The 230,686-nt window shown below is 74.9% G+C and carries 77 protein-coding genes and 4 pseudogenes (2 of these 81 only partly in view); 58 read left to right on the top strand and 23 right to left on the bottom strand.

Annotated elements, in window-relative coordinates; genetic code table 11:
* The 19 genes from AC6JBM_RS18490 to AC6JBM_RS18400 form a co-directional block, all read left to right on the top strand.
* On the top strand, nucleotides 1-844 hold the 3' portion of the coding sequence (locus AC6JBM_RS18490; protein WP_497984818.1) for a beta-ketoacyl-[acyl-carrier-protein] synthase family protein. 362 nt of this gene lie to the left of the window's left edge; only the last 844 of its 1,206 coding nucleotides appear in the window; its start codon lies off the left edge, out of view; its stop codon occupies nucleotides 842-844.
* Entirely contained in the window at nucleotides 841-1,932 is a 1,092-nt protein-coding gene (locus tag AC6JBM_RS18485; protein WP_497984817.1) for a beta-ketoacyl synthase N-terminal-like domain-containing protein, read from the top strand. The genes AC6JBM_RS18490 and AC6JBM_RS18485 overlap by 4 nt, the downstream gene beginning before the upstream one ends.
* Nucleotides 1,929-3,038: a beta-ketoacyl synthase N-terminal-like domain-containing protein gene (locus AC6JBM_RS18480; RefSeq protein ID WP_497984816.1), complete on the top strand. Its 1,110-nt coding sequence runs from the start codon at nucleotides 1,929-1,931 to the stop codon at nucleotides 3,036-3,038. Before AC6JBM_RS18485 ends, AC6JBM_RS18480 begins: the two co-directional genes overlap by 4 nt.
* The gene (locus tag AC6JBM_RS18475) at nucleotides 3,035-3,793 is read left to right on the top strand and encodes a beta-ketoacyl synthase N-terminal-like domain-containing protein (protein WP_497984815.1); all 759 of its coding nucleotides are present in this window, start codon (nucleotides 3,035-3,037) and stop codon (nucleotides 3,791-3,793) included. The genes AC6JBM_RS18480 and AC6JBM_RS18475 overlap by 4 nt, the downstream gene beginning before the upstream one ends.
* On the top strand, nucleotides 3,790-4,581 hold the full coding sequence (locus AC6JBM_RS18470) for an alpha/beta fold hydrolase (RefSeq protein WP_497984814.1): 792 nt from the start codon (nucleotides 3,790-3,792) through the stop codon (nucleotides 4,579-4,581). Before AC6JBM_RS18475 ends, AC6JBM_RS18470 begins: the two co-directional genes overlap by 4 nt.
* A complete protein-coding gene (locus AC6JBM_RS18465) occupies nucleotides 4,578-5,516 on the top strand; it encodes an acyl-CoA thioesterase family protein (protein WP_497984813.1) in 939 nt (312 codons plus the stop codon). Before AC6JBM_RS18470 ends, AC6JBM_RS18465 begins: the two co-directional genes overlap by 4 nt.
* Nucleotides 5,513-6,211 (top strand): 2-hydroxychromene-2-carboxylate isomerase, encoded by a 699-nt coding sequence (locus tag AC6JBM_RS18460; RefSeq protein WP_497984812.1) that lies wholly within the window; start codon nucleotides 5,513-5,515, stop codon nucleotides 6,209-6,211. The genes AC6JBM_RS18465 and AC6JBM_RS18460 overlap by 4 nt, the downstream gene beginning before the upstream one ends.
* A gap of 27 nt (nucleotides 6,212-6,238) precedes the next feature.
* A complete protein-coding gene (locus tag AC6JBM_RS18455) occupies nucleotides 6,239-6,973 on the top strand; it encodes a class II aldolase/adducin family protein (protein WP_497984811.1) in 735 nt (244 codons plus the stop codon).
* An 11-nt stretch (nucleotides 6,974-6,984) separates the two neighbouring features.
* The gene (locus AC6JBM_RS18450; RefSeq protein ID WP_497984810.1) at nucleotides 6,985-9,783 is read left to right on the top strand and encodes a cytochrome P450; all 2,799 of its coding nucleotides are present in this window, start codon (nucleotides 6,985-6,987) and stop codon (nucleotides 9,781-9,783) included.
* Nucleotides 9,780-12,005 (top strand): acyl-CoA dehydrogenase family protein, encoded by a 2,226-nt coding sequence (locus AC6JBM_RS18445; protein ID WP_497984809.1) that lies wholly within the window; start codon nucleotides 9,780-9,782, stop codon nucleotides 12,003-12,005. Before AC6JBM_RS18450 ends, AC6JBM_RS18445 begins: the two co-directional genes overlap by 4 nt.
* Nucleotides 12,002-12,598, top strand: coding sequence for an NADPH-dependent FMN reductase (locus tag AC6JBM_RS18440; protein WP_497984808.1), 597 nt, complete (start codon nucleotides 12,002-12,004; stop codon nucleotides 12,596-12,598). The genes AC6JBM_RS18445 and AC6JBM_RS18440 overlap by 4 nt, the downstream gene beginning before the upstream one ends.
* Nucleotides 12,595-13,866, top strand: coding sequence for an MFS transporter (locus tag AC6JBM_RS18435; RefSeq protein WP_497984807.1), 1,272 nt, complete (start codon nucleotides 12,595-12,597; stop codon nucleotides 13,864-13,866). Before AC6JBM_RS18440 ends, AC6JBM_RS18435 begins: the two co-directional genes overlap by 4 nt.
* Nucleotides 13,867-13,933: 67 nt before the next feature.
* Nucleotides 13,934-15,286, top strand: coding sequence for an LLM class flavin-dependent oxidoreductase (locus AC6JBM_RS18430; RefSeq protein WP_497984806.1), 1,353 nt, complete (start codon nucleotides 13,934-13,936; stop codon nucleotides 15,284-15,286).
* Nucleotides 15,283-16,458 carry an acyl-CoA dehydrogenase family protein gene (locus AC6JBM_RS18425; RefSeq protein ID WP_497984805.1) on the top strand — a complete coding sequence of 392 codons (1,176 nt, stop codon included), beginning with the start codon at nucleotides 15,283-15,285 and terminating at the stop codon, nucleotides 16,456-16,458. Before AC6JBM_RS18430 ends, AC6JBM_RS18425 begins: the two co-directional genes overlap by 4 nt.
* 116 nt (nucleotides 16,459-16,574) lie before the next feature.
* A complete protein-coding gene (locus AC6JBM_RS18420) occupies nucleotides 16,575-16,877 on the top strand; it encodes an acyl carrier protein (RefSeq protein ID WP_350611546.1) in 303 nt (100 codons plus the stop codon).
* Between the two features lie 43 nt (nucleotides 16,878-16,920).
* Complete coding sequence (locus AC6JBM_RS18415; protein WP_497984804.1) at nucleotides 16,921-18,480, top strand: carboxylesterase/lipase family protein; 1,560 nt, start codon at nucleotides 16,921-16,923, stop codon at nucleotides 18,478-18,480.
* 11 nt (nucleotides 18,481-18,491) lie between these two features.
* Nucleotides 18,492-19,367, top strand: coding sequence for a glycosyltransferase family 8 protein (locus tag AC6JBM_RS18410; RefSeq protein WP_497984803.1), 876 nt, complete (start codon nucleotides 18,492-18,494; stop codon nucleotides 19,365-19,367).
* Between the two features lie 19 nt (nucleotides 19,368-19,386).
* Nucleotides 19,387-21,033, top strand: a complete 1,647-nt coding sequence (locus tag AC6JBM_RS18405; protein WP_497984802.1) for an AMP-binding protein — start codon at nucleotides 19,387-19,389, stop codon at nucleotides 21,031-21,033.
* Nucleotides 21,030-22,496, top strand: a complete 1,467-nt coding sequence (locus AC6JBM_RS18400) for an aldehyde dehydrogenase family protein (protein ID WP_497984801.1) — start codon at nucleotides 21,030-21,032, stop codon at nucleotides 22,494-22,496. Before AC6JBM_RS18405 ends, AC6JBM_RS18400 begins: the two co-directional genes overlap by 4 nt.
* Here AC6JBM_RS18400 and AC6JBM_RS18395 read toward each other — a convergent pair.
* On the bottom strand, nucleotides 22,462-23,256 hold the full coding sequence (locus AC6JBM_RS18395) for an alpha/beta fold hydrolase (RefSeq protein WP_497984800.1): 795 nt from the start codon (nucleotides 23,254-23,256) through the stop codon (nucleotides 22,462-22,464). The genes AC6JBM_RS18400 and AC6JBM_RS18395 overlap by 35 nt on opposite strands.
* A 363-nt stretch (nucleotides 23,257-23,619) precedes the next feature.
* On the opposite strand from AC6JBM_RS18395, the gene AC6JBM_RS18390 reads away from it, so the two are divergent.
* From AC6JBM_RS18390 to AC6JBM_RS18360, 7 genes are all read left to right on the top strand, one after another.
* Nucleotides 23,620-24,960, top strand: coding sequence for a LysR family transcriptional regulator (locus tag AC6JBM_RS18390; protein ID WP_497984799.1), 1,341 nt, complete (start codon nucleotides 23,620-23,622; stop codon nucleotides 24,958-24,960).
* Between the two features lie 110 nt (nucleotides 24,961-25,070).
* The gene (locus AC6JBM_RS18385; RefSeq protein WP_497986489.1) at nucleotides 25,071-26,183 is read left to right on the top strand and encodes an LLM class flavin-dependent oxidoreductase; all 1,113 of its coding nucleotides are present in this window, start codon (nucleotides 25,071-25,073) and stop codon (nucleotides 26,181-26,183) included.
* Nucleotides 26,177-27,751, top strand: a complete 1,575-nt coding sequence (locus AC6JBM_RS18380) for a (2,3-dihydroxybenzoyl)adenylate synthase (protein ID WP_497984798.1) — start codon at nucleotides 26,177-26,179, stop codon at nucleotides 27,749-27,751. Before AC6JBM_RS18385 ends, AC6JBM_RS18380 begins: the two co-directional genes overlap by 7 nt.
* A 3-nt stretch (nucleotides 27,752-27,754) precedes the next feature.
* Nucleotides 27,755-28,726, top strand: coding sequence for a ferritin-like domain-containing protein (locus tag AC6JBM_RS18375; protein WP_497984797.1), 972 nt, complete (start codon nucleotides 27,755-27,757; stop codon nucleotides 28,724-28,726).
* Between the two features lie 15 nt (nucleotides 28,727-28,741).
* Nucleotides 28,742-29,290 carry a TetR/AcrR family transcriptional regulator gene (locus tag AC6JBM_RS18370; protein WP_350611556.1) on the top strand — a complete coding sequence of 183 codons (549 nt, stop codon included), beginning with the start codon at nucleotides 28,742-28,744 and terminating at the stop codon, nucleotides 29,288-29,290.
* 87 nt (nucleotides 29,291-29,377) lie between these two features.
* On the top strand, nucleotides 29,378-31,195 hold the full coding sequence (locus tag AC6JBM_RS18365; RefSeq protein ID WP_497984796.1) for an ABC transporter ATP-binding protein: 1,818 nt from the start codon (nucleotides 29,378-29,380) through the stop codon (nucleotides 31,193-31,195).
* Nucleotides 31,179-33,008, top strand: coding sequence for an ABC transporter ATP-binding protein (locus AC6JBM_RS18360; protein ID WP_497984795.1), 1,830 nt, complete (start codon nucleotides 31,179-31,181; stop codon nucleotides 33,006-33,008). The genes AC6JBM_RS18365 and AC6JBM_RS18360 overlap by 17 nt, the downstream gene beginning before the upstream one ends.
* A 42-nt stretch (nucleotides 33,009-33,050) precedes the next feature.
* Here the strand turns inward: AC6JBM_RS18360 and AC6JBM_RS18355 are convergent, their stop codons facing one another.
* The 9 genes from AC6JBM_RS18355 to AC6JBM_RS18315 all read right to left on the bottom strand — a co-directional run bounded on the left by AC6JBM_RS18355 (nucleotide 33,051) and on the right by AC6JBM_RS18315 (nucleotide 43,023).
* On the bottom strand, nucleotides 33,051-33,398 hold the full coding sequence (locus tag AC6JBM_RS18355) for a VOC family protein (RefSeq protein ID WP_497984794.1): 348 nt from the start codon (nucleotides 33,396-33,398) through the stop codon (nucleotides 33,051-33,053).
* A 148-nt stretch (nucleotides 33,399-33,546) separates the two neighbouring features.
* Complete coding sequence (locus tag AC6JBM_RS18350; RefSeq protein ID WP_497984793.1) at nucleotides 33,547-34,416, bottom strand: hypothetical protein; 870 nt, start codon at nucleotides 34,414-34,416, stop codon at nucleotides 33,547-33,549.
* Nucleotides 34,417-34,614: 198 nt separating this feature from the next.
* On the bottom strand, nucleotides 34,615-34,797 hold the full coding sequence (locus AC6JBM_RS18345) for a hypothetical protein (RefSeq protein ID WP_497984792.1): 183 nt from the start codon (nucleotides 34,795-34,797) through the stop codon (nucleotides 34,615-34,617).
* A gap of 122 nt (nucleotides 34,798-34,919) precedes the next feature.
* Nucleotides 34,920-35,123: a hypothetical protein gene (locus AC6JBM_RS18340; RefSeq protein WP_497984791.1), complete on the bottom strand. Its 204-nt coding sequence runs from the start codon at nucleotides 35,121-35,123 to the stop codon at nucleotides 34,920-34,922.
* A gap of 48 nt (nucleotides 35,124-35,171) precedes the next feature.
* Nucleotides 35,172-38,777: a caspase, EACC1-associated type gene (locus tag AC6JBM_RS18335; protein ID WP_497984790.1), complete on the bottom strand. Its 3,606-nt coding sequence runs from the start codon at nucleotides 38,775-38,777 to the stop codon at nucleotides 35,172-35,174.
* A gap of 5 nt (nucleotides 38,778-38,782) precedes the next feature.
* A complete protein-coding gene (locus AC6JBM_RS18330) occupies nucleotides 38,783-39,763 on the bottom strand; it encodes an AAA family ATPase (protein ID WP_497984789.1) in 981 nt (326 codons plus the stop codon).
* Nucleotides 39,760-41,625, bottom strand: coding sequence for a VMAP-C domain-containing protein (locus AC6JBM_RS18325; protein ID WP_497984788.1), 1,866 nt, complete (start codon nucleotides 41,623-41,625; stop codon nucleotides 39,760-39,762). Before AC6JBM_RS18325 ends, AC6JBM_RS18330 begins: the two co-directional genes overlap by 4 nt.
* On the bottom strand, nucleotides 41,622-41,972 hold the full coding sequence (locus tag AC6JBM_RS18320; protein WP_497984787.1) for a CU044_2847 family protein: 351 nt from the start codon (nucleotides 41,970-41,972) through the stop codon (nucleotides 41,622-41,624). The genes AC6JBM_RS18325 and AC6JBM_RS18320 overlap by 4 nt, the downstream gene beginning before the upstream one ends.
* A gap of 265 nt (nucleotides 41,973-42,237) precedes the next feature.
* On the bottom strand, nucleotides 42,238-43,023 hold the full coding sequence (locus tag AC6JBM_RS18315; protein WP_497984786.1) for a poly-gamma-glutamate hydrolase family protein: 786 nt from the start codon (nucleotides 43,021-43,023) through the stop codon (nucleotides 42,238-42,240).
* A gap of 78 nt (nucleotides 43,024-43,101) precedes the next feature.
* Here AC6JBM_RS18315 and AC6JBM_RS18310 point away from each other — a divergent pair, with 78 nt between their 5' ends.
* Nucleotides 43,102-44,088, top strand: a complete 987-nt coding sequence (locus tag AC6JBM_RS18310; protein ID WP_497984785.1) for a phosphotransferase family protein — start codon at nucleotides 43,102-43,104, stop codon at nucleotides 44,086-44,088.
* On the opposite strand, the gene nhaA is transcribed toward AC6JBM_RS18310, so the two are convergent.
* The 4 genes from nhaA to AC6JBM_RS18290 all read right to left on the bottom strand — a co-directional run bounded on the left by nhaA (nucleotide 44,018) and on the right by AC6JBM_RS18290 (nucleotide 47,399).
* On the bottom strand, nucleotides 44,018-45,232 hold the full coding sequence (gene nhaA / locus AC6JBM_RS18305; RefSeq protein ID WP_497984784.1) for a Na+/H+ antiporter NhaA: 1,215 nt from the start codon (nucleotides 45,230-45,232) through the stop codon (nucleotides 44,018-44,020). The genes AC6JBM_RS18310 and nhaA overlap by 71 nt on opposite strands.
* 69 nt (nucleotides 45,233-45,301) lie before the next feature.
* On the bottom strand, nucleotides 45,302-45,457 hold the full coding sequence (locus tag AC6JBM_RS18300) for a hypothetical protein (RefSeq protein ID WP_497984783.1): 156 nt from the start codon (nucleotides 45,455-45,457) through the stop codon (nucleotides 45,302-45,304).
* Between the two features lie 29 nt (nucleotides 45,458-45,486).
* Complete coding sequence (locus AC6JBM_RS18295; RefSeq protein WP_497984782.1) at nucleotides 45,487-46,440, bottom strand: MBL fold metallo-hydrolase; 954 nt, start codon at nucleotides 46,438-46,440, stop codon at nucleotides 45,487-45,489.
* 74 nt (nucleotides 46,441-46,514) lie between these two features.
* A complete protein-coding gene (locus tag AC6JBM_RS18290; RefSeq protein WP_497984781.1) occupies nucleotides 46,515-47,399 on the bottom strand; it encodes a serine hydrolase in 885 nt (294 codons plus the stop codon).
* An 11-nt stretch (nucleotides 47,400-47,410) separates the two neighbouring features.
* Between AC6JBM_RS18290 and AC6JBM_RS18285 the strand changes: the two genes are divergently transcribed.
* The 3 genes from AC6JBM_RS18285 (at nucleotide 47,411) to AC6JBM_RS18275 (ending at nucleotide 49,933) form a co-directional block, all read left to right on the top strand.
* Nucleotides 47,411-48,379 carry a LysR family transcriptional regulator gene (locus AC6JBM_RS18285; protein ID WP_497984780.1) on the top strand — a complete coding sequence of 323 codons (969 nt, stop codon included), beginning with the start codon at nucleotides 47,411-47,413 and terminating at the stop codon, nucleotides 48,377-48,379.
* Between the two features lie 73 nt (nucleotides 48,380-48,452).
* Nucleotides 48,453-49,220, top strand: a complete 768-nt coding sequence (locus tag AC6JBM_RS18280) for a glycosyltransferase family 2 protein (protein WP_497984779.1) — start codon at nucleotides 48,453-48,455, stop codon at nucleotides 49,218-49,220.
* Nucleotides 49,217-49,933 carry a polysaccharide deacetylase family protein gene (locus tag AC6JBM_RS18275; protein ID WP_497984778.1) on the top strand — a complete coding sequence of 239 codons (717 nt, stop codon included), beginning with the start codon at nucleotides 49,217-49,219 and terminating at the stop codon, nucleotides 49,931-49,933. Before AC6JBM_RS18280 ends, AC6JBM_RS18275 begins: the two co-directional genes overlap by 4 nt.
* 77 nt (nucleotides 49,934-50,010) lie before the next feature.
* On the opposite strand, the gene AC6JBM_RS18270 is transcribed toward AC6JBM_RS18275, so the two are convergent.
* Genes AC6JBM_RS18270 through AC6JBM_RS18260 form a run of 3 tightly spaced genes read right to left on the bottom strand, consistent with a single transcriptional unit; the run spans nucleotide 50,011 to nucleotide 52,369 of the window.
* Nucleotides 50,011-50,853 (bottom strand): metallophosphoesterase family protein, encoded by an 843-nt coding sequence (locus tag AC6JBM_RS18270; RefSeq protein ID WP_497984777.1) that lies wholly within the window; start codon nucleotides 50,851-50,853, stop codon nucleotides 50,011-50,013.
* Nucleotides 50,854-50,894: 41 nt separating this feature from the next.
* Nucleotides 50,895-51,737: an ROK family protein gene (locus AC6JBM_RS18265; protein WP_497984776.1), complete on the bottom strand. Its 843-nt coding sequence runs from the start codon at nucleotides 51,735-51,737 to the stop codon at nucleotides 50,895-50,897.
* Complete coding sequence (locus AC6JBM_RS18260) at nucleotides 51,734-52,369, bottom strand: 4'-phosphopantetheinyl transferase family protein (RefSeq protein ID WP_497984775.1); 636 nt, start codon at nucleotides 52,367-52,369, stop codon at nucleotides 51,734-51,736. Before AC6JBM_RS18260 ends, AC6JBM_RS18265 begins: the two co-directional genes overlap by 4 nt.
* Before the next feature lie 37 nt (nucleotides 52,370-52,406).
* On the opposite strand from AC6JBM_RS18260, the gene AC6JBM_RS18255 reads away from it, so the two are divergent.
* Nucleotides 52,407-53,225, top strand: coding sequence for a glycosyltransferase family 8 protein (locus AC6JBM_RS18255; RefSeq protein WP_497984774.1), 819 nt, complete (start codon nucleotides 52,407-52,409; stop codon nucleotides 53,223-53,225).
* On the opposite strand, the gene AC6JBM_RS18250 is transcribed toward AC6JBM_RS18255, so the two are convergent.
* On the bottom strand, nucleotides 53,116-54,516 hold the full coding sequence (locus AC6JBM_RS18250; protein WP_497984773.1) for a glycosyltransferase family 2 protein: 1,401 nt from the start codon (nucleotides 54,514-54,516) through the stop codon (nucleotides 53,116-53,118). The genes AC6JBM_RS18255 and AC6JBM_RS18250 overlap by 110 nt on opposite strands.
* Nucleotides 54,517-54,694: 178 nt before the next feature.
* On the opposite strand from AC6JBM_RS18250, the gene AC6JBM_RS18245 reads away from it, so the two are divergent.
* From AC6JBM_RS18245 to AC6JBM_RS18220, 6 genes are all read left to right on the top strand, one after another.
* On the top strand, nucleotides 54,695-54,937 hold the full coding sequence (locus tag AC6JBM_RS18245; protein WP_497984772.1) for a DUF5988 family protein: 243 nt from the start codon (nucleotides 54,695-54,697) through the stop codon (nucleotides 54,935-54,937).
* An 18-nt stretch (nucleotides 54,938-54,955) separates the two neighbouring features.
* The gene (locus AC6JBM_RS18240; RefSeq protein WP_497984771.1) at nucleotides 54,956-55,330 is read left to right on the top strand and encodes a VOC family protein; all 375 of its coding nucleotides are present in this window, start codon (nucleotides 54,956-54,958) and stop codon (nucleotides 55,328-55,330) included.
* Nucleotides 55,327-56,133, top strand: a complete 807-nt coding sequence (locus tag AC6JBM_RS18235) for a shikimate dehydrogenase family protein (protein ID WP_497984770.1) — start codon at nucleotides 55,327-55,329, stop codon at nucleotides 56,131-56,133. The genes AC6JBM_RS18240 and AC6JBM_RS18235 overlap by 4 nt, the downstream gene beginning before the upstream one ends.
* Nucleotides 56,134-56,306: 173 nt before the next feature.
* Nucleotides 56,307-57,473, top strand: coding sequence for a DegT/DnrJ/EryC1/StrS family aminotransferase (locus tag AC6JBM_RS18230; protein WP_497984769.1), 1,167 nt, complete (start codon nucleotides 56,307-56,309; stop codon nucleotides 57,471-57,473).
* A gap of 35 nt (nucleotides 57,474-57,508) precedes the next feature.
* Nucleotides 57,509-58,603: a Gfo/Idh/MocA family protein gene (locus AC6JBM_RS18225; RefSeq protein ID WP_497984768.1), complete on the top strand. Its 1,095-nt coding sequence runs from the start codon at nucleotides 57,509-57,511 to the stop codon at nucleotides 58,601-58,603.
* A 13-nt stretch (nucleotides 58,604-58,616) separates the two neighbouring features.
* Nucleotides 58,617-59,261 (top strand): HAD-IA family hydrolase, encoded by a 645-nt coding sequence (locus AC6JBM_RS18220; protein ID WP_350611588.1) that lies wholly within the window; start codon nucleotides 58,617-58,619, stop codon nucleotides 59,259-59,261.
* Here the strand turns inward: AC6JBM_RS18220 and AC6JBM_RS18215 are convergent.
* Nucleotides 59,246-60,283, bottom strand: coding sequence for a 3-dehydroquinate synthase family protein (locus AC6JBM_RS18215; RefSeq protein WP_497986488.1), 1,038 nt, complete (start codon nucleotides 60,281-60,283; stop codon nucleotides 59,246-59,248). The two genes, AC6JBM_RS18220 and AC6JBM_RS18215, sit on opposite strands and share 16 nt — an antisense overlap.
* A gap of 2 nt (nucleotides 60,284-60,285) precedes the next feature.
* Nucleotides 60,286-60,900, bottom strand: a complete 615-nt coding sequence (locus tag AC6JBM_RS18210; RefSeq protein WP_497984767.1) for a hypothetical protein — start codon at nucleotides 60,898-60,900, stop codon at nucleotides 60,286-60,288.
* 205 nt (nucleotides 60,901-61,105) lie between these two features.
* On the opposite strand from AC6JBM_RS18210, the gene AC6JBM_RS18205 reads away from it, so the two are divergent.
* The 3 genes from AC6JBM_RS18205 to AC6JBM_RS18195 are packed head-to-tail and all read left to right on the top strand — an operon-like array spanning nucleotide 61,106 to nucleotide 76,643.
* The gene (locus tag AC6JBM_RS18205) at nucleotides 61,106-74,128 is read left to right on the top strand and encodes an SDR family NAD(P)-dependent oxidoreductase (RefSeq protein ID WP_497986487.1); all 13,023 of its coding nucleotides are present in this window, start codon (nucleotides 61,106-61,108) and stop codon (nucleotides 74,126-74,128) included.
* Nucleotides 74,129-74,145: 17 nt separating this feature from the next.
* Complete coding sequence (mhpA, locus tag AC6JBM_RS18200) at nucleotides 74,146-75,723, top strand: bifunctional 3-(3-hydroxy-phenyl)propionate/3-hydroxycinnamic acid hydroxylase MhpA (protein WP_497984766.1); 1,578 nt, start codon at nucleotides 74,146-74,148, stop codon at nucleotides 75,721-75,723.
* A 29-nt stretch (nucleotides 75,724-75,752) separates the two neighbouring features.
* Complete coding sequence (locus AC6JBM_RS18195; RefSeq protein ID WP_350611592.1) at nucleotides 75,753-76,643, top strand: SAM-dependent methyltransferase; 891 nt, start codon at nucleotides 75,753-75,755, stop codon at nucleotides 76,641-76,643.
* Between the two features lie 46 nt (nucleotides 76,644-76,689).
* Here AC6JBM_RS18195 and AC6JBM_RS18190 read toward each other — a convergent pair whose 3' ends face one another.
* Complete coding sequence (locus tag AC6JBM_RS18190; protein ID WP_497984765.1) at nucleotides 76,690-77,451, bottom strand: thioesterase II family protein; 762 nt, start codon at nucleotides 77,449-77,451, stop codon at nucleotides 76,690-76,692.
* 101 nt (nucleotides 77,452-77,552) lie between these two features.
* Between AC6JBM_RS18190 and AC6JBM_RS18185 the strand changes: the two genes are divergently transcribed.
* Both AC6JBM_RS18185 and AC6JBM_RS18180 read left to right on the top strand, forming a co-directional pair.
* A complete protein-coding gene (locus tag AC6JBM_RS18185) occupies nucleotides 77,553-77,987 on the top strand; it encodes a hypothetical protein (RefSeq protein ID WP_497984764.1) in 435 nt (144 codons plus the stop codon).
* Entirely contained in the window at nucleotides 77,984-78,673 is a 690-nt protein-coding gene (locus AC6JBM_RS18180; protein ID WP_497984763.1) for a hypothetical protein, read from the top strand. The genes AC6JBM_RS18185 and AC6JBM_RS18180 overlap by 4 nt, the downstream gene beginning before the upstream one ends.
* A 55-nt stretch (nucleotides 78,674-78,728) precedes the next feature.
* Here the strand turns inward: AC6JBM_RS18180 and AC6JBM_RS18175 are convergent, their stop codons facing one another.
* Complete coding sequence (locus tag AC6JBM_RS18175) at nucleotides 78,729-79,430, bottom strand: alpha/beta fold hydrolase (protein ID WP_497984762.1); 702 nt, start codon at nucleotides 79,428-79,430, stop codon at nucleotides 78,729-78,731.
* A 158-nt stretch (nucleotides 79,431-79,588) separates the two neighbouring features.
* On the opposite strand from AC6JBM_RS18175, the pseudogene AC6JBM_RS18170 reads away from it, so the two are divergent.
* From AC6JBM_RS18170 to AC6JBM_RS18095, 16 genes and pseudogenes are all read left to right on the top strand, one after another.
* Nucleotides 79,589-91,606, top strand: a pseudogene (locus AC6JBM_RS18170) (type I polyketide synthase); the annotation flags it as partial.
* Nucleotides 91,607-92,072: 466 nt separating this feature from the next.
* A pseudogene (locus tag AC6JBM_RS18165) lies at nucleotides 92,073-113,279 on the top strand (SDR family NAD(P)-dependent oxidoreductase); the annotation flags it as partial.
* Between the two features lie 253 nt (nucleotides 113,280-113,532).
* Nucleotides 113,533-140,538 carry a type I polyketide synthase gene (locus AC6JBM_RS18160; RefSeq protein WP_497986486.1) on the top strand — a complete coding sequence of 9,002 codons (27,006 nt, stop codon included), beginning with the start codon at nucleotides 113,533-113,535 and terminating at the stop codon, nucleotides 140,536-140,538.
* A 93-nt stretch (nucleotides 140,539-140,631) separates the two neighbouring features.
* A complete protein-coding gene (locus tag AC6JBM_RS18155) occupies nucleotides 140,632-150,438 on the top strand; it encodes a type I polyketide synthase (protein WP_497984761.1) in 9,807 nt (3,268 codons plus the stop codon).
* Nucleotides 150,438-161,582 (top strand): annotated as a pseudogene (locus AC6JBM_RS18150) (type I polyketide synthase); the annotation flags it as partial. The gene AC6JBM_RS18155 and the pseudogene AC6JBM_RS18150, both read left to right, overlap by 1 nt.
* A 25-nt stretch (nucleotides 161,583-161,607) precedes the next feature.
* Nucleotides 161,608-163,800: a beta-ketoacyl reductase gene (locus AC6JBM_RS18145; protein ID WP_497986485.1), complete on the top strand. Its 2,193-nt coding sequence runs from the start codon at nucleotides 161,608-161,610 to the stop codon at nucleotides 163,798-163,800.
* 38 nt (nucleotides 163,801-163,838) lie between these two features.
* Entirely contained in the window at nucleotides 163,839-174,524 is a 10,686-nt protein-coding gene (locus AC6JBM_RS18140; protein ID WP_497984760.1) for a type I polyketide synthase, read from the top strand.
* Entirely contained in the window at nucleotides 174,521-188,014 is a 13,494-nt protein-coding gene (locus AC6JBM_RS18135) for a type I polyketide synthase (protein ID WP_497984759.1), read from the top strand. Before AC6JBM_RS18140 ends, AC6JBM_RS18135 begins: the two co-directional genes overlap by 4 nt.
* Nucleotides 188,015-188,056: 42 nt before the next feature.
* Complete coding sequence (locus tag AC6JBM_RS18130) at nucleotides 188,057-198,646, top strand: type I polyketide synthase (protein ID WP_497984758.1); 10,590 nt, start codon at nucleotides 188,057-188,059, stop codon at nucleotides 198,644-198,646.
* A gap of 32 nt (nucleotides 198,647-198,678) precedes the next feature.
* Nucleotides 198,679-199,311 (top strand): acyl carrier protein, encoded by a 633-nt coding sequence (locus AC6JBM_RS18125; RefSeq protein ID WP_497984757.1) that lies wholly within the window; start codon nucleotides 198,679-198,681, stop codon nucleotides 199,309-199,311.
* 54 nt (nucleotides 199,312-199,365) lie between these two features.
* Nucleotides 199,366-204,264, top strand: a complete 4,899-nt coding sequence (locus tag AC6JBM_RS18120) for a type I polyketide synthase (RefSeq protein ID WP_497986484.1) — start codon at nucleotides 199,366-199,368, stop codon at nucleotides 204,262-204,264.
* A 49-nt stretch (nucleotides 204,265-204,313) separates the two neighbouring features.
* Entirely contained in the window at nucleotides 204,314-213,646 is a 9,333-nt protein-coding gene (locus AC6JBM_RS18115) for a type I polyketide synthase (RefSeq protein ID WP_497984756.1), read from the top strand.
* A gap of 43 nt (nucleotides 213,647-213,689) precedes the next feature.
* A pseudogene (locus AC6JBM_RS18110) lies at nucleotides 213,690-218,513 on the top strand (beta-ketoacyl synthase N-terminal-like domain-containing protein); the annotation flags it as partial.
* A 31-nt stretch (nucleotides 218,514-218,544) separates the two neighbouring features.
* Nucleotides 218,545-219,453: an ABC transporter ATP-binding protein gene (locus AC6JBM_RS18105; protein WP_497984755.1), complete on the top strand. Its 909-nt coding sequence runs from the start codon at nucleotides 218,545-218,547 to the stop codon at nucleotides 219,451-219,453.
* Nucleotides 219,454-219,498: 45 nt separating this feature from the next.
* Nucleotides 219,499-220,215, top strand: coding sequence for an ABC transporter permease (locus tag AC6JBM_RS18100; RefSeq protein ID WP_350626155.1), 717 nt, complete (start codon nucleotides 219,499-219,501; stop codon nucleotides 220,213-220,215).
* A 98-nt stretch (nucleotides 220,216-220,313) separates the two neighbouring features.
* Nucleotides 220,314-230,420 carry an SDR family NAD(P)-dependent oxidoreductase gene (locus AC6JBM_RS18095; RefSeq protein WP_497984754.1) on the top strand — a complete coding sequence of 3,369 codons (10,107 nt, stop codon included), beginning with the start codon at nucleotides 220,314-220,316 and terminating at the stop codon, nucleotides 230,418-230,420.
* 131 nt (nucleotides 230,421-230,551) lie between these two features.
* Here the strand turns inward: AC6JBM_RS18095 and AC6JBM_RS18090 are convergent, their stop codons facing one another.
* Nucleotides 230,552-230,686, bottom strand: the final stretch of a protein-coding gene (locus tag AC6JBM_RS18090; protein ID WP_497984753.1) for a non-ribosomal peptide synthetase. Its footprint extends 2,877 nt past the window's final position; the window shows 135 of its 3,012 coding nt (coding positions 2,878-3,012); its start codon lies beyond the right edge, outside the window — the gene reads right to left on this strand; its stop codon occupies nucleotides 230,552-230,554.

Raw genomic sequence — 230,686 nt, 5'->3', positions numbered from 1 at the left:
CGCCGGCGGGTTCCCCGCCGCGGACGCCGCGCTCTTCGGGCAGGCACCGGCCGGGCGGCTCGCCCACGCGGTCAGCGCGGAGCTCGGCCTGTGCGGGGAGTCGATGACGCTGGCGACCGCCTGCTCGGCGAGCAACTACGCCCTGGGGTACGCGCACGACCTGATCGCGACGGGGCAGGCCGACGTGGCGCTGGCGGGTGGCGCCGACTCGGTGTGCCGCTGGGCGCACGCCGGCTTCTACCGGCTCGGCGCGCTCACCGCCGACGCGTGCGCGCCGTTCGACCGCGACCGCTCCGGGATCCTGACCGGCGAGGGCGGCGCGGTGCTGCTGCTGGAGAGCGCCGGACACGCCGCGGCGCGCGGCGCCCACGTCTACGCCGAACTGCTCGGCTACGGCGTCAACTGCGACGCGCGGCACATGGTGGCTCCGGACGCGCCCACGATCGCCGCCTGCATGCGGATGGCGCACCGGCACGCGGGCATCAAACCGGACGACGTGGACTACATCTGCGCCCACGGCACCGGCACCCCCGCCAACGACTCCGTGGAGGCGGCGGCCGTGCGGGACGTGTTCGGCGCGGCACCGCCCCCGATGAGCTCGATCAAGTCCATGCTCGGGCACACCATGGGCGCGGCCAGCGGCTTCGGCGCGATCGCCTCGGCGCTCGCCATCGCCGACGGGTTCCTGCCGCCCACCATCAACTGGCGCACGGCCGACGAGTCGCTCGAGGGCATCGACCCGGTGCCGAACCAGGCCCGGCCGGCCACCGTCCGGGTGGTGCAGAACAACGGGTTCGCCTTCGGCGGCAACAACGCCATCACCATCCTCGGAGCCGTCGCATGACCGGGACCGTGATCACCGGCTGGGGTGTCCTCAGCGCCGCCGCGGTCGGGGCCGGGCCGCTCGTCGCCGCCGTGGCGCCGATCGGGCACGGCGCCGCCGCCGCGCCCCGCACGACCGCCGTCGACTGGTACGCCGAGCCGCTGCCCGCACCGGCCGCGGCCGTGGTCGAAGGCCTCGACTTCACCGCCCTGCTCGGCCGCAAGGGCACCAGCACCTTCGACCGGGCCACCGGGCTGGCCGTCGTCGCCTGCGGGCAGGCGCTGTCCGACAGCGGGCTCGCCGTGTCCGACGAGACCCGGCAGCGGATCGGCATCACGCTCGGCACCACCCTCGGCAGCCTGCGATCCACCAGCGACTTCAGCCGCGAGACCCTGGTGCAGGACAAGCCGTACCTGGTCAATCCGATGCTGTTCCCGAACACCGTGATGAACTGCGCGGCCGGGCAGGCGGCGATCCGCTTCGGGCTCAAGGGCGTCAACGCCACGGTCGCGGGCGGGGCACTGGGGTTCCTGGGTGCCTTGCGGTACTCCACCAACGCGCTGCGCGCCGGCTATGCCGATGCCGTGCTGACCGGCAGCGTCGAGGAGTACACCCCGCACTCCGCCTGGGCGGCTCACCACGCACCCGGGGCGGCGCCCGGGGTGCCGACGGGTGAGGGCGCCGCCGTGTGCGTCGTCGAACGCGCCGAGGCCGCCCGCGCGGCCGGCCGCCACGTCGACGCCGAGGTGCTCGCCGCCACGGCCGGGTTCGCCGCGGCCGCGGACGCCTGGCCGGACGCGCTGGCCGGGTGTGTGCGCCGGGCGCTCGCGGCGGCGGGTGCCGCCCCGGCCCAGGTGACCCTGGTCGTCACGGCCGACCCCGCCGAGAGCGCCGCCGTCGCCGCCGCGCTGGACGGTTCCCGCTGCCGGACGCTGGCGGTGCGGGAGGTCTTCGGCGAGTGCCAGGCCGCCTCGGGCGCGTTGCAGGTCGCGACGGTCCTCGCCGTGCACCGCGGCGACCCGGCCCGCGACGGGCAGCTGGCGCTGGTCACCGGCCACACCCCGGACGGCGCCGTGGGAGCGGCGCTGCTGCGGGGGTGGAGCCGGTGAGCGTGCTGATCCTGGCCAGCGAGGTGCGCACCTGCCTCGGCGACGGCGACGCGACCTACGCCGCGCTGCTGGCCGGGCGGACCGGAGTCGCACCGCTGCGCGGCGTCGACGGCGCGCGGATCAACGTGCTCCACGGCTACGAGATGCCCGGCGCCGACCACGGCCGGCCGCTGCGGGCCGGCGCATGGCTCGCCCAGTGCGTGATCGCCGCGCTGCGCCGCGCCGGCGTCGATCTCGCGGCCGAACCCGCACGGCGGGTCACGGCCGTCGTCGGCACCGGGCTGCGTGAACTGTCCGCGGTCGAGGCCGGCGACACCCGGGCGGAGGACCTGCACTTCGCCGGCGTGGTCCGGGCCGCGGCGCCGGTGCTGGGCGAGGTGCTCACCATCGCCAACGCGTGCAGCGCGGCCGGGCACGCCCTCGCCCTCGGCCAGGACCTGCTGGAGCTCGGCGACGCCGACGTCGTGGTGGTCGGCGGCGCGGACGCCATGACCGAGTCGATGCTGGCGATGATCGGCCGGATGGCGGACGCGCCGACCGACCGGATCCGGCCGTTCGACGCGGACCGTCGCGGGGTCCTCCTCGGCGAGGGCGCCGCCGCCGTCGTGCTCGCCCGGGACCCCTCACCGGGCCGGCGGCCGGTCGGCCGGGTGCTGGCGACCGGGCTGTCCTGCGACGCCGAGCACGAGACCGCACCGTCCGCGGACGGCATCGCGCGGGCGATGCGGGACGCCTACCAGCGCGCCGGCCGGGCACCGTCCGACGTCGACCTCGTGGTCGCCCACGGCACCGGGACGGCACTCAACGACCCGGTCGAGGCCGTGGTCCTGCGCGCCGAGGTCGGCGGCCGGCCGCTGGTCACCGCCGTCAAGGGCGCCATCGGGCACACCTCCGGCGGATCGGCCCTGATGAGCCTCGACGTGGCGCTGCGCTGCCTCGCCGGCGGGCCGGTGCCGCCCGTCGTCGGGCTGCGCGAGCCCGCACCGGAGGCGCACGGACTGCGGCTGGTGACCGGCGCACCCGCGCCCGGCCGGATCCGCCTGGCCCAGGTCGACGCGTTCGGCTTCGGCGGCGTCAACGCGGTCACGCTGGTGGCGGCGCCATGAACCTGACCGTGCTGGCCAGCGCCGTGTACCTGCCCGGGGACGACCCGGGCGCCCCGCCGCCGGAGCGGGCCCACGAGGTGCTCGGCCGCAAGGGACTGCTCGGCAAGGACGCCGCCACCCGGCTCGCGATCTGTGCCGCGCACCGGACCCTCGAGCGGCCCGACCGGGCACCCCGGCCGGCCGGGCCCGCCGACCCCCGGACCGCGGTCGTCGTCAGCTCCAACCTCGGCAACGTCGCCGCCGTCCGGGGCGTGGTGCGCACGGTGCGCGAGAGCGGTGGCCGTGGCGTGAGCCCGCTGCTCGCCCCGGTGTTGTCCAGCAACGTGATCGCGGGGGCGCTGGCCATCTGGTTCCGCTGGAGCGGGCCGAACCTGATGATCTGCTCGGGCGCGACCGGCGGGCTCGACGCGGTCGCGAGCGCCGCGCTGCTGCTGCGGTCCGGGCGGGCCGAGCGGGTGGTGGTGGTCGGCTGCGAGCCCGCCGACCCCGACGCGGCCGCCGTCTACGGACGCCCGCTGCGGGCCGCCGCCGCCTGCCTGATCCTGGCCCGCTCCGGGCCGGCCGGGAGTCCCCACATCGGTGCGGTCCGTCCGGTCCCGGACGGCGGCGCCGCCGGGGACAGCTACGGCGCCGACGGCGTGCTGCGGGTCGCCGATGCGGCCGCCGCCGTGCGCGCCGGGAGCTCGACCGGCCGGTTCGTGGTGTGCGGCGACGCCGCCGACGGGTGGCGCGGTGTGCGGGTGAGCGCGTCGTGAACCGCAGTGCGCAACCGCGTCCGTTGCGGGCCGGCGGCGACGGGCCGCTCGTCGCCTTCGTGCACGGCATGGAGGACGGCTGGGAGAGCTGGATGCCGCTGGCCGAGCGCCTTCCGGCGGGCTGGCGCGCGGTCGCGCTGGACCTGCCGTGGCGTTCCGGCAACGACTACCGCTGGCGGCACACCACCGCCGCCGACTGGGTGGGCCGCGGCCTCGCCGCTCTCGATGAGCCGGTCGCGGTGCTGGTCGGCCACTCGCTGGGGGCCACCGCCGTGCTGGGCCTGCTGGCCGGCCCGCAGGCCCCGGCCACCGCGCCGGACGCACGGGCGGTCCTGCTGGCGCCGTTCTACCGGCCACCGGAGGTCCCGGTCAGCTGGGCGGTGTTCGAGCGATGCCGCCGCGAGTTCGACGCGATCGTGACGCAGGGCCTCGGCCCCCGGCTCGGGCCGCGGGCGGCCCTGCTCGACCCGGACCTGCGCGAGCTGATCGTGGCCAAGATGGTCGAGCGGATCGGCCCGATCGGCTTCCTGACGCTGTTCGAGCACTTCCTCGCCACCGCGGAGCTGCCGCTGGGCTCGGTCCGGACACCGGCCCTCGTGCTCGCCGGCAAGGCCGATCCGTGCCTCGCCGGCGGCCGGGCCGAGGCACTGGCCCGGCGGATGCCGGCCGCCACGGTGCGCATCCGGCCCCACTACGACCACTTCTGCCACGTGGCGCAGGCCGCCGACGTGGCCGGCGAGCTCCTCGGGTTCGTCGCCGACCCGGCCTGGGAGGAGACCAGCGCATGACCACCGACACCACGACCGGCCCGGCCGTCGAGACGGTCCGGCTCGGCCACCCGCGCTTCACCGGGGCCAACATCCGCACCTGGATCGGGTTCAAGCACTTCATGTACCTCGTCGAGGAGGCGATCCTGGAGTGGTTCCGGCGACAGGGCCAGGCGCCCGGCCGGCTGTACCTCGAGCACGGGCTGGGCCTGGAGATCGTGGACTCCTCGGTGCTCCTGCCGGCCGTGCTCGAGCTCGACGACGAGGTCACCGCGCTCGTGGCCCCGGCCGCCGGGGGCGAACCGGGCCGCTTCTCCGTGCGGCTCCTGGTCACCCGGGACGGACGCGAGGTCAGCGTGCTGCGCGGGCGCGTGAGCGTCGTGCTGGTCGCCGAGAAGGACCCGCCGGGCAGCGCGCCCGCCGGTGCGCTGCGGCCGCTCGTGGTGGCGGAGGCCGGCGGCGGCGGTCCCGGCACCGCGATAACCGGTGATGTCGCCGCGACCCTCACCCCGCACGGCTCGACGGCCCTGCTCTGGTCGTGGCGCACGGCCTACCAGCACTGCCACTACTCCGACCGGGTCCAGCATTCGGCCTACGTGGCCGCGCTGGAGGACGTCGTCGAGCGGTTCCTGGCCGACCGCGGCATCTCGGTGCGCCGGATGCTCGCCGAACGGGCCTGGATACCGGTCGTGTCGCGGGCGCGGGTCACCCTGCTCGCCGACGTGCACATGGAGGAGACGGTGCACACGACGTTCGTGGTCACCGACGTGCTGCGCGGCACCACCTTCGACGGCCGCATGGACTGCTACGTGCGGCGCGGAGACCGGCTCGTGCACACCGCGACCGCCACCATCCTGCACGGCTACGCGGTCAGCCGCGGACCCGGCGCCGGCCGGCTCGCCGAGCTCGACGCGCCGACCGTGGCCGCGCTCACCGGCGGGCCGGCCCGCCGATGACCAGGCGCGCACCCCGGGTGTACTTCTCGTTCCGCAGCCCGTTCAGCTGGATGGCGGTCCGGCGGCTGTGCGAGGCCGTGCCGGATGCGATGACGCGGCTGGAGTTCCGGCCGTACTGGGACCCCGACCCGCAGACCGAGGCGGCGCTCACCGAGCGCGGGGCGGAGTTCCACTACGTGCAGATGAGCCGGGCCAAGCACCGCTACATCCTGCTCGACACCAAGCGGCTGGCCGCCCGGGCCGGCCTGCGCATGGTCTGGCCGATCGACGTCGACCCCTGGTGGGAGCTGCCGCACCTGGCCTGGCTCAAGGCGCGGCGGCTGGGCCGGGCCGAGCAGTTCTACGCCGCGGCCACCGCCGCCCGCTGGGAGCACGGCCGCGACATCTGCGAGCCGGTGACGCTGCGCGAGGTGGCCCGCGCCGCCGGGCTGGACGGCGACGAGCTCGCGGGCGCGGTCCACGACCCGGCGATCCGGGCCGAGGCCGTCGACTGCCTGGTCGCCGCGTACCACGACGACGTCTTCGGCATTCCCTACTGCATCGCCGGCCGGGACCGGTTCTGGGGCCTGGACCGGCTGGACGACTTCGTCGCCGCCTTGCACGCGCACCCCAGTCCCGAACCAGAGCGCGATGCCGGCCGGCCCGCACCCGCCGGTGCCGCCTACGACACCGACACGGCCGGCGGTTGCGGCTGATCGCAGCGGCGGAAGGAACGACACGGTATGAGCACGAGAACGCCTGACCAGGAGCGGCTGTACCGCCGCCGGCAGCTCGCGGCGGCCTTCCGGGTGTTCGCCGAGCACGGCTTCGACGAGGGCGTGGCCGGCCACATCACGGCCCGCGACCCGATCCTGACCGACCACTTCTGGGTCAACCCGTTCGGCACCCACTTCGGCGACATCCGCGCCGGCGACCTGCTGCTGGTCGACCACGCCGGCCGGGTGGTGCGCGGGACGGGCCGGATCAACCCCGCGGCGTTCGCCATCCACGCCGCCGTGCACGCCGCCCGGCCGGACGTCGTGGCGGCGGCACACGCCCACTCGACGTACGGCCGCGCCTGGTCCGCGCTCGGCCGCCCGCTCGACCCGATCACGCAGGACGCCTGCGCGTTCTTCGAGGACCACACGGTCTACCGCGACTTCACCGGCGTCGTGCTGGACCTGGACGAGGGCAAGCGGATCGCGGCGGCGCTCGGCGGCGCGAAGGCGACGATCCTGCGCAACCACGGCCTGCTCACCGTCGGGCACAGCGTGGGCGAGGCCGCGTGGTGGTTCGTGGCGATGGAGAGCTGCTGCCGGGTGCAGCTGGCCGCCGAGGCGGCCGGGACGCCCGTCCGCATCGACGCCGCCGAGGCCCGGGCGACCCGGGAGACCGTCGGCGGCCACGACATCGGCCGGTTCAGCTTCGGCCCGCTCTACCGCCACGCGGTGCGCCGGGACCCGGGGCTGCTCGACTGAGGAGGAACGAGATGGCAGAACTGGTACGCAGGGCCGCCGCGGTCTCCGGCGAGCAGTGGGCCGTCGTCGACGACCATTCGCCCCGGCAGTCCTGGACCGCGCTCGACGAACGGGTGAACCGCTGGGTTCACCTGCTGCGCGCGCGGGGACTGGGGACGGGGGACCGGGTGGCCGTCTTCGCCGGCAACCGGCGCGAGGTCGTCGAGGCGGTGCTCGGCTGCCTGCACGCCGGGGTCACGTTCGTGCCCGTGAACTGGCACCTGACCGCGGGCGAGGTCGCCTACCTGCTCACCGACTCACAGTGCCGGGGACTGGTCGTGGACCGGGCCCGCGCGGCGACCGCGGCGGCCGCGTTGTCCAGCGCCGCGATCCGCCCCGACCTGTGCGTGGTGACCGGCGGACCGGATGGCGTCGAGGGCTTCGAGGCGCTCGAGGCGCTGCTGGACGCCCAGCCCGGCGACGAGCCCGCGCAGCAGTGCTCGGGCGCGACCATGCTGTACACCTCCGGCACCACCGGCAACCCGAAGGGCGTGGTCAACGGGCTGCTCGTCGCCGGCGCCCCGCTCGGCCGGGTCGATGTGCTCGTCCAGCGGTTGCAGGCCGGCCTCGGCGTCGACCGTGGCGGCCGCGCGCTGCTCGCCGGCCCCTGGTACCACTCGGCGCAGCTGTTCTTCTCGCTGTTCCCGCTCCTGGGCGGGTGCCGGTTGGTCATGCACGACGGATTCGACCCGGCCCGGGTGCTGACCGCGATCGACGAGCAGGGCATCACCAGCAGCCACCTCGTGCCGACCCAGTTCATCCGGCTGCTGCGCCTGCCGGCCGAGGCCCGGGCGGCGTTCCGCGGCGCGACGCTGCGCCGGGTCTGGCACGGCGGCGGGCCGTGCGCGATCGACGTGAAGCGGCAGATGATCGAGTGGTGGGGCCCGGTGCTCACCGAGTACTACGCGGCCACCGAGGGCGGCATCGCCACCGTGATCGACTCGGCGGGCTGGCTGAGCCGGCCGGGCAGCGTCGGGCGGGCCGCGCCGCCGAACGAGCTGGTCGTGGCGGGCGCCGACGGCACGCCGCTGCCCGCGTTCGCCGAGGGCACCGTCTACCTGCGCCGGCCGGCGGACAACGACTTCCACTACCACGGGGCGCCGGAGAAGACCCGCGACGCACACCTGGCGCCGGGCACGTTCACCTACGGCGACACCGGATACCTCGACGACGACGGCTACCTGTTCCTCACGGGGCGGCGGGCGGACACGATCGTCTCCGGCGGGGTCAACGTCTACCCCGCCGAGGTGGAGGCCGTCCTGCAGACGCACCCGGCGGTGCGCGACGCGGCCGTCTTCGGCATCGCCGACGACGAGTTCGGCGAACGGGTGACGGCCGCCGTCGCGGTGGCGCCGGACGCCCCCGCCGGCACGGCGTTGTTCGAGCAGCTGGACCGGCACTGCCGTGCCCGGCTCGCCGGGTTCAAGGTGCCGCGGCAGTACCGGGTGGTCGGCTCCGTGCCCCGCGAGCCGACCGGCAAGCTCCGCCGCCAGGTGCTGCGGGACCGGCTGGCCGCCCCGGACCCGCTGCTCGCCGATCCGGCGACGTACGCGACCGGTGTCCCGCACGACGAGTTCCGCCGCCGGCGGGCCGAGTCGCCGGTGGCGTGGGCCGGCGAACCGCCCCTGCGCCGGCACCGCGGCGGCACCGGCACGCACACCCGCACCGGCGCCGGGTTCTGGGCGGTGACCGGGCACGCCGCCGTCGTGGCGGCCTCCCGGGACACCGCGACGTTCTCGTCGGCGGCCGGCGGCGCCTTCCTCGCCGACCCGCAGACCCCCGAGCAGCTGGAGCGGGCCCGGCAGCTGCTGGCCAACATGGACGCCCCCGAGCACACCCGGCTGCGGAGCCTGGTGAGCACCGCCTTCGGCCCGCGTTCGGTGCGCGCCCTGCGCCGGTCGATCCGGCAGAACGCGGCCGAGGTCGCCGACGCCGTGCTCGCGGCCGGGGAGTTCGACGCCGTCGCCGACCTTGCCGCGGAGCTGCCGCTCATCGTGCTGGCCGACCTGTTCGGCATGCCGAGGGCCGACCGCGGGCTGCTGCTGCGCTGGAGCAACCACCTGGTCGGCTTCGACGACCCGCGATTCGGCGGAGGCGACGTCGCCGTGTACCGCGACACGTTCGCGGAGGCTTCCGACTACGTACGCCGGCTCGCCGCGCACCGCCGCGCCCACCCCGCCGACGACGTGGTGAGCCTCCTGGCCAACGCCGAGGTCGACGGGCGGCGCCTCACCGATCAGGAGCTGTGCCAGTTCTGGATGCTGCTGGTGGTGGCCGGCAACGAGACCACCCGGCATGCGATCTCGGGCGGCCTGCTCGCGCTCACCGAGCACCACCGGCAGCGGGACCGCCTGGTGGCCGACCCGGCCCTGCTGCCCACCGCCACCGAGGAGATCCTGCGGTGGGTCACCCCGATCATGCAGTTCCGGCGTACCGCCACCGCCGACACCGAACTGGCGGGGCAGCCGATCGCCGCCGGGGACAAGGTCGTCCTCTACTACATCTCGGCCAACCGCGACGAGGCCGTGTTCGAGCGGCCGGACGACTTCGACGTGGCCCGCCAGCCGAATCCGCACCTGGCGTTCGGCGTCGGCGCGCACTTCTGCCTCGGCGCCGCGCTGGCCCGGGAGGAGCTCTCGACGATGCTCGAGTTCCTCCGCCCGCACCTGTCGCGCCTGGAGCTGACCGCGGCGCCGACCCGGCTGCAGTCCAACTTCATGAACGGGCTGACGGCGATGCCGGTCCGCTTCACGCCGGAGCGTGCGCGATGACCGCCGCCGGGTTCCGCGCGGCCGCCCGGGACTGGCTGGCCCGGCACGCGGACACGCCCTGGGGCGAGGGGCTGGACGGCGCTCGCCGGTTCCAGGGCGCGCTGCACGCGGCCGGGTTCGCGGGCATCGACTGGCCGGTCGAGTACGGCGGCCGGGGTCTCGGCGCCGACGACGAGCTGGCGTTCGCCGCGGAGTCCGCCGGCTACGACCTGCCCGGCGAGCCGTTCACCATCGGGCTGCGGATGGTCGGGCCGACGCTGCTGGCCTTCGGCACCGAGTCGCAGCGCCGCCGGTACCTGCCGCCGCTGCTGCGCGGCGAGGAGATCTGGTGCCAGCTGATGTCCGAACCGGGCGCCGGCTCCGACCTCGCGGCGCTGGCGACCCGGGCCGAGCCCGACGGCGACGACTTCGTGGTCACCGGCCAGAAGGTGTGGACGTCCCGCGGGCAGTGGGCGGACCTCGGTGTCCTGCTCGCGCGCACCGACCCGCGAGCGCCCAAGCACCACGGCATCACGATGTTCGTGGTCGACATGCACGCGCCGGGCGTGACGGTGCGGCCACTGCGCGACCTCGCCGGGCGGGACGTCTTCAACGAGGTCTTCCTCGACCGGGTCCGGGTGCCGGCGGGCCGGATCATCGGCGAGCGCGACGGCGGCTGGGCCGTGGCCATGGCCATGCTCACCCACGAGCGGCAGTCCAGCGCGGCGATGCTGCGCGCCTCCGGCACCACGATCACCGCGGCCCAGCTCGCGCGGGCGGCCACCGGCGACCGGGCGATCGCCCTCGATCGGGTCGGCCGGGTGCGCGTACACGAGAACGCGCTCGCGTCGCTGCGGGCCGAGCTGGCCGCCGCCGCGCGCTCCGGCGGGGAGCTGGGCGCCCGCGGCTCGGTGGCCAAGCTGGCCTGGGCGGCACTCGACCGGCTGGCCGCCGAGACCGCGTCGGAGGTGGCCGGCCCCGGTGTGGTCGCCCGTTGCGGGCGGCCGGGGGAGCCGGACCTCGCGACCGCCGTCGGCGTCGCGCTGTCGACCGGCATCGCCGGCGGTACCGATGAAATCCAGCGCAATATCGTCGGGGAACGGCTCCTCGGCCTGCCCCGCGACGGCGACACCGCCACCCGGCCCGCCGCGGCGCCGACGTCGGCCGGCAGCGCCGAGCTCGACGCGCTGCGCGACGCGGTGCGCCGGTTGCTCACCCGGCACGCGGCCATGCCGCAGGTGCGCGCGGTGGCCGACGGCTGGCACGGCTGGGACCGCCTGCTGTACAAGCGCCTCGCGAGCGAACTGGACCTCGTCGGGCTGGCGGTGCCGCGCCGGTTCGGTGGCAGCGGGGCCGGCTGGCGGGAGGCCGGCGTGGTCTGCGCCGAGCTGGGCCGGGCGCTGGCGCCGGTGCCGTACCTGACCGTGGTCCTCGCCGCGCAGGCCCTGGTCGCCGGCGGCGACGAGCGGTCCGCGGCCGAGCTGCTGCCGCCCGTCCTCGCCGGGGCGACCGTGGCGGTCTGGGTCCGCCCGCCGGACGGCGCGGTGACCGCGCGCGGAGACCGGCTGACCGGCGTGGTGCCGCTGGCCGCGGACGCGCTCGCCGCGGACGTCCTGGTCCTGCCGGCCGGCGGCGACGACGGTCCCGGCCTGTACGTGCTCTCGGCGCGCGGTCCCGGAACGCGTCGCGACCGGCTCGAGGCGCTCGACCCGACCCGGCGGCTGGCCCGGCTCGAGTTCACCGGTGCCCGGGCCCGCAAGCTGTCCTGCACCGATCCGGCGGGGGTGATCGGCCACCTCGACGACCTCGCCGCGCTGCTGCTCGCCGCGGAACAGTACGGCGGGGTCGCCGAATGCGTGCGGATGGCGGTCGCGTACGTCAAGGAGCGTACGCAGTTCGGCCGCCCGATCGGCGCCTTCCAGGCGGTCAAGCACCGCTGCGCGGATCTGCACGTCGTCGCGGAGCAGGCCGGGGCGCTCTGCCGGCACGCGGCGACCGTCGCCGACACCGCACCGCACGAGCTGCCGGAGGCGGCGGCGAGCGCCAAGGCCTACCTCGCCGAGCACTACCAGCGGGTGGCGGCCCAGACCGTGCACCTGCACGGCGGTCTCGGCTTCACCTGGGAACACGACGCCCACCTGTACCACAAACGGGCGCTGACGTCCGCCGTGCTGCACGGCGACGCGACCGGACACCGGCTGCGCATCGCCGCCCGGCTCGGCCTGACCGGGGAGGCCGGATGACAGTGCGGGAGATCGCCGGCACGCCGCGGGTGGTCCTGCTGGCGGGCTCGCTCAGCGCGCACTCCAGCGCGGACCGGCTGGCCCGCTGGTGCGCCCGCCGGTGCGCGGCGGCGGGCCTGCCCTCCGCCGTGTTCAGCGGGACCGACCTGGAGTTCCCGTTCTACCGGCCGGGCCGCACGGAGCCGCGGTCCCGCGCCTTCCTGGACGCGCTGGCCGGAGCGGACGGCGTGGTGCTGCTCTCGCCCGCCTACCACGGTGCGCCGAGCGGGCTGCTGAAGAACGCCCTCGACTACGTCAACGAGCTCGCCGGCGACCCGCGGCCCTACCTGCACGGCCGGGCGATCGGCTGCGTCGGTGTGGCCGGCGGCGACCAAGGCGCGCACTCGACGGTCGCGTCGCTGCGGACCATCGGCCACGCGCTGCGCGGCTGGCCGACCCCGCTGGGGGTGACGCTCGCCCGGGAGCGCGCGGCGTTCACCGACGACGGATCGCCCGCCCACCCGAGCGCGGTCGCCGATCTGACGGTGATGGTCGAACAGGTCCTGACCATGGTTCGCTGGGCGGCCCGCGAGCAGGCGGACGCGGTGCTGTGACCGGCATCGCGACCGATCCTGCCGATCCTGCCGACCCAGCCGCTGCTGCCGATCCCGCCGCTCCGGTCGTCCTGCGCCGCAACCGGGATTTCACGCTGCTGTGGCTCGGGCAGGCGGCCTCGCAGCTCGGCTCCGGCATGTCCGCGGTCGCCTATCCGCTGCTGGTCCTGGCCCTCACCGGCTCGGCGGCGCTGGCCGGCACCCTCGCGGCCGCGGTCACCGCGGCCACGGTGCTGGCGCGGTACCCGGCCGGCCTGGTCGTCGACCGGTGCAGCCGCCGCGCTGTGCTGGTGTCCTGCGACGCCCTGCGGGCCGTGACCCTGGCCGCGCTCGGCATCGCCGTGCTGACCGGCCACGCGGGGTTTCCCGCCGTCCTGGCCGCCGCGCTCGTCGAGGGGGTCTGCGCGGCGTTCTTCGCCCCGGCCGAGCTGGCCGCGGTGCGCCACGTCGTCCCGGCCCCGGCGGTGGCGGCGGCCGCGGCCGGCAACCAGGCCCGTGGTCACCTCGCGGGCCTGCTGGGCAATCCGGCCGGCGGTGCCGCGTTCGGGATCTCCGCCGCCCTGCCGTTCCACCTCGACGCGGCCTCATACCTGGTGTCCCTGCTCTGCGTCGCGGGCATCCGCACGCCACTGCGCGCGCCGCGGCGGCCGGACCCGGCCCCGGATCGGGTGTCCGGTAGCGAGATACTGGCCGGCGTGCGCTGGCTGTGGCGGCACCGGTTCCTGCGGGCGACGCTGCTCTGGAGCGCCGCCGTCGCCGTCGTCTACAGCTCGATGGGGCTGCTCGTCGTGGTGCTCGCGCACCAGCGCGGCGCCGGGCCGGGCGGGATCGGCGTGATGCTCGGGATGGGCGGCGTGGGCGGCCTGCTGGGGGCCGTGGCCGCGCCGTGGCTGCTGCGGCGCCTGTCCGCGCGCGCCGTCGTGCTCGGCTTCGGCTGGTGCGGCGCGGCGAGCGTGGGGCTGCTGCTCGTGGCCGGCTCGCCGTGGACGATGGGGGCGCTGGCCGCCGTCGCGTACTTCCCGGCGCCCGCGCTCGTGGCCGGGATCCAGGCGCGCATCGCCACCGAGGCGCCCGATGCGTTGCTGGGACGGGTCAGCAGCGCGGCGAGCCAGCTGGCCGCGGTCGCGACGCCGGCCGGGCCGCTGCTCGCCGGACTGCTGCTCGGCCTGGCCGGTGCGGTGGCCACCGTGTGGTGCTACGCGTCCGTCATGGTCCTGCTCGCCGTGGTCGCGATGATGAGCCCGGGGCTGCGATCGGGCAATGGGTAGAAGCGGCCCCGCAAATGCATAGACGAGAGTCGGTACCGTCGGCGGACGTGCCGATAGCGTCGGGGACATGCACCTCAACCTGTTCACGGAGTGCACGCCGTCGCCCTCGTTCGAGGGGCTCTGGCGGCATCCGCAGGAACCGGACCCGGCGGTGTACCGCAGCCTCGGGCACTGGATCGCGCTGGCCGCCCGGCTCGAGGAGGCGTGCTTCGACGCGCTGTTCTTCGCCGACGTGCACGGCGTCTACGACGTGTACGAGGGCTCGTGGCATCCCGCGGTGCGTGAGGCGGTGCAGATCCCGTCCATCGACCCGGTCCTGGTCATCCCCGCGCTCGCCGCGGCGACACGGCACCTCGGGTTCGCGGTCACGTACTCGACCACGTACCACCCGCCGTACCTCTGCGCCCGCACGTTCTCAACGCTGGACCACCTCACCGGCGGCCGGATCGGGTGGAACGTCGTCACCTCGTACCTGCGCTCGGCCGAGGCGAACGGCATCGGCGAGTTCCTGGCCCACGACGTGCGGTACGACCGCGCCGACGAGTACCTGGCGGCGGTCCGGGCGCTGTGGGAGGACAGCTGGTCCGACGGCGCGGTCGTGGCCGACGTCGCCGGCGGCCGGTACGCCGATCCGGCGCTGGTCCGCGAGACCGGCCACGACGGCAAGTGGTTCCGGGTGCGCGGCCCGCACCAGTGTGAGCCGTCGCCGCAGCGGACACCGGTGCTCTACCAGGCCGGTGCCTCGGGGCGCGGGATGGCGTTCGCCGCCCGTCACGCCGAGGTGGTCTTCCTGACCGCCGGGGACCGCAAGCGGTGCGCGGAGCAGGTCGCCGAGCTGCGCCGGCTGGTGCGGGAGGCGGGCCGCGACCCGGCGTCGGTCAAGGTGCTGCTCGGCATCCCGGTCATCGTGGCGCCCACCGCCGAGGAGGCGGCCGCCAAGGTGGAGCTGTTCACATCGCTGCACAGCGCGGAGGGGCGGCTCGCGAAGTGGTGCGGCTGGACCGGCGTCGACCTCGGCGGGTATCCGGACGACACCCCGATCGAGAGCATCCGGGTCGAGGGCACCCGCACGCCGCTGGACCTGATCCGGCGCACGAGCCCGGACCGCGACTGGACCGTCGGCGACGTGCGCCGGACGCTGACCCTGCCGCACCGCCCGATGCGCGGCGGCCGCTTCATGCTCGCCGGAACCCCCGAGGAGGTGGCCGCGCACATGACGGCGTGGATCGAGCAGACCGGCATCGACGGCTTCAACCTCATCCCCTGCCCGGCGTCCGCCGGCGCGGTGGACATCTGTGACCTGCTGGTGCCGCAGCTGCAGCGGCAGGACCTCTTCCGGCGCCGGTACGACCCCGACGAGCCGACGCTGCGCGAGCGGTACTTCGGCGCCGGGCATCGCGACCACGGGGGCCGGCCGTGACGGAGAACGCGCTCACCCACCTGCCCGACCTGGCCGCCCTGGCGACCAAGCTGCGCGGCGACGCCGACCGTGCCCGGGCGCTGCCGGCGGAGCTGGTCGCGGAGCTGACCGCGGCCGGCTGCTTCCGGATGGTCACGCCGGTCAGTCACGGCGGCGACGAACTGCCACTGCCGGACGTGATCCGCGTGGTGGCGACGCTGTCGCGGGCCGACGCGGCGGTGGGCTGGACGGTCGGGCAGGCGTCGCTGGCCCAGGTCGTGTTCGCCTACCTGCCGCCGCCGACGTTCGACACCCTCTACGCCGACGGGCCCGACGTCGTCGGCGCGGGCGCGACGGCGCCGAAGGGCCGCGCGATGCGCGATCCGGAGGGCGGCTGGCGGATCTCGGGGCAGTGGCCGTTCGTGACCGGCTGCGGCCACGCCCGCTGGTTCTTCGGCCAGTGCGCCGTGGTGGGCGACGATCCGGCGGCGACCGGCGGGACTGACGGGGCCGGGCCGCCGCCGATGCGGCTGGCGGTGCTGCCGATGGACTCGGTCACGGTGGTCGACAGCTGGCACGTGCTGGGGCTTCGCGGCACCGGCAGCAACGACGTCAAGGTGCGCCGGCGGTCGTGCCCGGACGAGTGGACGTGCTCGGTCGTCGGCTCCCGCCCGGCGCTGGACCGGCCGGGGTTCCGGACACCGCTGCTGGAGTACGGCGCGTTCCTGGTCGCCGCGGCCATGGTCGGCATCGCGTGGGGGGCGGTCGACGACGTCGTCGCGCTCGCCGGCGCGGGCAAGCGACCGGCCTTCAGCCCGGCCGCGCTGGCCGACCAGCCACTGTTCCAGGACCGGGCCGGGGAGGCGTATCTGGCCGCGACATCGGCCGAGGCGCTGCTGACGGCCCAGACCGAGGCCGCCTGGGCCCGGGCCGCGCGACCCGGCTCGCCGGCGTCGCTCGTCCAGCGGGCCGCGCTGCGGGGGACCGCCGCGGAGGTGGCCACGCTGGCGCGCCGGGCGGTGGACACGGCCTACCAGCTCGGCGGCGGCTCGTCGATCTACGACTCGTGCGGGTTGCAGCAGCGGATGCGCGACCTGCACACCGCCACCCAGCACGCGGTCGCGTCCCGCCAGCCGTACCAGGTGCTGGGCGGCGCGCTGGTCGATCGGCCCAACCGGTCACTGGCGTACTGAGCCACCCAGGGTTGCATCACCGGGCACCCTGCTGTCATATCCGCCCACCGCCGGCGCTCGCTAGCCTGACCGAGTGGGACGACATCGACGATCCACAGTGGACAATGGAGGTCACCATGGCTGACGCGCCGGCCACGCCGGACACGGCGGCACACACCGAGGACGGGATCCGCCGGACCGTGCGGGACATGGTTCTGCAACTGGCGCCCGAGCCCGATCCGGCGGCCGATGGCCGCGCCCGGCTCGCCGACGACCTCGGATTTCACTCGCTGGCCCTGGTGGAGCTCGCCTTCGCCCTGGAGGACGACTTCGACCTGCCGCTGATCGACGAGCCGGCCGCGCGCAGCATCACCACGATCGACGAGGTCGCCGAGCACGTCATCCGCGTGCTGCGCGAGCGCGGCGACCTGGCGGATTGACCACAATGGACGGCCGGTTCCCCACCTGCGAAGGAGAAGCCTGATGCGATGGTCATGGAAGCGGAGCGCCGCCGCGGTGCTGGCCGCCGGGCTCGTCGGCACGCTCGGCGCGGCCCAGGCCTCGGCCAGCCCCGGCCACGACCCGATAGCGCGCACCTGGGGCGGCTGGGTGCGCGGCGCGGTGGTCGACGGCACGGAGCAGTACCTCGGCATCCCCTACGCGGCGCCGCCGACCGGAGCGCTGCGCTGGCAGGCGCCCCGCCCGGCCACGCCCTGGACCGGTGTCCGCGACGCCACCGCGCTCGGGCCGATCTGCCCGCAGACGCCGGCCGTGCTCAACAGCGGGCTCGGCAGCACCACCGAGGACTGCCTGCGGGTCAACGTGTACCGGCCCGCGAAGCCCCAGCGCCGCCCACTGCCCGTCATCGTCTGGCTGCACGGGCCCTCGGACTCCGGCAGCGGCAACAGCTACCGGCCCGGCCCGCTGGCCGCCGCCGGCGACGCGGTCGTCGTGACCGTCAACTACCGGCTCGGGATCTTCGGCTTCCTGGCCCATCCCGGCCTCTCCGCCGAGGCCGGCGCGGCCGGCTCGGGCAACTACGGGCTGCTGGACCAGCAGGCGGCGCTGCGCTGGACCCAGCGCAACATCGCGGCCTTCGGCGGTGACCCGCGCCGGGTGGCGGTCGCCGGGCAGTCCGACGGCGGCACCGACGTGTGCGCGCACGTCGCGTCGCCGGCCGCGGCGGGACTCTTCCAGCGGGCGGTCGTGCAGAGCGGGCTGTGCGGCCTGCCGCTGCCGACGCTGGCGCAGAGCGAGCAGCGCGGTGTCGCCCTCGCCCAGTCGGCCGGCTGCACCACGGTCGCGTGCCTGCGCGGCCTGCCCGTCGCCGACGTGCTGCGGCTCGGCACGACCGGGGCCTGGGGCCCGTCGGTCGGCGGCAGCGTGCTGCCGCGGCAGATCCCGCAGGCGTTCGCCACGGGCGCGATACACCGGGTCCCGGTGATCCAGGGCACCACGCACGACGAGGGACGGTTCCTCATCGCCACCGAGCTCGCCGGCCGGCCCCCGCTGACGGCCGAGGACTATCAGCACGAGATCACCGCGCGCTTCGGCGACCGCTCGGCGCAGGTCCTCGCCGAATACCCGGCCCAGGCCTACGACGTGCCGGAGCTGGCGCTGTCGGCGGTGGTCACCGACTCCACGTTCGCCTGCCCGACGCGGGCGCTCAACACGGCACTGAACCGCCATGTGCCGGTGTACGAGTACGAGTTCGACGATCCGGACGCGCCGCTGTTCCTGCCGGTGCCGCACACCTTCCCGCTCGGCGCCTACCACGCGGTCGAGGTGCAGTACCAGTTCGCCTTCCCGATTCCGATGCCGCCGCTGTCGGACGCGCAGCGCGCGCTGGCCGAACGGATGGGCCGCTACTGGCTCGCGTTCGCGGCCACCGGCGACCCGAACACCGCCGGTGCCCCGTCGTGGTCGCGGTTCCGGGGCGCGGACGCCCAGATCCAGTCGCTCGCGCCGGCCGGCCCGGCCCGTGCGGACGACTTCGGCACCGACCACCGGTGCGGGTTCTGGTCCGGACTGCAGGCGGGGTAGGGGAGATCACCATGTCAGGAAGCAGCCCGGAGGCGATCGGCATCGCCTTCGCCATCGACGGCAACTACGTCATCCCGCTCGCCGCGGCGGTCCGCTCCATCGTGGACAACTGCGCGACACCGGAGCGGATCGAGGTGGTGGTGCTGGCCCGCGACGTCGCGCAGCGCGACCGTGACCTGGTCGTGGCGTCGATCGCCGGCACCGGCGCGACGATCGACTTCGTGGACGTCAGCGACGTGGACTACAGCGGCCTGCCACAGATCGGCTACATCACGACGACCATGTTCGCCCGGCTGCTGATCCCGCAGTTCACGCCGCCGCAGTGGCAGCGGGCGATCTACCTCGACGCCGACGTGCTGGCCTTCACCGACATCGCGGAACTGTGGGAGCAGGACCTCGCCGGCAACCTGGTCGGCGCGGTCGAGGACGACCTGGTGACCGTCGCCGTGCACACCCGGTGGGCCGCGCAGTACGCGGCCGCCGGCAAGCCCGGGCTGGACAAGGCGTTCTTCAACTCCGGGGTGATGCTCATCGACCTTGCCGGGTGGCGACGGGAGCGGATCGGGGAGCGGGCGCTGGACTTCGCCCGTCACGACCCGGCCTCGGTGACGAGCTCCGACCAGGAGGCGCTCAACGTGACGATGGCCGGGCGCTGGCAGGAGCTCGATCCGGCCTGGAACGTGTCGACCCACTACTATCTGCGGCCGCGCAGCCGGCGGCGATTCGCCGAGACGCTGCGCAACGTGAAGCTGCGGCACTTCACCACCCAGTTCAAGCCGTGGCTGCCGGTGCCGCGGGTGCCCGGCGCCGAGGAGTTCTTCACCTACCTGGACCGCACGGCGTGGACCGGCTGGCGCCCGGCGCCCGAGCCGGTCGCGGCCGGCTGAGCAGGGGAAGAGGCGGGCGATGGATCGCACATTGCTGGCGTGGCTGGACGACCCGGAGCCGCGGCGTGGCATCCGGTTCGCCCGGCGCGGCGAGGAGTGGGAGTTCTGGGGGTACGACCGGCTCGCGCGGCTTGCGTACCGCACCGCGGCGGCCCTCGTCGAGGGCGGCGTCCGCGGCGGCGACGTGATCGTGGTGGTGCGGCGCTCGGGGCCGGGGTTCGTCGGCACGTTCTTCGGGACGCTGCTGGCCGGCGCGACCCCGTGCCCGGCCGCGCCGCCGGTCGCGTTCGGCGATCCGGCCGGCTACCACGCGCACCTGTCCGGCCTGCTCGGCGCCGTCCGCCCGGCGCTCGTGCTCACCGAACCCGACCTCGTGGCGGAGATCGCCGCGATCGCCGCGGCCGCCGGCGGCTGCCCGGTGCGCTCGGCCGACGACCTGCTGTCCGGGGTGGCGGAAGACGGCCGCCCCCCGGGCCGGCGACCGGCCGAGCTGGCGCTCATCCAGTTCACCTCGGGCTCCAGCGGCCGGGCGCGCGGGGTGCGCGTGCCCCGCGCCGCGCTGGAGGCCAACCTGACGGCGATCAGTACGTGGCTGCGGCACACCCCGGACGATCCGACCGCGACCTGGCTGCCGATCCATCACGACATGGGCCTCATCGGGACGTTCCTGACGCCGGTGGTGAACACCGCCGACGTGTGGCAGCTGACGGCGGAGGAGTTCGTGCACCGGCCGCTGCGGTACCTGCGGTGCTTCGGCGAGGGCGGCGCCCGGCTCTCCGCGATGCCGGCGTTCGGGCTGCACCACATCCTGCGCCGGGTGCGCCCCGATGACCTGGCCGGCCTCGACTTCGGCGGGTGGCGCGCGGTGATCGTCGGCGCCGAGCGTATCGACGCCGACGCGCTCGACCGGTTCGCCGCGCTGCTCGGCCCGCACGGCCTCCCGGGGCGGGCGCTGCGCCCGGCGTACGGTCTCGCCGAGGCCACGCTGCTCGTCACCGGCGTCGGGCTGGACGAGCCGTGGCGCGCCGCCGAGGTCGACCCCACCGGGCTGTCCGTCGGCGCACGCGTCGAGCCCGGCGACACGCGCGTGGTCGGCTGCGGCCCGGCGATCGGCGGCGTCGAGGTGTCCGTGGTCGACGACGAGGGCACCGCCCTGCCCGACGGGCACGTCGGGGAGGTGGTCGTGCGCGGGGCGTCCGTCTCGCCGGGCTACCTCGGCGGCGCCGCGGACACCGGTGCCGCGGCGCTCACGGAGCTGACCGGCGGGGCGCTGCACTCCGGCGACGCCGGGTTCCTGGACCGCGGCCAGTTGTTCGTCCTCGGCCGGCTCGGCGACGCCATCAAGATCCGCGGAAAGGCGTTGTTCGCCGAGGACGTGGAGGCGGTGCTCGCCGGCCACGGGGTGCCCACCCACCGGTTCGCGGTGGCGCTGGGGTTCCACGACGGCGCACCGACCGCGGTGGTGGTCGCGGAGGAGGCGCCGGGCGGCCCGCTCACCGCCGCCGTCGGCGCGGTGCGCGGCCGGCTGGGAGACGCCCGGCTGGTCGTCATCCGGGTGCCTCGGGGCACCATTCCGCGCACGTCGAGCGGCAAGCCGCGGCGGCGCCGGCTCTGGTCGGCGTTCGCGGACGGTTCACTCGCGCCGATGTCAGGAGCAACGACATGACCATGACTTCGGTACCGCTGCAGGTGCTGCCGGAACCGGCGCTGCTCATCGGCGCGCAGCGGCGCACCGACTCCAGCGGCGGCGAACACGATCACGTCTACGCGGCTACCGGGCGCCGGACGGTGACCGTACCCGTCGGCGGCCCGAGCGAGATCGACGAGGCCGTCCGCGCGGCGGCCGCCGCGGCCCCCGGCTGGCGTGCCACCGCGCCGGATCGCCGCCGCGACCTGTTGCTCGAGCTCGCCCGCCGCATCGTCGATCATGCGGAACGGCTCGGTATGCTGCAGACTGTGGAGACCGCCGTGCCACGGCGGTTCGCCACGCGGTTGCCGCAGGTCGCCGCGGACTTCCTCACGTACTGCGCGGGCTGGGCGGACAAGGACGCCGGCGAGGTCGTGCGCACGTGGCCGGCGCCGGCGCTGGACTACACGCTCGACGAGCCGTACGGCGTCGTGGCCGTCATCGTGCCGTGGAACGCCCCGCTGCCCTCGATCGCTCAGGTGCTCGCGCCGGCGCTGGCCGCCGGCAACACCGTCGTGCTCAAACCGCCGCCGCTGGCTCCGTTCACCGCGCTCGCCGTCGCCGAGCTGGCCCTCGACGCGGGGATCCCGCCCGGCGTCGTCAACGCGGTCGCCACCGGGCCGGAGGGCGGCGCCGCGCTGGTCGGGCACGCCGGCGTCGACAAGATCCACTTCACCGGGAGCGCCGCGACCGGGCAGCGGGTGCTCGGCGCCGCGGCGGCCAACTTGACGCCGGTCTGTCTCGAGCTGGGCGGCAAGTCGGCCCATGTGATCTTCGCCGACGCGGACCTGCGGATGGCCGCGCGCCAGGTGCTCGCGGGACTGGTCGTCAACAGCGGGCAGATGTGCGTGAGCGGCACCCGGGTGCTGGTCCAGGCCGCGGCGTACGACGAGGTGCTGGCGACGCTCACGAAGCGGCTGCGCCACGTGTCCATCGGCGATCCGTTGCTGGACGCGACGCTGATGGGTCCGGTCATCAGCGAGGATGCGTGCCGGCGGATCCTCGGCGTGGTCGAGCGGACGGTCACCGCCGGCGAGGGCCGGCTGGTCACCGGGGGTGAGCGGCTCGGCGGCGAGCTGGGGGAGGGGTACTTCCTGCCGCCGACGGTGCTCGCGGACATCGACCACGGCAGCGAGCTGGTGCAGCAGGAGGTGTTCGGGCCGGTGCTGTCGCTGCACCGCTTCGACACGGAGCAGGACGGGGTGCGGCTGGCCAACGCGACCCGCTACGGGCTGGCGGCCTACGTGCACACCACCGACCTGCGCCGCGCGCACCGCGTCGCGGCCGGGCTGGTGGCCGGGACGGTGTGGGTCAACGGCTTCCCGGGCGTCGGCCCAGCGGTGCCGTTCGGCGGAACGCGGCACAGCGGCTTCGGGCGGGTCGGCGGGCGTGCGGGGATGCGCGAGTTCAGCCGGCCGAAGAATGTCTGGGTGAGCCTGTGAGGCACCGCGCCGACAGGTAGTCCCGGATGTGCCGGGCCACGGTCTCGGCCTGCGTGGCGTGTGCGTCGTGCCGCAGCGACGTGTCGAGCACGAGCGTCGCGTGCGGCATCGCGGAGGCCAGACCCTCGGCCCGGCCGAACGACAGGCCCGGGTCGTCCGCGCCGGACAGGACGAGCGTCGGCACGGTGACCGCGCCGAGCGGCAGGTCACCGGTCGCGACGAACTCCTCGAACAGGGTGATGAAGCGGGCCGGGCCGAGCCGGTCGATGATGCGGTCCAGCAGCTCGTCGACGGCGGCGGGGTCGGTCTCCCGGCGCCGGTCGAGCGCGCGCCCGCGTTCGCGGATCACCGCCTCGAAGTGCTGGCGGCACAGCGTGAACAGGTCCCAGGTGACGCCCCAGTCCGGCGGCCGGTACAGCGGAGCGATGAGCACCGCCGCGGCGGCGTCGGCACCGCCGGCCAAGACGTCCAGCACGGCATTGGCGCCCAGCGAGTGCCCGATCAGCACGTCGTAGGGGGTGCCGAGCGCGCGCAGCCGCCGGCGCAGCCACGCCCCGGCCGTCCCGTCGCGCCGCCAGCGGACGTCGGCGCCCGCTCGCCACGGCAGCTCGAGCGTGATCGCCTCGCCCTCGAGGGCGGCCGTCAACGGCGCCCAGCTGTCCGGGGTGTCGTCGAGACCATGGACCAACACGAACACCGTCACCGTGCCATACAAACCAGCGCGCGCCATCGGGGCCAGACCGCGCGCGGAGATCGGCATAGCGGACCGTGTCCCGGAATACCCGCGCCCGCGCTGGTTATGCATTCCACCGGCTCTGCACCGTTCACCCGGCCTTGAGCTATGCATCCTTGGTCTCCGGCCGCCACCGGAACGGCGGACTCATGCCATGCCCGAAAGTCCATCGATCGGTATAGTTCAGGCCGGGCTCGTCGTCGACCTGGCGCAGGGCTCGACCGGTTGGGCATCCGGGCGCTGAACTCGGCAAACGTCGCTCTCGGTGACGTCGGACGCGGACCCTCGTGCACGATTGTTCCTACACATTACGTCTACCGCCGTGTATACATCCGACGGCTTCGTACCCATCACGTTCGTCATCCTGAACCGTGCGACGGGGAGGTCACCTTGGTCGAGGAGCTACCGAGCCGGCAGGATTTCCTCCTGCTGCAGGGCGTCGTGGAGACAGGGAGTATCCAGGGAGCGGCGCGGCTCGTCGGGATGACGCAGGCGGCCGCGCTGCGGCGGCTGGAGCGGCTGGAACGACGCGTCGGGGTGCACCTCGCCGAGGTCGAACACGGGCGGGCCGGGCTCACTCGCGCTGGCTGGGCGGTGCTCGCCGCCGGGGCGCGGCTGCTGCACTCGCTGGAGTCGGTGTTGCAGCGCGTCACCGAGGAGGTCGGCACCAGCCGGGCGGCGCTGCTGCCGACGCTGCGGCTGGCCGCATTCGGCAGCGATCTGAGTGAACTGGCCGACCGGCTGGCGTTACAGGTCCCCGGCATGCTGCTCAACGCCGTGGCGGCGGAGCCCGGCGAGGCGATGGAGCAGTTCGAGCGGCGCCAGGTCGACGCCGTGTACCTGTGGCTCGGCGACGACGCCATCCCGAACTGCGACCGCCCGCTGGCCCGCCACGACTTGCTGGACGAGCCGCTGTGGGTCGCGCTGCCCGCCGGGCACCGGTGTGCCAATCAGTCCACTGTGGACATCGGGGACCTCGCCGGCGACCAGTGGATCGTCGGCGACACCGACGAGTCGACGGCGCTGCTGCGCCGGGCGACCGCGGACCGGTTCGCTCCGAAGATCACCTTTGTCGCGCACACGCCCGCCGAGCGCCGCAGCCTGCTCGGGCTCGGCCACGGTGTGACGCTGTCCTCACCGCTCATCGTGCTGCCGACGGTCAACCCGGGCTTCGTACTGCGCCCGTTACGCAACCCCCCGCGCCGCCGGCACGTGCTGGTCATCGACGGGGCGGTCATCGCCGAACAGCTCGTCGAGGCGCTGCGTGCCTGCCTGATGCGGCTGTACAAGGAACGGGCCGAGCAGCGCAACCCGGAGTATCGCTACTGTGCGCAGTTCCCGCCCCAGGCGGCACACCCCGCCGCGGCCCTCCCGCCGCCCGAGGACGTCATCGCCCGGCTGCTCGTCGCCGGGCCGGCGCTGCCCCCGCCGAACGCCGAAGGGGCGCTGGAGCCCGAGGATCTCCATCTGCTGCACGTCGTCAGCGAGTGCGGCAGCCTCAACCGGGCCGCGCCGCAGTTGCTCATCACCCAGCCGGCCCTGACCCGGCGGATCGGCCGCCTGGAGTGCCGGCTCGGCATGAACCTGCTCGAGCGCACCCACCGCGGCACGGCGCTCACGGCCAAGGCGCACAGGCTGCTCGACGGCGTCCGCGAGGCGGAGACCGCCTACCGCTCGGTGGCGCACCGTCTGCGGCACGGCGGGTCCGGACGCCTGGGCGTCGCGAGCTGAGGCATAACCGGCCGGGTCATACCGATGCCGGTGGTGACCCTAGGCCGGACCGGACACTCTTGGTGACAATCGTCGATGTGGAACGCGACGCATCGAATCGGCAACCGGCCATGCCGCTGCGGCTGCACTGGTTTCTCCCCACGCACAGCGACGGGCGTGAGATCGCCCGCGACGCGGCCCGGCGCCAACCCCGCCGGGAACCCGACATCGGGTACCTGGCCCAGGTCGCCATGGCCGCGGACCGGCTCGGCTTCACCGGCGTGCTCACCCCGGCCGGCCTGTTCTGCGAGGACCCGTGGCTGGTGTCGGCCGCGCTCGCGGCACAGACGCGGCACCTGAAGTTCATGGTGGCACTGCGGCCCGGCCTGGTCGCCCCCACGCTGGTGGCCCAGATGGCGGCGACCTACCAGCGGCTGTCCGGCAACCGGCTGCAGCTCAACATCGTCACCGGCGGTGACGCCGACGAGCAGCACCGCTACGGCGACTGGCTGGGCCACGACGAGCGCTACGCCCGGGCCGACGAGTTCCTCGCGATCGTGCGGGGCGCCCTGCGCGGCGAGCCGTACGACTTCCACGGCGAGTACTACCGCGTGACGGGCGCGACCGTCACGCGCCCGCCCGCCGAGCCGCCCGAGGTGTTCCTGGGCGGCTCGTCGGCGCCGGCGAAGTCCGTCGCGGCCCGGCAGGCCGACGTCTACCTGTGCTGGGGCGAGCCCCCGCCGGCGATGGCGGAGCACGCGGCCGAGGCCCGCGCGCTGGCCGCCGCGCACGGCCGGCACATCAGCATCGGTACCCGCTTCCAGGTCATCACGCGCGACACCGCCGCCGAAGCGTGGCAGGTGGCCGAGCGGCTCCTGGACGGGATGGATCCGCAGCGTATCGAGCAGGCCCGGCGGCGCTTCTCCCGCAGCGAGTCCGAGGGGCAGCGACGGATGGCGGCGCTGCACGGCTGGCGGTCGGACGGGCTGGAGGTCTACCCGAACCTGTGGGCCGGCTACGGGCTGCTGCGGCCGGGCGCCGGCATCGCGCTCGTGGGCAGTCACGACGAGGTGGCCGACCGGCTCGCCGAGTACCACGCCCTCGGCGTCGATCACATCATCCTGTCCGGCCAGCCGCACATCGAGGAGGCGTACTGGTTCGGCGAGGGCGTGCTGCCGCGCCTGCGCGAACGCGGGCTGCTGGACGGACCGACCCGTGCGCACGAGGAGGCACTGGCATGCTGAGCGGCTGCACGCCCTGGCCGGACGACACGGCGGGACGGTACCGGCGGCTGGGCTACTGGAGCGGCGAGGTGCTCGGCGACCTGACCCGCGACGTCGCCCGCCTCGACGGCGAGCGGATCGCGGTGGTCGACGGCGCCGGGCGGCACACGTACGCGGACGTGGACCGGCGCGCCGACCGGCTGGCCGCCGGCCTGCACGGGCTCGGCCTGCGACCCGGGGACCGCGCCGTGGTACAGCTGCCCAACCAGGTCGAGTTCGTGACCACCTGCCTGGCGCTGTTCCGGCTCGGTGTGATCCCCGTGCTGGCGCTGCCCGCGCACCGGGGCCGCGAGATCGGGTACCTGTGCCGGCACACCGGCGCGGCCCTGTACATCACCCGGGAGCGCTACCAGGGCTTCGACCACCGGGAACTGGCCCGCCAGGTGGCGGACGAGGTCGCGCACGTCCTCGTCGCCGGCGATCCCGGGCCGTTCCGGTCCCTGGCCGGCGTCGATGCCGACCCGCTGCCGCTGGACCGGCCCACCAGCTCCGAGGTGGCGTTCTTCCTGCTCTCCGGCGGCACGAGCGGGGTACCGAAGCTCATCCCGCGCACCCACGACGACTATGCGTGCCAGTTGCGCCGCACCGCGGAGGCGGTCGGGTTCGGGCCCGGCGACGTCTACCTGGCGGCACTGCCCGCGGCGCACAACGCCGCGCTCGGCTGCCCCGGCGTCCTCGGCACGCTGCGCGCCGGCGGAACCGTGGTGATGGCCGGCACGCCGGCTCCCGACGAGGTGTTCGCGCTCATCGCCCGCGAGCGGGCCACGCTGACCACGGTCATGCCGCCGATCGTCGGGTTGTGGCTGGACCTCGCCGGCCCGCTCGGCGCCGACCTGTCCAGGATGACCTTGCAGGTCGGCGGCGCCCGGCTCAGCCCGGACACGGCCCGCCGGGTGCGTGGCGAGCTCGGCAGCCCCCTGACCCACTGGTTCGGCATGGCGGAGGGCCCGCTGTTCCACACCCGCCTGGACGACCCGGACGAGGTCGCCGCCACCACGCAGGGCTGGCCGCTGCACCCCGACGACGAGGTGCGGGTCGTCGACGTCGACGGCCGCGACGTGGCGCGCGGCGACGAGGGCGAGCTGCTCGTGCGGGGGCCGTGCACCATCCGCGGGTACTACCGCGGCAGCGGCGACTCGTTCACCCCGGACGGCTTCCTGCGCACCGGCGACCTGGTCCGGCTCACCGCGGAGGACCGGCTGGTGGTCACCGGCCGGCGCACCGAGGTGGTCAACCGCGGCGGGGAGAAGGTGCCGGCCGGCGAACTGGAGGACCAGCTGCTCGGCCACCCCGACGTGCGGGAGGCCGCGGTGGCGGCGCTGCCCGACCCGGTGCTCGGCGAGAAGACCTGCGCGTTCGTGGTCGCCGGCGGCCCGGTCAGCCCGGAGGCGCTGATCGGGTACCTGCGCGGCTGCGGACTCGCCGAGTTCAAGCTGCCCGACCGGGTGGTCTTCCGCCCGGTGCTGCCGCGCACACCGATCGGCAAGATCGACAAGCGGGCGCTGGTCGCCTCGTTGGGAGCTGACTGACCGATGACGCACTTCGCCGTCACCACACCGGTCGATGCGGTCCTCACCTGGGACTACGACTCGACGAGCCCGCGCCTGCGGTCGCTGTACGAACGGGCCAAGCACGGCCAGTGGAACGCCACCACCGACCTGGACTGGTCGACACCGGTCGAGTTCGGCGGGCGCCTGCCGGAGGACTCCGGCTTCGCCATGGAGTCGTTCCGCTCCTCACCGCTGGCCCGCCGCGGCCCCGGTGCCTGGGACGCGTTCCGCTGGGAGCTGCAGTCGTGGATGGTCAGCCAGTTCCTGCACGGCGAACAGGGTGCGCTGGTGGTGGCCGGCCGGCTGGTGCAGGTGCTGCCGGACCTCGACAGCAAGTTCTACGCGGCCAGCCAGGTGGTCGACGAGGCGCGGCACGTCGAGGCGTTCTCCCGGTATCTGCGGGAGAAGGTGCCGCACCCGTACGCGATCGCCGGCTCCCTGCGCCAGCTGCTGTCCGATGTGCTGTCCGACAACCGGTGGGACGTGACGGCGCTCGGGATGCAGATCATGGTCGAGGCCCTCGCAATGGCGGCGTTCCGGCTGGCCAACTCGACCTTCCACGACGACCTGATCCGGGAGATCACCCGGCTCGTGGCGCGGGACGAGGCGCGGCACGTGTCCTTCGGAGTGCTCTCGCTGGAGGGCCTCTACTCCGAGCTGACCACCGCGGAGCGAGGGGACCGCGAGGAGCTCGTCCTGGAGTCGGCGGCCCTGATCCGGCGGCGGTTCCTGCTGGAGGACATCTGGGAACGCCTCGACGTCGACCGTGCCGAAGGGATGGCCTATGCGGCGGCCGACCCGCTCATGGTGGCGTACCGGCAGGCCATCTTCACCAAGGTGGTCAGCGCGCTGGGCAAGATCGGCCTGCTCACCACCCGGGTCCGTGACGGCCTCGCGGCGCTGGACCTGATCGGGTTCGCCAGCGACCGCAGCCTGCACGGTGCCTTCCGGTAGGAATCGCTCGCGACCATGCCCGACCGCAACCGGACGCGGGTGTCCCGGCGGCTCATCATCGCCACGGCGCAGGCCATCGCGGAGAAGCAGGGCGTCGACGCGGTGACCATGCGCCGGGTCGCGGAGTGGCTGCGCATCACGCCGATGGCGCTGTACCGGCACATCGCGGACAAGGAAGACCTGCTGCGCGCCCTGCTCGACCGCTCGCACGCCGACATGCCGCCGCCCGGCCCGCACGTCGACCCGCGCGTCCGGCTGCTGGCGCTGGTCCGCTGGCACCACGCCAGCCTGGCCCGCCACCCGTGGGCGATCCCGCTGGCCGCGACCGGCGAGCTCTTCCCGCAGGTGGGCGTCTGCTCGCTGTACAACTTCGACCGCGCCTTCCGCGAGAGCGGCCTGGACCACCGGGAGGCGGCGCAGAGCCTGCGTGTGCTGTGGCGGTTCCTCATCGGAGACCTCACCCAGCGCGCACGCCGGCCGCGCGCCGTCGACCGCGCGCAGGAGTCCTTCGAGGAGGATCTCGGCCGGATCATCGACGCGCTGCTGCGCCGGCCGGGTCGGTGAAATTGTCGTACCCCCGTGGTTTGCTGAACCCACCGGAACGGAGGCTCGGCGACGGAGGCAGGGCACGACAGGCGACAGGAGGCAGCGGTGATCCGCCGATTGCGTGAACGCCAGGAGTGGAAGTTCTTCGGCGTGCTGCATCACGCGGACCGCCCGCTCGCGGCCGCCTGGTGGGCGGTGCTGGTGCTGCGCGGCCTGCTGCCCGCCGCGTTCGCGGTCGCCATGGGCCTGCTCGTCGGCGCGGTGCAGCAGGGCCGCCCGCTCGCCGGGCCGCTGGCCTTCGCCGGCGTCGTGTTCGTCGCGCTGCAGGTCCTGGCGCCGGTGCACAAGGCGATCGGCGCGAACCTCGGCGACCGGACGGCGGCGTGGCTGTACGACCGGCTCACCGAGGCCGCGGCCGGCCCGCCCGGGATGGGCCACCTCGAGGACGGCGAGCTGAGCAAGGACATGACCGTCGCGCGGGAGTTCGACGCCGGCATGACCGGCCCGCCGCTGTCCGCGTCCGTGGACTTCATCGCCGGTGGGCTCGTGACCCTGCTCAGCGGCCTGGCGTCGGCGGTGGTGCTGGCCGGCTACGCATGGTGGGCGCCGCTGCTGCTCGGCGGCGCCTGGCTGGCCACGCACTGGCTGCTCCGCGAGAGCGGCGTGTGGAAGGATCGCAACACCGACGAGGTCCGCTCGGCCCAGCAGGAGGCCGACTACGCCTACCAGCTCGCCGTCAACGCCCCGGCGGCCAAGGAGATCCGGCTGTTCGGCCTGGTCGACTGGGTCATCGAGCGGTTCGTGGAGCGGCGGGTGCGGCTGCACCGGTTGCAGTACGAGGCGACCCGGATGCGCGAGCGGTCCCTCGCGGTGAGCGTCGTGGTGACCGTCGCGGCCAACGTGCTGGTGTTCTGGTCGCTGATCGACGCGGTGCTCGGCGGCCGGCTGAGCCTCGGCGGCCTGGTGACGTTCGCCCAGGCGGCGCTCGGCGCCTCGATGATCGCGTTCGGCGGGCTCAACTGGGCCCTCGACGGCGCCGCCGCGCCGGTGGCCGCGGTGCTGCGGCTCGGCCCCCGGACCGGACCCGCCGGCGCCCTGCCCGCCGGTGACGTTGCCGCCGGCGGGAAGCCGGCGAAGGAGATCCGCTTCCGCTCGGTGCACTTCGCGTATCCGGGCACCGCCGCGCAGGACGTGCTGCGGGACTTCGATCTCACCATTCCGGCCGGGACATCCCTGGCGATCGTCGGGCGCAACGGGGCCGGCAAGACGACGCTGGCCAAGCTGCTGTGCCGGCTCTACGACCCCACCTCGGGCGCGATCGAGATCGACGGCGTCGACCTGCGCGACCTCGACCTCACCGCGTGGCGCACCCGGGTCACGGCCGTGTTCCAGGACTTCATCCGCTTCGAGCTGCCACTGCGCGACAACGTCGCCCCGACCGGCGCGCCGGACGAGGTGATCCGCGCGGCGCTGGAGGCCGCCGGGGCCGGTGACCTCGCCGCCTTGGACACCGTGCTCTCCAAGGGATACCCCGGCGGCACCGACGTCTCCGGCGGCCAGTGGCAACGCATCGCACTCGCGCGGGCGCTGTGCGCGGTCCGGCTCGGTGCGGGCGTCGTGCTGCTCGACGAGCCCACGGCGCAGCTGGACGTGCGGGGCGAGGCGGAGATCTTCGAACGGGTCCTGGAGCAGACCAGGCATTGCACGACCATCCTGGTGTCGCACCGCTTCTCGACCGTGCGCAAGGCCGACCGCATCTGCGTGCTGGAGGACGGCCGGGTCGTCGAGCTGGGCACGCACGACGAGCTCATCGCCCTGGCGGGCCGGTATCGCACCATGTTCGACCGGCAGGCGCAGCGCTTCGCCGCCGACCGGCCGCAGGACGACGAGGACGAGGTGGCCACCGATGACGTCCTCGCGTGAGGCCTCGCCGTCCGCCGCGGCCGACGAGGCCGAGCCGCTGCCGCCCGCGCTGGTGTCGATGTGGCGGCTGTGCAAGCTCGGCTACCGCTACGAGCCCGGGCTCATGGGCGTCGCCCTGGCGCTGGCGCTGCTGGCGGCGGTGCCGGAGGCGCTGCTCGCGCTGTGGCTGAAACTGCTCGCGGACGGGCTGGCCGAGCACGACAACGCCCTCGTCTACGGGGCCGGCGCGGGACTGGCCGTCTCCGGCGCCGGCACGTGGCTGCTGAGCGCGGTGGCGGCACGGCAGCACCGGCGGTTCCGCGACAAGGTGACGATCGCGCTGGAGTCGCACGTGTCCCGCCTCCAGGCGTCCATCGTGACCGTCGCCCACCACGAACGCCCCGAATATCTCGACCGGCTGTCGGTCCTGCGCGATCAGGTCTTCGTGCTCGACCACATGTACATGTCGGTCTTCTCCACACTCGGCTGGATCCTGCGCCTCGCCGTCACCATCGCGCTGCTGGCCTCGATCAGCCCGGCGCTCGTGCTGCTGGCCCTCTTCGCGGTGCCGACGGTGCTGACCTCGGCGTGGCGCCCGGCGGTCGAGCGGGCGGTGCAGGAGCGCGGGGCCGCGTCGCTGCGCCTGGCCCGGCACCTCTTCGGCCTGGCCACCACCGCGCCGCCCGGCAAGGAGGTGCGGGTCACCGGCATCGCGGATCGGCTCGTGGCCCGGCGCCGGGAGGCATGGGAGCGGTGGTACGCGCCGATGGCGTCGGCGCGCCGGGGATCGGCCGTATGGCACGCCGCGGCCTGGGCGGTGTTCGGGGCCGGCTACGTCGCCGCGGTCGTCTACGTCTCGTCGGTGCTGTCCGCGTCCCCCGGAGACGTGCTGCTGGTGCTGGCCGCGGGCGCGCAGCTGTCGGCGTATGTCGGCGCGACGGTCGGTGAGATCGGATTCCTGCGCGGCATCTGGATGGACGGCTCGCGACGGCTGGCGTGGCTGGAGGACTACGCGGCCGCGTCCGCGGTGCGGGCCGACGCGCCGGTGCCCGGCGCGCTGACCGGCGGCATCACGCTCGAGGGGGTGTCGTTCGCCTACCCCGGCAGCGGCTCGAAGCTGGTGCTGCGGGACGTCGACCTGACGCTGCCGGCCGGTGCGGTCGTCGCGATCGTCGGCGAGAACGGCGCCGGCAAGAGCACGCTCGTCAAACTGCTGGCGAAGCTGTACGAGCCGACCGCGGGCCGCGTGCTGGTCGACGGCACCGACCTGGCCGCGATGCCCGCTGACGAGTGGCGGCGCCGGCTGGCGGGCGCGTTCCAGGACTTCTACCGCTTCGAGCTGCGCGCCCAGCGCACGGTCGGCCTCGGCGACCTGCCGCGCCTCGACGAGGAGCCCGCCGTCGGGTCGGCGGTCGGCCGCGCGGGAGCCGACGACGTGGTCGCGCAGCTGTCCTCCGGCCTGCGCACGCAGCTCGGACCGGCGTGGCCCGGCGGCGTGGAGGTCTCCTTCGGCCAGTGGCAGAAGCTCGCCCTCGCCCGCGGCTTCATGCGCGACGAACCCCTGCTGCTGGTGCTCGACGAGCCGACCGCCGCGCTGGACGCGGAGACCGAGCACGCCCTGTTCGAGCGGTATGCGGCCGGCGCGCGCCGCGACACCGCCAACGGCCGGATCGTGATCCTCGTGTCGCATCGGTTCAGCACGGTGCGGATGGCCGATCTGATCATCGTGCTCGACGGTGCCCGCGTGGCCGAGGTCGGCGCCCACGAGGAGCTGATGGCCCGCGGCGGGCAGTATGCGGAGCTGTACCGCATCCAGGCGGCCGCCTACCGGTAGGGCGGGCCGGGCGTCACACCCCCGAGCGCGCCGACCCCCGGATCACGCGTGCTGCGTGACGTTGATGACCGTGCCGTTCGGGTCGCGGACGAAGAAGCGCCGCAGGCCCCACTCCTCGTCGGTCAGGGGGTAGACGATCTCGGCACCGGCGGCGACGGCCCGATCGTGCACCGCGTCGACGTCGTCGACCTCGATGGAGACGTCGGGGTGGACGCCGGCCTTGATGTCGAGGTTCATGACGCCGAGCTGCACCTCACGCCGGTCCGTGCCGAAGAACAGGATCCAGTCGAGGCCGCCCTGCTCCCGCAGCCCGACGACGTCGCGGTAGAACGCCCGGCTGCCCTCGAGATCGTCGGAGCGGATATTGGGCTTGATCCATTGCACACCCATCGCTGGAGTCTACGGCCGGCGCGGCGCCCCCGCAGGTCATCGGCGTCACGCCCCCCAGGTGTGCGCGTCGGCGTTCGGGGGCGTCGCGGGCGGGGTTGCCGCCCGCGACGCATCGCCGGCCGTTGTCGGGATCGGGCCGATCCGGCGCTCAGAGCTGGCCCGATGTTCCCGTCGACCAGACCGCCTGGTTTCCGGCGGTGTAGATGACGAGGTTGCCGTCGTCCTGCAGGGACAGGTGCGCGCCGTAGCTGGTCCAGGTGCCGGACGCCCACACCCCGGTGCCGTCCGGCTTGTAGAGGACGAGGTTGCCGTCGCCCTGCATCACCAGGTGGTTGCCGCCGGCGCCGAAGGAGTGCGTGGACCACAGCAGGTGATAGCCGGGCCCGTAGAGCACGAGGTTGCCGTCGTCCTGCAGCAGCAGGTGGTAGCGGCCGTCCGGTGACCGCAGGAAGTACGTCAACGTGATCTGCTGGTTGGTGGTCATCCCGGTCATGCCGGAGAAGCTGGTGTTGTTCAGATGGCTGCCGGACAGGGTGGCGGCGACCGAGCCGTCCGAGCGTTGCAGCACCAGGGCGCCGGTGTTGCGGACGGTGAAGTACACCGCCCCGCTCTGCGCCGTGTTCGAGGCCCACGCGACGCTGTTGTCGGCGCGGTACACCACGAGGTTGCCGTCGGACTGCATGGCGACCCGGTTGCCCGGCTGGCCGGCGGTGTTCGTGCTCCACCACGGGTACGGGCCGGGGCAGTTGTCGGGCTGCAGGAAGCCGCACGGGCTGGGGCCGTACTCGACGAGGTTGCCGTCGGGCTGCATCAGCACCCCGTATCGGCCGTCGGCGGAGAGCATGTACCGGCCGCCCGACATGGTTGCCGGCGCGGTCAGCGCGACCGGGCCGATGTAGGTGGCCCCGGCGAACGCGCCGGGATTGACAGTGGCCGCCGCGGCGGGCGAGGCGGTGCCCGCGACAAGGGCCAACGCGGCGGCCGCCGCGATGAGGAGATGCCGACGGAGTCTCTTCACGGTCGGTGGTCCTTCCTGTCGGCCAGGCCGGCGGCGCACCGCAGGAAGACGATTCGCAGTCGCATGGACGGCCGTCCTGGGGATTCCGGTCCGCCGCGTTCGGGCGGGCATGCGCCCAAGGTAGGAATCGGACCGGAACCCCGGCATCGGTGTCAGCACGTATTTCCCTGATACATCAGATGCCCGACGGTCTGTCGCTCACACGACGCTGTAGCCGGTTCCGGCGTAGAGCTTCGTGATGCCGGCGGCGTCGAGGCCCGCGATGTCGGTCTTGCCGTCGTTGTTGAAGTCGCCGGCGACCATGCGGGTGACGTACCCGCCGGCGTAGTTGTAGTGGCAGTTGTCGGACCCCTGCCCGTCGACGCCGTTGGTCGACAGCACCGTGACGCCGAGCGTGTCGCCGTACCGCCGAGCCGCATGGCGTACTGCCCGATGACGCCGGGCGCCCGGTACCCGTCGCCGGCGGTGAACGGCGACGGCGAACCCGGGTCGGCGGCCGTGCGCTACTGGTAGTCGGGGCTTCCGCCGGCGGCGCTGGACCCGAACGTGCGCGCCCGCCGCGACGCGTCGACCCGGCTGGAGTCCTGGAAGCGCTTCTGGGCCGCCGCGTTCGACTGCCCGTTGAGCAGGACCACGTCCCCTGCGACCAGGTCGGCCCAGCTGGCCTGCAGCACCGGTGCACCGCTGCCCAGCGTGTAGAGCGACATGGCGAATCTCTGCAGGCCCGCCCGGAGTGCAACGCCTGACGCGTGTCGCTATCGAACGAGTAGGCTGCCCACCGGCCGCAGCTCCGCATCGAGCGAATACGCGAGCACCTTCAGGTGAAATGGCCGAGCCAGTCCCAAGGGCAGCTGCAGGCTTGCGACAAATGGAGCTCCCGGGACGAGTGACAGCCCGACGTACCGCGCGATGTTTTCGACCATCGAAGGATTTGACGGGTCGATCGCCTGCACCTCCAGCTCGACGTTTCGGGCGGGCCTGTCGACCGTGACGGCAAGTTCGTAGGTGCGACGGTTGAAGACCCCGACCCGCCTGAACGAGCACGAAAGCCGGACTGCGTCGTGATGGAACTCCGAAACGTCGGCTCGAGACGGGGGTGTGAGCGACAACGCGACGGGAGGCGAGAACACCTCGCCCCTTGTGCCGGGTGCGACGCTTCGAAGACTGGCCTGGGCGGTTTCTGGGCCTGAGGGGATTCGGCAGCCGACGGCCAGATATTGCGGTCGGGTGACTCTTTGCACGTAAGAGGCACCTCCTCGCCGGAATTGCGTCACCTCGACGGCCGCGGCATCGGACGGCCATGTCCAGGTCACAGCGATGCCGGGGCCGAGTCCGTCGATTGCCAGCCGGGCGTTGGTGACTGGATCAACGCCAAAGGCAGCCGGTCGGCGCGGGTTTGGTGCGGCGGGCGCGGAGGCTGCCCGGTTCCGGATGAGGCCGACCTGGTGCGTGTCCATCGCGGTATAACGACTGAGCTGCAGACGACCTTCCGCGGTCAGCGAGCGGCGGAGCTGCTGATAGATCAGATCGAGGGACATGACCTCGCGCTCGCCGGGGACACCATTGTTCATCAGGTCGAGCAGCGCCGCGGTGAAGGACGTCGGTTCGCCGGGGGACGCGAAGTCCGCCGGAGCCGGGTTGGCCGAACGCATGACGTGTGTGCCTCGTGCCTCCCAGCCCTCCGCCGGTTCGAAGTCATCCGCCCGACCGTCGGGTCGCCGCGAGCCGGTGTCGCAGGTATCGAGGATCATGACACGAGCGTTCGCGGCGCTTTCAGCCATCAGCCGAGACAGGTGGTGGTAGGGGAGCGCCGTCCACGGTTGGTCCACCGTGGTATTGGACAGGGCGAGGTAGGCCTCCGAATTGATGGTGAGCGAATGCCCGGCGAAGTAGACGAAGAGGGCGGCCCGGCATTTCGAAGCTGCCGCGTGCAGCGGTTCGAGCACTCCGCGGGGATCGGTGGGGTTCAGGATGACGTAACAGTTCTCCGGCGGCAGGCCCCAGACATCTGGATCGGTCAAAGCCGAGGCGAGCGCTTGAGCGCTGGCGGCGATCGAGGGCAGGGCCGGCAGAGCCCGGTATTCGGCGACCCCGACGATGACGGCGTGGGACGTCGCCGGATCGGCCAGCGGTTGGATACTCGCCGGCGGCGGGGTCGTCGATCTGGACAGTCGATATTGCATCGTTGTGGCTTGGCCGTCGGACGCAAGGTATTCGATGGTGCCCCCATCTGCCATCGGCACTACTTCGTCCCACGCGAGCCGACGGCCGTCGACGACCACGGCAAAGTCACTTCGAGCCGACCGGCGCCGAAGCAGGCAGCGCCCATCGGATTCCGCACGTATCTCCACGAGTGCACCGCGCGGGATCGTGACCAGGTGATCCGGCAGCGCGAGTTGGCCGTCGGGCAGGTCGGGTCCGCGGCCGAACTGCAGCCATGCCCGATGGCTCAGACGGAACCTGAACACGAGCGATTCGATAGTGGTCTCGAACGCGATCGCCGGGTCCGGTGACGCGGAGATGGGCAAGACGATCGTCCACGGTTCAGGCGTGATGGTGATGGTGTAGCCGGGCGGGGGCAGCATCGGGTCGACGGCCAAGTTGACCGTCACGGCCGTGCCTGGCCGGTGCCGGTGTACGGCGGCGCGCGCGAGGGCCACGATGCGGGGCCGGGACACGGGTACCGCAGTCCGGACGGTGATTGTCAGCGGTCCCGCGTCGGTCGGGTGCGTGTCAGGGGCGAGCAGATCGACGTAGCGCGAGTACATCGCGACCAGCTCGGGGGCCAGCCGGTCGTCGATCGCCGCGGCAGCCGGGCCGGAGCCGGTGTCCGCGCGGATGTCGGCCGCCGCTCGTGCTGGACGGTCCCAGCGCGCGGCGACGTCGGGCGGCAGCCAGCCGAGCGACTCCGGCAGGGTGCGCACCGGCCCGCCGTCGTCGCGGGCGGCGACAACCGGAAATGTCGGGCCGAGCATGCTGTCTCGGTCGGTCAGGTACCGGGTGACCGAAGAAAGCACCAGCGCCGCCTCCGACCGGCGCAGTCTCCCGAGCAGTGTCTGGCGCACTCCGGGAAGAAAGTCGTAAGTGTCCTCGGCGACGTGGGTGAGTAGGCCCCCGATGATGACCTCGGCCAGCGTCTCCGGGCCGCTCCCGGGCTCGATGAGATGCTGGACCAGGCTCATGACCGGCACGGTCAGCGGGACCACTGACAGGCAGACCGCCAGGCGGTAGGCGGCCGGCGAGGCGACCGTCCGGAAGATCTGGACGTGTTGTTCGGCTGACTGCGGAGTTGTCGCAGCCGTCCCGGGCCGGTCCAAGTGCATCGATGATACATCAATGACGCTGGCCGACAGTTCGATCGGCCTGGCATCCGAACCGACGACAAGGCGAGCCCAGGCTTCGAACCAGGGCGGCTTGATTCGCAGGACCGGAACGGCCTGCGTAGCATCGGCCAGCGGCCGGTACGTGCCGCGCCGGCGAACCGCGAACCGGGGACGATCGTAGCGGGCGCCAGTCGGCCGTGGCCGAAATTGTCCGGGTTGGGTGCGCAGACCGGTCCGGCTCCACATGCGTTCCGGCAACGGCTGCAATACCACGACCGGTCCCGTGACGGACCAGGTGCCGAGGACGGCCGGCCAGCGGCCGTCGTGCCATTGAGGGTCGGCACCGTCGGTGAGCACCACGTACATGCGTCTGCCGTTGGGTGCGATCAGCCACTCGGGTCGATGGGCGATGCCACCCGGCGAGACCAGCGTCCCGTCGTCGGCGAGCCGCCACAGGCGGACGTCACGGAACGCGCCCAGCTGGGTGAACATCGCGACGAGCTCGGCGGCCAGCGGTCGCCACACGGACATCGAGGTCGCGCCGTCGACGATCACGGCGACGTCGAGCCACCGTTCGACCGTGGGTCGCATGACCGGAATCCACATTCGGGTTTCGGCGATGAAGGTCGCGGTCGCGTGTTCGTCCAACCGCGACCGACCCCGGCCCGGGCGTTGGTGCTTGAGGGGGCGCAGTGCGCGGAGGATGTCGCTTCGATCCGGCAGGGCCGGCGCCTGTGGCATCCAGCCGCCGCGTCCCTGCGTCGTTTGTCCGGCGTCCGGTGGAGCGATCGCCTTCAGCGTGTCCATCGGCGGATCGGGGACCGGTTCCGCTGGAACCGGCGGCATCGTCTCGACGGTTTCGTCGTCGGGCCGCGGCCGGGCCGCGACGTCGGAGACGCCGTTCGCCGGGTCGTGGGCGGTGATGTGTTGTGCCAGCCACACCGCCTCAGCGACCTCCAGCGCCGTCGGACTCAGCCCAGCGTCGGCCAGCACCGTGACCAGATCGGCGAGAAGAGCGCGCAGGCCGGCGGCACTCATCGTCGCTACCGGGTGGACAGGTGACGCAGCACCAGATCGGCCAGCGCGGCGCGGTCGCCGCCGAGGTCGGCGGTGCTGGCGGTGAGGAAGATGGCGTTGAGAAGCTGGTCGGTGGCGAGCTCGCCGTGACTACGAGCGGCCAGGAACCGTTCGATCAGATCGGCTCCGGCCGCGCCGTCCGCGCCGAGATGAGCTTCAACGATGCTAGCCAGGCGGGCCCCGTCGGGTTCTGCGAGATCGAGCCGGACACATCGCCGTAAAAAGGCGGGCGGGAAGTCCCGTTCGCCGTTGCTGGTCATCAGCACCAGCGGGAACGCACGGCAACGAACCTGTCCGCGGTGGATGCGGGCCGGTGCGGCGAGATAAGGAACCCGAACATCCACATCCGCTTCGACGTCTGCGATCCGAGCCAACTCGGGTATCGAGAACTCACCCTCCTCGAAGACGTTGAGCAGGTCGTTGGGCAGGTCGATGTCACTCTTGTCGATCTCGTCGATGAGCAGGACCCGGGGATTCGCGTACGGCAGCAGGGCCGTGCCCAGCGGGCCTAGCTGGATGTACCGTCCGATGCCGGAAGTCGGGCCCCGGTGGTGGGCGGCCAGGTTGGCGTCATGGAGCCGCCCGATCGCGTCATAGGCGTAGAGCCCGTCCTGCAACGTCGTGCGGCTGGTGATCGGCCATCGCAGGACCGGGCCGAGCCCGAGCTCATGGGCGACCGCATAGGCCAGGGTCGACTTGCCGGTGCCTGGCTTGCCGCTGACCAGTATCGGTCGGCGCAGGTAAACAGCAGCGTTGACGAGGTCGACCTCCGCCGGATCGGCGCGGTAGGCGACGGCCCGCTCGAGGTCACCCGGGCGATCGTCGGCCACGCTGTCCGGATCCAGTTCGACGAGCGGGCCGCCGGCAAACCGCCGCCAAGGGGGCGTGGGTGGTTCGGTCCACGTCTTCGGCGAGCCGTCGCCGGTGAAGAGGTGCCATTCCGTCATGTCGACTCCTGTTCCGGCGGCTGCGGATGCCTCGGGGCTGGCGCCACGAATGGGGTGGTGAGTGCGGGCAACCGGCTCGGGTCGTCCCACAGCAGCACCACATCCCGGCATCCGTGGCCTGGCTCATGGACCACTCGGTTCCGCAGCCGGCGGATCAGGTCAGGAAGCGGCATCGTTTGGCTGACTGTCCGCTCGGCGGTGAAGGCGGACTGGAAGCGGGCGCCGGTGCAGGGCTGGTCAGGGATTCCGGCGTCATGCTCAGGGCAGCTCCCACGGCGCCAGACGGCAACCGGGACGCCGGCATCCAGCGCAACCTTGAGGGCCTCGTAGCTCGGTGGGAAGTCGGGTGGTCGGCGCAGCGCGATCATTGCGACGTCGGCCTCGAGTTCGAGTTCTGCGGCGAAATGCGTCGGCTCGGGTATGCCGACGCAGGGTAGCCAGTGCGGCTCCGTGCCGGAGGCGTCGTGCAACCGCTTCCAGCGGCGGCGCCAGTCGGTGTGGGAGGTCCGGTCCTCGATCCGTTCGAGGTCGCGAAGGACGACCCGGTATTTGCGGCCGAGGCTGGTCGTCGGCGCCGCGGGAACGAGCTCGTCGAACGCCTCGCCGAACAACTCGATCGGGACTGCGAACTCAATGCCGGCGTTGCCTTCGAGGGCGCGCATGATGACCCGCAACTGCGTGCAAACGAGAGCTTTCGCGTCGTCCAGGGTGTGTATGGCGTCGCTGTCGCAGTAGGCGTGTTCGACAAGCCCGTCCGACCGGTGGATCCAGACGTCGAGTTGATACTGATCCGGAGTACGCATTCCCGGCCGGATCACGACCACCACCGTGTGCGGCTGCCCCGCCTCCGCCGCGGGTCTGGGTCTGTGACGTCGCTGCGTCAGCGCGCCATAGACCCCGATCCGGGCCGCCACCGCGGTGGTCCAGTCGTACAGCCGCCGGCCGAGATCCGATCCGGCGGCCTCCGCCGCGAGGTCATCCGTCAACCGCAGCAATGGCTGCAGATCCTTCGTATCGCTGATGCCCTCGTCCAGCAGCCCATAGACGCGATCGCGCAGCCCGGCGCCGTCGGCGCTGGTTCGATTCGTATGCTCCGGCCAGTCGGCGAGGGCGCCGATGAGCTCGGCCTCCTCCTCCGCCTTGATCCAGTTGGGCACGAGTACCGCGGCTGCAGTGGGCGGCAACACCGCGCGAGCGCGGGTCCACCGGTCGTCCCGCGCGTGGAACCGATCGTGCCGGCGCAGCGCGGCGCCTCGTTGTGTGCCGTGCAGGCCGCGCAGGCCCGAGGTGGGAACAAAGAAACCACCACGGTTGCTGTTCTCCGCCCGGGTCGTCGTAACAAGTCCGCACACGGCGCCGGTGCCCAGGTCCAGCACCGGCCCGCCAGACATGCCGGGACCAATTTCGTTCTCGGTGAACTGCCACAACTCGCCCGCGCCGAACGTCGCAAAGCCGCCGACGGTTCCACCGAGGTAGAACGGCTCGAGGCGGACGTCGAGGATGGCGGAGTGCCCGAAGGCCATGACCGGCGCGCCGACGGTCTTGGGCAACTCCGCGAGCCACGCACACGGATGATCCGCGTCGTCGTCGACCTCGATCAGGGCAAGGTCCGGATACGGCCAAAGTCGGCCCGTGCCGGCGTTCGGAGCGCGGTCGAGAACTGTTCCCGACCGGTACCGGCCCGAGCGGCCGACACGGACGGGCTGACCCGTCGCCGGCACCACATGGGCACAGGTGAGCACAAGTCCCGGCGCGATCCTGACGCCGGATCCCCCGCGCGCGGTGCCCTCCTCGCCGGCCACGCCGACCCAGACCAGGGCACCGTCGAGCAGTTGCTGAAGGACCAGCCGTGGATCAGTCACTGCGACTGGGCCGGCGCCGCCTCGAGTGCGACTTGATCCAGGTCGGCGGATTTCCAACCGACGGTGACCTTGATGGAGGCGTTTGCGCCGCCCTCGACGAGGACACTGGTCAGCTTGCCGGTCTTCACCGCGAGCCCGATGCCGAACTCGACGCTCACCTCGTGTGGGCGCAGACCCGCCAGGGCCGCCCTGGTAGTGCGCGCCACGCCTTGTATCACCGCTCGGAGATCGGCCAGGTCGAGCCGGTGCAACACGTCGGCAGCGCTGACGTTCGAAGGTCCGCCTTCTTCCGGCACCGTGACCCAGACGGTCTCACCGGACGGAAGCTGCACCTGGACATCCGGCACTGGCCAACTCCTTGCGCTACGTGCTGATAGCCGACGGTGGCGACACCACGCTACAAAACCGGCAGTCGTATGGAAAGCACCGGAAGACGAGTAGCGACCTGCCCGATCAGCCAGCGCGCCGCGGCCGTCCGGCTGCCATACGGACCGGACGGCCGTGGACCGCGATCGCGACGAATCCGCAGGCCGGCCCCGCCCGTGTCGACGAGCGGGACCATCGAGCGCCCATCAACCCGGGCGAGTCACGGACCATACGTCCGGCCGGCGATCAGAGGGCGGCGCGGACTGCCCCGGCGAAGGCCCAGAAGGTGGTCGTCGTCGTGTTGCGCCGGCCCGCGCGGGTGTTGGTGCCGAACATCGCCGTGCGCAGCGGCGTCGTCAGCTCGAGCTGCGCTCCCGCGCCGGACAGCGTGCGGTTGATGATGTTCGCCGGGTCGTTGCCGTCGAGCTCGCCGACCCCGCCCGCGTCGACCGCGGTGATGCCGGCCGCGACGAGCTGGTTGCGCAGTGCCGTGCGGAGGGCCGCGTCGCCGCCGCCGACGAGGACGGCCTGGGTGCCGTCCGGGAAGCCGGCCTGGCTCGGCGTGCAGCCGTGCAGGGACACGGCGCGCGTGGCGCCGCCGCAGATCGAGCGGGCGTAGGGGTCGTCGCAGTGCGTCGAGGTGACGTGCAGGACCCCGTTGTTCGACGCGCGCAGGCCTTCGAACATCCAGAAGTCGTACAGCGCCCCGCCCGTCGCCGCCATCGTCGCGGGATGGTAGCCGGCGATCGCGAGGCAGAGCTCCGACGTGCCGGGCTCGATCCCGCCGCCGTGCGGCGCCACGATCGCCGTCCCGGGCAGCGCGGGAGACGCGGCGGTCTCGCTGTCGTCGACGGCCGCGTGCCGCCGGAACCGCCGCCCCCAGTCGGTGCCCTCCACGAGCGCCGGATCGGCGTAGAGCGCGGTGTTGGACGGATACACATCCGCCGCCGCGGCCGACTGAACCGAGAGCGCGGGCGCCACCAGGGCCGCCCCACCGATCGCTGCGAGCACAGCCCGCCGTTGCATCCCCATGACGCAGAGGCTACTGAAACCGTTCGATTCCCGCTGTCCCGTGTCGTATCGGCAGCGGCCGGCCCTAGATTGCGTGGGGTGGACCTCTCACGTCTCGGCGCGCCGCTCGGTCCGATGGTCCGTGTCCACGGCGGGTTCGCCAACCGGATGTACCGGCTCGACACCGACCAGGGGTCATTCGCGGTGAAGGAGTTGAACGTCCTCGATCGGCGCTGGGATTACCGCGCCGAGGACGTGTTCAGGTTCGAGCGGGCCGCCTTCGCCGCCGGCATCCCGATGCCGGAGCCGATCTCGGCGAGCCGCGACACGCTCGTGCACCGGTGGGTCGGGGGCGAGAAGGTGCCCGAGGCGCCGGTGCCGGAGGCGTACGCGTTCGAGATCGGCGAGATTCTCGCGCGCATCCACGCGCTCGACGTCGCGTGGCCCGACGTCTCGATCGAGGACCCGGCGTCGCGGGACTGGCCGGAGCTCGCCGAGCGGGCGGCGGCGACCGGGCAACCCTGGGCCGGCGAACTCGCCTCCCAGGTCGAGACGTTCCTCGCGATCGCCCGCTTCGTCGACACGTGCGAGCGGCCGGGCCCGGTCGTGCTGACCCACCGGGACATCCAGCCGTGGAACCTGCTCGCTCGGGAGGGCCGGCCGGTGGTGCTCGACTGGGAGCTCTCGGGGATGCTCGACCTGTCCGGCGAGCTGGGCTCGACCGCGCTGAGCCTCGCGAAGGGGCCCGGCTTCGACGACATTCGGCCCGCCGTCTTCCGTTCGGTCCTCGACGGCTACGTCGCCGGGGGCGGAGCGCTGCCGCCGTGGGGCCCGAGCTGGTTCGTGTTCATGATCGGCGGCTGGCTGGGGCACACGAGGTGGAACGTGCTGCGCTGCCTCGCCGGCGTCGAGGCCGGCGCCGGCCCCGGCCTCGCGCTGTCGCACGAGTCCGTGCGTGACGGCGTGCGCGGCCTCCCCGTCCTGTTCGGCCGGCTGCCGCACCTGCAGGAGCTGCTCACGACAACGGCGGCTGAGCCTCGCCCCGGGAACGGGCGCGGGACCGGGCCGCGCGGATCGACAGCGTGACCGTGCCGAGGACGACCGCGACCGCCGAGCCAACGAGTACGCCGCCCTTGGCGTCGTCGACCAGGCGCTCGCTGTCCGGGTAGGACAGCTCGGCCATGAGCAGCGAGACGGTGAAGCCGATCCCGGCCAGCTGGGCCAGGCCGAGGATGTCCCACCAGCTCAGGTCGGGGTTGAGCTCGGCCGGGGTCAGCGCGACGGTCAGCCAGGCCCCGCCGGCGATGCCGAGCACCTTGCCGGCGACGAGGCCGAGGATGACGCCGATCGCGACGGTACTGGCGAACAGATCGCCGGTGCGGAAGGAGACCCCGGCCGCCATCAGCGCGAAGACGGGCAGGACGACCGCGGCGGTGACCGGCCGCAGCAGCCGCTCGGCCCGGTGGCTGGGGTCCTCGGACTCGCCCGGCGCCGCCCGGGCCCGCATCAGCAGGCCCATCGCCGCGCCGGCGATCGTCGCGTGGACCCCGCTGGCGTGCACGAGCGCCCAGATGGCGACGGCCAGCGGCACCCCGACGGCCCACCCCGGCACCCGGGCCGGCAGCATCCGGGCCGCGCGCGGGGACTGCAGCAGCCCGAACGCGGCCAGCAGCCCGATCGCGGCGACGAGCGGCGCCCAGCTCAGCGCCCCGGCGTAGAACACCGCGATGACGACGATGGCCACGAGGTCGTCCACCACGGCGAGGGTCAGCAGGAACGTGCGCAGCGCCGGCGGCAGCCCGCGGCCGACCATCGCCAGCACGGCGACGGCGAACGCGACATCGGTGGCCATCGGGATGCCCCAGCCGGCCGAGAGCTCGCCGCGGCCGGCGTTGACCGCGGCGAACACCAGCGCCGGGGTGACGGCGCCGGCCACGGCCGCGACGACCGGCAGGGCCGCCCGCCGCGGTTGACGCAGCTCCCCGTGGACGAACTCCTGCTTGAGCTCGTTGCCGACGAGGAAGAAGAACACCGCGAGCAGCCCGTCGGCGGCCCACTCGTTCAGGGTCAGGTGCAGATGCCAGCCGGCCGGGCCGAACGCGGTCGTGCGCATGGTCTCGTACGCATGCGACCACGGCGAGTTCGCCCACACCAGCGCGACGACCGCGGCCACCGTGAGCAGCACGCCTCCGACCACGTCACGGCGCAGCGCGGCCCCGACACGGCTCATGTCCACCACAGATCACCCGTCCGGCGTCACCGAAGACCCCGGCGCCGGGCGGCACCGGGGAACCATAGGTCAGCTGCGGTGAAGTCCGGGCGGGCAGCCGTCGATCTCGCCGTGCGCGTTCGTGCCCCACGACGACAGCCACCCGTTCGTCCCCGGGTGGCGCATGACCCCGGCCGGGCACGTCGGCACCCACGGCTGTGAGGTCGGCGCGGTGGCGGTCGTCATCGCCACCATCATACGGTCCCGCCGTTGGGTCAGAAGGTGTACGGCGTGTCGTACTCCGGCCGCAGCACGGTCGCGCGTGGCGAGGCCTTGCGGATCGCGGCGATGAACGCGTCCAGCTTCGCGGCGTCGGACGAGGCCACCGCCGGAGGATTGCGCAGCGGCCGCTCGAAGTCGTCCCAGTGCACCGGCACGACCACCCGCGGGTGGTCCAGCGCCCGCAGCAGCCGCCCGGTGTAGTCGTGCACGACCCCGCCCGCCGGCAGCGCGACCATCGCCACGTCCGGGGCCAGCCCGGTGAGGTTGCGCTCGACGAAGTCGCTGCCGCCCATGAAGAAGACCTTCGGGCCGCCGGCGATCGTCACCTGGTAGGCGAGGGTGTCACCCTCGGGCAGGTCGGCGATCGTCGCCGGGGCCGGCGGCGGGGTGAGCCGCACGCCCGGGAACGCCAGCGAGTAGGCGGGGTTGCGGCTGTGCAGGGCCGCGATCACCTCGACGGTGTAGTCGCCGAAGTCGAGCTGCTCGCCGCCCTTGACCGGGATCGCCTGGGCGCTCGGCACGCCCGAGGCGAGCGCGAGGTGGTAGGCGGTGAGGGTGCCGAGCACGCGGACGCCCGCCACGGTCTTCGCGATGTGCGGCACGTCGTTGAAGTGGTCCCAGTGCGTGTGGGTGACGAGCACCGTCTCCGGCCGGCCGATGCGCGGCCCGATCGCGTCGGGGTCGGCCCGCAGCGGCGTCGCCGGGTCGAACGCGCCGGTGAACAGGCCGGTGGGGTAGCGGGAGAGGTACGGGTCGACGAGCACCGTGCGCCCGTTGACGTCGATGCGCCAGCCGGAGGTGCCGAACCAGCGGAACGTCCCGGCGCGGGAGCGTGCGGGCGAGGCCGCGGCGGGACCGGTCGCGGCGGCGAGCCCGGAGGCGACCGCGGTGCCGGCGACGGCGGTGCGCAGCAGGGCGCGGCGATTGAGGTCGCGAGTGTCGGACATGGCGACCACCCAAGCATCGCCGGGCTCGGGCTGTCCAAGACCGGGATGTCGTACGGCCCATATCCGATCGCATATCAGCGCTGGTCACGCAGTAGACCGACGGCCTCGGCCGCGGCCCGGCCGAGCGCCAGGTCGGCCTCGATGCGGGGGACGCGCCCGCCGCCGCTGACGAAGACGGCGATCGCGTAGCGGCCGCCGTCCGGGTACTTCGCGACCCCGATCTCCATCGCCAGCCCGGGCAGCGTGCCGGTCTTGCCCGCGACTCGCACCTCGGCCGGGAACCCCGACCGCAGCCGGGTCCAGAACAGCTGCCGGGCCATGAGGTCGCGGACCGCCGCGCACGCCGCGGGCGGCCCGGCCTCGTCGCGCCAGATCAGCCCGAGGAGCCGGGTCAGCTCCTCGGGCGTGCTCGACGTCGTGCGCTCGGGGTCGAACACGCGCAGCGCCGCCACCCGCTGCGGCGGCAGCGTCGGGAACAGCCGCGCGAACTCGGCGTCGTCGCGCGCGCCGAGGTCGGCGAACATCGACTCGAGCAGCTGCCGGGGGCCGCCGGCGACCCGCGTGCGGTGCAGGCCGAGCTCGGCGGCGAGCAGCCCGAGCAGGTCCGGGCCGCCGAGGCGGTGCAGCAGCACGTCGGCGGCGGTGTTGTCGCTGACGGACATGGCGAAGTACGCGAGATCGCGCAGCGAGACCTCGACGTCGTCGGCGCACCCGGCGGTGCCCCAGCCGCCGAAGCGGTCGCCGGCGCCGATGACCACGCGCTCGGCCGGGTCCACGGTGCCCGCCGCGACCTGGCGGGCGAACTCGAGCACCAGCAGCACCTTGACGATCGACGAGAGCACGACGGGCTCGTCGGCGCCGACGCCCACGGCCCGCCCCGAGTCGAGGTCGCACGCGTGCAGCCGGCCCTGGACCCCGGCGGCGGTGAAGATCTCCTCGATCGACATATGTTCCGACATATGGTCACTGTATGGTCGACCTGTCGCGGCATCTGCGGTACTTCCTCGTCGTCGCCGAGGAGCTGCACTTCAGCCGGGCCGCGGAGCTGCTCGGCATCGCCCAGCCGCCGCTGAGCCAGGCGATGCGCCGCCTCGAGCGGGAGCTGGGGGTCACCCTCTTCGACCGGCTGCCCCGCGGCACCGAGCTGACCGCCGCCGGCCGCGCCCTGCGCGACGAGGCACCGCAGTTCCTGGCGGCCGAGCGCCGGCTGCGCACGCTCATGCACAGCATCCGCGACGGCGACCTCGGCACCCTGCGGGCCGGGGTGCCGCCCGAGACCCCGGCGGCCGCGCTGGGGGAGCTGCTGCGCCGGCTCGGCGAGCAGGCGCCCGGCCTCGACGTCGACCTGCAGGAGCTCACCACCGCCGAGCAGCTCGAGCTGCTGGCCGCGGCGCGGCTGGACGTCGGCCTCGTGCACCACCCCGTCGACGCGGCCGACCTGGAGTGCGGCCCGGTGACCCGGGTGCGCCTCGGCGTCGTGCTGCCGCGGGTCTCGCCGCTGGCCCGGCTCACCGAGCTCACCGCCGACCAGCTCGCCGGGCAGGGGCTCGTGGTGTTTCCGCGGGCGACGGCGCCGCAGTGGTACGACACCCTGATCGGCGCCTGCCGGGAACTCGGTTTCGTGCCGTCGCGGGTGCGGCACGCCCGGAATCCCGAGTTCCTGTGCGGGCTCGTCCTCGCCGGGCTCGGCGTCGGGCTGGAGCGCGAGGATGCCGTGCGGCGCGAGCCGCGGGTCGCGTGGCGCCCCCTCGCCGGCGACCCCCTGTGGCAGGAGACGTCGGCGGTGTGGCCGCGGCGCGCCCCGCACCCCGCCGCGCAGCGGTTCGGCGCGCTGGCCGGCGCCGTGCTGGCGCCCCCGGCCGCCGCCCCCGGCCGCATCCTCGGCGCGCCGGGCCCGTGGTCGGTCGTCTTCGATCGGGCCCGCACTACGGTGGATTAGGGGGAAAGCCCCCGGTCGAATTCGGGGGAGTTCCGGATCGTGCCGAACGCCGCGAAGTTCAAGACTCGATCGCATGACAGAGAGGCCCAGAATCAGCGTTGTCATCCCGTGCTACAACGAGGCCGGATACCTCACCGACGCGCTGCTGTCCCTGCGCAAGCAGGACTTCGACGGAGTGTTCGAGGTCATCGTGGTCGACAACAACTGCACGGACGACACGGCGGGCATCGCCCGCGACTTCGGCGCGCGGGTCGTGGCCGAGCCGGTGCCGGGCGTGTGCAACGCCCGCCAGCGCGGCACGGAGGAGTCGCGCGGCGAGATCGTCATCTCGACCGACGCCGACACGGTGCACGGCCGCGACTGGCTGAGCCGCATCGACGCGCGGTTCCGCTCCGACGAGCGCATCGCCGCCGTGGTCGGCCCGTGCGTGTACGCCGACGGCCCGCGCTGGGGCCGGATGTACGCCCGGATGCTGTTCGGCGCCGTGAACGCGGTCTACAAGGTGACCGGCCGCGCCACGTACGCGAGCGCGACGAACATCGCCTTCCGGCGGGACGCGTGGTCCGGCTACGACACCGGCCTGACCCAGGGCGGCGACGAGCTCGACCAGCTGCGGCGGCTGCGGCGGCGGGGCCGCGTCGTCTACGAGCACGCCAACCCGACCTTCACGTCGGGCCGGCGCCTGAGCCGCGGGCTCGCGTACAACCTGTTCGTGACGCTGCCCGTGCACTACCTGCTGACCTACGCGGTGAACCGGATCGCGGGCCGGCGCGTGCTCGGCTCGGCGCCGGCGTTCCGCGACGAGGACGGGTCGTTCGAGGCCACCCTGGCGGGCCGATGACCGCCGTGGCCGTGCTGGTGCTCCTCGCCGCGCTGGGCGGGGCGTACTGGCTGCTGATGTCGCCGTTCGCGCCGTCGAAGCGCGACTATCCGTACCACGGTGCCGCCGACGACCGCGTGGTGGCGCTGACGTTCGACGACGGGCCGAACGAGCCTTACACCTCGCAGATCCTCGACATCCTGGCCGCGCACCGCATCCGGGCCACGTTCTTCCACGTCGGGCACTGCGTGGAGCGGCACCCGGAGACGGCCCGGCGCGTGATCGACGAGGGGCACGTGGTCGGCAACCACTCGCTGAGCCACCGCTTCGGCACCTATCTGCGCCCGAACGCGTTCGCGCGGGAGGTCGAGCAGACCCAGCAGATCCTGGTGCGCGTGACCGGCCGCACGCCGGCGCTGGCCCGCACGCCGTGGCTGTGGCGCCAGCCGGCCCTGCTGCGCATGCTGCGCCGGGGCGGCCTCCACCCCGTCGCGGGCGAGTTCGGGCACGCCTTCGAGGTGTTCCAGCCGTCGGGGGTCCGGATGGCGCGCCGCGCGATCGCCAAGACGCGCCCGGGCTCGATCCTCATCTTCCACGACGGCTTCGACGGGCGCGGCGGCAACCGCGCCGAGACGGTGACCGCCGTGCGCGAGACCATCGAGGGCCTGCTGGAGCGCGGCTACCGCTTCGTGACGGTCGACGAGCTGCTGGGCGTCCCCGCGTACCAGTCGTAGCGCCCCGTCCGGCCGGCGGCCAGGATCGTGTCCCTGAGCGCTCCGGGCACTCAGAGCACTCAGGGCACTCAGGGCACTCAGGGCGCCGGGACGCGGGTGCCCAGGATCGCGCGCGGGCGCGGGGGAGTGCCGCGGCGGCGCCATTCGCGGGGGTACCCCACCGAGACCTCCTCGAACGGCACCCCGTCGTGCACGGTCGAGCGCGGGATGTGCAGGTGCCCGTAGACGACCGCGGCGGCGTCGAAGCGGCGGTGCCAGTCGCGCGTGCGCGTCGTGCCGCACCACTGGGCGAACAGCGGGTACCGCAGGATGTTCGTCGGCTCCCGCACGAGCGGGTAGTGGTTGACGAGCACCGTCGGCAGGCCCGGCTCGCGGGCCTCCAGGCGGCGCTCGGTCGCCGCGATGCGGGCCGCGCACCACGCCTCGCGCGACGGGTAGGGGTCCGGGTGCAGCAGCATCTCGTCGGTGCACACCACGCCGGCGTCGTAGGCCAGCTCCAGCGAGTGCGCCTTCGAGCGCGCCTGCGGGACCCGGAACGAGTAGTCGTACAGGGTGAACAGGGGCGCGACGGTCACCGGGCCGCCGGTGCCGTCCCAGATGAGGTACGGGTCCTCCGGCGTGGCGATCCCGAGCTCCCGGCACAGGCTCACCAGCGCCTCGTACCGCGCCACGCCCCGCAGCTGCACCGGGTCCTCCCGCGGCGTCCACAGCTCGTGGTTGCCCGGTGCCCAGATCACCTGCGCGTAGCGGCGGCTGAGCAGGCGCAGCGCCCACTCGATGTCGGCGAACAGCTCGGCCACGTCGCCGGCGACGATGAGCCAGTCGCCGGGGTTGTCCGGGCGAAGCTGCTCGACGTACGCGCGGTTCTCGGCGTAGACGATGTGCAGGTCGCTGACGGCCAGCAGACGCGCCGGTTCCATGATCCGACCGTAGCCGGGGGCCCGCGACCCCGACACCCCTATCAATCCCCGGCCCGGGCCAGCAGGAGCGCGCCGTGCAGGGAGGACAGCCCGCCGAGCGTCGCCGCTCGCACCGGCGCCGGAGGGTGGCCGGGGCGGCCCAGCGCCGCGGTGCGCTCGGCCACGGCCTCGACGAATCCGGGCAGCCCGGCCGCGAACCCGCCCCCGATGATGGTCAGCGCCGGGCGGAACAGCTCCCCGAGGCCGACCGCGGCCGCGGCCAGCGCGGCGCAGCTCTCCTCCACCGCGGACACCGCCCGGGCGTCGCGGGCGAGCCAGCCGTCGCGCAGCTCGTCGAAGGTCACACCCGCCCGCCGCAGGGTCGCGGCACCCGAGGCGACCGCCTGCAGGCACCCGGCCCGGCCGCAGTCGCAGCGGGGCCCGGCGCGGTCGACGATCATGTGCCCGACCTCGCACGACCCGCGCGAAGGCCCCGGGCACGGGCGGCCGCCGACCACGGCGCCGCCGCCGATCCCGGTGCCGACCCCGAGGTAGACGACGTCGGCGCAGCCGGCCGCGTCCGCCTCGGCGATCGCCGCGAGGTCACCGTCGTCGGCCACCTGCACGGTCGCCGGAGCGAGCATCCGAAGCAGCTCGGCGCGCAGGTCGAGGCCGATCCAGGAGGGGCGGGTGGGCCAGGCGGTCACGCGCCCGTCGCCGTCCATGGTGGCCGGCATGGCGACCCCGACCGCGTCGAACTCGAGACCCCGGACGTGCGAGCCCAGCAGCGCCAGGTCCTGCTGTGCGGTGGAGGAGCCGGGCCACGCGAACGTGGCGTCGAAGCCGGAAGAAAGGCGCAGGGCGACCTTGGTGCCGCCGACGTCGATGCCGAGGGCCGTGCTCATCGGTGCGCGATCGCGGTGAGCAGGAGCCCGGAGCGAGCCAGCCAGCGGCCCTCCAGCCGGGTCATCGGGCCGGGCACCAGGATCCGGGCCGTGAACGTGCCCGACTCGGCGGAGACGGTGATGTCGGCCTCCATGAAGTCGAGCCAGCGGTGGGTGAGGGGAAACCACGTCTTGTAGACGGCCTCCTTGGCGCAGAACAGCAGCCGGTCCCAGCGCACCTCCGGCCGCACCCGCAGCAGCGCGCCGACCCGCGCCGCCTCGCCCGGCAGCGCGATCGACTCGAGCACCCCGTCGGGCAGGGGCTCGTTCGGCTCGGCGTCGACGCCGACGGACGCCAGGTCGCGCTCGCGCGCGACGACCGCGGCCCGGTATCCGGCGCAGTGGGTGATGCTGCCCACGATGCCGGCCGGCCACAGCGGCTCCCGCTTCGGCCCGGACAGCAGCGCCACCGCCGGCTCCCCGAGGCGCTGCAGCGCCTGCCGGGCGCAGTGCCGGGCGGTGGTGAACTCCAGCCGCCGCTTCTCGACCGCGCCGGCGACTAGGGGTTCCTCCTCGGGCCACAGTTTTGCGTCGGAGGGGTCGGTGGTCACCTCGACGGCAATCGATTCCTCGGGCAGAATCTCCTCAATCATCGAACCTCCGCTCGTTCACGCGTTGAGGGGAACCGACATGGACATCGCGCTCGCCTTCGACGAGGGGTACGCGACCTACGCCCACGTCACGATCGAGTCCATCCTGCAGTCCCACACCCACCGTGACGACCTCACGCTCTGGCTGCTCACGCCGGCCGGTCTGGAGCCGCGGGTGGTCGACGCCTTCCGCCGCCAGATCGAGGAGCGGGCGCACGCGCGGTTCCTCACCGCCGACGACGGTTTCCGCTCGATGCCCATCGCACAGCAGGAGAAGTACCGCTACATCAGCGCCGGGATGTACCTGCGCCTGTTCCTGCCCGACCTGGTGCCGCCCGGCATGACGCGCCTGCTCTACCTCGACTGCGACACGATCGTCGGCGGCGACCTGAGCGGGCTGTTCGCCCGGCCGATGGGCAACGCCCCGCTCGGCGCGGTCCGCGACGGCTTCACGCTCTCGATGGGCCACGAGGGCGGCATCCCGGGCGCCGGGGCGCACGTCAGCCGCCGGGCGCCCTACTTCAACTCCGGCGTGCTGCTCATGAACCTGCCGGTGTGGCGCGAGACCGGCGTGACCGAGGGCTGCTTCGAGTACCTGCGCGCCAACCACGACCGGCTTCGCTTCCCCGATCAGGACGCGCTGAACCTGGTCACGTACGGGCGGTGGCACCAGCTGGAGTCGAAGTGGAACGACACCATCCTGTGGTGGATGTGGCCGGGCGACCCGCGGGCGGCCCGGTACGTGGCCATCACGCATTTCCTGGGCCCCAGGAAGCCGTGGCAGAGCGACTTTCCGTACGCCGGATACCGCGACCGTTATCTCGAGCTTGCCGGGCGCGTGGCTGAGCTGACGGCATGAGCTGGCGGCCGGCGACGAACCGGTCGAGGTAGCCGCAGGTCTGGCTGAGGCTGAGCCCGGCCGCGCGGCCCTCCCGCTCCACCGTCTCCAGCGTCAGGTCCGAGCGTCGTTCGAGCCGCTGCCACAGCGCCGTCGTGCGCTCGGCCGACGCGAGCAGCTCCGCGACCCAGGCCCCCTCGGACCGGTTCAGGTACTGCAGGACATGCCGCGGCGGCACACCGGTGCGCGGGGCGTGACGCTGGAACGCGGCCGCGATCGCGGCCAGGGGCACGAGATGGGCGATGTCCGGCCGCGGCCCCGGCGTGAGCCGCGCGGCCAGGGCGCTCCACGCCGGCCCGTCCGGGATCGCCGCCGCGATGAGCCCGTCGAGCTCGGCCAGCAGCGGCTCGGCGTCCACCTCCAGCAGCGGATGCCCGAGCAGCTGCCCGGTCTCCTGCAGGTAGCCCGCGTGCAGGCAGGTCGAGTAGATGAACGCCATCGTGGCGAACGCGCCGCGGACCGGCACCGAGTCCAGCTCGGCGAACTGGCGGTACCAGTCGGGCCGCCCGGCCAGCGCCGCGGAGTAGACCCGCCACGGCGACGGCAGGAACTGCGCCCGGGCCTCCAGCCCGTAGCGGAAGTGCAGCCGCGCGCAGCTGCGGCCGTCGCGCAGCGCCCGGCCGGCGAGCGCCGACACGTCCTCGTCCACGTAGTGCAGGGGCGTGGCCCAGCTGTCGAGCCAGCCGATCCGGCCGCCCGCCGCGCGCAGCCGCAGGGCGAGGTCGGTGTCCTCGCCCGCGTTCGGGTGCTGCTCGACGTCGAACGGCGCGCCGGGCGGGGCGAGGTCGCGGCGGTAGCCGGCGTTCGCGGTGACCAGCAGCCCGCCGCTGTGCCCGTCGAGGGGGGAGGCGTCGTAGAACCGCTGGTGGTCCATGAACGCGGTGATCGGGCCGAGCACCGCCAGCCGCACCGGCCCGCTGACCGCCACGGGCCCGGCCTTGAGCGCCTGGTACATGTCGGCGCACCAGGACTCGGGCACGATCAGGTCGTCGTCGACGAAGAGGACGGTGTCGTGCCGGGCCGCCGCGACGCCGGTGTTGCGGGCGCGGGAGACGCCCGGCGGATCGGAGTGCAGCACGCGCAGGGCGGGGCTCGCCGGGCCCTCGTACGTGACGCCGGGCGGCACGTGGTTGGCCACCAGCAGCACCTCGGCGTCGGGGCCGAGCCGAGAGGCGGAGTCGAGGGCGGCGGCGACGCACTCGCCCACCACCTTGCGTTCAAGGGTGCTCGGGATCACGACGCTGACCGACACGGCCAAGATTGTTTCCTGTTCCGGGGCCCGGCCGACGCCCCTAATCCGTCAGCGCGGGTGGCAATAGGGGTGCGCCTCAGGGGTGGGCTATGTCACAGCCGGGTCCTAGAGTCGTTGCCAGGCAAGGCGACAGCACCTCGAATCCCGGCAGCACCTCGATCCCGGCGGAGGTTGACCTATGAGCCAGGACACCCAACCCACCACCCATCTCGACGCCCACGAACTCATCGAGGCGATGCTCGAAGGCGGCCCCGTCGGCATGCCCGTCGAGCTGCGCGCCCAGCGCGTGCAGTCGCACGAGGAGAAGATCAAGGTGTCGTACTACGGCGGCCACGAGCATTTCGAGCGCGTACCCGACACCGGGGTCGCCGGCGCGCCCGTCGTGTTCCGCTGGACCGGCCGCACGCGGATGGCCGAGTAGGACGAATCAGGTGTAGTGATGGCGCACGACATGAGCGAGCACCCGGGCCCCGCCGACCGGGAGATCGTGGTTCCGAACGGCGACGAGGCCGTTGCGTTCTACCGTCAGGCATTCGACGCGGCGGAGCTGTGGCGCGAATGCCTGCTCGACGGGTCGGTACTCGCGGCCGAGATGGTCCTCGGCCCGTACCACCTGCTGCTCAAGCAGGACCCCGGCCGAGCCGCACCCGCGTCGGAGCCGACGGTTCTGGAATACGCCGAGCCCGACGCCGCCTACGCCCGCGCCCTCGCCGCCGGCGGCCTGGCCGAGCCCACCGGCCACGCCACGGGCCCGGGCGGCCTGCTGCGCGACGCCTACGGCCAGCGCTGGGACGTCGTGGGCCGCGACCGATGATGCTCGACGGCTCGACCCGCGTGTTCGGCGTGCTCGGCGACCCCATCGCGCAGGTGCAGGCGCCGCGGCTGCTCAACACCCTCTTCGCCGAGCTCGGCCGCAACGCGGTGCTGGTCCCGATGCACGTGCGGCCCGACCGGCTCGCCGAGACGGTCGCGGGGCTGCGGCGCATCGTGAACCTCGACGGGCTGCTCGTGACCGTGCCGCACAAGGTCGCCGTCTGCGGGCTCGCCGATCGCGTCAGCCCGACGGTGGCCGCGGCCGGCAGCGCCAACGCGCTGCGCCGCGAGCCGGACGGATCGTGGCTGGCTGAGAACTTCGACGGCACCGGCTTCGTCGCCGGGCTGCGTCACGCCGGGCACGAGCCCGCCGGGCGCAGCGTGACCCTGGTCGGGGCCGGTGGGGCCGGCGCGGCCATCGCGGTCGCGCTGCTGGACGCCGGTGTCGGGCGCCTCGCCGTCCACGACGTCGATGCCGCCCGCCGCGAAGACCTCGTGGACCGCCTCGAGCGCCACCGGCCGGGCATCGCCGTCGCCACCGCCGAGCCCGCGCTCGGCGACGCCGACATCGCCGTCAACGCGACCCCGCTGGGCCTGCGCGAGGACGACCCGCTGCCGTTCGCGCCCGAGTCGCTGCGGCCGGGCGGGCTGGTGGCCGACATCATCATGAAGCCGGCCGACACGGCACTGCTGCGCGCCGCGGCCGCCCGCGGCTACCCGATCCACTACGGGCGCCACATGCTGGAGGGCCAGCTGGACGGGTACCGCGCATTCTTCCGCCTGGACGCGGTGACCGTCCACTGAGGACGGACCCCCGTTGAGGGGTGCCTAGGGGCCGCTCTAAGGGCAGCCCGCGGGCCGTCTGAGCAGGTAGCGTCCCATTCGCGCGGTCGCGGACATACCCATCCGCCCCCGCGGCCCGGGCTCCTCGTGGGTATCGACTCGGTTCCGGACACACACGAATTCGGAGTAGGACGATGACGGATCTCTCCCCACAGGCGCCCGATTTCCCGCCGTGGCCCCAGTACGACGACGCCGAGCGCACCGGCCTCATCCGCGCCCTGGAACAGGGCCAGTGGTGGCGCATGATGGGCCAGGAGGTCGACTCCTTCGAGCGCGAGTTCGGGGAGTACCACGGCAGCCCGTACGCCCTCGCGGTGACGAACGGCACCCACGCCCTCGAGCTGGCCGTCGAGGTGCTCGGCATCGGCCCGGGCGACGAGGTCATCGTCCCGGCGTTCACGTTCATCTCCTCGTCCCAGGCGGTGCAGCGCCTCGGCGCCGTGGCCGTCCCGGTCGACGTCGACCCGCGGACCTACTGCATCGACGTGGCGGCCGCGGAGGCCGCGATCACCCCGCGCACCCGCGCCATCATGCCCGTGCACATGGCCGGGCACATGTCCGACATGGACGCGCTGGCCAAGCTCTGCGCCGACGCCGGCATCACGATGCTGCAGGACGCCGCCCACGCGCAGGGCGCGCGCTGGAACGGCAAGCGCGTCGGCGAGTTCGGCTCGATCGCCACGTTCAGCTTCCAGAACGGCAAGCTCATGACCGCCGGCGAGGGCGGGCTGGTGCTCTTCCCCGACGCCGAGCTGCACGAGCGCGGCTTCCTGCGGCACAGCTGCGGCCGCCCGCGCACCGACCGCCGGTACTTCCACCAGACCTCCGGCTCGAACTACCGCATGAACGAGTTCAGCGCGAGCGTGCTGCGCGCCCAGCTCTCCCGGCTCGAGGCGCAGACGGACATCCGCGAGGCGCGGGGCCGCCTGCTGACCTCGCTGCTCGCCGAGATCCCGGGCGTGCTGCCGCAGGGCCGCGACGAGCGCTGCGACCGCAACTCCCACTACATGGCCATGTTCCAGCTCCCGGGCGTCGGCGAGGACAAGCGCAACGCGATCGTCGACCGGCTCATCGAGCGCGGCCTGCCCGCGTTCGTCGGCTTCCGCGCCATCTACCGCACCGACGGCTTCTGGGAGACCGGGGCGCCCGACGAGTCCGTGGACGCGATCGCGAAGCGGTGCCCGGTCAGCGAGGCCCTCACGGCCGAGAGCATCTGGCTGCACCACCGCACCCTGCTCGGCACCGAGCAGCAGATGCGGGACATCGCCACCATCGTGGCGCAGACCCTGGCCGGAGCGTGACGCCCGGCTCCGCCGTGGGTGCGGGTCACCGACCGGTGCGCACGGCGGTAATCGGTCTCGGGTGGGCCGGACGGTCCATCTGGCTACCGCGGCTGGCCGCCGATCCGGCCTACGCGGTGACGGCGGTGGTCGACCCCGACCCGGGGGCCCGTGCCGCCGCCGTCGAGGCCCACCCGGCGGCCTCGGCGTTCGCGACCGTCGAGGAGCTCGACACGGCGCTCGTGGATCTGGCGGTGGTGGCGGTACCGAACCATCTGCACTGCGACGTGGCGTGCGCGGTCCTCTACAAAGGGATCCCGGTCTTCCTGGAGAAGCCCGTCTGCCTCACCAGCGCGGAGGCGCAGCGGCTCGCCACGGCCGAACAAGCCGGCGGGGCGGTCCTGCTCGCGGGCAGCGCCGCGCGGTACCGCGCCGACATCCAGGCGCTGCACGGCCTCGCGGGCTCGCTCGGCCGCATCCGGCACGTGGACATCGCCTGGGTCCGGGCCCGGGGCATCCCCGGCGCCGGCGGCTGGTTCACCGATCGCGGCCTGGCCGGCGGCGGCGCCCTCGTCGACCTCGGCTGGCACCTGTTCGACGTCGTCGGCCCGCTCATCGGCGGCACCGACTTCGTGCAGGTCATCGGCACCGTCTCCGACGACTTCATCGCCTCGGGCACCTGGAACGCCGGCTGGCGCGGCGACGCCCCCGGCGCGGCGGCACCCCCCGGCGACGTCGAGGACACCGCGCGCGGCTTCCTGGTCAACGGCGACGGCGTGTCGGTGTCGCTGCGGGTGAGCTGGGGCTCGCACGAGGCGCTGGACGGCACGGTCGTCAAGGTCGAGGGCAGCGCCGGCACCGCGACCCTGCGCTGCACCTTCGGGTTCAGCCCGAACCGGGCCGGCGACTCCGAGCTCACCTGCCTGCGCGCGGGCGAGGCGGCGCCGGTGGCCCTGCCCGCCGAGCCGATCGGCACCGAATACGACCGGCAGCTGGCCGCGCTGCCCGCGCTCCTGGCCGATCCGGGCAACCGTGGTCGTGCGATCGACGAGACGACGAGGACCATCGCGGCGATCGAGCGCATCTACGCCTCGGCCGGGGTGGTCCGCACGCTGATGCAGACGCCGGCGCCGGTCGCCGCCGGCCGATGATGGTGGTGGCCTGATGCTGAACAGTCCCGAGATCCGTGCCGTCGTCTTCGACCTCGACGGGGTGCTGGTCGACAGCACCGAGGTCATGCGCGAGGCGTTCACCGTCGCTTACGCCGAGGTCGTCGGCCCCGGCCCGGCCCCGTTCGCCGAGTACAACAAGCACCTGGGCCGCTACTTTCCCGACATCATGCGCATCATGGGCCTGCCACTGGCCATGCAGGAGCCGTTCGTGCGCGAGAGCTACCGGCTCGCGCACCGCGTGCCGCTCTTCGACGGCGTCGAGGAGGTGGTGCAGGAGCTGCGCGAGCGCGGCCTCGGCACCGCGATCGCGACCGGCAAGAGCGGCGAGCGCGCCCGCTCCCTGCTGGAGCAGCTCGGCGTGCTGCACCTGTTCGACCACGTGATCGGCTCCGACGAGGTGGCCAACCCGAAACCGGCCCCCGACATCGTGCTGCACGCCCTGGCCCTGCTCGACGTCCCGGCCGCGCACGCGGTCATGGTCGGCGACGCGGTCACCGACATCAGCAGCGCCCGGGGCGCGAACGTCGCCGCGATCGCCGCGCTGTGGGGCGAGAGCGACGAGGCGGAGCTGCTGGCCGCCGCGCCCGACGCGGTGCTGTACAAGCCCAAGGACCTGCTGACCTACTGCGGCTGGTAGGCCGCCCGGGGCATCGCGGCCAGCGCCGCTCGCACGGCCGGCTCCGGCACGTCGCGCACCAGCTCGACGCCGCCGGGGCCGTCCAGCACGAAGGTCAGCCCACTCTTCGAATCGGACGTGGCCTTCTTGTCGGCCCGCATGACCGCGACGAGCGCGTCCGCGTCGGCGCCGTCCGGCAGGCCGGTCTGCAGCCCGTAGCTCGCGACGACCGCCTCGTGCTCCGCGACCCGGTCCGGGCCGATGCGGCCCAGGTGCCCGGCGAGGCGCCCGGCGAAGACGGTGCCGACGCCGACCGCCTCGCCGTGGCGCAGGGCGAAGCCGGTCGTGAGCTCCAGGGCGTGTCCGAGCGTGTGCCCGTAGTTGAGGATGTGCCGCAGCCCGCCGTCGCGCTCGTCGGCCGCGACGACCGACGCCTTCAGCCCGACGCTGGCGGCGATCTGCTCGACGACCTCGAGCCCGCGCAGGTCGCCGGCGCCGATGAAGTGGCAGCGCGCGATCTCGCCGTAGCCGTTGACCCATTCGCGGGCCGGGAGCGTCGCCAGGAAGTCGGTGTCGCACAGCACCGCGCTCGGCTGCCAGTAGGCCCCCACGAGGTTCTTGCCCTCGGGCAGGTTCACCGCCGTCTTGCCGCCGACGCTCGCGTCGACCTGCGCCAGCAGCGTGGTCGGCAGGTGCACGACGGCGACGCCGCGGTGGTAGAGCGCCGCGGCGAGTCCGACCGTGTCGGTGGTCGTGCCGCCGCCGACCGACACCACGGCGTCGGAGCGGGTCAGGCCGAAGCCGGCGAACTCCCGGCAGAGCCGCTCGACCTGCGCGAGGGTCTTGTCCGGCTCGCCGTCGCGGGCGGCCACGACATGCGTCGGCAGCCCCGTCTCGGGCACCAGCTCGGGCGGGCGGGCGGAGACGACGGCCACCCGGCGGGCGCCGATCGCGGCGAGCACGCCCGCGAGGCGGTGCCGGGCGCCCGGTCCGATGTGGACGTCGTAGCTCCGCGCACCGAGTTCGACGGTGACGGTCCGGATCGTCACGGGAGCCTCCGCACCACGAGGGCCGCCAGCGCCTGGTCGGCGCGCGGGACGCCCAGCCGGTTGAGGGTGCCGTCGGCGAGGCGGAAGAGGGTGTACTTCATGGGCCCGGTCACCTCGCCGAGCCCGGCGAGCGCCCGGTGGTACTCGGCCCAGGAGTCGTCCGCGCAGGGCTCCGGCACCGGCTGCTCGGCGAGCGCCATGAGCTTGAGCCGCACCCCGGAGCCGAGGCTCGCCGACCAGTACCGCCAGCATTCGAAGAGGAACGGGCGCCGCTCGCCGGGCGCGATCAGCCCCGCGGCCGCCCGCAGGTGGCGCACGGCCATCGGCAGCGCCGTGTCGGCGGAGAGTTCGCCGCGGCGGGCCAGCGCGAGCGCGAGGTCGCTGGCGATGGTGGACAGCTCCGGATGCGCCGGCTCATGGCCCGCGGCAACGGGCGCGACGCTCAGGCCGAGGCGCCGGGCGGCCCGCGCGCCGCAGTGGAAGCGCAGCTCGAAGCCGTATGCCTCGCGCCGGTAGGACCAGTGGGCGCCGGGATCGGCCTCCCGCAGCCTGGCCACGGTGTGCGGGATCAGCTCCAGCAACGCCTCGTCGTCGCCGCCCGCCGGACGCAACAGTCGGGCGTACCACCAGCTTCGCGCCATCCGCGGCCGCCCTCGGGTCGTCCCAGCGTGATGCCCGACCCTAACCCGCCGCCCGTGGCCAGGAGATCCCCAAAAGTCTCGGGCGCGGCTAGGGGTCGGCAGGGGTACCGGCCCCCCGCCCGCGAACCAAGACTGTGAACGGCCCGGCCCGGCCCGACCAACGGATGTGGTGAACTTGCTGCGAACCGAGTTGATCCGGCCGATCACCGAACTGCTGCGCGAGCACGGCCGCCGGTTCGGCGCCAAGGCCGCGTTCCGCGACGCCCGCCGCGCCGTCACCTACGGCGAGCTGGAGCGGCGGACCTTCTCGCTCGCCGGGAACCTCGCCGCCCTCGGCCTGGGACGCGGCGACCGGGCCGTCATCTACCTCGGCAACCGGGTCGAGACGGTGGAGAGCTACCTCGCGCTCGTGCGGGCCGCGGCGATCGGGGTGCCGCTGAACCCGCGCTCGACCGACTCGGAGCTCCAGTACCTCCTCGAAGACTCCGGCGCGGTGCTCGTCATCACCGACGACGCGCGCGTGGACCAGGTGCGCCGGGTCGCGGGCGACCGCCGGATCGTGCTCGTCGGGGAGGACTTCGAGGCGCTGGCCACGACCGGGCCCGCGGCGCCCCCGCCGGACGACCTCGCGCTCGACGAGCCGGCCTGGATGCTCTACACCTCCGGCACCACCGGGCGCCCCAAGGGCGTGCTCTCCACGCAGGCGAGCTGCCTGTACTCGGTCGCGGCCTGCTACGTGCCGATCCCGGGCCTGTCGGCCGACGACCGCGTGGTGTGGCCGCTGCCGCTGTTCCACAGCCTCTCGCACATCGCCTGCGTGCTCAGCGTCACCGCGGTCGGGGCCACCGCCCGGATCGTCGACGGGCTCTCGGCCGACGACGTCCTCGCCGCGGTCCGCGAGGACGCCGCGACCTTCCTCGCCGGCGTGCCCACGCTCTACCACTACCTCGTCGAAGCGGCCCGGGAGTCCGGGTTCGTCGCGCCCGACCTGCGCATGTGCCTCGTCGGCGGGGCCATCACCACGGCCGCGCTGCGCCGCGCCTTCGACGAGACGTTCGGGGTGCCGCTGCTGGACGCGTACGGCAGCACCGAGACGTGCGGCTCGATCGCCGTCAACCGGCCCACCGGCCCGCGGGTCGAGGGCTCCTGCGGCCTGCCCGTGCCCGGCGTCGAGGTGCGGCTGGTCGACCCCGAGACCGGCGAGGACGTGCCCGCCGGGGTCGAGGGCGAGGTCTGGGTCCGCGGCCCCAGCGTCATGCTCGGCTACCACAACCAGCCCGAGGCGACCGCGGCGGCGCTGCGCGACGGGTGGTACCACACCGGCGACCTCGCCCACCGCGACGAGGCCGGCCACCTCACCGTCGCCGGCCGGCTGCGCGAGCTGATCATCCGCGGCGGGGAGAACATCCACCCGGCCGAGATCGAGGAGGCCCTGCGGGGCGTGCCCGGCGTCGCCGACGTCGCCGCGACCGGCCGGCCGCACGAGGCCCTCGGCGAGGTGCCGGTCGCGTTCGTGGTGCCCGGCCCCGAGGGCGTCGACCCCGCCGCGCTGCTCGCCGCCGCCCGCGAGCGCCTGTCGTACTTCAAGGTCCCCGAGGAGCTCTACGCCATCGCGGCCGTCCCGCGCACGGCCTCGGGCAAGGTGACCCGGCTGGCCCTGCTCGACCGGCCCGCGCGCCTGCTCGCCGTCGCCGGCGGCCAGCACGACCGGCTCCTGCTCGACTCCTGGACCGAGCTCGGCCCGGCCCGGCCCGAAGCGAGTCCACAGTGGACCGCGGTGCTCGCCGACGGCGCGGGCGCCCCGCCCACCCCCGAGCACGTCCGCGCGGCCAACGCCGCCCTGCGCGCCCACGTCGAGCACCGGCTCGCGGCCGAACGCCTCGTCATCGTCACCCGCGGGGCGGTGTCCGCGCTGCCCGGCGAGCCGATCCACGACCCCGTGTACGCGCCCGCCTGGAGCTGGCTGCGCCTCCTGCAGGCCGAGCACCCCGACCGGCTGCGGCTGCTCGACCTCGAGCCCGGCACCGACCCGGCCCCGCTGATCGTGGACGACGAGCCGCAGGTCGCGGTGCGCGGGGGCGTCCGCCGCGCCCCTCGCCTGGTCCCGGCCCGCTCGACCGGGGCGGCCTCGGCACCGCTGGGCCCGCTGCGGGTCATCGGCGCCGGCACGGCGTTGTCCGGCCACCTCGAGCAGGCCTACGCACTGGACGGGACCGTCCCGACCGTCGTCGTGGCCGTCGGCGGCGACGCCGACGAGGCCTGGCGCATCGCCGCGACCGCGCGCGACGTCCCCGCCGAGAGCCGGCTCATCGTGCTCACCTCGCTCGCCGGCCTCCGGGGATCGGCCGCGGACGCGGATCTGGTCGCGGCCGAGGCCTACGCGCGCGGGATCGCCGCGCGGCACCCGAACGGGCTCGCCCTCGCCGGCGACCCGTCCACCCGGGAGGGCCGGGCACTGTTCGACGCCGCGCTGCTCACCGGCGCGACGGCCGCCACCGCGTGGCCGACCGGCGCGACCCCGACCGGCCCGGCGGCGGCCCTGCTCCGGCGCGGCCCGGCCGGCGTTCCCCGGCCCCGCAGCGGCGACGAGGGGGCGCTACGGGAGCGGCTGCGCGGGCAGCCCGCCGTCCAGCGCCGGCACACCCTGCGGCAGCTCGTGCACGCGTGCGCGGACGCGGTGCTGCCGGCCGCACACGGTACTGATGCCGACCGCCCTTTCAAGGCGCTCGGCTTCACCTCCCTGCAGGTCGTCCAGCTGCGCGACCGGATCCGCGCCGAGACCGGCCTCGCGCTGCCGTCGACCCTGGCCTTCGACTACCCGACGCCGGCGCTGCTCGCCGAGCACCTGGCCGGGCTGCTCCTGGGCTCGTCGCCCGCGCCCGCCGCCGACGACCCTGCCCCCGCTGCCGCCGGCGAGCCGGTGGCCATCGTGGCCATGGGCTGCCGGCTGCCCGGCGGGGTGAGCAGCCCGGACGAGCTGTGGGACCTGGTCGCGCGCGGCGGGGACGCGATCGGGGAGTTTCCGGCGGACCGCGGCTGGGACCTGGCGCGCCTGCGCGACGGGGCGAGCGCGACCCAGCTCGGCGGATTCCTCTACGACGCCGCCGACTTCGACGCCGAGTTCTTCGGCATCTCGCCGCGCGAGGCCCTCGCCATGGACCCGCAGCAGCGGCTGCTGCTGGAGACGTCGTGGGAGACGGTCGAGCGGGCCGGGATCGACCCGGGGGCGCTGCGGGGCAGCCCGACCGGCGTCTTCTTCGGCGTCATGCACCACGACTACGCCGCGGGGGTCGAGGCGGGGGACCTGGAGGGGTACCTCGGCACCGGTACCGCGGGCAGCGTCGCCTCCGGGCGGGTCGCCTACGCCCTCGGCCTGGAGGGCCCGGCGATCAGCGTCGACACCGCGTGCTCGTCGTCGCTGGTGTCCCTGCACCTGGCCGCGCAGGCGCTGCGGGCCGGCGAGTGCTCGCTGGCGCTGGCCGGCGGGGTCGCGGTGATGGCGAGCCCGCAGGTCTTCGTCGAGTTCTCCCGGCAGCGCGGCCTGTCTCCGGACGGGCGCTGCAAGGCGTTCGCCCAGGGCGCCGACGGTACGGCCTGGTCGGAGGGCGTCGCCGTGCTGCTCCTGGAGCGCCTGTCCGACGCCCAGCGGCTCGGCCATCCCGTGCTCGCGGTGCTGCGCGGCTCGGCGATCAACCAGGACGGCGCCTCCAACGGCCTCACCGCCCCCAGCGGCCCCGCGCAGCAGCGGGTGATCCGCCGCGCCCTGGCCGGCGCCGGGCTCACCGCGGCCGACGTCGACGCCGTCGAGGCGCACGGCACCGGCACCCGCCTCGGCGACCCGATCGAGGCCCAGGCGCTCATCGCCACCTACGGCCAGGGCCGGGACACTCCCTTGTGGCTCGGCTCGCTGAAGTCCAACATCGGCCACGTCCAGGCCGCGGCCGGGGCCGCCGGCGTCATCAAGATGGTCCTCGCCATGCGCCACGGCGTGCTGCCGCGCACGATCCACGTGGACGAGCCGACCCGCGAGGTCGACTGGTCGGCCGGGGCGGTACGGCTGCTGACCGAGGCCCGCGAGTGGCCCGACGCCGGCCGCCCGCGCCGCGCCGCCGTCTCCTCGTTCGGCGTCAGCGGCACCAACGCGCACGTGATCCTCGAGTCGCCCCCGGACCCGGTCCCCGCGCCGCCCGCCGAACCCCCTGCCGAACCCCAGGTCGACGTCCTGCCCTGGCTGCTGTCCGCCGCCTCGCCCGAGGGGCTGCGCGCCCAGGCCGGCCGGCTGCTCGCCTGGGCGGACGGCCAGCCCGCCGCCGACATCGGCTTCTCCCTGGCCACCACCCGGGCCGCGCTCACCCACCGGGCCGTCGTGGCCGGTGGCGACCGGGACGGTCTCGCCGCGCTCGCCGCCGACCGGCCCGCGCCCGGGCTGCTCACCGGCGCCGCCGAGCCGGGCCGCCTCGCCGTGCTCTTCACCGGCCAGGGCAGCCAGCGCGCCGGGATGGGCCGCGAGCTGTACGAGCGCTTCCCGGTGTACGCCGCCGCCTTCGACGAGGCCTGCGCGCTGCTCGACCCGCGCCTCGCCGACGTCGTCCGCGACGGCTCGCTGCTCGACCAGACTGAGTTCACCCAGGCCGGGCTCTTCGCGCTCGAGGTCGCCCTGTTCCGGCTCCTGGCGTCGTGGGGCGTGACGCCGGACGTCGTCGGCGGGCACTCCGTCGGCGAGCTCGCCGCCGCCCACGCCGCCGGGATCCTCTCGCTGCCGGACGCGGCCCGCCTGGTCACCGCCCGCGGCCGGCTCATGCAGGCCCTGCCCGCCGGCGGCGCGATGGTCGCCGTCGAGGCGGCCGAGGACGAGGTCGCCCCGCTGCTCTCCGAGCGGGTGAGCATCGCCGCGCTCAACGGGCCGCGGGCGACGGTCATCTCCGGCGACGAGGACGCGGTGCTCGCCGTGGCCACCCGGCTGCGGGCCGAGGGCCGGCGGACCCGGCGGCTGCAGGTGTCGCACGCATTCCACTCGGCCCGCATGGACCCGATGCTCGACGCGCTCGCCGAGGTCGCGGCCGGGCTCACCGTGCGCCCCGCCGAGCTGGCGCTGGTGTCCAACGTGACCGGCGCCGTGGCCGACGCGGGGCTGCTCGCGGACCCGCGGTACTGGTCCCGGCACGCCCGCGAGGCGGTCCGCTTCCTCGACGGCGTCCGCGCGCTGCCCGGGCTCGGCGTCACCACCGTCCTCGAGGTCGGCCCCGGCGGCGTGCTCACCGCCCTCGGCCCCGACTGCGACGCCGGCGACCTCGGCTTCGTGGCCGCCCTGCGCGACGGCGGCACCGAGGTGGCCGACCTGCTCGCCGCGCTCGGCCGGCTCCACGTGCGCGGGGTTCCCGTCGACTGGGCCGCGCTCCACGAGGGTCGCGGCCGCCGGGTGCCCCTGCCGACCTACGCGTTCCAGCGCACCCGGTTCTGGCTGCCCGAGACCGGCCCGGCCGAGCGCCGGGGCGGGCTCTACGAGATCGGCTGGGCACCGGTGCCACCCGGCACCGAGCCGGCGACGCTCCTGCGGGCCGAGTCCGCTGCGGACGGCCCGCTGCCGCAGCGGGCGCGCGAAACCGGCCGCCGGGTGCTCGCCGCGATCCAGCGGTGGCTCACCGACCACGACCACGGGCGCCTGGTGATCGCCGTCGACCCGGCCGACCCCGCCCAGGCCACGGTCCCGGGCCTGGTGCACTGCGCCCAGGCCGAGCACCCGGGCCGGTTCGGGCTCCTCGAGGCCGGCACGGACCCGGAACTGCCCGCGGACGAACCCTGGCTGGCCGTCCGCGACGGGCGGCTGCTCGCCGCCCGCCTGCGCCCCCTGCGCGGCGGCGGCGGCCACGCCCCGAAGCTCGCGGGCGGCGCCGTGCTCGTCACCGGCGGCACCGGCGGCCTCGGCCGGCTCGTCGCCGCGCACCTCGCCGCCGAGTACGGCGTCGCCGAGCTGGTCCTGGTGTCCCGCCGCGGCACCACCGAGCCCTGGGTGCGGGAGCTGAGCGACACGGGCGTGCGGGTCCGCGTGGTCGCCGGCGACGTGGCCGACCGGGCGACCCTCGCGGCCGCGATCGAGCCGGTCCGCGACCGGCTCGTCGCCGTCGTGCATGCCGCCGGCGTGGTCGACGACGCCGTCGTGGCCAACCTCGGCGACGAGCGCTGGGACCCGGTCCTGCGCCCGAAGGTCGACGGCGCCTGGCACCTGCACGAGCTGACCGCCGGCCTCGACCTGGCCGCGTTCGTGCTGTTCTCCTCCGCCTCCTCCACCCTCGGCGGCCCCGGCCAGGGCAACTACGCCGCCGCCAACACGTTCCTCGACGCCCTCGCCGCGCACCGCCGCGCCCTCGGGCTCCCGGCCACCACCATCGCCTGGGGGCTGTGGGAGCAGGCGGCCGGGATGGGCGGCCGCCTCCGCGACGTCGACGTGGCCCGCGCCGCCCGCGCCGGCACCCGCGCCCTGAGCGACGCGGCCGGCCTGCACCTGCTCGACGCCGCCCTGCGCGCCGACCGGCCGCACGTCATCGCCATGGACCTCGACCACGCCGCCCTCGACCCCGGGGCGGCCCTGCTGCGCGAGCTCGCCCCGGCCGTGCGGCAGGACGATCCGCTGGTGGAGAAGCTCCGGGCCATGGACGCGGACGAGGGCACCGCACTGCTGCTCGACCTCGTCCGCACCAACGCCGCCGTCGTCCTGGGCCACGCCGGACCCGACCGGATCGTCCCCGCCCGCGCGTTCAAGGACGCCGGCTTCGACTCGCTCATGGCGGTCGAGCTCGGCCAGCGGCTCAGCGCCGGCACCGGCCTGCGGCTGCCCGGCACCACGATCTTCAACCACCCGACCCCGCTGCTGCTCGCCGGGCACTTGCGCCACCGGCTCCTCGGCGATGCCGCCGCGACGACGGCGCCCGACGCACCCCACGCGGCGACCGGCGAACCGATCGCGATCGTGGCCATGGCCTGCCGCTTCCCCGGCGGCGTCGGCTCGCCCGAGCAGCTGTGGGACCTGGTCGCCGCGGGCGGGGACGCCATCGGCCCCGTCCCCGCCGACCGCGGCTGGGACCTCGACGCCATCTTCGACCCCGAGCCGGGCGTGGCCGGGCGGACCTACGTGCGCTCCGGCGGGTTCCTGGACGGGGTCGCCGACTTCGACGCCGGGTTCTTCGGCATCAGCCCGCGCGAGGCGATCGCCATGGACCCGCAGCAGCGCCACCTGCTCGAGGTCGCCTGGGAGGCCCTGGAACGCGCCGGGCTCGACGCGACCGCACTGGCCGCGAGCCGCACCGGCGTCTTCGTCGGCACGCACGGGCAGGACTACGCGGCCCAGGCCGCGGGCGGCGACGAGGCCGACGACGGGCACCTGCTCACGGGCTCGTCCGGCAGCGTGCTGTCCGGCCGCGTCGCCTACGCGCTCGGGCTCGAGGGCCCCGCCGTCACCGTCGACACCGCCTGCTCCTCGTCGCTCGTCGCGCTGCACCTCGCCGCCCAGTCGCTGCGGCTGGGGGAGTGCGAGCTCGCCCTGGCCGGCGGGGTCTCGTTCATGTCGAGCCCGTCCGGGCTGGTGGGCTTCAGCCGCCAGCGGGGCCTGTCGCCGGACGGGCGGTGCCGGGCCTTCTCCGACGCCGCCGACGGGTTCGGGATGGCCGAGGGCGCCGGGCTCGTCGTGCTCGAACGGCTCTCCGAGGCGCGCCGGCTCGGGCACCCGGTGCTCGCCGTCGTGCGCGGCTCGGCCGTCAACTCCGACGGCGCCTCGAACGGGCTCACCGCCCCGAACGGCCCGTCCCAGGAGCGCGTCATCCGCCAGGCCCTCGCGAGCGCCGGGCTGACCCCGGCCGACGTGGACGCCGTCGAGGCGCACGGCACCGGCACGCCGCTGGGCGACCCGATCGAGGCGCAGGCGCTCATCGCCACCTACGGCCAGGAGCGCCCGGCCCCCGTGCTGCTCGGCTCGGTCAAGTCCAACATCGGCCACACCCAGGCCGCCGCCGGGATCGCCGGCGTCATGAAGATGGTCCTCGCCATGCGGGCGGGGATCGTCCCGGCGACCCTGCACGCGGACACGCCGACCTCGCACGTCGACTGGTCGGCCGGCGCGGTCGAGCTGGCGACCGAGGCCCGGCCGTGGCCCTCCACCGGCCCCCGCCGGGCCGGGGTCTCCTCGTTCGGCATCAGCGGCACCAACGCCCACGTCATCATCGAGCACGTCCCCGCCCCGGAGCCCCCGGAGCAGCCCGCCGCCGAGCCCGAGGCCGGGACGCCGGTCCCGTGGACGCTGTCGGCCCGCACGCCGGACGGCCTCGCCGCGCAGGCCCGGCGGCTGCACGCGCGGCTCGGCACCGAGCCGGGCCTGCACCCCCGCGACGTCGCGCACACCCTGCTGGGCCGGGCCGCGCTGGAGCACCGGGCCACCATCGTCGGCGGCGACCTGATGGCCGGCCTGGCCTCCCTGGCCGACGGCACCCCGTCCGCCGCCGTCGCGCTCGGCCGCGCCGAACCGCCCGCCCGGGGCGCCGTCTTCGTCTTCCCCGGGCAGGGCTCGCAGTGGACCGGCATGGCCGCCGAGCTGCTCGACACCTCGCCGGTCTTCGCCGAGCGGATGGCCCAGTGCGCCGCGGCGCTCGCCCCGCACGTCGAGTGGTCCCTCGACGACGTGGTCCGGGGCCGCGCCGAGCCCGGCCTCCTGGAGCGGGTCGACGTCGTCCAGCCCGCGCTGTTCGCGATGATGGTGTCCCTCGTCGAGGTGTGGCGGTCGCTCGGCGTCGAACCCGCGGCCGTGATCGGCCACTCCCAGGGCGAGATCGCCGCCGCGTGCGTCGCCGGCGCCCTCTCGCTCGAAGACGCCGCGATGGTCGTCGCCCGCCGCAGCCGGGCGCTGGCCGCGCTGGCCGGGGGCGGCGGCATGGTCTCGCTGCCGATGCCCGCCGACGAGGTCCGGGCCCACCTGGTCGCCTGGGACGGCCGGCTGTCCATCGCCGCCGTCAACGGCCCCGGCTCGGTGGTCGTGGCCGGCGAGGCCGAGGCCGTCGAGGAGCTGCTGGCCGGCTTCGACGGGCGCGCCCGCCGCATCCCCGTCGACTACGCCTCCCACTCGCCGGCCGTGCAACGCATCGAGGCCGATCTGCTCGACGCCCTGGCCGGGGTCCGTCCCCGCCGGTCCGAGCTGGCGTTCTACTCCACCGTCGAGGCGGCCTGGGCCGACACGTCCACATTGGACGCCGCCTACTGGTACCGCAACCTGCGCCGCCCCGTGGAGTTCCACCGCTCCGTCGAGGACCTGCTGGACCAGGGCTACCGCGTGTTCGTCGAGGCGAGCCCCCACCCGGTCCTGACCCGGCCCATCGCCGACACCGCCGAGGCCGCCCGGCGCGACGACGCCGTCGCCACCGGCACCCTCCGGCGCGACGACGGCGGCCTCGAACGGGTGCTGCGCTCCGCCGCCGACCTGCACGTGCGGGGGGTGCGGATCGACTGGCCCGTGACCGGCCGGCTCGTGGACCTGCCGACCTACGCGTTCGACCACCGCCGCTACTGGCCTACCACGTCAGCAGGGACCGGCGACGTGGCCGCCGCGGGCCTGACCGGCCTCGACCACCCGCTGCTGACCGCGTCGGTCACCGTCGCGGGCACCGACGGCCTGCTGCTCACCGGGCGCGTCTCCCGCCGCCTGCAGCCCTGGCTCGCCGACCACGTCGTGCTGGGCCGGACCCTGGTGCCGGGCACCGCGTTCGTGGAGCTGGCCGTGCGGGCCGGCGACGAGCTCGGCTTCGGCGCGCTGGACGAGCTCGTCGTCGAGGCGCCCCTCACGCTGGACGGCGACGCCGCCGTGCGCCTGCAGGTCGCCGTGGCCGCCCCCGACGACACCGGCCGGCGACCCGTGACCGTCCACTCCCGGCCCGCCGACGCAAGGCCCGACGACCCGTGGACCCGCCACGCCGCCGGCCTGCTCGCCCCGAGCGCGCCCGCGCCCGGCTTCGACCTCGCGACCTGGCCGCCGCTCGGCGCCCGCCCGGCCGACGTCGAGCAGTTCTACCCGCGCCAGGCCGAGGCCGGCTACGAGTACGGCCCGGCGTTCCAGGGCCTGCGGGCCGTGTGGATCCGCGGCGACGAGGTCTTCGCCGAGGCGGAGCTGCACGCGCCCGCCGCCGGGTTCGGGCTGCACCCGGCGCTGCTGGACGCCGCGCTGCACGCGGCCACCTTCGCCGGTGTCGGCCGCGCCGAGCCCGGCCGGGTCATGCTGCCCTTCGCGTGGAGCGGCGTCGCCCTGCACGCCACCGGCGCGACCACGGTGCGGGTCCGCGCGGTCCCGGCCGGCGAGCACGCGATGTCCGTCCAGCTCGCCGACGAGGCCGGTGCCCCGGTCGCCGCGGTGACATCCCTCGCGCTGCGCCCGGCCGCCGCCGACTCCCTCGGCACCACCGCGCCCGGCGTCGCCGACTCCCTCTTCGTCGTGGACTGGACGCCACTGCCCCGCACGGCGGTGCCGGCCGTGAGCGCCGCCGCGACGACCGTGCACATCGCGGCCGATACCGCGGCCGACACGCCCGCGCGGGCCCGGCTGGCGGCCGCCGCGGCCCTCGCCCGGGTGCAGGAGTGGCTGGACGACCCCGCCGCCGACGCGTCGACGCTGGTCGTGGCGACCGAGCACGCCGTGGCGACCCGGGCCGGCGAGCCGGTCGACGCGGCCCTCGCGACCGTGTGGGGGCTGCTGCGCTCGGCCCAGACCGAGCACCCGGACCGGTTCGTCCTGCTCGACCTGGACCGCCCCGACGCGCTCGACGGCGACCTGCTCGACACGGTGCTGGCGGCGCAGGAGCCCCAGCTCGCGGTCCGCGGCGGTCAGCTGTTCGCGCCGCGGCTCGCCCGCGCCGAGCCCGGTCCCGAGCTGGTCCCGCCGCCCGGCACCGCGCCCTGGCGGCTGGACTCGCTGGGCCGGGGAACGCTCGAGAACCTGGCCCTCGTACCGCACGATCCCGGCCTGGCCCCCCTCGGCCCGACCGAGGTCCGGGTGGCGCTGCGCGCCGCCGGCGTCAACTTCCGCGACGTGCTCAACGCCCTCGGCATGTACCCGGGCGACGCGGGCCTGCTCGGCGGCGAGGGGGCCGGCGTCGTCACCGAGGTCGGCGCCGGCGTGTCCGACCTGCGCCCCGGCGACCGGGTCCTGGGCGTCTTCGACGGCTCGTTCGCCACGCTCGCCGTCACCGAGCGAGGCCTGCTCGTGCCCGTCCCGCCCGGCTGGGACTGGGCCCGCGCCGCCGCGACCCCGGTGGTGTTCCTGACCGCCGCCTACGGCCTGTTCGACCTCGCCGCCCTGCGGCCCGGCGAGGCGGTGCTCGTGCACGCCGGGGCCGGGGGCGTGGGCATGGCCGCCATCGGCCTCGCCCGGGCCCGCGGCGCCGAGGTCTACGCCACCGCGAGCCCCGACAAGTGGCCGGTCCTGCGCGAGCTCGGCCTGGACGAGGACCACATCGCCTCCTCCCGGACGCTGGAGTTCGAGGACCGCTTCCTCGCGGCCACCGGCGGCCGCGGCGTCGACGTGGTGCTCAACTCCCTCGCCGGCGACTTCGTCGACGCCTCCCTGCGGCTGCTGCCCCGCGGCGGCCGGTTCGTCGAGATGGGCAAGACCGACCGGCGCGACCCGGGCGAGGTCGCGGCCCGGCACCCCGGCGTGGACTACCGCGCCTTCGAGACGGCCGACGCGGGCGTGCCGCGCCTGCAGGAGCTGCTGCTGGACGTGGTCGACCGGCTGGACCGGGGCGAGCTGCGCCCGCTGCCGGTCGCGAGCTGGGACGTCCGCCGGGCGCCGGACGCGTTCCGCCACCTCAGCCAGGCCCGCCACGTCGGCAAGGTCGTCCTCACCCTGCCCCGCCCGCTCGACCCGGACGGCACCGTGCTCATCACCGGCGGCACCGGCCTGCTCGGCGGGCTGGTCGCCGAGCGGCTCGTCACCGGGCACGGCATCCGGTCGCTGGTGCTCGGCAGCCGCCAGGGCCCCGGCGCGCCCGCCGCCGCCGAGCTGCGCGACCGCCTGAGCGCCCTCGGCGCCGAGGTCACCGTCGTCGCCGGCGACGTCGCCGACCCGGCCGCCGTGGCCGCCATGCTCGCCGCCGTGCCCGCCGGGCGCCCGCTGACCGCCGTCGTGCACGCCGCCGGCCGCCTCGACGACGCCCCGGTGACCGCGCTGAACCCGGGCCGCCTCGACGCGGTCTTCGGGCCGAAGCTCGACGGCGCCTGGCACCTGCACGAGCAGACCCGCGACCTGGACCTGGCCGAGTTCGTCGTCTTCTCCTCCGGCGCCGGCATCTTCGGCGTCGCCGGCCAGGCCAACTACGCGGCCGCCAACGCGTTCACCGACGCCCTCGCCGCCGACCGGCGGGCCGCGGGCCGTCCGGCCCGCGCGCTGGCCTGGGGCCTGTGGGAGCAGCCGAGCGCGATGACCGCCGGGCTCGGCGAGATCGACCGGGCCCGGGCCGCCCGCGCTGGCCTGCTCGCCCTGCCGACCGGGCTCGGCCTCGACCTGTTCGACGCGGCCCTGCGCACCTCGGCGCCGCTGCTGGTGCCCACCCGGCTCGACCTCGCGGCGCTGCGCCGCCTGGCGGCCGGGGTCCGGGTGCCGGCGCTGCTCGGCGGGCTCGTGGCCCGCCGCCCCGCCGCCCGCCCGACCGCCGGCGGTCCGGCCGGGGCCGCGGGCCTGGCCGACCGGCTCGCCGGGCTGCCGGCCTCGGTCCAGCTCGGCCACCTGCTCGAGCTCGTGCGGGCCGAGGCGGCCGCCGTGCTCGGCCACGGCACCGCGGAGGACATCGACCCGGTGAAGGCGTTCAGCCAGGTCGGGTTCGACTCGCTCACCGCGGTCGAGCTGCGCAACCGGCTGACCCGGGCGACCGCGGTCCGGCTGCCGGCCACGCTCATCTACGACCATCCCGACCCGACCGCGCTGGCCCGGCACCTGCAGGCCGAGCTCGTCCCGGTCGCCGCCGCGCCCGAGCCGTCCATCCTCGACGAGCTCGACCGGCTCGAGCGCGCGTCCGTGGACCCCGGGCTGCGCGAGGCGGTCGCGGCCCGCCTCGAGGCGCTCGCCGCGCGGTGGCAGGCGGCGGGCGCGGCCGAGGCCGACGTCGACCTGGACCAGGCGACCGATGACGAGCTGTTCGCGCTGATCGACGACGAGCTCGGGCTGTCGTGACCGAGAACGGGGGCACCATGAGGGACGACGACGCGCTGCTGGACGTGGTGGTGGTCGGCTTCGGCCCGGTCGGGCAGGTGCTCACGATCCTCCTCGCCCAGCGGGGCCTGCGGGTCACCGTCGTGGAGCGCTGGCCGACGCCGTACACGATGCCGCGGGCCGTCTCCTACGACGCCGAGGCGGCCCGCATCCTGGCCGCCGCCGGCATCGGCGACCGGGTGGGCGAGGTGACCGAGGCGTCGCGCGACTACACGTTCAAGAACGCCGCCGGCCGGACGCTGCTGCACGTCGACGTTGCGGAGCGGGAGGGGCTCGGCTGGGCCGACTCGACGTCGGTGTACCAGCCCGGGCTCGAGGCGCTGCTGGCCGAGCGGGCCGCGGGGCTGCCGACGGTGGAGGTCCGCCGCGGCCAGGAGGTCGTCGCGCTGACCGAGCACGCCGACCGCGTCGAGGCCGAGGTCCGCCGCGGGGACGGCACGAGCACGACGCTCACGGCCCGGTACGTCATCGGCTGCGACGGCGCCAACAGCTTCGTCCGCGGGGCCATCGACGCGCCGCAGCACGATCTCGGGTTCACCCACGACTGGCTCGTCTGCGACGTCGTGCTGCACGAGGCCCGCGCGTTCAAGCCCAACAACCTGCAGGTGTGCGACCCGGCCCGGCCCCGCACCGCGGTCTCGGCCGGCCCCGGGCACCGCCGGTGGGAGTTCATGCGCGTGCCCGCCGAGTCGTTCGAGGACTTCGCCACCGAGGCGTCGGCCTGGCGCCTGCTGAGCCTGTTCGACATCGGCCCGCACAACGCCACCCTGGACCGCTTCGGGGTCTACACCACCCAGGCCTGCTACGCCGAGCGCTGGCGGCGGGGCCGGGTGCTGCTGGCCGGCGACGCGGCCCACGTGATGCCGCCGTTCATGGGGCAGGGGATGAGCTCCGGGTTCCGCGACGCGATCAGCCTCACCTGGCGGCTCGACCTGATCCTGCGCGGGGCGTCCGGGGCCGGGCTGCTGGACTCGTACGAATCCGAACGACGCGCCCACGTCCAGCACGCCATCGCGATGTCGATGGAGTCGGGCAAGGTGATCTGCGAGACCAACCGGCGTGCGGCGGTCACCCGCGACGGCACCCTGCTGGCCGCCCGCCGCCGCGGCGCCGTGCAGGGGATGTCGCGCACGCTGGTCGAGCCGCTGACCGGTGGCGTGCTGCACGCCGGCGGTCCCGAGGGCACGGCCGGGCACCTCACGCCGATGGCGCGGGTGAGCCGCGCCGGCAAGGTCGGCCTCTTCGACGAGCTCAGCGGGCCCGGCTTCGTCGTGCTCGCCACCGGCGACCCCGCCGCCCTGCTGGGCCCGGAGCGGGTGTCGTTCCTCGACTCCATCGGCGCGACGCTGCTGCGGCTGGTCCCGTCCGGCCCCGCCGCGGCCGCGGACGAGGGCACCGTCGCCGACCTCGACGACGTGCTCGGGCCGTGGCTGGCCGCGATGCCGGCGGCGGGTGTGCTCGTGCGGCCGGACTTCCACATCTTCGGCGCCGCCGACGCCGACGGGCTGCCGGACGTCGTGGACGACCTGCGGCGACAGCTCTCATCGGCGCACTGATCCCTTTGTGAGAGAGGGGCACCCCAACGGTGTTCGAGAACCTCAAGATCCTGCGCCGGGCCGTGAAGGCCGTGGCGACCAAGGACCCGGAGTTACGCGTCCAGCGCTTCTACCTGATCCAGGAGCCCCAGGTCGAGTTCCTGGACCGCTCCACGCACTACATGAACGTCGGCTTCTGGGACGGCGACGCCACCACGCTCGACACGGCCGGCGAGGCCCTGGCCCGCAAGCTCGGCGAGGCCGCGGAGCTGCGGGCCGGCGACACCGTGCTCGACGCCGGGTTCGGCTACGGCGACCAGGATTTCCTGTGGCTGCGCGAGCGCGAGGTCGGCCGGATCACGGGGCTGAACATCACCCCGCACCACGTCGAGGCGGCCCGGGCGCGGGCCGAGGCCGAGGGCGTCACGGACCGGCTGGACTTCCAGCTCGGCTCGGCGCTGTCGACCTCGTTCGAGCCGGAGAGCTTCGACCGGGTGGTGGCGCTCGAGTCGGCGTTCCACTTCCACCCGCGCAGTGCCTTCTTCCGGGAGGCGTACCGCGTCCTGCGCCCGGGCGGCGTGCTCGCCGTCGCCGACATCATCCCGATCGACGGCGCCACCCCGCGGATGGCGTTCAAGGCGGGCCCGCTGAGCTTCCTGAAGTTCAGCCTGCCCGACGAGAACTGGCACGACGGCAGCACCTACGCCAAGGAGCTCACCGAGGCCGGATTCGCCGACGTCACCGTCGAGTCGATCCGCGAGAAGGTGTACGAGCCGTGGCGGCAGTACATGGCCGGGCGTGTCGACGACGACGAGTACCGCCGCAAGCTCGGCAAGGCGCTGCACAAGGGCGTGGTGCGGCACTGGTCCGGCCAGGACGTCATGCGTCAGGAGCTGGACCTGCTCGACTACGTGATCGCCGTGGCCCGCAAGCCCGAGTGATCGTGCCCTGGCCGGCTGGCGACCGATCGTCAGCCGGCTCGGCACGTCACCTGGCGGAGCCCGTCACCTGGCGCCGGATGGTGCCCAGGATCTCGCCCTGGTGCCGGGTCAGGAAGAAGTGCCCGCCGGGGAAGACCTTCAGCTCCGTCTCGCCGGTGGTGTGCTCGGCCCAGGCGCCGGCCTCTTCCGGGGTCGTCTTCGGGTCGTCGGCGCCGGTGAAGACCGTGATCGGGCACGTGAGCAGGGGACCCGGCTCGTACTTGTAGGTCTCGGCCGCCTTGTAGTCGTTGCGGATCGCGGGCAGCGCCATCCGCAGCAGCTCCTCGTCGCCGAGGATGGCGGCATCGGTACCGCTGAGGCGCTTGACGTCCGCGAGCAGTCCAGCGTCGTCGAGCAGGTGCACCGTCTCGTGCCGGAACCGCGACGGGGCCCGCCGTCCGGACGCGTAGAGCCGGGTCGGCACGACGCCCGCCTCCTGCTCCAGGAGCCGGGCCACCTCGAAGGCGAGGCTGGCGCCCATGCTGTGCCCGAACAGGGCCAGCGGGCGGTCGGTCATGGGCCGCAGGACCTGGAACACCAGCCGGGCCAGCTCGGGCAGGTCGGGCACGCAGGGCTCGAGGCGGCGGTCCTGGCGGCCCGGGTACTGGATCGCGACGACCTCGATCGCCGGGGCGAGGGTGCGCGAGACCGGGAAGTAGAAGCTCGCCGAACCACCGGCGTGCGGCAGGCACACCAGCCGGGGCGCTCCCGCGGCCGCCGGGTGGTAGGTCCGCGCCCACAGGCCGGTGTCGAGCTGCGGCGTCGTCATGCGCCCGATCGTAGGGCGGCCGCGCCACCCGCCCAACCCCTACTCTCGATCCTGTCATCCCGGGGTTGACAGCGGGCGCCGGTGCCCGTCACGCTGGTCGTGTGAAGCGTAACCCCGGGGTTGACATCCCCGCCGAGTGGCGCGGCGTGCTGGCGCACCGTGATCCGGCCGAGGCCGGGGCGGCGGCCGGCCGCTTCGTCGCGAGCGGGCTCACCCCGGAGCAGGTGCGCGGCACCCTCGCCGACGGCGGCGACGGCCTCTACGCCGCCGCCCGCACCGAGGAGCCGGGCTGGGCCGAGCCGTTCGGCGGGCGGCTCGGGGCCGCGCTGCTCGCCGCCGAGGTCAGCGCGTTCGCCGCGCACCTCAGCTCGCGCGCGGCCCGGGTGCGGGCCGTCGCCGTCAACCAGCTCCTCGACGACCTCAGCGCCGTGACCGTGGCCGACCGGCTCGGCGTGTCCCGCCAGAAGGTCTACGACCTCGCCCGCAACGACCAGGCCGCCCCGTACATCGACACCGTGCCGTGGAGGCAACCATGAACGTTCCCGAGCTCGTCGCACTGCCCGACGAGTCCGTGCGCCCGCTCGTGCACCCGCTCGACGTGCCGGAGGCTCGCCGGCCCTTCTTCCTGTCGTGGCTCATCTCGGTGCTCGCCGGGCCCGCGACCGTCGCGAGCCTCGTGGTGGTGTTCTGGTTCGTCGCCGAGGACCGGTACATCGGCCCGCCCGTCGGCATCTTCGTCGCCCTCGTCGGCTGGGCCGCCGCGACCTGGTTCGAGCGCGAGGCGTGGGCGTACATCCCCCGCAAGCGGCAGGACCGGGCCCGGCAGCTGCCGCTGTCGTGGGACCTCACCCGCTGGCTCGTCATCGCGGCCAGCGCCGGTGCCGCCCTCACCCTGCTCGGCCGCCGTCTCCTGGAGCCCTCCGTGCCGCAGTCGGTCAGCGCCTACGTGGTCGGCGCGTGCGCCGGCATCGTCGTGGTCATCGTCGCCGAGTTCCTGTGGCGCCTCGCGATGGCGATCGCCGGACGGGGGCGGCTGCGGGCCGCGCTGCTCCACCTGCCCGGGCTCGCCGTCGTCGCCGCCGTCACCGTGTACCTCTACCGCGAGCTCGTGAACCTGCCGGTGGACCGCGAGTGGCACACCTCCGACCTGGTCATCGGCGGCGCCGTGCTGGTCGTGATCCAGGTCATGCACTGGGTCCACAAAGCCCGCAACGCCCGATGAAGCGGCTGCGCGGCCGCCCTCACCTGATGGCGGCCGCCCTGCCCCGGTTATGTCCTCAGCCGACCGCCGCGGCCGCCCTCAGGATCACCTCGGCCACCTCGGCGGGCCGCGAGACGGTCAGCGCGTGCGACGCCCCGGCCACCTCCACGATCTCCTTGGCCTCGGCCCGCCGGGCCATCTCCCGGTGCATCTCGACCGGAATGTTCAGGTCGGCGTCCGGGAACACGAACCACGACGGCAGCGACGGCCACGACGGTGGCCCCGACGGCTCGGTGAGCGCCACGTCGCGCAGCGGGCGCTGGGTCGCGGCGAGGACCGCGGCCTCCGCCTCCGGCACGTCGGCGGCGAACTGGGCCCGGAAGCGCTCCTGCTCGATGAAGAAGTCGGTGCTGCCGTCGGCCAGCGGCACCGGGCGGAGCGTCTCGCCCAGCGTGCTGCCCGGCCGCCGGCCGCTCAGCTCGCCGATGCTCTCGCCCGCAAGCGGCGCGAACGCGGCGACGAAGACCAGGCCGCGCACGTCGCCGCCGCTGACGTTGCTGATGACGGCCCCGCCGTAGGAGTGCCCGACGAGCAGCACCGGACCCGGAACCGCCCGGACGACGGCGGACACGACGGCGGCGTCGCCGGACAGGCTGCGCAGTGGGTTCGGTGCCGCGATCACGTTGTGGCCGGCCGCGTGGAGGCGCGGCACCACGCCCGCCCAGCTCGCCGACTCGGCGAACGCGCCGTGCACCAGGACAACGGTGAGATCAGACATGCCCGGACCGTATGCGCCGCCGCACCCTGTCGCATGCGTCACGTGACCCAACTGCAGGACGCGGCTTAGGGGCCGGTCCCGTCCGGTAGGGGTTGTCCGGTTTCCCGAGCCGCCCGTACGTTCACGAGGGTTCGATGTCGGTTCGTGGGCGGTGGCTGATGGCGAACGAGGAAAAGCTTCGCGACTATCTCAAGCGGGCCACGGCCGACCTCTACGCGACGAGCGAGCGGCTGCGGCAACTGCAGGAGCAGCACAGCGAGCCCATCGCGATCGTCGGCATGAGCTGTCGGCTGCCGGGCGGCGTCCGCTCGCCCGAGGACCTGTGGCGCCTGCTCGCCGGCGGCGGCGACGCGATCTCCGGGTTCCCGGTCGACCGGGGCTGGGACCTCGACACGCTGTACGACCCCCACGGCCTGCGCCCGGGCACCTCCCGCACCCGCGAGGGCGGCTTCCTCTACGACGCCGGCGACTTCGACGCGGCGCTGTTCAAGATCTCGCCGCGCGAGGCGCTCGCGATGGACCCGCAGCAGCGGCTCCTGCTGGAGGGCAGCTGGGAGGCGCTCGAACGGGCCGGGATCGCCCCGCTCTCGCTCTCCGGCCGGCCCGTCGGCGTCTTCGCGGGGGTGATGTACCACAACCACGCCGCCAGCCTCACCGACGTCCCCGCCGAGGTCGAGGGCTTCCTCGGCACCGGCACCGCCAGCAGCGTCGTGTCCGGGCGCGTCGCCTACGCCCTCGGCCTCGAAGGCCCCGCCGTCACCGTCGACACCGCGTGCTCGTCCTCCCTCGTGGCCCTGCACCTGGCCGTCCAGGCCCTGCGCGGCGGCGAGTGCGAGGCGGCCCTGGTCGGCGGCGTGACGGTGATGCCGACCGCGACGACGTTCATCGAGTTCAGCACCCAGGGCGGCCTGGCCCCCGACGGCCGGTGCAAGTCGTTCGGCGCCACCGCGGACGGCACCGGCTGGTCCGAGGGCGTCGCGGTGCTGGTCGTCGAGCGCCTCTCCGACGCCCAGCGGCTCGGCCACCCCGTCCTCGCCGTCGTCCGCGGCTCCGCCGTCAACCAGGACGGCGCCTCGAACGGTCTGACGGCCCCGAACGGCCCCTCCCAGCAGCGCGTCATCCGCGCCGCGCTCGCGAGCGCGGGCCTGGCCCCGTCCGACGTGGACGCCGTCGAGGCCCACGGCACCGGCACCACGCTCGGCGACCCGATCGAGGCCCAGGCCCTCCTGGCCACCTACGGCCAGGACCGCGACCGGCCGCTCTGGCTCGGCTCGGTCAAGTCGAACATCGGCCACACCCAGGCGGCCGCCGGGGTCGCCGGGGTCATCAAGATGGTCCTCGCCATGCGGCACGGGCTGGTGCCGAAGACCCTCCACGCCGACGAGCCGTCGCCGCGGGTGGACTGGTCGGCGGGCGCGGTGGCGCTGGCGACCGAGGCCCAGCCGTGGCCGGACGGGGATCGGCCGCGCCGGTCGGCGGTGTCCTCGTTCGGGATCAGCGGCACGAACGCCCACGTGATCCTGGAGACCGTCGCCGAGGCGCCCGTCGAGCCCACCCCCGACAGTGCCGCGCCGGTGGCGTGGGTCGTGTCGAGCCGGTCCGAGGCGGGCGTGGAGGCGCAGGCGGCCCGGCTGGCGGGCTGGCCCGGCTCGCCGGTGGACATCGGCCACTCGCTGGCCGCGACGCGTTCGGGCCTCGAGCATCGGGGTGTGCTGCTGGACGGCGAGCTGGCGGTGCGCGGCTCGGTGGCCCAGGGCGGGACTGCGGTGCTGTTCCCGGGCCAGGGCTCCCAGCGCCCCGGGATGGGCGAGGAGCTGTCCGCGGTCTACCCGCGCTTCCGGGAGGTGTACGAGGAGGTCCGCGCCCTGCTCCCGGAGCCGTCCGGTTCCGTGGACGAGACGCGGAATGCGCAGGCGGGCCTCTTCGCCATCGAGGTCGCCTTGTTCGAGCAGTTGCGCGACTGGGGCCTGAAGCCCGACTTCCTGGCCGGGCACTCGGTCGGCGAGCTGTCGGCCGCGTATTGCGCCGGGGTGTTGAGTCTTGCGGATGCGGTCAAGGTTGTTGAGGCTCGCGGCCGGTTGATGGGTGAGCTGCCTGCGGGCGGCGGGATGCTCGCGGTCGGGGCGGCCGTCGACGATGTGCCCGACGGTGTGTCGGTGGCGGCGATCAACGGGCCGTCATCGGTGGTGTTGTCCGGGCCGGTCGAGGTGCTGGACGCGCTGGTGTTCCCGGGGGTGCGCACGACGCGGTTGCGGGTGTCGCATGCGTTCCATTCGCCGCTCATGGAGCCGATGACGGCCGCGTTCGCCGAGGTGCTGCGGTCGGTCGAGTGGCGGCCGGCGCGGATTCCGATCGTGTCGAACGTGACCGGCGCGCTCATGACTGAGTTCGACGCCGACTACTGGGTCCGGCATGTCCTCGCGACGGTGCAGTTCCATCCGACGCTGCAGTTCCTGCACGGCGCCGGGGTGCGGACGTTCCTCGAAGTCGGGCCCGGTGGTGCGCTCAGTGCGCTCGGGCCGGACTGTGTCGCGGACTCGGCGTTCATTCCGTTGCTGCGGTCCGGCCAGGCCGAGCCGTCGGCGCTGCTGAACGGGCTCGCGCAGGCGCACGTGCGGGGGACTGGGATCGACTTCGCGGCCTACCATCGCGGCAAGGTCGTGCCGCTGCCGACGTACGCGCTGCAGCACGAGCGGTTCTGGCTCAACGCCGGCCGGCCCGCCACCCCGGCGCGCCCGCGAGGCGCGGACGACGGATGGCGCTACGACGTCACCTGGAGCCCCGTCCGCCAGCCCTCAGCGCCCGTCGCGCCACGGCGCGTCCTCGTCGTCGCGCCCCCCGACCTCGCCGACACCGTCCTACCCGACGCCGACGTGCTGCGGCTGGACCCGGGGCTGGACCGTGCGGCAACGGCGGCGGCGCTCGCCGGGGTCGCCGAGCCGCCCGACGCGGTGCTGTCGCTGCTGGCGTTCGACGAGCGGCCCCTGGCCGGCTTCGACGCCGTCCCCGCCGGGTTCGCCGGGACCGTCGCGCTCGCCCAGGCGCTCGGCGACGCCGGGATCGACGCTCCACTGTGGATCGCCACCCGGTCCGCGGTCCCCCTCGACACGCTCGAGCATCCGGCCCAGGCCCTCGTGTGGGGTCTGGGCGGCGTCATCGCCGCCGAGCACCCCGACCGGTGGGGCGGCCTCGTGGACCTTCCCGCCGTGGTGGACCCGGCTCGGCTCCGGTGGGTGCTCGGCGGAGAGCACGGCGAGGACCAGCTCGCGATCCGCGCCTCCGGCACCTATGCGCGCCGCCTCACCCCGGCGACGCCCCGAGCCGGCGGCCCGGGCCGGTCGTCGCGGGGCACGGCGCTCATCACCGGCGGGACCGGGGCGCTCGGGGCCCGGGTCGCCCGCTGGCTGGCCGCCGGCGGCGCCGAGCACCTGCTGCTGGTGAGCCGGCGCGGCGCCGACGCGCCCGGGGCCGCGCAGCTCGTCGCCGAGCTCGAGGGCCTGGGCAGCCGGGTCACCGTCGCCGCCTGCGACGCCGGGGACCGGGCGGCCCTGGCGGCGCTGGTCGAGCAGTACCCACCCACCTCGGTCTTCCACACCGCCGCCGTCCTCGACGACGCGCTCGTCGGCTCGCTGCGCCCCGAACAGCTCCAGCACGCCCTGCACGCCAAGGCCGCCGCGGCCCGCAACCTGCACGAGCTCACCGCCGATCTCGACGCGTTCGTGCTGTTCTCCTCGCTGGCCGGCACGCTCGGCGGCCCCGGGCAGGGCAACTACGCCCCGGGCAACGCCTACCTCGACGCGCTCGCCCACCACCGCCGCGGCCTCGGCCTGCCCGCGCTGTCGGTGGCCTGGGGGCTCTGGGGCGGCGGCGGGCTGGCCGACGGCGCCACCCTCGCCGGCGGCGGGGCCGTCCCGATGGAGCCCGGCCGCGCCCTCGACGCGCTCGGCCACGCCCTCGACGAGGGCGTCACGGCCACGGTCGTCGCCGACATGCGCTGGGAGCACCTGGCGGGGCCGGGCGACCGCCCGCTGCCGCTGCTCGCCGAGCTCCCGGCCGTCCGCGCCGCACGGCCCGAGCCGCGGGCCTCCCGCGGCGGACCCGGCGATCCGCGAGCCGTCCACGATCTCGTCCGCGCCGAGGTGGCGGCGGCCCTCGGGCACGCCTCCGCCGCCGCGGTCGCGGCCGACCGTGCATTCCAGGACCTCGGCTTCACCTCGGTCAGCGCGATCGAGCTGCGCAACCGGCTCGCGGCCGCGACCGGGCTCACGCTGCCCACCACCCTCGCCTTCGACTATCCGACCCCCCGCGCACTCGCCGAACACCTGCTCGCCCGGCTGCTCCCGGACGAGGCGGACCGGCCCGCGGCGGTCGCCGGACCGGGCGGCGGACCCGGCGACGAGATCGCCATCGTCGCCATGAGCTGCCGGTTCCCCGGCGGCGTCCGGTCGCCGGAAGACCTGTGGACGCTGCTGGAGGCCGGCACCGACGCCCTGACCGGCTTCCCGACCAACCGTGGCTGGGACCTCGAACGCCTCCGGGACGGCCAGAGCGCCACGCAGCACGGCGGGTTCCTGCACGACGCCGACGGCTTCGACGCCGAGTTCTTCGGCATCAGCCCGCGCGAGGCCACGTCGATGGACCCGCAGCAGCGGCTCCTGCTGGAGGCCTCGTGGGAGGCGATCGAGCGGGCCGGCATCGACCCGGCCGCGCTGCGCGGCACCGCGGTCGGCGTGTTCGCCGGCACCAACGGCCAGGACTACGGCGTCGGCGAGCTCTTCGCTCGTGACGTCGCCGGCGGCTACGGCGCCACCGGCACGTCCGCCAGCGTGCTCTCCGGCCGTATCTCCTACGCGCTCGGCCTCGAGGGCCCGGCCGTCACCGTCGACACCGCCTGCTCCTCGTCGCTGGTCGCCCTGCACCTGGCCGCGCAGGCGCTGCGCAACCGCGAGTGCGACCTGGCGCTCGCCGGCGGCGTGACGGTCATGACGACGCCGGGCGCGTTCATCGAGTTCAGCCTGCAGCGGGGGCTCGCCGGCGACGGGCGGTGCAAGGCGTACGCCGACGCCGCCGACGGCACCGGCTGGGGCGAGGGCGTCGGCGTGCTGGTCGTCGAGCGCCTCGCGGACGCCCGGCGCCTCGGCCACCGGGTGCTGGCGGTGGTCGCGGGTTCGGCGGTGAATCAGGATGGTGCGTCGAATGGTCTGACGGCCCCGAACGGTCCGTCGCAGCAGCGGGTGATTCGTGCGGCCTTGGCGAGTGCCGGGCTGGGCCCGTCCGATGTGGACGTGGTGGAAGGCCACGGCACCGGCACCCGATTGGGGGATCCGATCGAGGTGCAGGCGTTGCTGGCGACCTATGGTCAGGATCGCCCGGCCCCGGTGCTTTTGGGTTCGATCAAGTCGAACCTTGGGCACACGCAGGCGGCCGCGGGTGTCGCGGGTGTGATCAAGATGGTGCTGGCGATGCGGCACGGTCTGGTTCCGCGCACTTTGCATGTGGATGAGCCGTCGTCGCAGGTGGACTGGTCGGCGGGCGCGGTGGCGCTGGTCTCCGAGTCCCGGCCGTGGCCTGCCGCCGGCCGTCCGCGCCGGGCGGGCGTGTCGTCGTTCGGGATCAGCGGCACGAATGCGCACGTGATTCTGGAGGGCGTGGAGGCCGCGGAGGTCTCGACTGAGTCCGACCTGCCGGCGGCGTGGGTGGTGTCGAGCCGTTCTGAGGCCGGTGTGGAGGCGCAGGCGGCCCGGTTGTCTGGTTGGCCGGGTTCGCCGGTGGATATCGGGTTTTCGCTGGCGTCGACCCGGACCGGGTTCGAGCATCGTGGTGTGCTGCTGGACGGTGAGCTGGCGGTGCGCGGCTCGGTCGTTCAGGGTGGGACGGCGGTGTTGTTCCCGGGTCAGGGTTCGCAGCGCCCGGGGATGGGTGAGGAGCTGGCTGCGGTCTATCCGCGCTTCCGCGAGGTCTTCGAGGAAGTCCGCTCGCTGCTGCCGGAGCCTTCGGGGTCGGTGGACGAGACGCGGAATGCGCAGGCGGGTCTGTTCGCGATCGAGGTGGCGCTGTTCGAGCAGCTCCGGGATTGGGGTTTACAGCCCGACTTCCTCGCAGGTCATTCGGTCGGTGAACTCTCGGCCGCGTATTGCGCCGGGGTGCTGAGTCTTGCGGATGCGGTCAAGGTTGTCGAGGCTCGCGGCCGGTTGATGGGTGAGCTGCCTGCGGGTGGCGGGATGCTTGCGGTCGGGGCTGCGGTCGACGATGTGCCCGAGGGTGTGTCGGTGGCGGCGGTGAATGGGCCGTCGTCGGTGGTGTTGTCCGGTCCGGTTGAGGTGTTGGACGGGCTGGTGTTCCCGGGTGTGCGCACAACGCGGTTGCGGGTGTCGCATGCGTTCCATTCGCCGTTGATGGAGCCGATGACGGCCGCGTTTGCTGAGGTGTTGCGGTCGGTGGAGTGGCGGCCGGCGCGGATTCCGATTGTGTCGAACGTGACCGGTGAACTCATGACTGAGTTCGACGCCGACTATTGGGTTCGGCATGTGCTGGCGACGGTGCAGTTCTATCCGACGTTGCAGTTCTTGCGTGGGCAGGGGGTGCGGACGTTCCTCGAGGTCGGTCCGGGTGGTGCGTTGAGCGCGCTGGGGCCGGATTGTGTCGAGGATGCCGCGTTCGTTCCGTTGCTGCGGTCTGGTCAGGCTGAGCCTCGGGCGTTACTGAACGGGCTTGCGCAGGCGCATGTTCGGGGGAGCGGGATCGACTTCGCGGCCTACCATCGTGGTGCTGTCGTGCCGGTGCCGACCTACGCGTTCCAGCACAAGCGGTACTGGTTGCCGACCGTCACGCCCGAGCGACGCCGGTACGAGGTCGCCTGGGAGCGTCTGGCGGACGTGCGCGCGGACCGTTCCGGGCGCGCCGTCGTGTTCGTGCCGCCGGGGCTGCGTGACATCGTGGACCTGCCCGGCGCCGAGGTGGTCGAGGGCGGTGTCGCCGAGCTCGTCGAGCTGGTGCGGACGCTGGACCCCTCGGCGCGGCTCTGGTGCGTGACCCGGGGCGCGGTGCGGGCCGAGGCCGGAGATGTGGTCGACCCGGTGCAGGCCCAGCTGTGGGGCCTCGGCCGGGTCGTGGCGCTCGAACATCCGCAGCTCTGGGGTGGCCTCGTCGACGTCGCCGACGGCGTGCCGCTGGTGCTGCCGTCCGGCGAGGACCAGGTCGCCGTCCGGGCCTCCGGGGTCTACGCGCGGCGCGTCGTGCGGGGCGAGAGCGGCGGCCGATGGGCGCCCGAGGGCACCGTGCTCATCACCGGCGGGACCGGCGTCCTGGGCCGGCGGGTGGCCCGGTGGGCCGCGGAGTCGGGGGCGTCCCGGATCGTGCTGATAGGCCGGCGGGGCGGGGCCGCCGAGGAGCTGGGGGTTCCGGTCGACGTGGTCGCGCTCGACGTGACCGACCGGGACGCGCTGGCGGCGCTGCGCGCCCGCTACGAAGACCTCGGGGAGCCGGTTCGCGTCGTCGTGCACGCGGCCGGAGCCGGCCAGGGAACACCGCTGGCCGAGATGACCGCCGGCGAGATCGACAGCGTCATGCGGGCCAAGGTTCTCGGCGCGGATCACCTCGACGCGGTGTTCGGGGACGTCTCCGCGTTCGTGCTGTTCTCGTCCATCGCCGGGATCTGGGGCAGCGGCGGGCAGGGCGCCTACGCCGCGGCCAACGCCCACCTCGACGCCCTCGCCGCCCGGCGGCGCGCCCGCGGGCTGCCCGCGTCGGCGATCGCCTGGGGGCCGTGGGGGCAGGGTGGCATGGCCGCCGGCGCGCTGGAGGAACAGCTGGGGCGGCTCGGGCTGGCCGCGCTGGACCCCGAGACCGCCATCGCCGCGCTCGCCGCCACCCCGCCGGACCGGGACGCGGTCATCGTCAACGTCGACTGGGAGCGGTTCCTGCCGGCGTTCACCGCGCGGCGGCCCAGTCCGCTGCTCGCCGCCTTCGCCCCCGAGACGCCTCCCGCCGCGGCGGGCGTCCCGCCGGCTCGCCCTGTCCCGCCGGCCGACCTCGTCGAGCTGGTCCGGACCCAGGCGGCCGCCGTCCTCGGGCACGACGGCGTGGACGGGATCGCGGCCGGACGGGCGTTCAAGGAGCTCGGCTTCGACTCGCTGACCGCCATCGAGCTCCGCGACGCCATCGCCCGGCACACCGGGCTGCGGCTGCCGTCCTCGCTGGTGTTCGACTACCCGAACCCGCAGGCCCTCGCCGACCACCTGGGCCGCGAGCTGACCGGCGCCCCGGCCGGCGAGATCGCGCCGCTCGCCACCGGCACGGCCGGCGACGACCCGATCGTCATCGTCGGCATGAGCTGCCGGCTGCCCGGCGGGGTCCGGTCGCCCGACGAGCTGTGGCAGCTGCTGGTCGACGGCCGCGACGGCATCACCGGCTTCCCGGACGACCGCGGCTGGGGCCGCGGCACCGGCGCCTCCTTCGCCCGGGCGGGCGGGTTCCTGCCCGACGCGGCCGGCTTCGACGCCGAGTTCTTCGGGATCAGCCCGCGCGAGGCGCTCGCCATGGACCCGCAGCAGCGGCAGCTGCTCGAGGCGGCCTGGGAGGCGGTCGAGCACGCCGGGATCGCGCCGGGATCGCTGCGCGGCAGCCGGGCCGGGGTCTTCGTCGGGGCCTCCGGGCAGGGGTACGCCTCCGGCTCCTTCGGCGCGGTCGACGGCGTCGGCGGCCATCTGCTCACCGGCAACGCCACGAGTGTGCTGTCGGGGCGGGTCGCGTACGCGCTCGGCCTCGAGGGCCCGGCCCTCACCATCGACACCGCCTGCTCGTCCTCGCTCGTCGCGCTGCACCTGGCCGCGCAGGCGCTGCGCTCCGGCGAGTGCGACGCGGCCCTCGTCGGCGGCGTGACGGTCATGGCCACGGCGAACACCTTCGTCGAGTTCAGCCAGCAGGGCGGTCTCGCCCCCGACGGCCGCTGCAAGTCCTTCGGCTCCGGCGCCGACGGCACCGGCTGGTCCGAGGGCGTCGGCGTGCTGCTCGTGGAGCGCCGCCCGGACGCCGAGCGACTCGGCCACCGGATCCTCGCCGTGCTCGCCGGCTCCGCGGTGAACCAGGACGGGGCGTCGAACGGGCTCACCGCCCCGAACGGCCCGGCCCAGCAGCGGGTCATCCGCGCGGCCCTGGCCAACGCCGGCCTGAACCCGCCGGACGTGGACGTGGTCGAGGGCCACGGCACCGGGACGCGGCTCGGCGACCCGATCGAGGCCCAGGCACTCCTCGCCACCTACGGCCGGGGCCGCCCCGGCGACCGTCCCCTGTGGCTCGGCTCGATCAAGTCGAACCTCGGCCACACCCAGGCCGCCGCGGGCGTGACCGGTGTGATCAAGATGGTGCTGGCGATGCGGCACGGCCTGATCCCGCGCACCCTGCACGTGGACGAGCCGACGCCGCAGGTGGACTGGTCGGCGGGCGCGGTGGCGCTGGCGACGGAGGCCCAGCCGTGGCCGGTGGCGGATCGTCCGCGCCGGTCGGCGGTGTCGTCGTTCGGGATCAGTGGCACGAACGCGCACGTGATCCTGGAGGGTGTCGAGGCGTCGGAGTCTTCGACTGAGGCTGATGTGCCGGCGGCGTGGGTGGTGTCGAGCCAATCCGAAGCCGGGGTGGAGGCGCAGGCGGCTCGCCTGGCAGGCTGGCCGGGTTCGCCGGTGGACATCGGGTTCTCGCTGGCGTCGACGCGGACGGGTTTCGAACATCGCGGTGTGCTGCTGGACGGCGAGCTTGCCGTCCGCGGGTCAGTGGTCCAAGGCGGGACGGCGGTGTTGTTCCCGGGTCAGGGTTCGCAGCGACTCGGGATGGGTGAGGAGCTGTCGGCGGTCTATCCGCGCTTCCGGGAGGTGTTCGAGGAGATTCGTTCGTTGCTGCCGGAGCCTTCGGGGTCGGTGGACGAGACGCGGAATGCGCAGGCGGGCCTGTTCGCCATCGAGGTCGCCTTGTTCGAGCAGTTGCGCGATTGGGGTCTGCAGCCGGACTTCCTTGCGGGTCATTCGGTTGGTGAGTTGTCGGCGGCGTATTGCGCTGGGGTGTTGAGTCTTGCGGATGCGGTGCGGGTTGTTGAGGCTCGCGGCCGGTTGATGGGTGAGCTGCCGCCGGGCGGCGGGATGCTGGCGGTCGGTGCGCCGGTGGACGTGGTGCCCGAGGGTGTGTCGGTGGCGGCGGTGAATGGGCCGTCGTCGGTGGTGTTGTCCGGGCCGGTTGAGGTGTTGGACGGGCTGGTGTTCCCGGGGGTGCGGACGACTCGGTTGCGGGTGTCGCATGCGTTCCATTCGCCGGTGATGGAGCCGATGACGGCCGCGTTCGCCAAGGTGTTGCGGTCGGTGGAGTGGCGGCCGGCGCGGATTCCGATCGTGTCGAACGTGACCGGTGAGTTGATGACCGAGTTCGACGCGGACTATTGGGTTCGGCATGTGCTGGCGACGGTGCAGTTCTATCCGACGTTGCAGTTCTTGCATGGGCAGGGGGTGCGGACGTTCCTCGAGGTCGGGCCCGGTGGTGCGTTGAGTGCGCTGGGGCCGGATTGTGTCGAGGATGCCGCGTTCGTTCCGTTGCTGCGGTCCGGTCAGGCGGAGCCTCGGGCACTCCTGAACGGGCTTGCGCAGGCCCATGTTCGCGGGACTGGGATCGACTTCGCGGCCTACCATCGTGGCGCTGTCGTACCGGTGCCGACCTACGCGTTCCAGCACCAGCACTACTGGCTCAAGGAGCCCGCGGGCGACGGGCCACGGTGGCGGTACCGGGTCGCGTGGGAGCCGCTGGCCGACGTGCGGCCCTCGTCGCCGGGGCGTGTGGTCGTGCTGGTGCCGCCCGGGCTCGGGGACCTCGTCTCGCTGCCCGACGCCGAGGTGGTCGAGGGCGGCGTCGCCGAGCTCGTGCAGCTGGTGCAGAAGCTCGACCCGTCGGCGCGGCTCTGGTGCGTGACCCGGGGCGCGGTGCAGGTGGAGGCCGATGACGTGGTCGACCCGGTGCAGGCCCAGGTGTGGGGCGCCGGTCGGGTCGTCGCGCTCGAACATCCGCAGCTCTGGGGCGGCCTCGTCGACGTGGCCGAGGGGTCCGCGGTGGTGCTGCCGTCCGGCGAGGACCAGATCGCGGTCCGCGCCTCCGGGGTCTACGGGCGGCGGGTCGTCCGCGCCGAGGACGACCGCGAATGGGCGCCCGAGGGCACCGTCCTCATCACCGGCGGGACCGGCTCGCTCGGGATGCGGGTGGCTCGGTGGGCCGCGCGGTCGGGGGCGTCCCGGATCGTGCTGGCCAGCCGGCGCGGCGGCTCCGTCGCCGAGGACCTGGGCGTGCCGGTCGAGGTCGTCGCGCTCGACGTGACCGACCGGGATGCGCTGCGGGAGCTGCGGTCCCGGTACGACGACCTCGGGGCGCCGGTCCGCGTCGTCGTGCACGCGGCCGGGGTCGGGCAGGGCACGCCGCTGGCCGAGATGACCGCCGACGAGGTCGAGCGGGTCATGCGGGCCAAGGTCGACGGGGCGACGAACCTCGACGCCGTCTTCGGGGACGTCTCCGCGTTCGTGATGTTCTCCTCCATCGCCGGGATCTGGGGCAGCGGCGGGCAGGCGGCCTACGCCGCGGCCAACGCCCACCTCGACGCGCTCGCCGCCCGGCGGCGGTCCCGCGGGCTCGCCGCCTCCGCGATCGCCTGGGGCCCGTGGGCCGACGGTGGCATGGCGGACGAGGACGCGCTGCGGCTGCGCGGACTGCCGGCCATGGACCCGGATCTCGCCATCGCCGCGCTGGCCGCCACCGCGCCCGATCGCGACGCCATCGTCGCCGACGTCGACTGGGGGCGGTTCCTGCCGACGTTCACCAGCCGGCGCGGCAGCTCGCTGTTCGCCGCGTTCGCCGAGGCGCCGGAGGAACGGCCGGCCGCGGCGGGCCCGGACCCGTCGGCCGAGCTGCGCGGGCGGCTGGCCGAGGCGAACGCCGGCGACCAGGAACGGATGCTGCTCGAGCTGGTGCGCGACGAGGCCGCGCGGGTGCTCGGCCACGCCACGGCCGAGGCCGTCAAGCCGCGGCGAGGCTTCACGGAGCTGGGGTTCGACTCGCTGCTGGCGGTACAGATGCGGGATCGAATGAAGGCGAGGACGGGCCTTCGGCTGCCGACGACCCTGGTCTTCGACTATCCGACGCCGGCCGACCTCGCCCGGCACCTCGGGACGCAGCTCGTGGCCGACACCGGGCCCAGAACCGTGGCCGAGGCGATCGCCCAGCTGGAGCGGATGCTGGCCCGGCAGCCGCTCGACGCGCGGGCCGACGCCGAGCTGGTGCAGCGGCTCAGCACGCTCGCCGCGGTGGCCGTGCCGGCCCCCGAAGCCGACGCCTCCGTGGCCCTGGAATCGGCCAGCGCCGATGAGATTCTCGACCTCATCCAGCGCGAGTTCGGCAAGTCCTGACGCCGCTTCCGGCGGGCTTCCGGCAGGGGGCTCCTGAGGGGTGCCTAGGGGTTGGGGCCGTTGATCGGCGCTCAGTAGGGTCACGTTGACCAGGCGTCCCATCGGTGGTCGCAAGCCATGACGCGCGGGCGCGGGACACACATGACGTCTGCATATTCTCGGAGTGGGTGCGTCCATGGCTGATGACGAGAAGCTTCTCGAGAATCTCAGGTGGGTCACCGGCGAGCTGCGGCAGGCGCGCACCCGCGTGCGCGAGCTCGAGGCCGAGGCCCACGAGCCGATCGCCATCGTCGGCATGGGATGCCGCTACCCGGGCGGGATCGAGACGCCCGAGCAGCTGTGGGACTTCGTCGCGGCCGGCGCCGACGCGGTGGGCCCGTTCCCGGAGGACCGCGGCTGGGACCTGGCGGCGCTGTACGACCCGGACCCCGACCACGCCGGCACCTCCTACGCGAACCAGGGCGCGTTCCTGCACGGCGCCGGGGACTTCGACGCCACCCTGTTCGGCATCTCCCGGCGCGAGGCCCTCGCCATGGACCCGCAGCAGCGGCTGCTGCTCGAGGTCTCGTGGGAGGCCTTCGAACGCGCCGGGATCGACGTGTCGACCCTGCACCGCAGCCGTACCGGCGTCTTCGTCGGCACCGCCGGCCAGGACTACGCCACCGTGCTGCGCAACCCGCCCGAGGGTGTCGAGGGGTACGTCCTCACCGGCACCGCCGCCAGCGTCATCTCGGGCCGGCTGGCGTACACGTTCGGCTTCGAGGGCCCCGCCGTCACCATCGACACCGCCTGCTCGTCGTCGCTGGTCGCCCTGCACCTCGCGAGCCAGGCGCTGCGCCGCAACGAGTGCTCGCTCGCGATCGCCGGCGGCGTCACCGTGCTCGCCACCCCCGGCGCGTTCGTCGAGTTCTCCCGCCAGCGCGGCCTCGCCGCCGACGGGCGCTGCAAGTCCTTCGCGGCCGCGGCCGACGGTACCGGCTGGGCCGAAGGCGCCGGCGTCCTCGTCCTCGAGCGCCTGCGCGACGCCCAGCGGCTCGGCCACCCGATCCTCGCCGTCGTGCGCGGCTCCGCCGTGAACCAGGACGGCGCCAGCAGCGGGCTCACCGCCCCGAACGGCCCGTCGCAGCAGCGCGTCATCCAGCAGGCCCTCGCCGATGCCCGGCTCACGACCGCGGACGTCGACGTCGTCGAGGCGCACGGCACCGGCACCCGCCTCGGCGACCCCATCGAGGCGCAGGCGCTGCTGGCCACCTACGGCCAGGACCGGGACCGTCCACTGTGGCTCGGCTCGGTCAAGTCGAACATCGGGCACACGCAGGCCGCGGCCGGGGTCGCGGGCGTCATCAAGGTGGTCCAGGCGCTGCACCACGGGATGCTGCCACGGACCCTGCACGCGGCCGAGCCGACGCCGCACGTGGACTGGGACGCGGGGGCGGTGTCGCTGCTCAACGCGGACGTGCCGTGGCCCGCGGCGGAGCGGCCGCGCCGGGCCGGGGTGTCGTCGTTCGGCATGAGCGGTACCAACGCGCACGCCATCATCGAGGAGCCGCCCTTGGGCGAGTCCGGCGAGGTGGCCCCGGCCGCATCCCTGCCGGTGACGCCGGTCGTGCTCTCCGGCGCGGACGAGCGGGCCCTCGCCGGGCAGGCCGCGCGCTGGGCCGGCTGGCTCCGGGACGCTCCGGCGGTGGCGCTCGCGGACATCGGATGGTCCTCGGTCGCGTCGCGGTCGGCGCTCGACCATCGCGCCGTGGTCCTGGCCTCCGACCGGGACGGGCTGCTGGCCGGATTGTCCGACCTCACCGGCGCGGTGGTCGGCGTCGCGACCCCGGAGCGCCGGATCGGTGTGCTGTTCTCGGGCCAGGGCGCCCAGCGGGCCGGGATGGGTTCGACGCTCGACTTCCCGGTGTTCAACCGGGTCTATGCCGAGGTGCGGTCCCATTTCGGTGAGTTGCCGGATGAGCGGATCGACGAGACGGAGGTCACGCAGCCGGCGTTGTTCGCGATCGAAGTCGCGTTGTACGAGCAGTTGAAGGCCTGGGGTCTTCAGCCGGCGGTGGTCGGTGGTCACTCGATCGGTGAGTTGGTCGCGGCGTATGTGGCTGGGGTGTGGTCGCTGGAGGATGCCTGCAAGGTGGTGGCGGCCCGGGCCCGGCTGATGCAGGCGCTGCCGGCTGGCGGGGGAATGCTCGCGGTTGGTGCGCCGGTTTCTCAGGTCCCTGATGGTGTGTCGGTGGCGGCGATCAATGGGCCGAACTCGTGGGTGTTGTCGGGTCCGGCGGACCTGCTTCCCGAGTTCCCCGGGGTCCGCACCAGCCGGCTGCGGGTTTCGCACGCGTTCCACAGCGCCTTGATGGACCCGATGCTCGAAGAGTTCCGCGCGGTTCTCGACACCGTCACCTTCAATGCGCCGCAGCTGCCGATCGTTTCCAATGTCACCGGCGGGCTGATCACCGAGTTCGACGCCGACTACTGGGTGCGGCACGTTCGTGGCACGGTGCTGTTCGCCGACAACGTGACTGCCATGCGCGCCGAAGGGGTCGACACCTTCGTCGAGGTCGGGCCGGACGCGATCCTGGTGCCGCACCTGCCGTCCGACGACGCGGTCGTGGTCGCCTCGCTGCGGCGCGACCGCGACGAGGCCGAGTCGCTCCTGCGGGCCGTCTCCGGGCTGTTCGTCGCCGGGGTCGACATCGACTGGCGCGCGGTCCTCGGCGGCGGGCGGAAGATCGACCTGCCGACCTACGCGTTCCAGCGTGAGCGCTACTGGCTGGAGAACACGGCCGTCCGGAACCTCTCCGGCGCCGGCCACCCGCTGCTCGACTCGGTCATCCGGGTCGCCGGCGACGACGTCGTGCTCGCGACCGGGCGCCTCTCGCTCGCCGCCCAGCCCTGGCTCGCCGATCACGTCGTCGGCGGGGCCGTGGTCGTGCCCGGCACGGCGCTGGTCGAGATGGTGGTCCGGGCCGGGGACGAGGTCGGCGCGGGCGCCCTCAGCGAGCTGACCCTCCTCAACCCCCTGGTCCTGCCGCAGACCGGGGGCGTGACCGTCCAGATCCAGGTGGGCGAGACCGTCACGGTGTACTCCCGCCAGGACGACGACCCCGGCTGGACCCGCCACGCCGAGGGCACGTTCGGCGGCGCGGACACCCCCGCCCCCGCGCTCGCCTGGCCCCCGGCGGCCGCGGCCGAGGTGCCCGTCGACGACTGGTACGCGCACACGACCGTCTCCTACGGCCCGGCGTTCCAAGGCCTGCGCCGCCTCTGGCGCGGCGACGGCGAGGTCTACGCCGAGGTCGCCCTGAGCGGTCCGGCCGCCGACACGGCGGGCGCTTTCGCGGTGCACCCGGCGCTGCTCGACGCCGCCCTGCACCCGGTCGGCCTGCTCGACCCCGCGGCCGGGTTGCCGTTCGTGTTCGGCGGGGTCCGCATTCACGCCACCGGTGCTGCGGCGCTGCGGGTGCGGGTCCGTGGTGATGCCGAGTCCGGGTTCGAGGTCGTCGCGGCCGACGAGTCCGGCCAGCCGGTCGTGTCCATCGACCGCGTCGTGCTGCGCGAGGTCGCCGCCGGCCCGGTCACCGACCGGGCCGCGTCCCGCTGGCTGTTCGAGCTGGACTGGCGGCCCCGCGAGGTCGGCCCGGCCGAGCTTCCCGCCGACGTGGACGTGTGGCGGGTGGCTCCCGGGACCTCGATGGGCCTGGTGCTGGAGCGGGTGCGGGAGACGCTGGCCGGCTCGGGGCGCCTGGTCGTGGTGACCGAGGGCGCGGTCGGCCGGATCACGGACCTCGACGCCGCGTCGGCGTGGGGCCTTGTCCGCTCGGCCTCCTCCGAGCATCCCGGCCGCTTCACGTTGGTCGACGGCGACGCGGCACCCGAACTGCTGGGCGGCCTGATCGCGGCCGGGATCGGCGAGGCGGCGGTCCGGGACGGCTCGGTGCTGGTGCCGAGCCTGACGCGAGCCGCGGGCCTGGAGACGCCGGACGGACTCTGGCGGCTCGAGAACCGGGGCGCCGGCACGGTCGAGGGCGTGGACCTCGTCGGCTACTCGCGCGCCGAGCTCGGCCCGGACGAGGTGCGGGTCGAGGTCCGCGCCGCCGGGCTCAACTTCCGTGACGCGCTCATCGCCCTCGGCATGTACCCCGACCCGGCCGCGACGATGGGCAGCGAGGCCGCCGGCGTGGTGGTCGAGGTCGGCTCGCACGTCACCGGCCTGGCCGTCGGCGACCGGGTCATGGGCGTGTTCGACGCGGCGATCGGGCCGGAGGCCGTCGCGGACCGCAACCGCGTGGCCCGCTTCCCGGCCGGCTGGACGTTCGCGCAGGCGGCCTCGGTACCGGTCGTCTTCCTCACGGCCTACTACGGTCTGCGGGACGTGGCAGGCCTGGCGCCCGGCGAGTCGGTGCTGATCCATGCCGGCGCCGGCGGCGTGGGCATGGCCGCGATCCAGCTGGCGCATCACTGGGGCGCGACGGTGTACGCCACCGCGAGTCCCGCGAAGTGGCCCACGGTCCTGGGTCTGGGTGTGGACGAGTCCCGGCTGGCGTCGTCGCGGACGACGGAGTTCGAGGCGAAGTTCGCGCCGGGCGTGGATGTCGTCCTGAACGCGTTGACGGGCGAGTTCATCGACGCGTCGCTGCGGCTGCTGCCGCCGGGTGGCCGGTTCGTGGAGCTGGGCAAGGCCGACCTGCGCGACCCGGCCGGTGTTACCTACACGGCCTTCGACCTCGGCGACGTCCCGGGTCCACGCATCCAGGAGATGCTGACCGAACTCGTCGCCCTCTTCGAGCACGGCGTGCTGGACCCGCTGCCGATCCAGGCCTTCGACGTCCACAAGGCCCCCGACGCCCTGCGGACGCTCTCCCAGGCCAGGCACATCGGCAAGGTCGTGCTGACCCTGCCCCGCCGCTGGGATCCGGACGGCACGGTCCTCATCACCGGCGGCGGGACCATCGCCGGCGTCATCGCCCGGCACCTGCTCGACAGCGGGACGGTCGCCCGGGTGGTGCAGGCCTCCCGGCACGGCGACGTCGTGTGCGACGTGCGCGACCGCGACGCCGTGTTCGCGCTCGTCGACTCGATCCCGGACCTGACCGCCGTCGTGCACACGGCCGGCGTGCTCGCCGACACCCTGATCGAGTCCATGACCGCCGACGACCTCGACACCGTCGCCGGACCCAAGGTCGACGGCGCCCGCCACCTCCACGAGGCCACCGCGGACCGCGACCTGGCCGGGTTCGTCCTCTTCTCCTCCCTCGCCGCCACCATCGGCAGCCCCGGCCAGGGCAACTACGCGGCCGCCAACGCCTACCTCGACGCCCTCGCCCAGCTGCGCCACCAGCAGGGCCTCCCCGCGACCAGCCTCGCCTGGGGCATGTGGGCGCAGACCGGCGGCATGAGCGCCGGCCTCGACGCCGGCGCGCAGGGACGTCTCTCGGCCGGCGGCATGGTCCCGCTGGAGGCCGACCAGGGCGCGGCCCTCTTCGCCGCCGCCGTGCGCTCCGGCCGGCCGTTGCTGATCCCCGCCCGGCTGGAGGCCCCGCGCCCCGGCGCGGCGGTGCCCCCGATGCTGCGCGACGTGTTCGGTACCGCCCGCCCCCGCGCCCAGGCCGCCCCGGCGACGACCACGACGCTGACCGACCGGCTCACCGGACTCGCCCCCGCCGACGCCCAGCGGCTCGTCGTCGACACCGTCTGCGCCCAGGCCGCCCTGGTCCTCGGCCACGGCGGCGGCGCCGCGATCGCGGCCACGCGGGCCTTCAAGGACCTCGGCTTCGACTCGCTCACCTCGGTCGAGCTGCGCAACCGCCTCGCGACGCTGACCGGCGTCCGGCTGCCGGCCACCCTCGTCTTCGACCACCCCACCCCGAGCCGGCTCGCCGCGCACCTCCTGCGGGAGCTCGACCTGACCACCGCCGACGCGCTCCCGGCCGCCCCGGCCCCGGCGTCGGCACCCGCGGACGACCCGATCGTCGTCATCGGCATGGCGTGCCGCTTCCCGGGCGGCGTCACCACGCCGGACGAGCTGTGGAACCTCGTGCGCGACGGCGTGGACGCGATCGACGGGTTCCCGGCCGACCGGGGCTGGGACCTCGACCGGCTCGGGGACGCCTCCCACACCCGGCGGGGCGGGTTCCTGCGCGACGCGGCCCTGTTCGACCACGCGTTCTTCGGCATCAGCCCGCGCGAGGCGCTGGCGATGGACCCGCAGCAGCGGCTCCTGCTGGAGACCACGTGGGAGGCCTTCGAGAACGCCGGCATCGACCCCGCCACCCAGGCGGGCCGCCCGACGGGCGCGTTCATCGGCGCGGCCTCGTCGAACTACGCCGCCGGGGCCGAGCAGACCGCCCTCGACGGGCACCTGCTCACCGGTACCGCCGGCAGCGTCGCCAGCGGCCGCCTCTCCTACGTCTTCGGGCTCGAAGGACCGGCCGTCACCGTCGACACCGCGTGCTCGTCCTCGCTCGTCGCCCTGCACCTCGCCGCCCAGTCGCTGCGGCAGGGGGAGTGCACCCTGGCCGTCGCGGCCGGAGCGGCGATCATGGCCACGCCCGGCATGTTCACCGAGTTCTCCCGCCAGGGCGGCCTGTCCACCGACGGCCGGTGCAAGTCGTTCGCCGGCGCCGCGGACGGGACGGGCTGGGCCGAGGGCGTCGGCGTGCTCCTCGTCGAGCGCCTCTCGGACGCGCGGCGGCTCGGGCACCCGATCCTCGCCGTCGTCGCCGGCTCCGCGGTCAACCAGGACGGCGCCTCCAACGGGCTCACCGCCCCGAACGGCCCGTCGCAGCAGCGCGTCATCCGCCAGGCCCTCGCCGGCGCCGGGCTCGAACCGTCCGATGTGGACGCCGTCGAGGCCCACGGCACCGGCACGGTCCTCGGCGACCCGATCGAGGCCCAGGCCGTCCTCGCCACCTACGGCCAGGACCGCCCCGGCGACCGCCCGCTGTGGCTCGGCTCGATCAAGTCGAACATCGGGCACGCCCAGGCCGCCGCCGGGGTCGCCGGCATCATCAAGATGATCCTGGCCATGCGCCACGGCGTGCTCCCGCGGACCCTGCACGTCGACGAGCCCACGCCCCACGTCGACTGGACCGCCGGCGCCGTCGCGCTGCTCACCGAGCCGCAGGCGTGGCCATCGTCGGACCGGCCCCGCCGGGCCGGGGTCTCGTCGTTCGGGATCAGCGGCACCAACGCCCACGTGATCCTCGAAGAGCCGCCCGCCGCCGACGTCGCCCCGGCGGCGGAGCCGTCCCCGGTCGGGCTGGTGCCGTCGGTCGTCCCGCTGCCCGTCTCCGGCCGCGGCGAGGCCGCGCTGCGCGCCCAGGCCGCCCGGCTGCACGCCGCCCTCGCCGGCGAGCCCGGACTCGGACTCGTCGACCTCGGCCACTCGCTCGCCGCGACGCGCGCCCGGCACTCGCACCGGTCCGCGCTCGTCGTGCGGACCCGGGACGAGGCCGTCGACGCGCTCGCCCGGCTGGCGGGGGAGCCGGCCGCCGCCGAGTCCGCCGAGGACCCGGGGCCGATCGTCTTCGTGTTCCCGGGCCAGGGCTCGCAGTGGGAGGGCATGGCCGTCGACCTGCTCGACGCCTCGCCGGTCTTCCGGGACCGCCTCCACGCGTGCGCCGCGGCCCTCGCCCCGCACGTCGACTGGGTGCTCGAGGACGTGCTGCGCGGCCGGCCCGGCGCGGCGTCCCTCGACCGGGTCGACGTCGTCCAGCCGGCCCTGTTCGCGGTCATGGTCTCCCTCGCCGAGCTCTGGCGGGCCTGCGGGGTCCGGCCGGACGTCGTCGTCGGGCACTCGCAGGGCGAGATCGCCGCGGCCTGCGTCGCCGGGGCCCTGTCCCTCGAGGACGCGGCCCGGATCGTCGCCGTGCGCAGCCGCGCGCTGGTCCCGCTCGGCGGCCGCGGCGGGATGCTCGCGGTCTCCGTGTCCGAGGCGGACGCGGCCGCGCTGATCGAACCGTGGGGCGACGAGCTGTCGATCGCGGCGGTGAACGGTACCGCCGCCGCCGTCGTCTCCGGCGCCCTCGAAGCACTGTCGGCGCTCGAAGCGGTCTGCGCCGAGCGGGACATCCGGTTCCGGCGGCTGCCCGTCGACTACGCCTCGCACTCCGCGCAGGTGGAGCCGGTGCGCGACGAGCTGCTCGCGGCCCTCGCCGGCGTCGAGCCGCGCCCCTGCGACATCGCGTTCTACTCGACGGTCACCGCCGGGCTCGCCGACACCGGGTCGCTCGACGCCGCGTACTGGTACGAGAACCTCCGCCGCCCCGTCCGCCTCCAGCCGGTCGTGAGCCGCCTCATCGAGGCCGGCCACCGCGTCTTCGTCGAGGTGTCCCCGCACCCGGTGCTCAAGGCCGGCCTCCAGGAGGACCTCGACGCCGCCGCCGGCCTGGCCGTCGGCTCGCTGCGCCGGCACGAGGACGGCGCCCGGGAGCTGATGACGAACGCCGCCGAGCTGTTCGCCCACGGCGTCGACATCGACTGGACCGCGCTGTTCGCCGGCTCCGGCGGCCGCCCGGTGCCGCTGCCCACGTACGCGTTCCAGCGGGAGCGCTTCTGGCTGGCCGCGGGCGGGCTCGGCGACGTGTCGGGCGCCGGCCTGGGCGTCACCGGCCACCCCCTGCTCGGCGCGGTCGTGTCGGTCGCGGGCGACGGCGGCGTGCTGCTCACCGGCCGGCTGTCGCTGGCGGCCCAGCCCTGGCTCGCGGACCACGTGGTCGGCGGCGCGGTCGTCGTGCCCGGCACCGCGCTGGTCGAGATGGTGGTACGGGCCGGGGACGAGGTCGGCGCGGCCGCCCTGGACGAGCTGACCCTCCTGGCGCCGCTGGTCGTGCCGCCGACCGGCGGGGTGACCGTGCAGATCCACGTGGGCGAGACCGTCACGGTGTACTCCCGCCCCGACGACGACCCCGACTGGACCCGCCACGCCGAGGGCACCTTCGGCGCCGCGGACGGCCCGGCCCCCACGTTCGCCTGGCCCCCCGCCGGCGCGGCCGACGTGCCCCTGGACGACTGGTACGCCCGCTCCGCCGTCTCCTACGGGCCGGCGTTCCAGGGCCTGCGCCGCCTCTGGCGCACCGGCGACGCGGTGTACGCCGAGATCGCCATCGACGGTCTCGCCATCGACGCGTTCGCGATCCACCCCGCGCTGCTGGACGCCGCCCTGCACCCGATCGGCCTGCTCGACCCCGCGGCCGGGTTGCCGTTCGTGTTCGGCGGCGTCCGCATTCACGCCACCGGTGCTACGGCTCTGCGGGTGCGGGTCCGCGGCGATGCCGAGTCCGGGTTCGAGGTCCTCGCGGCCGACGAGTCCGGCCAGCCGGTCGTGTCCATCGACCGCGTCGTGCTGCGCGAGCCCGCCGAGGACCGTACGGCCGACCGGTGGGTCTTCGAGCTGGACTGGCAGCCGCGCCCGGTCGACCCGGCCGAGCTTCCCGCCGACGTGGACGTGTGGCGGGTGGCCCCCGGGACCTCGATGGACCTGGTGCTGGAGCGGGTGCGGGAGACGCTGGCCGGCTCGGGCCGCCTGGTCGTGGTGACCGAGGGCGCGGTCGGCCGGATCACGGACCTCGACGCCGCGTCGGCGTGGGGCCTGGTGCGGTCGGCGTCTTCGGAGCACCCCGGCCGCTTCACGTTGGTCGACGGCGACGCGGCACCCGAGCTGCTGGGCGGCCTGATCGCGGCCGGGATCGGCGAGGCGGCGGTCCGGGACGGCTCGGTGCTCGTGCCGAGCCTGGCCCGGTCGGCGGGCCTCCCGGCGCCGGACGGACTCTGGCGGCTCGCGAGCCTGGGCGCCGGAACCGTGGACGGCGTCGGGCTCGTCGGCTTCGACCGCCCGGCCCTCGACGCCGGCCAGGTGCGGGTCGAGATCCGCGCCGCCGGGCTCAACTTCCGTGACGTGCTCATCACGCTGGGCATGTACCCCGACCCCGACGCGGTCATGGGCAGCGAGGCGGCCGGTGTGGTCGCCGAGGTCGGCCCCGGCGTCACGGATCTGGCCGTCGGCGACCGGGTCATGGGCATGTTCGACGGCGCCGCCGGCCCGGAGGCGATCACGGCCCGCGACCGCCTGGTGCGGATTCCGGCCGGCTGGACGTTCGCGCAGGCGGCGTCGGTACCGGTCGTCTTCCTCACCGCCTACTACGGTCTGCGAGACCTCGCTGGCCTCTCCGACGGCGAGTCGGTGCTGATCCACTCCGGGGCCGGCGGCGTGGGCATGGCCGCGATCCAGCTGGCCCACCACTGGGGCGCGACGGTGTACGCCACCGCGAGCCCGGCGAAGTGGCCCACGGTCCTGGGTCTGGGCGTCGACGAGTCCCGGCTGGCGTCGTCGCGGACGACGGAGTTCGAGGCGAAGTTCGCGCCGGGTGTCGATGTCGTCCTGAACGCGTTGACGGGTGAGTTCATCGACGCGTCCCTGCGGTTGCTGCCGCCGGGCGGGCGGTTCGTGGAGCTGGGCAAGGCCGACCCGCGCGACCCGGAAGGCGTCCGGTACAACGCCTTCGACCTGGGCCACGTGCCCGGCGCCCGCATCCAGGAGATGCTCCTCGACATCGTCGGCCTCTTCGAGCGGGGCGTGCTGGACCCGCTGCCGATCCAGGCCTTCGACGTCCGCAAGGCCCCCGACGCGCTGCGGATGCTGTCTCAGGCGCGGCACACCGGCAAGCTCGTGCTGACCCTCCCGCGCCGCTGGGACCCGGACGGCACGGTCCTCATCACCGGCGGCGGGACCCTCGCCGAGGTCATCGCCCGGCACCTGCTCGACAGCGGGACGGTCGCCCGGGTGGTGCAGGCCTCGCGGCACGGCGACGTCGTGTGCGACGTGCGCGACCGCGACGCCGTGTTCGCGCTCGTCGACTCCATCCCGGACCTGACCGCGATCGTGCACACCGCCGGCGTCATCGGCGACACGCTCGTCGAGTCGATGACGCCCGACGACCTCCGCACCGTCGCCGGCCCGAAGGTGGACGGGGCCCGGCACCTGCACGAGGCCACCGCGCACCGTGACCTGGCCGGGTTCGTCCTCTTCTCCTCGATCGCCGCCACCCTCGGCAGCCCGGGACAGGGCAACTACGCGGCCGCCAACGCCTACCTCGACGCCCTCGCGCACCACCGGCGGCAGCAGGGCCTCCCGGCGACCAGCCTCGCCTGGGGCCTGTGGGAGCGGACCAGCGCCATGACCGCGCACGTCAGCGAGCGCGCCGTCGCCGCGATCACCGACGCGCAGGGGGTCGCGCTGTTCGACGCCGCCCGGCGGGCCGACGCGCCGCACATGGTGCTGCTGCCGTTGTCGGGGAAGCGTTCGGCGGTACCGGAGGATCAGATCCCGCCGCTCCTGCGTGACCTGGTCCGGGGCCGAGGCACCCGCCGCCGCGTCGCCGCCGCGGCGGACACGGCCTCGGCCCGCGACCGGCTGGCCGCGCTCGCCCCCGACGAGCGCCGCGCCCGGCTCGTCGAGCTGGTGTCGGCCGCCGCCGCCTCGGTGCTCGGGTTCTCCTCCGCCGAGCTCCTCCAGCCGCACCGGCCGTTCAAGGACATCGGCTTCGACTCCCTCACCTCCGTCGAGCTGCGCAACCGGCTCGGCGCCGCGACCGGGCTGCGGCTGCCGACCACGCTCGCCTTCGACTACCCGACCCCGGCCGCGCTCGCCGAGCACCTCGACCGCGAGATCGCCGGCGCGCCGGCCGAGCAGCGGCCGGTGCTCGTCGCCGCGGCGACCGACGAGCCCATCGCGATCGTCGGCATGAGCTGCCGCTTCCCCGGCGGTGTCGGCTCGCCCGACGACCTGTGGGACCTGGTGTCGTCCGGCACCGACGCGATCGGCGACTTCCCGGCCGACCGCGGCTGGGGCGTCGAGGCCGTCGGGGACGGGGCGATCCGGCAGGGCGGGTTCCTGCACGACGCCGCCGACTTCGACGCCGAGTTCTTCGGCATCAACCCGCGCGAGGCCCTCGCCATGGACCCGCAGCAGCGGCTGCTGCTCGAGGGCTCCTGGGAGGCGATCGAACGCGGCGGGATCGACCCGACAAGCCTGCGCGGCACCCGAACCGGCGTGTTCGTCGGCCTGATCTACCACGACTACGCGTCGCGGGCCACGGGCGGGTCGGGCGAGCTCGACGGGTACATCGGCAACGGCAGCGCGGGCAGCATCGCGTCGGGCCGGATCGCGTACACCTTCGGCCTGGAAGGCCCGGCCGTCACCGTCGACACCGCGTGCTCGTCCTCGCTCGTGGCGCTGCACCTGGCCGCCCAGTCGCTGCGGCACCACGAGTGCGACGCCGCCCTCGTCGGCGGCGTCACCGTCATGTCGACGCCGGGCATGCTCGCCGAGTTCGCGCGGCAGGGCGGCCTCTCGCCCGACGGCCGCTGCAAGGCCTTCGGCTCCGGCGCCCGGGGCACCGGCTTCGCCGAGGGCGTCGGCATGCTGCTCGTCGAGCGGCTCTCCGACGCCCGCCGCCACGGCCACACCGTCCTCGCCGTCGTGCGCGGCTCGGCCATCAACCAGGACGGCGCCAGCAGCGGCCTGACCGCCCCGAACGGCCCCGCACAGCAGCGGGTCATCCGGCAGGCGCTCGCCACCGCCGGGCTGGCCCCGTCCGACGTGGACGCCGTCGAGGCCCACGGCACCGGCACGACGCTCGGTGACCCCATCGAGGCCCAGGCGCTGCTCGCCACCTACGGCCAGGATCGCGAACACCCCCTGTACCTCGGCTCCGTCAAGTCGAACATCGGCCACGCGCAGGCCGCCGCCGGAGTCGCCGGGGTCATCAAAATGGTCCTGGCGATGCGGCACGGGGTGCTGCCCCGGACCCTGCACGTCGACGAGCCGACGACGCACGTGGACTGGTCGGCCGGGCGGGTGGCGCTGCTGGCCGAGCCGCAGTCGTGGCCGGCCCTCGACCGCCCGCGCCGCGCCGCCGTGTCGTCGTTCGGCATCAGCGGCACCAACGCCCACGTGATCCTGGAGTCCGTCGAGCAGCCGGCTCCCGAGCCGGTGGAGGCTTCCGCGTTGGTGCCGTTGGTGGTGTCGGCGCGTTCGGCGGAGGCGGCGCGTGCGTATGCCGATCGTCTGACCCCGGGTGCGGACACGGGTCGTTCGCTGCTGTCGCGGGCCCGGTTCGACCACCGCATGGTCCTGCTGCCCGGCGAACCGGTGACGGGCACGGCCACAACTCGCCGGGTCGGCGTCGTGTTCTCGGGCCAGGGCGCCCAGCGGCCCGGCATGGGTGCCGGCCTCGACTTCCCGGTGTTCAACCGGGTCTACGCCGAGGTGTGTGCGCATTTCGGTGAGCTGCCGGATGAGCGGATCGACGAAACCGAGGTCACGCAGCCGGCGTTGTTCGCGTTCGAAGTCGCGTTGTATGAGCAGTTGAGGGCGTGGGGCCTCACCCCGGCGGTCGTTGGCGGCCACTCGATCGGTGAGCTGGTCGCGGCATATGTAGCCGGTGTCTGGTCGCTTGAGGACGCGTGCAGGGTGGTGGCGGCCCGGGCGCGGTTGATGCAGGCGCTACCGCCCGGCGGGGGAATGCTCGCGGTCGGAGCGCCCGTTCACCAGGTCCCGGATGGTGTTTCGGTAGCGGCGATCAACGGGCCGAACTCGTGGGTGCTGTCGGGTCCCGCCGATCTGCTGCCCGAGTTCCCCGGGGTCCGGACGAGCCGGCTGCGGGTTTCGCATGCGTTCCACTCGGCGTTGATGGAGCCGATGCTCGAAGAGTTCCGCGCCGTCCTCGACACCGTCACCTTCAACCCGCCACAGATTCCGATCGTTTCGAACGTCACCGGTGGGCTCATCGCCGAGTTCGACGCCGACTACTGGGTGCGGCATGTGCGTGGGACGGTGCTGTTTGCCGACAACGTCGTCGCCATGCGGGACGCCGGGGTCGACACCTTCGTTGAGGTCGGGCCGGACGCGATTCTCGCGCCGCACCTGCCGGCCGATGACGCCGTGGTTGTCGGCACGTTGCGGCGGAATCGGGACGAGGGCGAGACGCTGCTGCGGGCCGTCGCCGAGCTGTTCGTGGCCGGCGTCGACATCGACTGGAGCACCACCTTCACCGGTGGGCGAGCCGTCGAGCTGCCGACCTACGCGTTCCAGCGGCGGCGCTACTGGCTGGAGAGCACGGCCGTCGGCGATGTCTCCGGGGCGGGGCTGGGCGTGACCGGCCACCCGCTGCTCGGCGCCGTCATGTCCGTGGCCGGCGACGGTGGCGTGGTGCTGACCGGGCGGCTCTCGGTCGCGGCTCAGCCCTGGCTCGCCGATCACGTCGTCGGCGGGGCCGTGGTCGTGCCCGGTACCGCGCTGGTCGAGATGGTGGTGCGGGCCGGGGACGAGGTCGGCGCGGTCATGCTCGACGAGCTGACGCTGGTCGCGCCGCTCGTGCTGCCGTCCGCCGGGAGCGTCGCCGTCCAGGTGCGCGTCGGTGAGGCGGACGCGACGGGCCGGCGCTCGGTGACGGTGCACTCGCGCCTCGACGACGGCGACGAGTGGACGCGGCACGCCGACGGGTCGCTCGGCGCCGCCGACGACCGCGGGACCTCCTTCGAGCGGCCGGCCGACGCCGCGGAGGTGCCGATCGGCGACTGGTACACGCCCGGCGCCGTCACCTACGGCCCGACGTTCCAGGGGCTTCGACGGGTCTGGCGCGGCGGCGACGCCGTCTACGCCGAGGTCGCGCTGCCCGCCCCGGCCGGCTCGTTCGCCGTGCACCCGGCACTGCTCGACGCCGCGCTGCACGCCATCGCCTTCCTCGGCCACGACGGCCCCGCGGGCGACGGCGCCTGGCTGCCGTTCGTGTTCGGCGGGGTCCGGGTCCACGCCGCCGGCGCCACGGCCCTGCGGGTCCGCGTCCGCGGCGACGTCGCCACCGGGGTCGAGGTCGTCGCCGTCGACGAGACCGGGCAGCCGGTCGTGTCCATCGAGCGGGTCGTGCTCCGCGCACTCACCGCCGACCTCACCGCCGACCGTACCGCCGGCCGTTGGCTGTTCGAGCTCGGCTGGCAGCCGCGCGAGGTCGACCCCGCCGGGCTCCCCGCCGATGTGGACGTGTGGCGGATGGCCCCCGGCACCTCGATGGAGCTGGTGCTGGAGCGGGTGCGGGAGACGCTGGCCGGCCCTGGCCGCCTGGTCGTCATGACCGAGGGCGCGGTCGGCCGGATCACCGACCTCGCGAGCGCGTCCGCGTGGGGCCTGGTGCGCTCGGCGTCCGCCGAGCACCCCGGACGCTTCACGCTGGTCGAGGGCGCCGCCGCCCCCGAGCTCCTCGGCGGCCTGATCGCGGCCGGCATCGGCGAGGCCGCGGTGCGGGACGGCTCGGTCCTCGTCCCGGCCCTGGCCCGAGCCGGCGGCGGCCTGGAGGCGCCCGACGGGCCGTGGCGGCTCGTGAACCTGGGCGCCGGGACCGTCGAGGGCGTCGGGCTCGTCGCCTGCGAGCGCCCGGACCTGGAGGCCGGCCAGGTGCGGGTCGAGGTCCGCGCCGCCGGGCTCAACTTCCGTGACGTGCTCATCGCCCTCGGCATGTACCCCGTCCCCGGCGCCGTGATGGGCATCGAGGCCAGCGGCGTGGTCACCGAGGTCGGCCCGGACGTCACCGACCTGGCCGTCGGCGACCGGGTCATGGGCATGTTCGACGGCGCGATCGGCCCCGAGGCGATCACGGCCCGCGACCGCCTGGTGCGGTTCCCCTCCGGCTGGACGTTCGCGCAGGCGGCCTCGGTACCGGTCGTCTTCCTCACGGCCTACTACGGTCTGCGGGACGTGGCAGGCTTGGCGCCCGGCGAGTCGGTGCTGATCCATGCCGGGGCCGGCGGCGTGGGCATGGCCGCGATCCAGCTGGCGCATCACTGGGGCGCGACGGTGTACGCCACCGCGAGTCCCGCGAAGTGGTCCACGGTCGTCGGGCTGGGTGTGGACGAGTCGAGGCTGGCGTCGTCGCGCACGACGGAGTTCGAGGCGAAGTTCGCGCCGGGTGTCGACGTCGTCCTGAACGCGCTGACGGGCGAGTTCATCGACGCGTCGCTGCGGCTGCTGCCGCCGGGCGGGCGGTTCGTGGAGCTGGGCAAGGCCGACCCGCGCGACCCGGAAGGCATCGCCTACCAGGCGTTCGATCTCGGCGACGTCCCGGGTCCACGCATCCAGGAGATGCTGCTCGACATCGTCGCCCTGTTCGAGCGCGGCGCCCTCCGGCCCCTGCCCGTCCACGCGTTCGACGCCCGGCGCGCCCCCGACGCGCTGCGCACCCTGTCGCAGGCCCGCCACATCGGCAAGCTGGTGCTGACCCTGCCCCGCCGCTGGGACCCGGACGGCACGGTCCTCATCACCGGCGGCGGCGCCCTCGCCGAGGTCATCGCCCGGCACCTGCTGGACAGCGGGACCGTGGCCCGGGTCGTGCAGGCCTCGCGCCACGGCGACGTCGTGTGCGACGTGCGCGACCGCGACGCGGTGTTCGCGCTCGTCGACTCGATCCCGGACCTGACCGCCGTCGTGCACACGGCCGGCGTCATCGCCGACACCGTCGTCGAGTCCATGACCGCGGAGCAGCTCGACGCGGTGCTCGGGCCGAAGGCGGACGGGGCCCGGCACCTGCACGAGGCCACCGCCGGCCGTGACCTGGCCGGGTTCGTCCTCTTCTCCTCGATCGCCGCCACCCTCGGCAGCGCCGGCCAGGCCAACTACGCGGCCGCCAACGCCTACCTCGACGCCCTCGCCCAGCTCCGCCACCAGCAGGGCCTGCCCGCCACGAGCCTCGGCTGGGGCCTGTGGGCGCAGACCGGCGGCATGACCGCCGGCCTCGACGCCGGGGCTCGCGGCCGCATGTCCTCCGGCGGCATCGGGGCCCTGGAGCCCGCCCAGGGCACCGCCCTGTTCGACGCGGCCGTCCACTCGGGACGCCCCGCGCTCGTCGCCGCCCGCCTGGAGGCCCCGCGCGACGGCGCCCCGGTGCTCCCGATCCTGCGAGACCTGTTCGGCAGCGGACGACCCCGCGCCCGAGCCGGCCGCCCCACGGGCACGGACCTGGCCGACCGGCTCGCCGGCCGCGCCCCGGACGACGCCCGGCAGCTCGTCGTCGACACCGTCTGCGCCCAGGCCGGGCTCGTTCTCGGCGGCGGCACCGCGATCGCGGAGACGAAGGCGTTCAAGGACCTCGGCTTCGACTCGCTCACCTCGGTCGAGCTGCGCAACCGCCTCGCGACGCTGACCGGCCTGCGGCTGCCGGCGACGCTCGTGTTCGACTACCCGACGCCGAGCCGGCTGGGCGCGTACATCCTGGACCAGCTGCGACCCAGTGAACCCTCCGCGAGCACGATCCGGCCCGCCGCGCCGGCCCCCGCGGACGACCCGATCGTCATCATCTCGATGGCGTGCCGCTTCCCGGGCGGCGTCACCACGCCGGACGAGCTCTGGGCCCTGGTCGACGACGGGGTGGACGCCATCGACGGGTTCCCGGCCGACCGGGGCTGGGACCTCGACCGGCTCCGCGACACCTCCCACACCCGGCGGGGCGGGTTCCTGCACGACGCGGCCCTGTTCGACCACGCGTTCTTCGGCATCAGCCCGCGCGAGGCCCTGGCGATGGACCCGCAGCAGCGGCTCCTGCTGGAGACCACGTGGGAGGCCTTCGAGAACGCCGGCATCGACCCCACCACCCAGGTCGGCACCCAGACCGGCACGTTCGTCGGCCTCATCCACCACGACTACTTCACCCAGCTCACCGGCTCCGCGGCCGAGGTCGAGGGGTACGTCGCGAACGGCTCCGCCGGCAGTGTGGCCTCGGGCCGGGTGGCGTACGTGTTCGGCCTCGAAGGCCCGGCCGTCACCATCGACACCGCCTGCTCGTCCTCGCTGGTCGCCCTGCACCTCGCCGCCCAGTCGCTGCGGCAGGGGGAGTGCGATCTCGCCCTCGCCGGCGGCGTGACGGTGATGGCCACCCCGGGCGCCTTCGAGGAGTTCTCGCGGCAGCGCGGCCTCTCGGCGGACGGCCGCTGCAAGTCGTTCGCGGGCGCCGCGGACGGCACCGGCTGGTCCGAGGGTGTCGGCGTCCTGCTCGTGGAGCGGCTCTCGGACGCGCGGCGGCTCGGGCACCCGGTCCTCGCCGTCGTTGCGGGCTCGGCCATGAACCAGGACGGCGCCTCGAACGGTCTGACGGCCCCGAACGGCCCGTCGCAGCAGCGGGTCATCCGCCAGGCCCTCGCCAGCGCGGGGCTGGACCCGTCCGACGTGGACGCCGTCGAGGCCCACGGCACCGGCACGACCCTCGGCGACCCGATCGAGGCCCAGGCGCTGCTGGCCACCTACGGGCAGGACCGCGACCGGCCGCTGTGGCTCGGCTCCATCAAGTCGAACATCGGGCACGCCCAGGCGGCCGCGGGCGCCGCGGGCATCATCAAGATGGTCATGGCCATGCGCCACGGCGTCCTGCCGCGGACCCTGCACGTGGACGAGCCGACCCCGCACGTGGACTGGTCGGCCGGCTCGGTCTCGCTGCTGACGGAGGCGCAGCCGTGGGCCGCGACCGACCGTCCGCGGCGAGCCGGCATCTCGTCCTTCGGGATCAGCGGCACCAACGCCCACGTGATCCTGGAGTCCGTCGAGCAGCCGGCTCCCGAGCCGGTCGAGTCCTCCTCCCTGGTGCCGCTGGTGGTGTCGGCCCGTTCGGCGGAGGCGGCGCGTGCCTATGCCGATCGCCTGACCCCGGGTGCGGACACGGGTCGCTCGCTGCTGTCCCGCGCCCGTCTCGACCACCGGCTGGTCGTGCTGCCGGGTGAGACGGTGACGGGTGTAGCCACGGCCCGCCGGGTCGGGGTGCTGTTCTCGGGCCAGGGCGCCCAGCGGGCGGGCATGGGTTCCACGCTTGACTTCCCGGTGTTCAACCGGGTGCACGCCGAGGTGCGTGCGCACTTCGATGAGCTGCCGGATGAGCGGATCGACGAGACCGAGGTCACGCAGCCGGCGTTGTTCGCGATCGAGGTGGCCCTCTACGAGCAGTTGAAGGCGTGGGGCCTCAACCCGGCGGTCGTTGGCGGGCACTCGATCGGTGAGCTGGTCGCGGCCTACGTGGCCGGGGTGTGGTCGCTTGAGGACGCGTGCAAGGTGGTGGCGGCCCGGGCGCGGCTGATGCAGGCGCTACCGGCCGGCGGGGGAATGCTCGCGGTCGGAGCGCCCGTTCACCAGGTCCCGGACGGTGTCTCGGTGGCGGCGATCAACGGGCCGAACTCGTGGGTGTTGTCGGGTCCGGCGGAGTTGCTGCCCGAGTTCCCGGGGGTGCGGACCAGTCGGCTGCGGGTTTCGCATGCGTTCCACAGCGCGCTGATGGAGCCGATGCTGGAGGAGTTCCGGGCGGTCCTCGACACGGTCACGTTCAACCGGCCGCAGATCCCCATCGTTTCCAATGTCACCGGTGGGCTCCTCACTGAGTTTGATGCCGACTATTGGGTGCGGCATGTGCGCGGCACGGTGTTGTTCGCCGACAACGTGGCCGCGATGCGGGCCGAAGGGGTCGACACCTTCGTCGAGGTCGGGCCGGACGCCGTTCTGGTGCCGCACCTGCCGGCCGATGACGTTGTCGTCGTCGGCACGTTGCGGCGGAACCGGGACGAGCCCGAGACGCTGCTGCGGGCCGTCGCCGAGCTGTTCGTGGCCGGCGTCGACATCGACTGGAGCACCACGTTCACCGGCGGGCGGGTCGCCGGGCTGCCGAACTACGCCTTCCAGCGGGAGCGGTTCTGGCCCGCGCCCGCGCCGAAACCCGCCGAGGACGACTCCTTCTGGGCCGCCGTCGACCGCGCCGACATCGGCGAGCTCGTCGCGCAGCTCGGCGAGCACACCCGGGCCTCGCTCGACACGCTCGTGCCGGCCCTGTCGTCGTGGCGGCAGCAGCGCGGGCGGGGGAAGGTCCTGGACTCGTGGTCGTACCGCACCGAGTGGACCCCGCTGCCCGCCCCGGCCGGCGCCACGCTGACCGGCCGGTGGCTCGTGCTCGGCGACGCCGGAGACACCGCCGACATCGCCGCCGACCTGCGCGCGGCCGGAGCCGCCGTCGACACCGACGCGGGCACGCTCGGCGACCTCGGCGGCGTGGTCCTGGTCGAGCCGAGCCCGGGCGAGCTGCTGGACCTGCTGCGCCGGCTCGACTCGGACGGGTCGGGCGCGAAGGTCTGGTGCGTGACCCGGCGTACCGATGCCGAATCGAGCGTCCTGTGGGGACTCGGCCGGGTCGTCTCGCTCGAGCAGCCGGCCCGATGGGGCGGGCTCATCGACCTCCGCGACGGCGGCGGCATCGCGGGCGTGCTCGCCGGCGGGCGCGAGGACCAGGTCTCGGTCCGCGGACCCGAGGTGTTCGGGCGGCGGCTCGTGCGGGCGCCGCTGGCCACCGAGCAGTCCTGGACGCCGACCGGCACCGTGCTCATCACCGGCGGCACCGGCGCGCTCGGCGGCCGGATCGCCCGCTGGGTGCTCGGCAACGGCGCCGACCGGGTCGTGCTGCTGTCGCGGCAGGGCGGCCACGCGCCCGGCGCCGACGAGCTCACCGCGCTCGGCAAGGTCGACATCGTCCAGTGCGACATCGCCGACCGCGACGCCCTCGCCCGGGTCGTCGACCCGATCACCGACCTCAGCGCCGTCGTGCACGCGGCCGGCATCCAGGGCGAGTCGATCCCGGTCGCCGAGCTGACGGCGGCTCAGCTGGCGGCGGTACTGCGCCCGAAGGTGACCGGCGCCCTCAACCTCGACGCCGTGACGCGCGACCGGCACCTCGACGCGTTCATCCTCTTCGGCTCGATCGCCGGCACCTGGGGCAGCGCCGGCCAGGCCGCCTACAGCGCCGCCAACGCGGCCCTCGACGGGCTCGCCGCCGACCGCCGCGCCCGCGGCCTCCGCGCGACCTGCGTCGCCTGGGGACCCTGGGCCGACGGCGGGATGGCGACCCCCGAGGCGCAGGAGCATCTGCTGCGCCGCGGCCTCGCGGCGATGGACCCGGACCTCGGCGTCGCCGCGCTCGCCCAGGCCGTCGGGCGGGACCTGACCTCCGTGACCGTCGCCGACGTGCGCTGGGACCGGTTCGCGCCCGCGTTCACGTCGGCCCGGCCCCGCCCGCTCATCGAGGACCTGCCCGAGGTCCGGGACGTGCTCGCCGCGGCCGCCGCGGACGGCGACGGCGCGGCCCAGCTGCGCGACCGGCTCGCCGGGCTCGGCCGGCCGGACCAGGACCGGCTGCTGACCGACCTGGTGCGGACCGAGGCCGCGGCAGTCCTGCACGCCGGCGCCACGACCGTCGACGCACACCGCGCGTTCAAGGAGCTCGGGTTCGACTCGCTCACCGCGGTCGACCTGCGCAACCGGCTCAAGTCCGCGACCGGGCTGAGCCTGCCGACCACCCTCGTCTTCGACCACCCGAGCCCGGCCGCCCTCGCCGCCCACCTGCGCGAGCAGCTGCTCGGCGCCGACGCCGAACCCGCCGACGCGGCCGAGGCCGAGCTGCGCCGCGTCCTGGCCACCATCCCGATCGCGCGGTTCCGCGAGGCGGGCCTGCTCGACCTCGTCCTCCAGCTCGGTTCGGGTACCACCGCCGACACCGACCCGGCGGCCGAGCCGGGCGAGCTGATCGACGAGATGGACACCGACAGCCTCGTGCGGCTCGCGCTGGAAAGCGCCGAGTCCTGACCACCGTTGAAGTTCGGAGCGCATGATGTCCAAGCCGGACGACAAGGTCGTAGAAGCACTTCGCGCGTCGCTGAAGGAGGCCGGGCGCCTCAAGCAGCTCAACCAGCAGCTCATCGCGAAGTCCCGGGAGCCCATCGCGATCGTCGGGATGGCCTGCCGGTACCCGGGCGGCGTCTCGACCCCGCAGCAGCTGTGGGACCTCGTCGCGGCCGAGGGCGACGCCATCGGCGGGTTCCCGGCCGACCGCGGCTGGGACCTGGAGGCGCTGCGGGCCGGCGGCGGTGACGAGGCCGGCACGTCGCACACGAACCAGGGCGGTTTCCTGTACGACGCCGCCGACTTCGACGCCGGCTTCTTCGGCATCAGCCCGCGCGAGGCCCTCGCCATGGACCCGCAGCAGCGGCTGCTGCTGGAGACGGCGTGGGAGGCGTTCGAGGCGGCCGGGATCGCGCCCGGCTCCGTCAACGGCCACCAGACCGGCGTCTTCGTCGGCACCGCCGCCACCGGCTACGGCCTCGGCGCCGACGGCGACATCGACGGCGTCGACGAGGGCTACATCATGACCGGCAGCGCGACGAGCGTCGTGTCCGGCCGCGTCGCCTACACCCTCGGCCTCGAGGGCCCCGCGATCACGATCGACACCGCCTGCTCGTCCTCGCTCGTCGCGCTGCACCTCGCCGTCCAGGCGCTGCGCCAGGGCGAGTTCGACCTGGCCCTCGCCGGCGGCGTCACCATCATGTCCACGCCCGGCCCGTTCGTGGGCTTCTCGCGGCAGAACGGCCTGGCCCGCGACGGCCGATGCCGCTCGTTCGCGGGATCCGCCGACGGTACGGGCTGGGCCGAGGGCGTCGGCCTCCTCCTCGTCGAGCGCCTCTCCGACGCGCAGCGGCTCGGGCACCCCGTCCTCGCCGTCGTGCGAGGCAGCGCGATCAACCAGGACGGCGCCTCGAACGGGCTCACCGCCCCGAACGGCCCTGCCCAGCAGCGGGTCATCCGCCAGGCCCTCGCCAACGCCGGCCTGAGCGCCGCCGACGTCGACGTCGTCGAGGCGCACGGCACCGGCACCCGCCTCGGCGACCCCATCGAGGCCCAGGCGCTGCTCGCCACGTACGGCCAGGACCGCCCCGGCGACCGCCCGCTCTGGCTCGGCTCGATCAAGTCGAACATCGGCCACACCCAGGCCGCCGCCGGGGTCGCCGGCATCATCAAGATGGTCATGGCGATGCGCCACGGCGCCCTGCCCCGCACCCTGCACGTGGACGAGCCCACCTCGCACGTCGACTGGGCCGCCGGCGCCGTCTCCCTGCTCGCCGAGGGCCGCGACTGGCCCGCGCTTGACCGTCCCCGCCGCGCCGCCGTCTCCTCGTTCGGGGTGAGCGGCACCAACGCGCACACGATCCTCGAGCAGGCCCCGGCCGCCCCGGCCGCGGAGCCGCCGGCCGAGACGCTCGCCCTGCCCGCCGTGCCGGTCATCCTGTCCGGGCGCGGCGAGCGCGGGCTCGCCGGTCAGGCGGCGAAGTGGGCGAGCTGGCTGCGCGACGACCCGACCGCGCCCCTCGCCGACCTCGGCTGGTCCTCGGTGGTGGCGCGCTCGCCCCTGGAGCACCGCGCCGTGGTGCTCGCCGCGGACCGCGACCGGCTCCTCGCCGGCCTGTCCGACCTCACCGGCGCGGTGGTCGGCGTCGCGGCCCCGGAGCGCCGGGTCGGGGTGCTGTTCTCGGGCCAGGGCGCCCAGCGGCCCGGCATGGGCGCCGGCCTGGACTTCCCGGTGTTCAACCGGGTCTATGCCGAGGTGTGTGCGCACTTCGGTGAGCTGCCGGATGAGCGGATCGACGAAACGGAGATCACGCAGCCGGCGTTGTTCGCGATCGAAGTCGCGTTGTACGAGCAGTTGAAGGCCTGGGGCCTGCGGCCGTCGGTGGTCGGTGGGCACTCGATCGGTGAGCTGGTTGCGGCGTATGTGGCCGGGGTGTGGTCGCTGGAGGATGCCTGCAAGGTGGTGGCGGCCCGGGCGAGGTTGATGCAGGCGCTGCCGGCCGGCGGGGGAATGCTGGCGGTTGGTGCGCCCGTCGAGGATGTGCCTGAGGGCGTGTCGGTGGCGGCGATCAACGGGCCGAACTCGTGGGTGTTGTCGGGTCCTGCCGAGCTGCTTCCTGAGTTCCCTGGGGTTCGGACCAGTCGGTTGCGGGTTTCGCATGCGTTCCACTCGGCGTTGATGGAGCCGATGCTGGAGGAGTTCCGCGCGGTCCTGGACACCGTCACCTTCAACCCTCCGCAGATCCCGATCGTTTCCAACGTCACCGGCGGGCTCATCGCCGAGTTCGATGCCGACTACTGGGTGCGGCATGTGCGCGGCACCGTCCTGTTCGCCGACAACGTGGCCGCCATGCGCGCCGAAGGCGTTGACGCCTTCGTCGAGGTCGGGCCGGACGCGATTCTCCTGCCGCATCTGCCGGCCGACGAGGCCGTGGTGGTTGCCTCGCTGCGGCGGAACCGGGACGAGGGCGAGTCGCTGCTGCGCGCCGCGGCCGAGCTGTTCGTGGCCGGCGTCGACGTCGACTGGCGGGCCGTGTTCGGCGACGGGCGGCGGGTCGTCCCGCTGCCCACCTACGCCTTCCAGCGCGAGCGCTACTGGCCCTCGGCCGTCGCCGCGCCCGCCGAGGCCGAGGACGCCTCGTTCTGGTCCGCCGTCGACCGCTCCGACGTCGGCGAGCTCGTCGCGCAGCTCGGTGAGCACACCCGCGCGTCGTGGGACGTGCTGCTGCCGGCGCTGAGCTCCTGGCGGCAGACCCGCGGCCGGAGCCGGACGATCGACTCCTGGACCTACCGCGTCGAGTGGGCCGCCCGCGGCGCCGCGGCGACGGGCGCGGCCGTGCCCGAGGGCAGCCGGTGGCTGCTCGTGGCCGGGGACGACACGGACCTGGCCGACCGGGTCGAGGCCGAGCTGACCCGGCGGGGCATGGTGGTCGAGCGGGAACCCGGCGGCGACCACGCGCGGGTGGTGTGCGTGTCCCCGTCGGCCGCGGACGTGGCCGCCCTCGTCAACGAGCGGCCCGAGACCCCGATGTGGATCGTCACGCGGCGCGCCGTGGCCGTCGGTGACGGCGACCCGGCCGTGGACGTCGACGCCGCCGCCGTCTGGGGGCTCGGGCGGGCGATCGCGCTCGAGCGGCCGGGGGCCTGGGGCGGGCTGCTCGACCTCCCGACGCAGCCGAACGAACGCGGCTGGACCGCCGCCGGCGACGTGCTCGCCGGGGACGGCCACGAGGACCAGGTCGCCATCCGCGACTCCGGGACGTTCCACCGGCGGCTGGTGCGGGCCGCCGCGGGCACCCGGGCCGAGTGGCGGCCGACCGGCACGGTGCTCATCACCGGCGGCACCGGCGCCCTCGGAGCCCGGGTGGCGCGGTGGGCCGCGAGCAACGGCGCCGCCCACGTGGTGCTGACCAGCCGGCGCGGCGAGGCGGCCCCGGGCGCCGCCGAGCTGCGCGACGAGCTCGCGGCGCTCGGCACGGGCGTCTCGATCGTCGCGTGCGACATCAGCCGCCGCGACGACGTGGTCCGGCTCCTCGCCGGGCTGGCCGACCTGCCGATGCTCACCGCCGTCGTGCACGCCGCCGGCGTGAGCCACATCAAGCCCCTCGCCGACCTGGAGCCGGGCGAGCTGGCCGAGGTCATGGCCGCGAAGGTCGACGGCGCCCGCTGGCTCGACGAGCTGCTCGGCGACGCCCCGCTGGACGCGTTCGTCCTCTTCGGCTCGATCGCGGGCACGTGGGGCAGCGGGGGCCAGGCCGCGTACAGCGCGGCGAACGCGGCCCTCGACGGGCTCGCCGCGAGCCGCCGGGCGCGCGGCCTGCGGGCGACGTGCGTCTCGTGGGGGCCGTGGGCCGACGGCGGCATGGCGACCGCCGAGGCCCAGGAGCACCTGGGCCGCCGCGGCCTGGCCGCCATGGACCCGGACCTGGCGGTGACCGCGCTCGCCCGGGCCGTCGGCCGCGACGCCACCGCGGTGACCGTCGCCGACGTGCGCTGGGCCCAGTTCGCGCCCGCGTTCGTGTCCGCGCGGCCCCGCCCGCTCATCGATGACATCGACGACGTCCGGGCCGCCCTGGCCGCGGCGGACGAGCCCGCCGGCGCCGGCTCGTCGCAGCTGCGCCAGCGCCTGCTCGGCGTCGACCGGGCCGGACAGGACCGCCTGCTCACCGACCTCGTCCGGGACCACGCCGCCACCGTCCTCGGGCACTCCGGCGCCGAGGCGGTCGAGGCGAACCGGGCCTTCAAGGAGCTCGGCTTCGACTCGCTCACCGCGATCGACCTGCGCAACCGGCTCAACGCGGCGACGAAGCTCAGCCTGCCGACCACGCTCGTCTTCGACCACCCGAACCCGGTCGCGCTCGCCGCCCACCTCCGCGAGCGGCTGCTGGGCGAGGCGTCCGACCTGCGGCTGCGGCCGGTCGCCGCGGGGCGCCTCGAGGACGAGCGCATCGCGATCGTCGGCATGAGCTGCCGGTACCCGGGCAACGTCACGAACCCGGACGAGCTCTGGGACCTCGTGCTGGCCGGCGGCGACGGCATCGTGGACTTCCCGGACGACCGGGCCTGGAACCTGGAGCGGCTCGACGGCGACGACGAGTACGCGCGCAAGGGCGGCTTCGTCCACGACGCGACCGACTTCGACGCCGCGTTCTTCGGCATCAGCCCGCGCGAGGCCCTGGCCATGGACCCGCAGCAGCGGCTCCTGCTGGAGGCGTCCTGGGAGGTCTTCGAGTCGGCCGGCCTCGACCCGACCGCCTCGCGCGGCAACCCCGTCGGCGTCTTCATCGGCGTCTCCCCGTCCGGCTACGGCGCCCCCGGCACCGGGGCCGGAACCGAGGGCTACCAGCTCACCGGCACCGCGACCAGCGTCGTGTCCGGCCGGGTGGCGTACACGTTCGGCTTCGAAGGACCGGCCGTCACCGTCGACACCGCGTGCTCGTCGTCGCTGGTGGCCCTGCACCTGGCCGCCCAGTCGCTGCGGCAGGGGGAGTGCGACCTGGCCGTCGCCGGGGGCGTGACCGTCATGGCGACGCCCGGCGCGTTCGTGGAGTTCTCGCGGCAGCGCGGGCTCGCCTCCGACGGGCGCTGCAAGTCCTTCGCCGGGGCCGCGGACGGCACCGGCTGGTCCGAGGGTGTCGGTGTGCTGCTCGTGGAGCGGCTCTCGGACGCGCGGCGGCTCGGGCACCGGGTGCTCGCGGTGGTCGCCGGCTCGGCGGTCAACCAGGACGGCGCCTCGAACGGTCTGACGGCCCCGAACGGCCCGTCGCAGCAGCGGGTCATCCGCCAGGCCCTCGCCAGCGCGGGGCTGGACCCGTCCGACGTGGACGCGGTCGAGGCGCACGGCACCGGCACCCGCCTCGGCGACCCGATCGAGGCCCAGGCCCTGCTCGCCACCTACGGCCAGGACCGCGACCAGCCGCTCTGGCTCGGCTCCATCAAGTCGAACATCGGCCACACCCAGGCCGCGGCGGGCGCCGCCGGCGTGATCAAGATGGTCCTCGCGATGCGGCACGGGGTGCTGCCCCGGACCCTGCACGTGGACGAGCCGACCCCCCACGTGGACTGGTCGGCCGGGGCCGTGTCACTGCTCACCGAGGCCCGGTCGTGGCCGTCGGCGGACCGGCCACGGCGGGCGGCGGTGTCGTCGTTCGGCATCAGCGGCACCAACGCCCACGTGATCCTGGAGGCGGTCGAGGAGCCGGCCGCCGAGCCGGTCGAGTCCTCCTCCCTGGTGCCGCTGGTGGTGTCGGCGCGTTCGGCGGAGGCGGCGCGTGCCTATGCCGATCGTCTGACCCCGGGTGCGGACACGGGTCGCTCGCTGCTGTCCAGGGCCCGGTTCGACCACCGGCTGGTGCTGCTGCCGGGCGGCCCTGTCACCGGTGTTGCCGCGGCGCGCCGGGTAGGGGTGCTGTTCTCGGGTCAGGGCGCGCAGCGGGCCGGGATGGGTTCGACGCTCGACTTCCCCGTGTTCCAGCAGGTCTACGCGGAGGTGCGGTCCCACTTCGGTGAGCTGCCGGATGAGCGGATCGACGAGACCGAGGTCACGCAGCCGGCGTTGTTCGCGATCGAGGTTGCCCTTTACGAGCAGTTGAAGGCGTGGGGTCTTCAGCCGTCGGTGGTTGGCGGTCACTCGATCGGTGAGCTGGTCGCCGCGTATGTGGCCGGTGTCTGGTCGCTGGAAGATGCCTGCAAGGTGGTGGCGGCCCGGGCGAGGTTGATGCAGGCGCTGCCGGCCGGTGGCGGGATGCTGGCGGTTGGCGCGCCGGTCGGCGACGTGCCCGAGGGTGTTTCGGTGGCGGCGATCAATGGGCCGTCGTCGTGGGTGTTGTCGGGTCCGGCGGAGTTGCTGCCTGAGTTCCCTGGGGTGCGGACGAGTCGGTTGCGGGTTTCGCATGCGTTCCACTCGGCGTTGATGGAGCCGATGCTGGAGGAGTTCCGCGCTGTTCTGGAAGGCGTCACCTTCAATCCGCCGCAGATTCCGATCGTTTCCAACGTCACCGGTGGGCTGATCGGCGAGTTTGATGCCGACTATTGGGTGCGGCATGTGCGGGGCACGGTGTTGTTCGCCGACAACGTGGCCGCGATGCGCGCCGAGGGCGTTGACACCTTTGTCGAGGTCGGGCCGGACGCGATTCTCGCGCCGCACCTGCCGGCCGGTGACGCCGTGGTCGTCGGCACGTTGCGGCGGAACCGGGACGAGCCCGAGACGCTGCTGCGGGCCGTCGCCGAGCTGTTCGTGGCCGGGGTCGACATCGACTGGAGCACCACCTTCACCGGCGGCCGAGTCGTCGGGCTGCCGACCTACGCGTTCCAGCGGGAGCGGTACTGGGTCGACGCCCCGGCGGTCGGTGACGTCTCCGGGGCGGGGCTCGGGGTCATCGGCCACCCGCTGCTCGGCGCGGTCGTGCGCGTGGCCGGCGACGGCGGCGTGGTCGTCACCGGCCGGCTGTCGCTCGGCGCGCAGCCGTGGCTCGGCGACCACGTCGTCGGCGGCGCGGTCGTGCTGCCCGGCACCGCCCTGGTCGAGATGGTCATCCGCGCCGGGGACGAGGTCGGCGCGCTCGTGCTCGACGAGCTGTCGCTGGTGGCGCCGCTCGTCGTGCCGCCGACCGGCGGCGTGACGGTGCAGATCCACGTGGGCTCCTCCGTGGCCGTCTACTCCCGCGTGGACGACGGCGACGAGTGGACCCTGCACGCCGAAGGAGCCCTCGGCACCGCCGACCGGCCCGGCGACTCCTTCGCCTGGCCCCCGGCCGACGCCGAGGAGCTGCCCGTCGCCGACTGGTACGCCCGCTCGCCCATCGCCTACGGCCCCGTCTTCCAGGGCCTGCGCCGGGTCTGGCGCGACGACGACGGAGACGTGTTCGCCGAGGTCGCGCTCGAGGGCAAGCCCGCCGACACCGCGGGGGCGTTCGGCCTGCACCCCGCGCTGCTCGACGCGGCGCTGCAGGCGATCGGGTTCACGGACCGCGGCGAGGACGGCGGCGGCGCCTGGCTGCCGTTCGTCTTCGACGGCGTCCGGATCCACGCCACCGGCGCCACGGCCCTGCGCGTCCGGGTCCACGGCGACACCACCGCCGGCTTCCGGATTGCCGCCGTCGACGAGTCCGGCGAGCCGGTCGTGTCGATCGACCGTGTCGTGCTGCGCGAGTTCACGGCCGACACCGCCGCCGGGCGCTCCTCCCTCTACGAGGTGGGCTGGCAGCCCCGTCAGGTGACGCCGGCGCCGCTGCCCGGCGACGTCACCGTCTGGGCGGTACCCGCGGTGGGCGACGGCGACGTCCCCGGGGCGGTGGAGGCGCTGGTCGGCGAGGCGCTGTCGGTCGCGGGCCGGGTGCTGGCCGAGTCCGGGAGCCTGATCGTCGTGGCGGAGCCGGGCGATCTGGGTGCGGCGGCGGTGTGGGGTCTGCTGCGTGTGGCGGCGGCGGAGCATCCGGGCCGGATCGTGCTGGTCTCCGGTGACGCGTCGCCGGAGTTGCTGGGCGGGGTGGTTGCGGCGGGTCTCGCCGAGGTCCGGGTTCGCGATGGTGTGGTGCTGGTGCCGGGTCTGGTGCGGTCGTCGTCGCCGTCTGGTGCGGTTGACCTCGCGGGTGGTTCGGTGCTGGTCACGGGTGGCCTGGGCGCGTTGGGGCGGGTCGTGGCGCGGTGGCTGGTGGATGTGTGCGGGGCCGGTGAGGTGGTGCTGGTCGGCCGGCGTGGCGGGGAGGTCCCCGGTGCCCGGGTTGTGGCGTGTGATGTGACCGATCGGGATGCGGTCTTCGAGTTGGTGGCTGGCATGCCGAATTTGGTCGGTGTCGTGCACGCGGCCGGGGTGCTGGATGACGGGGTGTTCGCGGGGCTGACGTCGGAGCGGGTGAGCCGGGTGCTGGCGCCGAAGGTCGCGGGCGCCTGGTGGCTGCATGAGGCGACCCTGGACCGGCACCTCGAGCTGTTCGTGCTGTTCTCCTCGATCGCCGGTATCGTCGGCAACCCGGGCCAGGCCGCGTACGCCGCGGGCAACACATTTCTCGACGGGCTCGCCGCGCACCGCCACGCGCTCGGGCTCCCCGCGCTGTCGATGGCCTGGGGCCTGTGGGACCTCGGCATGGGCAGCGCGCTCGCCCGGACCGGCGTCATGGCGCTCGACACCGAGACCGGCCTGGGGCTCCTCGGCGAGGCGCTGCGCGGGCACCACGGCCTGCGGGTCGCGGCCCGGTTCGACATCGCCGCGCTGCGCAACCTCGTCGGCGTGCCCGAGGTGCTGCGGCCGATCGTCGGGCGGGTCGCCCGGCGGGCGGTGACCGCCGCCGCGGCCGGCGGATGGGCGGCCCGGCTCGCGGGCCTCTCCCGCGACCAGGCCCGCGAGGCGGTCGTCGACCTCGTCCGCGGGCTCGTCGGCGTCGTGCTCGGCTACGCCGGCCCCGAGCAGGTGGTCCTCGACCGGGCGTTCCGGGACGTCGGCTTCGACTCCCTCGCCGCGGTCGACCTGCGCAACCGGCTCATGTCGGCCACGGGCCTGCAGCTGCCGGCGACGGTCGTCTTCGACTACCCGAACCCGTTGCTGCTGGCCGGGTACATCTTCGACCAGGTCGCCGGCGCCGAGCCCGCCCACGACCGGCCCATCCGCGTCCGGAGCCGCACCGCCGACGACCCGGTCGTCATCGTCGGGATGGCCTGCCGCTACCCCGGCGGCATCCTCGACCCCGACGGCCTGTGGGACCTGGTCCGCACCGGCGGCGACGGCATCGGCCAGTTCCCCGCCGACCGCGGCTGGGACCTGGACCGGCTGCGCGACGGGGAAAGCTCGACCCAGCTCGGCGGCTTCCTGTACGACGCGGCCCTGTTCGACCCCGAGTTCTTCGGCATCAGCCCGCGTGAGGCGCTGGCGATGGACCCGCAGCAGCGGCTCCTGCTCGAAACGTCGTGGGAGGCGTTCGAGTCGGCGGGCCTCGACCCCGCCGGCCTGCGCGGCTCCCGCACCGGCGTCTTCGCCGGCGTCATGTACCACGACTACGCCTCCCGCCCCCTGGACGTCCCCTCCGGCGTCGAGGGATACATCGGCACCGGCAACTCCGGCAGCATCCTCTCCGGCCGGGTGGCGTACACCTTCGGCTTCGAGGGTCCCGCCGTCACGGTCGACACGGCGTGCTCGTCGTCGCTGGTGGCCCTGCACCTGGCCGCGCAGGCGTTGCGGCAGGGTGAGTGTGACCTCGCCCTGGCCGGTGGTGTGACGGTGATGGCGACGCCGGGCACGTTCGTGGACTTCACGCGGCAGCAGGGGCTCGCGTCGGACGGCCGGTGCAAGTCGTTCGCGGGCGCCGCGGACGGCACGGGCTGGTCCGAGGGCGTCGGCGTGCTCCTCGTGGAGCGGCTGTCCGACGCCCGGCGCCTCGGGCACCCGATCCTCGCGGTGGTGCGGGGCTCCGCCGTGAACCAGGACGGCGCGTCGAACGGTCTTACGGCCCCGAACGGTCCCTCGCAGCAGCGCGTGATCCGCCAGGCCCTCGCCAGCGCCGGCCTGAACCCGTCGGACGTCGACCTGGTCGAGGCCCACGGCACGGGCACGACCCTCGGCGACCCGATCGAGGCGCAGGCCCTCCTGGCCACCTACGGGCAGGACCGCGACCGTCCACTGTGGCTCGGCTCGATCAAGTCGAACATCGGCCACACCCAGGCCGCCGCGGGCGCCGCCGGCATCATCAAGACCATCATGGCGATGCGCCACGGCCTCATGCCGCGCACGCTGCACGTGGACGAGCCCACCCCGCACGTCGACTGGACCGCCGGCGCGGTGTCCCTGCTCACCGAGGCGCAGGCCTGGCCGGCCGACGACCGTCCCCGGCGGGCGGCCGTGTCGTCGTTCGGGATCAGCGGCACCAACGCCCACATCGTCCTCGAGGCCCCACCGCAGCCGGCGCCGTTCGAGGACGCCGACGAGCTGCCGATCGTTCCATTCGTACTGTCCGCACGCACCCCCAAGGCCGTCCAGTCCGCGGCCGCCCGGCTGTCGGCGTTCGCCGACGCGCACCCCGAGCTGCGCCCGTCCGACGTCGGCTACTCCCTGGTCGCCTCCAGATCCCGCTTCGAGCACCGCATGGTTCTGCTGCCCGGCGAGCCGGTGACGGGCACGGCCACAGCTCGCCGGGTCGGGGTGCTGTTCTCGGGTCAGGGCGCGCAGCGGGCCGGGATGGGTTCGACGCTCGACTTCCCGGTGTTCCAGCGGGTGTACGCCGAGGTGTGTGCGCAGTTCGGTGAGTTGCCGGATGAGCGGATCGACGAGACGGAGGTCACGCAGCCGGCGTTGTTCGCGATCGAAGTAGCGTTGTATGAGCAGTTGAAGGCGTGGGGTCTCCAGCCGGCGGTGGTTGGCGGGCACTCGATCGGTGAGCTGGTTGCGGCGTATGTGGCCGGGGTGTGGTCGCTGGAAGATGCGTGCAGGGTGGTGGCGGCGCGGGCGCGGTTGATGCAGGCGCTGCCGGCCGGCGGGGGAATGCTCGCCGTCGGGGCTCCGGTTGAGGCAGTGCCGGATGGTGTTTCGGTGGCGGCGATCAATGGGCCGAACTCGTGGGTGTTGTCGGGTCCGGCGGAGCTGCTGCCCGAGTTCCCTGGGGTTCGGACCAGTCGGTTGCGGGTTTCGCATGCGTTCCACTCGGCGTTGATGGAGCCGATGCTGGAGGAGTTCCGGGCGGTCCTGGACACCGTCACCTTCAACCGGCCGCAGATCCCGATCGTTTCCAATGTCACCGGTGGGCTCATCGCCGAGTTTGATGCTGACTACTGGGTGCGGCACGTGCGCGGCACGGTGCTGTTCGCCGACAACGTGGCCGCGATGCGCGCGGAAGGGGTCGACACCTTCGTCGAGGTCGGGCCGGACGCCATCCTCGCCCCGCACCTGCACGGGGACGACGCCGTCGTCGTCGCGTCGCTGCGGCGCAACCGCGACGAGCCGGAGTCCCTGCTCCGGGCCGCGGCCCAGCTCTTCGTCGCCGGCGTCGACATCGACTGGCTCGCGGTGTTCGGCCCCGGCCGCCGGGTCGTCCCGCTGCCCACGTACGCGTTCCAGCACGAGCGCTACTGGCTGGAGAACGCGGCCGTCCGGAACCTCTCCGGCGTGGGTCACCCGCTGCTCGACTCGGTCATCCACATGGCCGGCGACGACGTCGTGATCGCCACCGGCCGGCTCTCGCTCGCGGCCCAGCCCTGGCTCGCCGACCACGTCGTCGGCGGGGCCGTGGTCGTCCCCGGCACGGCGCTGGCCGAGATGGTGGTGCGGGCCGGAGACGAGGTCGGCGCCGCCGCCCTGGACGAGCTGACCCTCCTGGCGCCGCTGGTCGTCCCGCCGACCGGCGGCGTGACGGTGCAGATCCACGTGGGCTCCTCCGTGGCCGTCTACTCCCGCGTGGACGACGGCGACGAGTGGACCCTGCACGCCGAAGGAGCCCTCGGCACCGCCGACCGGCCCGGCGACTCCTTCGCCTGGCCCCCGGCCGACGCCGAGGAGCTGCCCGTCGCCGACTGGTACGCCCGCTCGCCCATCGCCTACGGCCCCGCCTTCCAGGGCCTGCGCCGCCTCTGGCACGGCGAGCACGAGGTGTACGCCGAGGTCGCCGTCGACGCCCTCGCCACCGACGCGTTCGCGATCCACCCCGCGCTGCTCGACGCCGCCCTGCACCCGATCGGCCTGCTCGACCCCGCAGCCGGCCTACCGTTCGTCTTCGGCGGCATCCGCGTCCACGCCACCGGCGCCACGACCCTGCGCGTCCGGGTCCGCGGCGACGCCGCCACCGGCTTCGAGATCGCCGCCGTCGACGAGTCCGGCCAGCCGGTCGTGTCCATCGACCGCGTCGTGCTGCGCGAGCTCACGGCCGGCCCCTCCGCCGGTCGATCCCTGTACGAGCTGGGCTGGCAGCCCCGTCAGATCACCCCGGTACCCCTACCTGCGGAGGTCACGGTCTGGGCGCTGCCGCCGGTCGGCGACGCGCCCGTCCCCGGGGCGGTGGAGGCGCTGGTCGGCGAGGCGCTGTCGGTCGCGGGCCGGGTGCTGGCCGAGTCCGGTCGGCTGGTCGTGGTGGCGGAGCCGGATGATCTGGGCGCGGCGGCGGTATGGGGCCTGCTGCGCGTGGCGGCGGCCGAGAACCCGGGCCGGATCGTGCTGGTCTCCGGTGACGCGTCGCCGGAGCTGCTGGGTGGCGTGGTCGCGGCCGGTCTCGCCGAGGTCCGGGTTCGCGATGGTGTGGTGCTGGTGCCGGGCCTCGTGCGGTCCTCGTCGCCGTCCGGTGCCATCGACCTCGCGGGTGGTTCGGTGCTGGTCACGGGTGGCCTGGGCGCGCTGGGGCGGGTCGTGGCGCGATGGCTGGTGGATGTGTGCGGTGCCGGTGAGGTGGTGCTGGTCGGCCGGCGCGGCGGGGAGGTCCCCGGTGCCCGGGTTGTGGCCTGCGATGTGACCGATCGGGATGCGGTCTTCGAGCTGGTGGCCGGCATCCCGGACTTGGTCGGTGTCGTGCACGCGGCCGGGGTGCTGGATGACGGGGTGTTCACGGGGCTGACGCCGGAGCGGGTGAGCCGGGTGCTGGCGCCGAAGGTCGCGGGCGCCTGGTGGCTGCACGAGGCGACGCTCGATCGGCCGCTGCAGATGTTCGTGCTGTTCTCCTCGATAGCCGGCATCGTCGGCAACCCGGGCCAGGCCGCCTACGCCGCGGGCAACACATTCCTCGACGGGCTCGCCGCGCACCGCCACGCGCTCGGGCTCCCCGCGGTCTCGATCGCGTGGGGGCTCTGGGACCTCGGCATGGGCGCCGATCTCGCGCGGGCCAAGGGCGCCGCCCTGGACGCGGAAACGGGGCTCGGGATGCTCGGCGAGGCGTTGGGCTCCGCGGCCGAGCTGGTGGTCGCGGCGCGGTTCGACATCGCGGCGCTGCGGAACCTGGCCGTGGTGCCGGATGTGTTGCGGCCGTTGGTGGGGCGTTCGGCGCGGCGGGCGGTGTCGGCGGGTGCGGGTGGTGGTTTCGCGGCGCGGCTGGCGGGGATGTCGCGGGACGAGGCCCGTCAGGTGGTCGTCGATCTGGTTCGGGGGCATGTCGGGGCGGTGCTCGGCTACGCCGGTCCGGAGCAGGTGGTGTTGGACCGGGCGTTCCGGGACGTCGGGTTCGACTCCCTGGCCGCGATCGATCTGCGGAACCGGCTCATGGCCGCGACCGGGTTGCAGCTGCCGGCGACGGTGGTGTTCGACTACCCGAACCCGCTGCTGCTCGCCGGGTTCGTCTTCGACCAGATCGCCGGGGCCGACCTTGACGAGACGGTGGTCGTACGCCGAGCCGTCGACGGCGACCCGGTCGTGATCGTCGGGATGGCCTGCCGCTACCCGGGCGGCGTCGAGAACCCGGCCGGCCTGTGGGATCTGCTGCACGCGGGCGGGGACGGCATCGGCGCGTTCCCCGCCGACCGCGGCTGGGACCTCGACGGGCTCCGGAGCGGGGCGAGCTCGACCCAGCAGGGCGGCTTCCTGTACGACGCGGCCCTGTTCGACCCGGAGTTCTTCGGCATCAGCCCGCGTGAGGCCCTGGCGATGGACCCGCAGCAGCGGCTCCTGCTCGAAACGTCGTGGGAGGCGTTCGAGTCCGCGGGGCTGAACCCGGTCGAGCTGCGCGGGTCGCGCACCGGGGTGTTCGCGGGCGTGATGTACCACGACTACGCCTCCCGCCCCATGGACATTCCGTCCGGCGTCGAGGGGTACCTGGGCACGGGCAACTCCGGCAGCGTGGTGTCCGGCCGGGTGGCGTACACGTTCGGCTTCGAGGGTCCAGCGGTCACGGTCGACACGGCGTGCTCGTCGTCGCTGGTGGCGCTGCATCTGGCCGCGCAGGCGTTGCGGCAGGGTGAGTGTGACCTCGCCCTGGCCGGTGGTGTGACGGTGATGGCGACGCCGGGCACGTTCGTGGACTTCACGCGGCAGCAGGGGCTTGCGTCGGACGGCCGGTGCAAGTCGTTCGCGGGGGCCGCGGACGGCACGGGCTGGTCCGAGGGCGTCGGCGTGCTGCTGGTGGAGCGGCTGTCGGACGCCCGGCGCCTCGGGCACCCGGTGCTCGCGGTCGTGCGGGGGAGCGCGGTCAACCAGGACGGCGCCTCGAACGGTCTTACGGCGCCGAACGGTCCCTCGCAGCAGCGGGTGATCCGTCAGGCTCTCGCCGGTGCCGGCCTCAAGCCGTCCGACGTGGACGCCGTCGAGGCGCACGGCACGGGCACGACGCTCGGCGACCCGATCGAGGCCCAGGCGCTGCTGGCCACCTACGGGCAGGACCGCGACCGGCCGCTGTGGCTCGGCTCGGTCAAGTCGAACATCGGGCACACCCAGGCCGCCGCGGGTGTCGCGGGTGTGATCAAGATGGTCCTGGCGATGCGGCACGGGGTGCTGCCGCGGACCCTGCACGTGGACGAGCCGACCCCGCACGTCGACTGGACCGCCGGTTCCGTGTCCCTGCTGACCGAACCCCAGGCTTGGCCCGTCGACGGGCATCCCCGCCGGGCGGCCGTGTCGTCGTTCGGCATCAGCGGCACGAACGCCCACGTGATCCTGGAGGCGTTCGAGGAGCCGGAACCGGAGCCCGTCGCCGCGGCCCTGGTGCCGTTGGTCGTGTCGGCTCGTTCGTTCGAGGCGGTGCGGGAGTCGGCTGCGCGGGTGTCGGCTTTCGTGGACGCGCATCCGGAGTTGAACCGGGCTGATGTCGGGCGTTCGCTGCTGTCGCGGGCTCGGTTCGATCACCGCATGGTGCTGTTGCCGGGTGAGCCGGTGGTGGGTGTTGCCGCGGCTCGCCGGGTCGGGGTGCTGTTCTCGGGTCAGGGCGCGCAGCGTGCCGGGATGGGTTCGACGCTCGACTTGCCGGTGTTCAACCGGGTCTACGCCGAGGTGCGCGCGCATTTTGGCGAGTTGCCGGATGAGCGGATCGACGAGACGGAGGTCACGCAGCCGGCGTTGTTCGCGATCGAGGTGGCCCTTTACGAGCAGTTGAGGGTGTGGGGTCTGCGGCCGTCGGTGGTTGGTGGTCACTCGATCGGTGAGTTGGTCGCGGCGTATGTGGCCGGTGTGTGGTCGCTGGAAGATGCGTGCAAGGTGGTCGCGGCCCGGGCGAGGTTGATGCAGGCCTTGCCGGCCGGCGGGGGAATGCTGGCGGTTGGTGCGCCGGTTTCTCAGGTCCCTGATGGTGTGTCGGTGGCGGCGATCAACGGGCCGAATTCCTGGGTGTTGTCGGGTCCTGCCGATCTGCTTCCCGAGATTCCTGGGGTTCGGACCAGTCGGTTGCGGGTTTCGCATGCGTTCCACTCGGCGCTGATGGAGCCGATGCTGGAGGAGTTCCGGGCGGTCCTGGACACCGTCACGTTCAACCCGCCGCAAATCCCGATCGTTTCCAATGTCACCGGTGGGCTCATCAGCGAGTTTGATGCCGACTACTGGGTGCGGCATGTTCGGGGCACGGTGTTGTTCGCCGACAACGTGGCCGCGATGCGTGCCGAGGGCGTTGACACCTTTGTCGAGGTCGGGCCGGACGCCATCCTCGCGCCGCACCTGCACGGGGACGATGCCGTTGTCGTCGCTTCACTGCGGCGGAACCGGGACGAAACCGAAACGCTGCTGCGGGCCGTCGCCGAGCTGTTCGTGGCCGGCGTCGACGTCGACTGGACGGCCGTCGTCGGGGCCGGCGGCCGGCGCGTGGAAGGGCTGCCCACGTACGCGTTCCAGCGGGCACGATACTGGCTGCAGTCCGCCGCCGGCTTCGGTGACGTCTCCGGCGCCGGGCTCGGGGTGGCCGGGCATCCGCTGCTCGCCGCCATTGTCCGCGCGCCCGGCGACGACCACGTCATCGTGACCGGCCGGCTGTCGCTCGCCACCCACCCCTGGCTCGCCGACCACACCGTCGGCGGCGCGGTCGTCCTGCCCGGCGCCGCGCTGGTCGAGATGGTGGTGCGGGCCGGGGACGAGGTCGGCGCGGCCGTGCTCGACGAGCTGACCCTCCTCGCGCCCCTGGTCCTGCCGCCGACCGGCGGGGTGACCGTGCAGATCCACGTGGGCGAGACCGTCACGGTGTACTCCCGCCAGGACGACGGCGACGAGTGGACCCGCCACGCCGAGGGCACCCTCGGCGGCTCGGAACACCCGGGCGCCTCCTTCGCCTGGCCGCCCGCCGACGCGACCGAGATCGCGGCCGGCGACTGGTACGAGCCCGGCACGGTCACGTACGGACCCGTCTTCCAGGGGCTCCGGCGGGCATGGCGCGGCGCCGACGGCGAGATCTACGCCGAGATCGCCCTGAGCGGCCCGGCGGCGGACGCGGCCGGCTCCTACGGGATCCATCCCGCGCTGCTCGACGCGGCCCTGCACCCGATCGGCTTCCTCGACCCCGGCGCCGGGCTGCCGTTCGTGTTCGGCGGCGTCCGGGTGCACGCGTCGGGAGCCGCGCTCCTGCGGGTCCGGGTGCGCGGCGACGCCGAGACCGGCTTCGAGATCGCCGGCATCGACGAGTCCGGCCGGCCCGTCGTCTCCATCGACCGGGTGGTCCTGCGCGAGCTCACGGCCGGCACCTCCGCCCGGCGCCCCCTGTACGAGCTGGACTGGCAGCCGCGTCAGGTCACCCCGGCGCCGCTGCCCGAGGACGTCACCGTCTGGCGGGTGCCGTCGACGGACGGCACCGTCCCCGATGCGGTGGAGGCGCTGGTCGGCGAGGCGCTGTCGATCGCGGGCCGGGTGCTGGCCGAGTCCGGTCGTCTGATCGTCGTGGCGGAGCCGGGTGACCTGGGCGCGGCGGCTGTGTGGGGCCTCCTGCGCGTGGCGGCGGCCGAGAACCCGGGCCAGATCGTGCTGGTCTCCGGCGACGCGTCGCCGGAGCTGCTGGGTGGCGTGGTCGCGGCCGGGATCGGTGAGGCCACGGTTCGCGACGGTGCGGTGCTGGTGCCGGGCCTCGTGCGGTCCTCGTCCTCGCCCGGCGCGGTCGACCTCGCGGGCGGCACGGTGCTGGTCACCGGCGGCCTGGGCGCGCTGGGCCGGGTCGTGGCCCGGTGGCTCGTGGATGTCTGCGGCGCCGGTGAGGTGGTGCTGGTCGGCCGGCGTGGCGGTGAGGTGCCCGGTGCCCGGGTCGTGGCCTGCGATGTGACCGACCGGGATGCGGTCTTCGATTTGGTGGCCGGCATCGCGAACCTCGTCGGTGTCGTGCACGCCGCCGGCGTCCTGGACGACGGGGTGTTCACGGGGCTGACCCCCGAGCGGCTCAACCGGGTGCTCGCCCCGAAGGTCGCCGGCGCGTGGTGGCTGCACGAAGCGACCCTCGACCGTCCACTGCGCATGTTCGTGCTGTTCTCCTCCGTCGCCGGCATCGTCGGCAACCCGGGCCAGGCCGCCTACGCGGCCGGCAACACCTTCCTCGACGGGCTCGCGGCCCACCGCCGCCGCCTCGGGCTCCCCGCGCAGTCGATCGCCTGGGGACAATGGGACCTCGGCATGGGCTCCGATCTCGCACGCTCCAAGGCGGCCGCCCTGGACGTCGACTCCGGCCTCGAACTGCTCGGCGAGGCGCTGGGCTCCGCGGCCGAGCTGGTGGTCGCGGCGCGGTTCGACATCGCGGCGCTGCGGAACCTGGCCGTGGTGCCGGATGTGTTGCGGCCGTTGGTGGGGCGTTCGGCGCGGCGGGCGGTGTCGGCGGGTGCGGGTGGCGGTTTCGCGGCGCGGCTGGCGGGGATGTCGCGGGACGAGGCCCGTCAGGTGGTCGTCGATCTGGTTCGGGGGCATGTCGGGGCGGTGCTGGGGTACTCGGGTCCGGAGCAGGTGGTGTTGGACCGGGCGTTCCGGGACGTCGGGTTCGACTCCCTGGCCGCGATCGATCTCCGGAACCGGCTCATGGCCGCGACCGGGTTGCAGCTGCCGGCGACGGTGGTGTTCGACTACCCGAACCCGCTGCTGCTCGCCGGGTTCGTCTTCGACCAGATCGCCGGGGCCGAGGCCGGGCCGGTCGTCGCCACCCGGGCGAAGCTGGACGACGACCCGATCGTGATCGTCGGCATGGCCTGCCGCTACCCCGGCGGGGTCCAGGACCCCGAGGGCCTGTGGAACCTGCTCCGCACCGGCGGGGACGGCATCGGCGAGTTCCCGACCGATCGCGGCTGGGACCTGGAGTACCTGCGCGACGGCGGGAGCTTCACGGGTCGCGGCGGCTTCCTCTACGACGCCGCGCTGTTCGACCCCGAGTTCTTCGGCATCAGCCCGCGCGAGGCCCTGGCCATGGACCCGCAGCAGCGGCTCCTGCTCGAAACCTCGTGGGAGGTCTTCGAGTCCGCCGGCCTCGACCCGGCCGGCCTGCGCGGCTCCCGCACCGGCGTGTTCGCGGGCGTGATGTACCACGACTACGTCAACCAGCTCGTCGACGCCCAGTCCAGCGTCGAGGGGTACCTGGGCACGGGCAACTCCGGCAGCGTGGTGTCCGGCCGCGTGGCGTACACCTTCGGCTTCGAGGGTCCCGCCGTCACCGTCGACACCGCGTGCTCGTCGTCGCTGGTGGCCCTGCACCTGGCCGCCCAGTCGCTGCGGCAGGGGGAGTGCGACCTCGCCCTCGCCGGCGGCGTGACCGTCATGGCCACGCCCGGCGCGTTCGTGGAGTTCACGAAGCAGCGCGGACTGTCCGAGGACGGGCGCTGCAAGTCGTTCGCCGGGGCCGCCGACGGCACCGGCTGGTCCGAGGGTGTCGGGCTGCTGCTCGTGGAGCGCCTGTCGGACGCGAGGCGGCTGGGGCACCCGATCCTCGCGGTGGTGCGGGGTTCCGCGGTGAACCAGGACGGCGCGTCGAACGGTCTTACGGCCCCGAACGGTCCCTCGCAGCAGCGGGTCATCCGCCAGGCATTGGCCAGCGCGGGCCTGAACCCGTCGGACGTGGACGCGGTCGAGGCGCACGGCACGGGCACGACCCTCGGCGACCCGATCGAGGCCCAGGCGCTGCTGGCCACCTACGGGCAGGACCGCGACCAGCCGCTCTGGCTCGGCTCGATCAAGTCGAACATCGGGCACACCCAGGCCGCCGCCGGAGTCGCGGGCATCATCAAGATGATTCTCGCCATGCGGCATGGCGAGCTGCCGCGGACCCTGCACGTGGACGAGCCCACCCCGCACGTGGACTGGTCGGCCGGCTCGGTCTCGCTGCTGACGGAGGCCCGGTCGTGGCCGTCGGCGGACCGGCCGCGGCGGGCGGCGGTGTCGTCGTTCGGGATCAGCGGCACGAACGCCCACGTGATCCTGGAGTCGGTCGAGGAACCGGCCCCGGAGCCGGTGGAGGCTTCCGCGTTGGTGCCGTTGGTGGTGTCGGCGCGTTCGGCGGAGGCCGCGCGTGCCTATGCCGATCGTCTGACCCCGGGTGCGGACACGGGTCGTTCGCTGCTGTCGCGGGCCCGATTCGATCACCGGCTGGTGGTGCTGCCGGGTGAGACGGTGACGGGTGTTGCCGCGCCTCGCCGGGTAGGGGTGCTGTTCTCGGGTCAGGGCGCGCAGCGGGCCGGGATGGGTGCCGGTCTCGATTTCCCGGTGTTCAATCGGGTCTATGCCGAGGTGCGCGGGCACTTTGGTGAGCTGCCGGATGAGCGGATCGACGAGACGGAGGTCACGCAGCCGGCGTTGTTCGCGATCGAGGTTGCCCTTTACGAGCAGTTGAAAGCGTGGGGCCTCAACCCGGCGGTCGTCGGCGGGCACTCGATCGGCGAGTTGGTTGCGGCGTATGTGGCCGGGGTGTGGTCGCTGGAGGACGCCTGCAAGGTGGTGGCGGCCCGGGCACGGTTGATGCAGGCGCTGCCGGCCGGCGGGGGAATGCTGGCGGTCGGGGCTCCGGTCGAGGATGTGCCCGAGGGCGTTTCGGTGGCGGCGATCAATGGGCCGTCGTCGTGGGTGTTGTCGGGTCCGGCGGAGTTGCTGCCCGAGTTCCCCGGGGTCCGGACGAGCCGGCTGCGGGTTTCGCACGCGTTCCACAGCGCGTTGATGGAGCCGATGCTGGACGAGTTCCGGGCGGTTCTCGACACCGTCACCTTCAATCCGCCGCAGCTGCCGATCGTTTCCAATGTCACCGGTGGGTTGATCGCCGAGTTTGATGCCGACTACTGGGTGCGGCACGTGCGGGGCACGGTGTTGTTCGCCGACAACGTGGCCGCCATGCGGGCCGAGGGCGTTGACACCTTCGTGGAGGTCGGGCCCGACGCGATCCTCGCCCCGCACCTGCACGGACAGGACGCCGTCGTGGTGACCTCGCTGCGGCGCAACCGCGACGAGCCCGAGACGCTGCTGCGGGCCGTCGCCGAGCTGTTCGTGGCCGGCGTCGACATCGACTGGAGCACCACCTTCACCGGCGGCCGAGTCGTCGGGCTGCCGACCTACGCGTTCCAACGGGAGCGGTTCTGGCCCGAGCCCGCCCCGAAGCCCGTCGCGGCCGAGGACGCCTCCTTCTGGTCCGCCGTCGACCGCTCCGACATCGGCGAGCTCGTCGCGCAGCTCGGCGAGCACACCCGGGCCTCGCTGGACACCCTCGTGCCCGCGCTCTCCTCCTGGCGGCACGCCCGCGGCCGGAGCAAGACCCTGGACTCGTGGTCGTACCGCGTCGAGTGGGCCCCCCGGCCGACCCCGGCGGCCGCCACCCTGCGCGGCCGCTGGCTGGTGGCCGAGCCGTCGCCGGGCCGTGGCGCCGCGATCGCCGGCGCCCTGGCCGCGCACGGGGCCGACGTGACGAGCCTGGTTCTCGACCCGGCCGGCGTCGACCTCGGCGGGGAGCCCCTCGCCGGCGTCGTGTGCCTCCTCGGCCTCGACGGCGTCCTCGTCCTGATTCAGGCCCTGCACCGCGCCGGCCTCCAGGCGCCGGTGTGGTGCGTGACCGAGCAGGCCGTCGCCACCGGCCCCGACGACCACGACGTGGACCCCGAGGCGGCGGCCGTCTGGGGGTTCGGCCGCGCCGTCGGCCTCGAGCACCCGGCGCTGTGGGGCGGCCTCATCGACGTGCGGCCCGACCTCGACGAGCAGGCAGCGGCACTCGTCTGCGCCGCGATCGCCGCCGACCGCCCCGCGGACCAGGTCGCCGTGCGGCCCTCCGGCCTCCTGGAGCCGCGGCTCGTCCCGGCCCCGATCACCGCGGGCCCGGCCGTCCGCGGGCACTGGCGGCCGCGCGGCACGGTCCTGATCACCGGCGGTACCGGTGGCCTGGGCGCCCGGGTCGCCCGCTGGGCCGCCGAGCACGGCGCGGAGCACCTCGTGCTGACCAGCCGCCGGGGCGAGCACGCCCCCGGCGCCGCCGAGCTGCGCGACGAGCTCACGGCCCTGGGCGCCGCCGTCACCTTCGCCGCCTGCGATATCAGCCGGCGCGACGCGGTCGCCGACCTGCTCGCCGGGCTCGCCGATCGGCCGCCCCTGTCCGTCGTCGTCCACGCCGCCGGCGTCAGCCACGCCGAGGCGCTGCTCGACACCGACGCCGACGCCGTCCGCGCGGCCATGGCCGCCAAGGCCGCCGGCGCCGCCCACCTGGACGAGCTGCTCGGCGAGACACCCCTGGACGCGTTCGTCCTCTTCGGCTCGATCGCCGGCGTCTGGGGCGGCGCCGGGCAGGCCGCCTACAGCGCCGCCAACGCCTACCTCGACGCGCTCGCCCAGCACCGGCGCCACCGCGGCCTGGCCGGCACCTGCATCGCGTGGGGCCCGTGGGCCGACGAGGGCATGGCCGACGCCGAGACCCGGCAGCACCTGGCCCGCCGCGGCCTGACCGCCATGCACCCGGACACCGCCGTCACCGCCCTCGGCCACGCCATCGAGCACGACCTCACCAACGTGACCGTCGTCGACGCCGACTGGCGCGTGCTCGCCGGAGTCTTCCGCTCGGTCGGCGCCGGCGGCCTCTTCGACGTGGTCGCGCCGGTCGAGACGCCGACGGCGCCGGCCCTGGCGGTGCGGCGGTCGCGGGATGAGCTGGTGGGTGTGGTTCGGCGTGAGGTCGCGGCGGTGCTCGGGCACGCCGGGGTGGATGCGGTGGGGGTTCGGCGGCCGTTCCGGGAGCTTGGGTTCGATTCGCTGGCCGCGGTGGAGTTGCGGGACCGGCTGGCGCGGTTGTGCGGGGTGGAGCTGTCCTCCACGGTCGTGTTCGACCACCCGTCGGTGGCCGAGCTCGCCGACTTCCTCGCCGGCGACGCCGACGACACCGTGCCGGTGCGCGCCCAGGCCGAGACGGACGGCGACCCGATCGTCATCGTCGGCATGGGCTGCCGCTTCCCGGGCGGCGTCAACACCGCCGACGACCTGTGGAACCTCGTCGACACCGGCCGCGACGCCATGGGCGGGTTCCCCGCCGACCGCGGCTGGGAGTCGCTCGGCGGCGGCTTCGCCCGGGTCGGCGGGTTCCTGGACGGCGCCACCGGCTTCGACGCCGGGTTCTTCGGGATCTCGCCGCGCGAGGCGCTGGCGCTGGATCCGCAGCAGCGGTTGCTGCTGGAGGTCTGCTGGGAGGTGTTCGAGGGCGCCGGGGTGCCGGTGGACGGGCTCAAGGGCTCGTTGACGGGCGTGTTCATGGGGACGAACGGCCAGGACTACGGGACGCTGCTGCTGGGTGCCGGGGCCGAGGTCGACGGGTATCAGGCGACGGGAAATTCGGCGTCGGTGGTGTCGGGGCGGCTGGCGTACTGGTTCGGGCTGCAGGGTCCGGCCGTGACCGTTGACACCGCGTGCTCGTCGTCGCTGGTCGGGCTGCACCTGGCGGCTCAGGCGCTGCGCAACGGGGAGTGCGACCTCGCCCTGGCCGGCGGTGTGACCGTGATGTCGACGCCGGGGGCGTTCCTGGAGTTCGACGCGCAGGGCGGCCTCGCCGGCGACGGCCGGTGCAAGTCGTTCGGCGCGGACGCGGACGGCACCGGCTGGGGCGAGGGCGTCGGCGTCCTGCTCGTCGAGCGGCTCAGCGACGCCCGCCGCCGTGGACATCGCGTGCTCGCGGTCGTGGCCGGCAGCGCGGTCAACCAGGACGGCGCCTCGAACGGTCTCACCGCCCCGAACGGCCCCGCCCAGCAGCGGGTCATCCGCCAGGCGCTCGCCAACGCCGGCCTCGAACCGGACGACATCGACGCCGTCGAGGCCCACGGCACCGGCACGAAGCTCGGCGACCCGATCGAGGCCCAGGCGCTGATCGCCACCTACGGCCGCGACCGGCGCGAGCCGCTGTGGATCGGGTCGGTGAAGTCGAACATCGGCCACACCCAGGCCGCGGCCGGTGTCGCGGGCGTGATCAAGATGGTGAAGGCGCTCGAACACGGCATCCTGCCGAAGACCCTGCACGTCGACGAGCCGACCCCGCACGTCGACTGGTCGGCCGGCGCGGTGTCCATCCTCACCGAGGCCCGAGCCTGGCCCGACAACGGCCGCCCGCGCCGCGCCGCCGTGTCGTCGTTCGGCATCTCCGGCACCAACGCGCACACCATCCTCGAGGCGCCCCCGGCCGCGGCCGAGGCGCCGGCGCGGACCGGCGGGACCGTCGAGGGCGTGTGGCTGATCTCGGCGCCGGATGCCGCCGGACTCAAGGCCCGGGCCGCGCAGCTCGCCGACTGGGCCGAGACCTCCGGTGCCGACCCGGCCTGGGAGCTGGCGGTCCACCGTTCGCACCTCGGCGTCCGGGCGGCGGTCACGGGCCGCGACCGGGCCGAGCTCGTGACCGGGCTGCGGTCGATCGAGGGGACCAGGTCCGGCGAGCGCGCCGGGCTGGTCTGGATGTTCTCGGGCCAGGGGGCGCAGCGGGTCGGGATGGGCCGCGACCTCTACGAAAGGTTCCCGGTCTTCGCCGAGGTGGTCGATCGTGCGTGTGAGCTGTTGCCGGATGGTCTGCGGTCGGTGATGTTCACCGATGGTGAGCGGTTGACGCAGACGGTGTTCACGCAGGCGGCGTTGTTCGTGGTCGAGATCGCCACGGCGGAACTGCTGCGGTCGTGGGGTGTGCCGGTCGCGTGGATGATGGGGCACTCGGTCGGTGAGATCGCCGCGGCGTACGTGGCGGGGGTGCTGTCGCTTGAGGACGCGTGCCGCCTGGTGTCGGCGCGTGGGCGGCTCATGCAGGCGCTCCCGGCGGGTGGGGCGATGCTCGCGGTCGGTGGACACCCCGAGACCCTGCCGGAGGGGGTGTCGGTCGCGGCCGTGAACGGGCCGGAGTCGATCGTGCTCTCGGGTCCGGCCGAGGTGATCGACGCCTTGGACCTGCCGTTCCGGACGAAGCGGCTGACGGTCTCGCACGCGTTCCACTCGGCGCTGATGGACCCGATGCTCGACGAGTTCGCCGATGTCCTGCGGACCATCACCTTCCAGCCTCCGCGGATCCCGATCGTGTCCACGGTGACCGGTGAGCTGATCACGGAGTTCGACGCCGAGTATTGGGTGCGGCATGCGCGGGACACGGTGCGGTTCGCGGACGCGGTCACGTTCGCGCGGGGGCAGGGGGCGGACACGTTCCTGGAGATCGGGCCGGACGCGGTGCTGACCCCGATGCTCGACGCTGACGAGGTCGTCGCCGTCCCGGTCATGCGGGCCGGCTCGACCATCGCCGAGGCACTTGGGCGGCTGCACGCGCACGGCGTCGCAATCCCGTGGGAGCGGATCCTCAAGCCGGGCGAGCGCCTGCCGGAGCTGCCCACGTACCCGTTCCAGCACCAGCGGTTCTGGCCCACCGTCAAGCCCGTCGGCGCCGACGACGGCCTCTGGCAGCTGCTGCAGGGCCTCGACGCCGACCAGCCGCTCCGCGAGGTCCTGCCCGCGCTGGACCGGATGCGCAGCCGGGAACAGACGCGGCAGTGGCGCTACGACATCACCTGGCCGGCTGTGCACGAGGTCGAGCACGCCGACGCCGCCGGGCACCGCTGGCTGCTCGTGCACACCGCGGCCACCACGGACACGGCCGAGCAGATCGCCAAGGGCCTGCGGGAGCACGGCGCCGCGGCCGAGACCACGACCGACCTCGAAGCCGCGCTCGGCGACTTCGAGCCGACCGCCGTCGTCTCCCTCCTCGCGCTCGACACCGCGACCCACCCCGACTACCCCAACCTGACCCGGGGCCTCGCCGCCAACCTCGAACTGCTCCAGCGGCCCGTCGCCGTCTGGCTCTGCACCCGGCAGGCCGTGCAGACCGGCCCCGGCGACCACGCACCCGACCCCGACCAGGCCACCACCTGGGGCCTCGGCTACGTGGCCGCCGTCGAACAGCCGCACCGGTACCGCGGCCTGATCGACCTGCCCGGCGAGCTCGACCCCGAGGCCATCGCCCGGCTCGCCCGGACCCTCACCTCGGACCGGGAGCACACCGCGATCCGGCCCGGCACCGTCCACACGCGACGGTTGACCCGCACCGCCGAGACCACGGCGACGGGCACCTACGAGCCGCGTGACACCACCCTCGTCACCGGCGCCACCGGTGCCCTCGCCGAGCAGACCACCCGCTGGCTCACCGACCGGGGAGCCAGGGTCGTCGGCATCGAGGACGCGGCCGAGCCGATCACGGCCGCCTTCCACATCGCCGGTCGCGCCCCCGCCACCCCGCTCGCCGAGCTCACCGTCGCGGCCCTCGCCGCCGGGGTCCAGGCGGCCACCGGCCCCATCGACCAGCTCCGCAAGGCCATCGCCGGCCGTCCGCTGCAGGCCCTCGCCCTGTTCACCTCGATGGCGGGGATCTGGGGCGCCGGCGAAGGGGCCGCCCAGGCGGTCGCCGACGCCTACCTGGGGGCGATGGCCGAGCGCGCCACGGCCGACGGCACCGCCGCGACCGCGATCGCCTGGGACACCTGGGACGGCTCCCGGCTGTCCGCGCTCGGCGACGTCATCGCCCAGGGAAGCGCACGGGCGATCGTGGCCGACATCCGCTGGGACCGGATCGTGGCGAACGTCGGCGCCTGGGCCCTGATCGACGACCTGCCGGAGGTCCAGCAGCTGCGGCGGGCCGCGGCGGAGGCCGACGCGGCCGTCCGCGACGACGTGGCCAACCGGCTGCGGGAGCGCCTCACCCCGCTGTCCGTCGCCGAGCAGGACGCGCACCTCGTCCAGATCGTCATCGGCCGGGCCGCCGCCGTGCTGGGGCACCAGGGCGACGGCGACTTCACCGCGACCCGGGCGTTCCGCGAAGCCGGGTTCGACTCGATGACCGCCGTCGAGCTGCGCAACCGGCTGCGCGCCGACACCGGGGTCGAGCTCGGCGCGAGCGTCGTGTTCGACTACCCGACGCCGCTCGCGCTCGCCCAGCACCTGCGGGGCCTGCTCATCGCCGGTCCGGAGGCGGTGACCGAGCCGGTCCTGACCGCGCTGGAGCGGGTCGAGGCCGTCTTCGCCGGCGGCGCCGCCGACCCGCTGACGAAGCAGAAACTGCTCGTACAAATGCAGGCCTTTATTTCGAAATGGAGCGACACGCGCGCCGTTTCGGAAACGAACAATGAGCCGGAGCAATTGCAGAATGCGACCGACGACGAGTTGTTCGACTTCATCAACCGCCAGCTCGGGCGCTGATGGGGCCGCAGTAGGGGCGGCTAGGGGTTGTGACGCGGTTTCGCCGTCAAATACTTTCGTCGCAATGCGGAGACGCTCGTAGAAGGTGCGTTGATGGCAACTGAAGAAGCGCTGCGGGACTATCTGAAATTGGTCACGGCGGACCTGGCTGCGACCAAACAGCGGCTGCGAGACGTCGAGGCCGGCAGCCGCGAACCGATCGCCATCGTCGGCATCGCCTGCCGCTTCCCCGGCGGGGTCCGCGGTCCCGAGGACCTGTGGCGGCTCGTGTCGAGCGGCACCGACGCCATCGCCGAGTTCCCGGACGACCGGGGCTGGGACCTCGAGCACCTGTACCACCCCGACCCCGACCACCCCGGCACCTCCTACGTGGCCGAGGGCGGGTTCGTCGACTCCGCCGACCGGTTCGACGCCGCCTTCTTCGGCATCTCCCCGCGCGAGGCGCTGGGCATGGACCCGCAGCAGCGGATGCTCCTGCAGACCTCCTGGGAGGCGATCGAGCACGCGGGCATCGACCCCGCGGGGCTGCGCGGCCACCAGATCGGCGTCTTCGTCGCCACCTCCGGCCAGGACTACGTCACCGTCCTGCAGCAGTCGCCCGACAGCACCGAGGGCTACATCATCACCGGTACCGCGGCCAGCGTCGTCTCCGGCCGCATCTCCTACGCGCTCGGCCTCGAGGGCCCCGCCGTCACCGTCGACACCGCGTGCTCCTCGTCGCTCGTCGCCCTGCACCTGGCCACCCAGGCGCTGCGCAACGGCGAGTGCACCCTGGCGCTCACCGGCGGCTCGACCATCATGTGCAGCCCGGCCGCGTTCATCGGCTTCAGCCGCCAGCGCGGCCTGGCCCCGGACGGCCGGTGCAAGCCGTTCGCCGCCGGCGCCGACGGCACCGGCTGGGGCGAGGGCGCCGGCGTGCTGCTGCTGGAGCGGCTCTCCGACGCGCAGCGCAACGGCCACCCGATCCTCGCCGTCGTGCGCGGCAGCGCGGTCAACCAGGACGGCGCCTCGAACGGTCTCACCGCCCCGAACGGCCCGTCGCAGCAGCGCGTCATCCTCCAGGCGCTCACCAACGCCCAGCTCTCGCCGCACCAGATCGACATCGTCGAGACCCACGGCTCCGGCACGCCCCTCGGCGACACCATCGAGGCGCAGGCGCTGCTGGCCACCTACGGGCAGTCCCGCCCCGCCGACCGGCCGCTGCGGGTCGGCTCGGTGAAGTCGAACATCGGCCACTGCCAGGCGGCCGCGGGCGTCGCGGGCGTCATCAAGACCGTCATGTCGATGCGCAACGGGCTCTTCCCGAAGCTGGTCAACGTCGACGAGCCGTCGCCCGACATCGACTGGTCCTCCGGCGCGCTCGCGCTGCCGCTGCAGGCCGAGGCGTGGCCGCCGCGCGACGAACCCCGCCGCGCCGGCGTCTCCTCGTTCGGCATGAGCGGCACCAACGCGCACGTCCTGCTCGAGGAGGCCCCGGCCGCGGCGACCGAGGACGCGGGCGGCGCCGAGCCGCCGCTGGTCCCGATCGTCCTGTCGGCCCGGGACCACGAGGGCGTCGCCCGCCAGGCCCGCAAGCTCGCCGGCTGGCTGAGCGCGGACGAGTCGCGGCGCCTCGCCGACACCGGACTGTCCGCGGTCGTGTCCCGCTCCACGTTCGAGCACCGGGCCGTCGTGCTCGCGGGCGACCGCGCGGACGCCCTGCGCGCCCTCGACGAGCTCGCCGCCGGGGAGCCCTCCGCGGACGTCGTGTCCGGCAACGGTACCGCCAACGCCACCACCGCCCCCCTGGCGTTCATGTTCTCGGGCCAGGGCGGCCAGCGCCCCGGCATGGGACGCGAGCTGGCCGCCGCGTACCCCGCGTTCGACCGGGCCCTGGACGAGGTCTGCGCGCTGCTCGACCCGCACCTGCCGCAGTCCCTGAAGCCCGTCATCTTCGCCGCCGAGGGCACCCCCGAGGCGGACCTGCTCGACCGCACCCGCTACACCCAGGCCGCGCTCTTCGCCGTCGAGGTCGCCCTCGCCGCCCTGGTCCGCGGCTGGGGCCTGCGGCCCGACCACGTCGTCGGGCACTCCTTCGGCGAGATCGCCGCCGCGCACGTCGCCGGCGTGCTGTCCCTCGCCGACGCCTGCGTGCTCGTCGCCGCCCGCGGCCGGCTCATGGAGCAGCTGCCCGGCGGCGGCGCGATGCTCGCGATCGGCGCCCCCGAGGCCGACGTCGCCCCGACGCTGGAGCCGTTCGGCGGCCGCGTCGTCATCGCCGCGGTCAACGGCCCGGCCGCGGTGGTCGTCTCCGGCGAGGCCGGCCCGGTCGCGGAGGTCAAGGCGATCTGGGCCGCCCGCGAGGCCCGCACCAAGCTGCTGCGCATCAGCACCGCCTCGCACAGCCCGCTCATGGACCCGATGCTGGACGAGTTCGGCCGGATCGCGGCCGGGCTCACGTTCAACCCGCCGGCGGTGCCGTTCATGTCGTCGGTGACCGGCGCGCCGGTGACCGAGTTCGACGCCGCCTACTGGGTGGGCAACGTCCGGCGGGCCGTCCGGTTCGCCGACGCCGTCACCGCCCTGGCCGACCTCGGCGTGACCACGCTGGTCGAGCTGGGCCCGGACGGCATCCTCGCCCCGATGGCCGAGAACACGCTGGGGGAGCGCCCCGGCGAGGTCCTCGTCGTGCCCGTCCTGCGCCGCGACCGGCCCGAGCCGCACGCCGCCCTCACCGCCCTGGCCCAGCTGCACGTGCGGGGCCGCGCCGTCGACTGGGCCGCGCTGTTCGCCGGCACCGGCGCGCGCCGCGTCCCGCTGCCCACCTACGCGTTCGCCGAGCAGCGGTTCTGGCCGCGGCCCGGGCAGCCGCCGGCGACCGGCGGCGACGGCGAATTCTGGGCCGCCGTCGAGCGCGGCGAGGTCCAGCAGCTCGCCACCGGCCCGGAGCTGGAGTCGCTGGAGTCGGCGCTGCCCGTGCTGGACCGCTGGCGCAAGAGCCGCAGCGAGCGCTCCGAGCTCGACGCCTGGTCGTACCTCATCAAGTGGAAGCCCTTCGAGGTCCCCGAGCGCGCGGCGCCGAGCGGCCCCTGGGTGGTCCTGGTCCCGCGCACCGACGCGCCACAGTGGACCGGGGACGTGCTCGCGACCCTCGGCGACGCCGTCGCGCTCGAATACGGCGAAGAGGATCTCGATCGAGCCCGGCTCGCGGCGCGGGTGACGGGTGCGGCCGGCGTCATCCTGGTCGCCGCCGGCCAGGACCGGCCCGTCGACGGGCTCCCCGGCAGCTCGATCGGCTCCGCGGCCGCCCTCGTGCTCACCCAGGCCCTCGACGACATCGGCGGCACGGCCCGCCTGTGGTGCCTCACCTCCGGTGCCGTCTCCGTCGGGCCCGCCGACCCCGTCGAGCACCCGCTCCAGGCGCTCGTCTGGGGACTCGGCCGGGCCGCCGCCCTCGAATACCCGCAGTGGTGGGGCGGGCTCGTCGACCTCCCCGCGACCATCGACCGGCACGGCCTGCGGCGCCTCCCAGGAATCCTGGCCGGCGGCGAGGACCAGGTCGCGCTGCGCGGCTCGGGCGCCTACGGGCGGCGGCTGCTGCCGGCCCAGCCCGGCGGGGCCGCCGAACGTCCCTGGCAGCCCTCGGGAACCGTGCTCGTCACGGGCGGGACGGGGGCACTGGGCGTACAACTGGCGCGTTGGCTCCTGGATCGTGGCGCCGAACGGGTCGTGCTCGTCAGCCGGCGCGGGGCCGACGCGCCGGGCGCCGCCGAACTCGTGCGGGAGGCGGGGGTCGAGGTCGTCGCCTGCGACGTGACCGACCGCGACGCCGTCGCCGCCCTCGTCGCCGGGCTGCCCGGCCTGACCGCGATCGTGCACGCGGCCGGCGTCGACCAGCTCGCCGCGATGACCGACACCACCCTCGCCGACTTCGCCGCCGTCACCGCCGCGAAGGTGCTCGGCGCCCTGAACCTCGACGCGGCCGTCGGCGACCGCCCGCTGGACGCGTTCGTGCTCTACTCCTCGATCTCGGCGATCTGGGGCAGCGCGGGGCAGTGCGCGTACGGCGCCTCGAACTCGGTCCTCGACGCGCTGGCCCAGCACCGGCGCGCCCGCGGGCTGGCCGGCACCGCGGTCGCGTGGACGGCCTGGGGCGGCCGCGACGGCATGGCCGCCAAGACCCCGGCCGCGCAGGCGATGCAGCGCCTCGGCGTGCCCCCGGTGCCGCCCGAGCGCCTGCTCGCCGCCCTGGACCGGGTGCTGCAGCGGCCGCACGCGTGCATGACCGTCGCCGACGTCGACTGGTCGCGCTTCTACCCGTCGTTCAGCCTGTCCCGCCCCAGCCCGCTGCTCGCCGACCTGCCGGCCGTGCAGGCGCTCACCGAGGCCGCCGAGGAGGACTCGGCCGGTGCGGCCGGCGGGGCGATCCCCTCGTCGCTGGCCCACCTGTCGGCGCTGAGTCCGGACGAGCGGCGGCGGGCACTGCTGGACCTGGTCGGCGCCCAGACCGCCGTCGTGCTCGGCCACGGCGTCGGCGAGGACCTGCGGGACCGGCCGTTCAAGGAGCTCGGCTTCGACTCGCTCACTGCGGTCGAGTTCCGCAACAAGCTCAACGACGTCACCGGCCTGCGGCTGCCGTCCACGCTGGTCTTCGACTACCCGACGCCGATCGTGCTCGCCGAGCACCTGCACGAGCGGGTCTTCGGCGGCGCGAGCGTGGCGGCCGGGCCGGACCCGTCGGCGTCCCCGGCGGACGACCCGATCGCGATCGTCGGCATGGCGTGCCGGTACCCCGGCGGCGTCACCAGCCCCGAAGACCTCTGGCGGATCGTCGCCGACGGCGTCGACGCGATCGGCGCGTTCCCGGCCGACCGGGGCTGGGCCGCGGCCGACGGCGCCGGCGGCTTCCTCGACGACGTGGCCGGCTTCGACGCCGCGTTCTTCGGCATCTCCCCGCGCGAGGCCCTCGCCATGGACCCCCAGCAGCGGCTGCTGCTCGAGGCGGCCTGGGAGGTCTTCGAGCGGGCCGGCATCGACGTGCACGGCGTGCGCGGCCGCCAGGTCGGCGTCTTCGTCGGCGCGTCCGGGTCCGGCTACGGCAGCGGCCTGACCCAGGTGCCCGAGGGCGTCGAGGGCTACCTGATGACCGGCGGCTCCGGCAGCGTCATCTCCGGCCGCGTCGCCTACGCCTTCGGCCTCGAGGGCCCCGCCGTCACCGTCGACACGGCCTGCTCGTCGTCGCTGGTCGCCCTGCACCTGGCGGCCCAGGCCCTGCGCAACGGCGAGTGCGAGCTGGCGATCGCCGGCGGCGTCGCGGTGCTGGCCACCCCGAACACGTTCGCCGAGTTCTCCCGCCAGGGCGGCCTCGCCGGCGACGGGCGCTGCAAGGCCTTCGCCGCGAGCGCCGACGGCACCGGCTGGTCGGAGGGCGTCGGCCTGCTCCTCGTCCAGCGGCTCAGCGCCGCCCGGCGCGACGGCCGCCAGGTCCTGGCGATCGTGCGCGGCTCGGCGGTGAACCAGGACGGCGCGTCGAACGGGCTCACCGCCCCGAACGGGCCGTCGCAGCAGCGGGTCATCCGGGCCGCGCTCGCCGCGGCCGGGCTGGGCACCAACGACGTCGACCTGATCGAGGCGCACGGCACCGGCACGGTCCTCGGCGACCCGATCGAGGCCCAGGCGCTGCTGGCGACCTACGGCCAGGACCGCGAGAGTCCGCTGTGGCTCGGCTCGGTCAAGTCCAACCTCGGCCATCCCCAGGCGGCCGCGGGTGTCGCCGGCATTATCAAGACGGTCATGGCGATCCGGCACGGGGTGCTGCCCAAGACCCTCCACGTCGACGAGCCCACGCCGCACGTCGACTGGACGGCCGGCGCGGTGTCGCTGCTGACCGAGGCCCGGCCGTGGACGGCGACGGGACCGCGGCGCGCGGCGGTGTCGTCGTTCGGCATCAGCGGTACCAACGCCCACACCATCATCGAGGAGGACGTCCTCGAACCCGTCGCCGCCGGCCCGGTCCCCGGCTCGCCGGTGGCGGTGCTGCTCTCGGCCCGCGACGCCGCCGCACTGACGGCCCAGGCCGCCCGCTGGTCCGCGTTCGTCGCCGAGCACCCGGACCTGCGCCCGGCCGACCTCGCCTACTCCTCGGCCGTGGCCCGCGCCGCGCTCGAACGCCGGGCCGTCGTCGTCGCGCCCGACCGGCAGACCCTCGCCGACGGGCTGGACGCGCTCGCCGCCGGCCGCGAGCACCCGGCCGTCGCCACCGGCACGGCCGCCGCCCGGCCCGGCGTCGCGTTCCTGTTCCCGGGCCAGGGCGCCCAGCGGCTCGGCATGGGCGCCGAGCTCGCCCGCGAACACCCCGTCTTCGCCACCGCCTTCGACGCGGTGTGCACCCACTTCGACCAGCTGCTGCCACGGCCCCTCGCGAGCGTCATGCACGGCGACGCGGACGGGCTCGACCAGACGCGGTACACCCAGGCCGCCCTCTTCGCCTTCGAGGTGGCCCTGTTCCGGCTCCTGGAGCACCTGGGCCTGCGCCCCGACCAGCTCGCCGGGCACTCCATCGGCGAGATCAGCGCCGCCCACGTCGCCGGCGTGCTCTCCCTGCCCGACGCCTGCCTGCTCGTCGACACCCGCTCGCGGCTCATGCAGGAGCTGCCACCGGGCGGCGCGATGCTGTCCGTCGCCGGACCCGTGGAGGACCTGCCGGACGGCGTCTCGGTCGCCGCGGTCAACGGCCCCGGCTCGATCGTGCTGTCCGGCCCGGCCGAGCTCATCGACGCCCTGCCGGGCAAGCGGCTGCGGGTCTCGCACGCGTTCCACAGCGCGCTGATGGAGCCGATGCTGGAGCCGTTCCGCGAGGTCCTGCGCACGATCACCTTCCACCCGCCGCAGATCCCGATCGTCTCCACCGTCACCGGCGCGCCGATCGCCGCGTTCGACGCCGACTACTGGGTCACCCAGGTCCGCGACACCGTCCGCTTCGCCGACGCCGTCACCTGCCTGCACGCCCTCGGCACCCGAGCGTTCGTCGAGCTCGGCCCGGCCGCCGTGCTCAGCGCGCTCGTGCCGCACCCCGACGCCCTCGCCGTGCCGCTGGGCCGGGCCGGGCGACCCGAGTCCCCGGAACTGCTCGCCGCCCTCGGCCGGCTGCACGTGGCCGGCGTCCCGGTCGCCTGGCCGCGGCTCTTCGAGGGCACCGGCGCGGTACGCGTCGACGTGCCGACGTACGCGTTCCAGCGCGAGCGGTACTGGATGCAGGACGCCCCGAACGGCACGGCCGACATCACCACCACCGGCCTCGACTCCACCGGCCACCCGATCCTCGGCGCGGCCACGGAGCTGCCGGAGGGTGAGGGCACGCTGTTCACCGGCCGGATCTCGCTGCGCACCCACCCGTGGCTGGCCGACCACGCCGTCATGGACACGATCCTCATCCCCGGCACCGCCTTCGTCGAGCTCGCCTCCTGGTGTGGCCGCCGCGTCGGCGCGCCCCGGGTGGCGGACCTGACGCTGGAGCAGCCGCTGGTGCTGCCCCGGACCGGCGGCGTCGACCTGCAGGCCCGCGTCGGCGCGCCCGACCCGTCCGGCGGCCGCCCGGTCTCGATCTACTCGCGGTCCGACGCGCCCGGCGACGACCCCGAGGCCCGGCAGTGGCAGCGGCACGCGACCGGCCTGCTCACCGCCGACTCCGGCACCCCCGCGTACCTGGCCGGGGAGTGGCCGCCCGCCGGCGCCGACGCGCTCGTGGTCGACGACATCTACCCGCGGCTGGCGACCCAGGGCTACCAGTACGGGCCGAGCTTCCAGGCCCTCCGCGCGGCCTGGCGCCTCGGCCGGGAGGTCTTCGCCGAGGTCGTCCTGCCCGCGCCCGTCGTCGCCGACGCCCGCGCCTTCGGCCTGCACCCCGCGCTCATGGACGCCGCGATGCACGCGCTCGGCGCGCCCGCCGCCGTCGCCTCGGACGAACCGCCCGCCGAGCCCGGCCTGCCGTTCTCGTGGAACGGCGTCGCGGTCCACGCGACCGGCGTCTCGGAGCTGCGGGTGCGGCTCACCCCGTCGGACGGTGGCGGGCTCGCCATCGCCATGGCCGACACGACCGGCGCCCCGGTCGCCTCGGTCGCCGAGCTCGTCCTGCGCCCGGTGAAGCCCGGGCAGCTGTCGACCGGCAGCCGCTCGCTGTTCCGCCCGGAGTGGATCGCGGTGCCCACCGAGCCCGGCGCCCGCGCCGACGCCGTCATCTACACCGCCACCGGCGCGGCCGATGACGCCGTCGCCGACACGCACCGGCGGGTGCACGAGATGCTCGCCCGGGTCCAGGCCTTTCTCGCCGACGAGGACGGGGTGCTCGCGGTCGTGACCCGCGGCGCGGTGCCGGTCGCCGAGGGGGACACCGTCACGGACCTGCCGGCCGCCGCGCTCTGGGGCATGCTCGGCTCGGCCCAGTCGGAGAACCCCGGCCGCATCGTGCTCGCCGACCTCGACGACACCCCCGAGTCCGAGGCCGCCCTGCCCGCCGCGATCGCCGGAGGCGAGCCACAGTTCGCCATTCGTGCCGGGCAGGTGTACGCGGCCCGTCTCGGCCGCCCGGTGGAGGCGCCCGCCGACGAGCTGCCCGCGCTCGGCGACGGCACCGTCCTCGTCACCGGGGCCACCGGCGCGCTCGGCCGGCTCATGGCCCGCCACCTCGTCACCGCCCACGGCGCGCGCCGGCTGCTGCTGCTGAGCCGCAGCGGGCCCGACGCCCCGGGGGCCGCCGCGCTGGTGGCCGAGCTCGAGGAGCTCGGCGCATCCGTGGACCTGGCCGCCTGCGACGTCGCCGACCACGCCGAGCTGGCCAGGACGGTCGCGGAGCACCCGCTCGTCGGCGTGGTGCACATGGCCGGCGTGCTCGACGACGGCGTGCTGAGCTCGCAGACGGCGCAGCGGTACGACACCGTGCTGCGGCCCAAGGTCGACGCCGCGTGGAACCTGCACCGGGTCACCGAGCACCTGCCGCTGCGCGCGTTCGTGCTGTTCTCCTCCGCGGCCGCCATCCTCGGCGGGCCCGGGCAGTCCAACTACGCCGCCGGCAACGCCTTCCTCAACGGGCTCGCCCACTACCGGCGGGCGCGCGGCCTGCCCGGCACGGCCATCGCCTGGGGCCCGTGGGCGGGCACCGGCGGCATGACCGGCCACCTCGCCGACGCCGACGCGCGCCGGATGTCCCGCGGCGGCCTGACCCCGTTCGCGCCCGACGAGGGCCTGGCGCTGTTCTCGGAGGCGCTGCGCCGTCCCGAGCCGGTCCTCGCCCCGCTGCGGTTGAACCAGACCGCCTTCAAGAACGCCAGCGCGGCCGAGGTACCGCCCGTGCTGCGCTCCCTCATCCCGACCGCCGGACCCGGGGCGGCGCCGCGGGGCGGGGCGGACGACCCGGCCGCCGCGCTGCGGGCCGCGCTCACCGGGCTGGACGGCTCCGAGCGCACCCGCATGCTCGCCGACCTCGTGCGCACCCAGGCCGCCGCGGTGCTCGGCTTCGCCTCCATGCGCTCGATCGACGAGGACCGCGGCTTCCTCGAGCTCGGCTTCGACTCGCTCATGGCGGTCGAGTTCCGCAACCGGCTCAACGCCGTCACGGGCCTGCGGCTGCCGTCGACGCTCATCTTCGACCGGCCGACGAGCGCCGCCCTCGCCGACTACCTCGCCGACACGCTCGTGGCCGAGAAGGCCGTCTCCGCCTTCGCGATCCTCGGCGAGCTGACCCGGATCGAGGCGAGCATGGACGCGGTCCCGCTCGACGACACCCACCGCGCCGTGGTCGGCAGCCGCCTGCGCGACCTGCTCGCCCGGTGGACCACGCCCGAGGCCGGCGGCGACCTGGCGCTGCAGACCGCGTCGGCCGAGGAGCTCTTCACCTTCCTGGACGACGAACTAGGGGCCGTCTGATGCCCACTGAGGCAGAGTTCCTCGACTACCTGCGGCGCGCCTCGGCGGACCTGCGCGACACCAAGCGCCGGCTGCGCGAGCTCGAGGCCCGCGGGAACGAACCCATCGCGATCGTCGGCATGTCCTGCCGGTACCCCGGCGGCGTCACCGACCCCGAGAGCCTCTGGCGGCTCGTCGCGGAGGGCGGCGACGCGATCGGCGGGTTCCCCGACGACCGCGGCTGGGACCTGCCCGGCCTGTACGACGCCGACCCCGACCGCAGCGGCGCCACCTACGTCCGCCACGGCGGCTTCCTGCACGACGCCGCCCACTTCGACCCGGCGTTCTTCGGCATCAGCCCGCGCGAGGCCCTGGCCATGGACCCGCAGCAGCGGCTCCTGCTGGAGGCGTCCTGGGAGGCCTTCGAGTCGGCCGGCCTCGACCCGGCCCGCCTGCGCGGCAGCCGCACCGCGGTCTTCGCCGGGGTCATGTACCACGACTACGTCTCCCGCGCGATGGACGTCCCCGCCGGCGTCGAGGGCTACCTCGGCACCGGCAACTCCGGCAGCGTCCACTCCGGCCGCGTCGCCTACACCTTCGGCCTCGAGGGCCCGGCCGTCACCGTCGACACCGCCTGCTCCTCCTCGCTCGTCGCGCTGCACCTCGCCGTCCAGGCCCTGCGGCAGGGGGAGTGCGACCTCGCGCTCGCCGGCGGCGTGACCGTGATGGCCACCCCGGGCACCTTCGTGGAGTTCGCCCGCCAGCGCGGCCTCGCCCCCGACGGCCGCTGCAAGTCCTTCGCGGGCGCCGCCGACGGCACCGGCTGGTCCGAGGGCGTCGGCATGCTCGTGGTCGAGCGCCTCTCCGACGCCCAGCGCCTCGGCCACCCGATCCTCGCCGTCGTGCGGGGCAGCGCGGTGAACCAGGACGGCGCCAGCAGCGGGCTCACCGCCCCGAACGGCCCCTCGCAGGAGCGGGTCATCCGCCAGGCGCTCGCCGGGGCCGGCCTGTCCACCGCCGAGGTCGACGCCGTCGAGGCGCACGGCACCGGCACGGTGCTCGGCGACCCGATCGAGGCCCAGGCGCTGCTGGCCACCTACGGGCAGGACCGCCCCGAGGACCGTCCGCTGTGGCTCGGCTCGATCAAGTCGAACCTCGGCCACACCCAGGCCGCCGCGGGCGTGGCCGGCATCATCAAAATGATCATGGCGATGCGCCACGGCGTGCTGCCCCGCACCCTGCACGTGGACGAGCCCACCCCGCACGTCGACTGGACCGCCGGCGCGGTGTCCCTGCTCACCGAGCCCCGCCCGTGGCCGGCCGCGGACCGCCCGCGCCGGGCCGGGATCTCCTCGTTCGGCGTGAGCGGCACCAACGTACACGTGGTCATCGAGGCCCCGCCGGAGACCGTCACCGAGCCCGCCCCGGCCGACGCGCCGCTGCCGGTCGTGCCCCTGGTGGTGTCGGCGCGGTCGGCCGCGTCGGCGCACGCGTACGCCGACCGCCTCACCGCGTTCCTCGACTCCCATCCGGACGTGCGCCGGGTGGACGCCGGGCACTCGCTGGTCGCCTCGCGGGCCCGGTTCGACCACCGCCTGGTCATGCTGCCGGGCGGCCCGGTCGCGGGCGTCGCCGCCGGCCGCACGGTCGGCGTGCTGTTCTCGGGCCAGGGCGCGCAGCGGGCGGGCATGGGTTCCGGGCTGCGTGACTTCCCGGTGTTCCAGCGGGTGTACGCCGAGGTGTGTGCGCAGTTCGGTGAGTTGCCGGATGAGCGGATCGACGAGACGGAGGTCACGCAGCCGGCGTTGTTCGCGATCGAGGTTGCCCTTTACGAGCAGTTGAGGGCGTGGGGTCTGCAGCCGGCGGTGGTTGGCGGGCACTCGATCGGCGAGTTGGTAGCGGCGTATGTGGCCGGGGTGTGGTCGCTGGAGGATGCGTGCAAGGTGGTGGCGGCTCGGGCGCGGTTGATGCAGGCGTTGCCGGCCGGTGGCGGGATGCTGGCGGTTGGTGCGCCGGTCGAGGATGTGCCTGAGGGCGTGTCGGTGGCGGCGATCAATGGGCCGAATTCGTGGGTGTTGTCGGGTCCGGCCGAGCTGTTGCCCGAGTTCCCTGGCGTTCGGACCAGTCGGTTGCGGGTTTCGCATGCGTTCCACTCGGCGTTGATGGAGCCGATGCTGGAGGAGTTCCGCGCGGTTCTGGAAGGCGTCACGTTCAACCGGCCGCAGATCCCGATCGTCTCCAACGTCACCGGCGGGCTCATCGCCGAATTCGATGCCGACTACTGGGTGCGGCATGTGCGGGGCACGGTGTTGTTCGCCGACAACGTGGCCGCCATGCGCGCCGAAGGGGTCGACACCTTTGTCGAGGTCGGGCCCGACGCGATTCTCGCGCCGCATCTGCCGGCCGACGAGGCCGTTGTCGTCGCCTCGCTGCGGCGGAACCGGGACGAGCCCGAGACGCTGCTGCGGGCCGTCGCCGAGCTGTTCGCGGCCGGGGTCGAGGTCGACTGGGCCGCGGTGTTCGCCGGGGCCGGTGGCCGGGCCGTCGAGCTGCCGACCTACGCGTTCCAGCACGAGCGCTACTGGCTCGAGTCGGCCGGCGGCGTCGGGGACCTGGCCGGGGCCGGGCTCGGGGTGGTCGGGCATCCGTTGCTGAGCGCGGCGGTACGCGTCGCCGAGGACGATGTCGTCGTCCTCACCGGCCGGCTCTCGCTCGCGGCCCAGCCGTGGCTCGCCGACCACGCGATCGGGGACGTGGTGGTCGTGCCCGGGACCGCGCTCGTCGAGATGGCGGTCCGGGCCGGCGACGAGGCCGGCGCCGCCGTGGTGGAGGAGCTGTCCCTCGTCGCGCCGCTGGCCGTGCCGCCCACCGGCGGGGTCGTGGTCCAGGTCCGGGTCGGGCCGGCGGACGCGTCCGGCCGCCGCGCGCTGACGATCTCGTCGCGGCCCGACGGCGAGGACGATTGGGTCCGGCACGCGGAGGGCGCCCTGGGCGTCGCCGCCGCCGAGGCCTCGTTCGCATGGACACCGGGCGACGAGGTGCCGGTCGGCGACTGGTACTCGCGGGCGGCCGTGACGTACGGGCCGGCGTTCCAGGGCCTCCGGCGGCTCTGGCGCGGCGGCGAGGACGAGCTGTTCGCCGAGGTGGCGGTGGACGACCCCGGGTCGTTCGCGGTCCACCCGGCCCTGCTGGACGCGGCGCTGCACCCGATCGGGCGGCTCGACCCGGACGCGGGCCTGCCGTTCGTGTTCGCCGGCGTCCGCGTGCACGCGACCGGCGCCGCCGTGCTGCGCGTCCGGATCCGGGGCAACGCCGGCTCCGGTTTCGAGGTGCTCGCGGCCGACGAGTCCGGGCGGCCGGTGGTGTCGATCGAGCGGGTGGTCCTGCGGCCGGTGACGGTCGGGTCCACGGCTCGGCGGGACCTGTACCAGGTCGAATGGCTGCCGCGCGAGGTCACGCCGGCGCCGCTGGACCCGGACGTGGTGGTGTGGCGGGTGCCGCCGGTCGGCGATGGCCCGCTGCCGCCGGCCGTGGATGCGCTGGTCGCCGAGGCGCTGTCGGTCGCGGGCCGGGTGCTGGCCGAGTCCGGTCGCCTGGTCGCCGTGGCGGAGCCCGAGGACCTGGGTGCGGCGGCCGTGTGGGGTCTGCTGCGCGTGGCGGCGGCCGAGAACCCGGGCCAGATCGTGCTGGTCTCCGGTGACGCGTCGCCGCAGCTGCTGGGCGGGGTGGTCGCGGCCGGCATCGGTGAGGCTCGGGTTCGCGACGGTGCGGTGCTGGTCCCGGGCCTGGCCCGGTCCTCGTCGCCGTCCGGCGCCGTCGACCTCGCGGGTGGCACGGTGCTCGTCACCGGTGGGCTGGGGGCCCTGGGCCGGCTCGTCGCCCGGTGGCTCGTGGACGTCTGCGGCGCCGGTGAGGTGGTGCTGGTCGGCCGGCGCGGCGGGGAGGTCCCCGGCGCCCGGGTCGTGGCCTGCGATGTGACCGATCGGGATGCGGTCTTCGACCTGGTGGCCGGCATCCCGAACCTGGTCGGTGTCGTGCACGCCGCGGGCGTGCTGGACGACGGGGTGTTCACGGGGCTGACGCCGGAGCGGGCGAGCCGCGTCCTGGCGCCGAAGGTCGCCGGGGCCTGGTGGCTGCACGAGGCGACCCGGGACCGGAACCTCGAACTGTTCGTGCTGTTCTCCTCCCTCGCCGGGGTCGTCGGCAGCCCCGGGCAGGCGGCCTACGCGGCCGGCAACGCCTTCCTCGACGAGCTCGCGGCTCGCCGGCGCACGCTCGGGCTCCCCGCGGTCTCCATCGCCTGGGGCCTGTGGGACCTCGGCATGGGCAGCGACCTCGCCCGCACCGGCGCCGCCGCCCTCGACGCCGAGACCGGGCTGGCGCTGCTCGGCGACGCCCTGGCCGGCGACTCGGCCCTGGTCGTCGCCGCCCGGTTCGACCTCGCCGGGCTGCGGGGCCTGGCCGGCGTTCCCGAGGTGCTGCGGCCCCTCGTCGGCCGGAGCGCGCCCCGCCGGGCCGTGGCCGGGGGCGCGAGCGGCGACTGGGGGACCCGGCTCGCCGGACTGCCGCGGGACGAGGCCCGGGACGTCGTCGTCGGTCTCGTACGCGCCCTGGTCGCCACCGTCCTCGGCTACCCGGACCCGGAGCCCGTGGTGCTCGACCGGGCCTTCCGGGACATGGGATTCGACTCCCTCGCCGCCGTCGACCTGCGCAACCGCCTCACCGCCGCGACCGCCCTGCAGATGCCCGCCACGGTCGTGTTCGACTACCCGAACCCGCTGCTGCTCGCCGGGTTCGTCCTCGACCGGCTCACCGGCGCCGAGGCCGGACGGGCCGTCGCCCTTCGCCGGGCGGCCGACGACGACCCGATCGTGATCGTCGGCATGGCCTGCCGCTACCCGGGCGGCGTCCAGGACCCCGAGGGCCTGTGGAACCTGCTCCGCACCGGCGGGGACGGCATCGGCGAGTTCCCCACCGATCGCGGCTGGGACCTGGCGCAGCTGCGCGACGGGGCGAGCGCGACCCAGCTCGGCGGCTTCCTGTACGACGCCGCGCTCTTCGACCCCGAGTTCTTCGGCATCAGCCCGCGCGAGGCCCTGGCCATGGACCCGCAGCAGCGGCTCCTGCTGGAGACGTCCTGGGAGGTCCTGGAGTCGGCCGGCCTGGAACCGGCCACCCTGCGCGGCTCCCGCACCGGCGTCTTCGCCGGCGTGATGTACCACGACTACGTCTCCCAGCTCGTCGACGCCCCCGCCGGCGTCGAGGGCTACGTCGGCACCGGCAACTCCGGCAGCGTCGTCTCCGGCCGCATCGCGTACACCTTCGGCTTCGAGGGCCCCGCCGTCACCATCGACACCGCCTGCTCGTCCTCGCTGGTCGCCCTGCACCTCGCCGCCCAGTCGCTGCGCCAGGGCGAGTGCGACCTGGCCCTGGCCGGCGGCGTCACCGTGATGGCCACGCCGGGCACGTTCGTCGAGTTCTCCAAGCAGCGCGGCCTGTCCTTCGACGGCCGCTGCAAGTCGTTCGCGGGCGCCGCGGACGGCACCGGCTGGTCCGAGGGCGTCGGCGTCCTGCTCGTGGAGCGCCTGTCCGACGCCAAGCGGCTGGGGCACCCGGTGCTCGCGGTCGTGCGGGGCTCCGCCGTGAACCAGGACGGCGCGTCGAACGGTCTTACGGCCCCGAACGGTCCCTCGCAGCAGCGGGTCATCCGTCAGGCCTTGGCCAGCGCGGGCCTGAACCCGTCGGACGTGGACGCGGTCGAGGCGCACGGCACGGGCACGACCCTCGGCGACCCGATCGAGGCCCAGGCGCTGCTGGCCACCTACGGCCAGGACCGCGACCGGCCGCTGTGGCTCGGCTCGATCAAGTCGAACCTGGGCCACACGCAGGCCGCCGCGGGTGTCGCGGGTGTGATCAAGATGGTCCTCGCCATGCGCCACGGCGAGCTGCCGCGGACCCTGCACGTGGACGAGCCGACCCCGCATGTGGACTGGTCGGCCGGCTCGGTCTCGCTGCTGACCGAACCCCAGGCCTGGCCGGTCGACGGGCATCCCCGCCGGGCGGCCGTGTCGTCGTTCGGCATCAGCGGCACGAACGCCCACGTGATCCTGGAGGCGTTCGAGGAGCCGGAACCGGAGCCCGTCGCCGCGGCCCTGGTGCCGTTGGTCGTGTCGGCTCGTTCGTTCGAGGCGGTGCGGGAGTCGGCGGCGCGGGTGTCGGCTTTCGTGGACGCGCATCCGGAGTTGAACCGGGCTGATGTCGGGCGTTCGCTGCTGTCGCGGGCCCGGTTCGACCACCGCATGGTGCTGCTGCCGGGTGAGCCGGTGGTGGGTGTTGCCGCGGTGCGCCGGGTCGGGGTGCTGTTCTCGGGTCAGGGCGCCCAGCGGCCCGGGATGGGTGCGGGTCTGGACTTCCCGGTGTTCAACCGGGTCTATGCCGAGGTGTGTGCGCACTTCGGTGGGCTGCCGGATGAGCGGATCGACGAGACGGAGGTCACGCAGCCGGCGTTGTTCGCGATCGAAGTCGCGTTGTATGAGCAGTTGAGGGCGTGGGGTCTGCGGCCGTCGGTGGTTGGCGGGCACTCGATCGGTGAGCTGGTAGCGGCGTATGTGGCCGGGGTGTGGTCGCTGGAGGACGCCTGCAAGGTGGTGGCGGCTCGGGCCCGGTTGATGCAGGCGCTGCCGGCCGGCGGGGGAATGCTGGCGGTTGGTGCGCCGGTCGAGGATGTGCCTGAGGGCGTTTCGGTCGCGGCGATCAATGGGCCGAATTCGTGGGTGTTGTCGGGTCCTGCCGATCTGCTTCCCGAGATTCCTGGGGTGCGGACCAGTCGGCTGCGGGTTTCGCATGCGTTCCACAGCGCGTTGATGGAGCCGATGCTGGAGGAGTTCCGCGCGGTCCTGGAAGGCGCCACCTTCAACCCGCCGCAGCTTCCGATCGTTTCCAACGTGACCGGTGGGCTCATCGCCTCGTTTGATGCCGACTATTGGGTGCGGCATGTTCGGGGCACGGTGTTGTTCGCCGACAATGTGGCCGCGATGCGTGCCGAAGGGGTCGACACCTTCGTCGAGGTCGGGCCCGACGCGATTCTCGCGCCGCACCTGCGCGGGGACGAGGCCGTTGTCGTCGCGTCGCTGCGGCGGAACCGGGACGAGTCCGAGACGCTGCTGCGGGCCGTTGCCGAGCTGTTCGTGGCCGGGGTCGACGTCGACTGGACGGCCGTCGTCGGGGGCGCCGGGCGACCCGTCTTCGGGCTGCCCACCTACGCGTTCCAGCGCGAGCGGTTCTGGCCCGACCCGGCGCGCCGTTCCGGGAAGGTCGACTCCTGGGCGTACCGGGTCCGGTGGACCCCGCTGCCCACATCCACCGCGGCGCTCACGGGCCGGTGGCTGGTCCTCGAACCGGGTGAGGCGGTCGCGGCCGACCTGCGCGCGGCCGGGGCCACGGTCGAGACCGAGCCGGCGGACCTTGACGGGCTGGCCGGCGTGGTGCTCGTCGAGCCGTCCGCCGGGACCGTCCTGGAGCTGCTGCGCGCCGGAGGAAGCGCCAAGGTCTGGTGCGTGACCCGCGGTGCCGTCGCGGTCGGCACAGGCGACGTGGTGGATGACGGGGTGACCGACGCCGAGGCCGGAGCCGTGTGGGGCCTGGGCCGGGTCGCCGCACTCGAACAGCCCGCCCGCTGGGGCGGCCTGATCGACCTCGACGGCGACGGCGGTATCGCCGCCGTGCTCGCCGACGGCCGCGAGCGGCAGGTCGCGATCCGGGGCGGCAAGGCGTACGCCCCCCGGCTCACCCGCGCCACCCTGCCCGCCGAGCCCACCTGGACACCCTCCGGCACCGTCCTCGTCACCGGCGGGACCGGCGCACTCGGCGCCCGCGTGGCCCGCTGGGCGCTCGAGGCGGGCGCCGACCGCGTGGTCCTGCTGTCCCGGCGCGGCCTCGACGCCCCCGGCGCCGACGACCTCCTCGCCGCCCTGCGCGCCCACGGCGAGGCCGACATCGAGGCGTGCGACATCACCGACCGCGACGCCCTCGCCCGGATCACCGACGGGATCGAGAACCTCACCGCCGTCGTGCACACCGCGGGCGTGCCCGGCGCGCCGACCGCCGTCCAGGACCTGTCCGAGGACGAGCTCGCCGCCGTGCTCGGCCCCAAGTTCGCCGGCGCCGTCAATCTCGACGCCGTCACCCGCGACCGGCGGCTCGACGCGTTCGTGGTCTTCTCCTCGGCGGCCGGCGTGTGGGGCGGCGCGGGGCAGGGCGCGTACGCCGCGGCGAACGCGGCCGCCGACGCGCTCGTCGCGCTCCGCCGCGGCCGCGGGCTCGCCGGCACCTCGCTCGCCTGGGGGCCGTGGGGCGACGGCGGGATGGCCGACGAGCAGTCCGCGGCCCGGCTGCACCGGCGCGGGCTCGCCCTCCTCGATCCCGGCACCGCGGTCGCCGGCCTGAGCCGCCTGGTCAACGCCGAGCCGCTGCTCACGGTCGCCGACGTCGACTGGGACGTGCTGGCCAAGGCGTTCCGGGCGGTCGGCGCCGGCGGGCTGTTCGACGTGGTCGCGCCGGTCGAGACGCCGACGGCGGCGGTGGCGGTGCGGCGGTCGCGGGATGAGCTGGTGGGTGTGGTCCGGCGTGAGGTCGCGGCCGTGCTCGGGCACGCCGGGGTGGATGCGGTCGGGGTTCGGCGGCCGTTCCGGGAGCTTGGGTTCGATTCGCTGGCCGCGGTGGAGTTGCGGGACCGGCTGGCGCGGTTGTGCGGGGTGGAGCTGTCCTCGACGGTCGTGTTCGACCACCCCTCGGTCGCGGAGCTGGCCGGGTTCCTGGCCGGTGGAGCCGCGGACGAGCAGGTCCGCGCCGCGGTCGCCGTCGACGGCGAGCCGATCGTCATCGTCGGCATGGGCTGCCGCTTCCCGGGCGGCGTGCGCTCGGCCGACGAGCTGTGGGACCTGGTCGCCGCGGGCCGCGACGCGATGGGCGGGTTCCCGGCGGACCGCGGCTGGGACGGGCTCAGCGGCGGCTTCGCCCGGGTCGGCGGGTTCCTCGACGGCGCCACCGAGTTCGACGCCGGGTTCTTCGGGATCTCGCCGCGCGAGGCGCTGGCGTTGGACCCGCAGCAGCGGTTGCTGCTGGAGGTCTGCTGGGAGGTCTTCGAAGGCGCCGGGGTGCCCGTGGACGGGCTGCGGGGCTCGCTGACCGGTGTGTTCATGGGGACGAACGGCCAGGACTACGGAACGCTCCTCCTCGGCGCCGGGGCCGAGGTCGGGGGGGTACCAGGCGACGGGGAACTCCGCGTCGGTGGTGTCGGGGCGGCTCGCCTACTGGTTCGGGCTGCAGGGCCCGGCCGTGACCGTCGACACCGCGTGCTCGTCGTCGCTGGTCGGGCTGCACCTGGCGGTCCAGGCGCTGCGCAACGGGGAGTGCGACCTCGCCCTGGCCGGCGGTGTGACCGTGATGTCGACGCCGGGTGCGTTCCTGGAGTTCGACGCGCAGGGCGGCCTCGCCGGCGACGGGCGCTGCAAGTCCTTCGCGGCGGGCGCGGACGGTACCAGCTGGGGCGAAGGCGTCGGCGTCCTGCTCGTGGAACGCCTGTCGGACGCGCGGCGCAACGGGCACCCGATCCTCGCCGTCGTGGCCGGCAGCGCGGTCAACCAGGACGGCGCCTCGAACGGTCTCACCGCCCCGAACGGCCCGGCTCAGCAGCGGGTGATCCGGCAGGCCCTGGCCGGCGCCGGCCTCGACGCCGCCGACGTGGACGTCGTGGAGGCCCACGGCACCGGGACCAAGCTCGGCGACCCGATCGAGGCCCAGGCGCTGATCGCCACCTACGGCCGCGACCGGCGCGAGCCGCTGTGGATCGGGTCGGTGAAGTCCAACATCGGCCACACCCAGGCCGCGGCCGGTGTCGCGGGCGTGATCAAGATGGTGAAGGCGCTCGAACACGGCATCCTGCCGCGAACCCTGCACGTCGACGAGCCGACCCCGCACGTGGACTGGTCGGCCGGCGCGGTGTCCATCCTCACCGAGGCCCGAGCCTGGCCCGACAACGGCCGCCCGCGCCGCGCCGCCGTGTCGTCCTTCGGCATCTCCGGCACCAACGCGCACACCATCCTCGCCGCGCCCCCGATCGAGACCGCGCCGCCGGCCGGGAGCAGCGGCGGAACCCTGGACGGCGTGTGGCTGATCTCCGGGGCCGACGCCGCCGGACTCAAGGCCCGGGCCGCGCAGCTCGCCGACTGGGCCGAGACCTCCACCGCCGACCCGGCCTGGGAGCTGGCCGTCCACCGTTCGCACCTCGGCGTGCGGGCCGCGGTCACGGGCCGCGACAAGGCGGCACTGCTCGCCGGGCTGCGGTCGGTCGAGGGCACGCGCGCGGGGGAGCGCGGCGGTGTCGTGTGGATGTTCTCGGGCCAGGGAGCCCAGCGGGTCGGGATGGGCCGCGACCTCTACGAAAGGTTCCCGGTCTTCGCCGACGTGGTCGATCGTGCGTGTGAGCTGTTGCCGGATGGTCTGCGGTCGGTGATGTTCACCGATGGCGAGCGGTTGACGCAGACGGTGTTCACGCAGGCGGCGTTGTTCGTGGTCGAGGTGGCGACGGCGGAGTTGCTGCGGTCGTGGGGTGTGCCGGTCGCGTGGATGATGGGGCACTCGGTCGGTGAGATCGCCGCGGCGTACGTGGCCGGGGTGCTGTCCCTCGAAGACGCGTGCCGCCTCGTGTCGGCGCGTGGGCGGCTCATGCAGGCGCTGCCCGCCGGTGGGGCGATGCTCGCGGTCGGTGGACACCCCGACTCGCTGCCGGACGGGGTGTCGGTCGCGGCCGTCAACGGGCCGGAGTCGATCGTGCTGTCCGGTCCGGCCGAGGTGATCGACGCCTTGGACCTGCCGTTCCGGACCAAGCGGCTGACGGTCTCGCACGCGTTCCACTCGGCGCTGATGGACCCGATGCTCGACGAGTTCGCCGACGTCCTGCGGACCATCACCTTCCAGCCTCCGCGGATTCCGATCGTGTCCACGGTGACCGGTGAGCTGATCACGGAGTTCGACGCGGAGTACTGGGTGCGGCACGCCCGGGACACGGTGCGGTTCGCGGACGCGGTCACGTTCGTGCGGGGGCAGGGTGCGGACACGTTCCTGGAGATCGGGCCGGACGCGGTGCTGACGCCGATGCTCGACGCTGACGAGGTCGTCGCCGTCCCGGTCATGCGGGCCGGGTCGACCATCGCCGAGGCACTTGGGCGGCTGCACGCGCACGGCGTCGCAATCCCGTGGGAGCGGATCCTCAAGCCCGGCGGGCGCCTTGCCGAACTGCCGACCTACCCGTTCCAGCGCCGCCGCTACTGGCCGACCATCAAGCCGTCGACCGGCGCCGACGACGGGCTCTGGAACCTGCTGCAGGGCCTCGACGCCGACCAGCCCCTCCGGGAGGTGCTGCCCGCGCTCACCCGGCTGCGGAACACGGAGCAGACGCGGGCGTGGCGCTACCGGATCACCTGGCCGGCGGAGCAACCGGCCGCCCACGCCGACGCCACCGGGCACCGCTGGCTGCTCGTGCACACCGCGGCCACCACCGACACGGCCGAGCAGATCGCCAAGGGCCTGCAAGAGCACGGCGCAGTGGTCGAGACCACGACCGACCTCGCAGCCGCGCTCGGCGACTTCCAGCCGACCGCCGTCGTCTCGCTGCTCGCCCTGGACACGTCGCCGCACGCGGACCACCCGCACCTCCCCGCCGGCCTCGCGGCCAACCTGGAACTCCTCCGGCAGCCCGTCGCCGTCTGGCTCTGCACCCGCCAGGCGGTCACGACCGGCCCCGAAGACCTGCCGCCGGACGCCGACCAGGCGGCCACCTGGGGACTCGGGCACGTCGCGGCGCTGGAGCGGCCGCACCTGTACCGCGGCCTCGTCGACCTGCCCGCCGAGCTCACCCCGGCCGCCGTCGCGCAGCTCGCCCACACGCTCACCACGGACCGCGAGCACACCGCGATCCGGCCCGGCACCGTCCACACGCGACGGCTGATCCGCGCCGAGGCGAGCAAGGCGACCGAGGCGACCCGCCCGTACCGCCCGACCGGCGCCACCCTCATCACCGGCGCCAGCGGCAGCCTCGCCGCCCACACCGCGCGCTGGCTCACCGGCAACGGCGCCGAACGCCTCATCCTCGTCAGCCGCCAGGGCCCCGACGCGCCCGGCACCGCCGAGCTCACCGAACGCCTCGCCGCCGCCGGAGCCACGGTCCGCGTCCTCGCCTGCGACGTGACCGACCGCGCCGCCGTCGCCGCGCTCGCGGACCGGCTGCGCCGCGACGGCGAGACCATCACGACGATCGTCCACGCCGCCGGCGTCGCCCGGCTCACCCCGGTCGCGGACGTGCCCGTCGGCGAGCTGGCCGAGGTGACCGCGGCGAAGCTCGCCGGCGCCCGCAACCTCCACGAGCTCATCGACCGCGACCACCTCGAGGCCGTCGTCTACTTCACCTCCGTCGCGGGCGTGTGGGGCGTCGGTCAACACGGCGCCTACGCGGCCGGCAACGCGTTCCTCGACGCCTGGGCCGAGCGCCTGCGCGCCGAGGGCATCCCCGCCGTCTCCGTCGCCTGGGGCCCGTGGGGCGGCGGCGGGATGATCGACGAGCCGACCGGAGCCGAGATGGCCCGCCGGGGCGTCCGGCTCCTCGATCCCGGGGCGGCGGTTTCGGTACTCCACGACGCCCTCGCCCACGACGACCCCACGCTCGTGGTGGCCGACGTCGACTGGCCGCGCTTCGCCCCCATCTACGCCTCGGCCCGCCCGCGGCCGCTGCTGAGCCTGATCCCCGAGGCCGCCGACGGCCCCGCGGACAGCGATGGCCCCGACGGCGCCGACGAGCACGCGGGCGCCGACCTGCGCCGCCGCCTCGACGGCCTGGCCGAGCCCGACCGCGCCCGGCTCCTCGTCGACCTGGTGCTCACCGCGGCCGCCGGGGTCCTCGGCCACGAGCGCGCCGACGAGCTCGAGCGCAGCCGCCCGTTCCGCGAGGTCGGCTTCGACTCCCTCACCGCCGTCGAGCTGCGTGCCCGGCTCGCCGCCGCCACCGGGCTGCGGCTGGCCACCACGATCGTCTTCGACTACCCGACGCCGCTCGCCCTCGCCGAGCACCTGCGCGCCGAGCTCGGCGACGCCGGCGGCGACGAGGCGCTGCCGACGACCGAGGAGCTCGACGGCCTCGAGGACATGCTCAGCCGCCGCCCGCAGGACGACCTCGGCCGGATGCGGGTCACCCTGCGCCTGCAGAGCCTGCTGCAGCGGCTCACCGCGGCCGAGCCCGCCGACGGCGGCACCGAGGCCGTCGACACCCTCCGGGTCGCCAGCAACGAGGAACTGTTCGACCTCGTGGACAACGCGCTCGGCCTGTCCTGACCGGACCGCCGGACCGACGCTGAAAGAAGGGCAGACTGATGGCGGATGAGGAGAAGCTCCGCGAGTACCTGGCGCGGGTCATCGCCGAGCTGCAGCAGACCCGCCAGCGGCTGCGGGACCTCTCCGAGCCCGAGCTGGACCCCGTCGCGATCGTCGGCATGGGCTGCCGGTACCCGGGCGGCGTGACCAGCCCCGAGGACCTCTGGGAGCTCGTCGCCACCGGCCGGGACGCCATCTCCGGCTTCCCCGCCGACCGCGGCTGGGACGCGCGGCTCAGCCATGGCACCGGGTACGGCCTCGACGCCGGCTACGCCCCGCTCGGCGGCTTCCTCGACGCGCCCGGCGGGTTCGACGCGGCGCTGTTCGGCGTCTCCCCGCGCGAGGCGACGGCGATGGACCCGCAGCAGCGGCTGCTGCTCGAGGTCGCCTGGGAGGCCCTCGAACGCTCCGGGATCGCGCCGCTGTCGCTGCGCGGCAGCCGCTCCGGCGTCTTCATCGGCACCTCCGGGCAGGACTACACCGCGCTGCTGCAACAGGCGGCGGCCGGCGTCGAGGGCTACCTGCTCACCGGCACCGCGGCCAGCGTCGTCTCCGGCCGCCTGGCGTACGCGTTCGGCCTCGAAGGCCCCGCCGTGACCGTCGACACCGCCTGCTCCTCGTCCACCGTCGCCATCCACCTGGCCTGCCAGGCCCTGCGCGAGCGCGAATGCACCCTCGCCCTGGCCGGCGGCGCGACCGTGATGGCCACCCCGGGCGCGTTCGTCGAGTTCTCCTACCAGCGCGGCCTCGCCGCCGACGGCCGCTGCAAGTCCTTCGCCGCCGCCGCCGACGGCACCGGCTGGTCCGAGGGCGTAGGCGTGCTCGTCCTGGAACGCCTCGCCGACGCCCGCCGGCTCGGCCACCGGGTCCTCGGCGTCATCCGCGGCTCGGCGGTGAACCAGGACGGCGCCAGCAACGGGCTCACGGCCCCGAACGGCCCGTCGCAGCAGCGGGTCATCCGCCAGGCCCTCGCCACCGCCCGGCTCACCCCGGACGAGGTCGACGCCGTCGAGGCCCACGGCACCGGCACCACCCTCGGCGACCCGATCGAGGCCCAGGCGCTGCTGGCCACCTACGGCCAGGAGCGCCCCGCCGACGCGCCGCTGTGGCTCGGCTCCATCAAGTCGAACATCGGCCACAGCCAGGCCGCCGCGGGCGTCGCCGGGGTCATCAAGATGGTCATGGCGATGCGCCACGGCGTGCTGCCGAAGACCCTGCACGTGGACGAGCCGACCCCGCACGTCGACTGGGCGGCCGGGGCGGTCTCGCTGCTGACCGAGGCGCGGCCCTGGCCGGCCGTGGACCGCCCGCGCCGGGCCGCGGTGTCGTCGTTCGGCATGAGCGGCACCAACACCCACGTCATCCTCGAACAGCCCGACCCGCAGGCCGACTCGGAGCCGGCGGCCGACGCGCGCCCGGCCGGCGGGCCGGTGCCCGTGCTCGTCTCGGGCCGCAGCGCCGCCGCGCTCACCGCGGTCGCGGGAAGCTGGTCGCGGTGGCTGGCGGCGCACCCCGAGGCCGAGCCCGGCGATGTCGCCTGGGCGTCGATCGCGTCGCGGTCGGTGCTCGAGCACCGGGCCGTGGTCCTGGCCGGGCGCCGCGAGGAGCTGGTCGAGCGCCTGGCCGACCTGTCCGGCGGCGTGGTGGGGCTGGCGTCCGCCGATCGCCGGGTCGGGGTGCTGTTCTCGGGCCAGGGCGCCCAGCGGGCCGGCATGGGCGCCGGCCTGGACTTCCCGGTGTTCAACCGGGTCTATGCCGAGGTGTGTGCGCACTTCGGTGAGCTGCCGGATGAGCGGATCGACGAGACGGAGGTCACGCAGCCGGCGTTGTTCGCGATCGAGGTGGCCCTTTACGAGCAGTTGAAGGCGTGGGGCCTCAACCCGGCGGTCGTCGGCGGGCACTCGATCGGCGAGCTGGTCGCCGCGTATGTGGCCGGGGTGTGGTCGCTGGAGGACGCGTGCAAGGTGGTCGCGGCCCGGGCACGGTTGATGCAGGCTCTCCCGGCCGGCGGGGGGATGCTGGCGGTCGGTGCTCCGGTCGAGGACGTGCCCGAGGGCGTGTCGGTGGCGGCGATCAACGGGCCGAACTCGTGGGTGTTGTCGGGTCCGGCCGAGCTGCTGCCCGAGTTCCCTGGGGTGCGGACCAGTCGGTTGCGGGTTTCGCATGCGTTCCACTCGGCGTTGATGGAGCCGATGCTGGCCGAGTTCCGCGCGGTTCTGGAAGGCGTCACCTTCAACCCGCCGCAGATTCCCATCGTCTCCAACGTCACCGGCGGGCTCATCGCCGAGTTCGACGCTGACTACTGGGTGCGGCATGTGCGCGGCACCGTCCTGTTCGCCGACAACGTGGCCGCCATGCGCGCCGAGGGGGTCGACACCTTCCTCGAAGTCGGGCCCGACTCGGTGCTCGTGCCGCACCTGCCCGCCGATGACGCCGTGGTGGTCGGGACGCTGCGGCGCGACCGGGACGAGCGGGAGTCGCTGCTGCGGGCCTTGGCCGGGCTGTTCGTGGCCGGCGTCGACGTCGACTGGGCCGCGGTGCTCGGGGGCGCCGGGCGGGCCGTCGACCTGCCCACGTACCCGTTCCAGGAGCAGCGGTACTGGCCCGAGCCCGGCACCGCCGAGCCCGCCGACCAGCCCGGCGCCGCGGACGCCCGCTTCTGGTCCGCCGTCGAGCGCGAGGAGCTCGCCGGTCTCGCCGCGACCCTGCACGCCGACGACGCCGCCGAGGAGTCGCTGCGCGTGGTCGTGCCGCTGCTCTCCTCGTGGCGGCGGCGGCAGCGCGACCGGTCGCTGATCGACTCGTGGCGGTACAAGATCAGCTGGACGCCGATCGCGAACCCGGCCGCGACCGATCTCGCCGGCCGTTGGCTCGTGGTCGTCCCGCCCGGCACTGATGGTGCCGAGGTCGCCGCCGCCCTGCGCGACGGGGGAGCCGACGTCGAGATCGTGCCCTCCGTCGACGCGGCCGCGGACGGCGAGCCGGTCCGGGGCATCGTGTCGCTGCTCGCGTTCGACCGTGAGGGCGGGCTGCTCGCCAACCTCGCGCTGAGCCAGACACCCGGCGAGGCGAGGCTCTGGTTCGTCACCCGGGGCGCGGTGGCGGCCGGGCCGTACGACCGCGACATCGACCCGGCACAGGCCGCCACCTGGGGCCTCGGGCGGGTCGTGGGCCTGGAGGCGCCGCAGCGCTGGGGCGGCCTGATCGACCTGCCGCCCGCGGCGGACGCGGACACCTGGGCGAAGCTCCGCGCCGTCCTGGCCGGCACCTCCGACGAGGACCAGCTCGCGATCCGCACCGCCGGAATCTTCGTGCGCCGCCTCGTCCGCGCCGAGATCGGCGGGAACCCCGCGGCCCGGCCGTGGACCCCGTCCGGGACCGTCCTCGTCACCGGCGGCCTCGGGGCCCTGGGCCGGCACGTCGGCCGCTGGCTCGCCGCCGAGGGCGCCGCCCACCTGGTCCTGCTCGGCCGGCGCGGCCTGGACACGCCCGGCGCCGAGCAGTACGCGGCCCAGCTGCGCGACCTCGGCGTGCGCGTCACCGTCGCCGCCGTCGACGTCGCCGACGCCGCCGCGCTCGCCGCGCTCGTCGAGGGCGTCGAGGCCGGCGGCGACCGCATCACCGCCGTCGTCCACACCGCCGGCCGCTCGCAGACCACGCCGCTCGCCGACGTCACCGCGGACGAGTTCGCCGCCGTGGCCGCGGGCAAGGCCGACGGCGCCACCAACCTCGCCCGCGTCTTCGCCGAACGCGAGCTCGACGCCTTCATCGTGTACTCGTCCATCGCCGGCACCTGGGGCAGCGCCGGGCAGTCCGCGTACGCCGCCGCCAACGCCCACCTCGACGCCCTCGTCGAGCAGCGGCGCCGCGCCGGGAAGCCGGGCACCGCGATCGCCTGGGGCCCGTGGGCGGCCGGCGGCATGGCCGGCGAGTCCGGCTCCGGCGGCGACACCACCGAGGAGCAGCTGCGCCGCCGCGGCGTGCCCGCCCTCGACCCGGCCCTCGCCATCGCCGCGCTGCGCCAGGCGGTCGAGCACGGCGACGCCTGCGTCACCATCGCCGACGTCGACTGGCGCCGCTTCGCCCCGACGTTCGCCGCCACCCGCCCCCGGCCGCTGCTGCGCGGCGTCGCGGAGGCCGCCCGCGCGATGGACGCCGGCGACCCGATCGGCGCCGACCTCGCCGACGAGGCCGTCTCGCTGCGCGCCGAGCTGACCGGCCTCGACCCCGCCGCCCGCCTCGACGTGCTCACCGCGCTCGTGCGGGACCTGGCGGCCGCGGTCCTCGGCCACGCCGACGCCGCCGACCTGCCCGAGACGGGCACGTTCCGCGACTGCGGCTTCGACTCGCTCACCGCCGTCGAGCTGCGCAACCGTCTGTCCGCCGCCGTCGGCCTGCGGCTGGCGACCACGCTCGTGTTCGACTACCCGACGCCGCGCGCGCTCGCCGAGCACCTCCTCACCGTGCTCCTGCCCGGCGAGGCGCAGGGGCCCGCGGTGGTCACCGGCCCGGCCGACGGGCTCGGCGAGGAGATCGCCATCGTCGCGATGAGCTGCCGGTACCCGGGCGGCGTGACGAGCCCCGAGGACCTCTGGCGCGTGGTCGACGGCGGCGTCGACGTCATGTCCGACTTCCCGGCCGACCGCGGCTGGGACCTCGGCCGGCTCTACGATCCGGATCCCGAGCGCCCCGGGACCTTCTACGCCACCGCGGGCGGGTTCCTCGACGGCGCGGCCGCCTTCGACGCCGGGTTCTTCGGCATCAGCCCCCGCGAGGCCCTGGCGATGGACCCCCAGCAGCGCCTGCTGCTGGAGGCGTCGTGGGAGGCGGTGGAGCGGGCCGGGGTGGATCCTCAGGGGTTGCGCGGATCGCCGGTTGGGGTCTTTGTGGGGACCAACGGCCAGGATTACGGGGCTCTGCTCATGGGAGCCGTGGACGACACGGGTGGTTTTGCGGGCACGGGCAATGCAGCGTCGGTGGTGTCCGGGCGGGTGGCGTACGCGTTGGGGTTGGAGGGGCCGGCGGTGTCCGTGGATACGGCGTGTTCCTCGTCGCTGGTGGCGCTGCACCTGGCCGTCCAGTCCCTGCGGCGCGGCGAGTGTGACCTGGCCCTCGCGGGTGGCGTGACCATCATGGCGACGCCGGGCCTGCTCGTGGAGTTCTCGCGGCAGCGCGGCCTGTCCGAGGACGGCCGCTGCAAGGCGTTCGCGGCCGCGGCGGACGGCACCGGCTGGAGCGAGGGCGTCGGCGTCCTGCTCGTCGAGCGCCTGGCCGACGCCCGCCGCAACGGCCACCCGATTCTCGCGATCGTCGCCGGCTCGGCCGTGAACCAGGACGGCGCCTCGAACGGACTCACCGCCCCGAACGGGCCGTCGCAGCAGCGGGTGATCCGCCAGGCCCTGGCCGACGCGGGGCTCGTACCGTCCGATGTGGACGTGGTCGAGGCGCACGGCACGGGTACGACCCTTGGCGATCCGATCGAGGCGCAGGCGCTGCTGGCGACCTACGGTCAGGACCGTGGCGAGCCGCTGCTGCTGGGCTCGATCAAGTCGAACATCGGCCACACCCAGGCCGCCGCGGGCGTCGCGGGGATCATCAAGATGGTCCTGGCGATGCGGGAGGGTGTCGTACCGGCAACCCTGCACGTCGACGCCCCGACCCCGCACGTGGACTGGTCGGCCGGCAAGGTGGAGCTGGCGACCGAGGCCCGGCCGTGGCCGTCCACCGGCCGGCGGCGGGCCGGCGTGTCGTCGTTCGGCATCAGCGGCACCAACGCCCACGTCATCCTGGCCCTGCCCGACGAGGCGCCCGGCGAGATCCCCGAGACGAGCGGCCTGGTCATCGGGCCGGTGGCCTGGCCGATCTCGGGCCGGACGGCCGCGGCGGTGGCCGAGCAGGCGTCCCGGCTCGCGGCCGTCGCCCACACCGCGTCCCCGGAGCGGATCGCGTGGTCCCTCGCGACGACCCGGGCGGTGTTCGAGCACCGTGCGGCCGCCGTGGGCCGGACCGCCGATGAGCTCCTGGCCCCCGCCGAGATCACCGGCACGGCCGACGGCGGGCGGATGGTGTGGGTGTTCCCGGGTCAGGGGAGTCAGTCGGCGGGTATGGCGGCGGGGTTGTTCTCGTCGTGCCCGGTGTTCGCGGATGCGATTCTGGAGTGTCAGCTGGCGTTGGCGCCGTGGCTGGATGTGGATATCGCGGGGCTGTTGACGGGTGATGACTCGGGTTGGCTGGATCGGGTCGAGGTTGTGCAGCCGGTGCTGTTCGCGGTTGGCGTGGCGCTGTCGCGGGTGTGGCTGCACGCGGGTGTGAGGCCGCATGCGGTGATCGGTCACTCGCAGGGCGAGATTGTTGCCGCGCACGTGGCCGGGATCCTGTCGCTGGACGACGCCGCCCGCGTGGTCGCGGTGCGGGCGAGGGCGTTGAAGGCGCTCAAGGGCACGGGCACGATGGCGTCGGTCCCGCTCTCCGTGGACGAGGTCACGCCGCTGCTGCCCGAGGGCGTGGTCGTCGCGGCCGTCAACGGCCCCCGGACGGTCGTCGTGGCCGGGCCGACCGAGGCGGTCCAGGACCTGGTGGCCGGGGTCGAGGGCGCGAAGGTCATCTCCGTCGACTACGCCTCGCACCACCCGAGCGTGGAGCGGGTCCGTGACCAGGTGCTCGCGGATCTGGAGGGGATCACGGTCCAGGCCGGGCACACGCCGATGATCTCGACGGTGGCCGGGGCGACGATGTCGGCCGAGTACTGGATGGACAACCTGCGCCAGCGGGTCGAGTTCGAGCCCGCCGTGCGCAGTGCGCTGGAGTCCGGGCACCGGACCTTTGTCGAGATCTCCGCCCATCCGGTGCTCACCATGGCGCTCGCGCAGATCGTCGACGACGCCCACGTGCTCGACACCGTGCGCCGCGACGCCGACCAGCCGACCCGGCTGCTCACGAACCTCGCGAAGGCCTGGGTCCTCGGGCACCCCGTCGCGTGGAACCGGGTGCTGGGCCGGACATCCACCGTGGACCTGCCCACGTACCCCTTCCAGCGGCAACGGTTCTGGCCCAGCACCCCCGTGCGGCAGCACACCGCCTCCGACGGGCTCGGGGCCGTGCGACTCGCCGACGAGGACGGCCTGGTCGTCACCGAGCGGCTCGGCGTGACCACCCAGCCGTGGCTCGCCGACCACCGCGTCGGCGGCACGGTCATCGTCCCCGGCACCGCACTGCTCGACCTGGTGCTCCGGGCGGGCGAGCAACTCGCCGCGGACCGTGTGGCCGAACTGACCCTCGCCGCGCCCGTCGCCCTCCCGGAGACCGGCGCGGTCCGGGTCCAGGTGCGCGTCGGCGCCCCCGACGAGTCGGGGCTCCGGCCGGTCACCATCCACTCCCAGCCCGACGGCCCCCTCGATGCCTCCCTCGACGCCCCCTGGACCCGGCACGCCGACGGCCTCGTCGCGCCCGCCGCGCGGACGATCCCGGGCGGCGCGACCGGGGCCTGGCCGCCCGCCGGGGCCGAGCCGATCCCGTTCCAGCCCGCCGAGTGGTACGCGGCGATGGCCGAACGGGGCCTCGACTACGGCCCGGCCTTCCGCGGCCTCGAGCGCGTCTGGCGCCTCGGCGACGAACTGCTCGCCGAGGTCGCGCTGCCCGAGCCGGACGCCGACACCGAACGGTTCGGGATCCACCCGGCCCTGCTCGACGCCGCCCTGCAGGCCACCGCGTTCGGCGGCTTCTTCGGCGAGGCCGAGGGCCGGGCCTACATGCCGTTCGCCTGGGCCGGCGTCGACCTCCACGCGCAGGGCGCCACCCGGCTGCGGGTGCGCCTCGCCCCGGCGGGCGACGACGCGGTCCGCGTGACCGTCGACGACCAGCACGGCGAGCCCGTCGCCGCCGTGGCCTCGCTCGCGTTCCGGCCCGCCGCCGGGGCGGCCGCGGAGGCGGGCGGTGACTCGATGTACCAGATCGACTGGATCGAAACCACCGCCACCGAGCACACCGTCGACCGCCGCCCCCTGCCCGAGCTCGTCGCCGCCATCGCGGCCGGCGAACCCGCGCCCGACGCCGTCATCGCCGACATCACCGGGACCGACCCGCTGCGCACCACCGCCGAGACCGCCGCGCTGCTGCAGGCCTGGCTCGCCGAGCCGGCCCTCGACGCCGCCCGGCTGGTCCTGCGCACCAGCGGCGCGATCGCGGTCGACAGCGCGGAGGCGGTGCCGGACCTGGCCGCCGCGCCCGTGTGGGGCCTGGTCCGCTCGGCCCAGTCCGAGCACCCCGGCCGGTTCGTCCTGCTCGACACCGACGGCTCCGCCGAGGACCGCCTGAGCGGGGACGAGCCGCAGCTCGCCGTCCGCCGCGGCACGCTCCTCGTCCCGCGGCTCGCCCGGGCCGGGCGCCACGGCACCGTCGTGCTGCCGGAGACCAACGCGCTGCCGTGGCGGCTCGACGTCGGCGAGCAGCACAGCCTCGACAGCCTCGTCGTCCGGCCCGCACTGGAGGCCGCCGCCCCGCTCGGCCCGACCCAGGTCCGGGTCGAGCTGCGAGCCTCCGGCGTGAACCTGCGCGACGTCGTGCTGACCCTCGGCATGGTGCCCGACCAGCACGTCCTGGGCAACGAGGGTGCCGGTGTCGTCGCCGAGGTCGGCGCCGAGGTCACCGGGTTCGCGCCCGGCGACGCGGTGCTGGGCATCTTCTCCGGCTCGTTCGCCTCGACCGCCGTCACCGAGGCCCGGCTCCTCGCGCACAAGCCGGCCGGCTGGTCCTACACCGAGGCCGCCACCGTCCCGGTCGCGTTCCTCACCGCCTACTACGGTCTCGTCGACGTCGCGAACGTGCGGCCGGGCGAGTCCGTGCTCATCCACTCCGCCGCCGGTGGGGTCGGGCTCGCGGCCGTACAACTCGGCAGGCACCTCGGCGCGAACCTCTTCGGCACCGCCAGCCCCGGCAAGTGGCCGGCGCTGCGCACGGCCGGGATCACGCTGGCGTCGTCGCGGACCCTGGACTTCGAGGACGCCTTCCGCGAGCAGACCGGCGGCCGCGGCGTCGACGTCGTCCTCAACGGGCTGACCGGCGGGTTCGTCGACGCGTCGCTGCGGCTGCTCGCCGAGGGCGGGCGGTTCGTGGAGCTCGGCAAGACCGACAAGCGGCCGCCGGAGGACGTCGAGCGTGAGCATCCGGGGGTGCGGTACCGCGCCTTCGACCTCATCGAGGCCGGCTACGACCGCATCGGCGCGATGCTCACCGAGCTCATGGACCTCTTCGCGCGGGGCGTGCTGCGGCCCCTGCCGGTGCGCGCCTGGGACGTCCGCCAGGCCCCGGAGGCGTTCCGCTTCCTCAGCCAGGCGCGCCAGATCGGCAAGATCGCCGTCACCATCCCGCGCCCGATCGACCCCGACGGCACCATCCTCATCGCCGGCGGCACCGGCACCCTCGGCGCGCTGCTCGCCCGGCACCTCGTCCGGCGGCACGGCGCCCGCCGGCTGCTGCTGGCCAGCCGCCGCGGCCTCGACGCCGACGGCGCCGTCGACCTGGCCGCGGAGCTGAAGGCGGCCGGCTGCGAGGTGACCGTGGCCGCCGCCGACCTGACCGACGCCGACGCCGTGGACGACCTGGTCTCCGGCGTCGACCCCGCCGCCCCGCTGACCGCCGTGATCGTGGCGACCGGCGTCCTCGACGACGCGGTGATCGAGTCGCTCACGACCGAACGCATTTCGGCGGTACTGCGCGCCAAGGCCGACCCCGCCCGTCACCTGCACCACGCCACGCGCGGGACGGACCTGGCCGCCTTCGTGCTCTTCTCCGCCGCCGCGGGCGTGCTCGGCGGCCCCGGCCAGGGCAACTACGCCGCCGCCAACACCTATCTCGACGCCCTCGCCCACGACCGCCGCGCCCACGGCGACCCGGCGACGTCGCTCGCCTGGGGCCGCTGGGAGCAGGCCAGCGGCATGACCGGGCACCTGGCCGCCGGGGACGTGCGCCGGCTCGCCCGGGCCGGCGTCGACGCCCTGGCCACCGCCGAGGCCCTGGACCTCTTCGACCGCGCGCTGCGCTCCGGCCGGCCGCTGCTCGTGCCGACCCGGCTCGCCGCCAAGCCCGGATCGGGCCCCGTGCCGCCGCTGCTGTCGGGGCTGTTCCGCCCGGCCCGGCGCACGGTCGCCGCGGGCGGGGCACAGCAGGCGGCGGACGGGCTGCGGACGAGGCTCGAGGCAATGCCCGACGACCAGCGCGGCCCGGCCGTGCTCGCGCTCGTCTGCTCCCACGTCGCCGTCGTGCTCGGCCACCCCGACCCGGCCGGCATCGACCCCGGTCGCGCCTTCCGGGAGCTCGGCTTCGACTCGCTCACCGCGGTCGAGCTGCGCAACCGGCTCGGCGCCGCGACCGGCCTGCGGCTCGCCGCGACCGTCGTGTTCGACCACCCCACCCCGAACGTCCTCGCCGGGCACCTCCTGGCCCAGCTCGTCACCGCCGCCCCGACCGCGGGGCAGCGGGCCACGGACCAGCTCGACCGGCTCGAGGCGCTCCTTGCCGGCCTCGACCCGGCGGACGACGGGTTCACCGCCGTCACCGAGCGGCTCGGCGCGCTGCTGTCGCGGCTCACCGACCGCCGCGACCCCGGCGCCGAGGACGACGACGACCTCGACCGGGCCACCGCCGAGAACATCTTCGACCTGATCGACCGCGAACTGGAGACACAATGACCGGCGCCGTCGAGGACGAGAAATACGTCGAGTACCTCAAGCGCACCACCGCGGAGCTGCGCCGCAGCCGGCGACGGGTGCGCGAGCTGGAGGACCGCGACAGCGAGCCGCTGGCGATCGTCGCGATGACGTGCCGGTACCCGGGCGGCGTGGCCGGCCCCGAGGACCTCTGGCGGCTCGTCGCCGACGGCGCCGACGGCATCGCCGAGTTCCCCGGCAACCGCGGCTGGGACCTCGACGCGCTCTTCGACCCCGACCCCGACAAGCCCGGCACGAGCTACGTCCGCGAGGGCGGCTTCCTCTACGGCGCCGGCGACTTCGACGCCGAGTTCTTCGGCATCAGCCCGCGCGAGGCGCTCGCCATGGACCCGCAGCAGCGGCTCCTGCTGGAGACGTCCTGGGAGGCCTTCGAGCGGGCCGGGCTCAGCCCCGCGGCCCTGCGCGGCAGCCGGACCGGCGTCTTCGTGGGCGCGTCGTCGCAGGGGTACGACGGCGTGCTCGCCCAGAGCGAGAGCGCCCAGGGTCACCTGCTCACCGGCAACGCGGCCAGCGTCGTCTCCGGCCGCGTCGCCTACACCCTCGGCCTCGAGGGCCCCGCCGTCACCGTCGACACCGCGTGCTCGTCGTCGACCGTGGCCCTGCACCTGGCCGGGCAGGCCCTGCGGCAGCGGGAGTGCGACCTGGCCCTCGCCGGCGGCGTCACCGTCATGGCGACCCCGCACGTGTTCATCGGCTTCTCCCGCCAGCGCGGCCTGGCCCAGGACGCCCGCTGCAAGGCGTTCGCCGCGGCCGCCGACGGCACCTCGTGGTCGGAGGGCGTCGGCCTGCTGCTGCTCGAACGCCTCTCCGACGCGCAGCGGCTCGGCCACCCGATCCTGGCGGTCGTGCGGGGCAGCGCGGTCAACCAGGACGGCGCCTCGAACGGTCTCACCGCCCCGAACGGCCCCGCCCAGCAGCGGGTCATCCGCCAGGCCCTCGCCAGCGCCGGGCTGACTCCGGCCGACGTGGACGCCGTCGAGGCGCACGGCACCGGCACCGCCCTCGGCGACCCGATCGAGGCCCAGGCGCTCCTCGCCACCTACGGGCAGGACCGCGAGCGCCCGCTGTGGCTGGGCTCGATCAAGTCGAACATCGGGCACACGCAGGCCGCCGCGGGTGTTGCCGGGGTCATCAAGATGGTCATGGCGATGCGCCACGGGGTGCTGCCGAAGACGCTGCACGTGGACGATCCCACGCCGCACGTCGACTGGACCGCGGGATCGGTGTCCCTGCTCACCGAGGCCCGGCCCTGGCCCGCGACGGACCGCCCGCGCCGGGCCGCCGTGTCGTCCTTCGGCGTCAGTGGCACCAACGCGCACACGATCCTCGAGCAGGCCCCCGAGACCGAAGCCACGGACCGGCCGGCCCCGCCGGCCGGGCCGGTGCCGGTCCTGCTGTCGGCCCGCAGCGCCGCCGCGCTGGAGGCCCTGACCGGGCGGTGGACCCGCTGGGTCGAGGCCCACCCCGAGGTCACCGCCGCGGAGGTCAGCCGCGCGTCGATCGCGGCGCGGTCGGTCCTGGAGCACCGGGCCGTCGCGATCACGGAGCATCCTTCCGACCTCTCCGGCGCCGTGGCCGGGGTCGCCGCGCCCGGCCGCCGGGTCGCGGTGCTCTTCTCGGGCCAGGGTGCGCAGCGCGCCGGCATGGGTGCGCAGCTGTACGGCGTGCATCCGGTCTTCACCCGCGTCTACGACGAGGTGCGCGCCCACTTCGGCGACCTGCCGGACGAGCGGATCGACGAAACGGAGATCACGCAGCCGGCGCTGTTCGCCATCGAGGTGGCGCTGTACGAGCAGCTGCGCGCCTGGGGCCTCAAGCCCGAGGTCGTCGGCGGCCACTCGATCGGCGAGCTGGTCGCGGCCTACGTCGCCGGCGTGTGGTCGCTCGAGGACGCCTGCGCGATCGTGTCCGCCCGCGCCCGGCTCATGCAGGCGCTGCCGTCCGGCGGCTCGATGCTCGCGGTGGCGGGCGCGGTCGAGGACCTGCCCGAGGGCGTCGCGGTCGCGGCCGTCAACGGGCCGGACGCGATCGTGCTGTCGGGCCCGGCCGAGGCGATCGACGCCCTGCGGACCCCGCACCGCACCCGGAAACTCCGGACCTCCCACGCGTTCCACTCGGCGCTGATGGACCCGATGCTCGCCGAGTTCCGCGCGGTCCTCGACGGCGTCACGTTCCACCCGCCGAAGATCCCGATCGTCTCCAACGTCACCGGCGAGCTGATCGCCGCGTTCGACGCCGAGTACTTCGTGCGGCACGTGCGCGAGACCGTCCGGTTCGCCGACGACGTCACGACGCTGCGCAACCGGGGCATCAACACGTTCCTCGAGGTCGGCCCCGACACGGTGCTCGTGCCGCACCTGCCCGCCGGCGACGCCGTGGTGGCCGGGACGCTGCGCCGCGGCCGGGACGAGCGGGAGTCGCTGCTGCGGGCCGTCGCCGAGCTGTTCGTCTCCGGCGTCGACATCGACTGGCCGGCCGTTGCCGGCGTTGCCGACACCGCCGGCACGCACCTGGACCTGCCCACCTACCCGTTCCAGCGGACCCGCTACTGGCCCGAGCCCGGCGCGCTGCCGGTCTTCGGGGCCGACGCCGAGTTCTGGGCCGCCGTCGAGCGCGAGGACGTCACCGACCTCGTCGAGCGGCTCGGCGCGGGGGAGGGGGTGCGCGGCTCGCTCGACGCGCTCGTGCCGGTGCTGTCGGCGTGGCGGCGCAGCCGGGCCCGGGAGAGCGCCCTCGACGGCTGGTGCCACCGGGTGCGGTGGGAGCCGCTGCCGACGCCCGCCGCGGACGCCCGGCTCACCGGGCGCTGGGTGGTGTTGTCGGCGAGTGGGGGTACCGCCGACATCGCCGGCATCCTGGAGACCGCCGGCGCCACCGTCGCCACCGCGGGGGAGGAACTCGACGGGGCGGCCGGGGTCATCGTCGTCGTGCCCGAGCACGACACCGTGCTCGCCGGGCACCCGGGCGTCTCCGCCGGCGTCGCCCTGCTGCTCGACACCGTCCAGCGCAGCACCGCGCCCGTCTGGTGCGTCACCCGCGGCGCCGTCAGCGTCGGGGCCGGCGAGCGGATCAGCGAGCCGCTGTCGAGCCTCGCGTGGGGGCTCGGCCGGGTCGCCGGCGTCGAGCGGCCGGACCGGTGGGGCGGGCTCATCGACCTGCCGGCCGCCGGAGCGCCCGGCGCCGACCTGGCGCTGCGGCACCTCCCGGCCGTGCTCGCCGGGGCGTCCGAGGACCAGGTCGCGCTGCGCCGCTCCGGCATCCACGGGCGGCGGCTCGTGCGCACCGCGGCACCGGCCGACGCCTGGGCGCCGAAGGGGACCGTGCTCGTCACCGGCGGTACCGGCGCACTGGGCGCACACGTCACGCGCTGGGCCCTCGAGCACGGCGCGACCCGCGTGGTGCTGCTGTCCCGGCAGGGGCCCGCCGCCCCGGGCGCGGACGAGCTGCGGCGGCTCGGGGCCGTCGACATCGTCGCCGCCGACTGCACCGACCGGGACGCGCTCGCCGCGGTGCTCGACGGCATCGAGGACCTCGACGCGGTCGTGCACACCGCGGGCGTCCTCGACGACGGGGTCCTCGACGGGCTCGACGCGGACCGGATGCAGCGCGTGCTGGCCGTCAAGGTGGAGGCCGTACGTCATCTGCACGACCTGACCGCCGGCCGTGACCTGTCCGCGTTCGTGCTCTTCTCCTCCGTCGCCGGCGTGTGGGGCAGCGCCGGGCAGGGCAACTACGCCGCCGGCAACGCCTACGCCGACGCGTTCGCCGCCTGGCGCCGCGACCGGGGCCTGCCCGGCACCGCCCTGGACTGGGGCGCCTGGGCCGAGGCCGGCATGGCCGCCGACGCCGCTACCGCCGCCCGGCTCGCCCGCGGCGGCCTCAAGCCGCTCCCGCCCGCCGAGGCCGTCCGCGCCCTCGCCCGCGTCAACGGCCCGCACCCGGCCCTCGCCGTCGTCGACGCCGACTGGCCCCGGCTCGCCCGCTCCCTCGCGGCCCAGCGCCCGCAGCCGCTCCTGCACGACCTGCCCGGCGTCCACCCTGAGCCGGCCCCGCACATCACCGCCGGCACCGTCCCCGCCGGGCGCTCCCTCGCCCAGCTCACCGACCTCGTCGCCGCCCAGGCCGCCGACGTCCTCGGCTACCCCGAGCGGCACCGGCTGCCCGACCGGCCCTTCAAGGACCTCGGCTTCGACTCGCTGACCGCGCTCGACCTGCGCAACCGGCTCACCCAGGCGACCGCCCTCGCGCTGTCGTCCACCGTCGTCTTCGACTACCCGACCGTCGCGGAGCTCGCCGGTCACCTGCACCAGCTCTCCGCTGGGACCGCTGCCGGGACCGCCGCGATCGACCGGCCCGCCGCGGCCGGCGCCGCCACCGACGAGCCGATCGCGATCGTGTCCATCGGCTGCCGGCTGCCCGGCGGGGTCGCCTCGCCCGAGCAGCTCTGGGACCTCGTCGTCAACGGCGTCGACGCGCTCGGGCCGGTGCCCGCGGACCGGGGCTGGAACGTCGCCAACGACGGTGGCTTCGTCGCCGGCGCGGGCGAGTTCGACGCGGCCTTCTTCGGCATCAGCCCGCGCGAGGCGCTCGCCATGGACCCGCAGCAGCGGCTGCTGCTGGAGACGTGCTGGGAGGCGATCGAGCGGGCCGGCCTCAACCCGGACGCCCTGCGCGGCAGCTCCACCGGCGTCTTCGTCGGCACCAACGGGCAGGACTACGGCTCGCTGCTCATGGCCACCGGCGGCGCCGACGAGAACTTCCTGTCCACCGGCAGCAGCGCCAGCGTCATCTCCGGCCGGGTCGCCTACACCCTCGGCCTGCACGGCCCGGCTGTCACCGTCGACACGGCGTGCTCGTCCTCGCTCGTCGCGCTGCACCTGGCCGCCCAGGCCCTGCGGCAGGGCGAGTGCGACCTGGCCCTCGCCGGCGGCGTCACCGTCATGGCGACCCCGGGCATCTTCATCGGCTTCGCCCGCCAGAACGGCCTCGCCGCCGACGGCCGCTGCAAGGCCTTCGCCGACGCCGCCGACGGCACCGGCTGGGGCGAGGGCGCCGGCGTCCTGGTGCTGCAGCGCCTCAGCGACGCCCGCCGCGACGGCAACCCGATCCTCGCCGTCGTGCGGGGCAGCGCCGTCAACCAGGACGGCGCCAGCAACGGGCTCACCGCCCCGAACGGCCCCGCCCAGCAGCGGGTCATCCGCCAGGCCCTCGCCAACGCCGCGCTCACCACCGGCGACATCGACGCCGTCGAGGGCCACGGCACCGGCACCACGCTCGGCGACCCGATCGAGGCCCAGGCGCTGCTGGCGACCTACGGCCAGGACCGGGACCGCCCGCTGTGGCTCGGCTCCATCAAGTCCAACATCGGCCACACCCAGGCCGCCGCGGGCGTCGCCGGGGTCATCAAGATGGTGATGGCGCTGCGCCACGGCGTGCTGCCGCCGACCCTGCACGTCGACCGCCCGTCCACCCACATCGACTGGACCGCCGGCGCGGTCGAGCTGCTCACCGAGCGCCGCGACTGGCCCGCCGTCGACCGGCCCCGCCGCGCCGCGGTGTCGTCGTTCGGGATCAGCGGCACCAACGTGCACACGATCCTCGAGCAGGCGCCCGACCGGCCGGCGACGCCGAGGCCCGGCGGCGAGGCGACGACGCTGCCGTGGGTCGTCAGCGCCAAGACCGACGAGGCGCTGCGAGCCGCCGCCGCGGCGCTGGCGGACCTGGCCGAGACCGGCGACCCGGCCGACATCGGCAGCTCTCTCGTCACCACCCGGGCCACGCACGAGCACCGGGCCGTCACCCTCGGGCGGACCGCCGCCGAGCACGTCGCCGCGCTGCGGGCCGTGGCCGCCGGCGAGCAGACCGCGAACGCCGTGCGCGGCGTGGCCGGGCCGGCCAAGGTCGCCTTCGTCTTCCCCGGCCAGGGCGCGCAGTGGGCCGGGATGGCCGCCGAGCTCCTCGCGACCGCGCCGGTCTTCGCCGAGCGGCTGCACGAGTGCGCCGCCGCCCTCGCCCCGCACATCGACTGGTCCCTGCTCGACGTCATCCACGGCGTCGAGGGCGCCCCGCCGCTGGAGCGGGTCGACGTCGTCCAGCCGGTCCTGTTCTCCGTCGGCGTCTCCCTCGCCGCCCTGTGGCGCTCCTACGGCGTCGAGCCCGCCGCCGTCGTCGGGCACTCCCAGGGCGAGATCGCCGCCGCCTGCGTCGCGGGCGCGCTCGGCCTCGAGGACGCCGCCCGGATCGTCGCGCTGCGCAGCCGTACCATTCTCGAGCTCGCCGGCCTCGGCGGCATGGTCTCCGTCGCCACCCCGGCCGCCGAGGCGGAGGCGACGATCGCCGGCTGGCCCGGCGAGGTCGCGCTCGCCGCCGTCAACGGCCCCGCGTCCGTCGTCGTCTCCGGCGCCACCGCCGCGCTCGACGAGCTCGTCGCCGCCTACGAGGCCCGCGGCGTCCGGGTCCGCCGCATCGCCGTGGACTACGCGTCGCACTCGGCCCAGGTCGACCGGATCGAGGCCCGGCTCGCCGAGCGGCTGGCCGGGGTCGAGCCGCGCCCGTCCGAGATCCCCTTCTACTCCACCGTCGAGCCCGGCTGGACCGACACGACGACCCTCGACGCCGCCTACTGGTTCCGCAACCTGCGCCGGACCGTCCGCTTCGAGGACGCCGTCCGCGGCCTGCTCGCCGAGGGCTTCGGCGTGTTCGCCGAGGTGAGCCCGCACCCGGTGCTCACCCTGGCCGTGCAGCAGACCGTCGACGACGTCCGGGCCGCCGACTCCTCGGCCCCGCCCGCCGCGGTGCTCGGCACCCTGCGCCGCGACACCGGCGGCCTCGACCGGTTCCTCACCTCGCTCGCCGAGGCCCACGCCGGCGGGGCTCGTGTCGACTGGCGGCCCGCGTTCGCCGGGCTCGACCCGCGCCGCGTCGACCTGCCCACGTACCCGTTCCAGCGCAAGCACTACTGGCCGTCCGCACAGCCCGGTGCCGACGCGGCGGCGAGCCCGGCCGACGACCCGTTCTGGGCCGCCGTCGAGCGCGCCGACGTCGGGGAGCTCGTCGCCCAGCTCGGCGAGCACACCCGCTCCTCGCTCGACGTCCTGGTGCCGGCGCTGTCGTCCTGGCGGCGCGAGCAGCGCAGCGGGGCCGAGATCGACTCGTGGCGGTACCGCGACGCCTGGCGCCCGATCCCGCTGCCGTCCGCGAGCACCCTCGACGGCGTCTGGCTGATCCTCACCCCGGCCGGCGTCGCGATGGACACCGCCGCCGAGTGCGTCGACGCCCTGGAGCTCGCCGGCGCCGAGGCCCTGCCGATGCTGATCCGGCCCGACCAGACCGGCCGCGACGCCCTGGCCGCCCTCGTGTCCGACGCCACCGGCGGCGAGCCGATCGCGGGCATCCTGTCCCTGCTCGCCCTCGACGAGCGCCCGCACGCCGGCCACGCCGCGGTGCCCGGCGGGTTCGCCGCGACCGTCGCCCTCGTCCAGGCCCTCGGCGACGCCGGGCTCCGCGCGCCGCTGTGGTGCGCCACCCGCGGCGCCGTCCGCACCGGCGAGACCGACCTCCTGCCGCACCCGCTGCAGTCGATCGTCTGGGGCTTCGGCCGGGTCGCGGCGCTGGAGCACCCCGAGCGCTGGGGCGGCCTCGTCGACCTCCCCGAGACCTTCGACGGCCAGACCGGCCGGCGGCTCTGCGCCCTGCTGGCCGGCGACACCGGCGAGGACCAGACCGCGATCCGCCCCGCCGGCGTGCTCGGCCGCCGGCTCCTGCGCGCCCCGCTCGCCGGCGCCGCCCCGGCCCGGACCTGGCGGCCGACCGGCACCGCGCTGGTCACCGGCGGCACCGGCGCCCTCGGCCGGCACATGGCCCGCTGGCTCGCCCACAACGGGGCCGAGCACCTCGTGCTCGTCAGCCGCCGCGGCCGTGACGCCGTCGACGTCGACGGGCTGGAGGCCGAGCTGACCGCGCTCGGCGCCCTCGTCACCATCGCCGCCTGCGACGCCACCGACCGCGACGCGCTCGCCGCCGTCATCGCCGCCATCCCCGCCGAGCACCCGCTGACCACCGTCGTGCACACCGCCGCGGTGCTGGACGACTCCGTGATCAACTCGCTCACCGTCGACCAGCTCGACCGCGCGCTGGCCGCGAAGGCCATGGCCGCGCTCAACCTGCACGAGCTGACCCGGGACCGGGACCTGTCCGCGTTCATCCTCTTCTCGTCCCTGGCCGGCACCGCCGGGGCCTCCGGGGTCGCCAACTACGCGCCCGGCAACGCCTTCCTCAACGCCCTCGCCCAGCACCGCCGGGCGGCCGGGCTGGCCGCGACCTCGATCGCCTGGGGCGCGTGGGGCGGTGGCGGGATGGCCGCCGGCGAGTTCGGCCGGACCCTCGACCGCCACGGCGCCCCCGGGATGGCCCCCGAGCTGGCCGTGGCCGCCCTCCAGCAGGCCCTCGACCACGACGAGGCGTTCCTGACCATCGCGAACATCTCCTGGGAGCGGTACCTCGTCGCCTTCACCGCGACCCGCCCCAGCCCGCTCATCGCCGAGGTCCCCGACGTCCAGCGGCTCCGCGCCGAGACCCCCGCCACCGCCACCGAGACGGCCGCCGGCTCCCCGCTCGGCACCCGCCTCGCCGGCCTCGCCGCCGCCGAGCGCCACGCCACCCTGCTCGCCCTGGTCCGGGCCCAGGCCGCCGCTGTGCTCAACTACCCGGCCCCCGACGACGTGGTGCCCGGACACGCCTTCCGCGACCTCGGCTTCGACTCCGTCACCGCCGTCGACCTGCGCAACCGGCTCGCCACCGCGACCGGCCTGCGGCTGCCCGTCACCCTCGTCTTCGACTACCCGACCCCGACGGCCCTGGCCCGCCACCTCGACGAGGAGCTCGGCGGCGCCACCGCGACCGCGGCCCGGCCCACCGGGGTCTCCGACGGCTCCGAGGAGCCGATCGCGATCGTCGCGATGAGCTGCCGCTTCCCCGGCGGCAGCGACACCCCCGAGGAGTTCTGGCGGATGCTCGCGGCCGGCCGCGACGCCGTCTCCACCCTCCCCACCGACCGCGGCTGGGACATCGACGGCCTCTACGACCCCGACCCGGGCCGCGCCGGCACCTCCTACGTGCGCTCCGGCGCATTCGTCTACGACGCCGGCGAGTTCGACGCCGGGTTCTTCGGCATCAGCCCCCGCGAGGCCCTCGCCATGGACCCCCAGCAGCGGCTTCTCCTCGAGTCCGCATGGGAGGCGATCGAGCGGGCCGGAATGGATCCTCAGGGGTTGCGCGGATCGCCGGTTGGGGTCTTTGTGGGGACCAACGGCCAGGATTACGGGGCTCTGCTCATGGGAGCCGTGGACGACACGGGTGGTTTTGCGGGCACGGGCAATGCAGCGTCGGTGGTGTCCGGGCGGGTGGCGTACGCGTTGGGGTTGGAGGGACCGGCCGTGTCCGTGGACACAGCGTGCTCATCGTCGCTGGTGGCCCTGCACCTCGCGGTGCAGTCCCTGCGACGGGGCGAGTGTGACCTGGCCCTCGCGGGTGGCGTGACCATCATGGCGACGCCGGGCCTGCTCGTGGAGTTCTCCCGCCAGCGCGGCCTGTCGCCCGACGGGCTGTGCCGGGCGTTCGCGGCCTCCGCCGACGGCACCGGCTGGGGCGAGGGCGTCGGCCTCCTCCTTGTCGAGCGCCTCTCCGACGCGCGCCGCCTCGGCCACCACGTCCTCGCGCTCGTCGCCGGCAGCGCGGTCAACCAGGACGGCGCCTCCAACGGACTCACGGCCCCGAACGGGCCGTCGCAGCAGCGGGTGATCCGCCAGGCGCTCGCCGACGCGGGGCTCGTGCCGTCCGATGTGGACGTCATCGAGGCCCACGGCACCGGCACCACGCTGGGCGACCCGATCGAGGCCCAGGCCCTCCTGGCCACGTACGGCCAGGACCGCGACACCCCGGTGCTGCTCGGCTCGGTGAAGTCGAACATCGGCCACACCCAGGCCGCCGCGGGCGTCGCGGGCGTCATCAAGATGGTGCTCGCCATGCAGGCGGGTGTCGTACCGGCAACCTTGCACGTCGACGCCCCGACCCCGCACGTCGACTGGACGGCCGGCGCGGTCGAGCTGGCGACGGAGGCCCGGCCGTGGCCGGCGACCGATCGCCCGCGCCGGGCCGGGGTGTCGTCGTTCGGCATCAGCGGCACCAACGCCCACGTCATCCTGGCCATGCCCGAGGAGCCGGCCGCCGAAACACCGCAGACCGACGGGATCGTGACCGGCGCCGTGATCTGGCCGGTGTCGGGCCGGACCGCGGCCGCGGCGCGCGCCCAGGCCGCACGGCTGGCCCGGTTCGTCCGCGCCAACCCCGGGCTCCCCGCCGACCGGATCGCCTGGTCCCTCGCATCGACGCGTTCGGCCTTCGAGCACCGGGCGGCCGCCGTGGGCCGGAGCACCGAAGCGCTCCTCGCCGGGCTGGACGAGCTGACCGTCGCCTCCGGCGACGGCGGGCGGATGGTGTGGGTGTTCCCGGGTCAGGGGAGTCAGTCGGCGGGTATGGCGGCGGGGTTGTTCTCGTCGTGCCCGGTGTTCGCGGATGCGATTCTGGAGTGTCAGCTGGCGTTGGCGCCGTGGCTGGATGTGGATATCGCGGGGCTGTTGACGGGTGATGACTCGGGTTGGCTGGATCGGGTCGAGGTTGTGCAGCCGGTGCTGTTCGCGGTTGGCGTGGCGCTGTCGCGGGTGTGGCTGCACGCGGGTGTGAGGCCGCATGCGGTGATCGGTCACTCGCAGGGCGAGATCGTCGCCGCGCACGTTGCCGGGATTCTGTCGCTGGATGATGCGGCCCGGGTGGTGGCGGTGCGGGCGAGGGCGTTGAAGGCGCTCAAGGGCACGGGCACGATGGCTTCCGTCCCGCTGACGGTGGACGAGGTGCCGGACGATGTGGTGGTCGCGGCGGTGAACGGCCCGCGGACGCTGGTGGTGGCCGGGCCGCCGGACGCGGTGCAGCGTCTGGTGGACCGGGTCGAGGGTGCCCGGCTGATTCCCGTCGACTACGCCTCGCACCACCCGAGCGTGGAACAGGTTCGTGACCAGGTGCTCGCGGATCTGGCCGGGATCACGATCCAGCCCGGGCACACGCCCATGATCTCGACCGTGGCCGGGGCGACGATGTCGGCCGAGTACTGGATGGACAACCTGCGCCAGCGGGTCGAGTTCGAGTCGGCGGTGCGCACCGCGCTCGGGTCCGGGCACCGGACGTTCGTCGAGGTCTCCGCCCATCCGGTGCTGACGATGGCGCTCACGCAGATCGTCGACGACGCCCACGTGCTGGACACGCTGCGCCGCGACGCCGACCAGCCGACCCGGCTGCTCACGAACCTCGCGAAGGCCTGGACGCTCGGGCACCCCGTCACCTTCGACACCGTCCTGCCGCACACGGCGAGCGTGGACCTGCCGACGTACGCCTTCCAGCAGCAACGCTTCTGGCCCACCCCGGCCCCGCAGCAGCCGGCCGCGGCCGACGGCCTCGACGCCGACTTCTGGGCCGCCGTCGAGCGCGAGGACCTCGCCGCCCTCGCCGACTGGCGCCGCCGCCGGGAGGCCCGCGCCGTGACCGACGGCCTCGCGTACCGCATCGCCTGGGACCCGATCCCGCGCCCGGAGCCGACCACCGGCCCCTCGACCTGGCTGATCGTCGCGGCCGGCCCGGACGACGGCCTGGCCGAGCAGCTCGAGCGCCGCGGCGCGCGGACGCACGTGCTCAGCCCCGGCGCGGACATCCCGGCCGACGTGGTGTTCGACGGGGTCCTGCACGTGGCGGACTCGCTCACCACGACCCTCGCGCTCGTGCAGACCCTCGGCGCGGCCGGCGTCGCGGCCCCCCTGTGGTGCCTCACCCGCGGCGCCGAGACCGACCCGGAGCAGGCCGCGATCTGGGGCCTCGGAAGGGTCGTCGCCCTCGAGCACCCCGAGCGCTGGGGCGGCCTGATCGACCTGCCGTCCACGCCGGACGATCGCGGCTGGGACCTGGTGTGGGCCGCGCTCACCGGCGCGCACGGCGAGGACCAGCTCACCATCGACGGCGGCGGGCTGCTCGGCCGGCGGCTCGTGCGGGCCGCGGCCGTCGAGCCCGACGCCGACGCGGAGCCCGAGTTCCGCGGCACCGTCCTGGTCACCGGCGGCACCGGCGCGCTCGGCGCCGAGCTGGCCGCCTGGCTCGCCGAACGCGGCGCCGAACACCTGCTGCTGCTCAGCCGCCGCGGACCCGACGCGCCCGGCGCGGCCGCCCTCGCCGAACGCCTGGACGCCCTCGGCGCGCGGGTCACCATCGCCGCGGCCGACGTCGCCGACCGTGACGCGCTCGCCGCCGTCCTCGCCGCCGTCCCGGCCGACCTTCCCCTCACCGCCGTCTTCCACGCGGCCGGCGTCCTCGACGACGGGGTCCTCGACCGGCTCACCGCCGAACGCGTGAGCGCCGTCCTGCGGCCCAAGACCGTCGGCGCGCTCAACCTCGACGAGCTCACCCGCGACCACGACCTCAGCGCGTTCGTCCTGTTCTCCGCGATGGCCGCCGAGATCGGCAGCGCCGGCCAGGGCAGCTACGCCGCGGCCAACGCCTTCCTCGACGCGCTCGCCGAGCGCCGGCACCGCCGCGGCCTGCCCGCGACCGCCGTCGCCTGGGGCCCGTGGGCCGTCGACGGCATGGCCGCGGGCGACGCCGTGGTCGAGGAGCGCCGCAAGCGCAGCGGCGTCACCGGACTGCCGGCCGAGCGGGCACTGGCCGCGCTGCGCCAGAGCCTCGGCCGCGGCGAGGCCGTCACGGTGGTCGCCGACATCGACTGGGAGCGGTTCGTGCCCGGCCTCGTCGCCGTGCGCCCCTGCCCGCTGCTCGGCCGGATCGCCCCGCAGGCCCGGCAGGCCCTCGCCGACCCGGCCGGGGACGCCGCCGGCGGCCCGGCGCTCGGTGCCCGGCTCGCCGGCCTCGCCCCCGCCGAGCAGGAGCAGGCCGTCGTCGACCTGGTGCGCGGGCACGCCGCCGCGGTCCTGGGCCACGCCTCGCCCGAGGCGATCGAGGTCGACCGGCCCTTCCGCGACTTCGGCTTCGACTCCCTCACCGGGGTCGAGCTGCGCAACCGGCTGATCGCCGCGGCCGGGGTCCGGCTGCCGGCGACCGTCGTGTTCGACTACCCCAACTGCGTCCTGCTGGCCGAGTTCGTGCGGGCCCTCGTCCTCGACGGTGCCGTGGCGGTCGACAACCCGGTCTTCGGCGACCTGGACCGGCTCGAGGCCACGCTGACCCGGGCCGCGCCCGACCGCAGCGCCCGGGCGCGGATCGCCGAGCGGCTCCACGCGCTGCTCGCCGCCGTCAACGCCGAGGACGGCGCCGGGGACGGGACGGTCACCGAGCGGATCGAGTCGGCGACGCCGGACGAGCTGTTCGACTTCATCGACCGCGAGCTGGGGGTGTCGTGATGGCCATCGCGAGAACGGCGCTGACGAAGGAGTTGACGGGCCGTGGCTGACGAGGCGAAGCTCCTCGAGTACCTCAAGCGGGTCACCGCCGACCTGCACCAGGCCCGGCAGCGCCTGCGCGAGGTCGAGTCCGGCCGGCAGGAGCCGATCGCGATCATCGCGATGAGCTGCCGGTTCCCCGGCGGCGTCGCCTCGCCCGAGCAGCTGTGGGACCTGGTCGCGGACGGCCGCGACGCGGTCGGCGACTTCCCGGCCGACCGCGGCTGGAACCTCGAGTCGCTGTACGACGCCGACCCCGACACGCTCGGCACCTCCTACGCGCGCCAGGGCGGCTTCGTCGACGGCATGGCCGACTTCGACCCCGCGTTCTTCTCGATCTCGCCGCGCGAGGCCCTCGCCATGGACCCGCAGCAGCGGTGGCTGCTCGAGGCCTCCTGGGAGGCCCTGGAACGGGCCGGGATCGACCCGCTGTCGCTGCAGGGCAGCCAGACCGGCGTCTTCGCGGGCAGCACCGGCCAGGACTACGGCGCCGTCGTCATGGGCGCCGCCGAAGGGCTCGAGGGCCACCTCATGACCGGCAACGCCGGCAGCGTCGTGGCCGGCCGCATCGCCTACACCCTGGGCCTGGAGGGCCCCGCGGTGACCGTCGACACCGCCTGCTCCTCGTCGCTGGTCGCCCTGCACCTGGCCGCCCAGGCCCTGCGCCAGCAGGAGTGCGGGCTCGCCCTCGTCAGCGGCGTCACCGTCATGTGCACGCCGGCCGCGTTCGTCGAGTTCTCCCGCCAGCGGGGCCTCGCCGCCGACGGCCGGTGCAAGGCGTTCGCCGCCGCGGCCGACGGCACCGGCTGGTCCGAGGGCGTCGGCGTCCTCCTCGTCGAGCGCCTCGCCGACGCCCGGCGCAACGGCCACCCGATCCTCGCCGTCGTGCGCGGCAGCGCGGTCAACCAGGACGGCGCCTCCAACGGCCTGAGCGCCCCGAACGGCCCCGCCCAGCAGCGCGTGATCCGCCAGGCCCTCGCCAACGGCGGCCTCGCGGGCGCCGACGTGGACGCGGTCGAGGCGCACGGCACCGGCACCACGCTCGGCGACCCGATCGAGGCCCAGGCCCTCCTCGCCACCTACGGGCAGGACCGCGAGCGCCCGCTGTGGCTGGGCTCGATCAAGTCGAACATCGGGCACACGCAGGCCGCCGCGGGTGTTGCCGGGGTCATCAAGATGGTCATGGCGATGCGCCACGGGGTGCTGCCGAAGACCCTGCACGTGGACGAGCCCACGCCGCACGTCGACTGGACCGCCGGATCGGTGTCGCTGCTGACGGACGCGCAGGAGTGGCCGCGCGCCGGACGCCCGCGCCGGGCCGCCGTGTCGTCGTTCGGGGTCAGCGGTACCAACGCCCACCTGATCCTGGAAGAGGCCCCCGAGGACGCCCCGGCGGAGCAGCCCGCGGCCACGGCGACCCTGCCGGTCGTGCCCGTGGTGGTGTCCGGCCGCAGCGCCGCCGCCCTCGCCGAGCAGGCCGCCCGCTGGTCCGGGTCGCTGCCCGGCGACGCGTCCGCGCTGGACGTCGGCTGGTCCTCGGTCGCGACCCGCCCCGCCTTCGAGCACCGCGCGGTCGTGCTGGCCGCCGACCGCGAGTCCCTCGCCGCTGGCCTGAGCACCCTGAGCGGCGCGGTGTCCGGCGTCGCGACGCCCGGCCGCCGCGTCGGCGTGCTGTTCTCGGGCCAGGGCGCGCAGCGGGCGGGCATGGGTTCCGGGCTGCGTGACTTCCCGGTGTTCCAGCGGGTGTACGCCGAGGTGTGTGCGCAGTTCGGTGAGCTGCCGGATGAGCGGATCGACGAGACGGAGGTCACGCAGCCGGCGTTGTTCGCGATCGAAGTCGCGTTGTACGAGCAGTTGAAGGCCTGGGGTCTCCAGCCGGCGGTCGTCGGCGGGCACTCGATCGGTGAGCTGGTCGCGGCGTATGTGGCCGGGGTGTGGTCGCTGGAGGACGCCTGCAAGGTGGTGGCAGCCCGGGCACGGTTGATGCAGGCGCTGCCGGCCGGCGGGGGGATGCTGGCGGTCGGGGCTCCGGTCGAGGATGTGCCTGAGGGCGTTTCGGTGGCGGCGATCAACGGGCCGAATTCGTGGGTGTTGTCGGGTCCGGCGGAGTTGCTGCCCGAGTTCCCCGGGGTCCGGACGAGCCGGTTGCGGGTTTCGCACGCGTTCCACAGCGCGTTGATGGACCCGATGCTGGACGAGTTCCGCGCGGTCCTGGAAGGCGTCACCTTCAACTCGCCGCAGATTCCCATCGTCTCCAACGTCACCGGTGGGCTGATCGCCGAGTTCGACGCCGACTACTGGGTGCGGCACGTTCGTGGGACGGTGTTGTTCGCCGACAACGTGGCTGCGATGCGCGAAGCCGGGGTTGACACCTTCGTCGAGGTCGGGCCGGACGCGATCCTGGTGCCGCACCTGCCGTCCGACGACGCGGTGGTGGTCGCCTCGCTGCGGCGCGACCGCGACGAGGCCGCCGCGCTGCTGGCCGCGCTCGCCGGGCTCTACGTCAACGGGGTCCCCGTCGACTGGGACGCCGTCTTCGAGGGCACCGCGCCGCGCCGGGTGGACCTGCCCACGTACGCGTTCCAGCGCCAGCGCTACTGGCCCCGCCCCGGCCGCGGCATGGGTGGCGAGCCCGCCGCCATCGGCCTGCGCGCCGCCGAGCACCCCCTGCTCGGCGCCGTCGTCTCCGTCGCCCAGGCCGACGCCGTCCTGTTCACCGGGCGCCTGTCGCGCCAGAACACCCCGTGGGTCGCCGACCACGTCGTCTTCGACACGGTGCTGCTGCCCGGCACCGGCTTCGTCGAGATGGCCATCCGCGCCGGGGCCCAGGTGGGCGCGGAGCGGGTACGCGAGCTGACCCTCGAGGCCCCGCTCATCCTGCCGCCCACCGGCGGGGTCGACATCCAGCTGTGGATCGGCCCGCCCGACGACACCGGCTGCCGCACCCTGACGCTGCACTCGCTGACCGACGACACCGCCGACGAGCCGATCTGGACCCGCAACGCCAGCGGCGTGCTCGAACCGGCGGCGACCGGCGACGCGAACTGGTCCGACTTCGCGCAGTGGCCCCCGGCCGGCGCCGAGTCCGTCGACACCGGCGACCTGTACCGCGGCCTCGCCGCCCAGGGCTACGACTACGGCCCCGCCTTCCACGCGCTGCGGGCCGGCTGGCGCCGCGGCGAGGACGTCTTCGCCGAGCTGGTCCTGCCCGAGGACCCGGCCGCCGAGGCCCGCCACTACGAGCTGCACCCGGTCCTGCTCGACGCCGCCCTGCACACGCTTGGCCTCACCAACCCGCCGCCCGCCGAGGAGAACCCGGGCGCGCCGGTCGGGTACGGCCGCCTGCCCTTCTCCTGGAACGGTGTCAGCCTGCACGCGGCCGGCGCCGCCGCGCTGCGGGTCCGGGTCACGCCCACCGGCCGGGACAGCATCCGGCTCGCGGTCGCCGACGTGACCGGTGCGCCGGTCGCCGCCGTCGACGAGCTGGTGCTGCGCCCGGTCTCGGCCGACCAGCTGCGGGTCGCGGGCGCCGGGCACACCGACTCGCTGTACCGCGTCGACTGGACCCCGATCCCCGGCGCCCCCGGCACCGGCTCCGGCGCCTGGGCGGTCCTCGGCGACACGCTCGACGCCGTCGCCGCCCCCCGCTACGAGGACGTGGCCGCCCTGGCCGCCGCCGTCCGGGCGGGCACCCCGGCCCCCGACGTGGTCCTCGCCGCCTGCACCGCGGCCGGCGAGCCCGCCGACGTCCCCGCGGCGCTCGCCGCCGTCACGAACCACGCCCTGCGCCTGCTGCAGGAGTGGCTCGCCGAGGACGTGCTCGCCGACACCCGCCTCGCCCTGGTCACGCGCGGCGCGGTCGCGACACCCGCCGACCCGGGCGTGTCCGACCTGGCCGGCGCGGCCGTGGCCGGACTCATCCGCTCGGCCCAGTCGGAGAACCCGGACCGCTTCGTCGCGCTCGACCTCGACGAGCACCCGGCCAGCGTCGCCGCGCTGCCCGCCGCCCTCGGCACCGACGAGCCGCAGCTGGCCGTGCGCCAGGGCACCGTGTTCGCCGCCCGGCTCGGCCGCGTGCCCGCCGCCGAGCACCCGGCCCCCGGGCTCGACCCGGCGGGCACCGTCCTCATCACCGGCGCGACGGGCACCCTGGGCCGGCTCATGGCCCGCCACCTCGTCACCACCCGCGGCGCCCGGCACCTGATCCTCACCAGCCGCCGCGGCCCGGCCGCCGAGGGCAGCGCCGAGCTCGTCGCCGAGCTGGCGGAGCTGGGCGCGGCCGCCGAGGTCGTCGCCTGCGACGCGAGCGACCGCGACGCCGTGGCGGCGCTGCTGGCGAGCATCCCGGCCGAGCACCCGCTGACCGCCGTCATCCACGCGGCCGGCGTCCGGGACGACGGCGTCATCTCCTCGCTCACCCCCGACCGCATGGCGGGCACCCTGCGCTCCAAGGCCGACGCCGCCTGGCACCTGCACGAGCTGACGGCCGGGCACCGCCTGGCCGCGTTCGTCATGTACTCCTCGCTCGCCGCCACCGCCGGCGGCCCCGGCCAGGGCAACTACTCGGCCGCGAACGCCTTCCTCGACGGCCTCGCGCACTACCGCCGCGAGCGGGGCCTGGCCGCGCTGTCGCTGGCCTGGGGCCTGTGGGCCGACCGCAGCGGCATGACCACCGAGCTCGACGACGTCCACCTCAGCCGGATCTCCCGCTCCGGCGTCACCGCGATGACGGCCGAGGAGGGGCTGGCGCTGTTCGACGCGGCCGACGCCGCCGGGGGACCGGCGCTGGTCCCGGCCCGCCTCGACCTGGCCGCCATGCGCGCGCAGATCGGGCGCGGCACGGTGCCGGCCCTCTACCGGGGACTCATCCGCGGCCAGGTCCGCGCGGCCGCGGACATCGCGGCCGGCCCGTCGCTCGGCGAGCAGCTCGCGGCGCTGGGGGAGGCCGAGCGGCGCGGCGCCCTCGTGGAGCTCGTCCGGTCGCAGGCCGCCGCGGTCCTCGGCTACGCCGACGTGGCCGCGATCGAGGCCCGCAAGGCGTTCAGCGAGCTCGGCTTCGACTCGCTCACCGCGGTCGAGATGCGCAACCGGATGGGCTCGGCGGTCGGCCTGCGGCTGCCGGCGACGCTCATCTTCGACTACCCGACCACGCTCGACCTCGCCGAGCACCTCTCGGCCCAGATCGCCGGCACCGTCCAGCCGGTCCGGCCCGCCGTCGTGGCGGCCGCGAACACCGGCGACGACGCGATCGCGGTGGTCGGCATGGCGTGCCGCTACCCCGGCGGCGTCCGCAGCCCGGAAGAGCTCTGGCGGCTCGTCCTCGACGGCGTCGACGCCGTCGTCGAGCTGCCCGGCGATCGCGGCTGGGACCTCGAGTCGCTCTACAGCCCCGACCCGGACCAGCCCGGCACGTTCTACGCCCAGGCCGGCGGCTTCCTCGGCGGCGTCGGCGAGTTCGACGCCGACTTCTTCGGCATCAGCCCCCGCGAGGCGGTCGCGATGGACCCGCAGCAGCGGCTGCTGCTGGAGACGTCCTGGGAGGCGCTGGAGCGGGCCGGCCTCGACCCGCACGGGCTGCGCGGCAGCCCGACCGGCGTGTTCATGGGCACCAGCGGGCAGGACTACGGCACGCTGCTGGGCAACGCACCGGCCGGCGCCGAGGGCTACGGCCTCACCGGCATCACGTCCAGCGTCGTTTCGGGGCGCCTGTCGTACGTCCTGGGCCTGGAGGGCCCCTCGGTGTCGATGGACACCGCCTGCTCCTCCTCCCTCGTCGCCCTGCACTGGGCCTGCCACTCGCTGCGCCTCGGCGAATGCGACCTCGCGCTGGCCGGCGGCGTGATGGTGATGGCCACGCCCGCCGCGTTCGTCGAGTTCTCCCGCCAGCGCGGCCTCGCGACCGACGGCCGCTGCAAGTCCTTCGCCGCCGGCGCGGACGGCACCGGCTGGGGCGAGGGCGTCGGCGTGCTCCTGGTCGAGCGCCTTGCCGACGCCCGGCGCAACGGCCACCCGATCCTCGCCGTCGTCCGCGGCAGCGCGGTCAACCAGGACGGCGCCTCGAACGGTCTCACGGCCCCGAACGGCCCCTCGCAACAGCGCGTCATCCGCCAGGCCCTCGCCAACGCGGCGCTGAACCCGTCCGAGGTGGACGCGGTCGAGGCGCACGGCACCGGCACGACGCTCGGCGATCCGATCGAGGCGCAGGCGCTGCTGGCGACGTACGGTCAGGAGCGCGAGCGTCCGCTGTGGCTCGGCTCGATCAAGTCCAACATCGCGCACACCCAGGCGGCCGCGGGCGTCGCCGGCGTGATCAAGATGATCATGGCGATGCGCCACGGCGTCCTGCCGAAGACCCTGCACGTGGACGAGCCGACCCCGCACGTCGACTGGACCGCCGGCGCGGTCTCGCTGCTCACGGAGAACCAGGACTGGCCGTCCGTGGATCGCCCGCGGCGGGCGGCCGTGTCGTCGTTCGGGATCAGCGGCACCAACGCCCACGTCATCCTCGAGCAGCCCGAGCCGTCGGATGCCCCCGAGCCGCCTCCCGCCACCGGACTCGTGGGGGGCGCGGTGGTCTGGCCGATCTCGGGCCGGTCGGCGGCGGCGGTCGCGGAGCAGGCGGCCCGGCTCGCGGCCGTCGCCCGCACCGCGCCCGCCGAGCAGATCGCGTGGTCCCTCGCGACGACCCGGGCGGTGTTCGAGCACCGGGCGGCCGCCGTGGGGCGGACCACCGAGGAGCTCGTCGCGAGCCTGAACGACCTGGCGATCACGGGCGTGGCGGGCCAGGGCGGCCGGGTGGTGTGGGTGTTCCCGGGCCAGGGCAGCCAGTCGGCGGGCATGGCGGCGGGGCTGTTCTCCTCGTGCCCGGTGTTCGCGGATGCCATCGTGGAGTGCCAGCTGGCGCTCGCGCCGTGGCTGGACGTGGACATCGCGGGTCTGCTGACGGGTGATGACACGGGTTGGCTGGATCGGGTCGAGGTCGTGCAGCCGGTGCTGTTCGCCGTCGGCGTGGCCCTGGCCCGGGTTTGGGAGCGCGCGGGTGTGAAGCCGCACGCGGTCATCGGCCACTCGCAGGGCGAGATCGTCGCCGCCCACGTCGCCGGGATCCTGTCGCTGGACGACGCCGCAAGGGTCGTCGCGGTGCGGGCGCGGGCGCTGAAAGACCTGAAGGGCACCGGCACGATGGCCTCGATTCCGCTGTCGGCCGGCGAGGTCACGCCGCTGCTGCCCGAGGGCGTGGTCATTGCGGCCGTCAACGGTCCCCGGACGGTCGTCGTGGCGGGGCCGGTGGGCGCGGTCGAGGATCTGGTGTCGCGGGTGGAGCGGGCGAGGCTCATCTCCGTTGACTACGCCTCGCACCACCCGAGCGTGGAGCAGGTTCGCGAGCAGGTGCTCGCGGATCTGGCCGGGATCACGATCCAGCCCGGGCACACGGCCATGATCTCGACGGTCGCCGGGGCGACGATGTCGGCCGAGTACTGGATGGACAACCTGCGCCAGCGGGTCGAGTTCGAGGCCGCGGTGCGGACCGCGCTCGAGTCCGGGCACCGCACGTTCGTCGAGGTCTCCGCGCACCCGGTGCTCACCATGGCGCTCGCGCAGATCGCCGAGGACGCCCACATCCTCGACACCCTGCGCCGCGACGCCGACCACGCGACCCGGCTGCTCACCAACCTCGCGCACGCGCACTGCATCGGCCTGCCCGTCGACTACACCGCCGTGCTCGCCCCGGCGGCCCCGGCCGACCTGCCGACGTACGCCTTCCAGCGCCAGCGCTTCTGGCTCGACCCGCAGCCGAACCCGATCCACGACGTCGGCTCGGCCGGCCTGCTCGACGCCGGCCACCCGCTGCTCGGCGCCGCGGTCACGTACCCCGACGACGACCGGGTGCTGTTCACCGGCCGGCTCTCGGTGCGCACCCACCCGTGGCTCGCCGAGCACCGCGTGATGGGCACGATCCTGATGCCCGGCACCGGGTTCGTCGAGCTCGCCAACCACGCCGCCCAGCAGGTCGGCTGCCCGCGCGTCGACGAGCTGACGCTGCTCGCCCCGCTCGTCGTGCCGGAGCAGGGGGCGCTCGCCGTGCAGCTCGCGGTCGGCTCGCCCGACGGCGACGGCCGGCGCACGATGCAGCTGCACTCCCGGCCGCACGACGGCGCCGCGGAACAGACCCCGGCAGGCCAAGGGCTTCTGGGTGGGGACTGGACGTGCCACGCCACCGGCGTGCTCGCGCCGGCCGCGTCCGGGCCCGCCGCCGGCGCGTTCGACCTGAGCGTCTGGCCGCCCGCGGGCGCCACCGCGGTCGAGACCGACGACTTCTACGCCGGCGTCGAGTCCACCGTCTTCGGCTACGGTCCCGCCTTCCGCGGCCTCAAGGCCGCCTGGACCCGCGGCGACGAGGTGTTCGCGGAGGTCGCGCTGCCGGTGGAGTACCGCGGCCAGGCCGACCCCTTCGGCGTGCACCCCGCGCTGCTCGACGGCGCCCTGCAGGCCATGCCGATCGGCGGCTTCCTCGGCCGGATGGGCGACGGCGGCGACCCCACCCTGCCCCGCCTGCCGTTCGCGTGGACCGGCGTGACGCTGCACGCCCGCGGCGCCGGCGCCCTGCGCGTCCGGCTCGCCGCCGCGGGCGAGGCCGGCGTCCGGTTCGAGGTCGCCGACCCCACCGGCGCGCCGGTCGTCACCGTCGAGTCCCTCATCATGCGGCCCGTGAACGCCGACGCCATCGGCGCCGCCTCGGCCCGCAACGACTCCCTGTACCACGTCGACTGGACCCCCCTCGCCGTGCCCGCCGGCCCCGTGCCCGGCACCGCGGGCTGGGTGGTGCGCGGCGACGACGACCTGGCGCTCTGCGCCGCGATGGAGGCGGCCGGCGCGCGCATCCTGCCCGACATCGACGCCGAGACGCCCGACGTGGTCCTGATCGCGGGCACCACGACCCACGACGTGCTCGGGCAGATGCAGGCCTGGCTCGGCGACGATCGGCGGGCCGACGCCCGGCTCGTCGTCGTGACCCGCGGGGCCGTCGCGGCCGGCGACGCCCCGCCGCACCTGGCCGCGGCGCCGATCTGGGGCCTGGTCCGCGCGGCGATGTCCGAGCACCCCGGCCGATTCCAGCTCGTCGACGTCGACGAGCCGGGCGAGGCGCTCGCGGCCGCCGTCCACAGCGGCGAGCCGCAGCTGGCGATCCGCGGCGGGCAGGTGCTCGTGCCCCGGCTCGGCCGCGTGCCCGCCAACGCCGAGCGCACCGAGCGGTCGATCGACCCGGCCGGCACCGTCCTCATCACCGGCGGCACCGGCACCCTGGGCCGCATCCTGGCCCGCCACCTCGCGGCCGCCCACGGCGTCCGCCACCTGATCCTGGCCAGCCGCAGCGGCCCGGCCGCCGAAGGCTCCGGCGCGCTCGTGGCCGAGCTGGCCGAGCTGGGCGCGAGCGCCGACGTCGTCGCCTGCGACGCCGCCGACCGGGACGCCCTGGCGGCGCTGCTGGCCGCCGTCCCCGCCGACCGGCCGCTGACCGCGGTCGTCCACGCCGCCGGCGTGCTCGACGACGGCGTGTTCACCGCGCTCACGCCCGACCGGCTCGACGCGGTCACCCGGCCCAAGATCGACGCGGCCTGGAACCTGCACGAGCTGACCGCGGGCGAGGACCTGGCCGCGTTCGTCCTGTTCTCCTCCGCGGCCGCCACGTTCGGCAGCGCCGGCCAGGCCAACTACGCCGCCGCCAACGCCTACCTCGACGCGCTGGCCGCCCACCGCCGCGGCACCGGCCGGCCCGCCCTCTCGCTCGGCTGGGGGCTGTGGGCGCAGGCCAGCGGCATGACCGGCCACCTGGACGACGCCGACCGGCGCCGCATGGCCGACCAGGGCGCCACCACGCTCAGCACCGAACAGGCGCTGGAGCTCTTCGACGCGGCGATCGCCCTGGACGCCGCGACGGTCCTGCCGCTGCGCCTGGACCAGGCCTCGCTGCGGGCCCAGGCCGAGGCGGGCGCCCTCGCGCCCATCCTGCGCGGGCTGGTCCGTACCGGCCTGCGCCGCAGCGCCGACGGCGGCGCCGTCACCGGCGGCCCGACCCTGGGCCAGCGCCTCGCCGGCGTGCCCGAGGCCGACCGCGGCCGGGTCGTGCTCGACGTCGTGCGCACCCACATCGCGGCCGTGCTCGGCCACGCCTCGGCCGACGCCATCGACCCCGACCGGCTCTTCACCGACCTCGGCTTCGACTCACTGACCGCGGTCGACCTGCGCAACCGGCTCAACGCCATCTCCGGGCTGCGGCTGCCGGCGACGCTCGTCTTCGACTACCCGACCCCGGCCGCCCTGGCCGAGCGGCTCGGCTCGGAGCTCGTCACCGACGCCGCCCCCTCCACCCAGCCGGTCTTCACCGAGCTCGACGCGCTCGAGGGCCTGCTGTCGGCGGTGCCGCTCGACGACGCCGCCCGGGCCCGGTTCACCGCCCGCATGTACGAGCTGCTGGCCAAGGCCAGTTCCCCGGTCGGCCGGCTCGACGACGGGGCCGGCTCGCCCGACCTCGAGTCGGCGACCGACGACGAAGTCTTCGAGTTCATCGGAAAGGAATTCGGGATCTCCTGAGCCCGTCCCACCGACGCTAGGAAGGTTCAGCAATGAACGAGCAGCGTTCCCGGTCGTTCCTGTCCCGCATGGGGCAGCGCCTGCGAGGCACCGCGGACCCGGACCCGAGCCCGGAGGGCGACGCCGCGACCCGGTCGTCGGACACCGCGGCGCTCGCGCGCGAGCTGGCGGCCAAGCCCCCGGCGGAACAGGAACAGGTGCTGCTCGACACCGTCCGCGAGACCGTCGCGGAGCTGCTGGGGCTGGGTCCGGCCGACGCCGTCGCGCCCTACGCGCTCTTCGCCGAGCTCGGCGTCGACTCCCTTGTCGCCTTCGCCCTGCGGGCCCGCCTGACCGAGGTGACCGGCCTGCGCCTGTCGGCGACGCTGGTCTTCGACTACCCGACCCCGGCCGCCGTCGCCGCGTTCCTGCGCGGCGAACTGGCCGAGGGCGCCACCCCGTCGCTGCAGCCCCTCTTCGCCGAGCTCGACGTGCTCGAGGGGATGTTCGCGGTCGCCGTGCTCGACGCCGAGTCCCGGGCCCGGGCCCAGCGGCGCCTGCAGGAGCTGCTGAGCGGCATCAGCGAGACCCCGCCGGAGCACGCCGAGCAGAGCCGGCCCGACCTGGCCAAGGCGAGCGACGACGAGGTCTTCGACTTCATCGGCAAGGAATTCGGAATTCATTGAGATGGGTGGCAGCAGATGAGTGACGACGACAAGCTTCGGTACTTCCTCAAACGAGTGACGGCCGACCTGCACGACAGCCGCCGTCAGCTGCGGGCCGCCGAGGCCAAGCAGCACGAGCCCATCGCGATCGTGTCCATGAGCTGCCGCTTCCCCGGCGGTGTCACCACCCCCGAGGAGCTGTGGGACGTCGTGGCCGACGGCCGCGACGCCCTCGGCGAGTTCCCCGACTACCGCGGCTGGGACCTCGAGGCGCTCTACGACCCCGACCCCGACAAGCCCGGCAAGAGCTACACGCGCGTCGGCGGGTTCGTCGACGGCGCGGGCGGCTTCGACGCGTCGTTCTTCGGCATCAGCCCGCGCGAGGCGATGGCCATGGACCCGCAGCAGCGCTTGCTGCTCGAGACCTCGTGGGAGGCGTTCGAGCGGGCCGGGATCGCGCCGAGCTCCGTGCGCGGCACCCAGACCGGCGTCTTCGTCGGCATGGCGACCGGCAACTACGGCCTCGGCGTCAACTCCATGCCCGAGGGCGTCGACATGTACGTCGGCACCGGCAACACCACGAGCGTCGCCTCCGGCCGCATCGCCTTCACGCTCAACCTCAACGGGCCCGCCGTCACCGTCGACACCGCCTGCTCCTCGTCGCTCGTCGCCCTGCACTGGGCCTGCCAGTCGCTGCGGCAGGGCGAGTCCGACCTGGCCCTCGCCGGCGGCGTCACCGTCATGTCGACGCCGGGCGTGTTCATCGTCTTCTCCCGCCAGCGCGGCATGTCCGTCGACGGCCGCTGCCGGGCGTTCGCGGCCGGCGCCGAGGGCACCGGCTGGGGCGAGGGCGTCGGCATGCTGCTGCTGGAGCGGCTCTCCGACGCCCGCCGCAACGGCCACCCGGTCCTCGCCGTCATCCGCGGCTCCGCCCTGAACCAGGACGGCGCCAGCAACGGCCTCACCGCGCCGAACGGCCCGGCCCAGCAGCGGGTCATCCAGGCCGCGCTGGCCAACGCCCGGCTGTCCCCGGCCGAGGTCGACGTCGTCGAGGCCCACGGCACCGGCACCACCCTCGGCGACCCGATCGAGGCCCAGGCGCTGATCGCCACCTACGGGCAGGACCGCCCCGCCGGCGCGCCGCTCTGGCTGGGCTCCATCAAGTCCAACATCGGCCACACCCAGGCCGCCGCGGGCGTCGCCGGGGTCATCAAGATGGTGAAGGCGATCGAGCACGGCGTGCTGCCCAAGACGCTGCACATCGACGCGCCCACCCCGCACGTGGACTGGTCCGCGGGCGCGGTGGAGCTGCTGACCGAGGCCCGGCCGTGGCCCGAGGCCGAGCGCCCGCGCCGCGCCGCCGTCTCCTCGTTCGGCGTCAGCGGCACCAACGCCCACGTCATCATCGAGCAGCCCACCGCCGAGGAGACCGAGCCGGCGGCCGAGCCCGAGGCCGCCCCGGCCCCGGCCGAGCCGCTGGTCGCCGGGCCGGTGGTGTGGCCGCTGTCGGGCCGCTCGGCCGGCGCCGTGCCGGAGCAGGCCGCCCGGCTCGCCGCGTTCGTGCGCGCCAACCCGGACGTGCGCGTCGAGGACATCGCGTGGTCGCTGGTCGCGGCCCGCTCGACGTTCGAGCACCGCGCCGCCGTCGTCGGCGCCGACCGCGACACCCTCGCCGACCGGCTCGACGCCGTCGCGGCCGGCGTCCCGGCGAGCGGCGCGGTGAGCGGGACCGCGACGTCCGGCGGCCGCCTGGTGTGGGTGTTCCCCGGCCAGGGCAGCCAGTCCGCCGGCATGGCCGCCGGGCTGCTGGGCACCTGCCCGGCGTTCGCCGACGCGATCGCCGAGTGCCAGACCGCCCTCGCCCCCTGGATCGAGCTCGACATCCCCGCGCTGCTCACCGGCGCCGACACCGCCTGGCTGGACCGGGTCGAGGTCGTGCAGCCGGTGCTGTTCGCCGTCGGCGTGGCCCTCGCCCGGGTCTGGCAGCGGGCGGGCGCGAAGCCGCACGCGGTCATCGGCCACTCCCAGGGCGAGATCGTGGCCGCGCACGTAGCCGGCATCCTCTCCCTCGACGACGCGGCCCGGGTCGTGGCGGTGCGGGCACAGGCGCTCAAGGCGCTCAAGGGCACCGGGACGATGGCCTCCGTCCCGCTGACGGCGGACGAGGTGCCGGACGATGTGGTGGTCGCGGCGGTCAACGGCCCGCGCTCGCTCGTCGTGGCCGGGCCGCCGGACGCGGTGCAACGCCTGGTGGACCGGGTCGAGGGCGCGAAGCTGATCCCGGTCGACTACGCCTCGCACCACCCGAGCGTGGAACAGGTCCGCGACCAGGTGCTCGCCGCCCTCGACGGCATCACGGTCCAGCCCGGCCACACGCCGATGATCTCGACGGTGGCCGGGGCGACGATGTCGGCCGGCTACTGGATGGACAACCTGCGCCAGCGGGTCGAGTTCGAGGCCGCCGTGCGGACCGCGCTCGAGTCCGGGCACCGCACGTTCGTCGAGATCTCCGCGCACCCGGTGCTCACCATGGCCCTCGCGCAGATCGCCGGCGGCGCGCACGTGCTGGACACCCTGCGCCGCGACGCCGACCAGCCGGAGCGGCTGCTGAGCAACCTCGCGCTGGCCCACAGCCTCGGCCACCCGGTCCGCTACGACGCGATCCTCGCGCCCGCCGCGACCGTCGACCTGCCGACGTACCCGTTCCAGCGCGAGCACTACTGGCTCGACGGCACCGGCCCGCTCGTGCCCGCGGCCACCGGCGAGACGGTGGGCGCGGACCCGTCGCAGCGCCGGTTCTGGGCCGCCGTCGACTCCGAGGACCTCACCCAGCTGGCCGAGGCCCTCACCGTCGACGACACCGACCTCATCGGCACCATCGACGCCCTGCGCCCGGCCCTGCCGGTGCTGCTCTCGTGGCGCAAGCAGCGCAGCCGCCAGGCCGTCATCGACAACTGGCGCTACCAGGACACCTGGAAGCCGCTCGCCGGCGCGAAGGCGGCCCCGCTGCCGGGCACCTGGCTGATCCTCACCCCCGAGGCCGAGGCGGCGACCGCGTGGGAGCCCGTCATCGCCGCGGTCGTGGCCGAGCACGGCGGCACCGCGGTGCCGATCCGGCTCAGCGCGGCCGAGCTGGAGCGCGACGGGCTGGCCAAGCGCCTGCTCGCCGTCGTGCAGCCCGAGACCGCCCCCGACGGCCCGCTGCCCGACGGCATGGTCGCCGGCGCGGACGTGACCGGGGTGCTGTCGCTGCTCGGCCTCGACGAGTCCGCCCACCCGCGGCACGCGTCGGTGCCGATCGGGCTGTCCGCGACCGTCGCGCTCGTGCAGGGCATGGGCGACGCCGGCCTGCGGGCCCCGCTGTGGAGCCTCACCAGCGGCGCGATCTCGACCGGTCTGATGGACAAGCTCCGCTCGCCCGAGCAGGCGATGGTCTGGGGCTTCGGCCGGGTCGCGGCGCTGGAGCACCCGGACCGCTGGGCCGGCCTGATCGATCTGCCCGAGGAGGCCGACGAGCGCACGGGCGACCTGCTCGCCGCGGCGCTCGGCGGGCGGGCCGAGGACCAGATCGCGGTCCGCGCCGCCGGGCTCTTCGCCCGCCGCCTGACCCGGGTCGCCCTCGGCGACAGCCTGCCGCAGATGCCCTGGCAGCCGTACGGCACCGCGCTGATCGTCGGCGGCACCGGCGCCCTCGGCAGCCACGCGGCCCGCTGGCTCGCCCGGCGCGGCGTCGAGCACCTGATCCTCGTGAGCCGCCGCGGCTCGACCGACCCGGACGCGCCCGCCCTGGAGGCCGAGCTGACCGAGCTCGGCGCCCGGGTCACGATCGTGGCCGGCGACGCCTCCGACCGGTCGCTGCTCGAAGGGCTGATCGAGGAGATCCCGCTGGAGTGCCCGCTGACGACCGTCGTGCACGCGGCGGCCACGCTGGACGACGCGCTCATCGCCGACCTCGGGCCGGAGCAGATGGAGCGGGTGCTGCGGGCCAAGGTCGACGTCGCCCGCCACCTGCACGAGCTGACGATGGACCTCGACGTGTCGGCGTTCATCCTCTTCTCGTCGTTCGCCGGCACGGTGGCCAGCTCGGGCGTCGGCAACTACGCGCCCAGCAACGCCTACCTCGACGGCCTGGCCCAGTACCGCCGCGGCCTCGGCCTGCCGGCACTGTCGATCGCCTGGGGCGCCTGGGACGGCGGCGGGATGGCCGAGGGCGACTTCGGCGACGTCCTGCGCCGCCACGGCGTGCGCGAGATGGCCCCGGAGTCGACGATCGCCGCGCTGGAGCAGGCGATGGACCACAGCGAGACGTTCCTGACCGTCGCCGACATCGACTGGGAGCGGTTCTACACGGCGTTCACCGCGACCCGGCCCGCGCCGCTGGTGGGGGACCTGCCCGACGTACGCAACCGTCAGCCCGTCGTCGTGGAGGCCGCCGGCACCGAGGAGCACGGCCCGCTCGCGGCCCGGCTCAGCGCCCTGCCGCCGGCCGAGCGGCCCCGGGCCGTGCTGCAGCTCGTCCTCGGCCAGGTCGCGTCGGTGCTGAACTACCCCTCCGCCGAGGCGATCGACGACAACCGGGCGTTCCGGGAGCTGGGCTTCGACTCCGTCACCGCGGTCGAGCTGCGCAACCGGCTCGGGGCGATGACGGGCGTACCGCTGCCCGTCACGCTGGTCTTCGACTACCCGACGCCGGCCACCCTCGCCGACTACGTCTACGCCGAGGTGGTCGTGGACGAGTCGGTCCTGCCCGAGGCCGTCCTGGCCGACCTGGACCGGCTCGCCGACGACCTGCCCGTGATCGCCGGCGACGAGCAGGCCCGGATGCGGGCCATGATGCGGCTCCAGGCGATGCTCACCAGCCTCGAGCAGGCCGGCGACGACACCGCCGCCGGCACCGACATCAGCGCCCGGCTGGCCCAGGCCAGCGACGAGGACCTCTTCGCCCTCGTCGACGGCGACCTCGGCGTCTCCTGACCGCCGGCCCCCGACGACCCGTACCGCATCACGAGGGAGCGCGACCCCGATGGCCAATGAGGACAAGCTCCGTGACTACCTGAAACGGGTCATGGCGGACCTGCACGTCACGCGCCAGCGACTCAGCGAGGTCGAGTCGCAGGCGCAGGAGCCCGTGGCGATCGTGGCCATGAGCTGCCGGTTCCCCGGCGGGGTCGACGCGCCCGAGGACCTGTGGGACCTGCTGGCCGGCGGCGGCGACGCCATCTCGCCGTTCCCGGCCGACCGGGGCTGGCCGCTGGAGTACCTCTACGACCCCGACCCGGACCGCGCGGGCACCTCCTACACCCGGGAGGGCGGCTTCGTGGCCGGCGTCGGGGACTTCGACGCCGGCATGTTCGGCATCAGCCCGCGCGAGGCCCTCGCCATGGACCCGCAGCAGCGGCTCCTGCTGGAGGCGGCCTGGGAGGCGTTCGAGCGGGCCGGGATCGACCCGTCGCGGCTGCGCGGCAGCCGGACCGGGGTCTTCGTCGGGACCAACGGGCAGGACTACGGGCCGCTGCTCATGATGGCCCCGGGCAGCAACGAGGGCCACCTCATGACCGGCAACGCGGCCGCGGTGGTCTCGGGGCGGCTGTCGTACACCCTCGGCCTGGAGGGCCCGTCGGTGTCGATCGACACCGCCTGCTCGTCGTCGCTGGTCGCCCTGCACTGGGCGATGCAGGCGCTGCGCTCCGGCGAGTGCGGCCTGGCCCTGGCCGGCGGTGTGACCGTGATGTCGACCCCGGGCCTGTTCCTCGCCTCCAGCCGGCAGCGGGCACTGTCGCCGGACGGCCGGTGCCGCTCCTTCGCGGCGTCGGCCGACGGGACCGGCTTCGCCGAGGGCGTCGGGCTGCTGCTCGTGGAGCGCCTCGCCGACGCCCGCCGCAACGGGCACCCGGTCCTCGCCGTCGTGCGGGGCAGCGCGGTCAACCAGGACGGCGCCTCGAACGGTCTCACGGCCCCGAACGGCCCCTCGCAGCAGCGGGTCATCCGGGCCGCGCTCACCAGCGCCGGCCTGTCGCCGGTGGACGTCGACGCCGTCGAGGCCCACGGCACCGGCACCACGCTCGGCGACCCGATCGAGGCGCAGGCGCTGCTGGCCACCTACGGCCAGGACCGTCCGGCCGGCCGGCCGCTGTGGCTCGGCTCGGTGAAGTCGAACATCGGCCACACCCAGGCGGCCGCGGGCGTCGCCGGGATCATCAAGATGGTCCTCGCGATGCGGCACGGGGTGCTGCCGAAGACGCTGCACGTGGACACGCCGACCCCGCACGTGGACTGGTCCGCGGGCGCCGTCGAGCTGCTGACCGAGCCGCGGCCCTGGCCCGCGGGGGAGCAGCCGCGCCGGGCCGGGGTCTCCTCGTTCGGGATCAGCGGCACCAATGCGCACGTGATCATCGAGGAGGCGGAGGTCGTACCGCCGCCGCCGGACGAGACCGCCGACGGCCCGGTGCCGGTGCTCCTGTCGGCCCGGACCGGCACCGCCCTGGCCACGGTGGCCCGGCGCTGGTCGCGGTGGCTGGCCGCGCACCCGGACGCCGACGTCGCCGGGCTCGGCCGCGCCTCCGCCGTGTCCCGCGCCGCCCTCGAGCACCGGGCCGTCGTCCTCGCCGCCGACCGCGACGAGCTGCTCGCCGGCCTCGACCGGGTCGCGGCCGGGACGGCACCCCTGACCGGGGTCGCCGGGGCCGGGCGCCGCATCGGGGTGCTCTTCTCCGGGCAGGGCGCGCAACGGGCCGGGATGGGCTCGCAGCTGTACGGCCGATACCCCGTCTACACCCGCGTCTACGACGAGGTCTGCGCCGCGTTCGACGGACTGCTGCCGGTGGCCCTCAAGCACGTCCCGCCGGGGCTCGCCGACGAGACGCAGTACGCCCAGGCCGGGCTCTTCGCCATCGAGGTGGCCCTGTTCGAGCAGCTCCGAGCGTGGGGGCTGCGGCCCGAGGTGGTCGGCGGCCACTCCATCGGCGAGCTGGTCGCGGCCCACGTCGCCGGCGTCTGGTCGCTGCCCGACGCGTGCGCGGTCGTCGCCGCGCGCGGCCGGCTGATGCAGGCCCTCCCGCCGGGCGGCGCGATGCTCGCCGTCAACTGCGACGAGGCCACCGCCCGCGGCCTGCTCACCGAGGGCGTCTGCATCGCGGCCGTCAACGGCCCCCGCTCGGTGGTGCTCGCCGGCCCGGCCGCGGCGATCGACGCCATCGACACCGAGGGATTACGGACCAACCGGCTGCGGGTGTCGCACGCCTTCCACTCGGCGCTCATGGACCCGATGCTGGACGAGTTCCGCGCGGCGCTCGAGGGCGTCACCTTCCACCCGCCCCGGCTCCAGGTCGTCTCCAACGTGCGCGGCGAGCTGATCACGGAGTTCGACGCCGAGTACTTCGTGCGGCACGTGCGCGACACCGTGCGGTTCGCCGACGGGCTCGCCGCCCTGCGCGCGCACGGCATCGACACCCTCGTCGAGGTCGGCCCCGACGCCGCCCTCGCCCCCCACCTGCACGCGAGCGCCGACGGGGCCGTCGTCGTGCCCACCCTGCGCCGCGACCGGCCCGAGCCCGGGGCGCTGCTCACCGCGCTCGCCGAGCTGCACGTCGCCGGCGCCGCCCTCGACTGGGCCGCGTTCCACCCCGGCCCGCCCCGCCACGCCGATCTGCCCACGTACCCGTTCCAGCGCGTCCGCTACTGGCCCGCGTTCCCCGAGCCCGGCGAGGCCCCGGCCCCGGCCGGCGAGACCGACGCGTTCTGGGCCGCCGTCGACGACGAAGACCTCACCGCGCTGACCGAGCTCACCGGTGCTCCCCGCGAGGACGCCGCGGCCGCGCTGCCGGTCCTCGCGGCCTGGCGGCGGCAGCAGCGCGAGCAGTCGGCCGCGGACGGGTGGCGCTACCGCATCGACTGGGAACCCCTGACCGACCGCCCGGAGCCCGTCCTCGCCGGCCACTGGCTCGTGCTCGCCCCCAAGGGCGGCGCCGACCACGACCCGATCGCCGAGGCGCTGCGCACGGCCGGCGCCGAGGTCGTCACCGCCGAGGTCGACCTCGCCGGCGCGAGCCGTGAGCAGCTCATCGACGAGCTCTGGGCCGCGCTGACCCGGCCCGCGCCCGGCGCTCACACCGGCGCGCTGATCGGCGGCGTGCGGGGCGTGCTGTCGCTGCTCGCCCTCGACGACCGCCCCGACCCGCTGCACCCCGGCGCCCCGCTCGCCCTGGCCGGCACCGCGGCCCTCGTGCAGGCCCTCGGCGACCTCGGGCTCGACGCGCCGCTGTGGTGCGCGACCCGCGGCGCGGTCCGCACCGGCGCCGCCGACCGGCCCGCCGACCCGGTGCAGGCCGCCGTCTGGGGCCTCGGCCGCGTCGTCGCCCTCGAGCACCCCGACCGCTGGGGCGGCCTGATCGACCTCCCCGACCGGCTCGACCGGGCCGCCGCCGGGCGCCTCGTCGCGGCCGTCACCGACCCCGACGGCGAGGACCAGGTCGCCGTCCGCGGCTCCGGCCGCCTCGCCCGCCGCCTGCACCACGCGCGGCCCGGCAAGGCCGGCGACGCCGACGGCTGGAAGCTCTCCGGCACCGCCCTCGTCACCGGTGGCACCGGCGGCCTCGGCCGGCACGTCGCCCGCTGGCTCGCCGAGTCCGGCGCCGAGCACATCATCCTGGCCAGCCGGCGCGGGCCCGAAGCCCCCGGCGCCGCCGACCTCGCCGACGAGCTAGCCGCCGACGGGGTCCGGGTCAGCCTGGCCGCCTGCGACGTCACCGACCGCGACGCGCTGGCCGCCCTCATCGCCGGCGTCCCGGACGAGCTGCCGCTCACCGCGGTCGTGCACACCGCGGCCGTCCTCGACGACGGCATCGTCGACGCGCTCACCGCCCCGCGGCTCGAACGGATCCTGGCCGCCAAGGCGCTCGCCGCGGCCCACCTCGACGAGCTCACCCGCGACCTGCCGCTGCGCGCGTTCGTGCTCTTCTCCTCCTTCGCCGGCGTCGCGGGCAATGCCGGCCAGGCCGGCTACGCGGCCGCGAACGCCTACCTCGACGCCCTCGCCGAGCGGCGCCGGGCCCGCGGCCTCGCCGCGACCTCGGTCGCCTGGGGCGCCTGGAGCGGCGACGGCATGCCGGCCCAGAACGACCGCACCCGCGAGCGGATGCGCCGGGGCGGCGTCACCCCCATGCCGCCGCGCCTCGCCCTGGAGGCGCTGACCGGCGCCCTGCTCCGCGACGAGACCGCGCCGATCGTCATCGACCTCGACTGGGACCGGTTCGCCGGCGCCTTCACCGGGCTGCGGCCGAGCCCGTTCATCGGCGCGCTGCCCGAGGTCCGGCGCCTGCGCCAGACGCTGGCCGCCGACCCCGAGCCCGCGGCCGCCCCCGGCGACGGGCTGGCGGCCCTGGCGCCGGCCGAGCGGGCCGCGGCGCTGCTGGAGCTCGTGCGGTCGGCCGCGGCCGCCGTGCTCGGCTACGCCGGCGAGCAGGACGTGCCCGCCGACCGGCCCCTGCGCGACCTCGGCCTCGACTCGCTCACCGCGATCGACCTGCGCAACGTGCTGGCCACCGCGACCGGGCTCACGCTGCCCACCACGCTGGCGTTCGACTACCCGGCCCCGGTGCTGCTCGCCGCCCACCTCGACGCGCTCCTCGGCGGCTCCGCGGCCGAGATCGTGGTCGCGGCCCGCCCGGCGGGCCCGGCCGACGAGGCCATCGCGATCGTCGCGATGAGCTGCCGCTTCCCCGGCAGCGGCTCGCCCGAGGAGCTGTGGCAGATGCTGGCCGCGGGCCGCGACGGGATCACCGAGTTCCCCGGCGACCGGAACTGGCCGATCGAGCAGCTGTACCACAGCGACCCCGACCACGCCGGCACCAGCTACGTGCGCCACGGCGGCTTCCTCGCCGGCGTCGCCGACTTCGACCCCGGCTTCTTCGGCATCAGCCCGCGCGAGGCGGTCGCGATGGACCCGCAGCAGCGGCTCCTGCTCGAGTCCGCGTGGGAGGCGTTCGAGCGGGCCGGGCTCGACCCGCACGCCTTACGCGGCAGCCCGACCGGCGTCTTCGTCGGCACCAACCACCAGGACTACGCCGCCCTCATGTACGGCAGCGACAACGCCGAGGGCCACCTGCTCACCGGCAACGCGGGCAGCGTGCTGTCCGGTCGCGTCTCCTACACGTTCGGCCTCGAAGGCCCCGCGGTCTCCGTCGACACCGCCTGCTCGTCCTCGCTCGTGGCCCTGCACCTGGCGGCCCAGGCGCTGCGGCGCGGCGAGTGCGACCTGGCGCTGGCCGGCGGCGTGACGGTGATGTCGACGCCGGGCGTGTTCGTCGGCTTCTCCCGCCAGCGCGGCCTCGCCGTCGACGGCCGCTGCAAGGCCTTCGCGGCCGGCGCGGACGGCACCGGCTGGGGCGAAGGCGTCGGCATCCTGCTCGTCGAGCGCCTGGCCGACGCGCGGCGCAACGGCCACTCCGTCCTCGCGGTGCTCGCGGGCTCGGCGGTGAACCAGGACGGCGCCTCGAACGGTCTGACGGCCCCGAACGGTCCCTCGCAGCAGCGGGTCATCCGCCAGGCCCTCGCCGACGCCGGACTGGCACCGTCCGATGTGGACGTGGTCGAGGCGCACGGCACGGGTACGACGCTCGGCGACCCGATCGAGGCCCAGGCGCTGCTGGCGACCTACGGCCAGGACCGGGGCGAGCCGCTGCTGCTGGGCTCGATCAAGTCGAACATCGGCCACACCCAGGCCGCCGCGGGCGTCGCGGGCGTGATCAAGATGATTCTCGCCATGCGGGCGGGCGTCGTGCCGCCGACCCTGCACGTCGACACCCCGACCCCCCACGTGGACTGGTCGGCCGGGAAGGTAGAGCTGGCGACCGAGGCCCGTCCGTGGCCGGCGACCGATCGGCCCCGCCGGGCCGCGGTGTCGTCGTTCGGCATCAGCGGCACCAACGCCCACGTGATCCTCGCCCAGCCCGACGAGACGCCCGGCGAGACTTCACAGACGAGCGGCCTGGTCGTGGGGCCGGTGGTCTGGCCGATCTCGGGCCGTTCGGCGGCGGCGGTCGCCGAGCAGGCGGCCCGGCTCGCGGCCGTCGCCCACACCGCGCCCGCCGAGCAGATCGCGTGGTCCCTCGCGACGACCCGGGCGGTGTTCGAGCACCGTGCGGCCGCCGTGGGGCGGACCACCGAGGAGCTCGTCGCGAGCCTGAACGACCTGGCGATCACGGGCGTGGCGGGCACCGGCGGCCGGATGGTGTGGGTGTTCCCCGGCCAGGGCAGCCAGTCGGCGGGCATGGCGGCGGGGCTGTTCTCCTCGTGCCCGGTGTTCGCGGACGCCATCGTGGAGTGCCAGCTGGCGCTCGCGCCGTGGCTGGACGTGGACATCGCGGGTCTGCTGACGGGTGATGACACGGGTTGGCTGGATCGGGTCGAGGTCGTGCAGCCGGTGCTGTTCGCCGTCGGCGTGGCCCTGGCCCGGGTCTGGCAGCGCGCGGGTGTGAAGCCGCACGCCGTGATCGGCCACTCGCAGGGCGAGATCGCGGCGGCGCACGTGGCCGGGATCCTGTCGCTGGACGATGCGGCCCGGGTGGTGGCGGTGCGGGCGAGGGCGTTGAAGGCGCTCAAGGGCACGGGCACGATGGCCTCGGTCCCGCTCTCCGCGGACGAGGTCACGCCGCTGCTGCCCGATGGCGTGGTCGTCGCGGCCGTCAACGGTCCCCGGACGGTCGTCGTGGCCGGGCCGGTGGGCGCGGTCGAGGATCTGGTGTCGCGGGTGGAGCGGGCGAGGCTCATCTCCGTCGACTACGCCTCGCACCACCCGAGCGTCGAGCAGGTTCGTGACCAGGTGCTCGCGGATCTGGCCGGGATCACGATCCAGCCCGGGCACACGGCCATGATCTCGACCGTCGCCGGGGCCGCGATGTCGGCCGAGTACTGGATGGACAACCTGCGCCAGCGGGTCGAGTTCGAGGCCGCGGTGCGGACCGCGCTGGACACCGGGCACCGCACGTTCGTCGAGATCTCCGCGCACCCGGTGCTCACCATGGCCCTCGCCCAGATCGCCGACGACGCCCACATCCTCGACACCCTGCGCCGCGACGCCGACCAGCCCACCCGGCTGCTGGCCAACCTCGCGCAGGCGCACGCGCTCGGGCACCCCGTCACCTTCGAGACCGTCCTGGCGCGCACGGCGGCCGTGGACCTGCCGACGTACGCGTTCCAGCACCAGCGGTTCTGGCCCCAGCCGCCGCAGTGGCCGGCCTCAGAGCCGGCGCCGGAGCACGAGACCGAGCACGAGTTCTGGGCGGCCGTCGAGCGCGAGGACCTCGGCTCGCTCACCGAGACCCTCGACGTCGACGCCGACGGGTCGCTGCGCACGTTCCTGCCCGCCCTGGCCGCCTGGCGTCGCCGGCGCCGGGAACAGGGCCGCCTCGATGCCGCCCGCTACCGGGTGGCCTGGACGCCCGTGGCCGCGGCCGGGGAGCCGGCGACGGGCACCTGGCTGCTCGCTGTCCCGCCCGGCGCCGACCCCGAGCTGGTCGCGCAGTGCTCGGCGGCGGTCGGAGGCGTGACGGTACACCTGGAGATGGACGGAACCGAGGAGGAGACGGCGGAGGTCGTCGCCCGGCTCCGGGACGGGTTCGAGGCGCCGGCCGGCGTGCTGTCCCTGCTCGCCCTCGACGACCGCGACCGCGATGACTTCCCGGTGCTCGGCCGCGGCGTGGCCGGCAACCTGCTGCTCCTGCAGGCGCTCGCCGAGCTCGACTGGGCGGCGCCGGTGTGGTGGCTCACCCGCGGCGCCGTGTCGGTCGACGCCGGCGACGCCCTCGCCGCGCCCCGGCCGGCGATGCTGTGGGGCCTCGGCCGCACCGCGGCGCTCGAACATCCGCAGCGCTGGGGCGGGCTCGTCGACCTGCCCGCCGAGCTCGGGTCCGCGGGCGTGGACCGGCTCGGGCGGGTGCTGGGCGGCGGTACGGGCGAGGACCAGGTCGCGATCCGGGCCGCCGGCGTGTTCGGCCGCCGCCTCGTCGCCTGCGGACCGTCCGACGGCCCGGCCCCGGGCACCGCGTGGCGGCCCACCGGCACCGCGCTCGTCACCGGCGGCACCGGCGCGCTCGGCGGGCACGTCGCCCGCTGGCTGGCCGGCGCCGGCGCCGAGCGGATCGTGCTCACCAGCCGCAGCGGGTGGGAGGCCCCCGGCTCCGGGGAGCTCGCCGCCGAGCTGCGCGCGCTCGGCGCCGAGGTCGTCGTCGCCGCCTGCGACGTCGCCGACCGGGCCGAGCTGGCCGCGGTCCTGGCCGAGACCGCGGCGACCGGCTCGCCGGTGCGCACGGTCGTGCACTGCGCCGGCGTCAGCGAGGTGATCCCGGTCCGTGACATGGACCTCGCCGATCTCGCCGACCTGGTCGGGGCCAAGGCGGCGGGCGCGGCGAACCTCGACGCGCTGCTCGGCGACGCCGACCTCGACGCGTTCGTGCTGTTCTCCTCCGTCGCCGGCGTCTGGGGCGGCGGCGGCCAGGGCGCCTACGCGGCCGGCAACGCCTACCTGGACGCGCTCGCCGAGCGCCGCCGGGCCCAGGGCCGCCCGGCCACCGCGGTCGCCTGGGGCGCCTGGACCGAGTCGGGCATGTTCGCCGACGGCGCCCAGGACCAGCTGCGCCGCCTTGGCCTCGACGGCATGGAGCCGGCCACCGCGATCGCCGGGCTGCAGCGCGCCCTCGACCTCGCCGACACCACCGTGACCGTCGCCGACGTCGACTGGGCCGTGTTCCACCCCCGGTTCACCGTCACCCGGCCCAGCGCCCTCTTCGGCGAGCTGGCGGCCGTGCGGGCGCTCGAGGCCGCGGACGAGGCCGTCGAGGACACGGCCGACGCCGCCGCCGACTGGCTCGCCCGGACGAGCGCGCTCAACGCCGCCGCCCGTCGCCGGGCCCTCGTCGAGCTCGTCCGCGAGCACGCGGCGAGGGCGCTCGGGCACCCGTCGCCGGACGCGATCGAGGTCGGCCGCGGCTTCCTCGACCTCGGCTTCGACTCGCTCACCGCCGTGGACCTGCGCAACGCCCTGAGCCGCGCCACCGGACGGAAGCTGCCGACGACGCTCGTCTTCGACCACCCGACGACGGACGCGCTCGCCGACCACCTCGCCGGGCTGCTGTTCGACGCCGAGGGGCCGGACGAGTCGGGCGAGGACGCGGAGCTGCGGCGGGCCCTGGCCGCCATCCCGCTCGCCCGGCTGCGCGAGTCCGGCCTGCTCGACCCGCTGCTGCGCCTGGCCGCCGGCGATGAGCCCGCCGCGGCGCTCGCGTCGGAGGCGCCCACTTCGATCCAGGAGCTCGACGTCGAGAGCCTCGTCCGGCTCGCGATGGACGGATCCGACTCGTGACCCCGAGGAGCCGGCGATGAGCGTATCGATGGACAACGTCGTCGAGGCGCTGCGGACGGCGCTGGTCGACAACCAGCGGCTCAAGCAGCAGAACCAGCGCCTCGCGGCGGTCACCGGCGAGCCGATCGCGATCATCGGGATGAGCTGCCGGTTCCCGGGCGGCATCGCCTCGGCCGAGGACCTGTGGGACCTCGTCGCGGCCGGCCGCGACGCCATCGCGCCGTTCCCCGACGACCGCGGCTGGGACCTCGACGCCCTCTACAGCCCGGACCCCGACCGCAGCGGCGCCTCGTACGCCCGCGAGGGCGGCTTCCTGCGCGGCGTCGGCGAGTTCGACCCCGGCTTCTTCGGCATCAGCCCGCGCGAGGCCCTCGCCATGGACCCGCAGCAGCGGCTGCTCCTGGAACTGTCGTGGGAGGCGATCGAGCGGGCCGGCATCGACCCGTCCTCGCTGCGCGGCACCCGCACCGGCGTCTACGCGGCCACGAGCGGCCAGGACTACACGGCCCTGCTCGCCGCGACCGCCACGCCGGTCGACGGCTACCTCGGCACCGGCAACTCGGCCTCCGTCGCCAGCGGCCGCATCTCCTACACGCTCGGCCTGGAGGGCCCGGCGATCAGCATCGACACGGGCTGCTCCTCGTCGCTCGTCGCGCTGCACCTGGCCGCCCAGGCCCTCCGCCACGGCGAGTGCACCCTGGCCCTCGTCGGCGGGGTGTGCGTGATGTCGACCCCGGCCGCGTTCGTCGAGTTCTCCCGCCAGCGCGGCCTCGCCGTCGACGGCCGCTGCAAGTCCTTCGCCGCGGCGGCCGACGGCACCGGCTGGGCCGAGGGCGCCGGGCTGCTGCTCGTCGAGCGGCTCAGCGACGCCCGCCGCAACGGCCACCCCGTGCTCGGCGTCGTCCGGGCCACCGCCGTGAACCAGGACGGCGCCAGCAGCGGGCTCACCGCGCCCAACGGCCCGTCGCAGCAGCGCGTCATCCGGGCCGCACTCGACGGGGCCGGGCTGGGATCGTCCGACGTGGACGTCGTGGAGGGCCACGGCACCGGCACGCGGCTCGGCGACCCGATCGAGGCCCAGGCGCTGCTGGCCACCTACGGCCGCGACCGCGAGCCGGGCCGGCCGCTGCTGCTCGGCTCGGTGAAGTCGAACATCGGCCACTCACAGGCGGCCGCGGGCGCCGCGGGCATCATCAAGATGGTCATGGCGATGCGGCACGGCCTGGTCCCGGCGACCCTGCACGTCGACGAGCCCACCCCGCAGGTCGACTGGGCGGGCGGCGCGGTCGAGCTGGTGACCGCCGCGCGCCCGTGGCCCGCGGCCGACCGTCCGCGGCGGGCGGGCGTGTCGTCGTTCGGCATCAGCGGCACGAACGCCCACGTGATCCTCGAGTCGGTGGAGGAGCCGGCCGCCGTACCCGCCGCCGATGCCGGCCTGCCGGTGGCGTGGACGGTGTCGGCCCGCTCCGAGGAGAGCCTGACCCGGCAGACGGCCCGGCTGCGGGACTGGCCGGGGTCGCCGCTGGACATCGGCTACTCGCTGGCGGCGACGCGGGCGGGCCTCGAACACCGGGCCGTGCTCATGGGCGAGCAGACCGTGCGCGGGTCGGTGACCCGGGGCGGACTGGCCGTGCTGTTCCCCGGCCAGGGCTCGCAGCGGCTCGGGATGGGCGAGGAGCTGTCCGCGGTCCATCCGCGCTTCCGGGAGGTGTACGAAGAGGTCCGCGCCCTGCTCCCGGAGCCGTCCGGTTCCGTGGACGAGACGCGGAATGCGCAGGCGGGCCTCTTCGCCATCGAGGTCGCCTTGTTCGAGCAGTTGCACGACTGGGGCCTGAAGCCCGACTTCCTGGCCGGGCACTCGGTCGGCGAGCTGTCGGCCGCGTATTGCGCCGGGGTGTTGAGTCTTGCGGACGCGGTCAAGGTTGTCGAGGCTCGCGGCCGGCTGATGGGTGAGCTGCCGCCGGGCGGCGGGATGCTCGCGGTCGGGGCGCCGGTGGACGTGGTGCCCGAGGGTGTGTCGGTGGCGGCGATCAACGGGCCGTCATCGGTGGTGCTGTCGGGTCCGGTCGAGGTGCTGGACGCGCTGGTGCTTCCGGGGGTGCGCACGACGCGGTTGCGGGTGTCGCATGCGTTCCATTCGCCGCTCATGGAGCCGATGACGGCCGCGTTCGCCGAGGTGCTGCGGTCGGTGGAGTGGCGGCCGGCGCGGATTCCGATTGTGTCGAACGTGACCGGTGAGTTGATGACCGAGTTCGACGCCGACTATTGGGTCCGGCATGTGCTGGCGACGGTGCGGTTCCACCCGACGCTGCGATATCTGCACCGGGAGGGCGTGCGGACGTTCCTCGAAGTCGGGCCGGGCAGCGCGCTCAGCGTCCTCGGGCCCGACTGCGTCGAGGACGCCGCGTTCATCCCGCTCCTGCGCTCCGGCCAGCCCGAGCCGCAGGCCCTGCTGACCGGCCTCGCCCAGGCCCACGTGCGCGGAACCGGCATCGACTTCGCCGCCTACCACCGCGGCGGGACGGCCGTGCCGCTGCCGACGTACGCGTTCGACCGGCAGCGCTACTGGCCCGACTTCATCCGCCGCGCCGACCCCGCCGCCTGGCTCTACCGCACCGGCTGGGAGCGCCTGCCCGACGCCGAACCGCCCGTGCTGCACGGCACCTGGCTGCTCGCCGTGCCACCCGCCGACGCCGACGAGTGGACCGCCGCCCTGCGCAAGGCCGGCGCCGACCCGCGCCCGCTCGCTGAGGGCACCGACGGCCCCGTTTCGGGCATCATCTGCGCGACCGGGCTGCGCGACGCGCTCGACCTCCTGCACCGGCCGGACCTCGACGCTCCACTGTGGTGCGTGACCCGCGACGACCCGATCCTGTGGGGCGTCGGGCGGGTCGCCGCCCTCGAACAACCCGCCCGGTGGGGCGGCCTGATCGAGATTCCCGCCGAGGGGCCGCCGCCGCTGGAGGCCGTCTGTTCCGTGCTCGCCGGTGAGCACGGCGAGGACCAGGTCGCCGTCCGCCCCGACGGCGTCTACGGACGCCGCCTGCGCCGCGCCACCGTGGCCACCACCGCCCCCGAGGGGGCCGTGACATCCGATAAGACACCCCGCACCGTCCTGCTGGCCGGCGCGGCCGCCGAACGCATCCCGCACGTCACCCGCTGGCTGACCGCGAACGGCGTCGAGCGCGTCATCACCGAGGCCGGCCCGGACGACGTCGTCGACGGCGTGGTGTACCTCGGCGGCGCGACGAGCACCCCGAGCCCGATCGGCCCGGACCTCGCCCGCGCCATCGAGGACGAGACGAGGACCCTGCGGGAGCTCGCCGACACCTACGGCGACACGCCTCTCGACCTGTTCGTCACGTTCGGCTCCACCGCCGCGACCTGGGGCAGCGGCGGCTTCGCGGTCGCCGCCGCCGCGGGCGCCTACGCCGAGGCCGTCGTCGAGCGCCGCCGCGCCAAGGGCCTGAGCGGGCTCGCCGTCGCCTGGGTGCCGTGGGCGCAGCCGGGCGACGACGACTCGCTGCTGCGCCGCGGCCTGCGCCCCCTCGCCGCCGAGCCCGCGCTCGCCGCGCTCGGCCTCGCGCTCGCCGGCGACGAGGTCAGCGTCGCGGTCGCCGACGCCGACTGGCCCCGCTTCGCCGCCGTCTTCACCGCCGCCCGCCCGAGCGCCCTGCTGCGGGACCTGGTCGAGCCCGAGCCCGCGCCGGTGCCGGAGCCGGTCGAGGCCGACCTGCGCCCGCGGCTGCTCGCCGCCTCCGCCGACGAGCGCTACGACATCCTGCTCCGGCTCGTCGGCGAGCAGGCCGCCGAGGTGCTCGGCTTCGACGGCACGGGCCGGCTCGACCTCGACCGCGAGTTCCTCGAGCTCGGCTTCGACTCGCTGACCGCCCTCGAACTGCGCAACGCCCTGCGCCGCCGGCTCGGCCTCGAACTGTCCGCCACCCTGCTCTTCGACCACCCCCGGCCCGACCTGCTCGCCCGGCACCTCGCCGCGAGCCTCGGCGGCGAGGACGACGCGGGCGAGACGGCCGCCGAGCGCCCCGGCGGCATCCTCGGCTGGCTGCTGACGTACACCGAGTCCGTGGGCCGGGCCGCCGACTACACCGAGCTGCTCGTGCGGCTGGCCCAGTTCCGGCCGAGCTTCCGCGACGCCGCCACCCTGGCCGCCCCGCCCGCCGCCGTCCGGCTCGCCCGCGGCGGGGACGCGCCCGCGCTCATCTGCTGCTGCACCATGTCGATGATGTCGGGGGCGCACGAGTACGCCCGCCTCGCCGCCGGGTTCCGCGGCCGCCGCGACGTCTACGCGCTGCCGAACCCGGGCTTCGGGGTGGACGAGCCGCTCCCGGCCGACCTCGACACGCTCATCGCCACGCACGTCGCGACGATCCTGCGCACCGTCGGCGACGCCCCGTTCGTGCTGGCCGGCCACTCGGGCGGCTCGCAGGTCGCCAACGTGCTCGCGCACGCCCTCGACGCCCGGGGCCGCTCGCCCGAGGCGGTCGTGCTCATGGACAGCTACGCGATGGGCAGCGAGGTACTGGGGGAGTGGGTGCCGGAGCTGCTCGACGGCCTCACCGAGCGCACCGTCGCCTACACCCCGATGGACGACTTCCGCACCACCGCTTGGGCCGCGTACCTGCCGTTCTTCGCCGAGTGGAAGGCGCTGCCGATGGCGGCCCCCACACTGCTCGTCCGGGCCGGCGAACCCCTCGGGGAGTGGTCCGGACCTGGCGACTGGCGCTCCTCATGGTCAATGCCCCACGATGTACTCGACACTCCGGGCAATCACTTCACCATGGTCGGAGACCACGCCGACGCCCTCGCCCGCAACGTACAAATCTGGCTGGAGGACCGATCGTGTTGAGCGTTTCAGCGAGCTGGCCCGGAGGACTGCCGTGCCCGTGATCGAGGTCGAGAACCTCATCAAGCGCTACGAGTCGAAGACCGCCGTCGACGGCGTCTCGTTCACCGTCGAGCCCGGCGAGATCTTCGGGATCCTCGGCCCCAACGGCGCCGGCAAGACCACCACCGTCGAGTGCATCGAGGGCCTGCGCCGCCCCGACGGCGGCTCGGTGAAGGTGTTCGGGCTCGACCCGCTGCGCGACGCCGAGGCCCTGCGCGAGCGGCTGGGCGTGCAGCTGCAGGAGAGCCAGCTGCCCGACAAGATGAAGGTGCGCGAGGCGCTGAAGCTCTACGCGTCGCTGTACCGCGACCCGGCCGACCCCCTCGAACTGCTGGAGCAGCTCGGGCTGACGGACAAGCTCGACTCGTACTACAGCAAGCTCTCCGGCGGCCAGAAGCAGCGGCTGTCCATCGCCCTCGCACTGATCGGCAACCCCGAGGTCGCCGTCCTCGACGAGCTCACCACGGGCCTGGACCCCAGCGCCCGCCGCGACACGTGGGAGCTCATCGAGAAGGTCCGCGACCGCGGCGTCACCATCCTGCTCGTCACCCACTTCATGGACGAGGCCGAGCGGCTCTGCGACCGGCTCGCCATCTTCAACAAGGGCAAGGTCGTCGCCGCCGACACTCCCAGCGCCCTCATCGAGCAGGTGCAGAGCGACGTCCGCGTGCACTTCCAGCCCTCGAAGCCGGTCGACAGCGCCGTCCTCGAGGCGCTGCCCGAGGTGACCGCCGTGCACACGACCGCGACCGAGACCGTCGTGACCGGCACCGGCAACGTGCTCTTCGCCATCACCTCGGCCCTGGCCGCCCAGCAGGTCATCGCGAACAACCTGCGGGTCGAACAGGCGAACCTCGAGAACGTCTTCCTGCAGCTCACCGGCCACTCGATCGAAGATTAGGGCAGAGGAGACAGTCCCTTGAAGGGCTTCGGCAATTTCACCGTCATGGAGATGAAGCTCCTGCTGCGCGAGCCGATCGTGCTGCTCTTCGGCGTGGCCCTGCCGGTCGTGCTGCTCGCCGTCTTCGGCAACCTCGCCATGATGAAGACGCCCGACCCCAACCTCGGCGGCCTGCGCGTCCTCGACGTCTACCTCCCGCCGCTCATCAGCGTCACGATCACGATGCTCGGCCTGTCCACGATCAGTGCCGTGCTGTCGAACTACCGCGAGCGCGGCATCCTCAAGCGGCTGGCCACCACCCCGGCCAAGCCCCTCACCCTGCTGCTGGCCGAGATGGTCGTGCACCTCGTCGTCATGGCGGTGACGGTGGCGCTGCTGCTGGTCGTCGGCATCGGCCTGATGGACATCCCGGCGCCGAAGGACTTCGCCGGCTTCGTCGTCGCGTTCGTGCTCGCCGCCGCGTCCGTCTTCGCCATCGGCCTGCTGGTGGCGGCCATGGCCCCGAACGCCCGCGCCGGCAGCGGCCTGGGCAGCATCCTGTTCTTCCCCGTGGTGTTCTTCGCCGGGCTGTGGACGCCCGGGCCGGCCATGCCCGAGATCCTGCGCCAGATCGCGGTGTTCACGCCGCTCGGCGCCGGCTCCCAGGCCATGCAGGCGGCGTGGGACGGCGACTGGTGGCAGCCGCTGCGCCTGGGCGTCATGGTCGTCTACGCGGTCGGCGGCTGCCTCGCCGCCTCGAAGCTCTTCCGCTGGACCAGCTGAGTCCCCTCCTAGGGGATCGTCGCGCCGGTTAGGGGTTCTCCACTGTGGAGCGTCATCGCTAGCTTCAGGTGACGGAACCGGCGCGACGGGCTGGTGTGATGGACAACGAAGAGAAGCTGCGCGAATACCTCAAGCGAGTCACCGGCGATCTGCGCCGGACCCGGCAGCGGCTCCGGGAGGTCGAGGACGGCCGCGCGCAGCCGATCGCGATCGTCGGCATGGCCTGCCGCCTGCCCGGCGGCATCGCCGATCCCGAGCAGTTCTGGCAGGTCGTCGCCGATGGTCACGACGTCGTCGGCGACTTCCCGGCCGACCGCGGCTGGGACCTGGAGGAGCTGTACGACCCCGACGGCGCCCGCGCGGGCAGCGCAAGCACGCGCCAGGGCGGCTTCCTCGCCGGGGCCGGTGACTTCGACGCCGCCTTCTTCGGCATCAGCCCCCGCGAGGCCCTCGCGATGGACCCGCAGCAGCGGCTCCTGCTCGAGGTCTCCTGGGAGGCCCTGGAGGACGCGGGCATCGACCCGCTGGGCCTGCGCGGCGCCCGCGCCGGCGTCTACACCGGCCTGATCCACGGTGGGTACGCCACCGCCGCCGACCTCCCCGAGGGCGTGGACGGCCACGTGGGCCTGGGCAACTCCAGCAGCGTCGCCTCCGGCCGCGTCGCGTACGCCCTGGGCCTCGAGGGCCCCGCCGTCACCATCGACACCGCCTGCTCCTCGTCGCTCGTCGCCCTGCACCTGGCCGCCCAGGCGCTGCGCGGCGGCGAGTGCGACGTGGCCCTCGCCGGCGGCGTCACCGTGATGCCCGGCCCGGCCACCTTCGTGGACTTCTCCCGCCAGCAGGGCCTGGCCCCGGACGGCCGCTGCAAGGCGTACTCCGCCGCCGCGGACGGCACCGGCATGGCCGAGGGTATCGGCATCCTCGTCGTCGAGCGCCTGGCGGACGCCCAGCGCCTCGGCCACCGGATTCTGGCCGTGCTCGCCGGCTCCGCCGTGAACCAGGACGGCGCCAGCAACGGCCTGACGGCCCCGAACGGCCCGTCGCAGCAGCGCGTGATCCGCGCCGCCCTGGCCGCCGCCGGCCTCGGACCGTCCGATGTGGACGTGGTCGAGGGTCACGGCACCGGCACGCGGCTCGGCGACCCGATCGAGGCCCAGGCCCTCCTGGCGACCTACGGCCAGCGCGAGCCGGACCGCCCGCCGCTCCTGCTCGGCTCGGTGAAGTCGAACATCGGCCACACCCAGGCCGCGGCCGGCGTGGCCGGGGTCATCAAGATGATCCTCGCCATGCGCCACGGCCTGGTGCCGAAGTCGCTGCACCTGGCCGAGGCGTCCCCGCGGGTCGACTGGACCGCCGGCGCGATCGAGCTGCTCACCGAGGCGCGCCCATGGCCGCCGTCCGACCGTCCCCGCCGGGCCGGCGTGTCGTCGTTCGGCATCAGCGGCACCAACGCGCACGTGATCCTGGAGTCGGTCGCCGAGGAGCCCGCTCCGCCGACGGCCGATGCCGGTGGGCCGGTGGCGTGGACGGTGTCGGCCCGGTCCGAGGCGGCGCTGGCCGAGCAGGTGGCCCGGCTGGACGGCTGGCCGGGATCGCCGGTCGACATCGGCTACTCGCTGGCCGCGACGCGGGCGGGCCTCGAGCACCGGGCCGTGATCGTCGGCGACGAGACCGTCCGGGGCTCGGTGACACCGGGCGGCCTGGCGGTCCTGTTCTCGGGCCAGGGCTCCCAGCGCGCCGGGATGGGCGCCGGACTGGGCTTCCCGGTGTTCCGGCGGGTCCACGACGAGGTGCGCGCGCTCTTCGGCGAGCTCCCGGACGAGCGGATCGACGCGACGGAGATCACGCAGCCGGCGCTGTTCGCGTTCGAGGTCGCGCTCTTCGAGCAGCTGCGGGACTGGGGCCTGCGGCCGGACTTCCTGGCCGGCCACTCCGTCGGTGAGCTGTCGGCGGCCTACTGCGCCGGGGTGATGAGCCTGCCCGACGCGGTCAGGGTCGTCGCCGCGCGCGGCCGCCTGATGGCGCAGCTGCCGCCCGGCGGCGTGATGGTCGCCGCGGCGTGCCCGGCGGCCCGGGCCGAGGCGGTGCTGTCCGGTTCGGTGGCGATCGCCGCCGTGAACGGGCCGTCCTCGGTGGTGCTCTCCGGCCCCGCCGACGAGGTGGCGGCCGTGGTCGCGCGGCTCGGCGATGTGCGGACGAAGGCGCTGCGGGTCTCGCACGCGTTCCACTCGCCGCTCATGGAGCCGATGACCGCCGCGTTCGCCGAGGTGCTGCGGTCGGTGCGGTGGCGGCCGGCGCAGATCCCGATCGTGTCGAACGTGACCGGCCAGCTGATGACCGAGTTCGACGCGGACTACTGGGTGCAGCACGTGCTCGCGCCCGTACAGCTGGATCCGACGCTGCGGTTCCTGCACGGCCACGGGGTGCGGACCTTCCTCGAGGCCGGCCCCGGGGCCGCGCTGAGCGCCCTCGGGCCGGACTGCGTCGAGGACGCCGCGTTCATCCCGCTGCTGCGCTCGGGCCGGCCGGAACCGCAGGCGCTCCTGCACGGCCTGGCCCAGGCCCACGTGCGCGGCACCGGCATCGACTTCGCGGCCTACCACGCCGGCAACGCCGTACCGCTGCCGAAGTACCCGTTCCAGCACCAGCGCTACTGGCTCACCCCCGCGGCCCACTCCGGCGACGCCACCGGCCTGGGGCTGGAGACGGCCGGACACCCGCTGCTCGGCGCCCTGGTCCGCATCGCCGGCGGCGACGAGCTCATGTGCACGGGCCGCCTCTCGGTCGCCGCGTACCCGTGGCTGGCCGACCACCGCGTGCACGGCGCGATCCTCCTGCCCGGCACCGCCCTGGTCGACCTCGCCGCCGGCGTCGGTCGCGAGGCCGGCTGCCCGGCCGTCGACGAGCTGGTCCTGGACACGCCGCTGAGGCTGCCGCCGGGCTCCGCCGTCGCCGTCCAGGTGCGGGTCGCGGCCGCCGACGGCGACGGCCGCCGCGCGGTCACCATCCACTCGGCCCCCGCCGCCGGCGGCGACGAGCCGTGGACCCGGCACGCGACCGGCGTGCTGGCACCCGCGGCGACCCCGCCGGCCGCGAGCCTGCCGCTGCCGGAGGAGGCGGACCTGGTCGAGGCCGACGAGGTCTACCAGCGCCTGGCCGACCTCGGGCTCGGCTACGGCCCGGCCTTCCGCGGCCTGCGATCCCTGCGGCGCCACGGCGACGACGTCTACGTCGAGGCCGAGCTGCCCACCGCCCTGCCGACCGCCGGCTTCGCCATCCACCCGGCCCTCTTCGACGCCGTTCTGCACGCGGCCGGCTGGGTCGACGGCCACACCGCGGGCCTCCCGTTCGCCTGGTCCGGCGTCACGCTGCCCGCCCCCGGCACCGGCTTCTCGGCCGTCCGCGCCCGGTTGAGCCCCGTCCCGTCCGGGGTCGAGATCACGCTGGCCGACCCGACCGGCGCCGTCATCGGCACCGTGACGTCGCTGGCGGCCCGCCCCCTCACGGTCCCGGCCGACCCCCTCTACCGCACCGAGTGGATTCCGGTGCCGGCGGCGGCCGGCACGAGCACGGAGACGCTGACGGTCGCGCCGTCGGGCCCGGACGTCCTCGCCGACCTCCACCGGACCGTGCCCGCCGTCCTCGCCCGGATCCAGCAGTGGCTGGCCCAGCCCGAACCGCTCACCATCGTCACCCGCGGCGGCGTCGCCACCGGCCCGGATGACCCGGTCGACCCGGTCGCCGCGGCCGTCTGGGGCCTGGTCCGCGCCGCCCAGGCCGAGCACCCCGACCGCATCCGGATCGTCGACACCGACACCGACGACGTGCCCGCCCTCCCGGACGGCGAGCCCCAGCTGGCCGTGCGCGCCGGCCGGCTCCTCGCCCCCCGGCTGACCCGGCACGAGACCGAACCGCCGCCGCCCCCGCGGCTCGACGGCACCGTCCTGGTGACCGGCAACCCGGCCGGCCTCGCCGGACTCGTCGCCCGCCACCTGCACGAACACCACGGCGCCCGGATCGTCCTGGCCAGCCGCCGGGGTCCCGCCGCGGACGGGGCCGCCGAGCTGGTCCGCGACGGCGTCGTGGAGCGGATCGTCGCCTGCGACCTGGCCGACCCCGCGCGGCTCGCGGAGTTGCTGCACTCCGTGCCCGGCCGCCTGGCCGGCGTGGTCCACACCGCCGGCCTCACCGACGACGGCACCGTGGCCTCCCTCTCCGGCGATCAGGTGGCGACGGTACTGCGCGCCAAGGCCGACACCGCCTGGCACCTGCACACCCTGACGGCGGACCGCGACCTGGACCTGTTCGTCTCCTTCTCGTCCGTGGCGGGCGTGCTCGGCGCCGCCGGCCAGGCCAACTACGCCGCCGCGAACGCGTTCCTCGACGCCCTCGCCCGGCACCGGCGGGCCCAGGGCCTCCCGGGCGTCTCGATCGCCTGGGGCCTGTGGGAGCACGCCACCGCGATGACCGCCGGTCTCGGCGAGGCCGACCGCCGCCGCATGGCCCGCGACGGCCTGCAACCCCTGCCGACCCCGGCCGCGCTCCGGCTGTTCGACGCGGCCGCCACCGGCACCGAGCCGAACGTGGTCGCGGCCCGGCTCGACCCGCGCGCCCTGCGCCGCCGGACCCGCCCGCGCCCCGCCGAGGCCCGCGTCCCGGTCAGCGAGGGCCTGGCCGGGCACCCCGACCACGTCCTGCAGCTGGTCCGCACGCACGTCGCCGCCGTGCTCGGCCACGCCGGCCCCACCGCCATCGGCGCCGAGCAGGCGTTCTCGGAGCTCGGCTTCGACTCGCTCACCGCGATCGAGCTGCGCAACCGCCTGGCCGCCGCCACTGGGCTGCGCCTGCCCGCGACCCTCGTCTTCGACTACCCGCGCCCGGCCGTTCTGGCCGAGCACATCCTGAGCCACCTCGCGCCGCAGGCCGCCCCGGCCGCGTCCGCCCCCGCCACCGTCCGGCCCGTCGGTGGCGACCGGATCGCGATCGTCGGCATGGCCTGCCGCTACCCCGGCGGCGTGGCCGGACCCGAGGACCTCTGGCGGCTGCTGGCCGGCGGCGAGGACGCGATCGGCGACTTCCCGGCCGACCGTGGCTGGGACATCGAGGGCCTCTACGACCACGATCCCGACCCGGAGGGCAAGTCCACCACCCGGCAGGGCGGGTTCCTCTACGACGCCGGCGGGTTCGACGCCGCCTTCTTCGGCATCAGCCCCCGCGAGGCGCTCGCCATGGACCCGCAGCAGCGGCTGCTGGTCGAGGTCTCCTGGGAGGCGATCGAGTCGGCGGGCACCGACCCCGCGACCCTGCGCGGCAGCCGGACCGGGGTGTTCGCCGGCCTGATGTACCACGACTACGCCCGCTCGGCCGGCGCCGTCCCGACCGGCGTCGAGGACTTCCTCGGCGTCGGCACCTCCGGCAGCGTCCTGTCGGGCCGGATCTCGTACGCGCTGGGCCTGGAGGGCCCCGCCGTGACCGTCGACACCGCGTGCTCGTCGTCGCTGGTGGCCCTGCACCTGGCCGCGCAGGCGCTGCGGGCCGGCGAGTGCGACGCGGCCCTGGCCGGCGGCGTGACGGTGATGGCGCAGCCCACCACGTTCGCCGACTTCTCCCGCCAGCGGGGGCTGGCCGGGGACGGGCGCTGCAAGTCGTACGCCGACGCCGCCGACGGCACCGGCTGGTCCGAGGGCGTCGGCGTCCTCGTGCTGGAGCGCCTCACCGACGCCGAGCGCCTCGGCCACCGGGTGCTGGCGGTGGTCGCGGGTTCGGCGGTGAATCAGGATGGTGCGTCGAATGGTCTGACGGCCCCGAACGGTCCGTCGCAGCAGCGGGTGATTCGTGCGGCCTTGGCGAGTGCCGGGCTGGGTCCGTCCGATGTGGACGTTGTGGAGGGTCACGGGACGGGGACGCGGCTCGGGGATCCGATCGAGGTGCAGGCGTTGCTGGCGACCTATGGTCAGGATCGCCCGGCCCCGGTGCTTTTGGGTTCGGTCAAGTCGAATCTCGGGCACACGCAGGCGGCCGCGGGTGTCGCGGGTGTGATCAAGATGGTGCTGGCGATGCGGCACGGTCTGGTTCCGCGCACTTTGCATGTGGATGAGCCGTCGTCGCAGGTGGACTGGTCGGCGGGTGCGGTGGCGCTGGTCTCCGAGTCCCGGCCGTGGCCTGCCGCCGGCCGTCCGCGCCGGGCGGGTGTGTCGTCGTTCGGGATCAGTGGCACGAATGCGCACGTGATTTTGGAAGGTGTCGAGGCCGCGGAGGTCTCGACTGAGTCCGACCTGCCGGCGGCGTGGGTGGTGTCGAGCCGGTCGGAGGCCGGGGTGGAGGCGCAGGCGGCCCGACTGGCTGGTTGGCCGGGTTCGCCGGTGGATATCGGGTTTTCGCTGGCGTCGACGCGGACGGGTTTCGAGCATCGTGGTGTGCTGCTGGATGGCGAGCTTGCCGTCCGCGGGTCAGTGGTCCAAGGCGGGACGGCGGTGCTGTTCCCGGGCCAGGGTTCCCAGCGCCCGGGGATGGGTGAGGAGCTGTCCGCGGTCTATCCACGGTTCCGTGAGGTCTTCGAGGAGGTCCGCTCGCTGCTGCCGGATCCGTCCGGGTCAGTGGACGAGACCCGGAATGCGCAGGCGGGTCTCTTCGCGATCGAGGTGGCGCTGTTCGAGCAGCTCCGGGATTGGGGTTTGCAGCCGGACTTCCTCGCAGGTCATTCGGTCGGTGAACTCTCGGCCGCGTATTGCGCCGGGGTGCTGAGCCTCGCGGACGCGGTCAAGGTTGTCGAGGCTCGGGGCCGGTTGATGGGTGAGCTGCCCGCGGGTGGCGGGATGCTTGCGGTCGGGGCTGCGGTCGACGATGTGCCCGAGGGTGTGTCGGTGGCGGCGGTGAATGGGCCGTCGTCGGTGGTGTTGTCCGGGCCGGTTGAGGTGTTGGACGGGCTGGTGTTCCCCGGAGTGCGCACGACGCGGTTGCGGGTGTCGCATGCGTTCCATTCGCCGTTGATGGAGCCGATGACGGCCGCGTTCGCTGAGGTGTTGCGGTCGGTGGAGTGGCGGCCGGCGCGGATTCCGATTGTGTCGAACGTGACCGGTGAACTCATGACTGAGTTCGACGCCGACTACTGGGTCCGGCATGTGCTGGCTACGGTGCAGTTCTATCCGACGTTGCAGTTCCTGCACGGCGCTGGGGTGCGGACGTTCCTCGAAGTCGGGCCCGGTGGTGCGCTCAGTGCGCTCGGGCCGGACTGTGTCGCGGACTCGGCGTTCATTCCGTTGCTGCGGTCTGGTCAGGCGGAGCCTCGGGCGTTGCTGAACGGGCTTGCGCAGGCCCATGTTCGGGGGAGCGGGATCGACTTCGCGGCCTACCATCGTGGGGCTGTCGTGCCGGTGCCGACCTACGCGTTCCAGCACCAGCACTACTGGCTCAGCAGCGCGCCCGGCGCCGACGCCGGTGGGCTCGGGCAGGAGGCCGGCGGGCACCCGCTGCTCGGGGCGATGGTCCGGCTCGCGGGCGGCGACCAGTACGTCTTCACCGGCCGGCTCTCCCTCGCCGCGCTGCCGTGGCTCGCCGACCACCGGGTGCTGGGCACCGCGGTCGTGCCGGGGACGGCGCTGCTCGACATGGTCCTCGCGGCCGGCGCCAAGGCCGGCTGCCCCGGGGTCGAGGAGCTCGTCCTCGACACCCCCCTCGCGCTGCCGGCCACGGGCGCGGTGACGCTGCAGCTGACCGTCGCCGCCGAGGACGAGCACGGTCGCCGCGCCATCGAGGTGTACTCGCACCCCGCCGACGACCCCGAAGCCCCCTGGACCCGGCACGCCACCGGCTCCCTCGGCGCCGCCCGGCCGTCCGCCTCCGGCGCCGAGCTGGCCGTCTGGCCGCCCACCGGCGCCGAACCCGTCGACCGCGACGCCCTCTACGACGGCCTCGCCGACGCCGGCCTCGACTACGGGCCGGTCTTCCGCGGCGTGCGCGAGCTGTGGTGCCGCGGCGACGACGTGTACGTCGAGGCCGTCCTCCCCGACGGCGTGCCGACCGGCGGCTTCGGCCTGCACCCGGCCCTGCTCGACGCGACCCTCCACGGCCTCGGCCGGGTCGGCGGCGAGAGCGACCCCGCGGGCCTCCACGGCCTCGGCCGGGTCGGCGGCGCGAACGACCCCGCGGGCCTGCCCTTCGTGTGGTCCGGCGCGGCGCTGCCGACCGGCGAGTCCGGGCTGTCGGTCCTGCGCGCCCGCCTGAGCCCCGCCGAGCACGGCGTCACCATCGTCGTCGCCGACACCACCGGCGCCACGATCGGCACGGTCGAGTCGCTGGTGACCCGCCCGATCGCGACCGACCAGCTCCCGGCCGCCGCGGCCGGTAACGCCCTGCTGCGCGTGGCCTGGCTCCCCGCCGCCCCTTCCTCGGGCTCCGCGCCTCTTGGTTCCGCGTCCTCCGGCTCCGCGTCCTCCGGCTCCGCGTCCTCCGGCTCTGCGTCGTCCGGCTCCGCACCGTGGCCGGTCCCCGCCGTCGCGTCCTCCGGTTCCGCGCCGGGGGCGGTCCCCGCCGACGTCGCCGTTCTGCGGATCGACTCGGACGACGCCCGATCCGCCGTCGCGGAGGCGTTGAGCGCGATCCAGGAACTCGTTCGCCGCCCGGACGCGACCGGCGCCGGCCTCGCCGTGGTCACCCGCGGCACCGGCCCGGCCGCCGCCGCGGTGTGGGGGCTGGTCCGCTCCGCGCAGTCCGAGCACCCCGGCCGCATCCGCCTGATCGCGCTCGAGGACGCCGCTGACCCCGAGGACCCCGAGGACACGGCCCGTCTGTCCGAGGCCCTCACGCTCGACGAACCCCAGCTGGCCCTGCGCGGCGGGGAGTTCCTGGTGCCGCGGCTCCAGCCCGCCGACGCGGAGCCGGCCGAGCCGCCGTCGCTCGGGGACGGGACCGTGCTCGTGACCGGCAACCCGGCCGGGCTGGCGGGGCACGTCGCGCGGCACCTGGCGGCCCGGTACGGGGTGCGCAGCCTCGTGCTGGCCAGCCGCCGCGGGCCCGCCGCCACCGGGGCCGGTGACCTCGCCGCCGAACTGGCCCGCGACGGCGTCGTGCTGCGGCCCGTCGCCTGCGACCTCACCGACCGTGCCCAGGTCGCCGCGCTCCTCGACGTCATCGCCGCCGACGGCCGCCTCGCCGGCGTCGTGCACACCGCCGCGGTCGTGGACGACGCCACCATCACCGCGCTGACGCCGGAGCGCGTCGACGCCGTGTTCGGCCCGAAGGCGGACGCGGCCCGGCACCTGCACGAGCTGACCATCGACGCGCGGCCCGAGCTGTTCGTCCTGTTCTCGTCGATCTCGGGCGTCCTGGGCGGCGCCGGGCAGGGCAACTACGCGGCGGCGAACGCCTGCCTGGATGCCCTCGCCCATGAGCGTCGCCGCGCCGGGCTTCCCGCGCACTCGATCGCCTGGGGCCTGTGGGCGGACGCCACCGGGATCACCGGCGGGCTGGGCGAGGCCGATCGGCGCCGCCTGGCCCGGCACGGCCTGCTGCCCATGGCGGCGGGCGAGGCCCTGGAGCTGTTCGACCGGGCCGTGCGCGGCACCGAACCCGCCCCGGTCGCGGCCCGCCTCGATCTCGCCGCACTGCGCCGCGCCGCCCGCACGGAGCTGCCGCCGCCGCTGCTGCGGGCGCTGATCCGCACCCGGCCGCGGCCGCAGACGGAGGGCGAGTCCAAGACCGCCGAGACGCTCACCCAGCGGCTCGCGCTGCTGCCCGACACCGAGCGCCCGCGGCACGTGCTGCACCTGGTGCGTACGCACGTCGCGGCGGTGCTCGGGCACGCCCGGCCGGACGCGATCGGCGCCGACCAGGCCTTCTCCGAGCTCGGGTTCGACTCGCTCACCGCGGTCGAGCTGCGCAACCGGCTCAACGCGGCGACCGGGCTGCGGCTGGCGGCCACGCTCGTCTTCGACTACCCGAAGCCGGCGCTGCTGGCCGAGCACCTGCTGGACCTGGCCGCCCCGGCGCCGGCGGCCGGTGGCGGGCTGCTCGACGACCTCGCGCGGCTCGAGGGAGCCGTGGCGGGGCACGACGAGGAGACCCGCGGCGTCGTCGTGGCGCGGCTGCGGCGGCTGCTCGACACGCTCACGGCGTCCGAGGCCGGGCCGGCGGCGGCCGGAGAGATCGACGAGGCCACCGACGACGAGCTGTTCGCGCTGCTGGACCGGCGCATGGGCGCGGCCTGAGCGCTCGGGAACGGCCGGACCGCCCCAGCGGCCAAAGCGTTCGGGAACGGCCGGACCGCCCCAGCGGCCAAAGCGTTCGGGAACGGCCGGACCGCCCCAGGGAAGTACACCTGGGGCGGTTCGAAGGTATTTCAGACGGCGGCGGAGCGCGCCTGGCGGGCCAGGTCCGAGATGCGGGTGATCGTCGGCTCCCGAATGATCTTGCTCAGGTCGGACATGAAGGCCGTCTCCCGGCCGCGGCCGACGATGTCGTTGCACACGGCCGC

This window comes from Dactylosporangium thailandense (genome assembly GCF_059739745.1).
The sequence above is the reverse complement of the archived record's forward strand: the minus strand, read 5'-3'. Positions and strand labels throughout refer to the sequence as shown.

Excerpts from the sequence above, each read along its gene's own strand:
- AC6JBM_RS18340 (WP_497984791.1), bottom strand. The coding sequence starts at position 35,123 with ATGTCGCTCTACACGCTGGGCAGCGGTGCACCGGTGCTGCAGGCCAGC.
- AC6JBM_RS18265 (WP_497984776.1), bottom strand. The coding sequence starts at position 51,737 with ATGAGCACGGCCCTCGGCATCGACGTCGGCGGCACCAAGGTCGCCCTG.
- AC6JBM_RS18240 (WP_497984771.1), top strand. The coding sequence starts at position 54,956 with ATGGCGCACGACATGAGCGAGCACCCGGGCCCCGCCGACCGGGAGATC.
- AC6JBM_RS18445 (WP_497984809.1), top strand. The coding sequence starts at position 9,780 with ATGACCGCCGCCGGGTTCCGCGCGGCCGCCCGGGACTGGCTGGCCCGG.
- AC6JBM_RS18235 (WP_497984770.1), top strand. The coding sequence starts at position 55,327 with ATGATGCTCGACGGCTCGACCCGCGTGTTCGGCGTGCTCGGCGACCCC.
- AC6JBM_RS18370 (WP_350611556.1), top strand. The coding sequence starts at position 28,742 with ATGCCCGACCGCAACCGGACGCGGGTGTCCCGGCGGCTCATCATCGCC.
- AC6JBM_RS18280 (WP_497984779.1), top strand. The coding sequence starts at position 48,453 with ATGACAGAGAGGCCCAGAATCAGCGTTGTCATCCCGTGCTACAACGAG.
- AC6JBM_RS18095 (WP_497984754.1), top strand. The coding sequence starts at position 220,314 with ATGGACAACGAAGAGAAGCTGCGCGAATACCTCAAGCGAGTCACCGGC.
- AC6JBM_RS18410 (WP_497984803.1), top strand. The coding sequence starts at position 18,492 with ATGTCAGGAAGCAGCCCGGAGGCGATCGGCATCGCCTTCGCCATCGAC.
- AC6JBM_RS18300 (WP_497984783.1), bottom strand. The coding sequence starts at position 45,457 with ATGACGACCGCCACCGCGCCGACCTCACAGCCGTGGGTGCCGACGTGC.
- AC6JBM_RS18335 (WP_497984790.1), bottom strand. The coding sequence starts at position 38,777 with ATGAGTGCCGCCGGCCTGCGCGCTCTTCTCGCCGATCTGGTCACGGTG.
- AC6JBM_RS18385 (WP_497986489.1), top strand. The coding sequence starts at position 25,071 with ATGCCGCTGCGGCTGCACTGGTTTCTCCCCACGCACAGCGACGGGCGT.
- AC6JBM_RS18140 (WP_497984760.1), top strand. The coding sequence starts at position 163,839 with ATGGCGGATGAGGAGAAGCTCCGCGAGTACCTGGCGCGGGTCATCGCC.
- AC6JBM_RS18485 (WP_497984817.1), top strand. The coding sequence starts at position 841 with ATGACCGGGACCGTGATCACCGGCTGGGGTGTCCTCAGCGCCGCCGCG.
- AC6JBM_RS18270 (WP_497984777.1), bottom strand. The coding sequence starts at position 50,853 with ATGGAACCGGCGCGTCTGCTGGCCGTCAGCGACCTGCACATCGTCTAC.
- AC6JBM_RS18460 (WP_497984812.1), top strand. The coding sequence starts at position 5,513 with ATGACCAGGCGCGCACCCCGGGTGTACTTCTCGTTCCGCAGCCCGTTC.
- nhaA (WP_497984784.1), bottom strand. The coding sequence starts at position 45,232 with ATGAGCCGTGTCGGGGCCGCGCTGCGCCGTGACGTGGTCGGAGGCGTG.
- AC6JBM_RS18100 (WP_350626155.1), top strand. The coding sequence starts at position 219,499 with ATGGAGATGAAGCTCCTGCTGCGCGAGCCGATCGTGCTGCTCTTCGGC.
- AC6JBM_RS18245 (WP_497984772.1), top strand. The coding sequence starts at position 54,695 with ATGAGCCAGGACACCCAACCCACCACCCATCTCGACGCCCACGAACTC.
- AC6JBM_RS18315 (WP_497984786.1), bottom strand. The coding sequence starts at position 43,023 with ATGGGGATGCAACGGCGGGCTGTGCTCGCAGCGATCGGTGGGGCGGCC.
- AC6JBM_RS18455 (WP_497984811.1), top strand. The coding sequence starts at position 6,239 with ATGAGCACGAGAACGCCTGACCAGGAGCGGCTGTACCGCCGCCGGCAG.
- AC6JBM_RS18255 (WP_497984774.1), top strand. The coding sequence starts at position 52,407 with ATGGACATCGCGCTCGCCTTCGACGAGGGGTACGCGACCTACGCCCAC.
- AC6JBM_RS18380 (WP_497984798.1), top strand. The coding sequence starts at position 26,177 with ATGCTGAGCGGCTGCACGCCCTGGCCGGACGACACGGCGGGACGGTAC.
- AC6JBM_RS18180 (WP_497984763.1), top strand. The coding sequence starts at position 77,984 with ATGAACGTTCCCGAGCTCGTCGCACTGCCCGACGAGTCCGTGCGCCCG.
- AC6JBM_RS18115 (WP_497984756.1), top strand. The coding sequence starts at position 204,314 with ATGGCCAATGAGGACAAGCTCCGTGACTACCTGAAACGGGTCATGGCG.
- AC6JBM_RS18405 (WP_497984802.1), top strand. The coding sequence starts at position 19,387 with ATGGATCGCACATTGCTGGCGTGGCTGGACGACCCGGAGCCGCGGCGT.
- AC6JBM_RS18260 (WP_497984775.1), bottom strand. The coding sequence starts at position 52,369 with ATGATTGAGGAGATTCTGCCCGAGGAATCGATTGCCGTCGAGGTGACC.
- AC6JBM_RS18440 (WP_497984808.1), top strand. The coding sequence starts at position 12,002 with ATGACAGTGCGGGAGATCGCCGGCACGCCGCGGGTGGTCCTGCTGGCG.
- AC6JBM_RS18275 (WP_497984778.1), top strand. The coding sequence starts at position 49,217 with ATGACCGCCGTGGCCGTGCTGGTGCTCCTCGCCGCGCTGGGCGGGGCG.
- AC6JBM_RS18375 (WP_497984797.1), top strand. The coding sequence starts at position 27,755 with ATGACGCACTTCGCCGTCACCACACCGGTCGATGCGGTCCTCACCTGG.
- AC6JBM_RS18430 (WP_497984806.1), top strand. The coding sequence starts at position 13,934 with ATGCACCTCAACCTGTTCACGGAGTGCACGCCGTCGCCCTCGTTCGAG.
- AC6JBM_RS18400 (WP_497984801.1), top strand. The coding sequence starts at position 21,030 with ATGACCATGACTTCGGTACCGCTGCAGGTGCTGCCGGAACCGGCGCTG.
- AC6JBM_RS18415 (WP_497984804.1), top strand. The coding sequence starts at position 16,921 with ATGCGATGGTCATGGAAGCGGAGCGCCGCCGCGGTGCTGGCCGCCGGG.
- AC6JBM_RS18295 (WP_497984782.1), bottom strand. The coding sequence starts at position 46,440 with ATGTCCGACACTCGCGACCTCAATCGCCGCGCCCTGCTGCGCACCGCC.
- AC6JBM_RS18175 (WP_497984762.1), bottom strand. The coding sequence starts at position 79,430 with ATGTCTGATCTCACCGTTGTCCTGGTGCACGGCGCGTTCGCCGAGTCG.
- mhpA (WP_497984766.1), top strand. The coding sequence starts at position 74,146 with ATGAGGGACGACGACGCGCTGCTGGACGTGGTGGTGGTCGGCTTCGGC.
- AC6JBM_RS18125 (WP_497984757.1), top strand. The coding sequence starts at position 198,679 with ATGAACGAGCAGCGTTCCCGGTCGTTCCTGTCCCGCATGGGGCAGCGC.
- AC6JBM_RS18395 (WP_497984800.1), bottom strand. The coding sequence starts at position 23,256 with ATGCCGATCTCCGCGCGCGGTCTGGCCCCGATGGCGCGCGCTGGTTTG.
- AC6JBM_RS18145 (WP_497986485.1), top strand. The coding sequence starts at position 161,608 with ATGCGGGCCGGGTCGACCATCGCCGAGGCACTTGGGCGGCTGCACGCG.
- AC6JBM_RS18160 (WP_497986486.1), top strand. The coding sequence starts at position 113,533 with ATGTCCAAGCCGGACGACAAGGTCGTAGAAGCACTTCGCGCGTCGCTG.
- AC6JBM_RS18450 (WP_497984810.1), top strand. The coding sequence starts at position 6,985 with ATGGCAGAACTGGTACGCAGGGCCGCCGCGGTCTCCGGCGAGCAGTGG.
- AC6JBM_RS18155 (WP_497984761.1), top strand. The coding sequence starts at position 140,632 with ATGGCAACTGAAGAAGCGCTGCGGGACTATCTGAAATTGGTCACGGCG.
- AC6JBM_RS18230 (WP_497984769.1), top strand. The coding sequence starts at position 56,307 with ATGACGGATCTCTCCCCACAGGCGCCCGATTTCCCGCCGTGGCCCCAG.
- AC6JBM_RS18220 (WP_350611588.1), top strand. The coding sequence starts at position 58,617 with ATGCTGAACAGTCCCGAGATCCGTGCCGTCGTCTTCGACCTCGACGGG.
- AC6JBM_RS18190 (WP_497984765.1), bottom strand. The coding sequence starts at position 77,451 with ATGACGACGCCGCAGCTCGACACCGGCCTGTGGGCGCGGACCTACCAC.
- AC6JBM_RS18330 (WP_497984789.1), bottom strand. The coding sequence starts at position 39,763 with ATGACGGAATGGCACCTCTTCACCGGCGACGGCTCGCCGAAGACGTGG.
- AC6JBM_RS18465 (WP_497984813.1), top strand. The coding sequence starts at position 4,578 with ATGACCACCGACACCACGACCGGCCCGGCCGTCGAGACGGTCCGGCTC.
- AC6JBM_RS18420 (WP_350611546.1), top strand. The coding sequence starts at position 16,575 with ATGGCTGACGCGCCGGCCACGCCGGACACGGCGGCACACACCGAGGAC.
- AC6JBM_RS18475 (WP_497984815.1), top strand. The coding sequence starts at position 3,035 with ATGAACCTGACCGTGCTGGCCAGCGCCGTGTACCTGCCCGGGGACGAC.
- AC6JBM_RS18290 (WP_497984781.1), bottom strand. The coding sequence starts at position 47,399 with ATGTCGGAACATATGTCGATCGAGGAGATCTTCACCGCCGCCGGGGTC.
- AC6JBM_RS18355 (WP_497984794.1), bottom strand. The coding sequence starts at position 33,398 with ATGGGTGTGCAATGGATCAAGCCCAATATCCGCTCCGACGATCTCGAG.
- AC6JBM_RS18285 (WP_497984780.1), top strand. The coding sequence starts at position 47,411 with ATGGTCGACCTGTCGCGGCATCTGCGGTACTTCCTCGTCGTCGCCGAG.
- AC6JBM_RS18135 (WP_497984759.1), top strand. The coding sequence starts at position 174,521 with ATGACCGGCGCCGTCGAGGACGAGAAATACGTCGAGTACCTCAAGCGC.
- AC6JBM_RS18360 (WP_497984795.1), top strand. The coding sequence starts at position 31,179 with ATGACGTCCTCGCGTGAGGCCTCGCCGTCCGCCGCGGCCGACGAGGCC.